At 68.8% G+C, this 226,915-nt stretch carries 204 protein-coding genes and 10 pseudogenes (2 of these 214 running past the window's edge); 109 read left to right on the top strand and 105 right to left on the bottom strand.

Features of this window, described 5'->3' with window-relative positions; all coding sequences use genetic code 11:
* A protein-coding gene (locus tag OHS16_RS31290) for a non-ribosomal peptide synthetase (protein WP_328540612.1) crosses the window boundary here: on the bottom strand, positions 1 to 7,271 show its 5' portion. The gene continues 649 nt to the left of window position 1, outside the view; only the first 7,271 of its 7,920 coding nucleotides appear in the window; it begins with the start codon at positions 7,269 to 7,271; its stop codon lies off the left edge, out of view.
* On the bottom strand, positions 7,268 to 13,654 hold the full coding sequence (locus OHS16_RS31285) for a non-ribosomal peptide synthetase (RefSeq protein WP_328540611.1): 6,387 nt from the start codon (positions 13,652 to 13,654) through the stop codon (positions 7,268 to 7,270). Before OHS16_RS31285 ends, OHS16_RS31290 begins: the two co-directional genes overlap by 4 nt.
* 468 nt (positions 13,655 to 14,122) lie before the next feature.
* Between OHS16_RS31285 and OHS16_RS31280 the strand changes: the two genes are divergently transcribed.
* The 10 genes and pseudogenes from OHS16_RS31280 to OHS16_RS31235 all read left to right on the top strand — a co-directional run bounded on the left by OHS16_RS31280 (position 14,123) and on the right by OHS16_RS31235 (position 23,821).
* A complete protein-coding gene (locus tag OHS16_RS31280; protein WP_328540610.1) occupies positions 14,123 to 15,292 on the top strand; it encodes a sensor histidine kinase in 1,170 nt (389 codons plus the stop codon).
* Positions 15,289 to 15,948 carry a response regulator transcription factor gene (locus tag OHS16_RS31275; RefSeq protein ID WP_328540609.1) on the top strand — a complete coding sequence of 220 codons (660 nt, stop codon included), beginning with the start codon at positions 15,289 to 15,291 and terminating at the stop codon, positions 15,946 to 15,948. The genes OHS16_RS31280 and OHS16_RS31275 overlap by 4 nt, the downstream gene beginning before the upstream one ends.
* A gap of 112 nt (positions 15,949 to 16,060) precedes the next feature.
* The gene (locus OHS16_RS31270) at positions 16,061 to 16,696 is read left to right on the top strand and encodes a GOLPH3/VPS74 family protein (protein WP_328540608.1); all 636 of its coding nucleotides are present in this window, start codon (positions 16,061 to 16,063) and stop codon (positions 16,694 to 16,696) included.
* Positions 16,697 to 16,717: 21 nt separating this feature from the next.
* Positions 16,718 to 18,277: a carboxylesterase/lipase family protein gene (locus OHS16_RS31265; protein ID WP_328540607.1), complete on the top strand. Its 1,560-nt coding sequence runs from the start codon at positions 16,718 to 16,720 to the stop codon at positions 18,275 to 18,277.
* A gap of 170 nt (positions 18,278 to 18,447) precedes the next feature.
* Positions 18,448 to 19,113, top strand: a complete 666-nt coding sequence (locus tag OHS16_RS31260; RefSeq protein ID WP_328540606.1) for a hypothetical protein — start codon at positions 18,448 to 18,450, stop codon at positions 19,111 to 19,113.
* Positions 19,114 to 19,537: 424 nt separating this feature from the next.
* Positions 19,538 to 20,554 carry an N-acetylmuramoyl-L-alanine amidase family protein gene (locus OHS16_RS31255; RefSeq protein ID WP_328540605.1) on the top strand — a complete coding sequence of 339 codons (1,017 nt, stop codon included), beginning with the start codon at positions 19,538 to 19,540 and terminating at the stop codon, positions 20,552 to 20,554.
* A 786-nt stretch (positions 20,555 to 21,340) separates the two neighbouring features.
* Positions 21,341 to 21,700 carry a COG4315 family predicted lipoprotein gene (locus OHS16_RS31250; RefSeq protein ID WP_328540604.1) on the top strand — a complete coding sequence of 120 codons (360 nt, stop codon included), beginning with the start codon at positions 21,341 to 21,343 and terminating at the stop codon, positions 21,698 to 21,700.
* 34 nt (positions 21,701 to 21,734) lie between these two features.
* Positions 21,735 to 22,310 (top strand): DUF6529 family protein, encoded by a 576-nt coding sequence (locus tag OHS16_RS31245; protein WP_443042720.1) that lies wholly within the window; start codon positions 21,735 to 21,737, stop codon positions 22,308 to 22,310.
* A gap of 210 nt (positions 22,311 to 22,520) precedes the next feature.
* A pseudogene (locus OHS16_RS31240) lies at positions 22,521 to 22,882 on the top strand (transposase); the annotation flags it as partial.
* Between the two features lie 165 nt (positions 22,883 to 23,047).
* Complete coding sequence (locus OHS16_RS31235; RefSeq protein WP_328541053.1) at positions 23,048 to 23,821, top strand: maleylpyruvate isomerase N-terminal domain-containing protein; 774 nt, start codon at positions 23,048 to 23,050, stop codon at positions 23,819 to 23,821.
* A 53-nt stretch (positions 23,822 to 23,874) separates the two neighbouring features.
* On the opposite strand, the pseudogene OHS16_RS31230 reads toward OHS16_RS31235, so the two are convergent.
* Positions 23,875 to 24,009: pseudogene (locus OHS16_RS31230) on the bottom strand (IS630 family transposase); the annotation flags it as partial.
* 546 nt (positions 24,010 to 24,555) lie between these two features.
* On the opposite strand from OHS16_RS31230, the gene OHS16_RS31225 reads away from it, so the two are divergent.
* Together OHS16_RS31225 and OHS16_RS32190 are read left to right on the top strand one after the other, a co-directional pair.
* Complete coding sequence (locus OHS16_RS31225) at positions 24,556 to 25,302, top strand: peptidoglycan recognition protein family protein (RefSeq protein ID WP_328540602.1); 747 nt, start codon at positions 24,556 to 24,558, stop codon at positions 25,300 to 25,302.
* A gap of 83 nt (positions 25,303 to 25,385) precedes the next feature.
* A complete protein-coding gene (locus tag OHS16_RS32190) occupies positions 25,386 to 25,493 on the top strand; it encodes a hypothetical protein (protein WP_443042812.1) in 108 nt (35 codons plus the stop codon).
* 3 nt (positions 25,494 to 25,496) lie between these two features.
* Here OHS16_RS32190 and OHS16_RS31220 read toward each other — a convergent pair whose 3' ends face one another.
* Complete coding sequence (locus OHS16_RS31220) at positions 25,497 to 25,685, bottom strand: hypothetical protein (RefSeq protein ID WP_328540601.1); 189 nt, start codon at positions 25,683 to 25,685, stop codon at positions 25,497 to 25,499.
* Positions 25,686 to 26,107: 422 nt separating this feature from the next.
* Here OHS16_RS31220 and OHS16_RS31215 point away from each other — a divergent pair, with 422 nt between their 5' ends.
* Positions 26,108 to 27,112, top strand: a complete 1,005-nt coding sequence (locus OHS16_RS31215; RefSeq protein WP_328540600.1) for a DUF6215 domain-containing protein — start codon at positions 26,108 to 26,110, stop codon at positions 27,110 to 27,112.
* A 423-nt stretch (positions 27,113 to 27,535) separates the two neighbouring features.
* Positions 27,536 to 28,192: a hypothetical protein gene (locus tag OHS16_RS31210; RefSeq protein WP_328540599.1), complete on the top strand. Its 657-nt coding sequence runs from the start codon at positions 27,536 to 27,538 to the stop codon at positions 28,190 to 28,192.
* A gap of 506 nt (positions 28,193 to 28,698) precedes the next feature.
* On the opposite strand, the gene OHS16_RS31205 is transcribed toward OHS16_RS31210, so the two are convergent.
* From OHS16_RS31205 to OHS16_RS31190, 3 genes are all read right to left on the bottom strand, one after another.
* Positions 28,699 to 29,568 carry an LLM class flavin-dependent oxidoreductase gene (locus tag OHS16_RS31205; protein ID WP_328540598.1) on the bottom strand — a complete coding sequence of 290 codons (870 nt, stop codon included), beginning with the start codon at positions 29,566 to 29,568 and terminating at the stop codon, positions 28,699 to 28,701.
* 838 nt (positions 29,569 to 30,406) lie between these two features.
* Positions 30,407 to 30,772, bottom strand: a complete 366-nt coding sequence (locus OHS16_RS31195) for a darcynin family protein (RefSeq protein ID WP_328540597.1) — start codon at positions 30,770 to 30,772, stop codon at positions 30,407 to 30,409.
* Between the two features lie 76 nt (positions 30,773 to 30,848).
* Positions 30,849 to 31,742: an NAD(P)H-binding protein gene (locus OHS16_RS31190; protein ID WP_328540596.1), complete on the bottom strand. Its 894-nt coding sequence runs from the start codon at positions 31,740 to 31,742 to the stop codon at positions 30,849 to 30,851.
* Positions 31,743 to 31,845: 103 nt separating this feature from the next.
* Here OHS16_RS31190 and OHS16_RS31185 point away from each other — a divergent pair, with 103 nt between their 5' ends.
* The 3 genes and pseudogenes from OHS16_RS31185 (at position 31,846) to OHS16_RS31175 (ending at position 34,312) form a co-directional block, all read left to right on the top strand.
* Positions 31,846 to 32,799, top strand: a complete 954-nt coding sequence (locus OHS16_RS31185) for a LysR family transcriptional regulator (protein ID WP_443042811.1) — start codon at positions 31,846 to 31,848, stop codon at positions 32,797 to 32,799.
* A gap of 519 nt (positions 32,800 to 33,318) precedes the next feature.
* A pseudogene (locus tag OHS16_RS31180) lies at positions 33,319 to 33,673 on the top strand (transposase family protein); the annotation flags it as partial.
* A 276-nt stretch (positions 33,674 to 33,949) separates the two neighbouring features.
* Positions 33,950 to 34,312, top strand: coding sequence for a DUF1330 domain-containing protein (locus OHS16_RS31175; protein WP_328540594.1), 363 nt, complete (start codon positions 33,950 to 33,952; stop codon positions 34,310 to 34,312).
* A gap of 311 nt (positions 34,313 to 34,623) precedes the next feature.
* On the opposite strand, the gene OHS16_RS31170 is transcribed toward OHS16_RS31175, so the two are convergent.
* Positions 34,624 to 35,568 carry an NADP-dependent oxidoreductase gene (locus OHS16_RS31170; RefSeq protein ID WP_328540593.1) on the bottom strand — a complete coding sequence of 315 codons (945 nt, stop codon included), beginning with the start codon at positions 35,566 to 35,568 and terminating at the stop codon, positions 34,624 to 34,626.
* A 109-nt stretch (positions 35,569 to 35,677) separates the two neighbouring features.
* Here OHS16_RS31170 and OHS16_RS31165 point away from each other — a divergent pair, with 109 nt between their 5' ends.
* The 3 genes from OHS16_RS31165 (at position 35,678) to OHS16_RS31155 (ending at position 37,044) form a co-directional block, all read left to right on the top strand.
* Complete coding sequence (locus OHS16_RS31165; protein WP_328540592.1) at positions 35,678 to 36,094, top strand: winged helix-turn-helix transcriptional regulator; 417 nt, start codon at positions 35,678 to 35,680, stop codon at positions 36,092 to 36,094.
* A 183-nt stretch (positions 36,095 to 36,277) separates the two neighbouring features.
* On the top strand, positions 36,278 to 36,643 hold the full coding sequence (locus tag OHS16_RS31160) for a nuclear transport factor 2 family protein (protein WP_328540591.1): 366 nt from the start codon (positions 36,278 to 36,280) through the stop codon (positions 36,641 to 36,643).
* Between the two features lie 137 nt (positions 36,644 to 36,780).
* Positions 36,781 to 37,044 carry a hypothetical protein gene (locus OHS16_RS31155; RefSeq protein ID WP_328540590.1) on the top strand — a complete coding sequence of 88 codons (264 nt, stop codon included), beginning with the start codon at positions 36,781 to 36,783 and terminating at the stop codon, positions 37,042 to 37,044.
* A 57-nt stretch (positions 37,045 to 37,101) separates the two neighbouring features.
* On the opposite strand, the pseudogene OHS16_RS31150 reads toward OHS16_RS31155, so the two are convergent.
* The 4 genes and pseudogenes from OHS16_RS31150 to OHS16_RS31135 all read right to left on the bottom strand — a co-directional run.
* Positions 37,102 to 37,281, bottom strand: a pseudogene (locus tag OHS16_RS31150) (hypothetical protein); the annotation flags it as partial.
* Between the two features lie 3 nt (positions 37,282 to 37,284).
* Positions 37,285 to 37,698: an arsenate reductase ArsC gene (locus tag OHS16_RS31145; protein ID WP_328540588.1), complete on the bottom strand. Its 414-nt coding sequence runs from the start codon at positions 37,696 to 37,698 to the stop codon at positions 37,285 to 37,287.
* On the bottom strand, positions 37,691 to 38,806 hold the full coding sequence (arsB, locus tag OHS16_RS31140; RefSeq protein ID WP_328540587.1) for an ACR3 family arsenite efflux transporter: 1,116 nt from the start codon (positions 38,804 to 38,806) through the stop codon (positions 37,691 to 37,693). Before arsB ends, OHS16_RS31145 begins: the two co-directional genes overlap by 8 nt.
* The gene (locus OHS16_RS31135) at positions 38,803 to 39,195 is read right to left on the bottom strand and encodes an ArsR/SmtB family transcription factor (RefSeq protein ID WP_328540586.1); all 393 of its coding nucleotides are present in this window, start codon (positions 39,193 to 39,195) and stop codon (positions 38,803 to 38,805) included. Before OHS16_RS31135 ends, arsB begins: the two co-directional genes overlap by 4 nt.
* 101 nt (positions 39,196 to 39,296) lie before the next feature.
* Here OHS16_RS31135 and arsM point away from each other — a divergent pair, with 101 nt between their 5' ends.
* Positions 39,297 to 40,187: an arsenite methyltransferase gene (arsM, locus tag OHS16_RS31130; RefSeq protein WP_328540585.1), complete on the top strand. Its 891-nt coding sequence runs from the start codon at positions 39,297 to 39,299 to the stop codon at positions 40,185 to 40,187.
* Positions 40,188 to 40,500: 313 nt separating this feature from the next.
* Here the strand turns inward: arsM and OHS16_RS31125 are convergent, their stop codons facing one another.
* Positions 40,501 to 41,133, bottom strand: a complete 633-nt coding sequence (locus tag OHS16_RS31125) for a PAS domain S-box protein (RefSeq protein WP_328540584.1) — start codon at positions 41,131 to 41,133, stop codon at positions 40,501 to 40,503.
* A gap of 237 nt (positions 41,134 to 41,370) precedes the next feature.
* Here OHS16_RS31125 and OHS16_RS31120 point away from each other — a divergent pair, with 237 nt between their 5' ends.
* A complete protein-coding gene (locus tag OHS16_RS31120) occupies positions 41,371 to 44,556 on the top strand; it encodes a cytochrome P450 (RefSeq protein WP_328540583.1) in 3,186 nt (1,061 codons plus the stop codon).
* Between the two features lie 214 nt (positions 44,557 to 44,770).
* On the opposite strand, the gene OHS16_RS31115 is transcribed toward OHS16_RS31120, so the two are convergent.
* Complete coding sequence (locus OHS16_RS31115) at positions 44,771 to 45,184, bottom strand: hypothetical protein (protein ID WP_328540582.1); 414 nt, start codon at positions 45,182 to 45,184, stop codon at positions 44,771 to 44,773.
* A 332-nt stretch (positions 45,185 to 45,516) separates the two neighbouring features.
* On the opposite strand from OHS16_RS31115, the gene OHS16_RS31110 reads away from it, so the two are divergent.
* The 6 genes from OHS16_RS31110 (at position 45,517) to OHS16_RS31085 (ending at position 51,862) form a co-directional block, all read left to right on the top strand.
* Positions 45,517 to 46,476, top strand: coding sequence for a carbohydrate ABC transporter permease (locus OHS16_RS31110; RefSeq protein WP_328540581.1), 960 nt, complete (start codon positions 45,517 to 45,519; stop codon positions 46,474 to 46,476).
* Complete coding sequence (locus OHS16_RS31105) at positions 46,473 to 47,360, top strand: carbohydrate ABC transporter permease (protein WP_328540580.1); 888 nt, start codon at positions 46,473 to 46,475, stop codon at positions 47,358 to 47,360. Before OHS16_RS31110 ends, OHS16_RS31105 begins: the two co-directional genes overlap by 4 nt.
* Positions 47,357 to 48,724, top strand: coding sequence for an ABC transporter substrate-binding protein (locus OHS16_RS31100; RefSeq protein ID WP_328540579.1), 1,368 nt, complete (start codon positions 47,357 to 47,359; stop codon positions 48,722 to 48,724). Before OHS16_RS31105 ends, OHS16_RS31100 begins: the two co-directional genes overlap by 4 nt.
* Positions 48,721 to 49,428: a glycerophosphodiester phosphodiesterase gene (locus tag OHS16_RS31095; RefSeq protein ID WP_328540578.1), complete on the top strand. Its 708-nt coding sequence runs from the start codon at positions 48,721 to 48,723 to the stop codon at positions 49,426 to 49,428. The genes OHS16_RS31100 and OHS16_RS31095 overlap by 4 nt, the downstream gene beginning before the upstream one ends.
* A gap of 881 nt (positions 49,429 to 50,309) precedes the next feature.
* Positions 50,310 to 51,254 (top strand): NADP-dependent oxidoreductase, encoded by a 945-nt coding sequence (locus tag OHS16_RS31090; protein WP_328540577.1) that lies wholly within the window; start codon positions 50,310 to 50,312, stop codon positions 51,252 to 51,254.
* 5 nt (positions 51,255 to 51,259) lie between these two features.
* The gene (locus tag OHS16_RS31085; protein WP_328541052.1) at positions 51,260 to 51,862 is read left to right on the top strand and encodes an HD domain-containing protein; all 603 of its coding nucleotides are present in this window, start codon (positions 51,260 to 51,262) and stop codon (positions 51,860 to 51,862) included.
* Positions 51,863 to 52,320: 458 nt separating this feature from the next.
* Here the strand turns inward: OHS16_RS31085 and OHS16_RS31080 are convergent, their stop codons facing one another.
* Positions 52,321 to 52,872: a GNAT family N-acetyltransferase gene (locus tag OHS16_RS31080; protein ID WP_328540576.1), complete on the bottom strand. Its 552-nt coding sequence runs from the start codon at positions 52,870 to 52,872 to the stop codon at positions 52,321 to 52,323.
* 186 nt (positions 52,873 to 53,058) lie between these two features.
* On the opposite strand from OHS16_RS31080, the pseudogene OHS16_RS32185 reads away from it, so the two are divergent.
* The 4 genes and pseudogenes from OHS16_RS32185 to OHS16_RS31065 all read left to right on the top strand — a co-directional run.
* Positions 53,059 to 53,178: pseudogene (locus OHS16_RS32185) on the top strand (IS5/IS1182 family transposase); the annotation flags it as partial.
* 221 nt (positions 53,179 to 53,399) lie between these two features.
* Positions 53,400 to 53,798 (top strand): DUF4440 domain-containing protein, encoded by a 399-nt coding sequence (locus OHS16_RS31075; protein ID WP_328540575.1) that lies wholly within the window; start codon positions 53,400 to 53,402, stop codon positions 53,796 to 53,798.
* Positions 53,799 to 53,965: 167 nt separating this feature from the next.
* Positions 53,966 to 54,292, top strand: coding sequence for a hypothetical protein (locus tag OHS16_RS31070; RefSeq protein ID WP_328541051.1), 327 nt, complete (start codon positions 53,966 to 53,968; stop codon positions 54,290 to 54,292).
* Between the two features lie 338 nt (positions 54,293 to 54,630).
* Positions 54,631 to 55,107, top strand: a complete 477-nt coding sequence (locus OHS16_RS31065) for a hypothetical protein (protein WP_328540574.1) — start codon at positions 54,631 to 54,633, stop codon at positions 55,105 to 55,107.
* A 356-nt stretch (positions 55,108 to 55,463) separates the two neighbouring features.
* Here the strand turns inward: OHS16_RS31065 and OHS16_RS31060 are convergent, their stop codons facing one another.
* On the bottom strand, positions 55,464 to 55,754 hold the full coding sequence (locus OHS16_RS31060; RefSeq protein WP_328540573.1) for a hypothetical protein: 291 nt from the start codon (positions 55,752 to 55,754) through the stop codon (positions 55,464 to 55,466).
* Positions 55,755 to 56,208: 454 nt separating this feature from the next.
* Entirely contained in the window at positions 56,209 to 56,391 is a 183-nt protein-coding gene (locus tag OHS16_RS31055) for a hypothetical protein (RefSeq protein WP_328540572.1), read from the bottom strand.
* Between the two features lie 53 nt (positions 56,392 to 56,444).
* Between OHS16_RS31055 and OHS16_RS31050 the strand changes: the two genes are divergently transcribed.
* The 3 genes from OHS16_RS31050 to OHS16_RS31040 all read left to right on the top strand — a co-directional run bounded on the left by OHS16_RS31050 (position 56,445) and on the right by OHS16_RS31040 (position 59,045).
* A complete protein-coding gene (locus tag OHS16_RS31050) occupies positions 56,445 to 56,627 on the top strand; it encodes a hypothetical protein (RefSeq protein WP_328540571.1) in 183 nt (60 codons plus the stop codon).
* A 419-nt stretch (positions 56,628 to 57,046) separates the two neighbouring features.
* On the top strand, positions 57,047 to 57,853 hold the full coding sequence (locus OHS16_RS31045; protein WP_328540570.1) for a lysozyme: 807 nt from the start codon (positions 57,047 to 57,049) through the stop codon (positions 57,851 to 57,853).
* 532 nt (positions 57,854 to 58,385) lie between these two features.
* Positions 58,386 to 59,045, top strand: coding sequence for an MSMEG_1061 family FMN-dependent PPOX-type flavoprotein (locus tag OHS16_RS31040; RefSeq protein WP_328540569.1), 660 nt, complete (start codon positions 58,386 to 58,388; stop codon positions 59,043 to 59,045).
* A gap of 240 nt (positions 59,046 to 59,285) precedes the next feature.
* Here the strand turns inward: OHS16_RS31040 and OHS16_RS31035 are convergent, their stop codons facing one another.
* The 3 genes from OHS16_RS31035 to OHS16_RS31025 form a co-directional block, all read right to left on the bottom strand.
* Complete coding sequence (locus OHS16_RS31035; protein ID WP_328541050.1) at positions 59,286 to 60,590, bottom strand: geranylgeranyl reductase family protein; 1,305 nt, start codon at positions 60,588 to 60,590, stop codon at positions 59,286 to 59,288.
* 382 nt (positions 60,591 to 60,972) lie between these two features.
* Positions 60,973 to 61,608: a response regulator transcription factor gene (locus OHS16_RS31030; protein WP_328540568.1), complete on the bottom strand. Its 636-nt coding sequence runs from the start codon at positions 61,606 to 61,608 to the stop codon at positions 60,973 to 60,975.
* Positions 61,605 to 61,853 carry an ATP-binding protein gene (locus OHS16_RS31025; protein ID WP_443042810.1) on the bottom strand — a complete coding sequence of 83 codons (249 nt, stop codon included), beginning with the start codon at positions 61,851 to 61,853 and terminating at the stop codon, positions 61,605 to 61,607. The genes OHS16_RS31030 and OHS16_RS31025 overlap by 4 nt, the downstream gene beginning before the upstream one ends.
* A gap of 314 nt (positions 61,854 to 62,167) precedes the next feature.
* Between OHS16_RS31025 and OHS16_RS31020 the strand changes: the two genes are divergently transcribed.
* From OHS16_RS31020 to OHS16_RS31010, 3 genes and pseudogenes are all read left to right on the top strand, one after another.
* Positions 62,168 to 62,419 carry a DUF6400 family protein gene (locus tag OHS16_RS31020; protein ID WP_328540567.1) on the top strand — a complete coding sequence of 84 codons (252 nt, stop codon included), beginning with the start codon at positions 62,168 to 62,170 and terminating at the stop codon, positions 62,417 to 62,419.
* A complete protein-coding gene (locus tag OHS16_RS31015; protein WP_328540566.1) occupies positions 62,403 to 62,648 on the top strand; it encodes a hypothetical protein in 246 nt (81 codons plus the stop codon). Before OHS16_RS31020 ends, OHS16_RS31015 begins: the two co-directional genes overlap by 17 nt.
* Before the next feature lie 516 nt (positions 62,649 to 63,164).
* Positions 63,165 to 63,420: pseudogene (locus OHS16_RS31010) on the top strand (IS256 family transposase); the annotation flags it as partial.
* Positions 63,421 to 63,617: 197 nt separating this feature from the next.
* Here the strand turns inward: OHS16_RS31010 and OHS16_RS31005 are convergent.
* From OHS16_RS31005 to OHS16_RS30995, 3 genes are all read right to left on the bottom strand, one after another.
* Positions 63,618 to 64,166 (bottom strand): DUF1062 domain-containing protein, encoded by a 549-nt coding sequence (locus OHS16_RS31005; protein ID WP_328540564.1) that lies wholly within the window; start codon positions 64,164 to 64,166, stop codon positions 63,618 to 63,620.
* Between the two features lie 327 nt (positions 64,167 to 64,493).
* The gene (locus tag OHS16_RS31000) at positions 64,494 to 65,702 is read right to left on the bottom strand and encodes an FAD-dependent oxidoreductase (protein ID WP_328540563.1); all 1,209 of its coding nucleotides are present in this window, start codon (positions 65,700 to 65,702) and stop codon (positions 64,494 to 64,496) included.
* Positions 65,699 to 66,160, bottom strand: a complete 462-nt coding sequence (locus OHS16_RS30995; RefSeq protein ID WP_328540562.1) for a hypothetical protein — start codon at positions 66,158 to 66,160, stop codon at positions 65,699 to 65,701. Before OHS16_RS30995 ends, OHS16_RS31000 begins: the two co-directional genes overlap by 4 nt.
* A gap of 100 nt (positions 66,161 to 66,260) precedes the next feature.
* Here OHS16_RS30995 and OHS16_RS30990 point away from each other — a divergent pair, with 100 nt between their 5' ends.
* Positions 66,261 to 66,875 (top strand): PadR family transcriptional regulator, encoded by a 615-nt coding sequence (locus OHS16_RS30990; protein ID WP_328540561.1) that lies wholly within the window; start codon positions 66,261 to 66,263, stop codon positions 66,873 to 66,875.
* Positions 66,872 to 67,132 carry a hypothetical protein gene (locus OHS16_RS30985; protein WP_328540560.1) on the top strand — a complete coding sequence of 87 codons (261 nt, stop codon included), beginning with the start codon at positions 66,872 to 66,874 and terminating at the stop codon, positions 67,130 to 67,132. The genes OHS16_RS30990 and OHS16_RS30985 overlap by 4 nt, the downstream gene beginning before the upstream one ends.
* A gap of 231 nt (positions 67,133 to 67,363) precedes the next feature.
* On the opposite strand, the gene OHS16_RS30980 is transcribed toward OHS16_RS30985, so the two are convergent.
* A complete protein-coding gene (locus tag OHS16_RS30980) occupies positions 67,364 to 68,218 on the bottom strand; it encodes a hypothetical protein (protein ID WP_328540559.1) in 855 nt (284 codons plus the stop codon).
* Between the two features lie 2,083 nt (positions 68,219 to 70,301).
* Between OHS16_RS30980 and OHS16_RS30975 the strand changes: the two genes are divergently transcribed.
* Positions 70,302 to 70,880 carry a dihydrofolate reductase family protein gene (locus OHS16_RS30975; RefSeq protein ID WP_328540558.1) on the top strand — a complete coding sequence of 193 codons (579 nt, stop codon included), beginning with the start codon at positions 70,302 to 70,304 and terminating at the stop codon, positions 70,878 to 70,880.
* Between the two features lie 305 nt (positions 70,881 to 71,185).
* Here OHS16_RS30975 and OHS16_RS30970 read toward each other — a convergent pair whose 3' ends face one another.
* Positions 71,186 to 72,061 carry a DUF899 family protein gene (locus tag OHS16_RS30970; RefSeq protein ID WP_328540557.1) on the bottom strand — a complete coding sequence of 292 codons (876 nt, stop codon included), beginning with the start codon at positions 72,059 to 72,061 and terminating at the stop codon, positions 71,186 to 71,188.
* Between the two features lie 378 nt (positions 72,062 to 72,439).
* Positions 72,440 to 73,051, bottom strand: a complete 612-nt coding sequence (locus OHS16_RS30965) for a TetR/AcrR family transcriptional regulator (protein ID WP_328540556.1) — start codon at positions 73,049 to 73,051, stop codon at positions 72,440 to 72,442.
* 91 nt (positions 73,052 to 73,142) lie between these two features.
* Here OHS16_RS30965 and OHS16_RS30960 point away from each other — a divergent pair, with 91 nt between their 5' ends.
* Together OHS16_RS30960 and OHS16_RS30955 are read left to right on the top strand one after the other, a co-directional pair.
* Positions 73,143 to 74,051, top strand: coding sequence for an alpha/beta hydrolase family protein (locus OHS16_RS30960; protein ID WP_328540555.1), 909 nt, complete (start codon positions 73,143 to 73,145; stop codon positions 74,049 to 74,051).
* A 166-nt stretch (positions 74,052 to 74,217) separates the two neighbouring features.
* A complete protein-coding gene (locus OHS16_RS30955; protein WP_328541049.1) occupies positions 74,218 to 74,958 on the top strand; it encodes a flavodoxin family protein in 741 nt (246 codons plus the stop codon).
* 116 nt (positions 74,959 to 75,074) lie between these two features.
* On the opposite strand, the pseudogene OHS16_RS30950 reads toward OHS16_RS30955, so the two are convergent.
* A pseudogene (locus OHS16_RS30950) lies at positions 75,075 to 75,228 on the bottom strand (IS5/IS1182 family transposase); the annotation flags it as partial.
* Between the two features lie 186 nt (positions 75,229 to 75,414).
* Here OHS16_RS30950 and OHS16_RS30945 point away from each other — a divergent pair.
* Complete coding sequence (locus OHS16_RS30945; RefSeq protein ID WP_328540554.1) at positions 75,415 to 75,702, top strand: DUF1905 domain-containing protein; 288 nt, start codon at positions 75,415 to 75,417, stop codon at positions 75,700 to 75,702.
* Between the two features lie 262 nt (positions 75,703 to 75,964).
* Here the strand turns inward: OHS16_RS30945 and OHS16_RS30940 are convergent, their stop codons facing one another.
* Positions 75,965 to 76,720, bottom strand: coding sequence for a helix-turn-helix domain-containing protein (locus OHS16_RS30940; RefSeq protein ID WP_328540553.1), 756 nt, complete (start codon positions 76,718 to 76,720; stop codon positions 75,965 to 75,967).
* 235 nt (positions 76,721 to 76,955) lie between these two features.
* Here OHS16_RS30940 and OHS16_RS30935 point away from each other — a divergent pair, with 235 nt between their 5' ends.
* From OHS16_RS30935 to OHS16_RS30910, 6 genes and pseudogenes are all read left to right on the top strand, one after another.
* Complete coding sequence (locus tag OHS16_RS30935; protein WP_328541048.1) at positions 76,956 to 77,621, top strand: DUF4097 family beta strand repeat-containing protein; 666 nt, start codon at positions 76,956 to 76,958, stop codon at positions 77,619 to 77,621.
* 153 nt (positions 77,622 to 77,774) lie between these two features.
* Complete coding sequence (locus OHS16_RS30930) at positions 77,775 to 78,590, top strand: alpha/beta fold hydrolase (RefSeq protein ID WP_328540552.1); 816 nt, start codon at positions 77,775 to 77,777, stop codon at positions 78,588 to 78,590.
* A gap of 233 nt (positions 78,591 to 78,823) precedes the next feature.
* Positions 78,824 to 79,173 (top strand): annotated as a pseudogene (locus OHS16_RS30925) (TOPRIM nucleotidyl transferase/hydrolase domain-containing protein); the annotation flags it as partial.
* 140 nt (positions 79,174 to 79,313) lie between these two features.
* Entirely contained in the window at positions 79,314 to 79,607 is a 294-nt protein-coding gene (locus tag OHS16_RS30920; protein WP_328540551.1) for a ribosomal protein L7/L12, read from the top strand.
* 171 nt (positions 79,608 to 79,778) lie between these two features.
* A complete protein-coding gene (locus tag OHS16_RS30915) occupies positions 79,779 to 80,621 on the top strand; it encodes a hypothetical protein (RefSeq protein ID WP_328540550.1) in 843 nt (280 codons plus the stop codon).
* Between the two features lie 475 nt (positions 80,622 to 81,096).
* Entirely contained in the window at positions 81,097 to 82,281 is a 1,185-nt protein-coding gene (locus OHS16_RS30910; protein WP_328540549.1) for a type III polyketide synthase, read from the top strand.
* Positions 82,282 to 82,335: 54 nt separating this feature from the next.
* On the opposite strand, the gene OHS16_RS30905 is transcribed toward OHS16_RS30910, so the two are convergent.
* Together OHS16_RS30905 and OHS16_RS30900 are read right to left on the bottom strand one after the other, a co-directional pair.
* Entirely contained in the window at positions 82,336 to 84,504 is a 2,169-nt protein-coding gene (locus tag OHS16_RS30905) for an ATP-binding SpoIIE family protein phosphatase (RefSeq protein ID WP_328540548.1), read from the bottom strand.
* Positions 84,505 to 84,940: 436 nt separating this feature from the next.
* The gene (locus tag OHS16_RS30900; RefSeq protein WP_328540547.1) at positions 84,941 to 85,519 is read right to left on the bottom strand and encodes a TetR/AcrR family transcriptional regulator; all 579 of its coding nucleotides are present in this window, start codon (positions 85,517 to 85,519) and stop codon (positions 84,941 to 84,943) included.
* A 91-nt stretch (positions 85,520 to 85,610) separates the two neighbouring features.
* On the opposite strand from OHS16_RS30900, the gene OHS16_RS30895 reads away from it, so the two are divergent.
* Complete coding sequence (locus tag OHS16_RS30895; RefSeq protein ID WP_328540546.1) at positions 85,611 to 86,057, top strand: DUF1772 domain-containing protein; 447 nt, start codon at positions 85,611 to 85,613, stop codon at positions 86,055 to 86,057.
* Positions 86,058 to 86,587: 530 nt separating this feature from the next.
* Here the strand turns inward: OHS16_RS30895 and OHS16_RS30890 are convergent.
* Positions 86,588 to 86,692 carry a helix-turn-helix transcriptional regulator gene (locus tag OHS16_RS30890; RefSeq protein WP_328541047.1) on the bottom strand — a complete coding sequence of 35 codons (105 nt, stop codon included), beginning with the start codon at positions 86,690 to 86,692 and terminating at the stop codon, positions 86,588 to 86,590.
* A gap of 7 nt (positions 86,693 to 86,699) precedes the next feature.
* The gene (locus OHS16_RS30885) at positions 86,700 to 87,464 is read right to left on the bottom strand and encodes an alpha/beta hydrolase (RefSeq protein WP_328540545.1); all 765 of its coding nucleotides are present in this window, start codon (positions 87,462 to 87,464) and stop codon (positions 86,700 to 86,702) included.
* A 281-nt stretch (positions 87,465 to 87,745) separates the two neighbouring features.
* Here OHS16_RS30885 and OHS16_RS30880 point away from each other — a divergent pair, with 281 nt between their 5' ends.
* A complete protein-coding gene (locus OHS16_RS30880) occupies positions 87,746 to 88,414 on the top strand; it encodes a class I SAM-dependent methyltransferase (protein ID WP_328540544.1) in 669 nt (222 codons plus the stop codon).
* Between the two features lie 358 nt (positions 88,415 to 88,772).
* Here the strand turns inward: OHS16_RS30880 and OHS16_RS30875 are convergent, their stop codons facing one another.
* The 5 genes from OHS16_RS30875 to OHS16_RS30855 all read right to left on the bottom strand — a co-directional run bounded on the left by OHS16_RS30875 (position 88,773) and on the right by OHS16_RS30855 (position 93,784).
* Positions 88,773 to 89,849, bottom strand: coding sequence for a CU044_5270 family protein (locus tag OHS16_RS30875; RefSeq protein ID WP_328540543.1), 1,077 nt, complete (start codon positions 89,847 to 89,849; stop codon positions 88,773 to 88,775).
* Positions 89,846 to 90,469: an RNA polymerase sigma factor gene (locus OHS16_RS30870; protein ID WP_328540542.1), complete on the bottom strand. Its 624-nt coding sequence runs from the start codon at positions 90,467 to 90,469 to the stop codon at positions 89,846 to 89,848. The genes OHS16_RS30875 and OHS16_RS30870 overlap by 4 nt, the downstream gene beginning before the upstream one ends.
* 519 nt (positions 90,470 to 90,988) lie before the next feature.
* Positions 90,989 to 91,441, bottom strand: coding sequence for a VOC family protein (locus tag OHS16_RS30865; RefSeq protein ID WP_328540541.1), 453 nt, complete (start codon positions 91,439 to 91,441; stop codon positions 90,989 to 90,991).
* A 93-nt stretch (positions 91,442 to 91,534) separates the two neighbouring features.
* Positions 91,535 to 92,503, bottom strand: a complete 969-nt coding sequence (locus OHS16_RS30860; protein ID WP_328540540.1) for a DUF4331 family protein — start codon at positions 92,501 to 92,503, stop codon at positions 91,535 to 91,537.
* Positions 92,504 to 92,821: 318 nt separating this feature from the next.
* The gene (locus OHS16_RS30855; RefSeq protein ID WP_328540539.1) at positions 92,822 to 93,784 is read right to left on the bottom strand and encodes a 2-hydroxyacid dehydrogenase; all 963 of its coding nucleotides are present in this window, start codon (positions 93,782 to 93,784) and stop codon (positions 92,822 to 92,824) included.
* 180 nt (positions 93,785 to 93,964) lie between these two features.
* Here OHS16_RS30855 and OHS16_RS30850 point away from each other — a divergent pair, with 180 nt between their 5' ends.
* A complete protein-coding gene (locus OHS16_RS30850; RefSeq protein ID WP_328540538.1) occupies positions 93,965 to 95,386 on the top strand; it encodes an MFS transporter in 1,422 nt (473 codons plus the stop codon).
* Positions 95,383 to 96,144 (top strand): IclR family transcriptional regulator, encoded by a 762-nt coding sequence (locus OHS16_RS30845; protein WP_328540537.1) that lies wholly within the window; start codon positions 95,383 to 95,385, stop codon positions 96,142 to 96,144. Before OHS16_RS30850 ends, OHS16_RS30845 begins: the two co-directional genes overlap by 4 nt.
* Before the next feature lie 250 nt (positions 96,145 to 96,394).
* Here OHS16_RS30845 and OHS16_RS30840 read toward each other — a convergent pair whose 3' ends face one another.
* Together OHS16_RS30840 and OHS16_RS30835 are read right to left on the bottom strand one after the other, a co-directional pair.
* Positions 96,395 to 97,519, bottom strand: a complete 1,125-nt coding sequence (locus tag OHS16_RS30840; RefSeq protein WP_328540536.1) for a DUF2235 domain-containing protein — start codon at positions 97,517 to 97,519, stop codon at positions 96,395 to 96,397.
* Between the two features lie 8 nt (positions 97,520 to 97,527).
* On the bottom strand, positions 97,528 to 98,556 hold the full coding sequence (locus OHS16_RS30835; protein WP_328540535.1) for a DUF6424 family protein: 1,029 nt from the start codon (positions 98,554 to 98,556) through the stop codon (positions 97,528 to 97,530).
* Positions 98,557 to 99,226: 670 nt separating this feature from the next.
* On the opposite strand from OHS16_RS30835, the pseudogene OHS16_RS30830 reads away from it, so the two are divergent.
* A pseudogene (locus OHS16_RS30830) lies at positions 99,227 to 99,638 on the top strand (cytochrome b N-terminal domain-containing protein); the annotation flags it as partial.
* Positions 99,639 to 99,700: 62 nt separating this feature from the next.
* On the opposite strand, the gene OHS16_RS30825 reads toward OHS16_RS30830, so the two are convergent.
* The gene (locus OHS16_RS30825) at positions 99,701 to 100,393 is read right to left on the bottom strand and encodes an HAD family hydrolase (RefSeq protein WP_328540534.1); all 693 of its coding nucleotides are present in this window, start codon (positions 100,391 to 100,393) and stop codon (positions 99,701 to 99,703) included.
* A 415-nt stretch (positions 100,394 to 100,808) separates the two neighbouring features.
* Between OHS16_RS30825 and OHS16_RS30820 the strand changes: the two genes are divergently transcribed.
* The 7 genes from OHS16_RS30820 to OHS16_RS30790 all read left to right on the top strand — a co-directional run bounded on the left by OHS16_RS30820 (position 100,809) and on the right by OHS16_RS30790 (position 107,452).
* On the top strand, positions 100,809 to 101,783 hold the full coding sequence (locus tag OHS16_RS30820; RefSeq protein ID WP_328540533.1) for an LLM class F420-dependent oxidoreductase: 975 nt from the start codon (positions 100,809 to 100,811) through the stop codon (positions 101,781 to 101,783).
* A gap of 25 nt (positions 101,784 to 101,808) precedes the next feature.
* A complete protein-coding gene (locus OHS16_RS30815; protein WP_328540532.1) occupies positions 101,809 to 102,162 on the top strand; it encodes a hypothetical protein in 354 nt (117 codons plus the stop codon).
* Between the two features lie 306 nt (positions 102,163 to 102,468).
* A complete protein-coding gene (locus OHS16_RS30810) occupies positions 102,469 to 102,909 on the top strand; it encodes an STAS domain-containing protein (RefSeq protein ID WP_328540531.1) in 441 nt (146 codons plus the stop codon).
* A 33-nt stretch (positions 102,910 to 102,942) separates the two neighbouring features.
* Complete coding sequence (locus OHS16_RS30805; RefSeq protein ID WP_328540530.1) at positions 102,943 to 103,599, top strand: response regulator transcription factor; 657 nt, start codon at positions 102,943 to 102,945, stop codon at positions 103,597 to 103,599.
* Complete coding sequence (locus tag OHS16_RS30800; RefSeq protein WP_328540529.1) at positions 103,596 to 104,696, top strand: PAS domain-containing sensor histidine kinase; 1,101 nt, start codon at positions 103,596 to 103,598, stop codon at positions 104,694 to 104,696. Before OHS16_RS30805 ends, OHS16_RS30800 begins: the two co-directional genes overlap by 4 nt.
* Positions 104,693 to 105,091 carry a response regulator gene (locus OHS16_RS30795; RefSeq protein ID WP_328540528.1) on the top strand — a complete coding sequence of 133 codons (399 nt, stop codon included), beginning with the start codon at positions 104,693 to 104,695 and terminating at the stop codon, positions 105,089 to 105,091. Before OHS16_RS30800 ends, OHS16_RS30795 begins: the two co-directional genes overlap by 4 nt.
* Before the next feature lie 267 nt (positions 105,092 to 105,358).
* Entirely contained in the window at positions 105,359 to 107,452 is a 2,094-nt protein-coding gene (locus OHS16_RS30790; protein WP_328540527.1) for a SpoIIE family protein phosphatase, read from the top strand.
* Between the two features lie 558 nt (positions 107,453 to 108,010).
* Here OHS16_RS30790 and OHS16_RS30785 read toward each other — a convergent pair.
* Both OHS16_RS30785 and OHS16_RS30780 read right to left on the bottom strand, forming a co-directional pair.
* Positions 108,011 to 108,922, bottom strand: a complete 912-nt coding sequence (locus OHS16_RS30785) for a DUF5996 family protein (protein WP_328541046.1) — start codon at positions 108,920 to 108,922, stop codon at positions 108,011 to 108,013.
* 249 nt (positions 108,923 to 109,171) lie between these two features.
* Positions 109,172 to 111,532: a GH92 family glycosyl hydrolase gene (locus OHS16_RS30780; protein WP_328540526.1), complete on the bottom strand. Its 2,361-nt coding sequence runs from the start codon at positions 111,530 to 111,532 to the stop codon at positions 109,172 to 109,174.
* Positions 111,533 to 112,172: 640 nt separating this feature from the next.
* Between OHS16_RS30780 and OHS16_RS30775 the strand changes: the two genes are divergently transcribed.
* Positions 112,173 to 115,373, top strand: coding sequence for a TIM-barrel domain-containing protein (locus OHS16_RS30775; protein WP_328541045.1), 3,201 nt, complete (start codon positions 112,173 to 112,175; stop codon positions 115,371 to 115,373).
* A 201-nt stretch (positions 115,374 to 115,574) separates the two neighbouring features.
* Here OHS16_RS30775 and OHS16_RS30770 read toward each other — a convergent pair whose 3' ends face one another.
* The 5 genes from OHS16_RS30770 to OHS16_RS30750 all read right to left on the bottom strand — a co-directional run bounded on the left by OHS16_RS30770 (position 115,575) and on the right by OHS16_RS30750 (position 119,614).
* Positions 115,575 to 116,255 carry an NAD(P)H-dependent oxidoreductase gene (locus OHS16_RS30770; RefSeq protein WP_328540525.1) on the bottom strand — a complete coding sequence of 227 codons (681 nt, stop codon included), beginning with the start codon at positions 116,253 to 116,255 and terminating at the stop codon, positions 115,575 to 115,577.
* Between the two features lie 34 nt (positions 116,256 to 116,289).
* Positions 116,290 to 116,622, bottom strand: coding sequence for an ArsR/SmtB family transcription factor (locus OHS16_RS30765; protein WP_328540524.1), 333 nt, complete (start codon positions 116,620 to 116,622; stop codon positions 116,290 to 116,292).
* 382 nt (positions 116,623 to 117,004) lie between these two features.
* A complete protein-coding gene (locus OHS16_RS30760) occupies positions 117,005 to 118,171 on the bottom strand; it encodes an alanine--tRNA ligase-related protein (RefSeq protein WP_328540523.1) in 1,167 nt (388 codons plus the stop codon).
* A gap of 389 nt (positions 118,172 to 118,560) precedes the next feature.
* On the bottom strand, positions 118,561 to 119,199 hold the full coding sequence (locus OHS16_RS30755) for a class F sortase (RefSeq protein ID WP_328540522.1): 639 nt from the start codon (positions 119,197 to 119,199) through the stop codon (positions 118,561 to 118,563).
* A gap of 175 nt (positions 119,200 to 119,374) precedes the next feature.
* Positions 119,375 to 119,614: a hypothetical protein gene (locus OHS16_RS30750; protein ID WP_328540521.1), complete on the bottom strand. Its 240-nt coding sequence runs from the start codon at positions 119,612 to 119,614 to the stop codon at positions 119,375 to 119,377.
* A 78-nt stretch (positions 119,615 to 119,692) separates the two neighbouring features.
* Here OHS16_RS30750 and OHS16_RS30745 point away from each other — a divergent pair, with 78 nt between their 5' ends.
* Positions 119,693 to 120,181 (top strand): hypothetical protein, encoded by a 489-nt coding sequence (locus tag OHS16_RS30745; protein ID WP_328540520.1) that lies wholly within the window; start codon positions 119,693 to 119,695, stop codon positions 120,179 to 120,181.
* Between the two features lie 1,218 nt (positions 120,182 to 121,399).
* On the opposite strand, the gene OHS16_RS30740 is transcribed toward OHS16_RS30745, so the two are convergent.
* Positions 121,400 to 121,966: a dihydrofolate reductase family protein gene (locus OHS16_RS30740; RefSeq protein WP_328540519.1), complete on the bottom strand. Its 567-nt coding sequence runs from the start codon at positions 121,964 to 121,966 to the stop codon at positions 121,400 to 121,402.
* A gap of 397 nt (positions 121,967 to 122,363) precedes the next feature.
* Here OHS16_RS30740 and OHS16_RS30735 point away from each other — a divergent pair, with 397 nt between their 5' ends.
* Complete coding sequence (locus tag OHS16_RS30735) at positions 122,364 to 122,726, top strand: UBP-type zinc finger domain-containing protein (protein WP_328540518.1); 363 nt, start codon at positions 122,364 to 122,366, stop codon at positions 122,724 to 122,726.
* A 357-nt stretch (positions 122,727 to 123,083) separates the two neighbouring features.
* Here the strand turns inward: OHS16_RS30735 and OHS16_RS30730 are convergent, their stop codons facing one another.
* Positions 123,084 to 123,491, bottom strand: coding sequence for a PGPGW domain-containing protein (locus OHS16_RS30730; protein ID WP_328540517.1), 408 nt, complete (start codon positions 123,489 to 123,491; stop codon positions 123,084 to 123,086).
* Positions 123,492 to 123,975: 484 nt separating this feature from the next.
* Positions 123,976 to 124,494 (bottom strand): GNAT family N-acetyltransferase, encoded by a 519-nt coding sequence (locus OHS16_RS30725; protein WP_328540516.1) that lies wholly within the window; start codon positions 124,492 to 124,494, stop codon positions 123,976 to 123,978.
* Between the two features lie 153 nt (positions 124,495 to 124,647).
* On the opposite strand from OHS16_RS30725, the pseudogene OHS16_RS30720 reads away from it, so the two are divergent.
* Positions 124,648 to 124,764, top strand: a pseudogene (locus OHS16_RS30720) (IS5/IS1182 family transposase); the annotation flags it as partial.
* A gap of 504 nt (positions 124,765 to 125,268) precedes the next feature.
* On the opposite strand, the gene OHS16_RS30715 reads toward OHS16_RS30720, so the two are convergent.
* The 6 genes from OHS16_RS30715 to OHS16_RS30690 all read right to left on the bottom strand — a co-directional run bounded on the left by OHS16_RS30715 (position 125,269) and on the right by OHS16_RS30690 (position 132,880).
* Positions 125,269 to 125,919, bottom strand: a complete 651-nt coding sequence (locus tag OHS16_RS30715) for an HAD family hydrolase (RefSeq protein ID WP_328540515.1) — start codon at positions 125,917 to 125,919, stop codon at positions 125,269 to 125,271.
* 278 nt (positions 125,920 to 126,197) lie between these two features.
* Positions 126,198 to 128,855: a discoidin domain-containing protein gene (locus OHS16_RS30710; protein WP_328540514.1), complete on the bottom strand. Its 2,658-nt coding sequence runs from the start codon at positions 128,853 to 128,855 to the stop codon at positions 126,198 to 126,200.
* Positions 128,856 to 129,588: 733 nt separating this feature from the next.
* On the bottom strand, positions 129,589 to 130,380 hold the full coding sequence (locus OHS16_RS30705; protein WP_328540513.1) for an ABC transporter permease: 792 nt from the start codon (positions 130,378 to 130,380) through the stop codon (positions 129,589 to 129,591).
* Positions 130,377 to 131,372 carry an ATP-binding cassette domain-containing protein gene (locus OHS16_RS30700; protein ID WP_328540512.1) on the bottom strand — a complete coding sequence of 332 codons (996 nt, stop codon included), beginning with the start codon at positions 131,370 to 131,372 and terminating at the stop codon, positions 130,377 to 130,379. The genes OHS16_RS30705 and OHS16_RS30700 overlap by 4 nt, the downstream gene beginning before the upstream one ends.
* 61 nt (positions 131,373 to 131,433) lie before the next feature.
* Entirely contained in the window at positions 131,434 to 132,279 is an 846-nt protein-coding gene (locus OHS16_RS30695; RefSeq protein ID WP_328540511.1) for a DUF4097 family beta strand repeat-containing protein, read from the bottom strand.
* An 82-nt stretch (positions 132,280 to 132,361) separates the two neighbouring features.
* A complete protein-coding gene (locus OHS16_RS30690) occupies positions 132,362 to 132,880 on the bottom strand; it encodes a hypothetical protein (protein WP_328540510.1) in 519 nt (172 codons plus the stop codon).
* A gap of 576 nt (positions 132,881 to 133,456) precedes the next feature.
* On the opposite strand from OHS16_RS30690, the gene OHS16_RS30685 reads away from it, so the two are divergent.
* Complete coding sequence (locus OHS16_RS30685) at positions 133,457 to 133,858, top strand: PPOX class F420-dependent oxidoreductase (protein ID WP_328540509.1); 402 nt, start codon at positions 133,457 to 133,459, stop codon at positions 133,856 to 133,858.
* 248 nt (positions 133,859 to 134,106) lie between these two features.
* Here the strand turns inward: OHS16_RS30685 and OHS16_RS30680 are convergent, their stop codons facing one another.
* On the bottom strand, positions 134,107 to 135,042 hold the full coding sequence (locus OHS16_RS30680; protein ID WP_328540508.1) for a serine hydrolase: 936 nt from the start codon (positions 135,040 to 135,042) through the stop codon (positions 134,107 to 134,109).
* Positions 135,039 to 136,052, bottom strand: coding sequence for a LysR family transcriptional regulator (locus tag OHS16_RS30675; RefSeq protein ID WP_328540507.1), 1,014 nt, complete (start codon positions 136,050 to 136,052; stop codon positions 135,039 to 135,041). Before OHS16_RS30675 ends, OHS16_RS30680 begins: the two co-directional genes overlap by 4 nt.
* A gap of 125 nt (positions 136,053 to 136,177) precedes the next feature.
* Between OHS16_RS30675 and bla the strand changes: the two genes are divergently transcribed.
* Positions 136,178 to 137,089, top strand: a complete 912-nt coding sequence (bla, locus tag OHS16_RS30670; RefSeq protein WP_328540506.1) for a class A beta-lactamase — start codon at positions 136,178 to 136,180, stop codon at positions 137,087 to 137,089.
* Positions 137,090 to 137,491: 402 nt separating this feature from the next.
* Here the strand turns inward: bla and OHS16_RS30665 are convergent, their stop codons facing one another.
* Both OHS16_RS30665 and OHS16_RS30660 read right to left on the bottom strand, forming a co-directional pair.
* On the bottom strand, positions 137,492 to 138,178 hold the full coding sequence (locus OHS16_RS30665; RefSeq protein ID WP_328540505.1) for a restriction endonuclease: 687 nt from the start codon (positions 138,176 to 138,178) through the stop codon (positions 137,492 to 137,494).
* A 341-nt stretch (positions 138,179 to 138,519) separates the two neighbouring features.
* Positions 138,520 to 139,122: a TetR/AcrR family transcriptional regulator gene (locus OHS16_RS30660; RefSeq protein WP_328540504.1), complete on the bottom strand. Its 603-nt coding sequence runs from the start codon at positions 139,120 to 139,122 to the stop codon at positions 138,520 to 138,522.
* A gap of 111 nt (positions 139,123 to 139,233) precedes the next feature.
* Here OHS16_RS30660 and OHS16_RS30655 point away from each other — a divergent pair, with 111 nt between their 5' ends.
* Positions 139,234 to 140,478, top strand: coding sequence for an ABC transporter permease (locus OHS16_RS30655; protein ID WP_328540503.1), 1,245 nt, complete (start codon positions 139,234 to 139,236; stop codon positions 140,476 to 140,478).
* A 95-nt stretch (positions 140,479 to 140,573) separates the two neighbouring features.
* Here OHS16_RS30655 and OHS16_RS30650 read toward each other — a convergent pair whose 3' ends face one another.
* The 7 genes from OHS16_RS30650 to OHS16_RS30620 form a co-directional block, all read right to left on the bottom strand.
* Entirely contained in the window at positions 140,574 to 141,677 is a 1,104-nt protein-coding gene (locus tag OHS16_RS30650) for a Gfo/Idh/MocA family protein (RefSeq protein WP_328540502.1), read from the bottom strand.
* 23 nt (positions 141,678 to 141,700) lie between these two features.
* Complete coding sequence (locus OHS16_RS30645) at positions 141,701 to 142,528, bottom strand: sugar phosphate isomerase/epimerase family protein (protein WP_328540501.1); 828 nt, start codon at positions 142,526 to 142,528, stop codon at positions 141,701 to 141,703.
* Between the two features lie 44 nt (positions 142,529 to 142,572).
* The gene (locus tag OHS16_RS30640) at positions 142,573 to 143,442 is read right to left on the bottom strand and encodes a carbohydrate ABC transporter permease (RefSeq protein WP_328540500.1); all 870 of its coding nucleotides are present in this window, start codon (positions 143,440 to 143,442) and stop codon (positions 142,573 to 142,575) included.
* Complete coding sequence (locus tag OHS16_RS30635) at positions 143,439 to 144,407, bottom strand: carbohydrate ABC transporter permease (protein ID WP_328540499.1); 969 nt, start codon at positions 144,405 to 144,407, stop codon at positions 143,439 to 143,441. The genes OHS16_RS30640 and OHS16_RS30635 overlap by 4 nt, the downstream gene beginning before the upstream one ends.
* A gap of 1 nt (position 144,408) precedes the next feature.
* Positions 144,409 to 145,701, bottom strand: coding sequence for an ABC transporter substrate-binding protein (locus OHS16_RS30630; RefSeq protein WP_328541044.1), 1,293 nt, complete (start codon positions 145,699 to 145,701; stop codon positions 144,409 to 144,411).
* A gap of 1,123 nt (positions 145,702 to 146,824) precedes the next feature.
* Positions 146,825 to 147,418: a GNAT family N-acetyltransferase gene (locus tag OHS16_RS30625; RefSeq protein ID WP_328540498.1), complete on the bottom strand. Its 594-nt coding sequence runs from the start codon at positions 147,416 to 147,418 to the stop codon at positions 146,825 to 146,827.
* Positions 147,419 to 147,495: 77 nt separating this feature from the next.
* On the bottom strand, positions 147,496 to 147,657 hold the full coding sequence (locus tag OHS16_RS30620) for a hypothetical protein (protein WP_328540497.1): 162 nt from the start codon (positions 147,655 to 147,657) through the stop codon (positions 147,496 to 147,498).
* On the opposite strand from OHS16_RS30620, the gene OHS16_RS30615 reads away from it, so the two are divergent.
* The 5 genes from OHS16_RS30615 to OHS16_RS30595 all read left to right on the top strand — a co-directional run bounded on the left by OHS16_RS30615 (position 147,656) and on the right by OHS16_RS30595 (position 152,027).
* On the top strand, positions 147,656 to 148,396 hold the full coding sequence (locus OHS16_RS30615; RefSeq protein WP_328540496.1) for an SDR family NAD(P)-dependent oxidoreductase: 741 nt from the start codon (positions 147,656 to 147,658) through the stop codon (positions 148,394 to 148,396). The two genes, OHS16_RS30620 and OHS16_RS30615, sit on opposite strands and share 2 nt — an antisense overlap.
* Before the next feature lie 147 nt (positions 148,397 to 148,543).
* Positions 148,544 to 149,143, top strand: coding sequence for a TIGR03086 family metal-binding protein (locus OHS16_RS30610; protein ID WP_328540495.1), 600 nt, complete (start codon positions 148,544 to 148,546; stop codon positions 149,141 to 149,143).
* A 280-nt stretch (positions 149,144 to 149,423) separates the two neighbouring features.
* Positions 149,424 to 149,627: a hypothetical protein gene (locus OHS16_RS30605; RefSeq protein WP_328540494.1), complete on the top strand. Its 204-nt coding sequence runs from the start codon at positions 149,424 to 149,426 to the stop codon at positions 149,625 to 149,627.
* Between the two features lie 234 nt (positions 149,628 to 149,861).
* The gene (locus OHS16_RS30600) at positions 149,862 to 150,341 is read left to right on the top strand and encodes an SRPBCC family protein (protein WP_328540493.1); all 480 of its coding nucleotides are present in this window, start codon (positions 149,862 to 149,864) and stop codon (positions 150,339 to 150,341) included.
* A gap of 69 nt (positions 150,342 to 150,410) precedes the next feature.
* Positions 150,411 to 152,027 (top strand): phytoene desaturase family protein, encoded by a 1,617-nt coding sequence (locus OHS16_RS30595; protein ID WP_328540492.1) that lies wholly within the window; start codon positions 150,411 to 150,413, stop codon positions 152,025 to 152,027.
* A gap of 197 nt (positions 152,028 to 152,224) precedes the next feature.
* Here the strand turns inward: OHS16_RS30595 and OHS16_RS30590 are convergent, their stop codons facing one another.
* Positions 152,225 to 152,599, bottom strand: coding sequence for a VOC family protein (locus tag OHS16_RS30590; protein ID WP_328540491.1), 375 nt, complete (start codon positions 152,597 to 152,599; stop codon positions 152,225 to 152,227).
* 406 nt (positions 152,600 to 153,005) lie between these two features.
* Positions 153,006 to 153,689 (bottom strand): TetR/AcrR family transcriptional regulator, encoded by a 684-nt coding sequence (locus OHS16_RS30585; RefSeq protein WP_328540490.1) that lies wholly within the window; start codon positions 153,687 to 153,689, stop codon positions 153,006 to 153,008.
* Positions 153,690 to 153,829: 140 nt separating this feature from the next.
* On the opposite strand from OHS16_RS30585, the gene OHS16_RS30580 reads away from it, so the two are divergent.
* On the top strand, positions 153,830 to 154,957 hold the full coding sequence (locus tag OHS16_RS30580) for an FAD-dependent oxidoreductase (protein WP_328540489.1): 1,128 nt from the start codon (positions 153,830 to 153,832) through the stop codon (positions 154,955 to 154,957).
* A 134-nt stretch (positions 154,958 to 155,091) separates the two neighbouring features.
* Entirely contained in the window at positions 155,092 to 156,450 is a 1,359-nt protein-coding gene (locus OHS16_RS30575; RefSeq protein ID WP_328540488.1) for an LPXTG cell wall anchor domain-containing protein, read from the top strand.
* Between the two features lie 446 nt (positions 156,451 to 156,896).
* On the opposite strand, the gene OHS16_RS30570 is transcribed toward OHS16_RS30575, so the two are convergent.
* A complete protein-coding gene (locus OHS16_RS30570; protein WP_328541043.1) occupies positions 156,897 to 157,832 on the bottom strand; it encodes a hypothetical protein in 936 nt (311 codons plus the stop codon).
* Between the two features lie 147 nt (positions 157,833 to 157,979).
* Positions 157,980 to 158,849: a hypothetical protein gene (locus OHS16_RS30565; protein ID WP_328540487.1), complete on the bottom strand. Its 870-nt coding sequence runs from the start codon at positions 158,847 to 158,849 to the stop codon at positions 157,980 to 157,982.
* 356 nt (positions 158,850 to 159,205) lie between these two features.
* Here OHS16_RS30565 and OHS16_RS30560 point away from each other — a divergent pair, with 356 nt between their 5' ends.
* Entirely contained in the window at positions 159,206 to 160,219 is a 1,014-nt protein-coding gene (locus tag OHS16_RS30560; protein WP_328540486.1) for a DUF4331 family protein, read from the top strand.
* 230 nt (positions 160,220 to 160,449) lie between these two features.
* Here the strand turns inward: OHS16_RS30560 and OHS16_RS30555 are convergent, their stop codons facing one another.
* Together OHS16_RS30555 and OHS16_RS30550 are read right to left on the bottom strand one after the other, a co-directional pair.
* Entirely contained in the window at positions 160,450 to 161,691 is a 1,242-nt protein-coding gene (locus OHS16_RS30555; protein WP_328540485.1) for a lanthionine synthetase LanC family protein, read from the bottom strand.
* A gap of 196 nt (positions 161,692 to 161,887) precedes the next feature.
* Positions 161,888 to 162,016, bottom strand: a complete 129-nt coding sequence (locus OHS16_RS30550; RefSeq protein WP_328540484.1) for a hypothetical protein — start codon at positions 162,014 to 162,016, stop codon at positions 161,888 to 161,890.
* 430 nt (positions 162,017 to 162,446) lie between these two features.
* Between OHS16_RS30550 and OHS16_RS30545 the strand changes: the two genes are divergently transcribed.
* The 3 genes from OHS16_RS30545 to OHS16_RS30535 are packed head-to-tail and all read left to right on the top strand — an operon-like array spanning position 162,447 to position 164,888.
* Positions 162,447 to 162,779 (top strand): BatC protein, encoded by a 333-nt coding sequence (locus OHS16_RS30545; RefSeq protein ID WP_328540483.1) that lies wholly within the window; start codon positions 162,447 to 162,449, stop codon positions 162,777 to 162,779.
* Positions 162,776 to 163,981, top strand: coding sequence for a cupin domain-containing protein (locus tag OHS16_RS30540; RefSeq protein WP_328540482.1), 1,206 nt, complete (start codon positions 162,776 to 162,778; stop codon positions 163,979 to 163,981). Before OHS16_RS30545 ends, OHS16_RS30540 begins: the two co-directional genes overlap by 4 nt.
* A gap of 10 nt (positions 163,982 to 163,991) precedes the next feature.
* A complete protein-coding gene (locus OHS16_RS30535; protein WP_328540481.1) occupies positions 163,992 to 164,888 on the top strand; it encodes a sucrase ferredoxin in 897 nt (298 codons plus the stop codon).
* A 203-nt stretch (positions 164,889 to 165,091) separates the two neighbouring features.
* On the opposite strand, the gene OHS16_RS30530 is transcribed toward OHS16_RS30535, so the two are convergent.
* Both OHS16_RS30530 and OHS16_RS30525 read right to left on the bottom strand, forming a co-directional pair.
* On the bottom strand, positions 165,092 to 165,634 hold the full coding sequence (locus tag OHS16_RS30530) for an isochorismatase family cysteine hydrolase (protein ID WP_328540480.1): 543 nt from the start codon (positions 165,632 to 165,634) through the stop codon (positions 165,092 to 165,094).
* 197 nt (positions 165,635 to 165,831) lie between these two features.
* Positions 165,832 to 166,485, bottom strand: coding sequence for a GntR family transcriptional regulator (locus tag OHS16_RS30525; RefSeq protein ID WP_328540479.1), 654 nt, complete (start codon positions 166,483 to 166,485; stop codon positions 165,832 to 165,834).
* A gap of 184 nt (positions 166,486 to 166,669) precedes the next feature.
* Here OHS16_RS30525 and OHS16_RS30520 point away from each other — a divergent pair, with 184 nt between their 5' ends.
* The 5 genes from OHS16_RS30520 to OHS16_RS30500 are packed head-to-tail and all read left to right on the top strand — an operon-like array spanning position 166,670 to position 172,044.
* Positions 166,670 to 167,929 carry a 4-oxalomesaconate tautomerase gene (locus OHS16_RS30520; RefSeq protein ID WP_328540478.1) on the top strand — a complete coding sequence of 420 codons (1,260 nt, stop codon included), beginning with the start codon at positions 166,670 to 166,672 and terminating at the stop codon, positions 167,927 to 167,929.
* A complete protein-coding gene (locus OHS16_RS30515; RefSeq protein WP_328540477.1) occupies positions 167,926 to 168,951 on the top strand; it encodes an amidohydrolase family protein in 1,026 nt (341 codons plus the stop codon). Before OHS16_RS30520 ends, OHS16_RS30515 begins: the two co-directional genes overlap by 4 nt.
* Positions 168,952 to 168,970: 19 nt before the next feature.
* Positions 168,971 to 169,678, top strand: a complete 708-nt coding sequence (gene ligK / locus OHS16_RS30510) for a 4-carboxy-4-hydroxy-2-oxoadipate aldolase/oxaloacetate decarboxylase (RefSeq protein ID WP_328540476.1) — start codon at positions 168,971 to 168,973, stop codon at positions 169,676 to 169,678.
* Entirely contained in the window at positions 169,675 to 170,640 is a 966-nt protein-coding gene (locus tag OHS16_RS30505; RefSeq protein ID WP_328540475.1) for an amidohydrolase family protein, read from the top strand. Before ligK ends, OHS16_RS30505 begins: the two co-directional genes overlap by 4 nt.
* A 36-nt stretch (positions 170,641 to 170,676) precedes the next feature.
* On the top strand, positions 170,677 to 172,044 hold the full coding sequence (locus OHS16_RS30500) for an MFS transporter (RefSeq protein WP_328540474.1): 1,368 nt from the start codon (positions 170,677 to 170,679) through the stop codon (positions 172,042 to 172,044).
* Positions 172,045 to 172,216: 172 nt separating this feature from the next.
* On the opposite strand, the gene OHS16_RS30495 is transcribed toward OHS16_RS30500, so the two are convergent.
* Positions 172,217 to 172,627, bottom strand: coding sequence for a Fur family transcriptional regulator (locus OHS16_RS30495; protein WP_328540473.1), 411 nt, complete (start codon positions 172,625 to 172,627; stop codon positions 172,217 to 172,219).
* 715 nt (positions 172,628 to 173,342) lie between these two features.
* Between OHS16_RS30495 and katG the strand changes: the two genes are divergently transcribed.
* Entirely contained in the window at positions 173,343 to 175,568 is a 2,226-nt protein-coding gene (gene katG / locus OHS16_RS30490) for a catalase/peroxidase HPI (protein ID WP_328540472.1), read from the top strand.
* A gap of 139 nt (positions 175,569 to 175,707) precedes the next feature.
* On the opposite strand, the gene OHS16_RS30485 is transcribed toward katG, so the two are convergent.
* From OHS16_RS30485 to OHS16_RS30465, 5 genes are all read right to left on the bottom strand, one after another.
* Positions 175,708 to 176,292, bottom strand: coding sequence for a DUF998 domain-containing protein (locus OHS16_RS30485; RefSeq protein WP_328540471.1), 585 nt, complete (start codon positions 176,290 to 176,292; stop codon positions 175,708 to 175,710).
* Between the two features lie 436 nt (positions 176,293 to 176,728).
* Positions 176,729 to 177,367 (bottom strand): hypothetical protein, encoded by a 639-nt coding sequence (locus OHS16_RS30480; protein WP_328540470.1) that lies wholly within the window; start codon positions 177,365 to 177,367, stop codon positions 176,729 to 176,731.
* A 272-nt stretch (positions 177,368 to 177,639) separates the two neighbouring features.
* Positions 177,640 to 178,605: a GNAT family N-acetyltransferase gene (locus OHS16_RS30475; protein WP_328540469.1), complete on the bottom strand. Its 966-nt coding sequence runs from the start codon at positions 178,603 to 178,605 to the stop codon at positions 177,640 to 177,642.
* 158 nt (positions 178,606 to 178,763) lie between these two features.
* A complete protein-coding gene (locus tag OHS16_RS30470) occupies positions 178,764 to 179,450 on the bottom strand; it encodes a maleylpyruvate isomerase N-terminal domain-containing protein (RefSeq protein ID WP_328540468.1) in 687 nt (228 codons plus the stop codon).
* A gap of 225 nt (positions 179,451 to 179,675) precedes the next feature.
* Positions 179,676 to 180,071, bottom strand: a complete 396-nt coding sequence (locus OHS16_RS30465) for an iron chaperone (protein WP_443042809.1) — start codon at positions 180,069 to 180,071, stop codon at positions 179,676 to 179,678.
* A gap of 219 nt (positions 180,072 to 180,290) precedes the next feature.
* Here OHS16_RS30465 and OHS16_RS30460 point away from each other — a divergent pair, with 219 nt between their 5' ends.
* Positions 180,291 to 180,881, top strand: coding sequence for a TetR/AcrR family transcriptional regulator (locus OHS16_RS30460; protein WP_328540466.1), 591 nt, complete (start codon positions 180,291 to 180,293; stop codon positions 180,879 to 180,881).
* Here OHS16_RS30460 and OHS16_RS30455 read toward each other — a convergent pair.
* Entirely contained in the window at positions 180,878 to 181,021 is a 144-nt protein-coding gene (locus tag OHS16_RS30455; RefSeq protein WP_328540465.1) for a hypothetical protein, read from the bottom strand. The genes OHS16_RS30460 and OHS16_RS30455 overlap by 4 nt on opposite strands.
* Positions 181,022 to 181,034: 13 nt before the next feature.
* Positions 181,035 to 181,949 carry a non-homologous end-joining DNA ligase gene (gene ligD / locus OHS16_RS30450; protein WP_328540464.1) on the bottom strand — a complete coding sequence of 305 codons (915 nt, stop codon included), beginning with the start codon at positions 181,947 to 181,949 and terminating at the stop codon, positions 181,035 to 181,037.
* A gap of 182 nt (positions 181,950 to 182,131) precedes the next feature.
* Between ligD and OHS16_RS30445 the strand changes: the two genes are divergently transcribed.
* The 5 genes from OHS16_RS30445 (at position 182,132) to OHS16_RS30425 (ending at position 186,468) form a co-directional block, all read left to right on the top strand.
* Positions 182,132 to 182,815 carry an endonuclease gene (locus OHS16_RS30445; protein ID WP_328540463.1) on the top strand — a complete coding sequence of 228 codons (684 nt, stop codon included), beginning with the start codon at positions 182,132 to 182,134 and terminating at the stop codon, positions 182,813 to 182,815.
* 500 nt (positions 182,816 to 183,315) lie between these two features.
* Complete coding sequence (locus OHS16_RS30440; protein WP_328540462.1) at positions 183,316 to 184,365, top strand: acyl-CoA dehydrogenase; 1,050 nt, start codon at positions 183,316 to 183,318, stop codon at positions 184,363 to 184,365.
* The gene (locus OHS16_RS30435) at positions 184,362 to 185,135 is read left to right on the top strand and encodes a PIG-L deacetylase family protein (protein WP_328540461.1); all 774 of its coding nucleotides are present in this window, start codon (positions 184,362 to 184,364) and stop codon (positions 185,133 to 185,135) included. The genes OHS16_RS30440 and OHS16_RS30435 overlap by 4 nt, the downstream gene beginning before the upstream one ends.
* Complete coding sequence (locus OHS16_RS30430; RefSeq protein ID WP_328540460.1) at positions 185,132 to 185,749, top strand: SAM-dependent methyltransferase; 618 nt, start codon at positions 185,132 to 185,134, stop codon at positions 185,747 to 185,749. The genes OHS16_RS30435 and OHS16_RS30430 overlap by 4 nt, the downstream gene beginning before the upstream one ends.
* Positions 185,746 to 186,468, top strand: a complete 723-nt coding sequence (locus OHS16_RS30425; RefSeq protein ID WP_328540459.1) for a glycosyltransferase — start codon at positions 185,746 to 185,748, stop codon at positions 186,466 to 186,468. The genes OHS16_RS30430 and OHS16_RS30425 overlap by 4 nt, the downstream gene beginning before the upstream one ends.
* A 204-nt stretch (positions 186,469 to 186,672) precedes the next feature.
* Here the strand turns inward: OHS16_RS30425 and OHS16_RS30420 are convergent, their stop codons facing one another.
* The 10 genes from OHS16_RS30420 to OHS16_RS30375 form a co-directional block, all read right to left on the bottom strand.
* Entirely contained in the window at positions 186,673 to 186,999 is a 327-nt protein-coding gene (locus tag OHS16_RS30420) for a plasmid stabilization protein (protein WP_328540458.1), read from the bottom strand.
* A gap of 505 nt (positions 187,000 to 187,504) precedes the next feature.
* The gene (locus OHS16_RS30415; protein WP_328540457.1) at positions 187,505 to 188,737 is read right to left on the bottom strand and encodes a GNAT family N-acetyltransferase; all 1,233 of its coding nucleotides are present in this window, start codon (positions 188,735 to 188,737) and stop codon (positions 187,505 to 187,507) included.
* A 442-nt stretch (positions 188,738 to 189,179) separates the two neighbouring features.
* Positions 189,180 to 189,623, bottom strand: a complete 444-nt coding sequence (locus OHS16_RS30410; protein WP_328540456.1) for an ATP-binding protein — start codon at positions 189,621 to 189,623, stop codon at positions 189,180 to 189,182.
* 478 nt (positions 189,624 to 190,101) lie between these two features.
* Complete coding sequence (locus tag OHS16_RS30405) at positions 190,102 to 191,022, bottom strand: hypothetical protein (RefSeq protein WP_328540455.1); 921 nt, start codon at positions 191,020 to 191,022, stop codon at positions 190,102 to 190,104.
* A gap of 101 nt (positions 191,023 to 191,123) precedes the next feature.
* The gene (locus OHS16_RS30400) at positions 191,124 to 191,414 is read right to left on the bottom strand and encodes a hypothetical protein (protein WP_328540454.1); all 291 of its coding nucleotides are present in this window, start codon (positions 191,412 to 191,414) and stop codon (positions 191,124 to 191,126) included.
* Positions 191,415 to 191,753: 339 nt separating this feature from the next.
* Positions 191,754 to 192,287, bottom strand: a complete 534-nt coding sequence (locus OHS16_RS30395; protein ID WP_328540453.1) for a GNAT family N-acetyltransferase — start codon at positions 192,285 to 192,287, stop codon at positions 191,754 to 191,756.
* Positions 192,288 to 192,469: 182 nt separating this feature from the next.
* Positions 192,470 to 192,970 carry a DinB family protein gene (locus tag OHS16_RS30390; protein WP_328540452.1) on the bottom strand — a complete coding sequence of 167 codons (501 nt, stop codon included), beginning with the start codon at positions 192,968 to 192,970 and terminating at the stop codon, positions 192,470 to 192,472.
* A 259-nt stretch (positions 192,971 to 193,229) separates the two neighbouring features.
* On the bottom strand, positions 193,230 to 194,579 hold the full coding sequence (locus OHS16_RS30385) for an MFS transporter (protein WP_328540451.1): 1,350 nt from the start codon (positions 194,577 to 194,579) through the stop codon (positions 193,230 to 193,232).
* Positions 194,580 to 195,053: 474 nt separating this feature from the next.
* Positions 195,054 to 195,509 carry a PaaI family thioesterase gene (locus OHS16_RS30380; RefSeq protein ID WP_328540450.1) on the bottom strand — a complete coding sequence of 152 codons (456 nt, stop codon included), beginning with the start codon at positions 195,507 to 195,509 and terminating at the stop codon, positions 195,054 to 195,056.
* A 230-nt stretch (positions 195,510 to 195,739) separates the two neighbouring features.
* Positions 195,740 to 196,702, bottom strand: a complete 963-nt coding sequence (locus OHS16_RS30375) for an RNA polymerase sigma-70 factor (RefSeq protein ID WP_328540449.1) — start codon at positions 196,700 to 196,702, stop codon at positions 195,740 to 195,742.
* A gap of 159 nt (positions 196,703 to 196,861) precedes the next feature.
* On the opposite strand from OHS16_RS30375, the gene OHS16_RS30370 reads away from it, so the two are divergent.
* The 3 genes from OHS16_RS30370 (at position 196,862) to OHS16_RS30360 (ending at position 201,514) form a co-directional block, all read left to right on the top strand.
* Positions 196,862 to 197,347: a carboxymuconolactone decarboxylase family protein gene (locus OHS16_RS30370; protein WP_328540448.1), complete on the top strand. Its 486-nt coding sequence runs from the start codon at positions 196,862 to 196,864 to the stop codon at positions 197,345 to 197,347.
* 853 nt (positions 197,348 to 198,200) lie between these two features.
* A complete protein-coding gene (locus tag OHS16_RS30365) occupies positions 198,201 to 200,516 on the top strand; it encodes a ricin-type beta-trefoil lectin domain protein (RefSeq protein ID WP_328540447.1) in 2,316 nt (771 codons plus the stop codon).
* A 128-nt stretch (positions 200,517 to 200,644) separates the two neighbouring features.
* A complete protein-coding gene (locus OHS16_RS30360) occupies positions 200,645 to 201,514 on the top strand; it encodes a class I SAM-dependent methyltransferase (RefSeq protein ID WP_328540446.1) in 870 nt (289 codons plus the stop codon).
* 310 nt (positions 201,515 to 201,824) lie between these two features.
* Here the strand turns inward: OHS16_RS30360 and OHS16_RS30355 are convergent, their stop codons facing one another.
* The 3 genes from OHS16_RS30355 to OHS16_RS30345 all read right to left on the bottom strand — a co-directional run bounded on the left by OHS16_RS30355 (position 201,825) and on the right by OHS16_RS30345 (position 204,930).
* Positions 201,825 to 202,601, bottom strand: coding sequence for an isocitrate lyase/PEP mutase family protein (locus OHS16_RS30355; protein WP_328540445.1), 777 nt, complete (start codon positions 202,599 to 202,601; stop codon positions 201,825 to 201,827).
* A 173-nt stretch (positions 202,602 to 202,774) separates the two neighbouring features.
* Positions 202,775 to 204,199, bottom strand: a complete 1,425-nt coding sequence (locus tag OHS16_RS30350; RefSeq protein WP_328540444.1) for a sensor histidine kinase — start codon at positions 204,197 to 204,199, stop codon at positions 202,775 to 202,777.
* The gene (locus OHS16_RS30345; protein ID WP_328540443.1) at positions 204,196 to 204,930 is read right to left on the bottom strand and encodes a response regulator transcription factor; all 735 of its coding nucleotides are present in this window, start codon (positions 204,928 to 204,930) and stop codon (positions 204,196 to 204,198) included. The genes OHS16_RS30350 and OHS16_RS30345 overlap by 4 nt, the downstream gene beginning before the upstream one ends.
* Positions 204,931 to 205,100: 170 nt before the next feature.
* Here OHS16_RS30345 and OHS16_RS30340 point away from each other — a divergent pair, with 170 nt between their 5' ends.
* From OHS16_RS30340 to OHS16_RS30330, 3 genes are read left to right on the top strand one after another with little or no spacing between them, the layout of a single operon-like run.
* Positions 205,101 to 206,465 carry a ferredoxin reductase family protein gene (locus OHS16_RS30340; RefSeq protein ID WP_328540442.1) on the top strand — a complete coding sequence of 455 codons (1,365 nt, stop codon included), beginning with the start codon at positions 205,101 to 205,103 and terminating at the stop codon, positions 206,463 to 206,465.
* An 11-nt stretch (positions 206,466 to 206,476) separates the two neighbouring features.
* Positions 206,477 to 206,920, top strand: a complete 444-nt coding sequence (locus OHS16_RS30335; protein WP_328540441.1) for an FMN-binding protein — start codon at positions 206,477 to 206,479, stop codon at positions 206,918 to 206,920.
* The gene (locus tag OHS16_RS30330; RefSeq protein WP_328540440.1) at positions 206,913 to 207,680 is read left to right on the top strand and encodes an FAD:protein FMN transferase; all 768 of its coding nucleotides are present in this window, start codon (positions 206,913 to 206,915) and stop codon (positions 207,678 to 207,680) included. The genes OHS16_RS30335 and OHS16_RS30330 overlap by 8 nt, the downstream gene beginning before the upstream one ends.
* A 368-nt stretch (positions 207,681 to 208,048) precedes the next feature.
* Here OHS16_RS30330 and OHS16_RS30325 read toward each other — a convergent pair whose 3' ends face one another.
* Together OHS16_RS30325 and OHS16_RS30320 are read right to left on the bottom strand one after the other, a co-directional pair.
* Complete coding sequence (locus OHS16_RS30325) at positions 208,049 to 209,014, bottom strand: M56 family metallopeptidase (protein ID WP_328540439.1); 966 nt, start codon at positions 209,012 to 209,014, stop codon at positions 208,049 to 208,051.
* 2 nt (positions 209,015 to 209,016) lie between these two features.
* Positions 209,017 to 209,400: a BlaI/MecI/CopY family transcriptional regulator gene (locus tag OHS16_RS30320; RefSeq protein WP_328540438.1), complete on the bottom strand. Its 384-nt coding sequence runs from the start codon at positions 209,398 to 209,400 to the stop codon at positions 209,017 to 209,019.
* A gap of 646 nt (positions 209,401 to 210,046) precedes the next feature.
* Here OHS16_RS30320 and OHS16_RS30315 point away from each other — a divergent pair.
* Positions 210,047 to 211,384 carry a DUF6056 family protein gene (locus OHS16_RS30315; RefSeq protein WP_328540437.1) on the top strand — a complete coding sequence of 446 codons (1,338 nt, stop codon included), beginning with the start codon at positions 210,047 to 210,049 and terminating at the stop codon, positions 211,382 to 211,384.
* Here OHS16_RS30315 and OHS16_RS30310 read toward each other — a convergent pair.
* Together OHS16_RS30310 and OHS16_RS30305 are read right to left on the bottom strand one after the other, a co-directional pair.
* The gene (locus OHS16_RS30310) at positions 211,359 to 211,808 is read right to left on the bottom strand and encodes a GtrA family protein (protein WP_328540436.1); all 450 of its coding nucleotides are present in this window, start codon (positions 211,806 to 211,808) and stop codon (positions 211,359 to 211,361) included. The genes OHS16_RS30315 and OHS16_RS30310 overlap by 26 nt on opposite strands.
* Positions 211,805 to 212,788, bottom strand: a complete 984-nt coding sequence (locus tag OHS16_RS30305) for a glycosyltransferase family 2 protein (RefSeq protein ID WP_328540435.1) — start codon at positions 212,786 to 212,788, stop codon at positions 211,805 to 211,807. The genes OHS16_RS30310 and OHS16_RS30305 overlap by 4 nt, the downstream gene beginning before the upstream one ends.
* A gap of 295 nt (positions 212,789 to 213,083) precedes the next feature.
* Between OHS16_RS30305 and OHS16_RS30300 the strand changes: the two genes are divergently transcribed.
* Both OHS16_RS30300 and OHS16_RS30295 read left to right on the top strand, forming a co-directional pair.
* The gene (locus OHS16_RS30300) at positions 213,084 to 213,746 is read left to right on the top strand and encodes a response regulator transcription factor (protein ID WP_328540434.1); all 663 of its coding nucleotides are present in this window, start codon (positions 213,084 to 213,086) and stop codon (positions 213,744 to 213,746) included.
* The gene (locus OHS16_RS30295) at positions 213,743 to 215,104 is read left to right on the top strand and encodes a sensor histidine kinase (RefSeq protein WP_328540433.1); all 1,362 of its coding nucleotides are present in this window, start codon (positions 213,743 to 213,745) and stop codon (positions 215,102 to 215,104) included. The genes OHS16_RS30300 and OHS16_RS30295 overlap by 4 nt, the downstream gene beginning before the upstream one ends.
* On the opposite strand, the gene OHS16_RS30290 is transcribed toward OHS16_RS30295, so the two are convergent.
* Together OHS16_RS30290 and OHS16_RS30285 are read right to left on the bottom strand one after the other, a co-directional pair.
* Positions 215,085 to 215,924: a COG4705 family protein gene (locus tag OHS16_RS30290; RefSeq protein WP_328540432.1), complete on the bottom strand. Its 840-nt coding sequence runs from the start codon at positions 215,922 to 215,924 to the stop codon at positions 215,085 to 215,087. The two genes, OHS16_RS30295 and OHS16_RS30290, sit on opposite strands and share 20 nt — an antisense overlap.
* 134 nt (positions 215,925 to 216,058) lie before the next feature.
* Complete coding sequence (locus tag OHS16_RS30285; protein ID WP_328540431.1) at positions 216,059 to 216,469, bottom strand: hypothetical protein; 411 nt, start codon at positions 216,467 to 216,469, stop codon at positions 216,059 to 216,061.
* 215 nt (positions 216,470 to 216,684) lie between these two features.
* Here OHS16_RS30285 and OHS16_RS30280 point away from each other — a divergent pair, with 215 nt between their 5' ends.
* From OHS16_RS30280 to OHS16_RS30270, 3 genes are all read left to right on the top strand, one after another.
* Positions 216,685 to 218,832, top strand: a complete 2,148-nt coding sequence (locus tag OHS16_RS30280; protein WP_328540430.1) for an MMPL family transporter — start codon at positions 216,685 to 216,687, stop codon at positions 218,830 to 218,832.
* Positions 218,833 to 218,995: 163 nt separating this feature from the next.
* Positions 218,996 to 220,288: an amidohydrolase gene (locus tag OHS16_RS30275; RefSeq protein ID WP_328540429.1), complete on the top strand. Its 1,293-nt coding sequence runs from the start codon at positions 218,996 to 218,998 to the stop codon at positions 220,286 to 220,288.
* A 7-nt stretch (positions 220,289 to 220,295) separates the two neighbouring features.
* A complete protein-coding gene (locus OHS16_RS30270) occupies positions 220,296 to 220,847 on the top strand; it encodes a TetR/AcrR family transcriptional regulator (protein WP_328540428.1) in 552 nt (183 codons plus the stop codon).
* Between the two features lie 226 nt (positions 220,848 to 221,073).
* Here the strand turns inward: OHS16_RS30270 and OHS16_RS30265 are convergent, their stop codons facing one another.
* Complete coding sequence (locus OHS16_RS30265) at positions 221,074 to 221,466, bottom strand: nuclear transport factor 2 family protein (protein WP_328540427.1); 393 nt, start codon at positions 221,464 to 221,466, stop codon at positions 221,074 to 221,076.
* Positions 221,467 to 221,565: 99 nt separating this feature from the next.
* Here OHS16_RS30265 and OHS16_RS30260 point away from each other — a divergent pair, with 99 nt between their 5' ends.
* From OHS16_RS30260 to OHS16_RS30245, 4 genes are all read left to right on the top strand, one after another.
* The gene (locus tag OHS16_RS30260) at positions 221,566 to 222,009 is read left to right on the top strand and encodes a MarR family winged helix-turn-helix transcriptional regulator (RefSeq protein WP_328540426.1); all 444 of its coding nucleotides are present in this window, start codon (positions 221,566 to 221,568) and stop codon (positions 222,007 to 222,009) included.
* Positions 222,010 to 222,365: 356 nt separating this feature from the next.
* Positions 222,366 to 222,812: an SRPBCC domain-containing protein gene (locus OHS16_RS30255; RefSeq protein WP_328540425.1), complete on the top strand. Its 447-nt coding sequence runs from the start codon at positions 222,366 to 222,368 to the stop codon at positions 222,810 to 222,812.
* Positions 222,809 to 223,177, top strand: coding sequence for an ArsR/SmtB family transcription factor (locus OHS16_RS30250; RefSeq protein WP_328540424.1), 369 nt, complete (start codon positions 222,809 to 222,811; stop codon positions 223,175 to 223,177). Before OHS16_RS30255 ends, OHS16_RS30250 begins: the two co-directional genes overlap by 4 nt.
* A gap of 318 nt (positions 223,178 to 223,495) precedes the next feature.
* Positions 223,496 to 223,720 carry a hypothetical protein gene (locus tag OHS16_RS30245; RefSeq protein WP_328540423.1) on the top strand — a complete coding sequence of 75 codons (225 nt, stop codon included), beginning with the start codon at positions 223,496 to 223,498 and terminating at the stop codon, positions 223,718 to 223,720.
* Between the two features lie 249 nt (positions 223,721 to 223,969).
* Here OHS16_RS30245 and OHS16_RS30240 read toward each other — a convergent pair whose 3' ends face one another.
* Positions 223,970 to 224,701 (bottom strand): anti-sigma factor, encoded by a 732-nt coding sequence (locus OHS16_RS30240; RefSeq protein ID WP_328540422.1) that lies wholly within the window; start codon positions 224,699 to 224,701, stop codon positions 223,970 to 223,972.
* Positions 224,698 to 225,258 (bottom strand): ECF RNA polymerase sigma factor SigK, encoded by a 561-nt coding sequence (sigK, locus tag OHS16_RS30235; protein ID WP_328540421.1) that lies wholly within the window; start codon positions 225,256 to 225,258, stop codon positions 224,698 to 224,700. The genes OHS16_RS30240 and sigK overlap by 4 nt, the downstream gene beginning before the upstream one ends.
* Positions 225,259 to 225,826: 568 nt before the next feature.
* Between sigK and OHS16_RS30230 the strand changes: the two genes are divergently transcribed.
* On the top strand, positions 225,827 to 226,915 hold the 5' portion of the coding sequence (locus tag OHS16_RS30230) for a Pls/PosA family non-ribosomal peptide synthetase (protein ID WP_328540420.1). 1,437 nt of this gene lie beyond the right edge of the window; only the first 1,089 of its 2,526 coding nucleotides appear in the window; it begins with the start codon at positions 225,827 to 225,829; its stop codon lies beyond the right edge, outside the window.

Here is a 226,915-nt window from a genome sequence, read left to right as displayed (position 1 = left end):
CCGGGCGGGCCGAACGGATCGGGCACGAACGACCCTGCGGTCAGACCTGACCGGGTGTGGTATCCGCGGGCCACCCCGGCGCCGCCGATGTGCAGTTCCCCGAACACACCGACCGGCACGGGGCGCAGTGCCGCGTCGAGAACGTGGGCCGTGCTGCCGGGCATGGGCCGGCCGATGGACACGGTCTCGTACGGCACCGCCGGGTCGAGGTCCTCGATGGTGGTGGTCAGGGTGCACTCGGTGGGGCCGTACTGATTGACGACCCGGCGCAGTTGCGGCATCGCCGTGTGCAGGCGGGTCAGCAGAGCGGGCGTGCAGGGCTCTCCGCTGAGGACCAGCAGCCGCAGCGCCGGCAGGCTCGCGGCGGTCAGGTCGCCGCCGTCGAGGAGTTGGTGCAGCAGGGACGGCACCATGCTCAGGACGGCGGTCGGGGCGGGTCGGCCGGGCAGGTCGGTGCCGAGGGTGGACAGATCCGACTGTGCGGCCATGAGCACGGTCGCACCGACGGTGAGCGGGCCGATGCAGTCGCGGAGGAACGCGTCGAAGGCCGGCGAGGCCCGCTGGAGCACGACGTCGTGACGGTCCAGCCGGTAGTGGGCCAGGGCGGTGTCGAGGTGGTCGGTGATGCCGGCGAACTCGACCGCCACTCCCTTGGGGGCCCCGGTGGAGCCGGAGGTGTGGACGAGGTAGGCGAGTCGGCCGGGTGCACGGGACACGGTGGGCGCGGTGGCCGAGCAGAGGTCGAGCGCGGTGTCGGCGAGTATGTCCCGGTCGACGACCAGGCGCACCTCGGCAGCGTCCCTGAGTTGGGTGACGCGGTGTTCCGGCAGGTCCGGGTCGAGCGCGACGAACGCACCGCCGGCCTTCCAGATGCCGAGCACACCGACGACGGTGTCGATCCCGCGGGGCAGCCGCAGTCCGACCCGGTCCTCCGGCCGGATGCCGCAGGCGATGAGGCGGTGGGCGAGCCGGTTGGCCCGCCGGTCCAGCTCGGCGTACGTGACCTCATCGTCGCCGCAGATCACCGCCATCGCGTCCGGGAAGGCCCGAACCTGGTCGGCTATCCGGTCCAGCAGCGGCCTCTGCTCCACCCGCCGTGCCGACGCCGCCGGGGCTGCGTCCCCGGTCTCGGCCGGAGCCGTCAGGGGCAGGTCGCCGATCCGGGTCGCGGGGTCGGCCACCACGGCGCGCAGCAGCCGGGTGTACGCCTCGGCCATCCGCCGGATCGTGGCGGCGTCGAAGATGTCGGTGGTGTAGTCGATCGTGCCGGCCAGCCCGTCGGGGCGCTTCACCAGCTCCAGGGTCAGATCCAGCTTGGCCGCGCCGCGGTCGACGGGCACCGCGGTGCCGGCGGCCGTGCCGAGCCGCAGGGTGTCCAGGCTCCAGTCGTTGAAGCTCACCATGGCCTGGAACAGCGGAGACCGGCTCAGGTCCCGTTCCGGGCGCAGCTCCTCCACCAGGCGGCCGAACGGCAACTCCTGGTGTTCGTAGGCATCGAGTGCGTCGGCGCGGACCCGGCCGAGCAGCTCGGCGAAGGACGGTTCGCCGCTCAGATCGGTCCGGAGTACCAGGGTTTCGAGGAAGAATCCGACGACGTCGCGCACCTCGGGGCGGCCTCGACCGGCGACCGGGGTGCCGACGCCGAAGTCGCTCTGCCCGCTCCAGCGGCCCAGCAGCACCTGGGATGCGGCGAGCAGCGTCATGAACAGCGTCGCCCCGTGCTCCCGGCTCAGGCGTTCCAGCGAGGCGACCAGCTCGGGATCGACCGTGAACTCCACCGAGCCGCCGGCCCCGGTGCGGGTGATGGGGCGGGGCCGGTCGGTGGGCAGTTCCAGCGTCGGCAGGTCGGCCAGCCGCTGTCGCCAGTGGTTCAGCTCCGCGGCCAGCCGGCCCTCGGTGAGCCGACCCCGCTGCCAGGCTGCGAAGTCGGCGTAGCGCACCGGCGGGTGGGGCGGCTCGACGCCGTCGTAGCAGGCCTCCAGTTCGCGGATCAGAAGTCCCATGGACCAGCCGTCGGAGACGGTGTGGTGCATCGCCATCAGCAGCACGTGCTCGTCGCCGCTGCTCCACATCACGGCCCGGAACAGCGGGCCGGTGACGAGGTCGAACGGGACGCGGGCCTCGTTCCGCGCGGCTCGGACGGCGTCGGCGACGGTATCGGCGTCGCGTCGGTCGAGGCCGGCCCAGTCGGGGTCGATCTCCTGCAGCGCCACTCCGTCGACCAGCGTGAACCGGGTGCGCAGCACCTCGTGCCGGGCCACCAGGGAGTCGAAGGCGGCGGTCAGCCGGTCCCTCTCCAGCGGCCCGGTCAGCCGCCACGCCACCGGAATCGTGTACGCCGGGCCGGCGCCTTCGAGCTGGTCGAGGAAGATCAGCCGCTCCTGCCCGAAGGACACCGGCAGCCCGTCGGTGCCGGTGCCGCGGAGGATCGGGTCACCGACCTGTTCGGCATCGGCGAGCAGGCGGGCCAGGGCGGCGATGGTGCGAGTGGTGAACAGGTCCCGGAAGGTCATCTGCAGACCGGTGCGCTCGGCCACCGCGCCGACCATCCTGATCGCCAGTAGTGAGTGCCCGCCGAGGGCGAAGAAGTCGTCGTCCGTGCCGAGACCGGCGATGCCGAGGACCTCGGTCCAGATGTCCGCGAGCTGCCGTTCCAGTTCGGTGGCCGGCTCGCGCCGGCCCGCGGCCGGGGTGTACGTCGCCTCCGGCAGCGCGGCCCGGTCCACCTTGCCGTTGCGGGTCAGCGGCAGTTCGTCGAGCACGACCACGGCGGCGGGCACCAGGTACGCGGGCAGGCTCTCAGCGAGGAATCCGCGCAGGTCGCCCAGGTCGGCGGGGTCGGCCACGGCGTATGCGACGAGAGCGAGGGCGCCGCTGCGGTCGGGGCGGGCGAGCACAACGGCTTCCCGCACGGCCGGGTGCCGGCGCACCGCCGTCTCGATCTCACCCGGCTCGACCCGGTAGCCGCGGACCTTGACCTGCCCGTCCGCGCGGCCGACGAACTCCAGGCAGCCCTGCGCGTTCCAGCGCACCAGGTCGCCCGTGCGGTAGACCCGGCCGCCGGGCGGCCCGTACGGGTCGGGCAGGAACCGGTCGGCGGTGCGGTGCGCCGCTCCGATGTACCCGCGGGCCAGCCCGGCTCCGCCGAGCAGCAGTTCCCCGACCACGCCGACGGGGACCAACCGCATCCGCTCGTCGACGACGTAGGCGGTGGTGTTGTTCATGGGGCGGCCGATCGGCACGGTCGAGGCGCCGGTCGGCGCGGTCACCTGGTGCCAGGTGCCGAAAGTGGTCGATTCGGCAGGGCCGTACATGTGCAGGAGCCGGCCGGGCCCGCCGTGGGCGAGCAGGACGTCGACGGCGTGCGGGTCGGCGGCCTCCCCGCCGAACAGCACGTACCGCAGCCCGCTGAGGGCGTCGGGCCGTTCCCGCACGACCTGGTGGAACAGCGCGGTGGTCAGGAACAGCGTGGTGACCCGGTGCCGGGTGAGGTGCGCGGCGAGGGCCGCGGGCGAGAGCGCGACGTCCGGCGGGGTGACCACCAGGGTCGCGCCGGCGACCAGGGTGGCCCACACCTCGAAGGTCGCCGCGTCGAAGACGGGGCTGGCCGCGAAGGCGACCCGGTCGTCCGGGCCGAGGGTGAGGTAGCCGCCGTCGTGGACGGTTCGGACCATGCCGCGGTGGGTGATGCCGATGCCCTTGGGGCGGCCTGTGGAGCCGGAGGTGTAGACGATGTAGCCGAGTTGGTCCCCGTCGACGTCCACCTCGGGGGCGGTGTCCGGCAGGGCGTCGGTCGCCTCCGCACTGTGGGCCAGGTCGACCACCGGGCAGTCGAGGCCGTCCGTGGCCAGGTGCCCGGCGGAGGTGACGAGCAGCGTGGCGGACGTCTCATCGATGATGTACCGGCTGCGCTCGGCGGGTTGGCCGGCGTCGAGCGGCAGGTAGGCGCCGCCCGTCTTGAGGACCGCGAGCTGGGCCAGGACCAGGTCCGGGCAGCGCGGGAGGCTGACCGCCACCACGCTCTGCGGCCCGACGCCGAGGGCGCGCAGGTGCCTGGCGAGCCGGTTGGCCCGCCGGTTCAGTTCGGCGTAGGTCCAGACGGTGCCGTCGTCCACGACGGCCGGCGCCTCGCCCCGGGCGGCGGCCCGGTCGGCGACGAGCTGGTGCAGGGCGCGTGCCGGGATCGGCGGCCGGGGCGCGGTGCCCGTGGCGGTGAGGCGGTCCCGGGCGGTGGTGTCCAGAACGTCCCAGTCGCCGAGCCGGCCGCCGGTGTCCTCGGCGAGGGCGATCAGCAACTGCCGGAACCCGTCGGCGAGCCGTTCCACCGTGGTCGGGTCGAACAGGCAGGTGGGGTATTCGATCAGGCCGGTGCAGGAACCGTCGGCGGCCCGGTCGACGAAGAGGGTGAGGTCGAACTTGGCGGTGTGCCAGCCGAGGGGGATCTCCTCAGCCGTCGTCCCGGGCACCCGGAGCGCCGTGGCGGCGGTGTCCCGCAGCGCGAACATGGTCTGGAACACCGGGGTGCGGCTGAGGTCCCGCTCCGGACGCAGTTCCTCCACCACTCGCTCGAACGGCACGTCCTGGTGCTCGTACCCGTCGAGGGTGGCTTCCCGGACGCGGGCGAGGAGTTCGGCGAAGGTGGGGGTACCGCTGAGGTCGGCCCGCACTCCGAGGGTGTTGACGAAGAATCCGACGACGTTCTCCACCTCGGCGCCGGAGCGGCCGGCGACCGGGGTGCCCACGACGAAGTCGGTCTGCCCGCTCCACCGGCCCAGCAGTACCTGATATGCCATCAGCAAGAGGGTGTGCAGGGTGGCGGACCGGTCCTGGGCGCGCCGGGTCAGCGTGCGCAGGGCTTCCTGCGGCAGGTCGAACCGGTGGGTGGCGCCGTCGGTACCGAGCACCGCCGGCCGGGGCCGGTCGGTGGGCAGCTCCAGCGTCGGCGCTCCGGCCAGGGTGGAGCGCCACCAGTCCAGTTCGCCGGCCATCCGGTCGGGGGCCAGGGCCGCGCGCTGCCAGCGTGCGAAGTCGGCGTAGCGCACCGGCGGTGTCGGCGGGGTGCCGCCCGCGTACAGCTCGCCCAGCTCACGGGCGATGACGCCGAGGGACCAGCCGTCGGCGACGACATGGTGCAGGACGAGCAGCAGCACGTCGTGCGCGGGCAGCCGGACCAGTACGGCCCGCCACGCCGGCCCGGCGGCCAGGTCGAACGGCCGGGCGATCTCGGCGGAGGCGAGGTCGTCGCTCCATGCGTCGGCGTCGAGCCGGCCGAGGTCCACGGCAGGCTCGGCCGTGATGACCGGTTGCCCGCCGGCGGGGAACCCCGTGCGCAGGACGTCGTGCCGGGCGGCCAACCGTTCCAGGGCCCGGCGCAGTTGCATCTCGTCCAGCCGGCCGGCCACCCGCCAGGCGACGGGGACGACGTAGGAGGGGCTGTCGGGGTGCATCTGCTGGAGGAACAGCAGTCGTTCCTGTCCGAACGAGGCGACCACCGGCTCGTCGTCGCCTCCCCGGGTGAGGGCCGGTACCACGGCCCCGGTGCCGCCCGCGGTGATCGTTTCGGCGAGTTCGGCGACGGTCAGTCCCTCGAACAGGTCGCGCATCGAGACGTCGGCGCCCAGTTCCTCGCGCAGTCGGGCGATGAGCCGCACGGCCAGCAGGGAATGACCGCCGAGGTCGAAGAACGCGTCGTCGACACCGATCCGGGCGACGCCGAAGACGGTGGCCCAGACCGCGGCCAGCTTCTCCTGGACCGGGTTCTGCGGCGCCCGGTAGGGCGTGGCGAGGTCGGGGCGGCCGGGGGCGGGCAGGGCCTTGCGGTCCAGCTTGCCACTGGAGGTCAGCGGCAGCTCGGCCAGCTCCACGAACGTGGACGGCACCATGTACGCCGGGAGCCGGTCGGCGAGCTGCCGTCGCAGCACCACAGGGTTGAGGCCGGCGCCGACGACGTAGGCGACGAGCCGGGTGTCGGCGGCTGATCCGGTGGCCACGACGACTGCGGCGCGCACGCTCGACAGGTCGTTCAACACGGCCTGGATCTCGCCGAGTTCGACCCGGTTTCCGGCAAGCTTGAGCTGCTCGTCGACTCGGCCGAGGTAGTCGACGACGCCGGGCCGGTGCCAGCCGGCGAGGTCGCCGCTGCGGTACATCCGCGCGCCGGGTTCGCCGAACGGGTCGGGCAGGAAGCGCTCCGCGGTGAGCCCGGGGCGGCCCGAGTAGCCGCGGGCGACCTGAACGCCCGCGAGATAGAGCTCGCCGGGCCCGTCGCCCGCAACCGGGCACAGTTCCTCGTCGAGGATGTGAAGCTGGGTGTTGGCGACGGCCGCGCCGATCGGCACTCCGGTGCCGGACCAGTCGGGCCGGCACTGCCAGGCGCTGACCTCGATGGACGCCTCGGTCGGACCGTAGAGGTTGTGCAGCTCGACGTGCGGCAGGACGCGCAGCACCCGGTTCTGCAGGTCGGTCGGGAGCGCCTCGCCGCTGGTCATGACCCGGTGGATGCTGCGGCAGTCCTCAGCCCCCCGCTCGCCGATGAAGAGGGCGAGCATCGTGGGGATGAAGTGGACGGTGGTGATCTCGCGACGCTGGATCAGGTCGACGAGGTAGCGGCTGTCGCGGTGGCCGCCGGGCTTGGCGACGACCAGGCGGGCGCCGACGACGAGCGGCCAGAACAGTTCCCACACGGAGACGTCGAAGGCGTACGGGGTCTTCTGGAGCACCCGTTCGTCGGCGGTCATGCCGTACTCGTGCTGGCCCCAGACGAGCCGGTTGCAGACGCCGCGGTGCTCGGCCACCACGCCCTTGGGCCGGCCGGTGGACCCGGACGTGTACATGATGTAGGCAGCGTTGCGCTCGTCGACGAGGACGCCGCAGGGCTCTTCGGACTCGTCGGCGGTGGCGGACAGGGTCACCTCTGGCAGTCCGGGGCGGCCGAGATCGTGGTCCATGCCGGGGCCGCGGACCAGGGCCACCGCCCCGGCCTGCCCGACCATGTAGGCCAGCCGCTCGGTGGGCAGCTCAAGGTCCAGCGGCAGGTACGCCGCGCCGCTCTTGAGAATGCCCAGCAGGGAGACGACCAGGTCCAGCGAGCGCTGGGCGGCGACGGCGACGACGCTCTCCGGCCCGGCGCCGTGCCGTCGCAGGGCGTGTGCGAGCCGGTTGGCCCGCCGGTCGAGTTGCCGGTAAGTCAGCTCTTCGCCCTCGAACTCCAGGGCGACCGCGTCTGGGGTCCGTCGGGCCTGCGCCTCGACCAGCCCGTGGATCGTGCTCATGCCTGCCGCTCCTTCAATGCCTGTTCGGCGTCCTGACCGGCCGGCCGCTGCGTCAAGGCCTGCTCGACGTCCGCACCGGACAACTGCTCCTTCAATGCCTGCTCGACATCCGCGGCGACCTCTTGCTCCCGCAAGGCCTGCTCGGCATCCGCAGCGCCCAAGACCTGCTCGCGCAGCGCCCGCTCCACGTCCTCACCGGTCATGGCCGCTATCTCCTGCATCAGTTGTTCCTCGACCGCGCCGGCGAGCCGCGCCACGGACGGCCGCTCGAAGAGGGTGCGCACACCGATCTCGCAGCCGAACACCGAGCGCAGCCGGATGACGACCCGCGTGGCGAGGAGGGAGTGGCCGCCGAGGTCGAAGAAGTTGTCGTGGATGCCGATCCGGTCGAGTTGGAGGACTTCCTGCCAGACGTCGGCGACGGCCCGCTCGGTCGGGTTGCGCGGCGGAACGAACTCACCGCTGAGGATGGGGCGGTGACCGTCGGGGTCAGGCAGCCGGTCCCGGTCGACCTTCCCGCCCACCGTGCGCGGCAACTCGTCCATCATGACCAGCACCGCCGGGACCATGTACTCCGGCAGCCGCTCACCCAGCCAGTCCCGCACCACATCAGCCGCCACACCCCCCGGACCCGCCGGGCCTGCCAGGTAGGCGACCAGCCGGTCCTGCCAGACGACCACAACCGCGTCACGGACCTGCGGATGCTCCCGCAACCGGGACTCGACCTCACCGACCTCGACCCGGAACCCGCGCACCTTGACCTGACCGTCGCCACGCCCGCAGAAATCGAGGAAGCCGTCCGGGCGCCACCGCACCAGGTCCCCCGTCCGGTACAACCGGCCCCCCGCCTCGTGACCGAACGGATCCGGCACAAAACGCTCAGCGGTCAGCCCCGGCCGACCCACATAACCACGCGCCAACTGCCCACCACCGATGAACAGCTCCCCGACCGCACCCACCGGCACCTCGGCCAACCGCTCGTCCAGCACATACAGACAGCGATCCCCCACCGCCCGACCGATCGGCACCCCGGCACCCCCGGAAACACCCGACACATCGAAGATCGTTGAAGAGATGGTGGCCTCCGTCGGACCGTAGGTGTTCACCACGGCCATGTCCGGGAAGTGCCGGGTCCACCAGGCGAGGTCGGCCGGACGGACGGTGTCGCCGCCGAGGACCAGCAGCCGCAGGTGGTCGGGGCTGCGGGTCGGCGGGCGGTGACCGGTGTCGGAGAGTTCGGCGATCAGCTCCGTGAGGTACCCGGGCACCACCTCCATCACCGTCACCTGGTGTTGTTCGAGGTCGGCGAGGAGCTGTGAGGGAGCGACCAGGCCATGCTCCGGAAGCACCAGCGCCGCACCACACGTCAACGCCGGGAAGATCTGCTCCACCGAAGCATCGAAGGCCAGCGCCGCGAACTGCAGCACACGGTCCGCCACACCGAGCCCGAACCGCTTCCGCATCCGCGACACATGCCCAGCCATCGAAGCCCGGGACACACCCACACCCTTCGGCCGACCCGTCGAACCCGACGTATAAATCACATACGCCAACTGACCCGCCTCGACCGGCACCCCAGGATCATCGTCCCGACCACCATCCGGCAACGAACCATCCAGCACCACACCGACACCCGCATCCGAACGGACGAACTCCACCCGCTCCACCGGCCAAGCCGGATCGATCGGCACATACACGCCACCGGCCTTCAGCACACCCAGCACGGCAACCAACATGTCCACACCACGCCGCAGACGCACCCCCACCGGCACCTCGGCACCAACACCCCGCTCCAGCAGCCACCAAGCCACCCGGTTCGCCCGCGCATTCAACTCCGCATACGACACAGCCACGCCCCGAGCCAGAACGGCAACCGCACCCGGACCCCGCCGCACCCGCTCCTCGAACAACACCACCGGATCCGCCGACACCCCCACCGACACCTCACCCACACCCCAACGGCGCAACACCCCCACCTCAGCCCCGGGCAACCCCAACTCACTCACCCGCACACCCGGCGAAGCCACCACCACCCCCAACAACTCCCGACACCGCGCAACCAACCGCCCGATCGACACCTCGTCAAACAGATCCGTCCGGTACTGCACGAAGCCGCCGGCAGCTCCGGGGTCGGTGGTGAAGGTGAACATCAGGTCGAACTTGGTGACGTCGAAGGGGATTTCGGCGGGTCTCAGGCGTGCGGAACCGAGTTGCGGTGACGCGATGGAGCGAACCTCCAGGTCGAACATGGCCTGGAACAGCGGCGAGCGGCTCAGGTCGCGATCGGGGCGCAGCTCCTCCACCACACGCTCGAAGGGCACGTCCTGGTGGCCGAGGGCGTCGAGGGTGTGCTCACGGACCCGGTCCAGCAACTCGGCGAACGTCGGATCCCCCGCCAGATCGGCCCGCACCACCAACGTGTTCACGAACAGACCGATCAGATTCTCCACCTCAGGACGCGAACGCCCCGCCACCGGAGTACCCACACCGAAATCACACTGCCCGCTCCACTGCCCCAACAACACCTGGAACACCGACAACAACGTCATGTACAACGTCGCCCCATGCTCCCGACCCAACCGCTCCAACCCCGCAACCAACTCCGGATCCAGCGAGAACTCACACGTCCCGCCCACCCACGACGGCTGCACCGGACGCACACGATCAACCGGCAACTCCAACACCGGCAACCCCGCCAACCGCTCACGCCAATACCCCAGCTCCTGGGTGAGGTTGTCGCTGCCATGCCCCTGCCGCTGCCAGCCTGCGTAGTCGGCGTACTGGACGGGCAGCTCGGGCAGGGTCCCGCCCGCGTAGAGGACACCCAGTTCACGGACCAGCACGCCCATCGACCAGCCGTCCGAGATGATGTGGTGCATGGCCAGCACGAGGAGGTGGTCGGTGGTGTCGAGCTGCCAGACCACGGTCCGGAAGAGCGGGCCGGCGGCCAGGTCGAAGGGCCGGTGCAGTTCCGCGTCGGCCTGCCGGACCGCCGTGTCGAGCGGGTCGGGCAGGTCGCGCAGGTCGTGCCAGGCACTGGTGGTGTCCGCGCCGGTGCCCACGCGCTGCACGGGCTGGGCGCCGACCAGTGGGAAGGTGGTGCGCAGGGACTCGTGCCGGGCGACGAGCCGGCGCAGTGCCTCGTCCAGGCGATCCCGGTCGAGGGGCCCGTCGACCCGCCAGGCCAGGGCGGCCATGTAGTCGGGGGCGTCGGGGTCGAGCCGGTTGAGGAACCACAGGCCTTCCTGGGAGAAGGAGAGCGGGAAGTCGCCGCTGCGCAGCAACCGGGTGATCCGCGGCCCGGGTTCGGACGGTGCCGGCGGCAGGGCGGCGGCGAACTCGGCGATCGTCGGGCGCTCGAAGAAGTCGCGTACGTCGACGGGCCGCTCCAGCGACTTGACCAGGCGGGCCACGGCGAGTGTGGCGAGGAGGGAGTGGCCGCCGAGGTCGAAGAAGTTGTCGTGGATGCCGATCCGGTCGAGTTGGAGGACTTCCTGCCAGACGTCGGCGACGGCCCGCTCGGTCGGGTTGCGCGGCGGAACGAACTCACCGCTGAGGATGGGGCGGTGACCGTCGGGGTCAGGCAGCCGGTCCCGGTCGACCTTCCCGCCCACCGTGCGCGGCAACTCGTCCATCATGACCAGCACCGCCGGGACCATGTACTCCGGCAGCCGCTCACCCAGCCAGTCCCGCACCACATCAGCCGCCACACCCCCCGGACCCGCCGGGCCTACCAGGTAGGCGACCAGCCGGTCCTGCCAGACGACCACAACCGCATCACGGACCTGCGGATGCTCCCGCAACCGGGACTCGACCTCACCGACCTCGACCCGGAACCCGCGCACCTTGACCTGACCGTCGCCACGCCCGCAGAAATCGAGGAAGCCGTCCGGGCGCCACCGCACCAGGTCCCCCGTCCGGTACAACCGGCCCCCCGCCTCGTGACCGAACGGATCCGGCACAAAACGCTCAGCGGTCAGCCCCGGCCGACCCACATAACCACGCGCCAACTGCCCACCACCGATGAACAGCTCCCCGACCGCACCCACCGGCACCTCGGCCAACCGCTCGTCCAGCACATACAGACAGCGATCCCCCACCGCCCGACCGATCGGCACCCCGGCACCCCCGGAAACACCCGACACATCGAACACGGTCGACGTCACCGTGGCCTCCGTCGGACCGTAGGCGTTCAGCAGGGGGACGTCGGGGAATCGCTCCTCCCACGCCCGTGCCTCGGCCGGACGGAGCGCGTCACCGCCGGCGATCATGAGGCGGAGCCCTCCGGGCGCCTTCCCGTGCCGGCCGGTCAGTTCCCCCATCAGCTCCCCGAAGTAGGCGGGAGGCAGGTTGGTGACAGTGACCTGGTGTTGTTCGAGGTCGGCGAGGAGCTGTGAGGGAGCGACCAGGCCATGCTCCGGAAGCACCAGCGCCGCACCACACGTCAACGCCGGGAAGATCTGCTCCACCGAAGCATCGAAGGCCAGCGCCGCGAACTGCAGCACACGGTCCGCCACACCGAGCCCGAACCGCTTCCGCATCCGCGACACATGCCCAGCCATCGAAGCCCGGGACACACCCACACCCTTCGGCCGACCCGTCGAACCCGACGTATAAATCACATACGCCAACTGACCCGCCTCGACCGGCACCCCAGGATCATCGTCCCGACCACCATCCGGCAACGAACCATCCAGCACCACCCCGACACCCGCATCCGAACGGACGAACTCCACCCGCTCCACCGGCCAAGCCGGATCGATCGGCACATACACGCCACCGGCCTTCAGCACACCCAGCACGGCAACCAACATGTCCACACCACGCCGCAGACGCACCCCCACCGGCACCTCGGCACCAACACCCCGCTCCAGCAGCCACCAAGCCACCCGGTTCGCCCGCGCATTCAACTCCGCATACGACACAGCCACGCCCCGAGCCAGAACGGCAACCGCACCCGGACCCCGCCGCACCCGCTCCTCGAACAACACCACCGGATCCGCCGACACCCCCACCGACACCTCACCCACACCCCAACGGCGCAACACCCCCACCTCAGCCCCGGGCAACCCCAACTCACTCACCCGCACACCCGGCGAAGCCACCACCACCCCCAACAACTCCCGACACCGCGCAACCAACCGCCCGATCGACACCTCGTCAAACAGATCCGTCCGGTAGACGACGGTCATCGCCATTCCGCCGTCACGGGGCTGGGCGAACAGCGACAGCCCGAACAGGGCCCGGGGGCGGTCGGTCTCGAAGTCGGTGAACCGGAGGGTGCCGGTGGCCCGGTGCTCGGCCGGGACGTTCTGCATCGCGAACCAGGCGTCGATCAGCGAATCGGTGTCCGACCGCTCCGGTCTCAGTTCCCGGACGACCTGCTCATAGGGCACGTCCTGGTGGTCGAGGGCGTCGAGGGTGTGCTCACGGACCCGGTCCAGCAACTCGGCGAACGTCGGATCCCCCGCCAGATCGGCCCGCACCACCAACGTGTTCACGAACAGACCGATCAGATTCTCCACCTCAGGACGCGAACGCCCCGCCACCGGAGTACCCACACCGAAATCACACTGCCCGCTCCACTGCCCCAACAACACCTGGAACACCGACAACAACGTCATGTACAACGTCGCCCCATGCTCCCGACCCAACCGCTCCAACCCCGCAACCAACTCCGGATCCAGCGAGAACTCACACGTCCCGCCCACCCACGACGGCTGCACCGGACGCACACGATCAACCGGCAACTCCAACACCGGCAACCCCGCCAACCGCTCACGCCAATACCCCAGCTCGCGGTTCAGTCGGTCTCCTTGGAGCTCACGACGCTGCTCCTCGGCGAAGTCGCTGTAAGACAACGGAAGTTCGGGCAGAGTGGTGCCGTCGTAGAGAGCCCCCAGCTCCCGGATGAACAGGCCCATCGACCAGCCGTCGGACACGATGTGGTGCATGGCCGCAAGCAGTACGTGCTCGGTCTCGCTCAGCCGCCACACCAGCACTCTGAACAGCGGGCCGCTGCTCAGGTCGAACGGTGCGTCGGCCTCGGCCCGGGCCTGCTGCTCTACCTCGGCCACGTCGGCGGCGTCCCGCCATGAGATCCGGACATCGACCCGATCGGCGACCAGGGCGCGCGGGACGCCGTCGCTCTCCACGAACCTCGTCCGCAGCGACTCGTGCCGGCCGACGAGCCGGCGCAGAGCCTCGTCCAGGCGATCCCGTTCCAGCGGACCGTGCACCCGCCACATCGGCGTCGCCACGTAGGCAGTACTCCGGCCGCCCTCCAGCCGGTCGAGGAACCACATGCGGTTCTGCGCGAAGGACAGAGCGTGGTCGACCTCGGCGCACCCTTCCGCCCTGAGGTTGTTCGTCCCTGTCTGCACCGCTGCTCCTCTCGCCACGCCAGCTCCCGCGTCTGGCGTCGTCACCCGTCGGCCGGGTCACCCCCCGGGCCGCCGCACCCGCCTCGGTCGACCTGGGGCGATCCCCGGCGCCCGGCTGCGGTCCATGCAGCACAGCATCGGTCCGGTGGGGTGGGAGGGGCCGAGTAGTCACTACTCGTCGTGATGCAGAGGTCAGAACTCAACGGTGGGTCGGAGACATCAGGCGGCGTTGGGTGCGGAGCAGGAACCGGGTGGACGGGGCTGGCAAGGCACCCGCGCCCGTACGGCCGCCGGCGTCGTTTCGACGCGCGCCGAGCGGGATGGCTGACCAGCGGTGAGATGACGTCAGGACTCTGATTGACCCCGACTTGATGGGAGCACTGCCGGACCTGAACATCGGACGACCACCCGGGCAGGAACCGCGGCAGAAGATGAAAACGCGCCGGCTCTCGCCGATAGGGTCGGGGCGTGGACCGCAGGAGTAGGCAGCCGGACGACGCATTCGCCGGGGAAGCGCGGAGCGCGGTGTCACCCCGGGCGGCCCGGGCGCTGTGGTGGGCGTCGGCCGGTGTGGTGCTCGCTGTCATCGGCACCTCGGTACTCGTCGCCGGCATGGACCACGGCCGACGGCTGCCCGTGGCCGTGACCCTCGTCCTTGTGCAGGCCTGCGCCCTGCGGTGGCAAGTGCGCGCACCCGTTGTCGTACTGGCCGCGAACGCGGTGACGGGGCTCGTGGTGTGGGCGCTGCTGCCCGCAGTGTCCTTGACGGGGGCGCTGCTCGCAGCGCAGGTGGTGTTGTGCATGCTGTCGGCCACCGGACCACGGCGGCTTTCGGTGCCGGCACTCGCGGCGATGTGTCTGCCGGCGCCGCTGGCGTTCGGGGCGGGCGGCGGCTCGGGGCTGACGGTCTATCTCCTGGCGGTGGTGCTGGCGTGGACCGCGGGGCAGTGGCGCAGGGCGCAGCAGGCGCGGACGAGGGCGGAGATGCGCCGGGCTGTGGTGGAGGAGCGTGCGCGGATCGCGCGCGAGGTGCACGACGTCGTGGCGCACACGTTGTCGGTGATGGTCATTCAGGCGGGGGCTGCTGACGATGTGTTCACCGAGCGGCCCGATCAGGCACGGCAGGCGCTGCGGGCCATCGAGACGGGCGCCCGTTCGGCCCTGGGCGAGCTGCGCCTGCTGTTGAGTGCGTTCCGGCTCGAAGCGGAGGAGGACGGGCCCGGGGAGCAGCGGGAGCCGGGGCCCTCGCTCGCGCGCCTGGACGAGCTGGCCGATACGCTGCGCGCGACCGGAATGGCCGTGCACATGCACCGGGACAGCGCCACCGACAGCCTGCCTGCCGCGGTCGATCTGGCGGCGTACCGGATCGTCCAGGAGGCCCTCACCAACACGCTGCGCCACGCGGCCGGCGCCGACGAGGTGAGCGTGCACGTGACTGCTGAGGGGGCGTGCGTGAAGATCACGGTGATCGACAACGGGAACACATCGCTGGGCAGTTCGCCCGTGGTGGGCGCGGGGCGCGGTCTTGTCGGGATGAAGGAGCGCGCGCGGCTCGTTGGAGGCAGCCTGCACGCCGGTGCACTGCCCGGAGGCGGCTTCGAGGTGGCGGCGCGGTTGCCAGTGGAGAGGACGTCATGACGCTGCGCGTGGTGGTTGCTGACGACCAGGACCTGGTCCGTACCGGATTCCGCATGATCATCGACGCCAGGGATGACCTGGAGGTGGTCGGTGAGGCCGCCGACGGTCAGGAGGCGGTGCGGCTTACGGAAGAACTGGCACCGGACGTGGTGCTGATGGACGTACGTATGCCCGTCGTGGACGGCATCGAGGCGACCCGGCAGATCGCTGCGTGCGGCAGCCGGGCCCGGGTGCTCGTGCTGACCACCTGGGACGTCGATGCGCACGTGGTCGCCGCCCTGCGGGCCGGGGCGAGCGGCTTCCTGCTGAAGGACATGCGCCCCGGTGAACTCGTCGACGCGATCCGCCTCACCGCCCGGGGCGACGCTCTGCTGGCGCCGGCCGTGCTGAGCCGCGTTCTCGACCGGTTCCTGCGTTCCACGCCCGACCCCGCGCCGCTGCCCTCCGTCGCGGACCTCTCCGGCCGCGAGCGGGAGGTACTCACCCTGATCGGGCAGGCGCTGTCGAACGCGGAGATCGCGGGGCGGTTGCGCCTGTCGGAGGCCACCGTCAAGAACCACGTCACCGCGGTGCTGCGCAAACTCGGCCTGCGCGACCGCGTCCAGGCCGTCGTCGCCGCGTACGACCATGGCCTCGTGCAACCCCGTCGCCCCTGAAGGCGCGCCTCCTCCTCAGGGAGGAGGCCGGGCCGCGATCCTCCTGCGTTCCCAGTGACAGCCCATTCCCCTGGCCGATCCGTGCCCGCATGCCAGGCCATAGCGTCTGGGTGTGACCGACGACCTGCCCTGCCTCGTTTATCTGCTCGCTTACGACGACTCGGCCGAAGGCCCTTACGACCGCGCCCGGACGGAACTGCTGGTCCGTGCTGCTGCCCTGATCGACCTGGCGTTGCGCGGCCGGCTGGGGGAGGACGGCGGCACTGTCACCGTGACCGGCGTCGAACCGACCGGCAACCCGGTCCTGGACGGTGTTCTGCTTGACGCCGCCGGGCACGGGTGGAAGCAGCTCGTGCGCCGCCGGCGCAAGCGGACCCTGACAGAGGTGGAGGACCGGCTCGCGGGTGCGGGACTCCTCACGGTGAAGGCCCCCCGTACGCGCTTCGGCTCACGGCGGCTGGCCGTGACGGACCGCGCCGTGCCTGCTGCACTCCGTGCCCGCGTGTCCGCGGCGCTGCACCAAGAGGGTTCCGTGCGGGAGATCCCCGCCGCCGACGCCGCGCTGCTGGCGCTGGCCGCGGCGGGCGGCGTCCGCTCGGTCGTCTCCCGGCAGGACCAGAAGGCGTTCCGGGCTCGTATCGACGCATGCACAGGGTGTCTCGCTGCTCTCGCGCCCGGCCTGGAGAGAGCTGTACGTACTCTGCCGATGACCATGATCGCCGCACAGGGCGGCCTGGGCGGCAGCTGAACGGATGGGGAGATGATGAACATGCACCGCCTCCTGACCACTGTGTGCGGCGCCTTGCTCGCCGTGCTGGCGACGGCCTGGTCCGCAGTGCCGCCCGAGGAGCCCGTCCGGCAGGACGCCGCTACGACGGTACGCACCCACGCCGGCCTGGTGGGGGGCGCCGCCCACGACGGCTACCGCACCTTCGAGGGCATCCCCTACGCGGCGCCCCCGGTCGGCAGGATGCGCTGGGCGCTGCCCCGCCGAGCGGCACCCTGGTCCGGGGTACGAGATGCGACCCGGCCCGCGAGTGCCTGCCCGCAGCCGGCCGGCGAGGTGTCCGGCGGCAGCACCGACGAGGACTGTCTCCACCTGAACGTCACGACGCCCGGAGGCGCAGGACCGGCACGTCCCCGGCCGGTGCTCGTGTGGCTGCACGGCGGCGGCTTCACCACGGGAGCGGGCAGCTCGTACGACGGTCATCGCCTGGCCACCCGCGGCGACGTCGTGGTCGTCACCGTCAACTACCGCCTCGGGGCCCTCGGTTTCCTCGCCCGGAGCAGGCTGCCCGGCTCCGGCGACTTCGGCCTGGCCGACCAGCAAGCGGCGCTGCGTTGGGTGCACGCAGAAATCAGAGCCTTCGGCGGTGATCCGCACAACGTGACGCTGGCCGGCGAGTCGGCGGGCGGCTACAGCGTCTGCGCCCAGCTCACCTCACCCGCCGCCACGGGGCTCTTCGATCGGGCGATCATCGAGAGCGGTCCATGCACTGGCAGCCGCGACCGGCCGTTCGCACCGTCCTCCATCCCTCTGTCAACGGCTCGCGCCGCGGGCGCGGACCTCGCAGCAAGGGTCGGTTGCGGCTCCGCCCTCAATGTCCTGGCATGCCTGCGGCGCGTGCACGTCTCCCGTCTGCTGGCGGCCCAGGACACCGATCAACAACCCGCATATTCCACCCCGTTGCTGCCCAGCGACCCGGCAGCGGCGATCGCGGCGGGCCGCTTCCACCGGGTTCCCGTACTCATCGGCGTCAACCACGACGAGGGCAACGGCTGGGCCGCCGGAATCGTCCAGGCCGGCCATCCCGTCACTCCCGGCACCTGGTCCGAGATCGTGGCCGCCTTCTTCCCTTTCCCGGGGCAGGCGAAGAGGATCGCCCGTGAGTACCCGGTGCACAGCACCGACGGCGGCCCGGTGTTCGGCGCGGTCATCGGCGACGCTGACTTCGCATGCCCGACGGCGCACACCAGCAGCCTGCTCGTCGCCCATGTGCCCGTTTGGCGCTACGAGTTCGCTGACGAGCACGCACCGCCGCTCACCTCGGCCACGCCACCGTTCCCACTCGGCGCACCCCACGCGAGCGAACTGCCCTATCTGTTCGACCTTGGCGGCCGCCCCCGCAACCTGACCGCGGCACAGCACCGGCTGGCCGACACCATGATCGACTACTGGGCCCGCTTCGCCCGCACCGCCGACCCGAACGGCCCGTCGTCGCCGCACTGGTCCCGCCAGACCGTGCTGTCCCTGGCACCGGATCACATCGTTCCCACCCGCACGGCACAGTCCCGCCACCACTGCGCGTTCTGGGACACCCTCGGGTGACCACGAAGGCGACCGCAGTGGGGGCCCGCCGGCTCGGCCGACGGACCGCACTGCACGGACCCGCGAATCCCCATCCGGTGTCCAAGCCCAGCGACGCTGCGCTGCGAGCTGCAGAGACTACGTCAGCGAACCAACGAGGAACCCACCACTCGGACCCTGAGGGGACAGCCATGACCGAAATCGTCGCCAGGCGGCTGACCGGCCTTGCCGGCATCGCCACTGCGGCCGCCTTCATCGTCGAAGTACCCCTGTACTTCATCTACTCCGGTCCGCCACCGGACACGAACGTCCTCACCAGGCTGCTGATCGGAATACTCGCCCTGGCGTTTCTCATCGTCTTCGTAACGGCCTTCCGTGAACTGCTCAAAGAGGCGAACCCCGCCTACGAATGGGTCGGCACGATGGCCTTCGCCACCGGACTGGTCTACTCGACGATCACCCTGGTCTCCAGCGGGCTGGAAGCCGGCGCGGTCATCGCCACCGACCACCCGATCGACCCAACCGTCACAGTCAGCGGTACCTACGTCCTCTACGGGGCGATAGGCCGCCTGATGCTCGCCCTCTTCCTGAGCGCAGTGGGCTACGGAATCTCCCGTACGAACCTGCTGCCGCCCTGGACCGGCCGCTCTGCCTTCGTCCTGGCAGCGGTCAACCTGGTCTTCGTGCCCTCACTGTTCTTCGGCAACACCCCCGCGCACTTCTACGCGGCGAACGGCTGGGGCACTACCGCCCTGGTGGGCGCGCTTTTCAGCTACTGGATGCTCGCTCTGGGCATATCCACCTACCGCAGCGCCACGCGACACGCGCCCGCCGACTCACCAGCTCTGCAGCACTGACACCGCCTGCGCAGCTGGACACCACCCGCACCACACACTCCGCCGTTCCACCCAGTCCCCCGGCTCACCCGGTCCACGCGGCAGCCCCGGCCGACACCCACCCGAACGTCCCCGGCCCCCTTCGATGACCGGGACCCCCGACGTTCCTCGACTGAGTGCCACTGCGCGACTGATGTGCGCACCCATGGGTGCGCACATCAGTCGCGCAGTGGCGTCGCCCGAACGGCTGCGGTGGCATGGCAGCGCGCGGGAAGTCCGGGTTCACTTGTCACGGTCGGGGCGGCGCTCCTGAGACACGGTCGATCTCGCTTCGCCACAGAGCCGAGCAGCAACGCGGCGTCGCTGTCTGTGCCTCCCATGTGGTGCCAGGGGGGCGCGAACACCGAACGTCTGTTCGTTTCCGGAGAGACAGGACGCAATGCTTATGGCTACTGGCGATCCCACTCCGCCGCTGGAGGGGCAGGACGAGCCGACGGCCATATCCGAGGTCAACCAGGGCGCCTCGACGGGCGGCGCGCGAAGGCGAGCGATACGCGGCATATGGCTGAGCACCGCTGCCCTCGGTGTCGGCGCCACCTTGGCCGCGCTCGTCACCGCCACGACAGGGAACCGCCGCGTCGCCGCACACCACCACGCGTCATCGGCGACGCGTGTGCCCCCGCGTGCCGCGCTGGATCCTGCCGCGTTCGCTCCCGGCGCGTGCATGGTGTTCGCGCCCACCTCGGGAAACCGGCATCGCACCGTGTTCCTCGACGCAGGACACGGCGGCCCCGATCCGGGCGGCCAGGGCGTGACTACTACAGGCCGGCGGACCGAGGAGAAGACCGATACGCTCGCCACGGTGCTGGACACCACACAGCTTCTGCGTGCTGAGGGTTATCGGGTGGCGGTCTCCCGCACCGGCGACAGCGCGGTCGCCCGTCTGTCCGGCAAGGACCTGTCCGGAAAGGTCATGTCGCCCAGCGGCGTACACAAGGACCTGGTCGCTCGCGCACGGTGTGCGAACCTCTCCACTGCCTCCGCGCTCGTGTCAGTCCACTTCAACCTGGACAGCTATGCGAGTACCGGTGGCGCCCTCACCTTCTTCGATGCCGACCGGTCGTTCTCAGCCCGGAGCCGGAAACTCGCCGGTCTGCTGCAACACGACATCGTCGCGGCCCTGGCAACCCATGGCTGGCACGTATCCGACCGAGCGGCCACCAGCAACAGCACCGGCGGCAGCACACTGACATCCAAAGCCGCCGCCTACGGCCACCTGGTCGTGCTCGGGCCGCGCAAGCAGGGCTACAACGACCATCCCTCAGCCATGCCCGGCGCACTCGTCGAACCGCTGTTCATCAGCAACCCGGCCGAAGGCAGCATCGCCGACAGCACAACCGGTCAACACACCATCGCCACCGGCATCGCAGACGCCCTCAACGAGTTCCTCACCAAGCCGTAAGGCCCAAGAACCAGTACCCATGTCTCGCGGCCGTCCATCGCGCCCGACGTCCCAGACCCTCGCCGGCATCGATGCGACCGACGCAGAACTCATCCGCGGCGGGTCCCACCGTGTCCGTCCAAGACCGGCCTGACCATCTTCACCTGCCCCGCCTTGGGCCAGAACGCCACCGACATCCTCAGTCGCCCAAGCGTCGATGGAACGGCCGCTCTGGCCGGTCTACGTGCCGGCCGACGAGCAAAGTCCGCGGGCCACGGCCGAGGACACCGTTGCGTCACCACCACCTGCGCCTGCGAGGGAGCAACCGGAGGAGTGATCGGGGACAGTCTGCCCGCGTGGCACATGAGCCATGTGGGAAGCACTGCGCAGCTGGCCCGCCGTCACCACACCCGGCGCTCACACCACTCGCGCCTGCGGCGTGTACCGCATGAGCGACGGGCCCCTCTCCCGCTTCCCGGCCCCGGTGCGCTGCTCCGAACATGGGAGCGGACGCAGCCCACCGACCTCGGAGTGCGCAGCGCCGAAGGAGCCACTGCCCACCACCTGCTGTGCTGTTGTCTGAGGCTCCTGGAGCGGTCGGGTTCTGGAGCCGGTCGCCTGCGACCAGCGTCCATCTGAGCGAAATCTCCGGGTGCTGCGGTGCCATGGGGAACGGAAGGCCGCAGCCGCGGGGAGTATCGCCTATGGCGGCCGGGCGGCCCTCGATCCACGACCGATGCTGTCGAGCTGTGGTGAGGCGCACCCGTCTGACTGTCGTTGCATGGGGCGCTGGCCGGCTCGCGGGCGATGGTCAAGACCGCCAAGGCCGGCAAGCTCGGCACGATCCTGGTCGACGCGAAGGGCCACACCCTGTACCTGTTCGAGGCGGACATCTCGACGAAGTCGACCTGCAACGGTGCGTGTGCTGCGGCCTTGCCGCCGCTGCTCACGTCCGGTAACCCGACGGCAGGCGGCTCGGCTGAGTCCGGGCTGCTGTGCGCGACGAAGCGGTCTGACGGCAAAATTGCAGGTCACCCTCCACGGGCATCCGCTCTACGGTACGCCGAACAGTCCAAGCCGGGCGACACCATTGGCCAGGACCTCAACCAGTTCGGCGCCGCCTGGCTGGTGCTCGACGGCGATGGCAGGAAGGTGGGAGTGAGTTGAACACCGCCGAATCCGCAGCCGCTCAGCGGACGCGATGAGGGCCGAAGGCCACCGTTCTTCCGGGGGGTGGTCCACCGCAGGCGCCGCCGCGCTTGTGCTGGGCGCAGCCGTGGCCGTCGCGGTGGCGATCTGGGTGACCGGGCGCCACCACAGCCCCCAGTACGGGATGGGATTGTTCGGCACCCAGGGCAACGACACGGTCGACCTCAAGGCTCGTCTGGGAAGCGCCCTGTTCGGCCTTGCGCTCGTCCAGCTCCTGCTGGCTTTGTGGATGTACCACCGCCTTCCCGGCATCGCAGCCGCGCCTCGCACCGTGCGTACCGGACACCGTGTACTGGGACTGCTCGCTTTCCTGTTGTCGGTGCCCATCGCGTTCCACTGTGTCAGCACCTACGGCGTGGAGACCGCGAGCACGCGAGTCTTCCTTCACTCGGTTGCCGGCTGCGTGCTGTACGGCGCGTTCGTCGCCAAGGTGCTCGTGGTGCGCAGCCGCCACCTGCCGGGCTGGGTGCTGCCAGTCGCTGGCAGCGTCCTCATCTGCGCCATCGGGTTGCTGTGGTACTCCGGCGCGCTATGGGTCCTCAACGGATTCGACGCTCCGGGGCTGTAGGCAGCACACGAGCCGAACACCGGGTGCAGCGGACTCGGCGCAGAAGACACCCGCTTGCGCGCAGCAGGAGCTACCCCTGGGGGAACTCCGCAGCATCGCCGTTCGTCATCAGGTCGCTAGTGCTCCGACCGGGAACGTTTACCGGGTTGGCGGCTGCGGCGCCGAACCGGTTGGATGAGACGGACATCCGACGGGTTTGGGGGCGTGGTGGCGGAGCTTCGTTCGATCCGCGCCGCCCGCCCCGGACGGCGCCCGGGTCCACGTGATCCTCGACAACCTGTCAGCCCACAACGGCAAGAAGATCCTGCGCCGGGCGAAGAAACAACAACGTCCACCTGTGCATCACGCCCGCCAACGCGTCCTGGGCGAACCCGATCGAGGCGCACTTCGGACCGCGGCGGCAGTTCACGCTCGCCGACTCGAACTACCCGAACCACACGGTCAAGACCCGCGCGCTGCACGCCTACCTGCGCTGGCGCAACGCGAACGCCCGCCATCCCGACGTCCTGGCCGCCCAACGCAAGGAACGCGCGCGCATCCGCAGCGAAAAGGGCCTTCGCTGGGGAGGGAGGACATTCACCGAGAGCCGCGTGAACGGCCTGCCTCTGCAGGGTCGCTCGCCCGAAGGCCTAGGCCGGCAGGTGGACGGATCGGCGCCGGCGCTCCGCCCGGCCGTCGACGCGTTCGTCCGACAAATTCGCTACCCGGCGGCCGGAGCGCCGTGGTACACAACCGAGGTGCAAAACATTTTGGAGTTCCCCGAGGTCCTGCGGCTGATCGAAGACCGCTCGGCCGCGTTCCGCGCCGCGATCGCGTCCGCCCCCGACCTTGACGTCCAGGTCCCGGCCTGCCCGGACTGGACGCTGCGCGAACTGGCGCAGCACCTCGGCGACGGCCGCCGCCGCCAGGCCGCCATCGTCGCGGCGGGCCCGGGCGCTGAGCCCCCGGCGAGGACGGACCCGAAGGGCGCCCCGACCGCGCCCCGCGACCGCGAAGCCCTGGACGCCTGGCTCGCCGAGTCGACCGAGCTCATGCTCGACGCGATGCGCGAGGCCGGCCCGGACCGCGGCTGCTGGACCTGGTGGGGCCGCTCGCAGGCCCCGGAGACCAGCGGAGCCGTGGCCCGGCACCAGATCCAGGAGATCACCGTCCACACCTACGACGCCCAGCTCACCCAGGGGGCCGCACAGCCGCTGCCGGCGGACGTCGCGGTCGAGGGCGTCGACGAGTTCCTGACGACCGTCTCGGCGACGACCGTCCCCTGGCCGTTCAAGCCGGCGACCATCGACCTGCACACGACCGAGGGCCGCTCCTGGCGCCTGACCCTCAACGCCGACGGCGTCCGCTGCGACGACCTCGCCGCCGACGCGGAGCCGGGCGACATGGCGATGCGAGGCGCAGCGAGCGAACTGGTCCTCTACTTCTACGAGCGCGTTCCGCTCGACGGCCTGGAGACCACCGGCGACACCGAGCCGATGGAACAGCTCGCAGACTGGGACCCGAACGCGTAAAACGCGCACTTGTGACGCATCTGTCGGTTGTGCGCGCTCCTGCGTGCGCCACCTCGGTTGCCGCCGGCCGAGGCCAGCAGCATTATCGCCCGTCGATAGCGCACTGTGTTGGTGCTGCCCCGGCGCACGATCCGTTGTAACTGCTGGCCCTGGTCGGTCAGCCTCCTGATCTTGACCAGCTCCGCCACCACGCCCCCGAACCCGTCGGATGTCCCTCTCATCCAACCGGTTCCGGCCCCGCCGCCGCCAACCCGGTCAACGTTCCCGGTCAGAGCACTGGCTGTGCCGGATGTGCAGGAGTACGCAGCTCCCCGTGCTTCGAGCGCGTGCTGGAGAGAGAACAGCACGACCTTGTCGAGACCGCGGGCGCGCTCGCTCTCGTGAGAGAAGGCGGTGACCTTCTTGCCGGAGATCAGATATTGGCCGGAGCGCTGCAGATCTACCAGGGCCGCTTGACCGTGGCAGATGGCGGAGACCACACCGCAGGAGAACGTGGCCGCGAACTGGTTTGGCCACATGGCGATGCCGGAGCGCGACGTCAACTATCGCGCCGGACTGCTCCGCCCACGGCCGGCCGCAGGCGCCCCGCGATGTCATTTCACTACGGGGACGAGAGACAAGCTCCCCGTAAGTTCGTCGAACGTAAACCTGGGGACACGAAACTCTGGTGATAGTCGTGGGTATCGCCAGCAGCGACGCACTCCGAATTCGCAACCAGTAGAGAAGAGGCATCCATGCCCGAAGAGAACTTCGACGCCGAGGACATGAAGGCGGCTCTCAAGCGAGAGACCGCTGACGGGCCCGGATTCGACACCGCGGACGTGCTCCCCGAGAGCGACTTCGAGAGCTTCGCGGAGGAAGGCGTCGAGAAGGACGAAGGCTGCACCGGCTTCGAGGGTGACGCCGTCGCGGATGGGCGACAGGTGACTGCCGTGATCGCCTACGACAAGCCCGTCAAAAACCTCATCGATCAGCTGAGTGCGACCGGACACGTCACCCACATCGCCTATACGAAGAAGTCGGTCACCCTCCACCACAATGCCGGCCGTTTCTCGCACGAAGGCGTCCTCAACCTCTGGAAGACGCGGCCGGCTTCTGCTCACTTCGACGTCGACTCCGCCGGTGCTGTCGCCCAGTACGTCAAGGTCAACGAGTACGCCTGGGCCGTCGGCAACCAAACAGGCAACCAGGAGACCATCTCCATCGAGATGGCGGATGCCACGCTCGCCCCCGCCTGGACCGTCGCCGACGCCACGTGGAAGAGCGCTGCTCGTCTCGCGGGATGGCTCTTCTTCAAGGTGATCGGCGAGCGACCCTCGAAGAGCAACTTCTTCTACCACCATCACTGGTCGTCGACCGAGTGCGCCGGTCCGTACATGGACACGATCTACGACAACGTCCTCAAGGCCGCGCAGGACGCCTACGACTCCTTCAAGTCCGCCGACACGCCTACCTCCTCCCCGCGCACCACCCCCGCCTAGAAGTCCATCACCGAGGCCGCCAACGACGTCAGCGTCGGCAGGTACGGGAGGTACGACAGGTACGGCAAGGGTCCCGATGGGTCATCGTCGGCACATGGGGCGGCGGAGCCGTCCGGACCAGCAAGCTGGAGAAGGCCGGCCGTGCCCCCGACGCCGTCCGGCGTGAGGTCAACCGGCTGCTCCGAGCCTGACCGTCAAAATGAGAGGAGGTGCACCGCGTGGCACAGACAATTCTCACCAGCGTCGAGCGGGTTGCCGGCCTCGCCGGGCACCTCGCTCAACTCGATCGCCGAGCGCGTAGGTGCGGTGTTCAGCGCGTCGCCGACGCCGTGCTTGAGGCGTACGCGGGCGGCGAGGGACAGCGTGATCTGTTTGCTGGTCATGTGCGTCTCCCCTGACGTCAAGAGCACCGGTCTGCTCAGGACCCACCTGTCGGTGGTGGATACGGCGATGCCAACAGCCGCCAAGACCGGGGAGTTCAGCATTTACTGAGCTGCGCTCCCGGCCATCAGCGGACAGGGCCCTCGTCCGGCCGCTGTCTGAGGCCAAGAAATGACACGCCGGGCGCTGAGCCGGCGGCGCCCTGGTCGAACATCGTTGGAAGAACTCGGAGACAATCAGCGCGGGCAGGGCGAGCAGGACGCTGAAGGCGAGGAGCCGACCTCAAGCGCCTGCACCCGTTGCCGTCCCGATAGCGATCTCGGGATCGTCGGCTTGGCGGCTTCTGCTTCGGCAGGCCCAGCACGTGCCCGGAACTGTGGCTTCCACCACGGTGAATGTGGTCTTGTTCTGGTGAGATCACGGGATGCTCGGTTTCCTCCTCCGTCTCCTGCCGTTCTGGATCCGCGAGCCTCTGCTCATCGCGGTCGGGTCCATTCTCGGCGTACGCATCATGTATCTCGCCGTCCGCGATCACGACTGGGTCGCGGCCGGTCTCGGCGTGGTCTTCCTCGTCTTCACCGCAATACGCGTCCACGCGGTGGTTCGAGCCCTGCGCGCACGCGGAAACCCAAGTCCGGCGGCCTCCGCGGCAGCGGCAGCGGCAGCGGCAGCGGTCGAACCTGCCGCCCGGGCCGGAGCCGGGCCGCGTCCCTGCCCGAACACTCCCGAGAAGGAGCCCAACGTGTGGGGCCAGGCCGTCGCGGCCGTGGCCCTGTTCGGGGCACTCGCGGCCGCGCTGTGGGTGGGCCCACATGTGATGCCGTCCGATGACAGCACCCCGCAGGCCGCCTCGTGTTCGGGCGGAGAAGACGAGGAGCTGCCGAAGGCCTACAAGGAGACGCCCCAGCCTGTGACCGGTGAAGAGTTGTGCGAGGCGCTCGACCGGCCAGACCTTGCCAAGCTCCTCGGAACACCTGGAGAGACCGTAACGAGTGCTTCCGGCACCAGCAACACCGCTCCCCTGACTGATGGGAAGGTCGCCCAGCCGGAGGCCGAGGTCAGGCTCGACACGTACACCGTGAATGTCTCGGCCACATACAACGAACTGACGACTGACCAGTACGTGAAGCTGATGAAGTTCGGGGAGGAGAAGGACATCAAGTCCCTTGAGGTTCTCGGACGGCCCGCGGTCCTCTTCTCGGATCACACCATGAAGGTCCAGATCAGCTTCGGGAGTGGCGGATCCAGCGGACCGGTCGAACAAGGCCCCCTGGCCAGGACGCTGTCCGTTGCCCTCGACCGTCATGACCGGGGCGGCTACTACGAGATCACCGCGTGGAGCACGTCCGGAGCCCTCCCGGACGACAGCGCTCTCCTCGACATCGCTCGGAGGGTTCTTCCGACGATCCGCGAACACGCTGTTCGATGAGACGCCGAAAGCGTTTCGGCCGCGCACGGATGTCCGGTCCCGCCGCCGGCGACGGCATGCGCGCTGCGGAGCAGCACCTGCGGTTCGTACTGAGAGACCCCGGACCGGCAGGACGATCACCTCGTCCTGGACGACCAGCGGGGCGTTGCCTGAGGCCAGCCGTGCCACGCCCTGGCCGTTGGTGACCGCCTCGTGGGTCTCCTCGGCGCTGGCCACCGCTTTTGGGGAATCGTCCGGGCGACCCTCGCCGTTTGGCTGATCACCTGGCCGAGCTGCGCGCGAGGCAGGCCGCGGAAGGCCGGATGAGGCGAGACCGGGCGGGCGCGTTCCAAGGTCTCACTTGATGAACTCCTGTGCCATCCTTGTGTCGTGAGGACGCGCGGCTGTGGAAAGCTGCCAACGTTGTCAGCGACAGGGGGGCCTGTGAGCACACGGGATGTGCGCAAGATGCTGCGTGAGATGGCGACCGGAGAGCCCGTTAAGGTCACCAGCGGTATGTCATCCATAGACAAAATCGCCGAACTCGGCGTTGTCGCCGAGCAGTTCGGTTACCAGTACGCCGACGTACGGCGGAGCGACGGGTATGTGATGTCCCTCGTGGCCGACCCCGGCCCGCAGGCCCGCGCGCGGGCCGCGCACAACTGGGCGCAGTACCCTGACGCCGTTGACGGCGGCGCGTTGCCGCCCTTCGTGCCCGACGCGTTCCAGCTCCTCAAGGCCCGCATCACGTTCGACCTCACCGCCGAGTACTCCGACAAGCAGCGGCTGATCATCGCGAGTCTCGGCATCACCGTGCTGGTCGTGAGTGCCGTCGCCGGGCTCGGCGCGGACACCACTTCATTCGTCGTCGCCGGCGTCGTCTGGGTCGTACTGATGTCCCTCGTACCCGTCGCGAACATCGCCGGACGGCGCTACAGGGCCAAGTACGCCGCCCGGCTGGCGGCCGCCGGGTTCACGCCGGTGACCGACGAGAGCGGCCGGCTGCGGTACCTGCCGCCGGGCGGAGAGCTTCCCAGGCACGGCAACCCCTTCGCCGGAGGAGCGGACACGTCTCCTCAGCCGTGCCCCCCGCAGGGCTGACTCACGGCGGGCACCCGAGGTGACCGCCGTGGGAGGGCCTGATCGGTCACCGTCGGCGCACGTACGGCCCGGGAAGTGTTTTCAGGTCCGGCGGGTGCCCGGTACCGACCGCAGAGACGGCGGAACCGGATAGCAGAGCAACTGGGGGACTTGCCGCTCGCGTTGGAGCAGGCAGCCGGCTACATGGGCGACAACCAGACTTCGCCGGAGGACTATCTGGTCCTGCTGACATCGCGGTTGGAGGACATGATCTCGCGGGGCGAGCCGACCGACCGGCGGTGGTCGTCGCGACGCTGTGGCAGCGCAGTGTGCGCAGGCTGGAGCGGGAGCAGCCGCAGGCGGTGCGACTGCTGGGGCTGTGCGCCCTGCTGGCGCCGGAGCCGATCCCGCTGGACCTGTTCACCGGCGGACCGGAACGGCTGATCACGACGGCGTCCGCACCGCTGGCGTGGGACACGACGGTCGGCGATGACGGCATCGCGGTGATCCGGCGACGGCCGGAGTCCCTAGAAGGCGGGTGGGCCCTGCTCTATCCGGCGCAGGACAGGAACGAGCCGGTCGAGGTCGTTGCCGCCCTGAACCTGCCGTTCGTCCCACCAGGTGGCGCCGGCGTCGATCAGTGGCCCGATCACGTCGCGTGCCCCGGCGGTGTCTGCGGGACTGGCGCCGCCGAGAACGATTTCGAAGGGCGTATCGGCCGGGCCCTCGCGGTGCCTGCGGACGTAGGCGACAAGGTCGCGGACCTGGTCCGCCGGCGGGATGTGCCCGTGCCTGGCGGAAGTGAACAGCGGGACAGCGCCGTCCCAGTGGGCGGCTCGCCGCATCGGCGGACGGTTCGGCCAGAATCCGGCGATCCAGACCGGTGGACGGGGGCGCTGCACCGTGGCGGGCAGCAAGGTCACGTCGCGGACCTGGTAGTGCCGCCCCTCGTGATTCACCGGCTCGCCCGACCAGTAACGCCGCAGCAGGTCAAGGCCCTCGTCCAGACGCTCGGCGAGCACCACCAGGTCGGTCGTCTCGCCGAAGCTCCCGTACTCGTCATCGACCGGACCGCCCAGACCCGCCCCGAAGACCACCCTCCCGCCGCTGAGTGCGTCCAGCGTGGCCACCTGCCGGGCAAGCTGCTGCGGGCGGCGCCGGGCGACCGGCGTGACCAGCGTCCCCAGCCTGATCCGGGAGGTCGCCAACGCCGCGGCTGTCAGCAGCATCCAGGGATCCCCGAAGGCGCGGCCCCGGTGCTGTCGCTTGTCGTGCACGACATGGTCCCAGATGAACAGCCCGTCCCAGCCCGCTTGTTCGGCCGCCACCGCCGCTTTCGCCACCGTCCTGGCATCGGCGAATTCCCCGAAGTTCGGAATGTTGATCGAGAAGCGCATCCCCGTATGGTGCTGCATCGTCACAGGGGCGGCAACCGGCCGGGCACCACGTTCTTCACCGCGGCGGGGGCGCCGACGATTCCCGCGTCATGAGCGGTCAGGCCGGCCTGGGTGCGGTTCGCACAGCACAGCTTGTGCAGAATGCGCGGCGCATACCCCTAGACCGTGGCCTCCGACAGATGAAGGCGGTCGATCCGCGTGTTCGACATCCCCTCCCCCAGGAAGGCCAGGACCTCGGTCTTCCGCCCCCGGCCGGGGTGGCGCCGGTAGCGGAGGACCACAGCCAGACCGGCGGTGAGCCGCGGTAGCCGGGCAAGTGATCGCCGTGGAGCCGGATCAACGTGCCTTCGATGACGGGCAGTCCGCTGTCATGATCGATCCAGGCAGCAGGCTACTGCAACCGCGGACCAAGCCGGTCCCAGGACCAGCCCTCGGGTTTGCCATAGCAGGGTGTGCCGTTCACCGTCACCACGGACGCCTCCGGCCATACTCGGGCCTGGCCAGGCAGAACTCCTTGCCGTGCTTGGGCGGCCGTCCGCTCTTGGGGCAGCGGCAGCGATACCAGCAGGTCACGCTGGGTCTCGGTGTCGCGCGGGCCGTGGTTCGACGCGCCGTACAGCTGCCGCCGTACCTGCGCTGGTGCTCGACGAGCAGCGGCAACTCGGCCGGCCCGCACCGCCGTCCGCACACAACAGCGCCTCGGTGAGCTCGAAGAACGCATCGGCCCGCACAGACAGGCGCCCATGGGCCGCCTCTTGGGAGGCGGCCCATGGAACGTCAGGTACCTGTGGCGCTTCTGTGGCGGACACCGGGCCCGGTCACGGCGGAGTGGGCCGTGTCAGGTGGTGATGGTGGCTACGGCGTCGAGGCCGTAGGTGCGGGCGTAGCCGTTCTCGGTGCCGACGAGCAGGTCGACGACCTCGAAGTAGCGGTCCCAGAAGGGAGTCTCTCGCAGCGCGTCGATGAGGAGCTGGTAGGCGTGGTGATCGTCTGCTTCCCAGACCCAGACGTCGGTGACGCGTGCGGAGTAGAACTCGGTGTCGTAGAAACGTGACCGGACGCCGGTGGTTTTGGCCTCGATCGCGGGGATGACCTGGGTGGTGAAGGCGTTCACCCGCTCCTGGACGGTCATGGCAAGCCATTCAGGTGTGGTCTTGACGAGTATGAAAGCGGTCACCGTTGCTTCGGCTTCCTCGGTGGACATGACGGGTCCTTCCCAAGTGGCAGGTGGTCTCGATGTGGTGGGCACCATGGACTTCCGGTGATGCGCCGGCGGAGGGTCAGGACAGGACGGCGGGCTTGAGGGTCTGGGCACACCACTGCGCGAAGGTGGTGGGCGACGCGGTGTCCGCGGTACGAATGACGCCGGCGTCGAGGCCGTTGTCCTTGGCCTGCTTCATGTCGGCGATGCCTTGGACGAACGCCTCGTCGAGGCCGTAACCGAGGAGAGTGGTGCGCAGGTCCTCGATCGGCTGACACTCGTATCGGACGGGGCTGCCCAGCTGCTCGGTCATGATGCGGGCCAGGTCGTTGGGGGACAGGTCCTGGGGCCCGAGAACCGGCAGGTTGTCAATGCCGGCCCAGGAGCGGTCCAACAGCAGGCGGGCGGCGACGGCGGCGATGTCGGCGACGGCGACAAGCGGGGCTTTGCGGTCGGCGTCGACGGCGTCGGTGAAAACGCCCTTCTCGCGGATCGAGTCGGCCTCCTCCAGGAGGTTTTCGAAGAAGGAGGGGTTGGCGAGGGCCCGGTACGCGACGCCGGTTGTGGCGATGAGGTCGTCCATGTCGAGGGAGGCGGTGACGAGTCCGGCGCGGTTGGCGACCGGAGTGCCGCGGCCGAGCGCGGAGACGCCGACGACGTGCCCGACGCCGTGGACGGCGAGCGCCTTCACGGCGGGGCGGGTGAAGCCGCAGTAAGCGTCCGTCGGGGCCAGAGATGAGTCCGGGGGGACGAGCCAGAAGACGGCGTCCGCGCCCTCGAAGGCCCGGTCGACGACCTCGGTGTCACCGTGCGAGCCGATTACTACCTCGACGCGTGCGCGCACCGCGTCAGGAAGGCGAGCGGGGTCGCGTGCGATCACCCGCAGTTCCTCACCGTGGGTGGGGGCGGCCTCCAGGAGCAGGGGCAGCAGGTGGCGGCCGATGTTCCCCGTGGGAGCAGTGATGACGATCATGAGAACCTCGTAGGTCGTGCCGGATCGGTACGCCTTCATCCTGCTGAGAACCGCGGCAATGCCACAATGGGAACTTCAGCACGCAATCATTGCCTGAAATGGAATTACCCTGGTGAACAGCTCTGACCCGGTCATCGACGCCAACCTCGCCGTCGCGCTCGACGCTCTGTTGACTGAGCAGAGCGTCACGCGCGCCGCCGCCCGCCTGCACACCTCCCCGGCTGCCATGAGCCGCACCCTCGCCCGCCTGCGCCGCATCCTTCAGGACCCCCTCCTCGTCCGGGCAGGACAGACCATGGTCCCCACTCCGCGCGCCCGGGCCCTGCGCGACGAGGCCGCTGCGGTGGTGCGCAGTCTGGGAGCACTCCTCGCCCCCGGCACTGTTGTCGACCCCGCCACCCTGCGCAGCACGTTCACTCTCCAGGCCGCCGACCTGGTCGGTGCGGCACTGGCCTCCGGTCTGCTGCGACTGACCCGGCACGAGGCGCCAGGGATCTCCTTGCGGTTCCGGGCCGAGGAGTTGGAGGCCGGGCCCGCCCTGCGCGACGGCCGGATCGACCTGGAGGTCGGCTCCATCGACCACGTCGATCCCGAAACCCAGGTGGAAGAGCTGTTGACCCTGCGGATGGTGGCGGCCGTCCGGACCGGTCACCCCCTGACCGAGGAACCCCTGACCCCAGCCCTCTTCGCTGCCGCCGACCATGTAGCGGTCAGCCGCCGCGGCCGGTTCACCGGTCCCCTCGACACCGCCCTGGCCGAGCGCGACCTTCGCCGACGGGTCGCTGTTGTCCTCCCCAGCCATCTGGCCGCGATGGCCCTGGCCGCCCGCAGCGACGTCGTCTGCCTGGTCCCCGCAGCACTCTCCGGCGCGACCCCCTCCCCCCTCACCGCCGACGCCACCACCCTCGGGCTGCACCTCCTCGATATCCCCCTGCCTCTGCCGCTACTGACCATCGGCATGGCCTGGCATCCCCGCCATGCAGCCGACGGAGCCCACCACTGGCTCCGCGACGCCGTCCGCAGGACACTTCGCGCACCTGGAAGGTCGACTGCCTGACGCGTCTGAGACTCTCGGCTGCAGGGCAGCCGCGATGGAACAGGGCGGCGCGCCGGGCGCAGCGGGGCGAGTGGATGCCGACGCGCGGCCCAAGTAGTCGCACCGCACCCAGTTCGCCGCCCGTGATGGTGGCCTTTTTCGATGACGCCGCGACATGTGCGAGCCGGCGGCCTGCGTGAACGCGCTCGACCAGCAACCGCTGCCCGAGAACAGGCCGCACGGCATCCACGGCAGCCGCCTCCGCCGCTGTGCTCCTGCTGTCCTGACCCGCGACTACCGACGCTCCCCCATCAGGGGTCGCCCGTCGAAGGGGCACACTCCGATCCCCCCGTGGGGCGCCCCCGACGTCGAAACAGTGCTGGCTCTGGCTCGACTTCTGCGACTAGTGACGCTGTGTCATGACTCTTCGCTGAATGCGTGCGAGGCCTTCTTCGGCCAGCGTCCGAAGTTGGGCGGGGAAGGTCGTCATTGGAATTTCAGGGCCGCGAGGCGGGTCGAGAGGAGCGCCATCCGGCCATCGCGCCGCGACGAATGGTTGTCGTGGCCGGCCGGCCTTCGCCAGGCAACCGCAACAACTGCAAGGCGTGGGAGGAATCCGGGGCCAAGGGCGCCGTCGACACGACCATGACGTTCGCCGACGGCGGTTATCCGAACACCGGACCCCTTGGTGTCGCACCGGCGCCGGGCCAGCGAGGAACTGCCCAGCTGGAAACAGCAGCACCACCCGCTCGCACAAACAAGTCCGTGCCCGCGTCGAGCACACCGTTGCCCGGATGAAGACCTGGAAGATCCTTCGCGACTGCCGCCTCAAGGCGACGGCCTTCACACCGCCATGCTCGGCACCGCCCGGCTGTACAACCTCGCCCTCACGGGATGGCCCCCACCCCGTATGGGATGGAAGGGGCCGGCCTCAGCCGGCCAGGACGACCATCCCCAACCGATTGGTCAGCGTGCTCGGTCCACAGAGTTGTGCCAGAGGCCGAGAACCGGGTTCTGGCACCCATTCCGTGAGAGGTAGAACGGTGGGCGGCGCCGGCCTTGAGGTGTTCCTCGATGTTGCGGCAATTCCCTCTGAGGTAATCGCACCGCCCAACCTCGCTCAGCTACGTTCGCGGTCATCGCTCACCCCCCGAACCGAAGGAGCCCCGTGGTGCCCGCTTACGGCTTCGCTCATCTGCGCAGTCGCCGGAATCACTCCGACGTCATCGAGTACCTGGAGCGCATCCAGGCAACCCTCGACCCCTTCGCGGGCCGCTTCGTCATCCACGGTCCGCCGGCCGAGGTCATAGAGGGCAGGTGGCCCGGCAGCATGGTGCTGATTGAGTTTCCCAGCCTGGCCGAGGCCCGCGCCTGGTACGGCTCGCCGGCCTACCGGGCCATCCTGCGTTTGCGTACCGACCACATCGAGGGCGACTTGCTGCTGATCGAGGGTGTCGGGCCGAACTACGACCCTGCCGAGCGAGCTCGCAAGTTGCAAGCAGAAGCCGGCCGAGCGGGCCAGTCGACCTCGTAGTTCTGCAACCGCCTCCTTGAGGCTACGAGCCACCTCGCGTTCGTTGGTCTTTCGGCGTTCCGTCACGGTGTGGGCAGCACAGTCGTCGGACGGCTGTGAGGAGTAACCGTTCGCGGAGGAACTGTTCGGCCGAGCCGTATTCCAGCTCCTCCGGAAGCGAGTCCAGCTCTACAGGTGACCGACGCGCAAGGACGGCTGTCCCCTTGGCTGGTACTCCTCGTCGATCCGGCGAGGAGCCACGCCGAAGACCAAGCGGCGCAAGAACCGTGTACAACCCGTCAACCGGGGATGAGTCAACTGGACGAACGCCCCTAGGGAGTGAGAACGATTTTTCCTCTCACGTGGTTGGACTCACTGAGTTCATGCGCTTTGGCCGCGTCTTCGAGTGACAGAACTTGATCGACGGCAACGCGCAGGCTGCCGTGTTCCACCAGGTTGGCGATGCTCTCCAGATCGGCGCCGGACGGGCTGAACCCGAACTCGACGAACCGCTGGCCGCGCGCCTCGGCCTGCTCCTGGACAACGGCCCGGTCGGGACCGGTGCCGCGCACATCGATGAGGATTCCGCCCGGCTTGAGCGTGTCCAGCGACCGGGGTCCGTAGTCGCCGCTGATCGGGTCCAGGACCACGTCCATGTCACGTGCGACGGCTGCGAAGTCGGTGGTGGCGTAGTCGACGAGTTCGTCGGCGCCCAGGCCACGCAGGAACGCGTGCTTGCCCTCCCGGGCGGTGCCTATGACGTATGCGCCGTGCGCCTTGGCGATCTGTACGGCGAGATGGCCGATCCCGCCGGCCGCCGCATGGACAAGTACCCGCTGCCCGGCGCCGACGGCGGCGACCCGCACGAGCGACTGCCAAGCGGTGAGCGCCGCGACCGGCATTGCTGCGGCGTGCACATGGTCGATGCTCGCCGGCACGGCGGCGAGCGCTTCCACCGGCACGACGACGTATTCGGCATAGGCGCCGCGGGGCGGAAATGCGCAGCCGTAGACCTCATCGCCGGGCTGGAATCGTGTCGCCTGTTCGCCGACTGCCTCCACCACTCCGCACAGGTCGAGTCCCAAGGTGAACGGAGGGGCACCGAACTTCCGCACCATTCCGGAACGGATTTTCCAGTCGGCCGGATTCACTCCGGCCGCGTGGACGCGCACCAGCGCTTCGCCCGGACCTGGCGTCGGAAGGCCGGTCTCGACGACCTCCAGAACTTCCGGGCCGCCGTAACTGCGCTGGCTGACCGCGCGCATGCGGATGGGCATACGGGCACTCTCCTCGGTTTGTCGGCTTGCTCGGGGGATTGCGATCACCATCCTCAACGGCATCGGTACCTCTTGTGAAGTAGGCACCTGATTGATATCTAGGTACCTCATGGAAACCAACAGGAGTGAGACCCCCGAGGACTGGGCCGCCGTCTACCGTCGCGACTGCCCTTCGCGCACCGTCGTCGAGATGTTGGCCAACAAGTGGGTGCTGTACGTCCTGGGGGCGCTCCGTCGGCACGACCGGCCCATGCGCTTCAGCGAACTGCGGCGACTCCTGGACGGGATCACGCAGAAGATGCTGACCCAGACCCTGCGCGCGTTGGAGCGGGATGGCCTCGTGAACCGCACGGTCTACCCCACGGTTCCGCCTCGCGTGGAGTACGGACTGACCGAGCTCGGGGTCGAGGCAGGACGGCTGACCAGTGCCATCGGCGCATGGTCCGTGGAGCACGCCCAGCAAGTCCTGGCTGCCCGCCGGGATTTCGATGATCGGGCCGCCACGGCACCAGAGCCCGTTCGATAGCCGGGCCGGGGCGATCGGCAACCCGGCGAGGGTTGTCGGTCTCAGCACAGGTGACAGCCTGTGTGCACGGGTTCCGACGGCAGTTGGCCCCGCTTGCCGGCGAAACTGATGAAACTGTCGGTACCCGTCCCGGCCAGTCGGCTATCAACTGTGACGGGCGGAGTGTGTCCGTAAGGTTCATGCATGGCAGACGAGAGCGAGCGGGCCGTTCAGGCGGCTATGGCGTCGGAGATGCGGCTCCTCGACCCCGATGTGCGTGCTTCACCAGCCCTGGTCTCGGAGCTTCTTGACCCCGAGTTCATGGAAATCGGAGCGTCCGGACGATGCTGGGACGCCACGTCGATTCTCACGGTAACGAGTTCCGGTTCTGTGGTCCCGGGTTGCCCGGTGACGGTCAGCGACATGACAGGAGTTGCACTCGCTCCCGGCATCGTTCATCTGACGTACTTCGCCGACAACAGAGGGCGTCGCGCATGGCGGAGCTCTCTGTGGCGTCTGTCGGATGCGGGTTGGCGGATGTACTTCCACCAGGGCACCTTGACGAGCTGAGCGATCATGCCCGTAACCATGGACGGGGAACACGACGGGGCGAACTCGTACCTGTCGACCGTCAGGTCGGCGCCGTCGCGCACGCCGATCTCCTCTGGCCGTCGACAGGATCGGCTCGGTGTGCCGCCAAGGTGCCGATGGTCACGGCCCTCAAGCCCGCCGGCCCCTGCACGGCGCAGACCTGTGGCGGGCCGGCGGGGCCTCGCTGGCGGCCGCGCGTCTGCTGGAAGCGGGTGTGCCGCGACTCGATGAAACTGATCGACGGCCGCTCACCGGCGGACGTGGCCTCGTCGGACGTCGAGGCGGAGGGGCAGGCGGTGGTGACCGATGTGGAGCCCCCTGTGAAGCCCGCGGGCGCTCTGGCGGTCCTGCGCGGATCGCTCGTCCGGACGCACCCCTGATGCGGCGTCCGGCGGGAGAAGCACAAGGCCGATGAGCCGCCAACAGAACCTCGGTGATCAATTCCTCATCGCCGTCCTGTCGGCTCCGCGGCCCGCCCCTGACCGTCGGGCGGCAGGCTTCCAGTCCCGGACGAGGAGCCCGAGCAGCACCTCATCGAGGAACTCGCCCATCACCCAGGCCGAGGAGCGCAGCACGCCCTCGCGGACGAAGCCGTTGCGCCAGGCGGAGCGCAACATCGTTCAGGAGTGGTCGGACAGGAGTAGGGCGAGCAGGCCACGGACGCGACGCTCGATCTCGTCCCGGATCTGGCGGACGGCCTCGACGCCCTGCCCGGCGGGGTCGTCGAGCTCCCAGTCGAGGTAGGTCTTGCCGGGGAAGACGGGGCAGGTGTCGCCGCAGCCCATGGTGATCACCGTGTCGGAGGTCCGCACGGCCTCGGCGGTCAGTACCTTCGGCACCTCGGCTGACATGTCGATGCCCACCTCCGCCATGGCCTGGACGGCGGCCGGGTTCACGGCGTCGGCCGGCGCGGAGCCGGCGGAGCGGACCTCGATCCGGCCCTGCGAGAGCTGGGTGAGGAACGCGGCTGCCATCTGCGAGCGGCCCGCGTTGTGGACACACACGAACAGCGCGGACGGCCTGAGCTCAGGCACGGGCGGAACCTTCCGGGGAGAGGGTCGGAGCGGCCGTCGGCGTGGGCTGGGGGAAGTAGCGGCGGGCGGCGAGCGCGACGTGGACGAGGCCGATGAGGACGGGGACCTCGATGAGGGGGCCGACGACACCTGCGAGTGCTTGTCCGGATGTGGCGCCGAAGGTGGCGATGGCGACCGCGATGGCGAGTTCGAAGTTGTTGCCCGCCGCGGTGAACGCCAGCGTGGTGGCCCTCGGGTAGTTCAGTCCGAGCGTACGACCGACTGTCATGGACCCAGCCCACATCAGCGCGAAGTACACCAGCAGCGGCAGCGCGATCCGGGCCACGCCCAGAGGCTTTGAGGTGATGGCGTCGCCCTGGAGGGCGAAGAGCACGACGATCGTGAACAGCAGCCCGTACAGGGCGAACGGGCCGATGCGGGGAATCAGCTCCGTCTCGTACCAGGTGCGGCCCTTGGCCTTCTCGCCCAGGCGTCGGGTGAGGAATCCGGCGAGCAGCGGAATGCCGAGGAAGATGAGGACGGAGCGGGCGATCTCCCCTGCCGACACGTTGAGTGCCCTCTGTTCCAGGCCGAGCCAGCCGGGCAGCGTGTTCAGGTAGAACCAGCCCAGGGCAGCGAACGCGATCACCTGGAATACCGAGTTCAGGGCGACGAGGACGGCGGCAGCCTCGCGGTCGCCGCAGGCCAGGTCGTTCCAGATGATGACCATGGCGATGCAGCGGGCGAGGCCGACGATGATCAGGCCGGTGCGGTACGCGGGCAGGTCCGGCAGGAAGAGCCAGGCGAGGGCGAACATCAGGGCCGGGCCGACGATCCAGTTCAGGGCCAGTGACGGGATGAGCAGACGGCGATCGCGGGTGACGGTGTCCAGGCGGTCGTAACGGACCTTGGCGAGGACCGGGTACATCATCGTGAGCAGGCCGAGCGCGATCGGCAGCGAGACGCCGGTGACCGAGACCTTCGCGAGCGCGCCCCCCAGGCCCGGAACGAGGTGACCCAGGCCAAGTCCGGCGGCCATCGCGAGCAGGATCCACACGGCGAGGAAGCGGTCCAGAAATGACAACCGGGCCGTCTCCGGGCCTGCGGCTGTGGCAGTCGTCCGGCTCACGGGGCGGTCCCGGCAGGTTCACGCGCCGGGGCGCCGGGGCGGGTCAGGATGGCGGCGAGCTGGTCGGTCGTATCCGGCAGCTGCCGGTAGTACACCCACGTCCCGCGGCGCTCGGAGTCGATCAGCCCGGCCTGCTTCAGCAGCTTCAGGTGGTGGGAGATCGTCGGCTGGGACAGATCGAAGGCCGGAGTCAGGTCGCAGACGCAGATCTCCCCGCCGTCCCGCGAGGCGATCATCGACAGCAGCCGCAGCCGCACGGGGTCGCCCAGCGCCTTGAACACCTTTGCCAGGGCGGCGGCGGTCTCCTCGTCCAGCGGGGCGGTCAGCAGGGTCGGGCAGCAGCCGTCGGCACTGTCCTGACCGAGCACCACAAGCTCTTGTTTCGACATGCTTCTATGTTGACGTTTTTCGATCCAAGGCGCAAGGTTGAATCGAAGAATGTGAATGCAACCACGTCGACCCCGCCGGGTCAGTCGTCGAGGAGTAGGCCATGACCGAGCAGTCCACCGATCTGCGAGAGACCGTCCGCCAGCGTTACGCCGCAGCCGCCATCCAGGTCACCGAGGGCGGCAACGCCTGCTGCGGCCCGGCCGCGATCGAGACCGACGACAATTTCGGTCCCGCCCTCTACGCGGACGGTGAGCGTGACGAACTGCCCGCCGAGGCCGTCGCCGCCTCGCTCGGCTGCGGGAACCCCACTGCGGTCGCCGACCTCCACGAGGGAGAGCGGGTCCTGGACCTCGGCTCCGGCGGCGGCATCGACGTCCTGCTCTCCGCCCGCCGCGTCGGCCCCACCGGCAAGGCGTACGGCCTCGACATGACCGAGGAAATGCTGTCCCTCGCCCTGGCCAACCAGCAGAAGGCCGGCGCCACCAACGTCGAGTTCCTCATGGGCACCATCGAGGCCATCCCCCTGCCCGCGAACACCATCGATGTCGTGATCTCCAACTGCGTGATCAACCTGTCCACGGACAAAGCGGCCGTGTTCGCCGAGACCTTCCGCGTCCTGAAGCCCGGTGGCCGCATCGGCGTCTCCGACGTCGTCGCCGACGACACCCTCACCCCCGACCTGCGGGCCGAGCGCGGCGACCACGCCGGCTGCATCGCGGGCGCTCTTTCCTTCGCCGAGTACCGGCACGGCCTCGAAGCGGCCGGGTTCACGCACATCGAGATCACTCCGTCCCACCCTGTCGCGGACGGGATGCATTCCGCCGTCATCCGGGCGGCCAAACCGCAGACCACGGACACCAGCGCGACCGGCGGCGTCACGGCCACGTGCTGCGGCGTCACCGCATGCTGCACCCCCGCCGAGCAGTCCACCGCGGCTACAGCGCCGCCCGCCGGAGCGAAGGCCGCGGCCGGCTGCGGCTGCGGAAACTGACGGGCGGGGGCGGCGTAAGGCATCGATTTTTCGGCCGAGCGCCTCCTCGACGGCCGGCCGGCCCGACAGGCCGAGCAGAACCGCAGCACACAGACCGCGGCTACTGACCGGCGTGAGCCCGGGGCCCCCGTCGCGCGGGTTTCGGTCGGTGAAGTCCTCGTCACACCCAGCGCGTCCGGCCGGCCTCTCACTCACATCAACGTCGCAGTCCCCGGGTTGCTCGCCCCTGCCACCTCGGCGGTCAGAAACGGCCTGGGCCGGAAGGTGGCCCACCCTCGCCCGCTTCGTCGATATACCGGGGCGGGGGCACCGCCTACTCCGCGCCGGTGGCCGCCGGCGGCCACACCCCGGCGGCCAGGACCCCGAGCGCGTAGGCGCGGGCGACCAGTTCCGTGCGGTTCGCCGCCTGCCAGCGGGCGGACAGGCGCCGCAGGTGGTAGGTGACACCGTCGGCGCTGAGGCCGGTCTCCCGGGCGGCGCGGGCGGTGGTGGCGCCACCGGCGAGCAGCGCCAGGATGTGCGCCTCGACCGGCGCGACGCGTACCCGTGCCTGCCGGGGTGCCTCGCGTTCGCCCTGGACGCGGAGCATCACCAGCAGCATGGGGGTGGCTTCCACGCTGTCGCTGACCGGGTCCGCCATCAGCTCTCCGTACCGTTCGGCGCCGTCGGCCTGCCAGCGCACCGACACCTGGTACCGCGACCGGTGGCGCAGCCGCAGCGCCCGCGCGATCCGCTCCACCTGTGTCGCCTCCTGCGGCCGGAACAGCTCCAGGACGTTCCTGCCGCGCAGCCGGCCCGGTGCCGTGCCGCATTCCGCCGCCATCGCCGGATTGGCCAGCAGGACGGCGCCGTGCACGTCGCAGACGGCGACCGGCAACGAGATCCGGTCGAAGATCGCGAGGGCGCGGTTGCGCCACACCACGGCCTCCTGCCGATCCCGTTCCATCGGTACCTCCCGCCATCCCCCGCCGAACCTACAGGTCACACGCAACTCTAGAGACAGACGACGACCCGCGGCTCATCGGCGAGCGGCTGAGCTCAGGGACGAGTCGCTCCGCGCGACGCAAGCCCCGACGCGGGTTTTCCACTGCAGGTTCGTGTAGTCGCGTGGCCCGGCCCACCAGGGCCCGTCGAGCACGCTGAATCGCAGTACTTCCCTACCGCGAAAGGCAGTTGTCGCGCGATGCCCCCCACCACGCCACACCCGCAGACTCCTCACACCTCCCACACCCCTCCCGGCGTCCCCGTGGTCGACATCACCGCCACCGGACCGGGACACACCCCGATCCAGCAGGTCATAGGCCTGATGCGGGAGCACGGGCCGGTGCTCGTGCGGCGGCTGCACGGGTGGGACGCGCTGTTCGTCGGCGACCTGGACCTGGTGACGGACCTGGCCGACGAGACGCGCTTCGCCAAGCACGTCGGCCCTGCCCTGGAAAACGTCCGCGAGTTCACCGACGACGGTCTGTTCACGGCGTACAACGACGAGCCCAACTGGGCCAAGGCACACGACATCCTCATGCCCGCCTTCGCGCTCGGCTCGATGCGCACCTACCATCCCGTCATGCTGCAGGTGGCCCGCCGGCTCGTCACGTCCTGGGACCGCGACGCCCGCGCCGGACGGCCGGTGAACGTGCCCGACGACATGACCCGGATGACCCTCGACACCATCGGGCTGGCCGGATTCGGCTACGACTTCGGCTCCTTCCAGCGGGACGAGCCCCATCCCTTCGTCGAGTCGATGGTCCGCTGCCTGGAGTGGAGCATGACCCGGCTCGCTCGCACCCCGGGCCGGGACCATTCGGCGGCCGACGCGGCCTTCCGTACGGACGCCGCCTATCTCGCCCAGGTCGTCGATGACGTCATCGCCTCCCGGACCGGCACCGGCCTGACCGGGACGGACGACCTGCTCGGCCTCATGCTCACCGCCGCCCACCCGGCCGATGGCACCACGCTCGACACCGCCAACATCCGCAACCAGGTCATCACCTTCCTGATCGCGGGCCATGAGACCACCTCTGGCGCGATGTCCTTCGCCCTGTACTACCTCGCCAAACACCCGGCCGCGCTCCAGCTCGTCCAGCGCGAGGTGGACGAGCTGTGGGGCGACCGGGCCGACCCCGAACCGACCTACGACGAGATCGGCCGTCTGACGTACACCCGGCAGGTTCTCAACGAGGCGCTCAGGCTGTGGCCCACTGCCGCCGCTTTCAGCCGGCACGCCCTGCAGGACACGCTGCTCGGTGGCCGCATCCCGCTACGCGCCGGACAGGCCGTCACCGTGCTCGCGCCGATGCTGCACCGGCAACCGGTCTGGGGCGACAACCCCGAGCTGTTCGACCCCTCCCGCTTTACGCCGGAGGCGGAGGCGACCCGCCCGGTGCACGCCTTCAAGCCCTTTGGTACAGGCGAACGCGCATGTATCGGACGACAGTTCGCGCTGCACGAGGCGACCATGCTGCTGGCGATGCTCGTCCACCGCTACCGGCTGCACGACCACGCCGACTACGCGCTCACGGTGAAGGAGACCCTCACCCTCAAGCCCGAGGGCTTCACCCTCACCCTCACCCCGCGTACACCCGTCGACCGCGTCCATGCGCCGCTCCCCGGAGCCGCCCGCCTCAACACTCCTCAGGAGACCGGCACCGATAGCCTGCCCGCCCGCGTCCGTCCCGGCACCGGCGCTCTCTTCCTGCACGGCAGCAACTACGGCACCTGCCGCGAGTTCGCCGCCCGGCTCGCCGACGAGGCCGCCGCGATCGGCTGCGAGACGCAGGTAGCACCCCTGGACGCCTACGTCGGCGGTCTCCCCACCGACCGCACCGTCATCATCACCGCCGCCTCCTACAACGGCCGCCCCACCGACGATGCCACCGCCTTCGCCGCCTGGCTGGAAGGCACCCCGGACGCCACGGATGTCACGTACGCCGTCCTCGGCGTCGGCGACCGCAACTGGGCCGCCACCTACCAGCACGTCCCGACCCGCATCGACGAACGCCTCGCCGAACTCGGCGGCACCCGGCTCACCGACCGAGTCGCCGCCGACGCCTCGGGCGACCTGTCCGGAGCTGTTCGGGACTTCACAGCCAGGCTGCGCACAGCCCTCCTGGAGACCTACGGCGACCCGGACGCCACAGTCCAGGACCCCGAGCCGGCGACCGCTTACGAGGTCCGCACCCTGACCGACGGCCCCCTGGACGCCCTCGCCGCACGGCACGGGCTCGTCCCGATGACGGTCACCGAGGCGTACGACCTCACCGCGTCCGGACACCCGCGCCGCAAGCGGTTCCTCCGCATCGCCCTGCCGGCCGGTGTCACCTACCGCACGGCCGACCACCTCACCGTGCTGCCCGTCAACGACCCGGCCCTCGTCGCACGCGCCGCCGCCGCACTCGGCACCGACCCCGACACCGTCCTGGACATCCGGGCCACCCGCCCGCGCCACGACGGTCTCGCAGTGGACCGACCATTGACGATACGTCAGCTCTTGTCCCACCATGTCGAGTTGCAGGAGCGTCCGACAGCGGCACAGCTGGCCGCCCTCGCCGCCGCCAACCCGTGCCCACCGGAACGGGCGGCCCTTTCGGCCCTGGTCTCCGACGACCCGCGGACCCTCGTCGAGGTGATCGAGGACCACCCCGCCCTGCGCGGCGCCCTCGACTGGCCGCGGCTCATCGACCTGCTCACCCCGCTGCGCCCCCGCCACTACTCCATCTCCTCCTCACCGACCGTCGAGCCGGGCCACGCCGACCTGATGGTCTCCCTGCTCCAGGCCCCGGCCCGCTCGGGCAACGGCATCTACCGGGGGACGGGCTCCGGCCACCTCGCCACGCTCCAGCCGGGCGATACCGTCCTCGCCCGGGTCCAGCCGTGCCGCGAGGCCTTCCGTGTGGACGGCTCCGTGCCTCTCGTCCTGGTCGCGGCCGGCACCGGCCTCGCCCCGTTCCGCGGTGCGATCGCCGACCGCACGGCCGCCCTCGCCGAGGGAACCGAACTTCCGCCGGCCCTGTGCTACTTCGGCTGCGACGCGCCCGACGCCGACTTCCTGCACGCCGAGGAGTTGCGCGCAGCCGAGGCAGCCGGAGCCGTATCGCTCCGTCCGGCATTCAGCGCCGCCCCCGAGGGCGAGGTGGCCTTCGTGCAGCACCGCATCGCCACCGAGGCGGGCGAGGTCTGGCGCCTGCTGGAGTCGGGCGCCCGGGTGTACGTCTGCGGCGACGGGGCGCGGATGGCACCGGGCGTGCGGGACGCGTTCCGCACCCTGTACCGCAAGCACACACCGGACGCCGACGAAGCGGCGGCGGAGCGGTGGCTCGACGGGCTGGTCCGGGCGGGGCGTTATGTCGAGGACGTGTACGCGGCCAACTGACCGAAGGAGAAGAAGGGGCCGGCCCACGATGAAGTCCCCTGGGCACGGCCCCCGGCGCCGTCGGCCGCGTCCAGGGTCTCCCACGGCTGTGGCGTGCAAGGCACCTCACGCGGCTGAGGTGTCAAGTCGTCGCTGCATCGCTGCCCCCAGGCCGCGCCAGCGGAATTGGGGATGCCTCGTGGTGAGGAGGTGTGGCCGGAGGTTCGGGTTTGCCCTATGAGCCCGCGGGACCGACCCCCGCGGCTCGTGCGGCGGCCGCCGCCTCCAGCAGGGGCCAGCCGTCGACCTCCACCGCCCGCCGCTCCCCCGGCTGCCACCCCTGGGCCGACGCCACGTCGAGCAGGGCCCGGACAGCGCCCGGTTCATGCAGGTTGAGGGATGCTCCCCGGACGTACCCCACGTCACCGGAACCCATGGGGGCTCCACCCGGGACGTACCGGTCCGGGGCCTTCGCGAAGACGATACGCAGCTGTCCGCCCGTGCCGGCCGGTTGCGGGTACAGCGTGAGCGTCTCGCGGCAGTCCGCGGACCGGCCGTTGTCCAGCACGCGGTGGCTGTGGCGGAGCGTCCACAGGTACACCCGCCCGTCGGCGACGAGTTGACGGGGTTTCCTCGGATGACGGGGCATGGCGCCGAGGGTACGCAGGCCGATCTCCTCGATGCATCCCCCGGCGGGGATCGAACGTCGACGATCTGGTTCGGGTCTGCCGGCACCGTCGCGCCCGTGGGGCCATCTTCACATCACGGATGTGAGACGGTCGTCGCCCCCCTGAGGCCCGGGAAAATAGCAGGTCATGGCGGGAACAACAGGTATCCCGCACGGACCGGACAGCGTTCCGGCTGCCAATTTGTAACACGCAGCGGTGTTCTCTTCTCGTTCACTTTGTTGGTATTCCTAGGGCCGCCGGGATTGCGCCCAGTTGGGGGCGCTGTACGGCTCACCGGAAGGACACCGCTGTCTTGACGACCGACGTGAAGCAGGACGGCAGAGCCGCCCCGCCGAGTCCGGCGACCGCCGGCGAGGCGGAGCCCAGGACCCGCGCACGGCGCCGGCGGGGCGAGTACCTGCTGTTCGCCGCCTTCGCCGCCCCGAACTTCTTCTTCCTGCTGGTTTTCGCCTACTGGCCGGTGATCTACAACGCCTATCTGAGCCTCACCGACTGGGACATGGTCTCGTCGTCGTGGCACATGATCGGCCTGAACAACTACACGTCGCTGTTCGCCGACCCCGACTTCCGCGGCAGCTTGTGGACGACCGTGCTGTTCGTCGTCGGGATCGTCGGGGGCGGACTGGTGCTCGGTCTCGCCACCGCCCTGCTGCTCAACCAGCGGCTGCGCGGGCGGGACGTCGTACGGACGCTGGCCTTCGCCCCGTACGTGCTCTCCGGAGCCGCGGTCGGCACCCTGTGGCTGTTCCTCTTCGACCCCAACTACGGACTGATACGCCCGCTGCTCGCTCCCCTGGGCATGGCCGCGCCGGCGATGATGACCGACTCCAAGTGGGCGCTGTTCGGTCTCGTCCTGGTCTACCTCTGGAAGAACACCGGTTTCGTCGCCGTGATCTACCTCGCCGGTCTGCAGAGCTTGCCCAGGGACGTGTTCGAGGCCGCGGCGCTGGACGGCGCGGGATCGTGGACGCGGCTGCGCCGCATCATCCTGCCGCTGCTCTCGCCCGTCACCTTCTTCCTGCTGGTGACCTGCACCATCAGCACCTTCCAGGCGTTCGATGTGATCGCGATGATGACCAGCGGCGGCCCCGGCACCTCCACCTCGATCCTCAGCTGGTTCATCTACGACCAGGGCTTCCGCACCTTCGACGCGGGCCGCGCCTCGGCCGCCGCGATGATCATGTTCGTGGTGCTGCTGCTGATCACCGGGGCCCAGGCGCGCTTCCTCCAGCGAAAGGTGCACTACCAGTGACAGTCGTCGACTCCTCGCCGGACACCCGCCAGGCCGGCCCGGTCGCCACGGGCAGCCGCTCCGGTGTCCGCCGTGCCCAGCGCTTCGGCCTGTACGCGCTGCTCGTCCTGGTCGCCGTCATCGCGGGTGGCCCGCTGTACTGGCTCATCTCCTCGGCGCTGAAGACCAACCCGCAGATTTACAGTTACCCCCCACACTGGATCCCCACGGACCTGCGGTGGTCCAACTTCTCCGACGCCTGGAGCGCCGCGCCGTTCGGTCGGTTCTTCCTCAACTCCCTGATCGTGTCCGCGGTCGGCACCGCGATCGAGTTGGTCGCCGCGCTGCTGTGTGCCTACGCATTCGTGTTCCTGCCGTTCCCCGGCAAGAAGGTGCTCTTCCTGTTCCTGCTGGGCGCGATGATGGTGCCCGGCCATGTCACCCTGCTGCCGAACTTTCTGACCATCGCTCAGCTCGGTTGGGTCAACTCCTATGCGGGCCTGATAGCACCGGGCCTCGGCTCGGTGTTCGGTACCTTCCTGCTGCGCCAGCACATGCTGACGCTGCCCCAGGAGATCACGGACGCGGCGAAGGTCGACGGGGCGGGGCACCTGCGCATCCTTTTCCGGGTGGTGCTGCCGATGTCGCGCCCGATGGTGATCACGGTGGCCCTGGTCGTCATGGTCGGCAAGTGGAACGACTTCATCTGGCCGCTGATCGTCACCAGCAGCGCGGACATGCGGACCCTCCCCATCGGTCTGCTCTTCCTCAAGAACACCGAGACCTTCGCCAACTGGGGAGCGATCCTGGCCGGTGCCGTCATGGTGGTCGTGCCGGTCCTCGTCGTGTTCTTCCTCGCCCAGCGCTACATCATCGCCGGGCTGACCCAGGGAGCCGGAAAATGACGCGAACTTCGCTGCGGGAGCTCGCGGGACCCGTGCTCGACAGGCGCCGGATGCTCGGGGCAGGTGCGGGGCTGGGACTGGCCGCGGCGCTGAGTGCCTGCGGCCAGACCACGGGGACCGTCACACAGCCCGGCGGTTCGGTACCCGATGCGTTCCGGGGGCGCACCAGGGTGGTGCTCTGGTCGACGTTCGCAGATCCGGTGGGCCCGGCCCTGCAGAAACTCGTCGACGCCTTCAACCGCGAGCAGCGGGACGTGTATGTGGAGGTGCAGTTCCAGGGCACCTACGACGAGTGCGCCCAGAAGGCGGTCATCAGCCTGCTCGGTGCCCAGGCCCCCGACCTGTGCGTGCTGTCCGACGTGAAGTGGTACAAGTTCTACTTCGGCGACGCCCTGGAACCCTGGGACAGTTACTTCGCACCGGGTGAGCTCGAGCGGATCTACAATCCGCGGCTGCTCAGCGAGGGCGTCCGCAAGGGGCACACCTGGTGGCTGCCGCTGGCCCGCTCCACGCCGCTCTTCTACTACAACAAGACCCTCTTCAAGAGGGCCGGGGTGCCGGTGCGCCCCCCGGAGAGCTACGACGAGCTCTACGACTGGTCGCGCCACATCACCCGGCAGAGCGTGGGCGGCAAGCGGGTAGCCCTGGAGAGTTACCAGGCAGTCGACGGGGACTGGCAGTTCCAGTGCAGTGCCTGGCAGTGGGGCGGAGCGTACTCCAAGGGCCTGGACGTCACCATCGACGAGGGCGGCGCCGTGGCGGCAGGGGAATGGCAGCGCAAGCTGATCTTCAAGGACAAGATCGCTTACATGGCGACCGAGCCCACGGCCGACATGGGCAACCAGCTGATCGCCACGCTCGTCACCTCCACCGGCGCCCTGAAGAAGATCAACGAGATGGCGAAAGCGAACGGCTGGGAGCTGGGCACCGGTTTCCTGCCGAAGAAGGAGAAGTTCGCCGTCGACACGGGCGGTGGCGGCCTGGGCATCTTCAAGCGCGTGCCGCGGGAACGCAAGGAGGCTGCGGCCCAGTTCGTGCGCTTCCTGGCCCGCCCGGAGAACGCCGCGCAGTGGGCCGTCGAGACCGGCTACATGCCCGTGGTGCCGGCGGCGGTCAAGGAGCCTGCTCTTGTCACGCTGATGAAGAACGACCCGACCTTCACCACGGCCGTCAGGCAGCTCGATCTCACCCGCCCCTGCGACCAGGTGCGCATGATGATCCCGAACGCGAACGTGCGTATCTATACCGCCCTGCAGCGCATATGGTCGGCGAACACCCCTGCACAGCAGGCCTTCTCGGAGGTCGCCGACCAGCTGCGCAAGGGTGTCGACCGCTACGGCCCGATGATTAAGGAGCACTTGTGAACCACCCCGTGAGGCGTCCCGTGGTGTACGCACACCGTGGAGCCCGGGCCGAAGAGCCGGAGAACACCCTGCGGTCCTTCCGGCGGGCCCTCGCTCTGGGCGCCGACGGCATCGAACTCGACATCCGCCTCACCGCTGACGGCCACCTCGTCGTCATCCACGACAAGGCCGTGGACCGCACGACGGACGGCACCGGCCTCGTCGCCGACTTCACCCTGGCCGATCTCCAGGCACTCGACGCAGGAGAGGGAGAGCGCATACCCACCTTCGACGAGGCCATGGAAGTCTGCGGGGACGTCGTCCAGATCGAGATCAAGGCCCTGGAGTCGGTGCAGGCCCTCGCCGAGCGGGAGCGCCGTACCCCGCTGCCCGGGTCGGTAGTGCTGACCTCCTTCAGCAAGACCGCGGTCGAAGAGGCCGCCCGTTGGCTGCCGCACGTACCGCGTGGCCTGATCACCCACCACCCCGGCGCCGACATGATCAAGGACGCGCTCGACCTCAAGGCCACCTGGGTGTGCCCGGAGCTGAAGCCCGAGCTCACCCGGGACCTCGTGGACCGCTGTCACGAGACCGGCATCCAGGTGGACGCCTGGCCCACCGGGGATCGCGCCCACCTGCTCCACTGGGTCGAAATCGGAGCGGACGCCGTGACCACGGACTACCCGGGGCGGATCGACGAGTGGCTGGCCCCGTCCGGCGGTTGACGACGTGCCCCGGTCTCCTTGGCGGTGGGAGGAGGCCGGGGCCGTTCCACCGGGCCACCGGGCGGATCCGGCCGCCGGTCTTGTGCGGCGTCCGTTCAGGTCGCGGTCCCGGTGACAACGGGCCCCGCACACGCGTTGGCATCCGGCCACGACCACGGTGAGACATCACAGGCGGCACCGCCGACCATTCCCCGGCCTCGGCGGCGAAGTGTGGCACTTCCGCGACCGCATGCCGCAGGACGCCCTGATGCACCACGCTCATGACCACGGCCATCGCGCTGCTCCACTCCGGAACGGAGCACAGACGGAGTCCGCCTGCACGTCCGCTGAACTGCGAAATCCCGAGCCCGGTCGAAGGGTGCGTTCGGCGCCGGAACGTGGCCTCGATTCGCCCATGGCCGGGCAGACCGCTACCCGCCCCACGGTGCTCATGGTGGGATGTGCCCGTGCGACCTGCCAGATACCAGCGGAGCCGGCGAGTGCCCAGAACGCACCGAGGCCCGTCAGCAATGCTCCGTCAGTGTCCCGCTCGGCGGGGTGCGTGACCCCCAGCGTGCCTCCGATCGCCCGGTACAACCAGACCGACCGCGACCGCGACGACCGACGCCCAGGGAACAACAGCACGAGACTCCCAGAACTTCCTCCGTGCCGAGCTCCCCCGGAACCGCTCCGCGAGGCCAACCGGACGGCCGCCAACCGCCAAGCGGCGTGTCCACCCCTGCCGGCGACGCGAAAGTGGCTCATCCCATTGCCTCGCAAGTGGCCCACGCGGTTGCAGTGGCTGGAGCATACGGTCGAGATCGCGACGCATCGCGTGCCCTGTCGACCCAAGCGGGCATCTGTGTGCTTGATCGCCGCAGCTCTGCTCCTCGGAGGAATGTATGCAAGCCATCACCGTCCGCGACCGTGACGCCGGTGCCGGCGGACTCGCCCTGACGGAACTGCCCTACCCCCACGCTGCCGAGAACGACGTCATCGTGCGCGTGCATGCCGCCGGCTTCACTCGCGGGGAACTCGCCTGGCCCGGCACGTGGACCGACCGCGCAGGCCGCGACCGGACGCCGAGTGTGCCCGGGCACGAGCTGTCGGGGACGGTCGCCGAGCTGGGGTACGGCACCACTGGGCTTACCGTCGGCCAGCGGGTCTTCGGGATGGCTGACTGGACCCGTGACGGGTCGCTGGCCGAATACACCGCGGTAGAGGCCCGTAACCTCGCCCCGCTCCCCTCGGACGTCGACTACATCGAGGCCGCCGCGCTGCCTATCTCGGGGCTGACCGCGTGGCAGGGCCTGTTCGACCACGGGCGGCTCACGGCGGGACAGACGGTCCTGATCCACGGCGCCGCCGGCAGCGTCGGGTCGATCGCGGTCCAACTCGCACACGAGGCGGGGGCGGGGGTGATCGCTACGGGCCGGTCCGCCGACCGGGACACCGCTCTCCGCTTGGGCGCCGACGTTTTTGTGGACCTCCAGGCGGACCGGCTGGAGGACACCGGAAAGGTCGACGTCTTGTTCGACGTGATCGGTGGCGAGATCCTCCACCGCTCGGCCGCAGCGGTGCGCGCCGGCGGCACCCTCATCACCACTGTTGAGCCGCCCATGGTCAAGCCCGAGGACGGGCGGGCCGTCTTCTTCGTCGTCGAACCTGATCGGGTCAGGCTCGCCGACCTCGCGCAGCGGCTGAGGAACGGGCGTCTCAAGCCGATCATCGGGGAGGTGCGTGCGCTTGCCGAAACGCCTGCGGCTTTCGCGCCCGGCCGCGGCAGGCACGGTAAGACGATCGTCCGCATCGTGTCGGACGGCCCCACGGAGGCAGGCCCGCAGTGAACCGTATGTCCCTCGACGCTCTCCCGATGCCCGACAGTGCGACGTCGGCCGCCGCCCTGGACGTGGCGACCGCATACCATCCCCCCGCGCTGCTCAACCATTCGTTGCGTGCCTACGTGTGGGCGGCCGCCCGCGGAGCGGCAGGCAACATTCCCTTCGACCCGGAACTTCTCTACGTTGCTGCGCTGTTCCACGACATCGGGTTGGTGCCGGCATTCGACAGCCACCTGGTCGCGTTCGAGGAGGCAGGCGGCCACGTCGCCCAGGTCTTCGCGGCTGGCGCCGGGTGGCCGGCAGAGCGCCGCGAGCGACTGTCGGACGTGATCGTCCGCCATATGTGGCCGTCTGTGGAGTTGTCCGCGGACCCCGAGGGGCACCTGCTGGCTCGCGCCACCGCGACGGAGGTCATCGGCAAGGACGTAGACGACTACCCGACCGGCTTCCGGGCCGAGGTGCTGGAACGCTACCCAAGGCTGAGCTTCTCCGAGCAGTTCCTGGCGTGCTTCCAGGCCCAGAGCGCACGCAAACCCGGCAGTTCCGCAGCCGGCGCGATGCGATCGGGACTCGTCGGCAGAATGGCCGCCAATCCGCTTGACTCCCCCCTCTAGGCTCCGTGGCGACGGTGCTGGTCAGCCTCGGTCCCGGACTGTGTGGGCTGCGAGGAGAGTTCATGGCCTTCGACTGCGCGGTGGCAGCCGGTGCGATCGTGCGCTGGGCAATCATCGACGCTTTGGGCCACGACACTTCCACCGGCCTGATCGCATCCCTGGCGGTGGGCACCAGCCGTAGCCACCCCGGGCCGACGCGCAGATCGCCGAAACCGCACCTGCCGCGCTGCAGATCCAATGCTGTTGGGAGTTCTTGGAGGGCGTCAAGTCCGTTTCGTGCAGAGGCTTCGCCCGGGCTGGGTAGGAGCGGACGAGTCGGCCGAGTCGGGAGCGGGTGACGTTCACCGTGGACTCAGCTTCATGGCCTGGGGCCGGGTAGTCTACGCGGCGGCCTGCCCTTCATGCGGCCCCGCCGGATCGACAACTGTGACATGGAGAAACGGCAGTCAAAGGACCGTTCAGCTGCCCACGGCTTGCCACTCCCGCGCCAGCACCGACCAGACCTCGGCGTCGTGGCGGACGCCACGGTAGAGGTAGGTTTCGCGCAGGACGCCCTCACGGGTCATACCGAGTCGCTTGGCCACCTTGATGCTGGGGATGTTCTTCGGCGACACCAGCCACTGCACACGGTGGATGCCGCGTTCGTTGAATGCCCAGTCGATGAGTAGCCGTGCTGCACGTCCGACCAGGCCCTGGCCTGTGGCGGCAGGCTCCAGCCAGCAGCCTGCCTCGCAGATGCCGGCGGCGGCGTCGAATTTCGGGAAGGAGACGCCGCCCACGAGGGTGCCGTCGAGCCAGATACCATACAGTCGGCCGGTGTCCGAGGCCGCCTTGTCGGCGTAGAGCTGGAGATAGCCGCGGGCCGAGTCGAGGTCGGCGGCGAGGTCGGGCAGCTCCATGTGCACGCCGACGAAGTCCCGGCCCCGGTCCATATGCGCGAGGAACTCCTGGGCCTGCCACGGCTCCAGTGGCCGCAGCTCGGCCCCGTCCCCCAGGGAGATCGCGAACATAGCCGTCCTTCGAAGTGCGCTTATCCGACCGTTGGATCTTCGCATGCGCGCCCTCACATCCGCTACGGACGGCGGCGGGGCTTGTCGCGTTTGCGAGGGCGTTAAGGCTGATCTATCTCGGTTCGTGTACCGCGATCCCGGTACTGATCGTCGCGCAAGCCGCCTACTGGGCATGTCCATGTTGAGATGCGGGGCGTGAAGAGAGAACCGTACCCCAGCGACCTATCCGACGAGCGGTGGGCGTTGATCGAGCCGATGATCACGGCCTGGAAACAGGACCGGGTACGCGGTCGGCGACCCGGACGAGGTCGTCATCCACGGCGAGATTTCGTAACGCGATCACGGTGAGGGGCCGTTGAGTATCTCCAGCAGACCAGTCCGCAGGCCAGGGAGACTGTGCCGTTGTGGAGGTCGGGCCAAGCAGACCGCGAGGCGCTTGAACTCGTGCACGACGTTCGGCTCGACGACGTACCGCAGCTTGTCGAGACCGACGATGTCAGGTCCCCCATCGCTGTTAGTGTCGCGCCATGTCGAAGATCGAGATAGACGTGGCGACCGCCGAGTTCTTCGATGCCTTTGACAACCGGGGTGGCAAGGCTGCCGACGTTGCCCGGATCCGCCGGCTGGTCCTTCCGAGTGGGGTGATCGTCAAGACCGGCCCGGAATTCGAGGTCTACACCGTGGACGCGTTCATCGAGCCTCGCCAGCGGCTGCTGACCGACGGTCGGCTGGTCGAGTTCTCCGAGTGGGAGATTTCCGAACAAACAGAGATCGCAGGCGATATCGCGTCGCGGTTCGGCGAGTACCGCAAGTCCGGGATCTTGGATGGCGAGCCGTTCGAGGGGGGCGGGACCAAGACCATCCAGTTCGTCCGCACTCCGGAGGGCTGGCGTATCGCAGCGTTTGCCTGGTACGACCAGCCGTGACCTGAGGGGCGGACGGCTGTGGCTGGAATCGGGAACGGGGCGGGCCGCGTTACGACGCCGGCTCCTGACTTCCCCCGCCATGCTCCGGTGGCATTCGTTCTGGCCCGCTGTGCCCGGAGGGCCCCAGCAGCCAGTGAAGAGCTGCGCCGCGCTCCCCAGCATGCGAAATCGGCGCAGCCAGCAAGAACGGCCACCGCTCCGAGCGGCAGCTCCAGATCCGGCGCGTCCTCCGCGAGTGGAGAGCCGAACACCGAGGACGACCCACGACCCGTCAGATCGGCGACGCAGTAGGCCTCTTCAGTGCCGGATCCGTCGCCTACCAGCTACACAGATGGAGAAGCGGCCCGATCAGCCGCAGCGGACATCTCTGGCGAACCGGGTGGGGCAGTTCCTTGCTCATCAGCTTGATCACCATCCCCGTCGTAGAGGCCGCGTGGAACTCTCGAGACTGGTACAAGGACTGCGCCTCCTGGGCTGGTCGAAACCGGGCATGAGCCCGCGACGAGCGCAAGCGAGCGCACGGTGCCTCAGCTGGTGTTGAAGAGTCTCAAAAGCTCGGTTGGCGTTCTCGTGTCGGTGAGCGCGGGCGCCAGTTCGTCGGTGACGGTCGCCATGTGCCCGCCCCGGCCCTCCGGGCCCAGGGCGCACCCCGAGGGTGGCTGCCGTGGCGGTGGTTCCTCAGGCCGGGGCCGTGCTTCTGGTCGAGACGGTCCGCCGACGCAGTTCGGCGGAGATTTCGTGAAAAGCCGGGTGCCGACCCCGCGACAGGCAGAGCATTCCCAGTGCGACCTGTCAGGTACCGATTAGCGACATCTCACCATAGGAGTTGCGGATGAAGCGCTTACGGAGAACACAGCTGCTGGGCCTCGGAGTCATGGCGCTGATGCTCGGTCTGGTCGCCGCCCCCACCGCGCAGGCAGCCCCGGCCGAGGCAACTGCCGCCACCCCCACGGCCGTCGAATGCAGCGGTACCTGGGACGGCAAAACGTACTGGGCCAAGGACCCTTCAAAGCACAACGGCGGCGGCTACGCACGCACCTACTGGAACGCTGCGACCAAACGGAACTGCGCGAAGTTCTGGTCCAGCCCCTACGACGGCCTGGCATCGCACATCACGCTGTACCTCCATGACGAGAGCGGCGACTACGTCGCCGATCCCCCGCAGGAACACCCTGCCAACTACCACTATTTCGCCGGGCCGCTCTCCACCTGGTTCGACGCGACCAATGAGTGCATCCATTTGAGCGGCTCGCTGGTCCGGGGCGGGGTGACGTACACCCTCAGCACCCCGGACATCCGGTGCAACTGATCCGCCGTCACTGAACTCGTCCGGGCAGGCCGTGGTGGCATCGCCGCAGGCCGCGCAGCCCGCGGGGCTGCTGCGGAGCACGGGCGATGGCTTCCGTGTCCTGGGCCGCGATGCCCGGGCGGGGGCGGCTGGCGTGTGCGCGGCCTGCCGCAACCGATGAACACTGGGCCGTGTCGCCGTTCCGGCCAAAGGGGACGAAGGTGGGGCGGCTCGCCCCACCTTCGCTGCGGAGGACTGACAGTGAGGATGTTGGTGGCTTCTCCGAGTGGGTCTGACTCACGGACTGACCGACGCCGACTGGCTGTCCTCTAGGGGATTCGTCGGCCCAGGATGCACCCGGCGCCCTTCCCTTCGGCCTACTCGGGCAGCTGGGGGGAACCCTTGCGCAGCCACTCCCCGGCCCATGCCCGGTAGCCCTCGGGCTGGGCACCGTGCGCCTTCGCCAAGGCCAGCAGAAGCAACTCGTTCAGGTACAGCTGGCCCCGGATCACGTGGACGGGGTCGAGTGCATCGGGGCCACTAAGTCTCTGGGCGATGTACTCGCCCGCCTGCGCGCGCTTCTCGTCTGTGTCCCCCGCCACATACGGCGTCAGGAACTCGATGGCGAAGCGGACGACCTGCGTGGCGTTCGGGATGGGTTCCGTCATGCCGCGACGTTAGTGCCATCGGCTGCTCTGGGCTCAGGTGTCTGTCCAGCGAGCTTGACAAAGCACCTTCTTGGCCTCTGGGTCTGGGGCAGCAGCGTGACGAACTGCGTATCGAGGCAATTGGAATGGGAATGCTTGGGAACCTTCGGCGAGAGCGCGTGAAGCGGTGGCGGTGGCCACCGGCCCGGCGGAAGGCCCGGACGACAAGGGGGGCGGCCGGTGGCGATCACGGAACCGCCCCACCCCGGGGCCGGGTAACTGACGGAAGCCGTCGCGCAGGCTGCGGTACGTCGGCACCCGACTCGATGGGCGCATACCCGGTCCTTGTCACCGATGTCGACGACCTGCCGTACGTCGGCGCCATGACCACCCTGTTGGGGTAGATGCCGAACGGACTGTCCCCGCTGACCACCCTCAGCAGCGCGGCGGCGATGCGCCCGGTTGCCGGCCGGCCCTACGGATTGCGCTCGGCGTGCTCGCGCGCGATGGTCAGAGCCTCGGCCGACGGGGTGGCACCGCGGCGGAGCAGGTGGCACACCATCTGCACCTGTCCGAACCCGACCGCCCAGTCGGGGGCGGTCTTGCCCTTCATCACCGCGTTGACATCCGCCCCACGCCCGCTCGGTAGGCTGCCCAAGTGATCTTCTGTTGTGGCCCGCAACCCTCGGCGAAGTCGAGCGTTGCATCAGCATGAAGATCATTGCGCGGCGTATCGCCGTATCCGCTGTCCTTGCCGCTGCCGTACTCGGAACGTTGGCGCTGCCTGCTCAGGCCGACGTCGTCGTACCCGTCACCGGCATCAACGTGCCAACGAACAAGTTGCTCCCCGCCGACATTCACGGATATGAGACCCCCGACGAGTTCGTTCTGTAAGTGTCTGCACCCCTTCGGCGGTAGGCATGATCAAACGGTTCACGCTCCCGCGTCCATGGCCGTAGGCGGGCGTACCGAGGGCGTGGAGCACGGCTCCGCCGAGTGCGGCGTGTGTGCGGCCCGGGGTGGCCAGTGTGTTGCCGCGCAGGCAGCGGATGAGGCGGACGGTCAGGCCGGCGGTCACGGCGGTGTGTGCTCCGGTGGCGGGCACCCAGGGCGGTGGCGGCGACCCCACGCGAGGTACGTACCCGCGTACTGCTTGAGCACAAGGCCGTCGATCGCCGTGAACCGTACGACGTATCGGGTGACGTGAGCCGCGCCCTCCGCGCGCCTCTCGGTTGTTTCCTCCGGACTCCACGCAGGCTGGGGTGGACCCTTGGAGGCGTCTCATGTCCGTGCCCGCCTGCACACCTCGTCAAATGTCGACTGTCCTGGCCGCTCTGACCGTGGGCATTCCTGCCCTTGCTCTGGTGTTGTCCAGTACCGCGGGCGCCGCCACCGGCGTCCCCGAGCCCTCTCACCCCGGGAATGACTTCGCCGGCTCCCAGATCCTCAAGCACGAAGGCACAAGCAAGAGTGGTGTCGCAGCCACCGCCGCCCGGGGCACAGAGGGCGTCGACGTCAGCAGCCATCAGGGCAACGTCGCATGGTCCACACTGCGGAAGTCCGGCGTGAGGCTTGCCTACATCAAGGCGACGGAGTCCACCAGCTATACGAACACGTCCTTCACCCAGCAGTACAACGGGTCGTACAAAGCCGGCATCATCCGCGGCGCCTACCATTTCGCGACCCCCAACACCTCCAGCGGTGTCACCCAGGCCAAGTACTTCCTCGCTCATGGCGGCGGCTGGTCCAAGGACGGCAAGACCCTGCCCGGCGCGCTGGACATGGAGTACAACCCTTACGGCGTCGCCTGCTACGGGCTGAGCCACCAGGGCATGGTCAACTGGATCAAGGACTTCTCCAGGACCTACAAGGCGAAGACCCGCCGGGATGTCGTCCTGTACACCTCCACCAACTGGTGGAAGACCTGTACAGGGAACAACTCCGGGTTCGGCAAGACCAATCCGCTGTGGGTGCCGCACTACGGTTCGTCCGTCGGAGCCTTGCCTGCGGGCTGGACGTACCAGACCATGTGGCAGTACACCTCCGCCGGAGCAACGGTCGGTGACCATGACCGGTTCAACGGGAATCTCGATCGAGTGAAAGCCCTCGCAAAGGGCTGACCAGCCTCCTCAGTCCACGACAAGCCCACCGCCACGACGCGGATTCCCGAGATCCTCAACAGGTTCCACCGGAGTGGCGCGCGGATCGAGCGGGCGCTCGGTCCGCGCGCCACGGCTCGTCGTCCTGCCCCAACCGGGTAGCCGCCCCAGCCGCCTGGGGAGATGTTCTTCCCCGCGTTCCAGGGCCTGCCGGGCGATCTCCAGACCGAATCCACTGGACGCGCCCCGTGATGAACCACGTGGTCATGCTGACTCCTCAAGGAGGGAGACGGATCGCCTCTGCACGGCACCGAGTGCGTACGTGCAGGGCCCCTCCATGGTCGGCGAGGTGCTGGAGTCCAACCAGGGAAAACTTCCACAGGGAGAGCCGCCCGACCCGCGACCTGTCAGACCTCCACACTCTCGTCGCTGAGATCGATCACGACCGCGCGAGATTCGCCCCCAGGCTTCGATTCAACTTGCGCGGCCGTCTCTACGTCCCCACACCCACCGACCAGGATCGATAACAGGTCGGCCCGTTAGGGTCGGAGGCATGACGACATCCCGTGCCAGCAGTGCCTTCGACTCGCTCCGCCTCGACGCCGTGCCGGACCGGGAGGCGCTGCGCCGGGCCTACGAACTACCCAGCGACGCGGCCGTGCGCAAGCAGATGACCGAACTCACCGAGCAGACCCAGCGGTTGATCGGCTGCTCATCGCTGGTCCTGGTCGCCAGCGCGGACGCCGATGGCAACTGCGACGTCTCCCCGCGCGGCGGTCCCGCCGGGTTCGTCGCCGTCCTGGACGCACGGACGGTGGCAATACCGGACGCGACCGGCAACAAGCGGCTGGACACCCTGCAGAACGTCATCGCCACCGGCCGGGCCGGGCTCCTGTTCGTCATCCCCGGGCGGACCACCACCCTGCGGGTGAACGGCCGGGCTGTCGTCTCCACCCGCCCGGAGCTGCTGACGCAACTGACCGCCGTCGGTAAGCCGCCGGCCAGTGCGCTGGTGCTGGGGATCGAGGAGGTCTACCCGCACTGCCCCAAGTCGCTGCTGCGCAGCGCTGCCTGGAAGCCGGAGCAGTGGCTGCCGGCGGACGCCCAGCCGGCCTCGGCCGAGGTGACGCTGGCCCAGCTGCGGATGCCGGAGCTGACGATCGCCGACATCGAGCAGGCGGAGGCGGACTCGCTGAAGTACCGGTACGAGTAACCGGCCGACCTGCGATCGCCGAACCACCAGGCCACTGAACCCCCAGGCCGGCAAGCCTCAAGATCAATCGCGGGTCAGCCCCTAACCACCCGCGGCCAGGACGGTGTGACCGAACAGGTAGGACAAGCCCAGTAGTTCCGCCGCCTCCCTCTGCAGCTGCCGACGCCCGGGGCTTGCCCGGCCGCCGGTGGACGGGCGCCCCGGAGGCATGCCCGCACGCGCCGGCATGGAAGGGGCGGATCAGAGCGGCGGCGTGCGGCGCGCGGGTGGCCGGCTGCGGGGAACCGCCCGGAAGAGGGTATGCAGGACGGCGTCGATGGTGTCGCGGGGTGGTTCGTCGGCGACGTGGGTCAGGAGCCGGGCGAGGGTCCGCAGCAGGGTGGGTGAAGCCATCACCCTGGGATGGAGGATGGGCCGGTAGCCGTGGCGGCCCAGAATGAGGTCGCCGACAAGGTTACCGAGACGGTAGTGGCGTCCCCACCGCCGCTGGATCTCAGCCGGGTACTGGCGCAGGGCGTGTTCCCGGCCCGCTCCCTCCGGTCGGGCCAGGGCCAGCGCGATGGTCTCGGCGGCGACTTCTGCCGCTTCCATGGCCTGACCGATGCCTTCGCCGCTCCAGGGACTCACCATGCCGGCGCTGTCCCCGACCAGCATCAGCCCGCGCTGGTACTGCGGGTGCCGGTTGAAGCCCATGGGCAGGGCCGCACTGCGCCACGGGGAGGCGGCGCTGTCCTCGTCCACACCCCACTCACGGGGGAGGCGGGGCAGCCACTGGCCCATCGTCGCGCGCAGGTCGACCGGGCCGTGGGCGCGGTGGGGCATGGCTCCGAGGCCAACGTTGATGCGGCCGTCGCCGAGGGGGAAGACCCAACCGTAGCCGGGCAGGTCCCGGCCGGTCCTGGAGCATGTGAGGTCGGCCCACAGTTCCAGATACGGGTCGCAGGAGCGGGCCTCGCACTGGTAGTAGCGGCGGGCCGCGGTGGCGATCTGCCGTCGCTGGTCGCGCTCCAGTCCCATCATCACCGCCGTACGGGCCGAGGCACCGTCCGCGGCCACGACCAGCGGCGCCCTGAAGGAGACGGGCCGCTTTTCCGGCCCTGCCAGGGCACTCACACCGGTGATCCGCCCGGCCTTGTCGGTCACCGGGCCGGTGACCCGGACCCCGGTGCGCAGCCGCGCTCCAGCTGCGGCGGCCTGGGAGGCAAGGAGCTCGTCGAAGTCACGGCGACTGCGGGTGAGCCCGAAATCGGGATGGCTGCCGAGACGGGGCCAGTCGATGTCGACCTGACGGCCCCCGCACACCCACCGCATGCCGCGGTTGCGCATCCACCCCGGTGCGCTGACGTCGATGCCCATGCGCACCAACTGCTGCACACCGCGCGGGGTCAGCCCGTCTCCGCACACCTTGTCCCGGGGAAATCGGCTCTTCTCCAGCAGCACGACCTCCACACCCGCCCGGGCCAGATGCAGCGCCGCGGCCGAACCCGCAGGTCCGGCACCCACCACCAGGACCTGCGCCTCCTCACCGTCCTCGCAGCTCCGGATGCCGCTGCCCGGCCCGCCGGCCCCGCTCGTGCCCTCGCCATCGCCTCGTGTGATCACTCGACCCACTATGGACGAACACCCGCTGCGGTATGGCGAACTGAGGAGGACTGGTACGGGCAGCGGGCGAGATGACGGGGCGCTCTCACCACGGTGCCGGGGGGATACCGCCCTGCCTGCGGGCGCGCGCCGCCGCACCAGGACGGTTCACCCGCCCCCTGCAGACTCGCCTCAGCAGCCCGGTCTCATAGGGCGCGGGCACACCTCAGCGGGGGGGCCGCCACGCGCGCGGAGGTCAGGGCGACGTTGAAGTCCGTGCGGTACCGCCGCAGGCGCGGAACTCGTCATCGCCGCGCTCGCTGAGGCAGGAGCGGTACTGGATCGGTCAGCGGCGGATGAGGCCGAGTCCGGTGGCGGTGGCCACGGCGGCGGTGCGGGAGTCGACCCCTAGTTTGGTGTAGCTGCGGGCCAGGTGGGACTTGACGGTGCCCTCAGTGAGGTGGAGCCGTTGGCCGACAGCCTGGTTGGACAGGCCTTCGGCGACCAGTGCGATGACCTCGGTCTCGCGCCGGGTCAGGGTGGTTGCAGGGGTGCGGAGCCGGTGCATGAGGCGGTCCGCGACGGCGGGAGCCAGCGTGGTACGCCCGGCCGCGGCGGTGCGTACGGCGGCGGCCAGGTCCTCGGGATGCGCGTCCTTGAGGAGGTAGCCGATGGCGCCGGCCTCGATGGCGGGCAGGGTGTCGGCGTCGGAGTCGTAGGTGGTGACGATCAGAACGCGGGGGGCACCCGGCCGGGCGGTGATCTGGGCGGTGGCCTCGGCGCCACCCATCCCCTTGCCGAACTGCAGGTCCATCAGCACGACGTCGACGTCCCCTTCGGCAGCGCGGGCAACGGCGTCCTCGGCGGTGGCGGATTCGGCCGCCACCGTGAGTCCCGGTTCGGTCTCCAGCACGGCGCGGAGCCCGGCCCGCACCACCGGGTGGTCGTCGGCCAGGAGCAGTCTGATGGGGCTGTCGGTCACCGGTGGGCCTCGGGTTCGCTGTTGAGGGGAGGGCTGAACGGTAGCCGGGCGGCCAGGGTCGTGCCGTGGCCGGCGGCGGATTCGACGGTAAGGGTGCCGTCAACGGCGCGCATGCGGGCGCGCATGGCTGCCAGCCCGAAGCCGCCACTTTGGGGGTCGGGGGCGGGCAGTTGGCCGGTGTCGAAGCCTGCGCCGTCGTCGACTACATCGAGCGCGACGTGGTCGCCGAGATAGCTGAGGTTGATCTCGGCAGTGGTGGCGTCGCCTTCCCGTACCCGGGCAGCGGCCGCTTCGATCCCTCGGATCCTCCGGCGGCGTGGTCATGTGACCCTCCAGAAAGTGCGTTCCGGCCGTGAGGTACGCCACAGTTCTGTGAGTGGAGCGTCCATCCGTTCAGGGCCTGGTACAGGCAACAGCCCACCCCTGTCAGCAGATCCGAAGGTGCCCGCGGACAGCTCGGGTCCCCGGTCGAACCGGGGCGACTTAGGTCACCCTTCCCTGCCACTGCGGGGGCCTGGTAGAGATGGTGGGGCTCTGCCAGCACGTCGGAAGTCTCACCATGAACCAGGACAACGCCGCCGGCCTCACTCCCTTCTCCATCGACCTGACCTTTGAGGAAGCCCGGCGACGGGCCGAGGTCGTGGCCGCGCTCGGACCCGACTGGGACCCGGTGGCCGCCCTCCGAGGCGAGGACGAAGCGTATGACCTCCTCTACTCGGGCCTGGACGCGGAGCAGCAGCGCACCTACGACATGCTGGTAGCGGCTGGTGTCCTGCCTGGGGAGGAGCCGGGCCGTGCGGCTACCCATTGACCCACAGGCGGACTCCAGCCGTCGCGCCTGGGTGGCCTGCCCCGTCTGCGACGACGCAAGCCATTGCGCGACCTGCGCCAGCCGCCGCAACTGCTTCGAGCACTGGCGCTACCTGATCTCCAACAGGGGGCCCGTCGTCCACCTTCAGTGCCCGCGGTGCACGCACATGTGGTCATGGAACACCCGGCCGGGCGTCACCGGCCGTGGCGGCGACGCCCCCTGCTACTGACGCGCAGGACGCGTCCGCCCAGCAACACCGCCGCGAGCTGACCGGCTCACGCCATCGCTGGCACAGGCCGGCCGCGTGCGCCGGTACGGCGCTGGGTTGCATCGTCCATAGAGGGACTGCACAACGTTCGGCTCTGTCTCACTTTCGGCTTGCCGGCGACCTCACGCAGCACGTCCCCCCAGGGGATCCATCCAACTCGTGAATTCACAGCCCAGGCCACGGACCGCAGCCTCCGCCCGGGGCAGCAGAGCATGCACACCAGAGGCCGGCGGTGCCCAGGCTGGTGAGCTTCGCGGCACCTCCTGAACAATACTCACCATCTGTGCATCAGTTCCGGGAGGGCACGGGGAGGGCGTACCTTCCAGAGATGATCCTCTGATGGTCACCGAGTAGGCTCGCGTTCGCAGCGCGGGCCGGGAGGGCATGCTCGTGCTCAGCGCAGTCACCGACAGCGGTTCCACCCCGTCCGGCTCCTTGATCGACGAGATCGTGCGCGAAGGCGCCCGCCGGATTGACGACTTCCCGGCTGAGCACTGATGCACCTGCGGACCACGACCCCCATCGAGTCGCCGTTCTCCACGGTCAAGCTCCGCGCCAAGGTCACCGGCGGCGCCGGCAGCCCGGCCGTGCCCCTCGCCATGGTGTTCAGGTCGTCGAGTCCGCCCAGGCCCGCCGGCGCGCGATCACCGGAGCTCGCCGGGCGCCTCTGGTCCGCAGAGGCACCCGGTTCGAGAACGGCGTCCTGATCGAGCGACAGGATCGGGCCGCGTGAATCACCACGACACCCCGCAGCAGGAGGAGCCCGACGAGCACCTCCGCTTCTGGAACTACCTGAGCGAGCTTGAGCAGGTCACGCAGGCCGACGAGCTCGACCTCATCAGCGGAGTCCTCACCGACCCGGTCCAGACGAGGTGGTTCAGTGCCTGTCCGGCGGTTCGTGCCGGACAGGCCCCTGGCACCGAGGACGGCTCAGCGCTTGAGCGTGAAGGTGAAGTCGCCGGAGAGCTTGCCGCTCAGCCGGATTGCCGAGACGAGTTTCCCTTCCGTGATCAGTCTCTCGACCTCGGCCCGCGGAAGACCGCAGCCTTCAGCGATAAGTCGCACCGGCCGGACAGGGATCCGGGCCGCAAAGCGGACCGAGACGTCGATCGCCTCGCAGTCCAGGTGATCCGTTCCGCCGGTGTCGAGGCGCCAGGCGTTGTCCCAGTCGAGAGCGATGCGGTTACGGTGTCGCACGACCGGGTCGTGGAGCAGGTCAGCCGTCAGGCCGGGATCGTTGTCATGCAGCCGGTCCAGCAGCTCAGGTCGTACGGAGCGCACGTTCATCCGCTCCAGGACCGTGAGCTTTGCGGTCTCCCCGCAAGTGGTACAGAGCGCGAGGAGCCAGGCGTCGATGAGCTTGTGGTGTGCGTTGACGCGGAACTTGCCGCTCGCCCGGAAGCGCTCCGAGGCGCACGCGTGGCAACGGCGGAGGACAAGCGGCAGGCAGGTGGGCACAACCACCCAGTTTTCGAGCACAGAAGTACACCGGTTTCAGTGAGAAGTCCGCAGCAAAAAGCAGCGCGGCGCACAGGCGCGACGCGCGACGAATCAGCACTCGGGAGGTCTCACAGGGTGTACAACGACATGTCCTTGACTCGACGACGTGGTTCGGCAGCACGGTAATGGCGCACAGCGGCGCTGCTCCACTGGTTTTCTTGTGCCTCACCGTCAGGTTCTGTCCGGGCAGATCATGGACGAGGCCAGGGCCAGAACACGGCGTCTGTCGGCGCGCCACTGCCTGTGCAGCAGGACGCATCCCGTCGGGACCGGTGGTTCCCGAACTGTCTTCACCACCGCACCAGTTCAGGTGAGCGGGGCTGCCTTCGCGTTCCAGTCGATGTGATGGTCGAACTGCCAGGCCATCTTCTCCGGGTTGATCAGCTTCATGGCCGCCGGCATCACGAGGTCGCGCAGTACGCGGCCCACCGGGCCCGCGGTCTTGTTGCTGTTCGTGCGGGCGCCGAGTTTGATGATGGCTTCGACGCGGGGGCGGCGCAGTTGTTCGTACGTCGAGAAGGCCTGCTCGTAGGGCAGGTCCCTGAGGCAGCGCGCCAGTTCGACAGCGCTTTCGGTGGCGATGGAGGCGCCCTGCCCGGAGCTGGACGAGGCGGCATGGGCCGCGTCGCCGATCAGGGTCATGCGGCCGCGGGTCCAGGTCGGAACCCGCGGCATGTTCTCCATCGGGCCGGTGATGAGCAGCTGGCGGGGGTCGGTACGGCTGATCATCTCGAGGGCGGGGGTGCGGTCGTCGGCGAAGGCGGTCCGCAAGGTACCCATCCACTCCTTCGCGCCGATCGCCTGCGCCTCGGCGACTGTCATCGGGAGGACGTGGGGCAGGTTCACGAACCACATCGCCGAGGAGTCGTCGAAGATCTGGTAGCCGAAGAAGGCGCGCTTTCCGAAGCACATGTACATGACGCCGTTGGTGGAGGGGAGTCCGGATTGGGGCATCCGGGCTCCGAAGCAGACCAGGCCGGCGTAGTTCGGCTGGGGCGCGACCGGGTCGATGAGGGGGCGGACCGTGGAGCGGATGCCGTCGGCGCCGATCAGGATGTCGGCGCCGGCCTGCGTACCGTCCGCGAAGTGCGCGATGACCCCGGAGCCGGTGTCCGTCGTGTCGGTCAGCTGCTTGCCGTGGTGGATGGGTACGGAGCGGCGCTCCGCCTCGTCGTAGATCGCACGGTAGAGAGCGGCGCGCCAGACGAACTGCAGCGACGGGAGGCGGGAGGGCGGGGCGAACTGTGCGAGGTGCTTGCCCGTCCAGCTCCGGAGGCCCATGGAAGTGACCGGTGTACCGATGGCGCGGACGAGGTCGCCCGCGCCGATCGCGTCAAGGGCGTCCTGGCCGTTCGGTGCGATGGTCATGCCGCCTCCGGCCCCGTCGGCCGTGGAGTCGTACGCCTCGTAGACGGCGGCCTCGATACCTGCGCGCTGGAGGGCCATCGCGGCGACGGGGCCCGCTATACCGCCGCCGATGATGAGCGCTGTGCGGGCTTTGCTCATGCTGTTCATGACTGGTGCCCCCTGGTCGGGTCGTCGATCGTCGGTACGCCGCCGGCCCTGTGGGCGCGGCGCAGATCCTGGACGTACGCATGGGAGAACATCGCCGACAGGGTCGCGATGCCACCGCGGTGGATGCGGATCTCGCTGTTCGTCGCGGAACCGGACAGATGGATACGGCGGCCGGTCCCCTTGTCGCGGGTGGATGAGGACCGGGAGTCCTTGATCCTGCCGCGGGCGGTCCACCTCAGGTTCCAGTGGTCAATGGCGGAGCTGTCGTCGACGAGCAGCTTGACCATGGCCCGGTCCAGGTCGATGTGAATCTCGATGTCGTCGGGGAGGCCGGGCGAACGGAGGTCGAGGACAGCGGCCCCATGACGGGCCTTGACCGCGAACTGGCCGGCCTCGGTCCACCTTCCCAGGTGCTTGACGAGGTCGTGGTCGCAGTGGATGCGCTCGGTGAGGGACATCTCGTTGGTTCCTCTCTGGGCGGCGTTGCGTTGACCATTCGATAGTTGCACTGCAACTAGTCTCTCGTCAACTAGTCTTCCTGAAGCTAGAGTGAGGTCCATGCCTTCCTCTGCTCCCCGCAGCTCGCCACTCGCCCTGACCGTCCTGGCCCTGCTGCACTACAAGCCGCTGCACCCGTACGGCATCCAGCGCCTGGTCAAGGACTGGGGGAAAGAACAGGTCGTCAACGTCAAGCAGCGTGCGAGCCTCTACCGCACGATCGAGCGACTCAATGGCGACGGTCTGATCGCGGTTCGCGAGACGGAGCGCGATCAGCAGTACCCCGAGCGGACCGTGTACGAAGTCACCGACGCGGGACGCGAGACCGCCCACGCCTGGCTGGAGGAGATGCTCTCCGCACCCAAACAGGAATTCCCGGAGTTCCCGGCCGCCCTGTCAAATCTGCTGCTGCTCACGCCGGAAGAGATGGCGAACGTACTGGAGCGGCGGGCCGACGCACTCGCGGAGAAGCTCGACGGACTGGAGGCGGCCATGGCCGCAGAGGCGGATCGGGGGCTGCCGCGTGTCACCCGCCTGGAGACCGAGTACCTTCGAGCCGTCACGGCCGCGGAGCTGGAGTGGGTGCGCGCGGTGGTCGACGACTTGCGAGCCGGCGGGATCACATGGTCGAAGGATCAACTCGACGCCCTCGCGGATGAGCCGATCTCGACGTGAACGGCAGCCCAGGCGCTCAACGACCGCGCCGAGCCCGGCTGAAAGTGTCCGGGAGCCGCACGTCGCAGCGGGACGGCCGCATCAGCCTCACCGTCACGGTCCGCAAGGGCACCCCCGTCGCGCCCATGGTCCGCCTCTCGCTGCGCGACCGTCGCTCGGGCCACCGGGTCCTGCCAGCGTTCCACTCCGACAACCACCTGTGGACTTTCGGGGTGACCGCGCAGGGCTACCGGACGCCGCGCGTGTCGAACCGTTAGCCGCAGCAGCGCCTGCTGCCACCGACCGCACCCCGGCCGGCCGCCGAGCACTCTCGGCGGCCGGCCAGATCCAGCTGACCCGGTGGTGCCGGGTGGAACACGCCGGTGTCGCAATCCTGGATCGCCCCGAACGCGGACATGTCGTCCTGGGGGACGTGGTCAGGGTTGCGATTGAGTTGACGGCCTGTCGTGTGCGGCTGCGGTCCCGCGTGACGGGCGAGCCACACGGGGTCAGCGCGAGTCGACCAGCGAGTAGAGCGCGTAGAGGACCTTCGGCTTCTGCTTCGGGGTCAATTGGACAAGGGCCTGCCCCTGGAACTCGTCGGTGATGACGGCACGCGGGCTGGGGTTGAATACCCTTTCATCCGACCCTGGGGTGATCTGCATGGACGAGCTCCCCCGCAGAGCGGCCTTGGTCAAGGACTCCTGGTTGTGCGCCAGCGACACGACGGTCAGCACCCCTCCGTCCTTTGTCCGGACAGAGTAGATGTTCTCGCTCTTCGCGGGCTTGTCGAAGAAGTTCACCTGCGCCTGGGGGCCCAGCGCGTCGTTGCGGGTCCGATAGCTTTTCAGCGCGTCCTTGGTCCAGGAACTCGGCGCGAGTTCCTTCCCCTTGTTCTTTCCCCCACTGGTGTAGAGGTCCTCCCAGACGCCCTTCACCTCGGCGGGACTGAGGGCGCCGTTCTTCGCACTGCTGGAAACTGCGGTGGCGAGGCCCTGACGACTGATGTCGATGGCTGGGACAGAGACGCCGAGGTGGACCGCCCTGACCGCCTTCCAGTGGCCCGCAACCTTGTCGAAGACCAGCAGCGAGGGGTACTTGGAACCGCCCGCGTGCCCAATGACCATGAACCAGCCGGAGTTGACAGGAATGACGTACGAGCGCTGCTTGTACGTGAAGGGGTCCCCGTACTCCTTGCGCTTCTTGCTCGACCATGTCGGGAACGCCTTGAACTCAGCCTTGCTCAGTTCGTAGACCTGCCCGCCCTCCACCGTCCCGAGCAACTTGGCGTTGCGCGTCCGGTTACTGAGATTGTTGACCTTTTCATAATTGTCAACGATCTTGGCCGCCTGAGCGCGAGTCACTGCTCCGCTGGGCGACGGGCTCGCGCTCACCGACTGCTTCGCATCCGAATCGGCCGTATCCGACGAGGCGTTACAGGCCGTCAGAGTGATCGCGGCAGCCAACGTGACCGTGGCCGCCAGAAGCTGCCGCGCACGACGACCGGGGGCCTTCGGGTAGTTGGGGTTTCTTTGCTGGCTCTGCACTGGAGAGACTCCCTCAAGACGATTAGCGGAGCCGGTCGGCGTGTTGTGCCACCGACCGGCTCAGTTCAATTCAAGCAGGGCGTCCCCGAGCGGCCTGCTTCGGGATGGCCGGCTCGGGGGGCGGGGTTCGTCCGGTGCGGATTCACCAGTGGTACGGCGTGCGCCCGCGGACAAGGGCTGTGCGTGCGTCATTGGGGGGGCGAGCGAGTTCGCAGTGTGGCCAGCACAACCACCCACCAGCCCATGCCGGTTACCGGGGTGGGGCGACTTCGCCTCCACAGGCTTGGCGCGCAGGCGGCCCGGCGGACTGCCGCGGCCGCACCGTGGAGCGGGCCAGGTCGAATGCGGCAGGATAGGAGACCAAAGACCCCAGCCAGGCATCGGCGTCGCCCTGGACGTACGGCCGGCCCGACGGATGAATCCGCGCCGGACGGGTTCGTCACCCCCGCGCGGCTCGGCCTGCTCCAGCGTGCCCGGCTCGCGCAGCCGCTGGACTGGTATCGCCACGTGGCGATACACCTATACGGGCCGGATGTTGCGGGAGACCCCTCTGAACAGCTGAAGTGCAGGAACCGCCCGATTGACCACGGTCGCCACACTCAGATCATGCCACCCGACAGGAAGATCCCTCTGCCGTCACCACGTCCTGAGTCGTTAGTCTCACGTCAGCCGCTTTCCCATGCGTGCGGCGACTCTTTCTCTGTCCTTTGTATGCCACCACTCGAACAGGTGGGTTCGCACGAGGAGTTCAAGATAGCGCACGGCGTCCTCGGTGAGATCTCCGCTCACAAGGCTCGCCTCATGCCCCTTATATTTCAGGGACACTTGCCAGAGTTCCCCCGATGCGCGTACATCAAGCTTGATGTGCAGTTCAGGGCAGACCGAGGAAACTCGCATCTGAAGGACTTCGATGGGATTCCAGGCCCCTGCCTTTGCACTCCCGAAAGTTTACCCTCGAGCGCTTCCCCCACCTGCTCCGACGTGGCCATGGGATCCTCTCTACGCTTGCGAGCGCTGGTGCTGTGTATTCCAAAATGGCGGTGAAGACTCCCTCAGAGTAAGGTCTCCGGGCTTCCCTCCGAAAGGACTTTACGCCGGGCCCGTCCGACCGAGCCTGGTGACTTCCCGACGGACCACTGGATTCGGTGACAGACCCTGTCCAGGAAGCCCTGTTCGCCCCAAGACAGCGAACAGGGCACACGAGCCGGCGCCGTCCACGTCATTGGTCCCACCGTGTCAGCTCAGAGTTCCAGCCGCACCGTCCGCACCATCGTGTACGTCCCGGTACCGCTATCCCGCGCTGGGGTGGTGGTAGCGGAGCCCCCGACAGAAGGCGACAGGCCGGCTGGACCGTATTCCGGTGGCGGCCACGAATGGAGGCGTTCGTACGGCACGCGTACGGAGAAGCTCAGGCTGGTCGGAGGAGTCGGGAGTCGACCGGAAGAGTGAACGGGGATACGGAGAGCGGCCGACAACGCTGCCAAAGTCGCGCTCCATGGCCCCTTCGGCAGTAAATAGGAGCGGGTGCTGTCCCTACCTGGATGCCCGCCAACACCCGCGAGCACATCAAGCGCGTTCTGACCCGGTTCCGTACACCACGCTGTTCGGGGTCTTCGGCACGCAGGGCCAGCTGTTCACTGAACCCCATTTCAACGGCTGCACGCACAGGACAGCCGGCGCGGAGAGAGGAATCGTCACGACCCCTGGATCGGCGGGCCACGCCCTTCTTCTCCCCCGCCGTGTCGCCGATCACGCTGACCTTCCGTCTTCTCGGCCGTGGTAAGGCCCCTTGGTCCTTTCCGGGTCCGCTGGATTTCAGGAGTCCATGGGCGATGAGTTTCGCCGTGCTTGCCAGTCTCTATTCCCACCATGCGATGAACCCGCACTCGAGGAGAGCATCATGAACGCTACCTACACGTTCGACGTCTTCTCCAGCCTCGACGGCTTCGGCGCCGCCAGCGGCAACTGGACCGGCTACTGGGGTAAGCAAGGCCCCGAGCTCCTCGACCACCGCCTCGCCCTGTACGGCGAGGAGCAGCGGATGGTCTTCGGGGCCAACACCTATCGGTTGTTCGCGCAGATGCTGGCCTCGAGCACCGAGGAGTCCGAGGTGCGTGACCCATGGGTCACTCGGATGCGGAGCATGCCGGCAACCGTCGTGTCGACCACACTGGAGGGAACCCTCGACTGGCCGGATGCGAACGTCGTGAGCGGCGATGCCGTCGACGTCGTCGCTCGGCTCAAGAAGGAGTCCGCGGTACCGTTGCGTTCGCACGGCAGCCTGTCGATGAACCGGGCGCTGATGGCCGCCGGCCTGGTCGACCGTGTCCAGGTGACGCTCTTTCCTGTGATCACCGGTCAGACCGGGCTGGATCCGATCTTCCACGGTGCGGCCGACTTCGACCTTCGGCTGATCGAGCGCCGGACGCTCGACGGCGATATCCAAGAGCTCATCTACCGGCCCACCCTGCATGTCTGAGTCCATCCATGGACCCCACACTCGCCAAGCAGCCCGAAACTGACGGAAGAATCCCCTGACCGACATGCCGACCGGTCTCATGGCCACTGTGGTCATTCGGCTTGCTGATCGCCTCCTGATTCTTCGGGTCGTCCGACGAGCCGGCCGTTCTTGAACCTCGCGTCACGCGGACCAGGGCGACCCTGGCTGCATGGCAACGAGGCCTTGGACCGACAGCGCCGGACGAGCCGACCGAACAGGCCAGTCCCGAGCACCACGGCGAGTGCTTGGAGCAAGTAAGCACGGGGAGTACTCCACGGCTTCGGCTAGTGACAATGGCCAGGTCCCGGCGCCGTCCTCGCCCCGGCGGCTCCGAGATCATCGGAGTGGCCATCTTCGAGTCGCGGCCACTGGGCGATGGGGCGTCCGCCCGGCCAATCGGATACGGGTGGCCAAGCGGGCGAGCCGCCCTCCGTCCGCGCATTGGAGCACTGTTGTGGCCAGCCGGGAGGTGAATCCTCCCAACGCTCCTGGCGTCCGTACACCGTGAGGTCCATGAGCGCGTAGCTGTAGTCCATGGCCTCTACACCGCGGCGCTTCGTCCAGTAGGTCTCGAAAACGCGGTCGCCGTCCCGTAGGTAGCACACGAGGTGGAACAAGCCGGTCTCACGTCCGACGAGCAGTGCGTCGAGTGATGGTTGTGCGGAATACCATGGCATGTCCCAGCCCATGAAGTCGCGGTAGCGGACGCTCTCGTCGTACGACACCTGGGGCTCGGCCCCTCCGACGGCGACGTTGCGCCCCTGGCAGAGGACCGCGTAGGTGATGTCGCGGGAATGCAGGTAGGACAGCTCAGCGACCTGACTGGTGTAGAACGTGCAGCCTTCGCACTGCTCGGGTGCGGGCCGGCCGGGATTCCACATGAAGTAGTAGGCAATGAGCTCCCGGCGTCCCTCGAATGCGTCGAGCAGCGTCAGCGGGCCGGCAGGTCCGATCAGCTCGAGGCCGGCGTCCACCTCGACCATGGGCAGCCTCCGGCGGGCTGCTGCGATGGCGTCGCCTTCGTGGGTATGTGCCTTCTCCCGAACCCGCAGGGCGTCCAGTTCGGCCTGCCAGGTGGCCCGATCGACGACCGGTGGCCGGGCGGAGGTGTCGTTGCCGCCGGTGGCCGGCGTCCCAGTGGTCTTCGACTCGTCGTTCATGGTCGTCTCCATATGCGTATGGATGTATGTGGCGTCGCGCGGCGGTGTCGACAGTCATGGGGCTTTCCTTCTGCTGAGCCTGAGCCCGCGCGACCCCCTCCCTGCTTCGGCTGCTTCGGCGCCGCGCTTGATTCCTCCGTCAGCTGTCGGCCCAGTCAGCGGCGAGCAAGTCCATGCCTACCGCGGTCATGTACCAGTGCCGCCGGCCGAACGGTGTACCGAACCCCGCCGCCGGCCCGGCGTCATGGAGATCGAGGGGTGTTGAGGCTTCCGCAATGGGATCGCCGCTGGAACACCGACCTCAGGTCCTTCATCTGGACCAAGACCGCAGATGAGATCCGCGAAACGTCTCTCCCGCTGTCCGAACGGGTTCCTGACTCAGGACACCAGAGTGCCCCCAGTGCTGCCCGTGCTGCCCGTGCTGCCGAGCAGCCGTGCCACGAGGAGTTCCGGGTAGCCGGAGGCCGGTGGATCGATGCCGAAGATCGCCCGTAGATACAGCGGTGCGATGAGCTGGTCGAGGATCTGGTCGAGTGGCGGGGGGTTCTCACCGCGGGCCGCTGCCCGGTCCCGGATTCGTTCGATGGCGTGGGTCCGGCGCTGGAAGTGCTGTGCGCGCTCCCCCCGCGCCTGGGCGCTGCCCGGCATCGACAGGGCGACGGCCCGCACGAGCAGTCGGCCTTCGGGCTTGAGGATGCTCGCGGCTCCCGCTGCCGCCCATTGCGTGAGGTCGCCGCGCAGAGTTCCGGTGTCCGGCAGCGGCCAGTGCTGTTCGAGCCGGGTGATGACCACGTCGGCCAGGAGCGCCTCACGGCTGCCCCAGCGCCGGTAGATGCTCGTGTGGTTCACACCGGCGCGTAGCGCGATCGCGGGGATGGTGAGGTCTGCGCCCTGAGAGTCGGACAGCAGGTCGACGACCGCCTGATGGACGGCCGTGCGGACCTGTTCGGGGCTCTTGCGGGAACGGGGGGTCGACTGGTTCGGGCTCACCCGCACATCGTAAGCACATTTATTTGCTTCGTGGCGCCCGCAGCATCTACAGTACTGAAGCAAGCACAGATCTGTGCTTAAGGAGGGCGTCATGAAGCAGCTGCTGTTCCCCGAGAACCCCCAGTTCTGGTACGAGACCCTGCGCTCGATGAGCCACATCGCCTATGGCGGCGCCGACTTCGGCGAGGTGGTCTCCACCAGTGAGCGCATCAAGGAAGGCGACTACGACAGCTGGCACGACGAGTGGCTCGCCACCGCTGACCGGGTGGCCGCCGAAGCCCAGCAGGCTTTGGACGCCGGCCACCCGGTCAGCGCCCGGGACGGATTCCTGAGGGCGTCCAACTACTACCGGTCGGCCGAGTTCTTCCTGCACGGCCACCCGTGCGACCCCCGCCACGACCACGCCTACGACCGCAGCGTGGCCTGTTTCCGAACAGCAGCGGCGTTGTACACCCCCCGCATCGAACCGGTTCGCATCCCCTACGAGGACACCACCCTGCCGGGGTACCTCTACCGAGCCGGCACCACCAGCACACCGCGGCCAACCGTGATCATGCACAGCGGCTTCGACGGCACCGCCGAGGAACTGCACTTCAGCGGCGCGTTGGCGGCCGTCGAACGCGGTTACACCGTGCTGACCTTCGACGGGCCCGGACAACCGGGGCCGCGGCACCGCGAAGGCCTGGTCTTCCGTCCGGACTGGGAGAACGTCATCACCCCGGTGGTCGACTTCGCCGAAAGCCTCCCGGACGTCGACAACAGCCGTATCGCGCTGCTCGGTTCCAGCATGGGCGGCGTGCTCGCCCCGAGGGCGGCGGCCTTCGAACACCGGCTGGCGGCACTGGTGGCCGTCGACGGCGTTTACGACCTCGGCGAGCGAGACAGCATTCCCAGTGCTGTGACCAGCGGCGACGACGGCGTAGAGCCCATCGCGCCGGCACGACCGATGAGGCAGATGCGCGAGTCTGTGGCGGCCGTCGCGGAATTTCGTGGCACCTGATCGCCAGGCGTCGGCAAACGTGTCAACAATCAGCCGATTCACCCGCCTGGACTCGCCCACCGTGACGACCGGCCACTTCGCCTCGACCCTTGCACTGCGGGGCAGGACTGATCGCGACCGCACCCATGTCCGCGCCTCATCTCTCCGATAGGGAACACGCATGGCCATGCCGGACTACGACCACACGGGTGGTGCGAAGGCGCCCGCCACCTACGACGATCTGCGAGCTCTGTTCATCAACTGCACGCTGAAGTACTCCCCCGAGCCCAGCAACACCCAGGGCCTGGTCGATCGCAGCAGCGCGATCATGAAGTCGCGCGGGGTGACAGTCGAGGAGATCCGCGCCATCGATCACGACATCGCCACGGGCACCTGGCCAGACATGACCGAGCACGGCGCGGCCTCGGACGCGTGGCCGGAGCTCTACCGGAAGGTGATGGACGCCGACATCCTGGTCATCGCCGGTCCGATCTGGCTCGGGGACAACGGCTCGGTCACCAAGCTCGTCATCGAACGTCTGTACGCGTGCTCGCATCTGCTCAACGACGCCGGCCAGTACGCCTACTACGGTCGGGTCGGCGGCTGCCTGGTCACCGGCAATGAGGACGGAATCAAGCACTGCGCCATGAACCTGCTGTACAGCCTCCAGCACCTCGGCTACACCATCCCGCCACAGGCCGACTCCGGCTGGATCGGCGAGGCGGGGCCCGGCCCGTCCTACCTCGACCCTGGATCGGGCGGTCCTGAGAACGACTTCACCAACCGGAACACCGCCTTCATGACGTGGAACCTGCTGCACGTGGCGCGGATCCTCAAGGACGCGGGCAGAATTCCGGTCTTCGGCAACCAGCGGGCGCAGTGGGACGCCGGATGCAGCACCGATCAGGTCAACCCCGAGCACCGTTAGGGCTGGCGCCTGCGGCCGATGGCCGAAAATGACGGGGTGCGCAGAGATTCCTGATTGGGCGTCGCTCCACTTGGTGATTCCGCGGAAGTTGATTCGCGCTGGTGGCTATGGCGGGCGAAGGCGAGGAAGCGCTCCGGCTCGTGCTCATAGCCGTCGGTGCGGACGACGAAGGCCGGTCAGCCAGGACACGGTGCGCTCCAAGACCCAGCGGTGCCGGCCCCAGCCGCTGGTCGGACTCTTTCCGAGCGTTTGTCTGTGCGCCGTTGTGCGCACCGGCCGGCGCAACTGGCCAACCGAACCACCAACTGGCTGTACCTGATCATTTCACTTGGCGGATTCAGCATGGTCCGCGCAGTCGTCATATGGATCAGTCAGGGTGGCTGTCGGTCTCCGTCCCGGAGCGACACCGCAATACGCTGAGCGCGATGTGCCCCTCCGCAAAGAACGGATCGACCTATGGACGTTGTCTTCGCCGGCCACGTGATCGAGTGGCGTGGGCCTTCACCGTTCTACTTCGTTCCCGTGCCGGAGGAGCAGTCGGCCGACATACGCGAGGTGGCCGCGATGGCCACGTACGGCTGGGGCGTCATTCCTGTGGAGGCCCGGATCGGTGGGATCACCTTTGCGACATCGCTCTTCCCCAGGGACGGCGGCTATCTGCTGCCGGTAAGGAATGCCGTGCGCAAGCCGCAGGGCCTGTCGACGGGGGACGAGGTGACTGTGGAGATGGCCGTTCGCCTTTAGCGCCCAGCGGCGGATGGGCGCTGCGTCCCAGCGGACCACCGGGGGCGCCGGATGTCGCCCCCGGCACCCTGCTGAAACCGCAGGCCCGGGCAGAGCGGCTCCGCACCCTTCCGACGGGCGTACCGGGCGTGAGCTACGGCTTGGGCATCATCGACGTCGACGCATGTCGGCACACGCCCTGCGGCCCTGCCCTCATGAGGCGCAGTACGTCGCCGGGCGCCGCCGGGCTTCCCCTCATGGCTGGGACGACCGGGATAACTGGCTATCCGGCGTCCGGAGTTGGTTGAGCGATGCCGTCCGAGTCGGTTCCCGGTCTGGTGTGGAGGACTTCGCGGGCCTGTTCGGCGGCGCGGGTGATGCTCTCGCTGATGAAGTCGAGGAAGCGGGCGATGTTCTCCAGGCGGGTGGCGGCGGGGGTATGAGGGCCGAGGACGGCGGCGCCTTGGCGTGCGGTTGCGACAAGTTGGTCGTTGGACCGGGCGCTGGCGATTGTCGCCTGGTAGAAGAGTTCGTCGTCGACCACGTAGCGGTCGCGGCGGCGTTCGTCGCGTTCTCGGCGAACGAGGCTCTGGCCCTCCAGGAAGGCGATCGCCTTGGAGATGGACGCCGGGCTGACCTGGAGGCGCTCGGCCAGTTGGGACGCGGTGAGGCTGCCGGCGTCGGTGGTGAAGAGGCAGGTGAGTACCCGGGCCGCCATCTTGGGCAGGCCCGAGGCCATAAGGACGGTGGTGAACACCTCCTCGTACGCGGCCACGGCCTCAGCGTCGCGTCCGTGCGCCTGGGGAACTGATTCCGGCCCTCGGGAGGAGGCGGGCCTGCGCCGGTGGGTGCGGTGTTCGGTGGCGCGGTGGGCCAGGTCGGCGCGGTAGACGGTGGGACCGCCGTTGCGCATCACCTCACGCGTGATCGTCGAGGTCGGGCGATCAAGGCGTCGGGCGATCTCGGCGTAGGGGAGGCTGTCGGCCAGCCCCAGCGCGATCTGCTGACGTTCCTGCTGAGTGAGCCTGCCTCCCGGCATCGCGAATCTCCTTGGTGGTCCTTCGGGTCGGTCCGTGCCCTTCCACCATAGCGTTCACTTCTCACCCATTGCAACGAACAGAGCAAGGCCGTTGCATTACCCTTGCGATCGTTGCAACAGTTCTAAGCTTTTCACCTGCGCAGATATAGATTTCACGCAACAAGTACGTTGCCTAGACTTTGAAAGCAACGTAGCGTTTCCGGTGTCAGAAACAGAACGAGCACAGGAGAGCATGATGCAGAAGTTCGACACCCCCGCCCCGATCGCCGCCGTCCTGGACATCCCCGCCGGTCGCATCCGGTTCATCGCTGCAGACCGCGCCGACACCACGGTCGAGGTCCTGCCCGCCGACCCGTCCAAGAGCCGCGACACCAAGACCGCTGAGCAGACCACCGTGACCTACGACGACGGCGTCCTGCGGATCAAGGCCCCTACCTCCAACCAGCAGCTCCTCGGCCCCTCCGGATCCCTGGAGGTCACCATCCAACTGCCCGCAGGCTCCCGCGTCGAGGGCACAGCGGCCAGCGCCGAGCTCCGCGGCGTCGGACGCCTCGGTGACGTCGTCTTCGACGGCGCGTACCGCCAGATCAAGATCGACGAGGCGGCGAGCGTCCGCCTCACTGCGATCGATGGTGACGTCGAGGTCGGCAGGCTGGGCGGCCCCGCAGAGATCAGCACCGCAAGGGGCGACATCCGGATCACCGAGGCCGTGCGCGGCACAGTGGTGCTCCGCACCGAGGCCGGCGACATCTCGGTCGCCGCCGCCGCCGGTGTCTCGGCCGCCCTGGACGCCGGTACCGACTACGGCCGTGTCAGCAACTCCCTCAAGAACGATGGCTCCGCCGTACTCGACATCCGCGCCACCACCTCCCACGGCGACATCACCGCCCGCAGCCTCTGAAGGAGAAGACCCAGGACTGGGCGGCCGGGCCCCCGGTTGTCGAGATACTGCCGGTCGCCACCGAGGACGCGGCCGTCCGGTCCCAGCGCTGCAATCCACCGGCACAGCCGGGCGAATCGTACAAGACGCTCTCACTCGAACCAGGGGAAACACATGACCAAGGACAGCACGCCCTCGACCAGTGCGAAGTGGACCGGCATGGTGCCGGTTGACGATACGGCCCTGGCCGTCACCGACACCGGCGGCCCCGGTGTCCCCGTGGTCTACCTCAACGGCCAGTTCGCCACCCAGGGGTACTGGCGGCGGGTCATCGCTGAACTGGGGTCGGAGTGGCGGCACATCACCTACGACGAGCGAGCCCGCGGCGCATCGAAGCGTTCGGCGGACTATTCCTTCGAGGCAGCCGTCCGGGACGTCGACGCCGTTCTCGCGGCCAGGGGTGTGGACCGGGCCCTCGTGGTGGGCTGGTCCTACGGGGCGCTCGTCGGGGCGCACTGGGCCGGCCGTAATCCGGAGCGTGCCGTGGGCACGGTCCTGGTCGACGGCGCGTTCCCGTACGACTGGCTCGACGAGGCCATGGAGCAGCGGATCCGGAAGCTGTTCCGGCGGATGAGCTGGTTCCTGCCGCTGCTGCGTCCGACGGGCCTGGCCCCGCGGATGAGTGCCGAGCAGCAGGCGAACAGCAACATCGAGATCGGCAGGCTCTCACGCGAGCGCGAGCTGGGCCCCGTGCTGGACAGCATCGCCGTCCCGGTGCGGTATGTGGTCGCTTCGGGGACGTCCTTCGGGAGCCGCGGTGATGAGCAGGAACGGATACGCACCGGCCTCGACGCGGTGATCGCCCGCAACCCGAACATCCAGATCGGCGCGAAGGTCGCCAGCAACCACGGTGCGATCCTCAAGAAGGACTTCCCGGCCATCGCCGAGGCCGTACGCGAGGTCGCCGCCCTCGACCACGGGGACCGCTGAAGGCACGACAAGCGGACGAACGACAATTCCCCGTCCACTTCACCCTCGTCCTCATCGCCGAGTTCCACAGCGTCCGGGTCGCGCGGCTCCCTCGGACCCACACGGCTCCTTCCGTTGCCGGACAGAACTCGTCTCGTTCGGGCGGCTGCTCCGGGCCCGGCTGCTCAGCGCCCGATCGACGCGTCGGCGGAAATTCTCTCGCGCTGTGGCCAGGCCGGGCTGAGACTCGTCTCATGGCTGACATGGAGGCGTTCCGGGACGCGGTCGCCGCATGGGCGGCGGGGGCCCCAGCGGCCCCGCGTACGAGCTGGCCGCGCGGCTGCCCGTGCGGGTGGCCGTCCTGCTCGAAGGGCCGAGCGACGTCGCAGCGGTCAACGCGCTGGCAGAGAGCCGCGGCCGGAACCTGGCAGCCGAAGGGGCCTGCGTCCTGCCTATCGGCGGTGGGATGAGCATCGGGCGCTACGCCCGGCTCCTCGGTTCCCCCGGCCTGGGCCTCCACCTCACCGGGCTGTGCGACGAGGCGGAGAGTCCCTACTACGCACGCGGCCTCGAACGGGTCAGCGCGGCACAGGAAGGCTTCTTCCACATCCCGGACCTCGCGACGCCAACACGCACGGATGGCCGGCGCCTGCGGTAGCCGGGAGGGCTGCCCGTACCGGCCATGAACACGCCGAACTGCACCAGATGTGCTACTCGATCACCGGAACGTTAAGGTCGACACTCATGGAATCCATAGCGGTGACAGTCCCTCTGGTGCTCGGCTTCGCGTTGATCGCCGCGAGCATGGACAGCAAACTCAAGCGGCTGGATCACCGATTCGCCCGGGTAGAGCGCCAACTGGATCTGATCACTGCCCATTTGGGAGTGCCATCGGAACTGGACGCTGAACTGAGTGCCGTCGACGCCCTCTTGCGCCAAGGAAAGAGTATCGCGGCGATCAAGGCTTACCGGGAGATCACGGGTGCGGGTCTCAAGGAGGCCAAGGAGGCCGTCGACCAGCGGGCGGGCAGGGCCTGAGCCGGACCGCCCCCGCACCCTCGCCCCCCGGCGTGGGCTCCGCGACCAGCAACAACGCGTCGGTATGCGGGATGTCGTCCACTTCCGCGAGGGCGACGAACGCCGAGCACGGCCAACGTCCTTGCCGGGCGCGGCCGACCGCCCGCACGCCGCCCGCTAGCATCACTTCCCATGGCGAGGCGGGGACGGCAACTGGGTGCCGCGGCGGGGGTGGCGGTACTGGCGGCTATCTGCGCCTCCGGCCCGGAACACCCCGAGGTCATAAGCACGGCGTCGGACCTCGGCCCCCTCCCGGCCGACCGTTACGCCTACACCCCGGAGGACTACCGGGAATCCCAGCGGGCGTCGGCGTTGCTGGTCCGGCAGTGCATGGCGGAGCGCGGCCACCCGGACTTCCCGCTCGACCCCCGCTTCCCCAGCGACCCCATCGTCGCCACCGCGGTCAGTACCGACTACGGCGTCCTCGATCTCGCCACCGCCCGCCGCTGGGGCTACGGCTGGAATCCTGCAAAGCCAGTGACACCCCGGCCGAAGGGCCGCCGCATGACCTATGCAGAGTCCGCGGACACGCCCGCCTGCAACACCGAGGCGAACCGGCGGCTGATGCGCGGCATCGACCTCAAACAGGACTGGCTCTACGCGGACAGCAGGACGGTCGAGGTCGACAAGGCGGTCAAGCGCGACCCGCGTCTCGGGGCCGCGTGGGATACGTGGTCCCGCTGCGTGGCAGAACAAGGATTCACCCGCTACCCCGACCCCGTCGCGGCGTACACGGACGACGCCTGGCAGCGGGGCAGCGACGGCAACACCCGGCATGCGCAGCGGGAGCGGGCCACCGCCGTCGCGGACGTCGCCTGCAAGCGACGCCACCATACGGCCGAGCTCTGGCACGCCGTACGGGCGCAGAAGCAGGCCGCGGACCTTGCGAAGCATCGCGACCGCTACGCCGCCGGGCTGCAAGCGCTGGGGACGTACCGGGCCAACATCGCCGAGGTGCTTCGCAAACTCGGCTAGCGAGGCGCCGTCGCACAACGGTGTGCAGTGTGCGAGCGCCGGCGGACACGCGGCAGCCGCCCCATCGACCGGCCTTTCGCCCTGCCTCCGCGGCGGCCCCTCCCCCACGGCCGCCAACCAGGACAGCACTGTCGTTGACGAGACATTCGTCGGCCGGCCGACACACTGACTGACGACGCGTCAGCAAAAGCCGATGCGGATCGACCACCGAGTTCCGCGGGCCTCCGCAGTGCCGCTTCCGGCGCGGATTGACCGGGAGCCCCGCGTTCCAGCCGTGTGCGGCGTCTCACACGCCTCGAAGCGTGCCCAAGTTGTGTGGCTCACAGCGTAAATGTCCGTAAAGGGTCCATGCTCGGAACGGATGCCGACGCCCGAAGTGGAGCGCACAGGCATCGACTTGTGTATGACCTGGCGAAGTAACCCATGTCACAGCCCTTGAGTCATTTCCATCGCTTTGTGTTGAAAGGTGCGAATCTTGGCTGCTTACCTCTGCTCTCCCGCGGTGATACACGGCGAGCACGCCGTGGAGACCAACCAGATAGCGGAGGAAGTACGCGGCCGGCACCCGCACGCGCCGTGGGTGCCGCGGATCGACGGCATCGCGGCCAGCACGGGCATCGACACCCGCGGATGGATGCTGCCGCTGGAGACGGCCGTCGCGCCCGGCAGCGGTAGCGGCCTGCGGGCTCCCGGCGTCGGGCCGGCCCGGGAGGCGCTGGCCCGCGACGGGTTCACCGAGCACGACGTGGACCGCGCGATCGCCGCCCTCGAGGCGATACCTGCGCCGCAGTCCGTCCAGGAGCGCACCGCACCGGCCTGGGAGGCCGTGCAGTCCTATGGGGAGCGCGCAGCGCGCGGGGCGCTGCAGATCGCCGGGCTCGACGTCACCGACGTCGACTGCCTGATCACCAGTAACTCCACCACCCCGGCACTGCCGGGTCTGGACGTCGCACTGACCAACAAGCTCTCGCTCCGCGACGACGTGATGCTGCTCCCCGCCACGCAGTGGGCCTGCATCGCCGGGACTCGCTCCCTGGCGCTGGCGGCGGATCTCGTGGCCGCGGATCCCGACCGGGTCGTCCTGGTCGTGATCGCAGAGGCGCTGAGCACCACCTACCAGCCCGCGGACGACACCCTGGAATCCTTGATCGTCCGGCTGCTTTTCGCGGACACCGCAGTCGCCGCGGTGGTCACGGGCCGCCAGAGGCCCGAGTCGGTGCTGCGGCTGGACACGGCCTGGCACCACACCCTGCCCGGCACCCAGGACTTCCACCGCCTTGAGACGCGCGCCGACGGCAACCACTTCGTGATGGACCGGCGGGGGCCGCGCGCCGTGCAGGACACGGTCACCGCGATGTGGGAGTGGCTGCGCATACGTCACCAGGACGACCCCGGCTCCTGGCACCCCGACCTTCTGCTCGCGCACCCCGGCGGGACCCGTGTGCTCGAGTACATGGAACAGACGATGCCGGACGAGTGGCCGTCGGGGCTGCTGGACTACAGCCGGGACAGCTACACCAGCGGCAACCGCGGAGGCGCCGCCGTGTTCGACATCCTGCGGCGGGCCCATGACGCCGGGCAACAGCCAGGCAGCCGTGCCGTGCTGTACGCGGCGGCCCCGGGGCTCACCGCCACCGCCGTCGAGGGAGAGTGGCTGTAGCGCACACGCGCGTCAGCCGTGCCACCGTTTTGCGCCACCCGCACCCGGCCCGCGCTACCCGGCGATCTCCGCCCAGACGACCTTGCCGGTTTCTGTCCACCGCACCCCCCACCGGGTGGTGAGTCTGTGCACGACGTGCAGGCCACGCCCGCTGTCGTCGAGCACCCCGCCGCGGCCCAGCCTCGGCCTGCCGTTGCCGGTGTCGCCCACCTCGCACAGCAGGCTGTGACCTGCCCTGATCAGCCGCACCGTGATCGGCCCGGTGGCGAAGCGGACCGCATTGGTGACCAGCTCGCTGACCAGCAGCATCACGCTGTCCCGGGTGTCATCCCTGGTGCGCCATTGCCGCAAGAGCGCCGAGACCAGCGCGCGGGCCCTGGCGGCCGCGTCGTCCCGGGCGGGCAGCCGCCAGCTGGCGGTGTCCTGTTTGCGGCAGCCCACCAGGCGTGCGAGCAGCAAGGTCACGTCGTCGCGCGGGCGCATCCGTATCGAGAGTTCGGCGACCACGCGCCGGGCGGCCTGCTGCAGGTCGTCCCAGGGATGCACCGTGCACACGGCATCCGCCAGCCTGCCGATGCCCTCGTCGATCGAGACGGCGGGATCCTCCACCAGCCCGTCGGTGTAGAGGGCGATCAGGGAGCCCGGGGGTGCGGCGAACGTGTGTACGTCGTACGGCTCCCGCAGCGCGAATTCGGCGCCCAGGCCGGGGTGGGGGCGGACGATGAGCGTGCTGGTGTGCCCGTCCGGGAGCACCAGGACCGGTGGGAGGTGGCCGGCGCTGGACAGCACCACCTGGTGGCTGACCGGGTCGTAGACGGCGATGCAGCAGGTCGACCCGAGGGCGCTGTAGCCGGCCGCCAGCCCGGCCTCCGTGTCGTCCAGCAGAGTCACGGTCTCGTCCAGGTGCGCCAGCACCTCGTCGGGCGCCAGCCCCGCTGACAACAGCGCGCGCGCCTCCATGCTCAGCTGGCCCATGACCGCCGCGGCTCCCAGGCCGTGCCCGACGACGTCACCGACGACCAGAGCGGTACGGCCTCCTGGCAGCGGAAAGCTGTTCACCCAGTCACCGCCGACTCCCGCACTGTCCGGTGTGGTGGGCTGGTAGACGCTGGCGACCACGATGGTGTCACCGCCGGCCCGCGGCAGCAGCCGACGCTGCAACGCCAGTACCTGCGTGTGCTCGCGCTGGTGCTGGCGGGCCAGGTCGACGTGATGGGCGGTCCTGGCCACCAGTTCCTGCAGGTCGAACAGCTCACTGTCATGGAAGGGACGGTCCGTTCGCCGCCAGACCTCCGCCACGCCCAGCACCACGGGCGGCGCGCCGTCCAGCCCCTCCAGGACCAGCGGTATGCACGCCACACTCGCCGGCCGCTCACCGGGCACCAGAGCACGCACCAGCCGCGGATCGCCGAGCACCCGCTCCATCGCCTCCCGGTCAGGGATCACGATGGCCTGCGCAACGTCGTCACGCCGGACCGCGAGAGACAGCAGGCGACTCGCGTCGCCGGGCAGATCGTCACCCAGAGTCACATAGCCCTCGGGCCACGCCCGGTCCGGCACCAGAGCCGCCCGCCGCAGCCGGATGCGGCCCTGCGCCCGCTCAGTGACCGCCTCGCCCGTCCACACGGCGAAGTCGAGATCGACGGCGGCCACCTCCCCCCAGGCCAGCAGGGACTCCGCCAGGGATTGCGCGGTCTCGCCGATGTCCAGGGAGGTGCCGACCGCGTTCTCGGCGGCATACAGGTGCAGCCTCCTGGCCATGGCGATCACGGAGACGGTCAGGCCCTCCTGAGGCGCCGCGGCGGACAGGATGCTCATCGAGACCACCAATTCCGACCCGTCGTCGCGCCGCAGGCGCTGGACCCGGGCAACGTGCGCCTCACCCGTGTCGAGGACCTGCAGCAAACGCCGTGTGACCGTCGGTACGTCCCCGGGAGGCAGAAGGTCGGCGAAAGGTCTACCGGTCACGGCATTCAGCCCCGCAAACACGGGGGCGTCCAGATTGCAGCGGGTGATCCTCAGATCCCGGTCCAGATTGACCGCGCCGAGGATCTGCTCCTGACGGCCGGCCGTACCGGCGTGTTGGGATGGACGGGCGGTCCGTTCGCCCTGCGAGTCGGCCGGACCTGCAGCCGCTTCCCCGCCGCGCGGGATGTAGCGCCCCAAGGCACTGCTGACCAGGTCGAACGGCGACGAGGACGAGGGGGAGGGTGTGGAGTCCATGCGGCTCTCTCAGCTCGCTCGCCAACCCCGGCGCCTTGCCGGGGCATGACCGAATCCGTGCGATGGAGCCCCGAGATCCCTGACCGCACACCTCATTGAATAACACTCGAGGCCGCTTCGCCCACACCAGCAGATCGCCTGCCGAACGCGGGCAGAGCCGGGCTGCGGGCAGAGCCGGACTAAGGAGGTCGGGCCTTTTGGCGTATCAGTACGCGGGCCAGAGGCCGGGAAATCGCAGATCAGGGCGTCGGTGAGCGCCCAACTCTGCCAGGTCGAGCACTGACGGTGCCAACCTGAGGTGCGGATCGCAACAGTTGCGATCCCACTGATCGCCCCATCCGGATGGACAGAGCACGCGATGCCCGCGCCTCGCGTGCTGCCACAGGCACACAGCCGCGCCCGGGGCACCGGCTGTGTGCCCGCCGGGACGGGTGCGTCAGAGCATGGCGAGCCGGTCCACCAGCAGCTCCGTCCTCCGCTCGGTCTCCTCCGGCGGCAGCCGTCCCGCCCGGGTCAGGGTCGCCAGCCCATGCAGGGCCGCCCAGAACACCTCTGTGAACAGTGCCGGGTGGACGCCGTCCCCGGCGACCTCGCCGAGGCTCTCCAGCAGGGCGGCGAAGGCGTCCTTGAGAGGTCCTGGGGTGTTCTCCTTCGCGAACGCCAGGCCGCCGTCGAGCTGGAACATGGCGTCGTAGACCGCCGGGTTGTGTGCGGCGAAGTCGAGGTAGGTGCGGGCGAGGGCGGAGACCCGGGCGCGCGGGCTGTCCGCGGCGGAGGCCGCAGCCCGCAGCGCCGCGGCCATCTCGGAGGCGCCCACCAGGGCGACGGCGCCGATGATCTCGCGCTTGCCGCGGAAGTGGCTGTAGAGGACGGGCTGGCTGTATTCGATGCGCTCGGCGAGCCGGCGGGTGGTGACCGCGTCCCAGCCCAGTTGCTCGGCGAGTTCGCGGGCCGTCGCCAAGATGAGGCGTTCACGGGCCGCCCGTTCGCGCTCCTTGCGTTCCTGTACCGACATGATCCGACCCTAGCACTGCTAGACAATCAAGCGGCAGTAGCACTAGCGTTACCTCGCCACCAAGCAACGCTAGATTCCTGAAGGGGTCGTCATGTTCAATGCACTCGAGGTCGTCACCATCGTGGTCATCGGCATGATGGTGGGGGTGGAGTTCTCCGTCGCCTTCGTCATCAACCCGATCCTGAACGGCCTCCCCGGCGACAACGGCCTGCGCGGCCGCACCCACGGGGCCCGGATGCTCGGCGCCGTGATGCCGTTCTGGTACATCACCTCGCTCGTTCTCGTCGCGGTCTGGGCTATCGCCGGATGGCACCACCACGGCACCGGCCTCGTCGTCACCGCCGCCGCACTGCTGATCCTCAGCGTGATCATGTCGCTCCTGCTGCTCGTCCCGATCAACAACCGGAGCAAGACGTGGACCACCGACGACCTGCCCGCCGACTGGAAGGAGCAGATGAACCGCTGGGACCGCTTCCACTACGTCCGCGTCGCCGTCATCATCGCCGCCTTCGCCCTGCTGGTCGCCGCCCTCACCTGAGCCCGCGGGCCGGCACCGTACAGGCAGTGCGCACTGCTCTGCTCCACGGGCGGCAGGGGGTCGAACGTCCTGCAAGCTCGACGCGTTCGCCGGAGCCTCAGGCGCCGACATCCCCCGCCTCGCCCGGCCATGGGTCACCACCGGCGCCGACCCCGCATCCGGCCAACAGTCCCCGGCATCCCGCCGAAGCGAACTGAAGCCGCGCCCACGCCCGACCCGACAGACGCGAGAGCGGGTCCTTCGCGGGCTCGGCCGAGTCGCCTCGAACGAACCTCGGCCCGTCCTCGGCATTCGAGCTGCCGGGGGCGGGCCGGTGCGCATGGTATCCGCGCCTCACCGTCGCGGCCCCCGGCTGATGTGGCGGTCACGCTGATGTTCGTTCCACCGGCGCAGACCGTACGCCGCCGGCCATCCAACTTCACGTACGCCGTCCATGACCGGCCCAACAGCCCCTCGCGACATGGAACGATGGCCGATCGCGGGAAGCGGCGCAGCCACTCGACCGAGCAACGCGACAGGTTCTGCACCGATCAACGCGACACGACCCGCCGCGGGTTGCGGCGTCTGCCGGTCTCCATGCCGCGGATCGTGCTGACCGAAACGCCGGAGCGCTCGGCCAGGGCCTCCTGGGTCAGCCCCGCGTCAGGCCGCGGCGGTGACCGCTCCGCCGAGGTGCCGGGCGAAGAACCGGACCGCGCTGTCTGCCTCGAACCGGGGAAGCTCCTTGTGCTTTCCCGAGTTCACGTGCAACGACTTCTCCTTCGAGGCGAAGGCGTCGAACAACGCGAGACCCGCGTCACGAGAGATGTGCTCGTCATCCCACTGCAGATCGAACTCGATCGGGATGGTGATCTGCTTCGCCTTCCCAGCCAGCATGTCGGGCCAGTGCTGGCCGAAAACAGCGGCCGTGATCCGGGGTTCGGCTGCCACGAATGGCACGCCGATCGCCGTGCCCATGTTGATCCCCCAGTAGCCGACCGGCCCTTCGGTGCCGATCTCCGGAAGCTCTTGGAGGGCGTCCAGGAGCGCCACGTACTCGGGCACGGCGAGCTCCGCCAAGTGATCGTTGTAGCGAACGACGATCGGGCCTTCCGGCTCGCCGGCCGCTCTCGCCCGGAACAGCTCGGCGATCTCCGCCTCGTCGTGCGCCGTGCGCGGCCGGTCGCCATGACCGGGCGCGTCGATGACGGCCACGTGGAATCCGCAGCCGGTCACCAGGCGCTGGGCCCGGCCGGACATCGCCGGGTGCTGCTTGTGATTGCCGCCGCCGTGCCCCATCAGGACCAGAGGCGCGCGCTCGGCACCGGAGGCCGGCGACCAGAGAACACCGGGGACGCCGTCCACGGTGAAGTCGCGCACGACCATGCCGTTCGACGACGACTCGGCGGAAAACTGCAGAGACTGCATAGGTGTTGCCTTTCAGGAGTGCCCTCGTCGTCGAGGCGCTCCCGGCGATACCTACATCAATCGCCAGACCGTGACGGCAGGGGGAGCACCCACAGAGATACAGCGTTCATGGGTCTCACCTCCTCGGGCGACGTCACGGGCAACCGAAAGCTATCAGATGGGTCATTAGCCCGCCCAGCCCTTTCCTGGCCGGCGATCAGAACCCCGAACCCCCAGAGAACTGTTACCAGTTGACGTCGTGAACCCGCCAGTAGGCTGTCGCATGGTCCTATCGTTGGCTGATGCGCACCCACCCTATTGACCGGCCAGCCGATCTTGACGTGGTCCGTGAGTCCTATGACCGCGTGGCCGACAACTACGCCCACATGGTGGCGACGACGGGATTCGGCGACATCCGTAGGCATCCATGGCTCAAGGCATCAATCGACGCCTTCGCTGAGACAGTGAGCGAGCTTGGGCCTGTCCTGGACGTCGGCTGCGGACCGGGAACGGTGACCGCCTACCTTTCCGAACGCGGTCTCGACGTGTCCGGGGTCGATCTCTCTCCCCGGATGATCGAGAACGCGCGGCGTCTTCATCCGCAATGCCGCTTCAGTGTCGCTTCTGCCACCGACCTGGACCTCGGTGAAGCGTCCCTGGGCGGTGTGCTCGGGTGGTGGTCGCTGTTCAACCTCCCCCGTGATGTTCTTCCTCAGGTTCTCGCCATGTTCGCACGCGCGTTGAAGCCAGGCGGACACTTCATCACCGCAACACACGTCGGCGACGAAGACGCGGCGCGCACCGAGGCCTACGGAGGTGTACCCGTTCGGTGGACGACACACAAATGGCGGCCGGAACAACTCGTGGACCTGATCGAGCAGGCTGGGCTGCACCCGGTCGCCGAACTTCGGCTCCCTGCAGATGAGCAGACCGGGCCGGGTGTGGTCGTCATGGCCAAGCAGCCCGGCTGAGAATCGGACGCCGGGAGCGGCACGGGTGCCGATCATGGCCCCTCGGGACGGTCGCGATGCCGGTTGGAGGTACTGCCTCCATGAGTCACTGACGTGGCGGGCCTGCTGAACCAACGCGGCGACGGGTGATCGCCTGGCACGTGGCTTGGCGTGTTCTGGATCCTGACACACGATCAACTTGCTTCGTCAGAGGCAACTTGGTCCGATCAGCTCCGAATGAGGTCCAGTCGGACTTGTGGCGCCCGCCCGCCATCTCCGGTGGTCTCGGAGGTCGAGCCGTGGTCGCGTCGCCCGACCTCGTCGTCCGGCCCTGAGGTGACCGGCGAGTCCCGTGTACCGGCCCCCGGTCTGTCCCTCGTCAGGGGCGAGCACCCGGTTTGTCCACGACACCTGAGGCGTTGCGGACGGTGATGATCGCGGGGTTGGGGTCCTGGGCCGGAGTCACTGGCGCCCCCTTCGGCAGTTCCTTGGGGACCTTCACCGGCGCAACGTGCTGGACCTCTCCGAGGTACGCGTATGTCGTCGGGTCGAACCAGATCTCCTGCCTGCCGAGATGACCCGAAGCGATGGGCTTCGGGTAGTTCACGGTCACGCCGATGGCAGGTCGCCCGAGCGCGTCCTTGATGCCTTTCTCCACACGGGCACCGGGGACCTTCGCCAGCGCCCGGAACAAGCCCGCCTGTGCGTTCGGCGGGATCAGGACGGAGCGGTAGAGCACATCGATCTCCCGCCAGTCGCGCTGCGCCGCGGTCTCACCCTTGATGTCGCCGATAGCGTGCGCGTGGAGGATGCGCTGCATCATCAGGTCGGGATCGCTCGGCAGCGTCTTGAGGAAGTCGTAGAACTGGCGCTGGGAGCGGTCTTCGTACCCCTCCTTCTTCCACTTCGCCTCCTGGTTGGGCCCGTACCGGACCTGGAGCTTTTTCGGGTCGAACCCCTTGCCGCTCCCGACCGGTGCAATACCGGGCAGGGACGCGTCGCCCGTGCCGTCCCAGCGGGTCCACTGCTCGGTGGGCTGATGGATGCCCTGTCCCAGGGACGTGCTCTTCTCGTAGACCCATTGCTTCGGGCCGGGTTCGGGCGAGCCCATCTTCGCCACTGTTGCCGCGGCGAGCTCAAGAGTGTCGGCCGAAGCCTGTGCGGACAGCATGCGACCGCCGGTGGCAGTGTGGCGGGCGATGCCGGCAGTCTGGCCGGACGAGCGGTCCGGGAGAGAGAGAATGACCCCGCCGATCACGGCGGCGGCCGCGGCCGCCGCAGCGGTCACCAGGACGATCCTGCGCCGGGGAAGCCGGGCACTCGACGGTGCGGGCCGGCGGTTGTCGGTCTCCTGCCGGGATGCCGCCACGAGCACGGCCCGCTGCGGAGCGAGCCGCTCACTGTCCGGCAGAGGGGCGTCGGCGCGCAGGGCACTCGGGTCGTACAGGTCGTTCATGCGAGGCCACCTTCGGATGCGTGCGGTTCGAACGATTCGTTGAGGGGGCTGTGCGCGCTTGTCGCCGCGCGCATTTTCTTGCGGGCCCGGTTGAGGCGAGAACGGACGGTACCCACGGGGATGTCCAGGGCCTCGGCGATCTCCTGGTATCTGAAGTCGGCCCACGCTGCCAGCAGCAGTGCGTGCCGGTCCCCCTCGGAGAGCTTGGCCAGTGCCTTGGCCAGCGGTCGCGAGGCGGCCTGCGCGACGACGCGGTCGTCGGCGGAATCGGTCCAGCTCTCGGCCACCGGATCGTGGCCGGTGCGCGCGAGCAGCCGGAGCGCCTTGACCTCCTCGCGACGGTGGCGGCTGATCAGTTTGGCTGCGATGCCGTGCAGCCAGGGACGGACAGCGGCTCGTCCGCTGTCGTAGCGGGCCCGTATCCGAAAGGCGATCAGGAAGGTCTCCGCAGTGACATCGTCGGCCGCGTCCCGGCCAAGCCGCCGGGCGACGTACTGGTGAATGGTGGGTGCATGGCGGTCGAAGAGTGCTGCGAAGCGTTCCGGATCGTCCAGCGACGCCGCGATCAGCACGGCATCCGCCTGCGCGGATTCGGTAGTACGGGACAGCGGATCAGTCATGGTGGTCCGTGTGGTCGGAGGAACAGGACAGCGTTCACCCCGTACTTGCCAACTGACCGGAAAAGGGTTCACGGGCCGCAGCGGATCTGTCCGCCGGGTCACCGGATCATAGGCACGCCCACGTGTACCGCATCAGTTCCAAGGGCGGATCGCGCACGGGACCGCACGCCCTGCCACACACGCCCGCACCACGGACTTCGACGTCATCGAGGATTGGTGCAACTTGCCCCGGCACAGCGGCCTCGTCCACCCGTCCACCCGTCCCGCCGGCAAGCCGGCCGAGCAGACGGCGGCAGGCCGGATCGCGGTGCCGGTCAAACGAACCCTCCGCCGGCCGAGGTCCGGGGGCCTTCGCCCACCTGGCACAAGACCACCCGCTGGGGCCGAGGTCGTCCTCCTCCCGCACAGCCCCCCCGACAGCATTGGGGCCGGAGACGACGGGGCCGCGGGGACCGAGTCACGCCAGAACGAGCCCCCGGCACCTCGCCGTCCACCTGGTCGTCGCTCTGAGACAAGCCACTAGCTCGTACCGGCGGGCGGGTCGGCGTAGACGCCGTGCAGAATGCCGGTGGCCTGACCGACTTCGATGAGATAGCCGTCCGGGTCGCGCAAGTAGCACCGCACCTCGGCCTTGCGATCGATGGGTGGCGTGAGGAATTCGGCCCCCTTCGCACTCCACTCCCGGTGGCATGCCTCGATGTCGGCGACGCGGAGGTTGAGAAAGCTGCTGACCGTGTTCGGGTCGGTGGGCGGGCGCAAGGTGACGTCCGGCTTGTCCGAGGTGGGGCCGCCGCCCGGGTTCATGATGATCCATCCGTTGGCCAGCTTGATGGTGCAGGGGTTCTCCTCGACCACCACCTCACCGCCGAGAACCTCGGTGTAGAAGGCACGGGATCGGGCTACGTCGGCCACCGTTAGAAAGTGAGTGAGGAGGATCCCGGAATCCGGGGCGGGAAAATCATCACGGTACATGCAAGCCTCCGGGCAAGCCGAATGGTTCTGTCCATAGAAATGCACTGGCGAGCCAGGCACGGACCTCCCTCTCCGTGCAAGGCTGCGGGACACTCAGCCGCCGTTGGTGACGGGGTGGGGATGGCCCAGGTAAGGGAAGTCGGACAGGTAATCCGTGTGCGGGGGGATGTGGTCCGAGGTGACCTTGCCGCCGGAAACCATGGTGAGCCTGGCTGAGGTGACGTCGTCGGTGAGCATGCGACCGTTCGGGTAGGCAGCGGGCTTCGACCGGTCGTAGCGCAGGATGTCGGGGAGGATCGTGCGCAGTGCCTTCTCCGCTTCCTGGGCTTCGTAGCCACCGGTGTGAGCGAGGACGGCGGTCCAGGGCTTGAGGTAGGTCTCCCAATCCTGCGCGGGTTCACCCTCGTTGTATGCGTCCTTGGCGTCTTCTTCGTTGAAGTACGCGGTCACGGAGGGGTGGGCACCGCGGTCCACCGACACAAGCGTCCCGTTCTCCCTGAGGCTCACCCGGCCCCAGACCCCGATCCGGGGGTCGGATCCGAGTTCCGAACTGGGCATTTCGAGGACGATGCCGAAGACGTTCTTGTCGATGCCCCAGTCCTTGCCTGTCCACTGGAAGTCGTTGCCGATCCCTTCGAGATCGGCGAAGAAGGGGTCGCTGCGAAGACCCGCGAAGAAGCGGTAGCCACCGGAAATGATCGCTTCGGGCGCGCTCCCGAAGGAGACCGGCTCGTCGGTGAAGATCTTGTCACCGGCGGGCGCGTGCGACTGTGCCTGCTGTCCCGTCGCACGGTGGACGGTCACCGTCTGCTTGCCGTCCTGAGGCTGTGAGAACACGAAACTGAAGGCGATATCCGCCAAGTGATCGTTGTTCGTGTCGATGTTGATGCGATAGACGGCCTCGGGATGATAAGCGTCGCCGCCGGTGGGAGCGACCGGGTTGGTATTCATGATGAGCACCGTGCGATCGTCCGGCTTCGTGAAGGCGAAGAGATCTGTCATGTCGAGCCGGGAGTCTCCGCGGGGTGGGCGGAGATTCGGGCCGCTGAGGTGATGAGACATGCCCTCAGGGTTGTCGACGCACAGTCGCCGCTGACCGCATGACGCGCCACGCGGTCCCCCCACCACTCCTTTGGTGGTCTCATGTGGTTCAGCCGGGCGGGCGTGGCCATGTGCTTCGCCGGCCGAGGAGGTGAGTCCCCCGACCGTCGTCGACGGGCATCGGATGCCGTGCTGCGAGGGCTCTTCGAGCTTCGCAGCAGACCACATGCCCGGGGTGGACAGAGTTCGTGCGAGCGGTCCATGCGTGCCCTCGACCACACCATGCCCCAAAGCTGACCACCACTCTTGAATGGAGTCCGCCCGCTGCCCGTTGCGGGGTCAGCCCGTAAAGCGGTTCCGTAGCGGCTCCCCGCCGGCGAACCTTCGTACCTGGTCGGCCACCAGCCGCTCCGCACGTGGCCGGAAGGACGCCGAGCCTCCCGCCACGTGCGGGGTGATGAGCACGCCGGGTGAAGTACGCAGGGGGTGGCGGGCGGGGAGCGGCTCGGGGTCGGTGACGTCGAGTGCGGCACGCAAGCGGCCGGACGTGACCTCCGGCAGCAAGGCCGCGGTGTCCAGGGTGCGGCCTCGGCCGACGTTGACGACAAGCGCGTCGTCGGGCAGGGCAGCGAGTTCGGCCGCGCCGAACATTCCTACCGTGGAAGGGTTCTCCGGCAGGGTCAGGACGACGATGTCCGCCTCGGGCAGCAGCGCTGGTAGTTCGCGCACCGCTCGCACGTCCTGCTCCGGGCGGGCGCGCCGGGCGACCCGGATCACCTCGGCCTCGCAGGCCAGCAGCCGCCGCTCGACCGCCTGCCCGATCGAGCCGTAGCCGACGACGGCGACGCGGCAGTCCGCGAGTGATCGCGTGAAGTGCGGTTCCCATCGTCCGGCCGCCTGGTCGGCAACCCAGCGCGGCAGCTCCCGCTGGGCGGCCAGGATCAGGCCGAGGGCGTGTTCGGCCGTACTGGCGTCGTGCAGTGAGCGGCCATTGTGCACGGTGACGCCCTCGGGTACCAGCGGCACCAGTTTCTCGACTCCCGCGCTCAGCGTCTGCACGGCGCGCAGGGCGGGCAGACGCGGCAGCAGGACCTCACAGCCAGGCACGGCATACGGCATGACCCACAGACCCACCCGGCGCAGAGCCTCGTCCGACAGGTCGTACGACGGGGTGAGCCCGTCCCAGACATGCACCCGGACGCCGGCCGGCCAGGCTCCGTGGCGCCGGTCCAGGTCCGGCCAGGGCAGCAGAACGTCCACAGCGGCGGAGTCTGCGGCGGTGCTGGGCGCGGCGTCGGTCATAACTGCTCACCTTCGTGCGGGGCATGGGAATGGGGCGGGTGGCGGCGTTCACCGCCCGGGGGGAAGAACATTCGTGACCGCCGGGTCACCCGGAACCATTGACCGGTCCGGCCGCGCCTCGTAACGTCCTTCCCGCCAAGTGAAACACTTTCCATCACACGGAAAAGAGAGGGTGTGGCGATGACGACGAAGTCAGCCAGCCGGCCCGGAAGCGGCTTCTGGTCGTCGTCCCGGGCCCGCCATCTGATGCCGGTCGCGTTTGTGACGTACTCCCTGGCATACCTGGACAAATCGAACTACTCGATCGCCTCGGCAGGCGGCATGGCAACCGACCTGCATCTGTCTGCCGGGCTGGACTCGCTCATCGCCGCGTCCTTCTTCCTCGGTTACTTCCTCTTCCAGATCCCCGGCACGATCTACGCGGAGCAGCGCAGCGCCCGCCGTCTGGTCGCCTGCTGCACTGTCGTGTGGGGGATGCTCGCCGTGCTTCAGGGCGTGCTCAGCAGTCCTGGCCAGCTGATCGCGGTGCGCTTCGCGCTGGGCATGGTGGAGGGAGCCGTACTGCCCTCCATGGTGATGCTGCTGGGCCGCTGGTTCAGCAAGCGCGAGCGCGGCCGGGCCAACACCCTGCTCATACTGGGCAACCCGATCACCGTGATGTGGCTGTCGGCGTTCTCCGGCTGGCTCATCTCGGTCTCCGACTGGCGGCTCATGTTCATCCTGGAAGGCGTGCCCTCCATCGTCTGGGGTGTTCTCTGCCTGCGGCTGATCAAGGACCGCCCCGCGGACGCCCGTTGGCTGGACGCGAAAGAGCACCGCACCCTGGAGACGTCACTCACAGCGGAACAGCGTGACTCCGGTGCTGTCACCGGGAGCACCGTCGACGAGTACCGCAAGGTGCTGCGGGCCCGTCCGGTACTGGTACTGGCCGGGCAGTACTTCTTCTGGTCCTTCGGCATGTACGGCTTCATCTTCTGGCTGCCGGCCATCGTCAAGGACGGCTCCGGCGCCGGCATCGGCGCCACCGGCCTGCTGACCGCCGTGCCCTACGCGTTCGCCGCCGTGGCCATGCTGCTCAACTCCCGCTTCTCCGATCGAAGCGGCCGCCGTCGTATCGCCGTCTGGCCGTGGCTCGCTGCGGGCGCGGTGGCGCTCGGCTGCAGTTACGCGGCGGGCTCCGACTTCCCGCTCGCCTTCGCGCTCCTGATCGTCGCCGGGCTCTGCATGTACGCGCCGTACGGACCGTACTTCGCCCTGGTCTCCGAACTGGCTCCGGCGGGGGTTTCCGGTGCGGCGGTCGCCCTGGTCAACTCCTTCGGCGCACTCGGTTCGTTCGCCGGCACCTACCTGGTGGGCTGGGTCCGCGGCAGCTCACTCGGCAACGCGGGCGCTTTCGCCTTCATGGCCACGTGCACCCTGGCCTCCGCCGCGCTCATGCTCGCCGTCCGCGAACCGCGCCTGCCGGACGCCGCCCCCCAGATGCCGGTCGGTCCGATGTGGGCCGGTTCGAGCGGAATCGGACTCCGGCCTGCGGCGCGGACGGCTGACCGGATCCCGCAGCGCGACGGAGTGCAACACGACATGGGAGGCGAGGCGCGGTGAGCGCACCACCAGGTGACGACATGCTCGGTCGCGGGCTGCGGCTGCTGACGGTACTGGCCGATCTGCCCGCCGGCGCCGGCGTCAGCGCCATCGCACGCCAGGCACGACTCCCGGTCAGCAGCGCGCACCGTCTCCTGGGCCGGCTCGCCGCCGAGGGTTTCGTCTCGTACGACGAGGATGCCCGGCGTTACGCCCTCGGCGTCCGGGTCCTCGAACTGGCACGTGGCTTCCAGCGCACCGGGGCGGGCTGGGCAGGAGCGTCGGCCCCTCTGAGCCGGCTGGCCTCCCGTACCGGGCTGCCCGCGATCGCCGGGGTACTGGATGGCAAGGACGTACTGCTGGTCCTCACTGCCGAAGGAACCCAGCACCTCCAACTGCGCAGCGCCGAGGGCACCCGCAACCTCTGGCACGCCACCTCCCTCGGCAAGGTCCTCGCCGCTGCCCTTCCCGACGTGGACCGTGAGGCGCTGCTGGCCGCCGGGCTGCCGACCGTCACCCCCCGCACCTGCGTCGATGCGGATACTCTGCGCGAGCAGTTGGCGCAGGTACGGGCACGTGGCTGGGCAGAGGTGGACGAGGAGAACGAGATAGGCGTCCGGTCCGTGGCCGTGACGGTCCCGGGCGCCGGAGCGGACGGCCGCCCCCGGCTGGCCGTATCGCTGGGCGCCGCCGTCGCGCTGACCTCGCAGGAAGAGCTCCGTGCCCATGTGCCCGCCCTGCAGGCCTGCGCCTCGGACATCGCCGCGCGGCTCAGCTGAGGGCCGGGCCGCGGGTGCGGGCTGCCGGTTCGTCAGCTGCCGGTGCTGCTGAAGAACGCAGCGATTGTGCGTGCCAGTCGTCGCAGGGCAGGCGGGACTTCTCACTCACGGCCTGGCTGCACGGGCGAGCAAGCCGGATCCGTAACCTACCCCGCGATCAACCGCCTTCGAATCGGGCTCCAAAAGCAACGCAGGCCGCCAACTGAACAGCCGGGTCCGCGCCGGACCGAGGCTCAGACGGCTTGTGCCGTCAACCGCCGTGCGGATGCTGGGGCTTGGTCCAGTCGGGGTCCACCCAAGGCTCCGGATCCGCCCGCCTGGCAAGGCCCATGCGGTACTCAGGGTCCCGTTCCAGACGGAGCCTGACGCTCGTGTGCAGCGACGCGTGCTCAGGTACCGGGCGCGCACGGCGACCCACGAGGGCCCAGAGGGGACCGTTGTGGTGAATCGGGGCGGTGGCGTAGTCCTCGGTCACCGCGCAGGCGTCCTGGTAGGCGCCGGGGCGGAAGTCCAGGTCAGCGCAGACTCCATCAGTGATCCACTTGAGGGTGACGGTGGAGAGCAGCGGGGCGTTCTCGGCGTGTTCGAAGGTACCGCCGACGTCGGAGTGCACCCCGGCGAACCAGACCTCCTGGGCAGTGTCCTGGAGGGGCTCGGGTCGAGGGGTGACCAGGAACTCACGGTAGGGGCGGCGTGTTTCATCGAGGGACACGGCGTGCCGGATGCGGGCGGCGTTAGGCAGTTGGTGCGTATAAGGCCAGTTGAGGGTGCCCAGGCGCAGGATGCCGGCCGCCTTCACCGTGTCCCACACGCCGAGATAGTCGACGGGCAGGGCGTGATGCGATACCTGCCGGGGGTTGTTGCGTTTCACGGTCGCCCAGAGCGGCTCGTTCTCGGTGCGCCAGCAGAAGGCGTGCGAGAACCTGGCGACTTCCCGCTCACTCCTGTCAATGTCCTGGTTGAAGGCGTACTTCGCCACCGCGTAGGGGACCAGGTTCTCGGTGCCGGGGCGCATGAGGCCGGGTTTGTTCAGCATCCCGACGAGGGCGCGCGCAGTGTAGGCCCCACGGCTGAAGCCGAATACGTACACCCGGTCTCCGGGCTGCCAGTGCTGCATCAGGTAGGCGTAGGCCTCGGCGAGGTTGGTCTTCAGCCCGGTGCCGAATGCGAGGCCGGTCACGCGGGAGAACCATCGGTCGGCCGGCCCGTGGGCGGTGGCCGCCGACATGGTGCCTACGCCAGGGTCGTAGTAGAGGAGTTGCCGGTCGGGGGTGTCCGCTTCCAGCATCTCGAACAGCCTGACCACGTTGGTCGGGTGGCTGGCGCCGACCTGGTTGCCCGTTCCGTCGAGGCAGATGACGATCCGGCGTGGCATGCCCGCTCCTAACTGGTACGCCTGGTGGTTGTGCGCCGGGTCGCTCCGCCCCGCGGCGGCGTAGTGGCGGGGGCCAGGGGGCCGGTCGCGGTGCGCTGCCCGGGCTCGATCTGTTGCTTGAACGCCTCCAGGGCGACCGGGCTGTTGGCCGGGAAGACTGCCATCTTCCCGAGGCTCTGGGCCTCGGCGAGAGTGTCGCCTGCCGTGCTCCCCTCGGGCGCGAACACCAGGCGTACGTGTCCGTCGCCCGATCCGCGCCGGTCCACCGGGGCCAAAGCGCCGTGGGTGCCGTCGGGCAGGTTCACCCACAGCTGGAAGTCGTCGTACCGGACGAAGTCAGCGCCCTTGACGGGCCACGGGTAGTGGTGTTCGCCGGGCACTTTCGGCAGGATGCCCTGGTGGTTGCCGTGGCTCATCGGCACGCACGCGTTGAACAGCGAGTCGGTCCACCGCTCAACGCCGTCGGCGTCCGTGACCGGCGTGCGCAACAGTTCCTCGGCGCCTTTGTAACCCAGTTCCACGAGGGCGGGCAGGGTGTCCGGGAAGGCGCCGACGAGCTCGAAGGCCTCCTGGCGCAGCCGGTCCACCTTCGCAGGGTCGGCGCAGAACTGCATGCTCCACTCGATGCCGAGCCGCGCGCGGTACATCCGCCAGCCGCTTGCCCCCTTGACCCACAGGCTGCCGCCATGGTGCATCTCCCAGTGCTCGGCGCCGGGAGGCCGGGGCCCGTACGGGAGATCGTCCTCGCTCATCTCGGCGAGGATCTTGTGCGCCGTTTTCTTCGCGGCCTGGAAGTACGTCGACTCGAACCGCGGGGGGTGATCGACCAGCTGTATTTTCCAGGGGTGGTTCTCAGACTCCGTGCCGTCGGGTGTGGGTGCAGCCGGGGTTCGGTGTGTGGCGGAGGACCTCCGGTGTTCGGCGGAGGACGTACGGGACTTGGTGGAGGCCGTCCGGGGCTTGGGGGCAGGCGTCCTGGCCTTCGCGCCGCTTGCCGTACGGGACTTGGCTGCTGAAGGGGAAGCGGTGTGCGTCATGGTCGGCCTCCTCGCGCCGGTAACGCGGACTCGCGCCTGAACCGCGGGCGCCAGTATCTGTGTCTCCATCGTGCGCGCCGAGCAGGCGGCAGGCCAGTCGACGGGACGGCTCCCGCGCCGGTCGGAAGCCCCGCCCTGCGTCCGCCACTTGGCGTGCCGCGGCCACGCCTTCGGCGGCGCCCGCCGACGACTGCGGTGGACAGTCCGGACCAGGAGGGCAGACGATGGAAGTGGCGCAACCGGGGCCACGAGGGGCTGCGAGGGAGCCGAAGGGCCGCCCTCTCGTGTGATCGGCGCGCTGAATGCATCACGGCGGATGCCGGCGAGTCGGTGCGGCTGTCGGCGGCATAGCCGTATCCCGTATCCGACAGGCGGACGATCAACCGGGGAGTAGCCTGTGGCGGGTTTCGGCGATCACAGGGCGCCGTCTACGTCTGCACGGAAGGTGTAGCGGACCAGGCCATCGAGGTTGGTGTCCCCGGCTGTGTGAACCCGTCCGGCCGAGGGCCGACCTCGCCCATCTGGTCAGCGTCACCACGCACGGATCGAGCCCGGCCATGACAGGTCGGCGCCGGCTTCCAGCGAGCCGAGGCGGCGGCGTTCCGACGGCCCAGCCCAGCCCCCATCAGCGGACACTGAGGCCCCGTCAAGCCGGGGGCGTACACGCCAGGGAGAGAGCTTCGCCGACTGGGCGGACGGTGGACTGGTTTTTTCGGTCTGTCGAAGGCCATGCCAAGATTTTTCCTGACCACTGGTCCTTCATGCTGGGGGAGATCTGCCTTTTCAGTTTCATCGTCATCATTCTGACCGGCGTATTCCTGACGCTGTTCTTCCACTCGTCGATGAACGAGGTGGAGTACCACGGCGGCTACATCCCCATACAGGGCATCTTGATGAGTGAGGCGTACGCCTCCACGCTGAACATCAGCTTCGGCGTGCGGGGTGGTCTGCTCATCCGTCAGATCCACCATTGGTCCGCGGTCATCTTCATCGCCGGCATGTTCGTGCACATGATGCGCATCTTCTTCTCCGGCGCGTTCCGCACACCACGCGAGATCAATTGGCTGTTCGGCTTCCTGCTGCCCCGACCCGGACGGGCCTCGGCGTCGCCTGGTCGCTCGGCAGATCCGCCACCGGCCCTGGGTCAGGCGGTCAGCCGTTTCGGGCTGCTGAGCAGGCTGTCGTCGATCTGAGCCAATAGGTCCGCGGGGCCCTGGTAGACCTGCTCAGCACCCGCATCCAGAAGCTCCTGGCGCGCGATTCCACCGGACAGCACCCCGAGGCATCGGACCCCGGACCGTTGTGCGGCTTGCGCGTCCCACACCGCGTCACCGACGAATACGGCCCTCTCGGGCGGCACGTCAGCGCGTTTCAGGGCTTGCTCCACCAGATCGGGTGAGGGCTTGGTCGCTTCGACGTCATCGCCCTTGGTACCCGCGTCGATGGCACTGTCCGCATGCAGCGCGTCCTTCATGACCTGATATTCACCGGCCGACGCAGAGCTGGCCAGCACAACGGCCCAGCCTCGGGACGCGCAGGCCCGCAGCAGGTCGCTCGCCCCTTCCAGGGGCGACAGCCGGGACCAGTACTGAGCGTAGAGAGCGTGGTGCGCCGCGCTCATCGCCTTGTCGTCGTCCGCATCGCGGTCCTCGCCGAGCAACCGGTCCAACAGATGATCACTGCCCATGCCGATCGAACGGTGGATGGCGGCCATGGGCACCTCATGACCGTTCTGCCGCAGCGCCTCCCACCACGCCACAGTGTGCAGGTACACGGTATCCATCAAGGTGCCGTCGACATCGAACAGCACCGCGGCGGTGGCCGGCTCCTTCGTCATCTGTCACCTTCTGTTCGCAGTGTGGATCTTCTGTTCGCAGTGTGGACCGAATCTGATAGCTGCGAGTCTGCCCCTGCGTGTGTGCGGGCGCCAGTGGCGGGTTTCGGGGCACGGCGCCGTGCGCGGGCCTCCCGCCTCCCTCCGACGGCCCTCGTGGACACGCTTCCCGCTGCCGGCGATCTCACTCCCGGTACCTCGATCGCAGGGGCCCCCGCAGCGAGAGCCGCCCGGGAGCATTTCACGGTGCGGGCGGGCGCAGGGGCAGCGGCGGCCCGGAGCAGTGCATGAATGCAGAAGTCAGGGGCACGCGGGTCCCCGCCTGCCGACCAGCCACGTGGCACTCCCGCACAGAACGCGGCAGGGTCGGGAGAGTGAGCAGTTCTGTTCCTGTCGAGCCTGGTGGAAGGTGAGCGTCATGGTAGCCATCGGATACACGATGATGACCGAGCAGGCCGGCCCGCGTGAGCTTGTCGACCATGTGGTCGGAGCCGAACGGGCTGGATTCGACTTCTCCGTCACCTCGGACCACTACTCTCCCTGGCTCGACAGCCAGGGGCACGCACCCTACGCGTGGAGCGTGCTCGGCGCGGCGGCACAGGCGACCACACGTATCCCGCTCATGACATATGTGACCTGTCCGACCACCCGGTACCACCCCACGGTCGTTGCGCAGAAAGCTGCGACGATGCAGCTCCTTTCCGAGGGCCGCTTCCGTCTGGGGCTTGGATCCGGCGAGAACCTCAACGAGCATGTGGTCGGGAACGGCTGGCCTGCCGCGCACGTTCGCCTGGAGATGCTGGAGGAGGCCGTGGACATCATCCACGCCCTCTTCGCCGGAGAGAACGTCAACCACCACGGCACCCACTTCGACGTCGAAAACGCCAAGCTCTGGGACCTACCCCGCACTCCCCCGCCGATCGGTGTCGCCGTTTCGGGGAAGCGGTCCTGCGGCATCGCGGGACGCCTTGCCGACCTGATGATCGCCACGGAGCCCAGGAGTCAGCTCATCGAAGACTTCGAAGAGCACGGCGGCGCAGGCAAACCCAAGATCGGGCAGGTGCCGGTCTGCTTCGACACGGACCGGGACGCAGCGATCGCGCGGGCACACGACCAGTTCCGCTGGTTCGCCGGAGGCTGGAAGGTCAACTCCGAACTTCCTGGTACGGAGGGCTTCGCCGGGGCCACTCAGTTCGTGAGGCCCGAGGACGTAGCCGAGTCGATCCCGTGCGGCAACGATGTCGATAGGTTCGTCGAAGCGGTACGGCCGTACGTCGAAGCAGGCTTCACCGAGGTGGCCCTGATCCAGGTCGGCGGCGATCATCAGAAGCCCTATCTGGAGTGGGCCGAGCGCAAACTGCTGCCCGCTCTGCGCGAACTCCGGCCCAGTTGAAACCCAGGGGTCTTGTCGGAGCCTCATGTTGGTGATCACCCCGTTCGCGACCGACGTGATCGGCGGCAATGGCGCGTTCCAGGTCCGATTCGTCTTCTACGCCGCCGTGCAGTTCACCGCGCGCGTGCTGTTCGTTCTCATGCTCCGTGAGATTCGTCGTGACGATCTGTACCGGATGGGCACCCCACCCGAAGTGTTCCCCCTGGCGGTTCACCGAAGGGGCCTGGTGGCAGTGGCGTTCCTCATTCCGTTCCCGTCGCGTTCTTCACCCAGTGGGCGTACGCGGCCCCTGTCCTCCACCCGTAACGAACAGGGGGATCGGGGTAGGCGGTCGGGCGGAGGGTGCAGGCGCCGCCGCCGTGACGCAGGGCGCTGGTGACGTTCGGAGATGACCAGGTGAGAACCGCACCGATCGCCGTCGACATCACCTTCGACGACCGACTCTCCGCAACCGACAGCAACCTCAACCACTCGAGATTCAGCGTTCATTGAACAGGCCCACACCGCAGTCCGTGTCCCCTGTGGGTGTGTGTTGACTTCCATGCCTAGTGCAGATTCACTAGAAGTGTTCTGGTGTTCTCGCACTATGAGGTAGAGCTGCGACAGCTGACAACAGGGACCCTTCCACCGGAGGGGCCCGTGGGACCGCGCTGCTCCGGTATGCGTCGGATGTGTTCGCGGAGAGGTGCGTGACGCTGTGACCGTTCGCCCGTTCACGTCGCATGCGGTGGTTCATTCGGGCGTCGCTCGAGTGACTCTCATCGGCGAACTCGACTTGGACACCGCCCCCCTCGTGCGGGAGACGGTGGCGTCCTGTCTGGCGAAGCAGCCGACAAGCCTGTGCCTTGATCTGGCTGACGTCTCCTTCTGCGACTGCGCCGGACTGGGTGCCCTGCTCAGGGCACGAACGGCCATTCTCCTGTCAGATGTGAGTCTCGTCGTGGAAGGCATCGGTCCCCCATTGGCGCGGCTGCTTGCCCTGATCGGGGCCGGCGACATCCTGACTGAACGGAGCTCAGGGACGGACACGGAGCCGGTTCGCCGCGCTCCGGGCGCTGTCGCGGCTCGTCATGAGGCGGGAGAGACGGCCACCGTCGATCAGGCGCTCCGGGACCATCTGGCATGATCGTGCAGTCCCCCTGAGCAAGAGGATGCTCCCATGTCTTCAACTCCCCTGCGCAGTCGACCGGTCAGGGTTCTGCTGGTCGAGGACCACGACATGGTGGCCGAGGCGATCTGCCTGGCGCTGGAGCGCTCACCGGATCTGCAGGTCGTGGGGCGTTCGGGGTCGGTGGCGTCGGCACTGGTCGACACCCGGCGGTATGAGCCGGATGTCGTACTGATGGATCGGCGGCTACCGGACGGTGACGGGGTATCCGCCATCGCCGATCTGCTGGCACTCGCACCGAATGTGCGCGTACTCGTTCTCGCGGGCGAAGGCAGCGCCTCGGTGGCGGCACGCATCGCGGAGACGGGTGGAGCTGGTCTGATCCTCAAGGCCCGCGGTCTGAGCGAGCTGGAGGACGCCGTGCGCAAGGTGGCGGCCGGGGAGGTGGTGTTCAGCCAGGACCTGCTGGGCGACGTGCTGGGACGTCTGACCGGCAGGGTGCCGGGGCTCGGCGCAAACCTGACTCCGCGGGAACGGGAGGCCCTCCATCTGCTGGGGGAAGGTCTCTCCACCGCCGAGCTCAGCGGCCTGCTGGGAGTCGCCCTCAACACGGGACGCAACCACGTCCAGCGGGTGCTGGAGAAGCTGGGAGCGCGCTCCCAGCTGGAAGCGGTAACGATCGCGCGACGTGAAGGTCTCCTCAGGTGACGCGGGAGCCGCGACCGCAGAAGGTGGTACGGAAGCCGGAGGCTCCGCTGTCGGAGGCGGCTTTCACCCTGCTGGTGCAGGGAGTGCTGGACTACGGCATCTTCATGCTCGATCCGCAGGGCTACATCATCAGCTGGAACGCTGGGGCGGAGCGGATCAAGGGTTACAGTGCCTCTGAGATCGTCGGACAGCACTTCTCGGTCTTCTACCCACCTGAGGACACGTCGTCGGGCAAGCCGCAGTGGGAACTGGAGACCGCCGTGGTCGACGGCAGGCTGGAGGACGAGGGCTGGCGCATCCGCAAGGACGGCTCCCGGTTCTGGGCGAACGTCGTCATCACCGCCTTGTGGAATGAATCAGGCGTGTTGCAGGGATTCGGCAAGGTCACCCGCGACATGTCCGAACAGCGGGCAGCACAGCATGCTCTCAGCGAACGACGGCGACTGTTCGATCATCTCGTCCACGCGCAGGAGACGGAACGCCGCCGCATCGCGTGGGACGTCCATGACGACTCCATCCAGGCCATGGTCGCCGTCGGAATGCGGCTGGAGTTGCTGGCGGATCGGGTACCGGAGTCATACTCCGCGGAGCTGGGTCGCCTCGACGCATCGGTGCGCGAAGCGATCAGCCGTCTCCGTAGCCTGACGTTCCGCCTGCATCCGCCGGGAATTGACCGGCATGGCCTGGCAGAAGGGCTCTCGAACCATCTGGAGGACGTCATGGGCTCGTGGACGATGGCCTATTCGTTCGAACACCAGCTGGAGCGCGAGCCCACGTCCGAGACAGCCGTCACCATCTTCCGTATCGTCCAGGAGACCCTGCTGAACGTGCACAAGCACGCCCGCGCGAGCACCGTCGCACTCCGTGTCGAGTCGGTCGACAGCGGTATCCTGACCCGCGTCGTGGACGACGGCACGGGCAAGCCGATGTCCCAGGACAGCGCCCGCGATCATTTCGGAGTCATCGAGATGCGGGAGCGGGCCGAGACGGCCGGAGGATGGTGGTCCATGCGCAGCGAACCCGGAACAGGCACGACAGTCGAGTTCTGGGTGCCGAACCCCAGCCCGGTGTCGGCACCGGCCGAGGGTCTGCCGTGACCACGCCACCGGACGACACCACCGGCCCACCCCTCACCGTGATCCTGTGTGACGACAACGCGATGCTTCTGGACACCCTGCGCGAGGTCCTGCAGGCACAGTCCGATCTGGACGTCGTAGGCACCGCCGTGAACGGCGAGCAGGCGATCCGACTCGTACGCCGCCATGAACCGGACCTCGTGGTCCTGGACGTCCGCTTCCCCGGCGGCGGCCCCTCCGTCGCCAAGGGCATCGCACGATGCTCACCGGACAGCCGGATCGTGGCGTTCTCCGCCTACGAAGACAAGGGGTCTGTCGAGGAGATGAGGCGCGCCGGCGTCTGCGAGTACGTACTCAAAGGCGTCACCAACCGGGAGTTCCTCGCAGCTCTTCGCCGAGGGGGGACGACCGGATGAAGGCATCCTGACGTACACGCGGGCTGCCAACTCGGGTATATCCCATCGGACACCTCACCGCACGAAAAGGCGAGGCTAGACCGTCTGAATGACACGCAGGCATAAGGGCATGCCGATGCGAGCCGGTCCGGCGTTCACTGCATACGGTCCATTGCGTAACTCAACAAGGCCCGCCTCACCCGGCGCTCATCTGACGGGGCAGCCGGTGCCAAGCGCTTGCCGGTCACGATCGGCCGCACGGTTTCGTCGTGGTCGACAGGGGGTCTCATGGATGCGTCACCGGGCAGGCACGGCCCGCTGGGGCCGGACCTGGATGAAGCCGTCCTCTGGGCGCTCTTCTCCGAGTCTCCCATCGGTCTCCGTGTGATGGACACGGAGCTGCGACTCCTGCGGTTCAACAGCGCCGCCCGGCACGCGTCCGCATTTCCCTTGGACGATGCTCTCGGCTGTCATCTTGCGGAGTGGGCGGGCGACTTCTACTCCGAGGCCGTTGGGGCCATGATCCAGGGAGTCCTGGACACCGGTGCACCGGCGATCGACGTCGAACTCAGCGGCCATGTCCATCCTGACTCCGACGAGAGGGTACTCTCCGTCTCCTGTTTCCGGCTGACGGGCGAGGGGGGCCACGTTCTGGGGCTTGCCGCAGCGATCGTGGACGTCACCGAACAGCATCGATCTCATGCACGGCTCGACCTGCTCCAGCAGGCGGGCAAACGACTCGGCACCACCTTGGACATCTTTGGCACCGCGCAGGAACTCGCCGACGAACTGGTGCCGGCGCTGGCCGGTTGCGCGGTCGTCGAAGTGCTGGACTCCGTGTTGCGCGGCGAGGCTTCCCTCCCCGGCCCGCTGCTCGAGAACAAGCCGCTGCGGTGCGCCGGCCGCAGTTTCGGTGCCGGATCAGTAGCGGCTGCGGTCGCCGAGATCGGCGAGGTAGCTGCTCTGTCGTTCGCGACTCCCTTCGCCCAGTGCCTGTCCGACCTCCGGCCACGCCTCGTCAGATCGCTGAGCCGGGCCGCCTCTTGGCTGGAGCGGGAGCCACAGCGGGGCCGCCATATCACCGAAGCAGGCGCACACTCGATGATGGTGCTGCCGCTGGCCGCCCGCGGTGTCGTTCTGGGGGTAGCACATTGTTACCGACTACGTGCCGCCGACCCCTTCGAGGATGATGATCTTACGCTGGCCGCCGAACTCGCGGACCGGGCGGCTTTGTGCCTCGACAACGCCCGGCTGTACAACCGGGAAAGATCGGCAGCCAGCATTCTCCAGCTCAGTCTCCGACCGGCCCAGGTCACCGACCACACTGCGGTGGAGACGGCTTTCAGCTATCGTCCGTTCGGCGCGGGCGGCGACTGGTTCGACGTCATCCCACTGTCCGGGGCCAGGGTGGCCCTGGCCGCTGGGGACACCGCCGGTCGGGGTATGCAAGCGGCAGCCACCATGGGCGAGGTCAGGGCCGCTGTCGGCGTTCTGGCCGTTCTCGACCTCCCGCCGGGCGAGGTCCTGGAACGTCTGCACGCCTTGGTGACCCGCATTGCGGGAGAGCGGCCGGGTCGTCAGGACAGCAGCGATGGTGGCTGCTCGGACGACACCACGTGTCTGTACATCGTCTACGACCCCGTATCCCGGCGCTGCACGATGGCAGGCGCTGGTCATTCGCCGCCGGTCGTGGCCTTTCCCGACGGCAGGGTCGAGCACGCCAGGGTACCTTTTGGTCCGCCGCTGGGCCACGGGTCGCCGGAGTACCGGACAACGGAGTTGGATCTCCCGGAAGGAAGCATTCTGACGCTTGCCAACGCAGCGCTGCTGCGTACAAGGTCAGACGCTCGGGAGGAGCACCCGGCTCGCATCAAGGAAGCACTGCTGCCCACCAGCAGACCCCTGCAGGAGATCTGCGACGAAGTCCTGTACGCGTTGGCGCCTGAGCGAGCGGAGAACGATGCGGTGCTCCTGCTTGCGCGTACCCGCAGCCTGGGACCTGACCAGGTCGGCTCCTGGACGCTGTCCAACGATCCCGCCGCAGTTGCCGGAGCACGTGAGTCGGTTGAGGCCAAACTGGCGGATTGGGGGCTCGAGCAGCACTCGTTCACGACAGCCCTGGTGATCAGCGAACTCGTCACCAATGCCGTCCGGTACTCCGACGGCGACATCGATCTGCGCCTCGTGCTCGACGGGCCATCCCTGGTCTGTGAAGTTACCGACGACAGCAGCACGGCCCCACACCTCCGGCACGCCGAGGAGGGCGATGAAGGCGGACGAGGCCTCTACATCACGTCGCAGGTCAGCACCCGGTGGGGGACCCGGCCGGAGGCCCGGGGTAAGACCATCTGGGCCGAGCTGGCCCTGACCGACAACGGCTGAGCACCATGCGCCTTCGAAACGGGCGATGACGGACACCGTCGGCCTGAACGACTTCCACCGGGGCTGCATAGCGAGGCGCCGTACCGGCAGGAGAGCCGCGGATCTCCTCGGGCTCACCGACACCAGGTTGCGGACCCGTCTCGGCCCGGAGGCGCCGGCGTCACCTGATCATCGCTCTCCACACTCCATTCACCGGGCGCGAACAGTCCGCTGCCGGATGAATCACCCAAACAGCGCAGTTGCGGCGCGTCGGAGTGACTGTGTGGCGGACGATGACAGGCTGAGGGGGCGTCAGTAGCGGTTGCCTGACGGCCGCCTGCTGCACCGGCTTACCTCTTCTCGGCCGGGACGCCCGCCCGGTCGCCCTCTACCCTTCCCGGAGTCGCGACCGGGCTCTCCGTGCGCCTTGAGGCCGCGGGCTTCGGAGAACCGTGCGCGGTCGCCTCCTGGCGAATGAGCCGACAACGGACCCGGTGGGGCACGCGGTGGCCGACGAGGCGTGTCACTCATCGTGGCCACTTCCCCTTCTGCGTCCGGCCCTTCTGCGTCTGGGTCTCTTCATCGGGGACCGGCCCGGCGGGCGGGGTCGTCCTCGAGGGCGTCGCGGTCCCAGTCGGCGAGATCGGCGGCGGCCTCGTACGTCGTCTGCAGGAACTCGATGAGCGTCCCGTCCGGGTCGGAGGCGGTACGCACCGCCTCGTAGGGCAGCAGGAACTGGCCGTTCTCAGGGCTGTAGTACGCCTCGGCGGGACCGACCGGGCGTTCGGCGAAGCCGTCGGGTTCGGGGTAGGCGTAGGCATAGAACGACCCCTCGCCCCCGCCGCCCGGCCAGAACCCGGCGCTGCTGAGCTCGTGAGAATAACCCTCCACCATGACCCAGCTGCCGACGTTGGGCGCACCACCGGGGTGGCGCGGTGCGGTACGCCCGGAGAATCGCGTGACGGCCAGGTCCATGGCACCCCAGAAGAGGTGGACAGGGCTGACCTTGCCGATGAACCGGCACCGAAATTCGGTGAACACCCGGTTGGCAGCCATGAGTTGCCCCCAGAAGGCATGGGCATGCTCTGCGACATAGGTGGTGTGCGTGAAGTCGTCAGCGAAGGGAATAGCGGGGTGCACCTCGTTGGGATGCGGCTGGATCTCTATCTCGATCCCCAAGTCACCCAGTGCGCGCATCGTCTCGCGGTAGAAGTCGGCCACCGGCTTGGATTCGAGGGCGATGAGGCGTTCCTCGGCACAGGAGCGGATGCACAGCTGGTGATCACACAAGTTGATCTCCATGTCGAACCCCCGCGGCCCATACGGGATCAGCGAAGTGCACAACCCGCGCGCGGAGACGTAGAGCGGTACCTGCCACCAGTGGTTCATCATCGGGGACTGCGCCAGACGGATTTTCCCGATGATCTGGGTCCACATGTGCAGTGTGTCCCGCGTCTCCGCCCAGTCGGCGACCTGCAGCCGCGGCCACATCTCGGGTTGCTGCGTTCGGTGTTCTGCCACGGTGACTCCCTACGCGTGACGGGCCGCCCCGGGTCTTCTGGACGTGGGGCCGCCGCCACCGATCACTCCAGGAGATGGCCCCCAGCCCTTCCCACACTGCTCTCACGCGGACACGCCTGCAAATCGGCGACGGCAGCCGGCTTTGTCAGGTCCTACCACGAGCCGATGGAACCCTGGGGTGCGGCCCCTCACCGGTGGGAGGGGCCGCACCCTGGAGCCTCAGGGCCGGGCCATGGCGGGCGGGGCGGCGTTGACGCCCCAACTCGTCGGCTTGTCGGCGAGCTTGATCTTGATCGTGCCGGAGCGGAGCAGGTCCTTGTGGGACAGCCAGCTCCGGCTCAGCTTGCCCTTGTCCGTGTCCACGGAGGACACGTACTGCAGCTTCGAGGCGTTGGCGCCCGGGGCGTCGATGCTGATCGTGCGGCCGTGTTCAGGCCGGACCTCGACCTTGTCGAACATGGGCGCGGTGATCACGTAGGAGGCGGAGCCGGGCTGGGCCTCGAAGATGCCGGCCATGGCGAAGACGAGCAGCGACGAGGTGGCGCCGAGGTCGTCATTACCGGGCATTCCGTACACGTTGTCGGTGAAGAGCGTCCGCATCGCGCGCAGTACGGCGGAGGTCTTCCACGGCGCGCCCGTCCACGTGTACATCCACGGCGTGTGGAAGTCGGGCTCGTTGTTGGGGTTGAAGGCGAAGTTGTTGTGGTAGTCGTACGCACCGGTCACCCACGAGTCCGAGGCGGCCTTCGCCGGGTCGGTGAGCACGGTCGGCATGTCGAAGAACTTGTCGAGCCGCTGCTCGGCCTGCGAGGGGCCGCCCATAAGCCCGAAGAGGGTCTGCGGGTCCTGCGGGGCGAGCCATTCGTACTGCCACGCGGTGCCCTCGTGGAACGCGCCGGCCTGGGCGGGATCGGGGTCGCCTGCAACGGTGCCGTCCGCGTTCCTGGCGACCGGGAACCCGGAGAAGCCCTGTGATGTGACGGTGGGGTCCCAGAGTTTGGTGAAGTTGTCGCAGCGTGTGGCGAGCGTCGCGGCCTTGTCCTTGTAACCGAGGCCGCCGGCCATCGTGGACAGCGCGCAGTCGGCGAGCGCGTACTCGAGTGTGGCCGAGCCCGCCTGCCGGCTGTCGCCGTACTTGTAACCGGGCAGGTTCTGGTAGCCGACCCAGCCGTTCTTGACGTATGTGGGGTTGCCGTCACGACCGCGGAACGTCGACTGGTCCGCGGGGACATCGTTGACGTTCTTCCACAGCGCACCGAAGAGCAGTCGCGCTGTGCGGTTGTCGAGGAGGCCGCGGTTGTAGATGTCGACGATCCAGGGGGTGATGGGGTCGCCGCTCATCACGTTGGTCTCGCTGTTGCCGAGTGCCCAGCGCGGCAGCCAGCCACCGTCCTGGTAGATGTGCAGCACGGACTTGGCCATATCAGTGGCCTTGTCCGGGTTCAGCAGGTCGACCAGCTGGTTCTGCGAGCGGTAGGTGTCCCAGAGCGAGAACATCTGGTAATACGTGGAATCCGCGCGGTGCACTTGGTCGTCGAGGCCGCGGTAGCGGTTGTCCACATCGGACCCGATCGACGGGTGCAGCACCGAGTGGTACAGCGCGCTGTAGTACGTGCGCTGGTCGGCGGTGCTGCCGCCGGCCACGCGCATGCGGTTCAGCTCCTCCTGCCAGGTGTTGTGCGCGGCGGTGCGTGCCTTGTCGAACGACTTCGGCTGCTCCGCCTTGCGGTTGAGGCGCGCGCCGTCGATCGAGGTGTAGGACAGACCCACCGAAGTGCCGACCTGGTCGCCCTTGGCCGGGTCGAATGTCGCATAGGCGCCGGCGCGCTTGGTGCCGCGCGACGCGTCGCGCTGGTTCGGAGTGATGGTGCCGTCGGTCCAGGTGCCGAAGCTCGAGAACTTCCGGTCGAACTTGGCGCTGAAATAGATCCGGTAGCGCTCCTTGCCGGTCTCACCGCAGAAGTTGCCGCCCTGGAGCCAGCCTTCGACGGTGTCATTGCCGACCACGTGGACGTCGCCGGCATAGGTGCTACCGTTGCTCTCACCGGTCTCGATGAGCACATTCTCGGGACCTGATCCGGCGGGGTACGTGTAGCGGTGCTGGCCGGTCCGCTGCGTCGCGGAAAGCTCGGCCTGGATACCGTTGTCGAACTTCACGCCGTAATAGCCGGGTGCGCGGGTCTCGTTGTCGTGGCTGAATTTTGCGCCGTACTGCGCCGGGTCGGACGACGTCACCGCACCGGTGGTCGGCATGAATCGGAAGTTGCCCATCGTCTGGCAGCCGACGCCCGAGAGGTGCGTGTGACTGAAGCCGAGGATCGTGTCCTGCTCGTAGTCATAGGAAGCGTACTTGTTGAGCTGCGTGTCCGGGCTCAGCTGCACCATGCCGAACGGGACGGCGGCGCCCGGGAAAGTGGTCCCGTCACCGTTGTTGCCGATCGACGTGTCGACCAGCGTGGTGGGGTCATCGGCGAACCTCGGCGCCCGCTCCCCGGCGTCTGCGACACCGGGGGTGGTGGATGCCGCGGCCACGGTGGTGGCGAGCAACAAGGCGGCGAACACGCGTTTCCACGCTCTCATCGCGATCCTTCCTGTGACAACGTTGTCAATTCCCTGCGATCTTTGCCCTTCAAGTACTCCTCCGTCAATCCGGTTGGCCGCACGAACCGATTTGCCCCGGCTTTTCGCCCGCACGGCCGGCGTACCTCGGCATTCAGGATCCGCTTCTGCCTGCGAGCAGTGCCGGGTCATGCGGGCCGGCGATCCGCGGGCCGGCGTCGTGACCGCGGCAGCGAATGCGCCCGGCGGGTGACCGCGGGGCCAGGAAGCGTGCCGGTGCCGGCGTGACCCGGCATCTGCGGGTGTCCGGAGCTGTCAGGTAACTCGTCGGGGCACGCAGCCGTACGCTCGTCCGCCTGCCAGGACACCAAGTGGGCAGGGATTCTGCCCTCCTTATGGACAGCGGACGGTTGGCGTGCTGTCATACCGTTTGCGCGATTTCCAACGATGTAACGGTTGTGAGCGGTGTCGCAGACACGGCCGGGAGGTCGCGATGGGCGGCGAAGCGCCTCTCTGTGGGCGCCGGGACCGGCACGGCCGACACGGACCGCGGGTCGATTTCAGAGGGGAGTTGCATGTGAGAACCACATCAACGAGACACAGGCTGCGGTTTCTCAGGAAGCAGGTCGGTCTTGCCGCCGTCCTGGGCACCACCGCCGCCATGACGCTGGCCGGCACCGGTGCCGCGTCTCCGGGTGGGACGAACAGCCAGGCACCACCCACGGTGTCGTCCGGCGACGCCCGCTTCGAGATCCTGTCGCCGACGGTGGTCCGCACCGAATACGCGGGCGACGGCACGTACACCGATGACCCGACGTTCAACGCCATCGGTCGCGGCGGTTTCACTCCCACGGCATACACCACGAACACGACCAACGGCTGGCTCACCCTCTCCACGAGCGCGCTGACCCTGCGCTATCAGGTCGGGTCGGGGCAGTTCAACGCCCGGAACCTGTCCGTGCAGGTGGCGGCGGGAGGCGACCGGGTGACCGCCACCCCGTGGCAGCAACTGACATGCACTGTCGACGCGTTGTGTGAGGCCGAGAACCTGCGGTCCAGCGGGCTCGGCACCGCCACGGACCATGCGGGCTACACCGGCGCCGGCTTCGTCGCCGGATTCGAGAGCACGGGCAGCTCGGTGTCGGCTGACATCGATGTCACGGCGTCCGGCAGTTACCGGTTCGCCTTGCGGTACGCCAACTCCACCGGTGGCGACGGTCATTCCGAGACCCGCAGCCTGACTCTCTCCGTGGACGGCGGCGCACCACACAAGGTGGACCTGCCTGCCACCGCCGACTGGGATTCCTGGAAGCAGGCCACCGCGGGCGTCCAACTCAGCGCGGGTCACCACACGATCGCCCTGACCCGGACAGCGGCGGACTCCGGCAACGTCAATATCGACAGCGTCGCACTCATCAACTCCGGTGGCGCCTATCCCCCGGTCTCCCGCACTGCGATCCCCGACTGCCGGTACGGGGTGAGCTGCGAGGCTGAAGACGGGCGCATCGGGGGCACGGCGATCACAGCCGGCGATCACAAGGGGTACGCCGGCCGCGGGTTCGTCGCGGAACTCAATCAGGGGGCGAGCGTGACCAGCCACGTGGTCGACGTCCCCGCCGACGGCTCGTACGCCCTCCAGGTCCGCTATGCCAACGGCGTCGGCAGTGACGGCCACCATCAGGCACGTACCGCCACCGTGTCCACCGGCGGTGCGACGCAGTCCCTGTCCCTGCCCGTGACCGACAACTGGGACACCTGGCAGACGGCGTCGGTGCCCGTCACCCTTGAAGCAGGCGCCAACGACATCACCATCAACTGTCCTGACGCCTCCAGTTGCCATGTCAACGCTGACACGATCGCCGTCACGGCGACCGCGGTGCACGCCCCGCCCCCACATGTGGCGCTCGGCGGGTATCGCCGCGGCCTGGACGGCGTCACCGGCAACGACGACGCCCTGGTGACCACGCCCGGACTACTCAACAAAGACGGCTGGTATCTGCTCGACGACACCACGTCGGCGCTGTACGACAGCGCATCCGAGAAGGTCACTCCGCGCCCCGACCATGGTGGCGCGCCCTACCAGGACGGCTACGTCTTCGGTTACGGACACAACTACAAGCGGGGGCTCACCGACCTTGCCACCCTGACCGGGCCGCCCGCGCTGCTACCGCAGTGGGCGTACGGAGTCTGGTACTCGGAGTACATCGACCGCACAGCGGCGGACTACGAGCACGCGATCCTGCCGGCCTTCCGGTCCGAGGGTGTCCCGCTCGACGTGCTCGTCACCGACACGGACTTCAAGGCCGTGAACAACTGGAGCGGCTGGGAGATGGACCCCGCGAAGTTCCCCGACTCCAAGGCATTCTTCGACTGGTCGGCCTCCCAGGGGCTGCACAACTCGCTCAACGTGCACCCCAGCATCCTTGCGTCCGATCCCCAGTTCGCCCAAGCGCAGGCCACGGCCAAGGGCAAGCTCAAGAAGGGCGGCTGCGCCTCGGGCGCCGGCGTCGAGGACAACTGCTACACATTCGACTTCGGCGACCCGGATCAGCTCAAGGCGTACATGGACCTGCACCGGACCATGAACCAGCAGGGCAACGACCTCTGGTGGCTCGATTGGTGCTGCGACTCGTCGCAGTCGTCGCTGCCGGGTGTCACCCCGGACGCGTGGATCAACCAGCAGTACGCCGCCGCTTCCGCCGAGGCCCCCGGACGGGGCTTCGTCCTCTCCCGTGCGTACGGTTCGCTGCAGGCCGGCGGATACAGCGGCCAGCAGGGACTGCCGACCGGGCCGTGGGCGGACAAGCGCAGCACCGTCCACTTCACCGGCGACACCTCCTCCACGTGGGGCACCCTGAAGCTCGAGGTCGGCTACACCCCGGGCGAGTCCGCCGCGACCGGGATGGCGGCCATCACACACGACATCGGCGGCCACAACGACACGACGGGGCTGACCGGTTCGGAGACCTACAAGGACGGCAGCCAGACCCGCACCACACACAAGCTGCCGGACGATCTGTACGCCCGCTGGGTCCAGTTCGGGGCCTTCCAGCCGATCGACCGCCTCCACAGCAACCACAGCGACCGGCTGCCGTGGCAGTACGGCACCGCGGCGCGCCAATCGGCCGACAAGTTCCTCAATCTCCGCGAGAACCTGGTGCCATACACCTATACGCTCGCCGACGAGGCGAACCGCACCGGTGTTCCGATCGTCCGCCCCACCTACCTGGAATACCCCGACGAATCCCAGGCGTACGCGACGGCGGGCAGTGAGTACTTCTACGGCTCCGACGTCCTGGTCGCCCCGGTGACCACGGCGGGCGCCTCGGCCACCACCTCGGTCTGGTTCCCGCCCGGCACGTGGACCGACTATTTCACCGGCAAGACGTACACCGGCGGTACGACGCAGAACGTCACCACCGGCCTCGACTCGATGCCGGTGTTCGTCAAGGCCGGCGGCATCCTGCCCACCCGCACCCACAACGTCGCAGACAACGACCGGAACCCCATGACCGATCTCACGCTGACCATCGGCGCGGGCGCTCCGGGCTCGTACAGCCTCTACGAGGACAACGGCACGTCCACGGAGAGCGGCGGGAGCGCCACCACAAGGATTCGGTACAAGGAGTCCGGATCGCGCCACACGGTGTCGATCAGCCCCACCCACAGCTCCTTCCACGGGCAGGTGAAGGACCGCCAGTGGACCCTGTCCATACTCGGGGTGAGCGCACCCGCGCATGTCACTGCCGCCGGCAGGAGCCTGTCCCCGCACGCCTGCCACTGGGACAGCGCAACGGAAGTCCTGAGCATTGTCCTCCCGCGTCAGAACGTGCACAGCCCGATCACGGTCACCTATCAGTGACCGTCTGAGGACGCGTAGATCCTTGGCAGTGGGCCTGCCCGCATGGCATACGGGCGGGCCCACTCAGGTACCACGCCAGGGCTTTCGTCGGTCTCCGGAAGGAGAGCGGTACGCCCCTTCGTCTGCGCGGCAACTGCCATCAGTGGAGGGAGGCGCCCTGCGATGCGGGTGTTCGGTTTTCCGGCTTCGTCGACGCCGGGGTCACAGCACGATGGCCCGGGAATCCGCCGCGATGAGCGCGACAGACTCTCTGACCGTGTCCAGCGCCGCTGTTCGTTCCTGATCGGTCATGCGGGCCGGTCCGTAGGTGACCACGGGGCCGATGACCTGAAAGCCGACGAACTCCAGCATTCCTCGGTGGATGTGGAACAGGAAGTCGTCCATCGAGCCGAGGGCGCCACCAGAGCGGAACGACTCACTGGACCCGCCGGTCGTGAACAGCAGCATCGCCCGCTTCCCGACGAGCGCGGCATCGCCGAACAGGCCGTAGTCCCCGCCGAAGACCCCGCCCATCACGAAGACCCGGTCCACCCATCCCTTGAGGATGGCTGGCAGCGAGAACCACCACATCGGGAACGACAGGACGAGCAGATCAGCGGCGAGCAGCCGGTCAAGATGGGCCCTGACGGCCGCGTCGAGTGTCCCGTTCCTGACCGCGCGCATCTGCTCGGCCTGCGGCTTGAAGTGGCCTTCGACCGGTGCGAACTCCTCGCGAGCGAGGGTGGGGGCCCATGCGTCGGCGTAGAGGTCGAGGACGTCGACCTGGTACCCGGCATCGCGTAGGGCCTGAGCCGCAGTGGCCATCTGGGCGGTGCTGAACGAGTGGGGCTCAGGATGAGCATGAACGATCAGGGCGACAGGGGCAGCATCGATGGTCGACATGGTGAAATCATATCGACGTATTGCGATGTGTCAATCAGATGGTGGTGCCGATCGCTCGTGCCAGCTGCGCCAGCCGGCCTTCATCGCGCCGGTAGTGGGTCCACTTGCCCACCCGGGTGGGGTGCACGAGTCCCGCCCGTTCGAGCGTGCTCATGTAGCTGGAGACGGTTGACTGAGCGAGTCCCGACTTCGCCTGGATGTGCGTCACGCACACACCCACCGATCGGCGATCCGCGATCGGTTCGTACTCCTCGAAGCACCGTTCGGGATCCTTCAGCCATTGCATGATCTGCAAACGGGCAGGGTTACCGAGGGCCTTGAACACCTCGATCAGATCACCCGCACCCAGTCCTGCCGCAGCGGCCATGCGTCACCTCTCTCGCCAATCGCTCCGACACACCACGATATCTCGATATCCACTGCGATCGGCGCGGAGGCCGGACACTGCCGTCGAGGTGGGGCTTCATACGGGCGCAGTCCCCGGTCGCGCCCGCCTGCCGGCCACCTGGGCGTGGCTGGAGCAGGGTGGGTGCGCGGGGTGCATGGGGCCAGGCATCCGGGCCTGGCCCCATGTGGTGATGACGACGCAGAAGGTGGCCTCATGGGGACGTTGAGTGGCCTGTGACGGAGTGCTCCTGTGGGCACCGTCGTCAGGTGAGTGCTCAGCTCAGGAAGCGTGTCGCAGTCACAGGGCCAGGCCGTGCGGCCAACCCCTGGTTGTGGGTCTGCCCGCACAGGCGCCCCCGTCGTCACTCTTCTCGTAGGCTCGTGACCAGATCCCGAGGCAGACCGTGGGTGTCGTGGAGGTAGTGGAAGTCCTCATCCCTCAGCGGGCCTTGGAAACGGGGTCGGGCAAGCACCTGCCGGCCGCGTTCCAGAAGCTGACTGAAACGGCGCTCCTCCCCGAGCAGCATTCGGCGTACCTCGCTGGGATCCATGTGCTGCCGGAAGTGGTCCAGGGTGTGCGGGACCAACTCGTCCGGCAGATCTCCGAGACTTCGCGATGGATCGTCCCGCCACAGAACGGTGAGCACCCGCCGGATCAGGCGGCGGAGCACATAGCCCCGGCCAGTGTTGGCCGGGCGCACCCCGTCGCCGAGTACCACGATGGCTGAGCGCAGGTGGTCGTAGACGAGGCGCAGCGAAGGTTCGTCCAGTGGCCACAGGGTCGGCACGAGACTGCGCCAGGGCTCGAAGACGTCGCATTCGAATACTGACGGTTTGCCCTGCAGCAGAGAGGCCAGCCGCTCCAGGCCCAGCCCGGTGTCGATGTTGCGCTGGGGAAGCGGTACGAGGGAACCGTCCTCGAGTCGACGATGGCGCATCATCACGTGGTTCCACACCTCCACCCAGCGGTCGTCGCGGGTGGGTGTCGACTGGGGCGGGGTGTCACCGCTCCACAGGAAGATCTCCGAATCTGGGCCGCACGGGCCGACCGGGCCGTTGGACCACCAGTTGTCCTGCACAGTGAGCTCCACGGGAACGCCGTGGTCCTGCCACAACTGCAGGGAAGCAGTGTCCGGCCCGGTCTGGTCGTCGCCTCCGAAGGCGGTGGCGTGCAGCAAACCCGGATCGACACCCAGTCCATCTGTGAGCAGCCTGTACCCCCAGTCGAGACTCAGCGAGCCGTCGTAGTCACCCAGCGACCAGGTGCCGAGCATCTCGAAGACCGTCAGATGAGTGGCATCGCCGACCTCGTCGAGGTCCGTGGTGCGCAGACAGCGCTGCACATCGACCAGCCGCCGCCCCAGCGGATGGGGGCGCCCCTCCAGGTACGGCGTGAGCGGATGCATGCCAGAGGTGGTGAACAGCACCGAGTCGCCAGGAGGTGGCAGCAGCGTCGAGCCGATGATGCGGCGGTGACCACGCTCCTCGAAGTACTCGACGAACGTGCGGACAATCTTTTCCGTGTTCATGAGGGTGGCTCCTTCGCGTCACAGCGGGGAGGCACCGGATAACGGGACGCTGGTCATCGCACCGAGGCAAGAAGCCACGAACGCCGCGGAACCACCGACGGGCCGTTTCCGGTCGCCGGTGGGAAAGGGGGAAGGTCAGGCGGCGGCAACCGGCGAGCAGGTCGCTCGCGCGGTCGCGATGATGTTTCGGCCGATGACGTTCATACGGACGACCATAACGCGGCACGTCCTTCGAGGCACACGACTTTCCGGCAGCGACCCGGCCCACCCGGAGGCCCAAGCCGCAGCCGCCGGCCCGGGTTCGTGCTCCCAACACCTCGCACGCCTTCGGCTCCCCGGCATGTCCAGAGGCTTCCCCTGCTCCACGCCCACCACCCGCTGGTCGCGGATCAGCTGTGCTTGACCGAGTGGAGGTGGGCGAACACGACGACGTTGTCCTCGTAGTCCTGGGCCGCTCTGTCGTAGGTGCCGCCACAGGTGATCAGCCGTAGTTCTGGGCCGGGGGTGTCAGCGTAGACACGGTCGTTCGGGAAGTCGGTCTTGCTGAAAGTTTCGACGGAGTCGACCTTGAAGGTGGCGACTGAGCCGTCCTGCCGTGTGATGTCCACGGCGCTCCCCCGCTTCATCGTGCGCAGATAGAGAAACACGGCCGGCCCGGTCTTCGTGTCGACGTGGCCCGCGACGATCGCCGTACCTCGCTCACCTGGTGTGGCACCGTGCCGGTACCAGCCGACCATGTTGGCGTTGTCGGCCGGCGGCGGGTTGAGGTGCCCCGAGGCGCCGATGTCCAGCGGGGTGAAGGGGGCGTTGACAGCGATGCCCGGGATCCTGAGCCGGGTCGGCACCGAGCGGGGCAGCGGAGAGACAACAGCGGGGGCGGTCTCCCGGGGGGCGGCGGATACGGCAGCCGAGGGGTTCGACTGCGGCTTGGCGTCGTCGGCCGGGGCCCCGAAGACATTCCAGAAGAAGAGCGACCCTGCGACCACCGCGGCAGCAGGCCACATCAGTGCGCGACACAGAGGCGGCATGGGGCGCTTCGAGGCGACGGGAGACGGTTTCGGCGCGGGGAGCTTCTCGGCGGCCATCAAGTGCTGCCTTTCGAGAACGGGGAGGCGGTTGCGCGAGTGATCGGCCACTGCCGCGGCCACCGCCCGTGGGGCGGTGGCCGCGGCAGGGCATGGAATCTACGGGTGAGCGAACCGGTCAGGCCGCGGAGAGGCTTGAGGCGTTACGGCGACGGCGCAGCATGAACGCGCCGGCCCCGACACCGCCCATCAGCAGCACCGAACCAGCGGCCAGGCTGCCGTTGGTCATCGCCATGCCGCCGCCGCCGGTGTGCATGCCACCGTGCGGCTTCCTGCCCTCCCACGTCTTGGCCTGGTCGCCCTTCCAGGAGTCACCGCGGTCGACGCCGGAGGACGAGCCGCCTTCGTCTCCCGTCATCGTCGGAGCCAGGGCACCACCACCGGTGTGCATCCCGCCCTCAGGACGGTGGTGCTCACGCCCATCAGGATCCCCGCCATGATGCTCACGACCCGACTGATCCTCAGCACCCGTACCAGAACCGGCACTGTCACCCAACGTCATGGCCAGGGCACCACCACCGGTGTGCATCCCACCCTCAGGACGGTGGTGCTCACGCCCATCAGGATCCCCGCCATGATGCTCACGACCCGACTGATCCTCAGCACCCGTACCAGAACCGGCACTGTCACCCAACGTCATGGCCAGGGCACCACCACCGGTGTGCATCCCACCCTCAGGACGGTGGTGCTCACGCCCATCAGGATCCCCGCCATGATGCTCACGACCCGACTGATCCTCAGCACCCGTACCAGAACCGGCACTGTCACCCAACGTCATGGCCAGGGCACCACCACCGGTGTGCATCCCACCCTCAGGACGGTGGTGCTCACGCCCATCAGGATCCCCGCCATGATGCTCACGACCCGACTGATCCTGGGCGCCGTTGTCGGGGTGGTGGTCGGCGTGTTCGCTGCTGGTGGATGAACCGCCGTCCGAAGCGGGCGCGGCGGAGAACGAGAGAGAATATGCGGCTGGAGCGGAGATGGCCAGAGCCGCAGTGACAGCGGCCGAGGCGAGCATCGTGCGGGCAGTGCGCATGGAGACGGTTCCTTTCGGCGCAACCACGAAGGCTGACACTTCGTCGGCTCGACGACTCGCAGTGGCGACGTCATCACCATCGACCTGCATCTGACGCCCCACCAACTGGGAGCAGCGTCCGAGTGACGGCATGAGCTCAATGGGTGCGGATGAAGCAGGTACGCATTCGTCAGGGGGCGCGTTGCCTCTCTCCGCCGGTATCGCGATGACCTCAGCAAACCCCAAGACGAGGCTTTCAGACGTACACACAGGGAATCCGTCGGGGATCTGACGTTTCGACACCCAAGGCGCAGGGCGGCTGGAGCAGCATTTCCCCTGGACATACGGGTGGCTACGGTTCGGCGAGATGCGCCATACCGTTGACCATCGCGGCGGAGCTCCGCAGTGGTTCCCAGGGCGATGGTGATGGGCCGATGAGGAAGCGGGATCCTATCCGCCCTGCCGGCGAGCACCGCGCCGTCGACCTATGGCCGACCTCACCTCACCGGCGTGTCGCACCGCGCGGCATCGGAGTGCTTCCGTTCCGGAAGGCTCGCTCCCCCACTCCAGGATTCGCGGTGAACTTGTCCGATACAGGACCGGCGGCTGTACGTCCGCGTGCGCTGCCTTCGTCACCCGGCCGTGCGGTCCAGCTCTCGGGGGACTATTCCGTACCGCCGCCTGCTACGGCATGCGCAAGCACCGTGACAGGCGGCCCGGGCATCTCCGAAGGACGGCTTGGGCACACTCTGAGAAGACAGAGCGACCGAACAGAAGTTGCCTAAGGCAACTCTAGATGCCCCGTCAGTTTGCCACCGACCGCCGCCACAAACGCACCCGACACGCCGCGGGTGGCAGGGAGAGCAAGATGACACCGGCGCTCTGGCCTACTTCCACGCTGCGCGCCAACGGCGCGATCGCGGCCCAGAGCCTGGCGAAGGCAAAAAGCAGGCCCTGCGCAGAAGCACCGTCCTTCTCGGTGTGGGCAGTGAGCGGGATCGGTGCTCGATGCCGCTCCTTGTCGTCGGCGAGTCGTGGCCGCCGCGGTGCTGGTGGTCGCTTCCCTCGCTCTGCAGCGGCAGCAGGGTCGGCGACTCCCTCCGTGCGACCCGTGCCTGGCCGGGATCAGCGTTGGCCAACAGGCTTGCTCGGAAGTTCGGAGCGACTGCCCCGGCAGGAGTAGACGATCTCCACTGAACCGCCGGGGAGGACACGCTCGCGCTCGAAGGTCAGCCCGGCGTCGGGGCTGAGCGCGGGAGTCAGGTGCATCCCCCCACCGAACAGCTGCGGCAGCAGGACCAGTTCGAGAGTGTCGAGTGCGCCAAGGGCGTGGAACGTCCCGATCGTCTGCGGGCCCCCGATGAGGTGGACGTCACCACCCCGATTGACCGAGCGCAACTTCTCCAGCAGCCGCACCGCGTCATTGTCGACGGTGACGTGATCGGGGGTGCCGTCCGGACGCTTTGAGCCGAGTACGAACACGTCGAGGTCCGGCCATGGCCAGCGGTTGTTGGTCAGCGCGGGCTCGAAGGTGGTGCGGCCCATCAGCGCCGCCTCGCAGCCTTCGAGGAATTCCCGGATGCCATGGCTCTGCCCGGACACGAACGCGGGGTCGGCCGTCAAGGCGGGCCACCCGTTCGGTGTGGTCACGTACCCATCGGCACTCATGCTCATACGGGCGCGGATCTGCATGATCACTCCTTGCGGCAGCCGGTTGCCGGCTTTGCAGCCGGCAACCGAAAACCTTGGTCGGCGAATAGGGCGCTTGTTGATCACAGAGCGATGGCCCGTCCCGATCCTGCTTCGCGGGTCGCTCCTCCACCCAAGCGTCGAACGGAGGCCTCACCGTTCGACAGACTGCCGAAAAACCTTCTCACTACGAGATCACAGGCCTGCGGCCCCGGCACCCGGCCGTATCTCCCGCTCACGAGTCCGGAACACATCTGGGATGACCTCGACGAGCATGCCCAGTCGTCCAGCCGGTTCAGCTAGCAATCTTCCCCGGGCGGGCGCAGCCTGGAAGAGGGGCCACCCCGGCTGGCGGTCGGCACCATGCCGTCCCTGAGCCGGCTCTACGAGGAGGGCTGGAGTGTCGGACGAAAACATCCCAGGCATCGACCCACAGGTTTCCCCCAGCGGAGAGGGCTGCGCCGGCTGCATGTCCGATGACGGACCAGGCTGGTGGTTCCACCTGCGGCGTTGTGCCGCGTGCGGACACATCGGGTGCTGCGACTCCTCGCCCTCCCAGCACGCGACCAAGCACTCCAAAGCGACCGGTCATCCCTTTGTCACCAGCTTCGAACCAGACGAAGACTGGTACTACAACTACGCGACTGAGCAACTCCACCCGCAAGGGCCGCAGCTTGCCCCACCCACCTCGCACCCCGCCGACCAGCCCGTCCCCGGGCCCGCAGGGGCTGTCCCCACGTCGTGGCAGGAGCAGTTGCATTGAACCGGGAGGCAGCGAATAGCCCCGAAGCGCAGCATCCGGCCCAAGGGCTCTCCCGTAATCCGTGGTGGATCAGCGCGCGGCGTCAGATGCGGTGCATCACGAGGCGGAGGGGTGTCCGCATACTGGACGTATTCGGGCGCTCCGACAACGCAGCGAGGTGCCGTAACTGTCGTCGTGCGCCCGCCAGGGATTACGGGACAGCCCTCACGTACGCGTGACAAGAAACCGGTGCCGTCTGGTGAAGAATCCTGTAGCTCGAGCCGTGTACGCGCGAAAACGGCCCGACGACTGCTGCGTCCGGCAGGCCAGGCAGGTGCCGCTCGAGCTCGCCGTGCCGAACTGACTGCCCCTGGCCTGTCAACCAGTACGGCGGCGGACACGTGTCGTGCGGTAGCTGTACACCAGCAGGGCGATGAGGAGCAGGCTCGACAGGATCAGCCCGGCACCGGTGGGCCAGCCTCCGAAGGGCAGGTCCGGCATCAGGCCCCAGAACAGACCGGCCGCCATGAGAGCTGCTGCAGCGAGGGAGGATCCGGCGATCCGGACCGGGGAGGAGACGCTTTCTCCGGCCGCGCGCATGGCACGCACCCGTACCGGATCGACGTACCGGGCTACGGCAGGGAACTGATCAGCGAGGACCAGCAGGCCGGCGAGTATGAGCAGCAGGCCGGGGCCGGGCAGGACCAACAGTGCTATGCCGATAAGCAGCAGCGCGGCTCCTGCGATGAGGGCGGCGCCTCGGCGCAGAGCGTTTCGTCTGTGCACCTCACTCACCTTCTGGCCTCCCAGAACGAGACCGGGACGGCTGCGGGCGCGTTCCAGCGCGTACTCGCAACCTCGGAAGAGAGCGGAACGTTGAACCCGTACGGTCAACTTCGCGTGTCACCACATCGTCCGTCAGAAGACACAACGGTCGCCTCCTGGCAGGAGAGGATGCGCGCACGAGCGCACCGGGCTTTCGTCCCTGATCGGCGTGTGCGTGGCTCCCATCCGTTGCGAGTCGGCTACCTCAATGTTGCGGCTGGACAGCTCTGTGTGCAATCGACCCAGCAAGCTGCCCGAGGGGTGACGCACGGGTCGCTACACACGTCGGTCGTGTTCCCGAGATTCGTGCTGCCGGGGTGAGATGCCGTGTGCGTTCGCACGACGTGTCGCTGACCCCCTCCGTCCGTCCTGGCCGCCAAGGACGACGAGCCCCAGCGGCTCCGAGGCGAATTGAGTACGCCCACCAGTACATCTCCGGTTCGCTTCAACTCACTTGCTGCTCGGCGCGATCACAGGAAAGCAGATGAGTGAGGGTCCCATCGTCCTCGGCAATGTCCCGGACGTGACGAAACCCGAGCTTTCGAAGGGCCACCAGCGAAGCGACATTCGGCTCCGCCACGGTCGCGTACACCTGCTCCAAATTCAGCGCTGCGAAGCCGTAGGCGACGACTGTCTCCGCGAGCTCAGTACCGAGCCCTCGTCCCCACACCTCGGGTGTGAGGCCGTAGACCAGCTCATGGCCATCGACGACCTTTGCCGGCTTGATCTCTGCATGGCCGACCAACCGGCCGTCCTGACGCACGGCCCAGACGTCGAAACGCGCACTCTCATAGGCATGAGTGAAGATCCGAGCGAACGTGGCGCGATAGTCCGCCTCAGGCCAGGGTCCGTTACCCATCCATCTGGAAACCCGAGCGTCCATGAAGAGCGCAACGAAATCGTCCTCATCAGCGGGTACGTAAGCCTCGAGCAACATCCGGTCGCTGCGCAGCTGGGGAGTCATGTCGAGCGAGGCTACCCGTCATCATTTGCCCCCGGCAACGGACATACTTCTGCGAGCAGAACCACCGCAGACGGTTCAGTCGCCGCTCTCGGGGATGCAGGCGAACAGACGGAAGGCGATAACGAAACGTTCACGCGGAGCAGTCAACCACCGAGGCGTGAGATGCTCGGCGGCCGGCCACCCGCTTTCGACCGAGTCCTCCACCGCCACCGCCACGTGGTCGAGGGACGGTTTGCCCGTCCGAAGCAGTTCCGTGCGGGCGTCACGCGCCGGGAGGGTGCGATTGGCGCGGAAGCCTGCGCGACTGAGACGTGCACCTGTCGGTAAGCGGGGGGCGGTGTTCTCCGTTGTCCGACATCTATGCAGCTCAGACCATGTTTGGATATCTACCGGAAGGGGCTCACAGGCCGCTGGAACGTCACCCCCGGGCACGGATGCCCGTACCCCCTCTCAAGGCGGGCTGCGACACTCGCAGGCAGTCCCGAGACCTCAGCACGGACCTCTCCGGTGCCCGTTCGCTCCTTCGGCTGGCCTCGCCGTGTGCAGCACCGGAGCCACGAGTTGCCGGGACCGTCCTGTCGGCATGGTGGAGCCGACGGCAGACCGGAGCCGAACACCGGTGGAGGCTGCGGTCAGGTGCAGTCTGCTGGAGCCACGTAGAGCGCGTCCCCCGGAAGGGACGTGACGGACGGTGACGAGAGCGCCGTTCCAGGCAGGGGGTCAGGGAGCTGCCCTTGGTCGGCGGGGAGGATGCCAAGAGGGTCTTTAGCGGCGTCAGTCCTTGGCGACGAGAGCCGGCAGGTCACGCATGTCCTCGAAGACCACCGTGCCAGGCCCGTGCAGCCATTCTGCGGGAGTGAGCCCCCCGCAGTAGCCGAAGACACGCATGCCGGCAGCGCGGGCGGCCTGCACGCCGAAACGGCTGTCCTCGACCACAGCGCAGACGTCGGGGGCGAACCCCATGTGCCGCGCCGCGTGGAGGAAGAGGTCCGGTGCGGGCTTGCCGTTGGCCACTTCCGTCGCGCTGTAGATGCGACCTTCGAAGCGCGTATACAGGCCGGTCAGGCCCAGGGTGTGACGAAGGCCGTTGTGGCTGGTGCTGGAGGCCACGCAGGTGGGCAGCTGGATGTGCTCCAGGGCCTCGACTATGCCGTCGACAGGCGTGAGCTCGGCCTCCATGGCCTCACGGTAGAGTCGTCGCTGCTCCGCTTCCCACCCGTCGGGTAGGCGGTACCCGAGGTGCCTCTCGATCTCGGTGATCATGTCGGCGTGTGAACGGCCTACGAAGCGCTCGATGATCTCGGGTTCGCTGAGCGGCCAACCGAGCGACGCCAGGCTCATCGCATCCACGCGTACCGCGATGTGCTCGCTGTCCACCAGGACGCCGTCACAGTCGAATATCACGAGCTCAATGGGCTTGATCACACTGGCATGTTAACGTGCCGCCGACTTTCCCAGCGTTCACGGCGAGGAAACCAAAGGACGGCTGGGCGAGGAGCCACCGCACCGGCGCCGAATGAAGCCAGCACCGCCGTTGGTCCTGGCCGTGGCACAGCCTGGGGCCGGACAACGCACCGGTGCTGTCGGCCGCGGCTACGACGGGCACCTCCAGCGATGCCGGCACGGTGGCGTGCCGTCGATCGCCGGACGAGCTGAGATCAGCCCTCCGGCGATCGACGACAGCCGTGGATCCGCGGCCGCTGTCAGTGCCGCACCACCAACTCCGCCAGCCCAGCCGGCTTCTTCGCGTCGGCCGCGTGCACGGACACCCGCACATACCGTGCCGTCGTGGCCTGCCCCTTCACGGCCTGCCAGTGCTTGCCGTCCACCGACGCGGTGACCCGGTACGAGGCGGGGTGCCGGCCCGTCCAGTGCGGGGTGATGCCGGAGATCCGCGCGATGCGGCCGAGGTCGGCGGTCAGGGTGCCGTCCGTGCCGTCGGGCGCCCAGGCGGTTGCCGTGCTGCCGTCCAGCGCGGCATCCGCATACTGACCCGGCTGCTCCGAACTCGCCTGTGCCGTACGGCACCGGGCGATGTTGTCGGTCGGATCCTGGTCGGGCCGCCGGGTTTTGAGGACGGCGGGTGCCGAGGCGCTGACGATCTGCCTGCCCTGCGGCCCCTCCACCTCGAAGGGCGCGCCGTGCGTGAGCCGCACTGTGGTCTGGTGCGCGCCGATCGCGATGTCGTAGGTCCGGCCTTGCCAGCGCTGGCCCTTGAGCGTCACGCCGTGGCTCAGCTGCGGCGGCAGCACCGGGTCCAGGTGCACCCGGTCCTCGCGTAGCCGCTGCCCGGTCAAGCCGTTGGTGAGCGTCTGCAGGAAGCCGCCCTGGCCGGTCACGAAGTCCTGGGCCGGGGAGCCGGACAGCGGGTCCGAGGCGCCCGCCTTGTCGCCGCGCGCCTCCGAGAACACGTCGAACGGGCCGCGAACGAACGGCTTGATGGCGCGCTTCATATACGTGTACGTGGCACAGCCGGGCTCGCCGATGGAGGCCGCGTCGATGGAGTGCACCGAGTCGGTCATGGCCGGGCCGTCGGGGTCGGTGCGAGCGGCGTAGTAGTTGAGGGTGTTGGTCGCGGCGCCCTTCGGCATGGGCCACTCCAGCGGGTACATCAGCAGAACCGTGTCGGCCTGCTTGATGGAGGAGCCCTTGTAGCCGTCGTACTGCTGGAAGACCTGCTTCTTCGCGTCGTACGGGATGCGCAGTTTGCCAGCGATCGCCGCCCAGCTCGCCGGGGCGTGCTTGCCGAGCAACTGGGCTACGTGGGTGGCGGTACGCAGCGTGGTGGCCGCGCCGGCGTTGGTGAAGACACCGTCGTTGACGCCGTTGCTGTACTCGTCGGGACCGGCGACGTTCTTGATGGAGTAGCTGTCGTCATCGTTGTGCGTGACGCGGCCGGCCCAGAACTGCGCGATGCCCTTGATGACGGGCCAGCCGCGGGTGCGCAGCCAGTTGGTGTCCTTGGTCGCCAGGTAGTACTGCCAGGTGGCGAGGGCGATGTCGCTCTGGAGGTGGTTCTGGGTCTTGCAGTGTGGCGGGTCCCAGCTGTGACACTCGGTCCACAGGTCGCCCTTGCTCGCGCTGGTCCACGGGTAGAAGAGGCCGGGGTATCCGAGCTTCTTTGCGTTGGTGCGGGCGCCCGCACGGGTGCGGTAGCGGTAGTCCACGACGGACTTGGCGAGGCCGGGATGCGAGGCCAGCAGGCTCGGGTACATCCAGGTCTCAGCGTCCCAGAACTTCAGGCCGGCGTAGTTGTCGCTGGTCAGTCCGGTGGGCGAGATACTGTCGGAGGAGCCGCGCCGGGTGCTGGACAACAGCCCGTACTCGGCGGAGCGAACCCAGGACTGCAGGTCGCCGCCACCGGACACCTCGATGTCGCTGCGCCAGAGCCTGTCCCAGGCGGCGGAGTGAGCGGTGGTGAGGGCCGGCCAGCCGCGGTGTGCGGCGCGCTGTGAGGCGGCAACGGCGGTCCGTTCGGGATCCTTTGAGGTCAGCGCGGTGTCGACGCCGACGTACTTGGTGAATTCGTAGGAGCGGCCGCTGCGCACCGGAAACCCGACGGCCTGGTGGGCACTCAGCTTCTTGGCAGAAGCCGAACGTTGTTCACTTCCTGTACGAACCCCCCTGCCGGTCCGCAGGGATGAGGCTACGGCGCCGGCGGTCCTGGTGCCGTCCGCACGGAACGCCACGTCCATTGTCCGGCCGCCTGGCCGTGCCCCTCCGCCGGTCTGCGCGACACGGCGGGCGCCGCGCCCGTCGATGAGGTCGGTGACCTTGGCGTTCCCGTTCCAGTGCGGCGACATCCGGAGCCTGACGGCCCCGACGTGCGCTTCCGCGCGGTCGGCGACCACGTCGTAGACGAGGTCGGTGGCGCGGCCGTCGGTGGCCGTCCAGGTCAGGGATGTGTGCACCAGGCCGTGCCGCATGTCGAGCGTCTGCCGATAGTGCGAGATCCGGCCGGCGGATGTCGCGGATGTGAATGTCTCCGCGTGGCTGCCGCCGGTGCTGACCGTGAGCGGCGTCCAGGTCGGGATGGCGGCCGCGACCTCGCGATTCTCGGTGGTTTTCTTGTTGTGCGCGTACAGCCCGGAGACGAAGGCCCCGTCGTAGCCGTGGGTGTACAGCGGCCAGCCGGTGCGGGTCTCGCCTGTGGTGGCGTATCCGGAGCCGTTGGGCGGGATGCGCTGCCCGAGATAGCCGTTGCCGACGTATGCGTGCGCGTTGTCCTTCGGATCGATGTGCGTGGACGTCAGCTGCCAGCCGTTGCCGCCGGACGGGCCCGGGGTGCTTGCGGCTCCGGCCGGCGATGTGTGCGCTGCGGCAGGTGCGGCCGAGGGGAGAGCTGCAGTGAGGACGCCCATAAGGAGCAAGGAGGACAGCCGTGCCGTGCGTGGGTGGCGCTTCATCGTTCTCCGTGGGGGTCGCCGGCTTCTGGGAAGGTCGCAGCGACCATAAAAGTCATGAACGATGTGCGTCAACGATCTGCACAATGAATTCAAGAATCGAATTATGAGTGTCGGACCTTCGCCTTCGGCGACTGACTCGGGTCCCCCTTGTCACACGCACCACCACCGGCCGGTGCACCCCTTCAAGCGCCGTACCGGTACCTTCGCCCCCCCCGTCCCATCGCGCACTCCCGTCATCTGCAGGCCCTCTGCATGGCGCACCGGAGATCCTGCCGACGGCGGCGGTGGCGGCGCGACGGTGGTGGCGGCGGCGGCGGCGGCACACGCGTACGCCGGCCGCCCGGACCGGGTGCGCGGCTGACCGATCGGCCGTGGGAGCGGCTGCTCACCCTCCTCGCCGCCCGGAATCCATCGCCGTCGAGTTCCCGGCGGCCGGGGGCAGTGCTGTACACCCTCGGCCCGGCCGAATCGCGTCACGGGGCACCTCCGCCCTTCGGCTGATCGCGCCGAACCGAACGGATCCTGGTGCAGCGCGAGTTCCGGCCGGCAATGTCTGCGGCCCCCTCGCCGGGCCCGGGCCCGGCGAGGGGGCCGAGAGCACGGACGGAGCGGCGTACTCCGACACTGGGTCGGAGTACGCCGCTCTCGGGCGGGTCGAGCTGGGGGGCGCGGCCCGCGGTCGTCCCGGCTACTTCGGATCGCGGTTGAAAACCGCCTTCGACCAGAAGTAGCCGAGCACGCTGAGGGCCAGGCACCAGGCGACCGCGAGCCACCCGTTGTGGCCGATCGCGCTGCCGAGCAGCAGCCCGCGCAGCGTCTCGATGGCCGGCGTGAACGGCTGGTACTCGGCGATCGGCTGGAACCAGCCCGGCATTGCGTCGACCGGGACGAAGGCGCTCGAGATGAGCGGCAGGACGATCAGCGGCAGCGCGTTGTTGCTGGCCGCCTCGGCATTCGGGCTGACCATGCCCATCCCGACAGCGATCCAGGTGAGCGCCGTGGCGACCAGCACGAGCAGCCCGAACGCCGCCAGCCACTCCAGGGCCGTGGCATCCGTGGACCGGAAGCCGATGGCCACCGCGACGGCACCCACGAGGACCACGCTTATGACCGACTGCAGCACACTGCCGACGACGTGCCCGATGAGCACGGACCCGCGGTGGATCGCCATCGTGCGGAAGCGGGCGATGATGCCCTCGGTCATGTCGTTGGAGACGGACACCGCTGTCCCGACCACAGTGCCGCCGATGGTCATCAGCACGATGCCCGGCACGAGATAGGCGATGTAATCGGAGCGGTCTGCGCCGCCGCCACCGATGCCCGCGCTCATCACGTCGCCGAAGACATAGACGAAGAGCAACAGCAGGACGATCGGCGTCAGCAGGAGATTCAGGGTGAGGGACGGGTAGCGCCGGGCGTGCAGGAGGTTACGGCGCAGCATCGTGGACGAGTCGCGCACGGCGAGGGAGAGGGAGCTCATCGGACAGCCTCCTTGGGGGGTCGGTCGGTGCCGCTGGTCAGGGCGAAGAACACGTCGTCGAGGTCGGGGGTGTGCACGGTCAGCTCGTCCGCCTCGACACCTTCCGAATCCAGCCAGTCGAGGACGGAACGGAGCTCGCGCTGGGTGCCGTCGCTGGAGATCTGCAGCGTGAGGGAGTCGTCGTCCCGGACGACCTCGCGCAGCGCGAGGGCGGCTGACCGGTAAGCGGACGGGTCGGAGAAGCGGAGCCGGACGTGGCCTCCGGGGATCATGCGCTTCAGCTCTTCCGCGGAGCCCTGGGCGACGATCTTGCCGTCGTTGAGCACGGCGATCCGGTCGGCGAGTTGGTCGGCCTCCTCCAGGTACTGGGTGGTGAGGAAGACGGTGACGCCGTCGGAGACGAGTTCGCGGACGATCTGCCACATGTTGTGCCGGGAGCGAGGGTCGAGGCCGGTGGTCGGCTCGTCGAGGAAGATGATGCGCGGGCCGCCGACAAGCGTCATGGCGAGGTCGAGGCGGCGCCTCATACCGCCGGAGTAGGTGGAGGCGGGCTTCTTCGCGGCGTCGGTCAGGTCGAAGCGCTCAAGCAGCTCGGCGGCGGCGCGGCGGCCCTCATGGCGGGAGAGGTGGTGCAGGTCCGCCATGAGGAGCATGTTCTCCTCGCCCGTGATCAGGCCGTCGACGGCGGAGAACTGCCCGGTGACACCGATCGCGGCACGCACCGACTGCGGGTCGGTGGCCAGGTCGTGACCGCCGACGTGCAGATCGCCTGCGTCAGCGGTGATGAGGGTGGAGAGGATGTTGACGGCGGTGGTCTTGCCCGCGCCGTTCGGGCCGAGCAGCGCGAACACCGACCCGGCCGGGATACGCAGATCGATGCCGTTGAGCACGGTCTTGTCGCCGAACGACTTGCGCAGACCGACGGCCAGGACGGCGGGGGGCGACTGCGGGCCGTCACCCCGTCTAGATGTGGGCATGACAGAAGTAGGCATGGAGCCCTCCCTTTCGAAGGCTGAAGTGACCGGGGAGAGAACGAGTTGGCGGGGCCGGCGTTCAGGCCCGGGCGCGACGCACGTCGATGTTGCCGTAGCGGGTCCGGGCGCGGACCTCGACGCTGCCCTCGGCCTTCCCCGGGGTCTCGGAGGCGGCGAGTGTGTTGCGCACCTGCCCGTGGCCGGAGCTGACGTCGAGCCAGGCGGCAGTGCCCTCGCGGATGCCGACCTCGATAGCGCCGTAAGAGGTCTCCAACTGGACGGTACCGGAGCCGACTTCGGCGACCCGCAGGGTGCCGTGGGCGGTGGTGGCGACGACCGAGCCCTCAGCGCGAGCGATGTCGATGTCGCCGTTGGCGCCGCTCACCCGCAGGTCGCCGGTGGCGGTGCCGACGGTCGTGGTGCCGTGCGAGTTCTTCAGGACGGCGGGACCGTCGATGGTGCCGACGCGCAGGCTGCCGGAGCTGGTGGTGATCTCGGCCATGCCCCCGATCCGGTCGACGGTGATCGAGCCGTGGGAGGCAGTCAGCTGGAGCGGCCCGGTCGCGTCGAGGCGGACGTCACCGGACGAGGTCTTCACCCGGACCTCGCCGAGCCGGCCCTCGCCGAGCACCTGGGCCCAGGCACCGGTCATGTCGACACGCGAGCCCGTGGGCAGCTCCACCGTCACATCGACGGTGCCGGTACGCCCGACCAGATAGCGCTGTTTGGGTGTCCTGACGGTCAGGACACCGCTCACGTACGTGACCTCGGTCTGCTCGGCCGCCCGTACGTCCTGGTCCCGCTTCGGGTCGCGGGGCTGCACCTCGACTACGGTGTCGAGGCGGTCGCCCGCGGTGAACCGGATGGAACCTGCGTAGACGTGCGCCGTGGCCGAGATCGGTTCGGGAGTGTCGAAAGAAGGCATGGCTGTCCCGTCCTCTTGGGTGTTCAGGGCGTCCCCGCTGGTGGGACGTGGTGTGGGTGAAGTGATGCGGGCGGCGGCGCGGCTAGCGCACCCAGCCCGTGAAGCTCTGGCCGATCGTCTGGGTCTTCTCCGTCGTACGCGGCCGGGTGCCGCCGTCGACCGCGGCCGACACGGCGCGCACCAGCCACGCGTTGACCGACAGGCCCTCGCGGCCCGCGGCCTCCTCGGCGCGAGCCTTGAGATGGGACGGCAGGCGCAGGTTGACGCGGGCGGTGCCGCCCTCGTCGCCGTCTGCCGGGGCCGGGGCCATGAGAGGTTCGACGGGCAGAACAGCCGCTTCCGCAGGGGCGCCGCCGGTGGGCGGGGGTGTCACCACGAAGTCGGGGTCGAGCCCGCGGAGCCGCACGTCGACCGAGCCGGGGGCGAGTTCTCGGGTGATCTCGTCCATCGCGGCCGAGAGCACGTTGAGCATGGTCAGCCGGGTCGCCGACTCCAGAGGGGCGGTGAGCCTCTCGGCCAGCTCGCGGGCTTCGTCACCGCCGGCTTCGGCGGCCACCGCGAGTTCGCGGCGGAGGGTGTCGACATACGGGGTGAGGTCCATGACGCCATAATGACACCACATTGGCGCCACAGGCAAGCCCAGGTGGCGTCTCACGTGGAGTGAACTCGATGACAACCGCCCTGAACTGCGGAAACACGAAAAAACAATCAGAGCCATCGTGGCACCATGCACGCTCAAGCACTCTTGTAAACGCAGAAATGGCACCGCTAAACGCAGAATGACACCGCGTGGTGCCAGATGGCGCCAAGCGGTGCCATCGCGCCTCATCTGTACCCACCCGAGCCTCACGGTTCCCGACGCGCCACTTGCCTTCCCACCATGGCTGAAGGTGGCGACCGAAGGCCGTCGCTGGGGCGGGCCATATGCCGTTGGTCAGGACGTCTTCGGGCCACTGGGTCCCGGCGACGGTGCAGGGGTCTGGCCTCAACAGCGCCTCCGCCGGACCCTCCAGAACGTGGTCGACAGCAGCGCTGGGGTCAGAAAACGAGCGGGCCCCGCTGGATCCGTTGGATCCGTACAGCTGGTGATCGAAAGTTCAGGGCGGCGGGGGCAGGGCTCCCTGCTGGGACTAGCGTTGCACCGGCACCCCACCGAACCAGCCCCTGGAGAACCCCCGTGCCCGTACCCCTCGGCGAGGACGTGGTGGCGCTGCTGCGCCGCCCCAGCACCTGCTACATCGCCACCACAATGCCCGACGGCTCGCCCCAGCTCACCCAGACATGGGTCGACACCGACGGGGAGCACGTCCTGATCAACAGCGTTGAGTCACATCAAAAAACCCGCAACATCGCGCGCGACCCGCGGGTGGCCGTCGCAGTCGCCGACCCCTCGGAACCGGCCTCGTACACCCAGATCCGCGGCCGTGTGTTGCGTGTGACCACCGAGGGGGCGGTCGACCACATCGAGGCGCTCGCGCAGAAGTATCTCGGCGGGCCCTACCCGTGGTTCGGCGGTCGCGACCAAGTCCGGGTGATCTACGTGATCCAACCCGAACGGATCAGCGGTCCCCGCGGCTAGTGACGTGATGTCTGGCGCCACCGCATCAGGCAACGGTCGACCCGAGCGCCATGTGGGCGTGAATCACCTGGGAGCTGCCCCAAGGGCGGTCCCATGATCCGTGGTGGATCAGCGCGCGGCGTCGGATGCGGTACATCGCACGGCCGAGGAACGTCCGCACAGGGGGGCGCATTCGGCGATCCGGTAAGGCGACAGGTGCCCTGGCTGGCGTCGCCCGCCAGCCACCAGGGCTGATGACGGGACAGCCCTCAGCGGCGCAGTGCCTCGAAGGCGCGCCGTGCGCCGATGCCGATCACGAGGTCGATGTCCGGCGCCAGACGGGCCCGACGGGCCGAGCGGGTGAGCGCTGCCATCGCCACCCGCTCGCCGGATCCGGCCTCCACCACGGCGATCTCATGCCGCAGGTGGAGGAAGGTTCCGGTCTTGCCACTCACCCGCAGGTCATCCACGCGCAGTTCACTCGCCAGCCGCTGAGTGAAGACCTGCAGACCCATGAGCCGGCGCAGTTCGGCGGTCGCGCCGGGGCGGCTGATCTCGTCCCGCCAGACCCGCTCGAGCAGGTCGACGAGTGCGGCGGCAGTACCGAGGTTGGCGTGCGCAGGATCCAGTTTCTCGATCGTGTGCCGCTCCGACGACTCGTCCCGGATGGCGAGTTCCAGGGCGAGTCCGAAGTCGTCGCCGGAGACGCCGGCGGCGCATTCGTACATGCTGTTGAGCCGGTGTCGCATCCGAATCCCCGCACACCCCCAGGCGCGCAGGCGGGCGTCGACCTCTTCCACCGGCACGAGATCGAGGAGTGCATCGGTGCTCGCGTTGTCGCTGACCGACAGCATCAGCAGCACCAGGTCGCCGACGGCCACGGTGGCCGGGTACCGGAACGCCGCCAGCCCGGTGGGGCCGACGCTGCTCGTGGCCGGGTCGACGGTCACCGGCCGTGCGGCGTCAAGGTCTCCCATGGCGATCTTCTCCAGGACGACCAGCGCGAGCGGGACCTTGATCACCGAGGCCAGCGGCACCGGTTGGTCGATGTTGAATCCGAGCTGTTGTCCGGTGTCGATACTGCGGGCGAGAAACGATCCGTGAACTCCCAACTCGGCCCAGTCCGCGGCGATGGTCTCCGCGACGTCGAGGAGCGCGGTGTCGCCGGCGGCGTAAGCCGGCCGGCTGTGGCTCGGTGTGCTCATCCGCGCGCCGCCAATCGGAAGGGCGCGTCATCGCGCTGGGCGGCCGCGTACGGTGACGTGGCCGTCGCGGCCCCGACGGCCACCGCCAGTCGTGTGACCAGCCAGTCCGGGACCTTCGCAGTGCCCCGCTGCGGTTGTGCCGCCGTGACGTCGTATCCACGGTGCAGCGACACATCGTTCAGCGGCGACCAGCCGGCCCCGTGGCGCCGGGCGAACGGCTCGGCGCACAGCAGGACGGCCCGCCCCGCGAGCGTCTCGGCGAGCGCGGTAGCGACCGATCCGGCAGGTCGGACCAGGCCCTCCGGTAGCCCTGCTCGCGCGGCCGCGCGGGCGAACCGGTCCTCCGCGTATGGGACTTGATCCTCGACAGCGGTGAGGATCGGCACCTGACGTCGCCGACCCGGAGTCGTGTCCGCGCGGCGTCGGGGCCGCATTTCGTCCAGGTGCACCGGACTCTGCCCATGTCTCTTCCCGTTCCCGGTCCGCTCGACGTCCCTCCCGCCGGGCATGTCCGGAGCGTCCGACGGCATGGATGCCAGGCCGAGCGGCACTCGGATCGCGCCGCTCTCCGGCAGAACCCGTACCAGCGCGTATGCCAGCGATCCATCGGCCAGTCCCGCCGCCCGGGCAGCGGGCGGCACCTCATGCAGTCCGATCGTCGTGGCGTGCTCGACACCGGCCCGGATGACCTGAGCCAGGGCCCTTGGGTCGCAGTCCGCCGGCACCCCGACGGTGCGTACTGCAGCATCCCGGGCCGACCGGGCCACGTGGCGCAACTGCTGGGCACGTTCGAGTACGTCGTGGGCGTACGGCAGAAGCACCACACCCAACTGTGTGGTCGTGACCTGCCGCCGCGAGCGGTCGAAGAGCCGGCCACCGAAGTGCTCCTCGAGCGTCTTGATTCGCCGGCTGAGGAGCGGCTGGGCGATCCCGAGCCGCTCTGCCGCGCGCGAGAAGCTCGCCTCGGCCGCAGTGGCGACGTAGGCCTCGAGGTGCGCGAGCAGGTCCATGCTGAAGTCATATCAATAAGTCATGAATCACTCAAACTTGTGTCTTGGACATGAGCGCAGGTCTGCTGCTTCCCTCTTCTTGTCGAAGAGCTGACGGACAACCATGACCTGGGAGCTTTTTCCACATGACCAGCGCCACCTCTCTGTCGCGGCGGAACCTGCTGAAGGCCGGTGCCGTGGCTTCTGCCGCCGTACTCGTGCCCGCGGTCTCCGCATCTGCCGCGTCCACGCACCCCCAAGTCAGCGGTACCGAGCACCGTTTCCGCGCCCTTGAGCAGAAATACGGAGCGCGCCTCGGCGTGTACGCCCACAACATCCACACCGGGCGAGTGGTGACCTACCGCCCGCACGAGCGGTTCGCAATGTGCTCGACGTTCAAGTCGGTCGCGGCCGGGGCGCTCCTGCGTGACCACGACTGCTCCGCGCCGCTGGACAAGGTGATCCGCTACCGGCGGAGGGACCTCGTGGCGAACTCCCCGATCACCGAACAGCACGTCGATGACGGCATGACGGTGGGCGAACTGTGCGCGGCCGCGATCCGGTACAGCGACAACACGGCAGGAAATCTACTGCTGCGTCAGATCGGCGGGCCCGAAGGTCTGACCCGATTCTTCCGTTCGCTCGGCGATCCGGTGAGCCGGCTCGACCGATGGGAGACCGACCTGAACACCGCCATCCCCGGCGACCTGCGTGACACCACCACGCCGGCGGCCATGGGCCGCAGCTACGAAACGCTGACGCTGGGCCCGGCACTTTCCACCGCTGATCGCCGGCAGCTCGTCACATGGCTGCAAGGCAACACCACGAGCGCAAAGCGGTTCCGCGCCGGGCTGCCGAAAGATTGGATCGTCGCCGACAAGACGGGTACCGGCGACTACGCGTCCGCCAACGACATCGGCGTCACCTGGACGACCGAGCGCACACCGATCGTGCTGACGGTGCTGTCGTCGAAGCCGGCCAAGGACGCGCCGGTCGACGACGAGATGATCGCCGACGCGGCCCGCCTTCTCGCGCACACCCTCGCTCCGGGCGAATGACCCCGTGCCCCCGTCCCTTCGGGCTCATACGGCGTTTCACAGCTGCGGCCGAGTGCGAGGCGCTGATGGGGACGCCGACGGGAGCTTCGCCGCCATCCCCCGAGGCAGGGGTGGCGGCGCACACGGCCTCCGGACAGGGCCCGCGGTCAGTGGCGTCCGGTCAGCGGTGGGTCCGCGGGCGCCGGTGCGGTGGGCGTTCGTCCCCAGGATTCTCTGTCCAGGGCCCTGACAGCTGTCCCGTGACCCGGCGGGCGCGTGATGACAGTTACGGCAGCACTCAGCAACGTCGGATCGAGGGATACGCCCCGTGCGAGGGCGCTCCTCCGCCTTGCGAGGCACCGCGGCCGACGCCGCGCGTCGATCCGCCAAGGACTCCCGGACGGCCGTGGCCACCCCGCGCGCTCACTCGCGCACCTCAATGTCCCAGGGCGCGGGACCAGCACCATCCGTCCAGGCAACGAGGGCCGCCTGGTCCACGCAATGGATCCCGCACTGTTCGCCGTACTCGGCTGCGGGCTCTGTGAACTCGCCGGTGGTGATGACGGCTGCTACATGCGCTTCGTGGACCGCGAAACAGGTGCCGCCAAAGCGCTGCAGGTCCTGGGAGCCTACTTTGTTCAGGGGGCCGTAGCGCTTGCACTGGATGACGATCCGTCGTCCGTCGGGAGCGATGGCCACGACGTCGGCTCCGAGGTCTCCTGCACCGCCTACGACTTGGACGTCGCGGCAGCCGTCACGCTCGCACAGAGCGGCTATGGCCTGCTCGAAGGTGTCCGGGTCCATGGCCGCGTAGTCGCCGGCCTCGAAGCGCTCCGGGGGTCCCTCCCCCGGCGGAGTCGTCTCACCCATCCGCTCCGGTTCCGCCTCGCTCCCTTCGGCGATCTCCTGCGTGAGGTCGGCGAGTCCGTCGGCAGTCCGGCCTGTGACACGGCGGCTGCGAGTCCTTCTCAGCAGTAGTCCCGCAGCGCCGATGGCAGCGGCGGTGACTGCTGCCGCAACAGGGTGGCTGCCGGCCGCCTTCACCAGGAGTTTCAGGATGAGCCCGGCAGCGCCGAGAAGAACGGCGGCCAGGCCGAAAAGGAGGACCATCTGCCGAAGGCTGAATGCAGGTCTCCGACGTTCTCGGGCTTTCGGCCCTCTGATGGGAACGGTCATATGCGGTAGCCGCCGATACCGTTGCATTCGCCTGCGTCAAGATCATTCATCACCGACGTCTGCCCCGACCAGCCCGTTTCAACGACCGCGCGTGGGTCTGAAACCCTGGCGGCCGAGTCGGCCGTCACCTGCCCGCCGCCCTGGCGCGCACCAAGCACCGCGCCTCACCCGCGCATTGTCGTGCCCGCACTCTGTCGTGCCCGCGCGTTCTGCGGCGGCCTCCGATCGCGCCGGCCAGAGATTGCGACCGCCCCCCGCCCGGGCTGCGGTGCGGGTCAGCCCGCCGCCGATGACGGCCACAGCGCGCGCACTGCGTCCGGGACTGCCTCCACTGCCGAGGCACCGATGACGGCCAGTTGGAGGATGTAGCCGGGCAGGATGCAGATGAGCGTCGTCGCGACCGCATCGGCCGTGACGTCCTGAGGCAGGCCGCCCGCGTTCTGATGCTCCCGCACGACCTCGGCCAGATCGGCGCGCATCTGCGCCAGCAGATCGTCCAGCCGCCTGGCCAGCGACGGGTTGCGCAGCGCCTCGGCCCACACCAGTACGGCGAGGCCGCCGAAGCCCCCGCCCGCGGACTTGGCGCGGATGATCTCCAGGGCGTCGGCCATCGCCGCCCCCACGGACCGGCCGGGCTCACGGATGGCGACGGCGTGCATGGTCGCCAGGACGTCCCGCATGTTCTCCTCGGCAATGGCGAGGACCATCTCGTCCTTGCCGGCGAAGTAGCGGTAAACGGCGCCCGAGGACAGCCCGGACTCGGCGAACAGGTCCTGCATGGACGTCGCGTGGAACCCGTCGCGCAGGAAGCAGCGCCGGGCGGCATTGAGGATCTGTTCCCGGCGGGCGTCCAGGTACTGCTGGGTGACCTTCGGCATGACCGCATCCTACCGAAGAAACAAAAACGAATGTTCGTCTTGACGCATCCGGCGATTCCTAGCAGGCTGTCGGACTCAGAGAACGAACATTCGTCTTTTGGAGGCTGTACCGTGAAGAAGCCGCCGGTGGCTCATGCCCCGTGGATCCGCCTATGCGTCATCTCGGTTTCGCTGCCGATGGTGATCATGCTGGCGGTGCTCGCCTTCGCGTGGCCCGCAGGACGGATCGCGCCGCGTGATCTGCCGGTGGGAATCGTCGGTGCGAATGCTGCCGGCCAGCAGGCCGTCGAGGGTCTCGCGCACAGCAAGCCCGGTGGTTTCGACTTCCATCTGTATTCCGACGAGGGGGCGGCCCGCTCAGCCATCCGACAGCGGGACGTCTATGGCGCCTTCGTCGTCACCCCCGGTGACATCACCGTGCTGGAAGCGAGCGCGGCAGGCCCGGCCGTCGCGCAGCTGCTCGGCACCGCGGGTCAGCAGCTGCGGAGTCACGCCTCCCAGCAGGCGGCCGCGAGCGCCCACGCCAAGGCGGCTGGGACCGGGTCACACAGGGCGGCACGGGGCGGGGCGGCTGGGGCCGGCCGCAGCACAGGGCATCCGCCCGCGAACATCAGCCCACCGAAGGTTGTCCACGTCAAGACGGTCGACGTGGTGGCCACCTCCGCCGACGACCCGCGCGGACTCGTCTTCAGTTCTGCGCTGCTCCCGCTGACCATCTGCGGCGTCATCATCGCCGCGGCGATCGCCCTGCTGCCGGGTTTCCGGGCTGCCTGGCACCGGGTCGTGGCTCTGCCGGTCGTCTGCGCCGTCGCCGGCCTCGGCGTCCATCTGGTCGCTCAGGGGTTCCTCGGCGCGCTGCCGCATGAGACGGCTGCCACCTGGGGAGCCCTGTCCCTCACGCTGCTGGCCATCAGTGCCACCACGGCGGGACTGGTCTCCGTCGTCGGGCCCGCCGGTTTCGGCCTCGGCGCCGCGCTCATGGTCTTCGTCGGAAATCCGTTCTCGGGGGTCACCTCCGCACCCCAACTGCTCCCCAAGGCAGTCGGCTCCATCGGCCAGTGGCTGCCTCCGGGGGCCGGAGCGAGCCTGCTGCGCAGTACCGCCTACTTCAACGGCAACGGCTCGGCGGAGCATCTCGCCGTCCTCGCGCTGTGGGGCGTGCTCGGACTGGCCGCCACCCTCCTCGGCCGCCGCGCCCCCGCTGGGTCCGCCCCCGCCCCCGCCGGGTCCACCCCCGCCCCCGAGGGGACTCAGGCCACCTGGCAGACGCTGCCCGACGACCTGCCGGGGACGCAGGCACAGACCCAGGACGCCGGGTACCCGCACGCCCGGCACGCGTACGGCACCGATCGCTGACGTGGCACGCGGGACGCGGGTACCCGGGGCGCCGAACGGTCTCATCCTCCGTGGTGAGTCCGCCGGAATCCGGTCCTCGGACCTCTGCGACGAGGTCAGGCGGGTGTGTGATCGATGCCCTCTCGCAAGGCGTCGAACTGCACCGGTGTCGGGCGCCCGGTGCGTGCGGACTCGTAGATCGCTCCCACCACTGCAAGGGTTTTTGCGGCCTCGGCGACGGTGACGAGGGGGGCTCGGCCCTGGCTGACAGCGGCGACGAAGTCGCGGTACTGGTCGCTGTGGGCACCCGACAGCGCCGCCGGGTCCGCGCCCGCCGTCGCACCGCCCTCCTGCTCACCCAGCACGTCCCCTGCCTGGTTCGCGGAAGCACCAGCGCCGTAAGCCCCGGAGTCCGCGTCCCCGGATGCGGCATGGAAGTACTCCAGCCGGTCACCGTCAATCACTGCGGAGCCGCGATTCCCATGGATCTGCAGCCGTGCGGTCATGCCCGGGTAGGCCGCTGTCGTGCCGTGCACGACGGCGAGCGCACCGTTGGCGAAGCGGATCGTAGCCGCGGCGGTGTCCTCCACCTCGATGCGCTCGTGTGCCAGGCAGGCAGTCTGGGCGTACACCTCGACCGGATCGCCGAGCATCCATACCAGCAGGTCGATGGTGTGGATGCCCTGATTCATCAGCGCGCCTCCGCCGTCCAGGGCCCACGTGCCGCGCCAGTCACCGGAGTCGTAGTAGCCCTGGGTGCGCCACCAGGCGAGGCTGGCAACGGCGGAGGTCAGACGTCCGAACCGGTTCTCCTGGACGGCCCGTTGCACCAGTTGGCTGGCGGCATCGAAGCGGTGCTGACTGATCACTGTCGCAGTACGGCCGCTGCGGCGCTCAGCGTCCACGACACGGAGTGCGGCCTCAAGGGTCACATCGAGGGGCTTTTCCACCACGATGTGCTTGCCCGCTTCCAGCGCGGCAACAGCGAGGGCGGCGTGCTGGCCGCTTGGAGTGCAGATGGCTACGGCGTCGATGTCATCCCGGTCGAGGGCCTGAGCCGACGAGGTGCCGTATTCGGCGCCATGGGCCTCGGCCACCTCCATTGCCCGCGCGGGCATTTCGTCGACGACGAGGGTCAGTTCGGCCTCTGGACCGAGTTCGTTGATCGCTGCGGCATGAGTGCGGCCGATCACGCCGGCACCGATGATTGCGAATCGCATGGTGGGTCCTCGGTGTTCGCTGGTCACTTGTACTCGATGCCCTCGTCGTTGAGCAGTCCGGTGAAGGCCCGGTGTGCGGTGGCGAACAGCTCGGATCCGCTGAACCCGCCCATCGGGCCGGCCGCGACCAGATGGGGTTCGAGGGAGAAGAACCCGTCGAAGCCGTCGGTTCGCAGCGCCCTGAGGGTCTCGCGGACCTCGCCGTGTCCCTCCCCCGCCGGCACGGGCTTGCTCGTTCCTCGATCCGCGTCCTTGATCTGTATGTATTCCAGGTGCGGACGGAGCATCGCGTAGCCCTCCGTGTGGGGCTGGACACCGCACTGGACGAAATTCGCCGAGTCCCAGGTGAGCCGCAGCTGCTCGGACCCGACCGACTCGACAATGTCGAGGCACCGGTCCGGAGTGTCGCCGTAGATGTGCTTCTCGTTCTCGTGCAGGAGCACCACATCGTGTCCACGGGCCCGCTCGGCAAGGGCGGCCATGCGCCGCAAGACCTCGTCGCGGTGCGTCGACGGTTCGTCGCCTTCAGGGAGGAAGAAGGAGAAAATCCGGATGTAGGAAGTCTGGAGTCGTTCGGCGACGTGCAGGGCGCGGTCGAACCGGCGCAGATGGTCATCGAAGTCGTCGTGCACGCCGATCTTACCGATCGGCGAGCCCACCGCTGAGGTGCGCAGACTGTTCCCGGCCAGCGTCTTGCACACCCGGTCGAGTTGCGCGTCGTCCAGGTCGAGCACATTGGTGTCCCAGGCACTGCGAAACTCCATGTGCCCGATACCGAGTTCCCGCAGCTGACGGCACTGCTGGTCGAGGTCCGGTGAAATCTCGTCGGCGAAGCCGGACAGCGTCCACATGACGGTTCTCCTTGACGTAATGGGGGTGTGGGAGGCGGAAATGGTCAGCCCTTGACGCCGCCGGAGGTCAGTCCGCCGGTGAGCTGACGTTGGAAAGCGAGGTAGAGCACCACGACGGGGATGGCGCAGATGACCGATGCGCCCATCAGCTGGCCGTAGAGCGGAATGGCTCCGCCCTCGATGCTCTGGCCTAGCTGCTGCAGCTGCACGGCGGCGGTTCGGGTATCGGGGCCGGTGAGGATGCTCGCGTAGAGCACGTCGTTCCATCCCAGCAGGAACGAGAAGACCAGGGCCACCACCATGCCTGGCCAGGACAGCGGCAGGATGATCAGGCGCAGCGTTCCGAACCGGGTGAGACCGTCGACGAGACCGGCTTCCTCCAGGGATGCGGGGATTGCGCGCAAGTGGGTCACCATGACCCACGTCGCGAGAGGCAGCGCGAAGGTCAGGTAAGTGACGATCAGACCACCGCGGCTGCCGATGATCGCCACACCCAATGCATTTCCGAGCGACGAGAATACCACCACCAAGGGCAGGATCAACAACGATTGCGGCAGTGATTGCATCATCACCAGGCTTACGAGGAAGGGCCGTTGGCCGGAAAAAACGAACCGGGTCAGGCAATACGCGGCGCCCACTGCGACCAGCGTGGCGACGACGGCAGCCACCAGCGCGGCGACCACACTGTTGAACAATCCGTCCGCCAGGGAGACGGTGCTCCACATGGTCAGGTAGTTACTGAACGCGAAATGCGTCGGCCATAGCTTGCCGGCCGCCACCTGGTCATCCGGGGTGACCGACATCAGCAGCATGAACAGCACAGGAATCCCGGCGAAAGCAGCCATCGCCGTGATCACGAGTCTGCGCAGTCCGTCCGGCAGTACGGCTTCCGGTTCACGGGGACGCCAGTTCATGCGCTCACCTCCTGAACTCGCCCATCAAGTCGCGCACTTCGCGTGTACGCCACTGCGGGAATGGCCATCAGAATCAGGGAGACCACTGACATCGCCGCCCCCAGGCCGAATTGGAATACCTGGAATGAGGTTTGGTAGATATTGATGGGAAGCAGGTTGACCGCGTCGGGTGCGGGGCTGCCGAACAACAGGAACGGCAGTGTGAAATTGTTGAAATGGTGCAGCGTACTGAGCAGCAAGCCCAGGGCAAGCTGACCCTTGATCTGCGGCAGCACCACATGGATCGTCTTCTGCCACCATCCGACGCCGTCGAGGTCGGCCGCCTCGTATGTTTCGGAGGGGATCGTCTGCAGGCCTGCGAGCACCATCAGATAGATGAACGCCCACGAGGCCCACACGTCGACGCCGACAAGTGTCCAGAAACTGGTGGATCCGACCAGCCACTGCGTGTCCTCGCCGAGTCCGAGTTGCTGCAGCAGATGGTTGACCTGGCCTGTGGGTTGCAGAACGATCCGCCACATCGTGCCGGTCACGAAGACCGGGATCACGTACGGCACCAGGTAGATCGAGCGCACGAGGCCCCTGCCGCGGAAGCGGCCGTTGACGGACAGCGCGGCAAGCACTCCCAACGGTGCGGCGATCGCGGTGGTGAGCACCGAGAACGCGACGCTCAGCCACAGGGAATGCAGCAGCCCCGACGTCCGCAGGGCTGCGACGTAGTTGTCCACTCCCGCCCACGGCGCGCTCAGCCAGTGCCGCAGCGTGTACTGATTGAGTCGGCTGAAGCTCATGAAGACGGCGAGCACGAAGGGGATGACGACGACCAGGAGGAGCAAGCTCACGGCGGGCCACATCAGCCACAACGGCCGTCGCTCACGGCGGTGTGCCACCTTGCCGGACAGGGCGGCGGCGATACCTGACGTGAACACCCTTGACCTGCCTTCCACGGGGATCAATCGGCTCATGTCAGTGCCTCTGTTCGTTCAGGGAGGACTGGACCGTGTCGTTCGCCGTGGACAACAACCGCCGGACCGCCGACGGGTCGTAGCCGCCCTTCGCCAGTGCCGGCAGGCTCTGGGCCACGACGTTGCCCAGGCCAAGCTGAATTTGAGCCCAGGCCCCACTGAAGGTGGTGGGTATCGATGTCTTCTCAGCTGCGATGTATTCCGCGATTCGGCTGTCGCTCGCTACGCGGCCACGCGCAGCGGAAGCCACAGACGGAAGATCGCCGAAGGCACGGTTGTAGTACTTCTGCTCGGGAGTGCTGGTCACCAGGGCGAGAAAGTCCATGGCCAGGTTCGCATGCTTGGTGTAGCCGGCGACGACGAGATTGTCGCCTGAAACGATACTTCCGGCCGCCAGGCCGCCGTGAGGACGGGCGGTGGCGCCGAACGGTACGAGCGGAAGTGGAACGAAACGGTATGTGCCCCTGACCGCGGACTTTTCGAGCGTTGCTGCGGCCTGCGGGTTCACCATCGGCAGCATCGCTGCCTTACCTGCCGCGAACGCCGCCGTTGCTTGCGCGGAGTTCCACCCGACGGAGGCCGGGTCGACGACATGCTGGGTGCCGAGGAAGTCGAAGTAGTGGTCGACCGCGCCCGCGATCCGCGGATCATCGAGCTGAGCCTTGCTCACGTTGTCGCTGGTCAACCGCGCACCGGACTGCAGGGCGAAAGTCCAGATGAACTTCCATGGGTCGTAGGGGTCGGCATAGTCCATCGCCGTCCCGTAGACACCGGCTTTCCGATTGGTCAACTTCTTCGCGTCGGTCAGGAATTGATCCCAGGTCTTCGGCGGAGAGCTGATGCCTGCGGAGTGGAACAGGGCGGTGTTGTAGAGCATCCCGTACGGGCGCTCCGAGAGGGGTACGCCGATGTCGTGCTGCGCATCCGGTCCGGACATCGCCAGCGCGCTCGGCATGAACTTGTCCCGCCCGCCGATCCGCTTCCAATCCGATCCCGTGAGGACGCGGAAGCTTCCAGTGGCGTAAGCCACCGGCGTGAAGGTGGTGCCGATGCTGTAGATGTCAGGGCCGGTGCCGCTGAGAATGGAGCTCTGGATCCTGGTCTGTTCGTCACCGGCAGAGGAGAAAGTGTCGAAGGAAACCGTGGCTCCCGTCTCTGCTGTGAACTCCCGCTCGATCCGCGCCATCCAGGCCCGCCGTGCCGCAGCGTGGCTGGGGTCGGCGCCGACCAGCACATGAAGGACTCTTCCCTTGCCACCGGCGGCGCCGTCACACCCGGAGAGTCCAGCCGCCATGAGTACCGCTGCCAGCATCGCTCCGATGAGACGGAGATGCCGAGTAGGGCGAAGCATGCCTATCCCCTTTCGCCGGCACTGTCACTCGCCGTGACCGGTCGACGGCGGATGTCCGTCCCAGGTGCACAGCCGATCGGGTGCGGGTGCCACTGCGGCTTCGCCGGTTTGCCCCTGGGGTGCGCCGTGCGCCCATGGGCCGTGTCGGCCCCAGCTACGCAATCCACACCCCGGGCATTGCTCATGCAGCCGGGCCAGTGCATTCCGTTCAGGGTCCGCCCCGGGCCGGCCTCCCTGGGATGCCCGTCTCGCGTGCCGGCGCGGCCGTCGGCACCGGCCCTCGGGTCCCGGGGAACACCGGCACACCTCCACGGGCGACCTCGACAGCGACGCGCACCGCCCGGCCGGCATTCCTGCTCTTCCGACGCCCGGAACCAGTTGGTCCCAGATGCAAGGATCACCACCCCGGGGCGCATTGCCCATCCTCGTCCCCGACGGTCTGCCGGCACTACCGGGTCCACCTCCCCGAATGACGTGAAGGACGTGACCGGAGGAAACAAGAGGTCATCGAACATCTCCAGTTCAATTCACATAGGTGAACAGTCATCACATTGATGAACTGCGCCGACCGTAGGCCCGTCATCAGACGTCGTCAATGCCCCGGACGAGAAAAAGATCAAGCCAGGTGGCTGGACGCGGTATCGCGGCTGATCGCGATCCACCGGCCCTTGGCGCGCGCGATCCGCCCATCGGCCGCGTCGCCGGTCACCCCGGTCGGCATCACGGCTGGACGTATCAACAAACCAGAAGAGGCAAGGTGGCAGCCCACGATGCGGCCGGCTTCGCAGTGCCGCGCCTCAGCTTGCCGAAGCCGTTCATCAAGTGGTCGGGCTCCAGGCCCGATCATGCACGCCGCCCACGGGGGCGAGGGCGCGCATCTGCTCGACTATCCCTTGCCCGGCACGGTATTTGGCGCGGCATCTGATCGTGCGGTCCGAGCGACGCGGGCCTGCTATGCGCTCGCGGCCGGAGTGGTACACGAGGGCGACGCCGTGGTCGAACACGACCGGGTCGCACATGCGCGGGCTACTTCTGGGCGTCAGGTCACGTTCCCGCGGGTGGAAACTCAGGCCTCCCGGTCGCGCAGGCCGACGCAGTCAAAGGCCCAGAAGACCTCTGAGTAGACGAAGGTGCCCGTCATCCACGGCTCGTGAGCGGACAACCGAGCGACCTGGAACGCAGGTTCAGGAATACGCAGAGACGGCGAACGGAGGCCCACCGCGCCGGCACCTTCGAAGCCGCGTGTGCCGTAGTAGTGCGGCGAACCCTCCAGGAATACCAACGGCACACCCTGGCTGTCAGCCGCCGCGAGGGCGTACGCGATGAGCTGAGTACCGACACCCTCACGCCGGAACTCCGGGACCACGCCCAGCGGTGACAGGGACAGGACGTCCACGATCCGGCGTGGAGCGTCCAACCGCGTCGCGCTCAGCAGGACATGCCCGACGACCCGGTCACCAACGGTTGCGACGAAGGACATCGGCGCCAACGCGGCCTCCGCAACACGAAGTGCCTCCACCAGCCCGGGGACGCGATCGCTGTCACCGAAGGCGCGCGTATGAACCTCGCGCACGTCCCGGTGATCGTCGGCGGTCTCTGGCCGGATCACCAGCCCGGCCGGGGCCACCCGAGAGCCTCCAGGCGCATCATGTGACGTCATGGCCGCGAGGGTAGAACGCCGGGGGCTCCGGCGCGAGGCAATTGCACACCAGGTCGTTACCGAGCGGTGAGGCCGACTCACCCCGCCACATGCCTTATCGAGCACCAACTACCGCCCATGTCGCTGAGTTGGAGAAGCGCCCTGTCCCACGGACGGGTGGTGTTGATGAGTTGGCCGTCGGCACCTCGGGACTGCTCGGCAGCCCAGCTGAAGGCCGAGGTGGCATGATCCGTCGGCATGAAGCTTGAACATGCCGATCGTCCCGTTGCCCTGATCAGCGGGTCCACGTCGGGGATCGGGGAGGGCATCGCGCGGAGGCTGGCGTCGGACGGTATGCGGGTCGTCGTGCACTCGCGGCGCAGCGTGGAGGCCGGGAAGGCGCTGGCGGAGGAGCTCGGCGGGACGTACGTGCAGGCGGACCTGGCAGTGGAGGAGGAAGCCCGGGGACTGGTCGAGACGGTGCTCGACCGGTTCGGGCGGCTCGACGTGCTGGTGAACAACGCGGGCCTCAGCTGGCCGATCCCGCATGACGACCTGGCCGCGGCGACGGCCGCAGACTGGCGGCAGCTGCTGGAGGTCAACCTGATCGCGCCATGGGTGCTGTGCACAACGGCGCTTCCGGCACTGCGCCAATCCCCCGCAGGCGGCAGCATAGTGAACATCACCAGCCATGCCGGGGTACGCCCCAAGGGCTCGTCGGTGCCGTACGCGGCGAGCAAGGCCGCGCTCAATCATGTGACCCGGCTGCTGGCAGCCGCCCTCGGGCCGGACGTGCGGGTCAACGCCGTCGCGCCTGGACTGGTGGACACGCCGATGACGAAGGACTGGGCGCAGGCGCACGAGCTGTGGCGGGACCGCGCGCCCATGGGCCGCCCCGCCCAGCCCACCGACGTGGCCGACCTGGTGGCATCGGTGCTCACCAGCACCTACCTCACCGGGGAGGTCATCGTGCTCGACGGTGGACTGAACCTGACCTGAGAGCCGGAGCCGCTGTCAAGGTCATCGCACCCGGCAGAACTGCCGCCGGCGACGTCTGCATCGCATCGCGCCGCGGTGCCGGCCCGGATCTGCAGGGCGTCTGATTTCCGCCAGCACATCACCTCGGGCGTTCCCTACGCTGCGGTCATGCCCTACCGCTTCGCCGACATCATCGACCGCTATCTGCTCTCCGGTTCCGAGTTCACCCGCAGGCTGCGCACCGTACGCCCCGAACAGTGGTCGGCACCCACTCCCTGCGTGGAATGGGACGTCCGCCACCTGGTCAACCACATGGCCCGGGGAAACCTCAACTACATCTCCTTGCTGGACGGCGGCTCGGCCGCCGACTTCATCCGGCTCCGGGACGAGGACGCCCTGGGAGGCGATCCGGTGAGCGCATACATCCGGTCGATGCGGCAGTGCGCCGCGGCGTTCCGGAGGCCGGGCGCTCTTCAGCAGATCCTGGACCATCCCCTGAGCCCCATGACCGGTGAACAGGCCCTCGCCGTCCGCACCACGGACGCGACCATTCACACGTGGGACCTGGCCCGAGCACTCAACGCTCCCGAGGGACTCGATCCGGGGCTGGTCGCCTGGATCGAGGACCATCTCGCAGAAATCTACGCCGGCTTGGCGGAGTCGCCCGTCTCCCCCGACACCACCCACCGCTTCTTCGCCGCCCCAGGAACTCCGCTGCCGGCCGGGGAAGCCCGACAGGCCAGGTTGCTGCGGCTGATGGGCCGCTGAGACCCTGGCTGCCGACCGGTGTGGATGGGCTTCGTTGTAACGAGCCGGCGGCAGTGGTGAACGAGCCCGCCGAGGAGCCCTTCGATGAGGGCGCACCGTCTGCGAATCGGCAGGCTCCGGCGCCGGGCACAGGCGGAAGGGGGCAAGAGTCCTCCTCGCAGCGTGCCGACGTCTGCGTCGCCGCAACAAGCGCGCCGAGCACTCTCTCTCGCCCTCCTCAGCCAGGGAACCAGTCCCGTCGGGCTACCGTCGGCTTCGCGCCTCGCGGCGTCATCCGCCTGTGAGCGAAGCTCTCGACGGCCGCCCCGGGCCGCGGTACGGCACCGGGCAGACACTCAGCAGACAGCTCTGCCTAGCCGCGCCCAGGGGCCCGGTCGCCGCGACATCCCCGCTCCTCTCCAGTTGTCGCATCATCCACCGGGAGCGGAGCGTGACCAGCGGCGGCAGCAAAGGGCGCGCCGTCACCGCGCTGCCCACCCGTTGATCTCGACGACCCGCCGCCACACGCGCGGGTCGGAGCTGAGGAACGGGCATGGCGCCTCCACACGGCGGAACGGTTCGGCGCCCGTACCCAGGATGCCCCGGGCCACGGCGTGCTGCGCTCCGGCAGCCGCCCGGCCGCACCGGCATGGCCGCCGTCCCCGCGCGGGAGCGTGTGCGCGGGCCTAGCGTGGAACACGCGGCGAGGGACACGACACTTCGAACGGCGGAGGAACGCATGGCCGTACGGCACCGGTTGATCAGGAAGCCCCCCGAGGACGTCTGGGAGGTCCTGTCCGACGTCGAACGGTACGGAGACTGGGTCGTCGGCACCTCACAGGCCGAGCTGGACGAGGGGCAGTGGCCCGAGCCAGGGGCAGCCCTCCGCTACGAGATCAAGATCGGGCCGATCACCCTGCACAACCGGACCGTCGTGCGTCGCAGTGAGCCGACCGCAGTTCTCGAACTGGAGGCGGACAGCGGACCGCTGGGGACCGCTAGGATCGCGATGGAACTGCGGCCCTGGGGCGAGCACACACTGATCATCCTCGACGAACACCCGTTGCGCGGTGTGGGGGGCTCCTTGCACAACGGCCTCCTGGACGCCGTTGTGCAGGTGCGGCATCGAGCGATGCTGAGCCGCCTCGCCCGGTTGTGCGAGGAGGCCGAAGGCCCGGCCCGCACCCATTCCGGGCGGCCCCGACCACGCACCGCCTGAACCGGCACCAAGACCTGGAGACCGGCCGCGCCACCAGGCGTGGCGGCACCCATCGAGCGGGAGCGTGTCATGCCGGACGCTGTAGTGATCGGGGCGGGCCCCAACGGGCTGGTCGCGGCGAACCTGCTGGTCGACGCGGGCTGGAGCGTTGAGGTCCTGGAGGCCCAGGACGAGCCCGGAGGAGCGGTCCGGCACGACCGAGGGGTCGACCCCGATTTCGCCAGCGACCTCTGCAGCGCTTTCTATCCTCTGGCTGCGGCTTCCCCGGTCCTCGCCAGCCTGGGGCTGGAGCGGGAGGGGCTGGGCTGGAGCCACGCCCCCAAGGTGCTCGCCCACCCCTTGCGGGACGGTCGCTGCGCGGTGCTCAGCCGTGACCTGGAGGAGACGGCCGCGAGCCTGGAGGCGTTCGCCCCCGGGGACGGGGCCGCGTGGAAGGAGCTGCGGGAGGTCTGGGAAACGCTGCGGCCCGGCATCATCGACGCCCTGTTCACGCCGTTCCCCCCAGTGCGTGCCGGAGCCCGGCTGGCTCTGCAGCTACGTGCGGCGGGCGGGCTGCGCCTCGCCAGGACCATGGTGCTGCCGGTGCGGCGTCTGGGAGAGGAGGAGTTCCGCGGCGAAGGCGGCAGGCTCCTGCTCGCGGGCAACGCACTCCACGCGGACCTCGCACCTGAAGCGGCGGGCAGCGGCGGGTTCGGCTGGCTCATGTCCATGCTCGGCCAGACCTACGGCTTCCCCGTCCCCACCGGCGGTGCCGGGGCGCTCACCGCCGCTCTCGTCCGCCGCCTGACGCGGCGCGGCGGGACCGTCCGCTGCGGAGAACGGGTCACCGAGGTCGTCGTCCGCGGCGGCCGGGCCGTCGGCGTCCGCACCGCGGGCGGCGAGGCCGTAGTGGCGCGCAGGGCAGTCCTCGCCGATGTGACCGCGCCGGCTCTCTACGGCTCCCTGGTGGCCGAACGGCACCTCCCCGGGCAACTGCTCGCCGACCTGAAGCGCTTCCAGTGGGACTTCGCCACGTTCAAGGTCGACTGGGCACTGAACAGCCCGGTTCCCTGGACCTGCCCGGAGGCCGCGCAGGCCGGAACCGTCCACCTCGCCGAGGGGGTGGACGGCCTCACCCGCTTCGCCGCACAGATCGCCATGGGCCGAGTCCCCGACGAGCCCTTTGCCCTGTTCGGCCAGATGACGACCGCCGACCCCAGCCGCTCGCCCCAGGGCACCGAATCAGCCTGGGCGTACACACACGTACCGCACCGGGTGCGGGGCGACGCCGGGGACGACAACCTGACCGGTTCGTGGGACGCCCGGGAGCAGGAGGCGATGGCGGACCGTGTCGAGGCGCAGGTCGAGCGCTACGCCCCCGGTTTCCGCGCCGTCATCAGGGCCCGGCGCATTCTTGCCCCGCCCACGCTGGAGGGCATGGACGCCAACCTTCATGGCGGCGCAATCAACGGCGGCACAACGGCCATGCACCAGCAGCTGGTCTTCCGCCCCTCCCCCGGCACCGGCCGCCCGGAGACACCCGTCCCCGGGCTCTACCTCGCTTCCGCCTCCGCGCACCCGGGCGGCGGGGTTCACGGCGCCCCTGGAGCCAACGCCGCGCGGGCCGCTCTGCGCCGGCAGCGCACCGGCGCCCTGTCCCACCTCCAGATCCGGCTGACCCACCGTGATCGCAAGGGACAGCGCTGATGGCCCGTGCCGGGCCCATCTCCCCTGTTCGTCCAGTCTGCGGCCGGGTCGCGGGGGAAAAGCGACCGCGGTGGTGACTCCCCCTCCTCGTCGGAACGGTTGAGTCCACTGAACGAAGCAGGTGTGCAACTGTCGTTCGGATCCCGCTGGTGGAGGTGGTGGAGGTGTCGGTCCGCCCCGGTGCCACGCGGGGTCGTTCAGGCGCCCGGGAGGAACAGGCAGAACGGGTGGCCGTGAGGGTCGCGGAGGATCCGTACGCCCTTCTGCGGCTGATGCTCCTCCAGCGTGGCGCCCAGGGCGCAGGCTCGCTCGGTCTCCGCCTCCAGGTCGTCGACTTGCAGGTCCACGTGGGCTTGCATCTGCTGAGTGCCCGGGCGCTGAGGCCACACCGGGGGCGTGTGGTCGGCTTCCAGCTGGAAGCTGAGGCTAGGACGTTCCTGTTCCGGAGCCCGCAGGCGAACCCACTCCGGCTCGCGATCGACCTCCTGCCAGCCCAGCAGGGCCCGGTAGAAGTCGGCCAGCGCGGGCGGATCGGGACTACCGAGAACAAAGGCACCGAGCGTTGTCGTCATGCCCCCACCTTGCCCCCGGCAGTCGCCCCCGCGCATCTGCCCGCAGACAGGGGGTCGGTGTCGGCCCGAGCGCGGGCCGCGCCAGTCCGCTCCGCGCATGGAACCGACGCACGACGAACGGCGACCTGTCTCGCACGGTGTTCGCAGGCAGTCCGGTGAGGCCGAGAGCCATGCGCCCGGTCACAGCGCCGGGTCCGGCGCCGACCTCGTACGCTGCACCTTCCGGCCGGAGCTCACGGAACGCCATCCGAGAGACCCGCCCTGGAGTCTGAGGAACGTCACAACCGGCGTCCGGAAAGGCGGGCTGCGGGCTCAACAGACCTTCGATCGCCGTGACTTCAGGGCGATGAGTGGGCCAACTGCACGGGGCAGCTCGGGCGCCCATCGCGGTGCCCGACCGAGGCGGCTACGCGGCGGGCGAGTGGACCGCGGTGATGCCGGCGAGGATGAGAGTGATCCCTGCCAGGAACTCCGCCCGATCGTCGTGGTCGCGCAGCTGGTCCGCGACGCCCCGTGTGAACGGGTATTCGTCGGGATCGAGGTTCGCCCATGCGGCCGCGGTGGTGTTGAGGAACTCGGCGCGGTTCGTGCCCGGCCGGCACCCGCGGGCGTTGGCCGCGTTCTGTCCGCCGACTCCGAGGATGTAGTTCAGTAGCGCGGACGCGGCGCTGAACTGGGCAGCGCGGGGTACGCCGAGCGCCTGGACCTGGCGTCCGATGTGTTCGAAGACCCGCATCATCGGGGGCTGCGAGGGAGCGAGGGCGAGTTGCGTGCCGACCCACGGGTGGGCATCGATCGCGTCGAACACGCCGAGTGCGAGGGTGTGGATCGCTTCCTTCGGCGTTGCCTCAGCGGCGCCGGCGGTCATGGTGCCGGCGACGACGGCGTCGGTGGCGGCGTTGAGGAGTTCGTCCTTGCCGGTGACATGCCAGTAGATCGCACCGGGCCCAGTGGCGAGGCGCTCGGCCAGTGCGCGGAACGTGAGTCCGCCCTCGCCCGACGCGTCGAGAAGCCAGATCGCAGCCTCGACGATGCGCTCCCGGGAGAGCGGTTTCTCTCGTCGCTCCGGACGACGTGCCCTGGTTGCCATGCGTACATCGTGACACACACCTGGAACCCCGTTCCAGCTTGACATCTTTGGAACGAGGTTCCAGTCTGCCGTTGGAACAACATTCCATAGATGCTTGCCGGGCACTCACCCGGCAGACAGGCGACACGTAAGGAGCCACCATGACCACTGACGTCACGATCATCGGCGCCGGACTCGGCGGACTCACACTGGCCCGCGTCCTGCACGTTCACGGCATACCGGTGACGATCTACGAGGCGGAGACGTCGCCGACCGCCCGCACACAGGGCGGGATGCTCGACATCCACCACCACAACGGCCAGCCGGCTCTCCAAGCAGCAGGTCTGACCGAAGGGTTCCGCGGCCTCATCCTGGAGGGCCGCGAGGCGACACGGATCCTCGACCGGGACGGAACCGTTCTGTTCGACGACCCCGACGACGGCAAGGGTGGGCGTCCCGAGGTGCAGCGCGGTGAGCTGCGACAGATCCTGCTCGACTCACTACCCGCCGGCACCACCCGGTGGGGCCACAAGGTCAGCGGTGTCCGTGCCCTCGGCGACAGCCGCCACGAGGTGACCTTCGCCGATGGCACCGCCGTCGTCACGAGCCTGCTGGTCGGCGCGGACGGCGCGTGGTCACGCGTCCGGTCGCTGCTCTCCGACGCCACACCCGAGTACGTCGGCACGTCGTTCATCGAGACCTACCTGTTCGAAGGCGACACCCGGCACCCCTCCGGCGCGAAGGCGGTCGGGGGCGGAGCGCTGCACGCGCTCGCGCCGGGGAAGGGGATTCAGGCTCACCGGGAGAGCGGCGGGACTCTTCACACCTACGTCACGCTCAACAAGCCGCAGGAGTGGTTCGCCGGTATCGATTTCACCGATTCCGCCGCGGCCACAGCGCGGATCGCGGAGGAGTTCGACGGATGGGCGCCGGAGCTCACGGCGCTGATCACCGAGGGTGAGACCGCACCGGTCCTGCGCCCCATCCACACCCTGCCCGCCGGGCACCGCTGGGACCGCGTACCAGGCGTGACCCTGCTCGGCGACGCCGCCCACCTGATGCCCCCGTCCGGCGATGGCGCCAACCTGGCCATGTACGACGGCGCCGAACTCGGCCGGGCCATCGCCGCCCACCCCGATGATGCCGAGGCCGCTCTGAGTGAGTACGAGCAAGCCCTCTTCCCGCGCAGCGCAGCGGCCACTACCGAGGGCGCCGACGTTTTCCGCCTCTGCTGCTGGGACGAGAACGCACCCCAGGGCCTGATCAACATGTTCACCGGACAGGCGTAGCCCGCATGGAGCATTCACCGTCGTGCGGGGGCCTCGGGGCATCGATGAACCGGTGGGTCAAGGCACGGTCCGGGTGCGCGGTCCCGGTTCGCCTCGCACCGCTGGGCGGTGCGATCTGGGCTAGCGTCGAATGCATGAGTCCTTTCAGGTGGCAGCCGCAGTGCCGCACAGTCCGGCTGGTCACCGCCGTGGCCGCCATGCTCCTGGCCCTGGGTACCGTCTTGACGACGGCGCCGGTGGCTCGGGCCGCCCCCGATCTCTCCGTCGTCGCGGAGGCCTTGCGCAAGGGTCCGGTCTACGTCGACCCGTCGATGCGGGACCAGGTCTCGGTAGCGGACCAGGACGCCCTGGCAAAGCGGATCAAGGACTCGGACAAGGCCGTTTTCGTGGCTGTGCTTCCGGCTGACATGCCGACGTCGCAACTCTTCAGGAACCTGCGGACCAGGACGGGTATCGCCGGTGTGTACGCGATCCGCCTCGGCAACCGCTTCGACGCCCGGGCGGACTCCCGCGTGATGAGCGGCACCTCCGTAGGGTCCGCGGTCACCGCTGTGCAGGGGGAGAGCGCGACCAAGCAGCTGGACGACTTCACGGACATCGCCGTGCGCAGTGCTCGCGGCTCCGCACCGCAGTCCTGGGGCGTCGGGGACAGCGGGTCCCCGACAGGCCTCCTGATCGGCGCCGGGGTGGTGCTCCTGGTCGCCGGGGCAGGTCTCTTCGCGGTCCGCCGTCGCCGGCAACACAGGCGTGCGGAACAGGAGCAGGCCGCGCTGGAGAAGCTGCGGGTCGTCGTGGATGAGGACATCACCACCTTCGGCGAGGAACTGGACCGGCTGGACTTCCGACCGGGTGAGGAAGGCGCGGACGACGCGATGCGGTCGGACTATCAGCGGGCTCTCGACGCGTACGAACAGGCCAAGTCGGTCATGGCATCCGCCCGGCGCCCCCAGGACGTCAGCGGTGCCACGCAGGCGCTCGAGGACGGCCGCTTCGCCCTGGCCACACTGGAAGCCCGCCGCAACGGGACTGCGCTGCCGGAGCGGCGTCCGCCCTGTTTCTTCGACCCGAGGCACGGCCCGTCCGTCACTGACAGGGCCTGGGCTCCGACGGCCGGCGCGGTACGCGAGGTGCCCGTCTGCGCTGCGGACCTCGCCCGTCTGGAGGACGGGCGTGACCCGGACATCCGCACCGTCGAAACGGGCACCGGCCGACGTCCGTACTGGGAGGCGGGCCCCGCCTACGGCCCCTGGGCCGGCGGTTACTTCGGCGGCGGCATCCTTCCGGGCCTGCTGGTCGGCACGCTGCTGGGCAGCACGTTGTCCAGCCCGGCCTATGGCGCGGACTACGGCGACGGTTACGGGTACGGCGGTGGCCCGGACGGGTTCGGGGGCGGCGACGTGTCCGGCTCCGATTTCGACCCGGGCGACTTCGGCGGCGGCTTCGGCGGAGGCGGCAACGACGGAGGGGGCGGAGACTTCGGAGGCGGTTTCTGAGGGGCTGCTGCCCACGACGGCCACTTCGCCCCCGGCCCGGGCGGCGTCAGGCGCCGCCGGGGTGCGTTCCGGACTTCAGCGACCAGGAGTGGCCCGTACAGCCCGTCGGCAGCGGCGGAAACCGATGACTCTTCACATCCGTACTCCAGTGGTGCTCCGCACCGCAGTCACACATATAGATCCCGCTCGAGGGCACAACTTCGCCCGGGTTGAAGGAAGGCAGCTGCTCACTCATGTCTCCTGTCTACGACGACCGCACCCCGCGCGCGACCCGGGCGCGAGGAAGACCAACGAGCACCGCCTGGCTCTCGCCCACGACTACTGCGCGAGGAGGAGCGCCATGTCGTGTGCGAGAGATGGTGGCAGGAACGGGGCTGGTCAGGCGGCGCTCTTCTGGCGGCGGCGATCTGCCGAGGTGAGCGCATGGATGGGATCGTCCCGGTCACCTATGCCTGTCCGGCGGGGCCGAGCAGACGTTCCGCCTCCTGACCGGCGTCCTGCGCCGACCGTTCGGCCCGGGTAACAGCGTCAGCCGCCGCCTGACACTGTTCCTCAGCTTCCCGCTGTTCCTGCTCGGCCGCCCGAAGCCTCTCGCATGCCCCTCGCAGCTGCTTCTCCGCTGCGGACTCCTGCTGACGAGCGTGGTCGAGCCGGTCGCGTGCCTGTTGCAGCGATGCGTCAGCTTCCTGTTGGCCGGCGCGCTGCTCGCGAAGCAGTTGATCTGCCATTGCGGCGGCCTTGCGGGCTTGGGCGAGCTCTTCCTGCCTCCGGCGGCGCCGTTCGCCGAGTTCGTCCTTGGCCTGAGTCCGCGAAGAGCGCTGCGCAGTCGGCGCTCGGGCCGGCTTCTGCGGCGCGTCAGCTGTCACGCCGGCGCTGGACGGAAACTCCGCCGGCGGAGTGAGGCCGCGCTCCAGCCGGCCGGCGGCCCATCGGTCTGCCGCCTCCTGATCGGCGAGCACGGCGCGCAGGGTGGATGCGACGTCCTGCTGGGCTGCTTCCGACAGCTGGTGCCCGGCTTCACGGGCGAGTGCGGCAGCCTGCCGGGACAGGGCCGAGACGATGCTCCGGCGTTGCTGGGACAGCTCCTTGATCCCGTCGGTATCCAGAGTCCGGTATGCCTCGCGCAGCGCCCGCCCGAGCTCCAGAAACCGCTGGCTCTCCACCGGTTGCGAGCGGAGCAGCAGGTTCCCTGCCCAGGCCGCGAGCGTCGGGCGGCGGGCGGCACGGATCCGGCGGACATCCTCGACGCGCCGGTCAGCCTTGGCCCGGGCAGCCAGTTCCTTACGACGGGAGACGAAATCCGGCGGCGGTGTGGCATAGAGCTCGTCCAGAAGTCCCTCTGCGTCGTGTCCCCCGCCTCCCCGCGCATTCTTACTCCGCATGATCACCAGACTCCATCGAGCCGAGCCACCACGCACCTCGGGCTGCACGGGCCACTGACGGAGCCGGTGACCGGCGCGGCTCAGGCAACAGGGCCAGGTCTGCCGTCCGTCATCCTCCGCGTGCCGGACTGCGGCACTGAGCGCGGTTCAGCGCTGCGGCGGGCGCCTGTGCTGTCGCGGGCGCTCCGATTCGGTACTCCGCCCACGCCGCGCCGGATGTCGGCGATACGTATCCCCGTCACTCTCCGCGTGGGGTGGTTTCCCCGACGATCTCGCAGTCCGGCGCGTGCCGCCGAGGGAGTCGTCCGCAGATCCCTCGGCGTTCCGAGCTGTTTTCGAGGCAGTGTCACCAGCGCGCTTACGTGCCTTCTTCGCACTCCGGGCGGCCGCGTTGCCGGCCGCCTCAGCGCCGCTCCCGCCGTTGCCCTCACCAGCGGATGCGGCCCCCTCGGCAACGCCCTCGATAGTCTTTCCCGCGCCCCCGCCGATGCCCTCGATGGCCGGTCCGGCCCGTTCCCCGACGCCTTCGACAGCCGAGCCCACGTTTTCGCCGAGGTCCCGGGCCGCCGAAGTGATGTGCTCCAGGATCTGCGGATTGCGGTCGACGGATTCCAGGAGCCGTTCGACCACGGACAGAACATTGTCCAGCCGGACCTTGAGCAGCGCCTGTGCCTCGACGCCCTTCACGTCGAGCTCCACCCGGCCAAGGGCGACGTCCGCTCCCACATCGAGCTTGAGCAGGTCGAGCACTTCCGCGTGGAGCGAGACCCGCGCCCGGAGGTCTTGGACTTCGAGGTCGATCTCCTCGATGTTCAGGGTGGGGACGTCGAGGTAGACATCGGGTTCGCTGCTTCTCGCCGGCCGCCGGCGGGTGTCGTCGGTCTCGTCGGGAGAGTAGTCGTCACCGACTTCGTCGTCGTCCTCGAGGTATTCGGTGCCGTCGTCGCCTTCCGGCTCGTCCTCGTAGGGCTCTTCCGCCCCTTCTTCTGGCTCTTCGACAATCTCGGCGTCATCCATGTGACCCCTCAAGCGTGGGTAGAGAACTCTCTCACCTGCCCCTCCTTCACCATAGGGCCGTGCTTCGCGGCCCGCGCTTCTGGCTGGTGAGCACCCGCGGCACCTTCCGGGCACACCGGCGGTGGCGGACATCGCGTACGCGGACCGATCGGAGCCCGGCCACTTCGCCAGTTGCTCCAGCAGTCGAACGCGGCCTGCCACATCATGAATCCAGTCGATTCAGCATCTTTCATGCTCCAATATCCCGATTGAGTCCTGTAGACCCCTCTCGGCAGGGAAGCGCCACCCGCGTTCCCCGGCGCCGGGCCTTGGCCACACCTGGCAGTAGGCCCACCATCAGCGAAAGGACTTGCACGATGTCGAATCACTTCACCGGTCTCAGTCTGGGCGCACCACTCGGGGACCAAAGGCTCGACCTCTGTGACCTCTACGCGTTTCAGTCCCCCGCCGACCCGGCGAGGACGGTGCTGATCCTCAATGCGAACCCGAATGCCGACGCTCTGCATCCCGACGCCATCTATCGTCTCAACATCGACAATGACGGCGACTGTCACGCCAACCTGGCCATCAGTTACGTCTTCTCTCCGCCGCGGGATGGCCGTCAGACATTCAGTGTCTTCATGGCACGTGGCGGTGAGGCCCGCTCGCCCGAAGCTGTGGGGCAGCAGGTCGTCACCGACGCCGATGTGTCATTCGGTACCACGCCACACCGCGTCACCTCTGGGCACTACACGTTCTTCGCCGGTAGTCGAAGCGACGCCTTCTTCTTCGACTTCGACGGGATCAAGGACCTCTTCGACACCACCGGCGGCAGGAACTTCACCGCGCCTCATCTCGGTGGCACATCGCCGTGGACGGGTGCGGACTCGAACACGGAAGCCAACGTGTTCTCGACGGTTTTCGAGCTGCCGACAAGCGAGCTCCAGGCCAACCCCGAGATCCGTATCTGGGGTCGTTGCAGTGTGCGGCAAAATGGCCGGCTCGTCCACGCCGACCGTGCCGGCCACCCTTCGGTCAGCAGCTTCTTCAACACCGACGAGACGAAGGAGGAATACAACGCCAGTGAGCCGGTGAACGATCGTGATCGTTGGACCGATCAATTCGTCCATCTCATGGGACACACCGGCAACTACACACGCGACGGGGCAATCGCGGCGATCGACGCCGACCGCATCCTGCCCGACATGCTGGTTTTCGACCCTTCGAAGCCCGCGCAATACCCCAACGGCCGCGTCTTCACCGACGACGTCATCGACTATCGGCTCTCATTCCTCTCGGACGGCGACATCCCTCCCTCCGGGCTCGAGCCACACACTGACCTCCTGAACGAGTTTCCCTACCTTGGCCATCCGCACGCAACGACCAATTGATACCTTCCCGTCTTCGGCGGCGGCACGTCCAGGCCTGGAGCGGTGCCCGTCCCACGCGCACGAAGCAGGGCCGCCCGGGAGCTCGTGGATGCGAATCGAACCGAGCAATGCCGAGTGGCCCTGGTGCCGTTGGTGTAGGCGTCCGACCCGTCCGCTTCAACTCGGCCGATTCTTCGGGTGATTGCCCCGCGCACGTCTCCGGCCAGCCGGCGAACGCGGCCGTAAGGCACTCAGGCGGTGGGCAGGTGATCCGGGAAGGGGACGGCGTACCGCGGGTCACGGTTCGCTGTGATGCGGGCGTGGCGCAGGAGCTCACGGATGATGCCCGCGTTGCCCATGGCCCAGCCGGTGGTGGGGGCAAGGTCACTGGGCGTTTCACGGTGTTCGACGTTGGACCAGCGGATGCCGTCGGAGTCGGTCGTCGCTCGGGCCGCGAGGTCGGCGACGAGGACCTCGGCGAAGTCGCGGCCGTCGCCGCGTTCGACCTGCCGGTCGCAGGCGAGGGCGAGTACGCCGGCGGTGCCGCAGCAGCGGCCGTTGTTGTCCCAGAAGCCGGGGCGGGTCCGTTGTGGGATGCCGGAGTTGACGACCGTGTGCCAGCAGCGGTCGACGCGGGCGGGCCAGGCGGGGTCGTCAGGCAGGATGTGGCTCAGGAGTCGGAACGCCTGGGCGTCTCCTGCCGTGCCGTGGCACCAGCCGTAGCTATGGCGCTCGATCTTCTCGTGCTGCTGTTGCGGATCGGAGTGCGCGACGAGGAAGCCGTCCGGACCGGCTTCGTTGCGGGAGACCACGTCGGCTGCGCCGGCCAGTGCGAGGTCGACGAGGTCGGAACGGTCGGTGGCCCGGCCCACGGCAGCAAGTGCGTAGACGATGCCGAGGGTGCCGTGCGACATGTGGTGCAAGCGGGGGGCCGCACCGGAGCGGACCTCCCACTGGACGCCGGCAGTGGTGGGTTCAGCAGTGTGCGCGTAGCGTTCGACCGCCAGTTGGGCGAGGCCGAGATCGCCGCACTCCAGAGCGGCGAGCGCTATCCCGGCGTTGCCGACGATCAGTTCGCTGTAGCCGTTCCACCCTGCGCCGTCGTAGCGGGCGCGCAAGACATCCAGAGCACGGTCGGCGGACGCCCCCGCCTCGGTGTCGCCGAGCACACGGTGCACGCCCCGCAGGACGACGGCCATCCCGGCCACCCCTGTGTAGAGGCCGCTGCGTTCCCAGTCTTCGACCACGTCAGCGACGCTGCGGCTACCCCGCAGGGCCGCGTCCGCGTACCGGTCGTCTGCGAAGTACCGCCACGCGTCGAGGAGGGCCGGCAGCACCCCCGAAGTCCCGCTGTACAGGGTCGGCGCGACCTGGTCGTCGGCGAGAGTGTCCGGCCAGGCCGAGCCGTCGTCGACGTCCCGGGCAGCGTTCAGCAGCCACTCGAGGGCCCCCACGGCAAGTGATTCCGCGTCGTCCGGTGCTTCAGCGATCACCGGCCCAGAGTTCCACAGAGTCGGAGTGCCCACGACCCCTTGGCACGTGTCCTTGCCCCTGGCCTCGTTCACTTGAAGCAGCGGCGTTCGTGGGGGCAGCCGTGCTCGCGGTGAGGGCCAGCGCCGTCGCTACACCACTCGCTGCCCGAATCGCCGGGTGCGCCTTCTGATGCCGTCCGTTCCCTGGCCGGCCGTGCTAGCCGATGGTTCCTACCGTCGCGCCGCCGAGCGGATCCACGACGAGAGCAACGCGCTGCCGGGGGCCGAGCAAAAGATTCCCCTGCTCGAAGGGCTCCACCAGCCCATCGGCGAAGCTGAAGTCCATCGGCTTGAGAGTGCGGCACCTTGAAAAGCCAAAACGGGCTGCCCAGCCTCGCCGCGGTGGCTGTCGGGATTTGAACATGACAGGTCTCCGGCGATCACAAGGCCGAAGCCTGCCGACGGGCTGCGGGGGTCGGGCGGGCTCACGAGGTGGGCGTCCCGAGGCGTACGGACGACGGCCGCCACCGCGCCCAGGAGATATCAACCACCTGAGAGGCCTTGGAGCTGGAAATGCCGTCCATCGCCTCGCCTCGCATGGCGGAACCGCGCATTCGATCGGCCCGGCGCCCGGTGAATTCTCCCGGCTCGAATCGATGCTTTCGCTCCGTGGGGATACGGTGATTGTGGGCGGTGCCCATGTAGAGATCTCCGTATCTGATGATCAGGCGCCCCTACGGGAACCGGTCCCAGCCGAACGATGCTCAGGAGGAATCATGACCAACCCCGAGCAGGATCCGAGCCAGCAGGAGGGTCCCGCGGACGGCGGTGCGGCCGGGACACCCGGTGTCCACGACGGCGGGGCCGACGGAGGAGCCGAAGGTCCCGCGGACAGCGGTGCGGCCGGCACACCCGGCGTCCACGACGGCGGAGCCGACGGAGGAGCCGACGGAGGAGCCGAAGGTCCCGCGGACGGCGGTGCGGCCGGCACACCCGGTGTCCACGACGGCGGAGCCGACGGAGGAGCCGAGGGTCCCGCGGACAGCGGTGCGGCCGGCACACCCGGCGTCCACGACGGAGGAGCCGACGGCTCCGGCAGCCGCCATTGAGCACCCCCCGGGCCGAGCTACAGGACGTCGGCGCCACCGCAGGCGCCGGGGTTCTGGAGTCACGTCTGACCGGATTGAGCAAGGCAGAGTTCGCCCGTGACGTCTGGGCGCGGAGAGCGCTGCTCACACGCCGTGCGAGCGACTTTTCCGATCTGTTCTCCGCCAACGCCGTAGACGAACTGATCTCGCGTCGCGGACTGCGTACGCCCTTCCTCCGCGTTGCCAAGGACGGCTCCACACTTCCCGAGTCGTCGTTCACCTCGCCCGCCGGCGTCGGCGCCACCATCTCCGACCAGCTCGATGACACTGCTCTGTGGCGCGGGTTCGCCGACGGCGCCACGCTCGTTCTGCAAGCGCTGCAGCGCACATGGGGGCCAGTCGCAGACTTCAGCGCCAGGCTGAGCACGGAGCTGGGACATCCGGTTCAGGCCAATGCCTACGTAACCCCGCCGCAGAACTGCGGTTTCGACCACCACTACGACGTCCACGATGTCTTCGTCCTTCAGATCGAGGGCACCAAGCGCTGGCTCATCCACGAGCCCGTCCACCCGGACCCGCTGCGCGATCAGCCCTGGACCGAACGCCGCTCCGCCGTCGCCGAGGCCGCGAAGGGCGACGCCTGCATCGATACCGTGCTCGGGCCCGGCGATGTCCTCTACCTGCCGCGGGGGTGGCTGCACGCCGCCCAGGCACAGGGCGAGGTCTCGATCCATCTGACGCTCGGCATCCACAGCTGGACGCGCTACGCGCTGGCCGAGCAGCTCGCCCAGTCCGCACTCGCCGTGCTGCGCGACGATCCCCGAATGCGCAGCACCCTGCCTCTGGGTGTGGACGGACCGGCCGGAGAGATCGACATCGTCCGCGAGCGTCTCATCGCCGCCGTCACGGGGGCCGATTCCGCTCCGCTCTTCCACCGCACCCGGCGAGGCCAGGAGCGCCCGGCGCCGCTGGGACCGCTGGCCCAGCTCGCGGCCGTCGCCGGCCTTCGACCCGAGTCGCCGGTGCGGCTCCGTGGGGCGCTGGAAGCGCGGTTGGAGGGCACGCGCCTGACCACCCGCGTGGGGTGGCTCGACTTCCCGGAGACCGATCTGCCGTCTGTGATCCGCCTGCTCGACGGTGAGGTCCGCCCCGCCGGTGATCTGGGTGTCGCACTCGTCGAAAGACTGCTGGGCTCGGGCGTGCTGGTGCCCGCCGAACAGTGACGCCGCTACGGTGACGGGGACAGAACGCTTCCTCTGCGCCGACGCCGCCCGGATACGCGGCGACTCGATCGTGGGCACAGCACCGCACGGTGTCGTCTGGGTCCTCATCGAGTATCGAGGCGGCTGGCCGGCCAACGGCTTCGACGGCCTCGAGCTTGAGCCCGTGACCAAAGCACTCGTGTTCTCCGCCGCCCAGGCGGTGCGGGCGCGAGTGCTTCTGGTCAGGCGGCACGGACGCCGCAGACCCGAGGGCCCCAGGTGCTGGGCCGTACTGCGCCATGAAGGCTCCGGCGCCTACCGCCAGCAATGGGGCACATGGAGCGGCGACGAGGACTTGGCGGAGATCGTCGAAGCCCTCGGCGCCCCTGGAGAACTCGGTCTTCCGCCCGTCGTCCTCGTCTGCGCCCACGGGCAGCACGACACCTGCTGCGCCGTGCGCGGACGGCCCGTGGGACGAGCCCTGAGCGAGCGCTGGCCGAACCTGGTGTGGGAATGCACGCACGTCGGCGGTGACAGGTTCGCGGCCAACGTCGTCGTCGCGCCCGACGGCGTCTACTACGGCGATCTCGATGCCAGGTCGTCCGTCGCAACGGTCCAAGAACACCTGGCGGGCCGTATCCACGCAGAGCACCTGCGCGGATACACGGACCTCTTCCCGCCGCAGCAGGCCGCGGTCGCAGCCGTGATCGGCCACTTCGGCCCCGCCGGCCGGCATGACTACGTGGTCGCAGGGACGTCCCGGGACGGCGACCACTGGCGGATCCGCATCACCGGCCCGCCGCCTCGTCCGATGGCTTTCGAGGTCGACGTCGAGGCCTACCGCACACCGCCGTATCAGCTGACCTGCCATGGACCGGCGATGAGTTCGGCCGTCGTCCACAAGGTCACTTCGATCCGCATCGGCTGAGCAGGGTCGGGGACTGGCGTGCGTCCGCTCCCTCTCCTGCCCCCGCCGCTTCATACCGCGCGTACGGTCCCGCACTAGGGTTTCCGGCACGGTTCATCTGCTCGCATGCGCCGTCGCCCCGCACGGGATTCCGGACGAGGCGCCAGGCCCCGAGCCGCGTACTGCTGAAGCGAGGAACGGGCACAGCGCAGCGGGCCGGCGAGTCAGCCCGACAGGGAGACGTCGTCAGCAGTGCCGATCCGGGCTGCCATGTTCCGTTCCATCATGCGCAACGCCGCGTCGGCCAGATCCCGGTGGATGTGCGCCACCGCGTCGCGCGGTACTACGACACCAAGGTGGCGGATATGGGCATCGAGCGCGGAGTACAGCACACACTGCTCGGTGACCTGGCCGCACAGAACGACCCGGTCCACACCGAGCTGGGTGAGCAGGTAGGCAAGTGGCGTCTCGTAGAAGATCGAATGCCGCGCCTTGACCACGAAGAGCGACCGTTCGTCCGGACGGAGGGGTTCGACCAGGTCCGCATGCGCCCCGGAGAGCGCCTGGTCGAGGATCTCTCCGTGGTGTGAGCGCCACTCCCCGAAGTTGTCATTGACATAGATGACGGGGACGTCCTGCTCTCTGGCACGCTCGACGAGCCTGACCACCGCCGGCACGACCTCGTGGACGGAGGACAGCAACAACTCCGCGTCGGCATGGTCGTACGTGTTGATCATGTCGATGACGATGACGGCCGTCTTACCCATACGTTCCATGGTGCCCGGCAGCCCGGCCGTCGGCACATCAGGCACCTGCGCCTGGCCGGCCCAAGCCGACGTGCGCCGAGGTCCTGCGCGGTCCGCCCGGCTCCCCCAGCACCCTGCATGAGCTGGACGTGCTCACCAGGGACCAACGAAGGTGACGGGGGCTCAGAAACCAAGATCAACGTGCCCGAGATCCGCCGTCAGCCGGACGCTTTCCGGAAGCCCGCTGCGTGCGGCTCCGTGCCGCCGGGCGGGACTCGCAACTCTTCGACGACACTGTCGAGATGGGCCCGGGCGGCAGCCTCTGCGGCAGGGCCGTCACCAGCGAGGATCGCATCGATGATCGCGAGGTGCTGGGGCAGCGACGTGGTGGGGCGGCCCGGGCGCAGCGCCAGCCGGAACTGGTAGCGGACCATCTGGCCCTTGAGCCGGTCCAGCAGCCCACGGGCCACTTCTTGACCGCTCATCTCGGCGATGCGCGCGTGCAGTTGGCGGTTGAGTGCGGAGTATGCGCTGAGGTCGCCGCCAGTGACGGCCTCCCGCATCCCGTCACCGATCGCCCGCAGGCTTTCGCGCTGCCCGGCGGGGGCGCGCTCGGCTGCCCTGCGTGCACAGAGACCTTCCAGGGCGGCCCGGCACTCGGTGATCTGGATGGCCTCATCGACGGAGACGACCCGGACGCGAGCGCCCCGGCGCGGGACGAGTTCCACGAGGCCTTCCGCTGCGAGATCCTGCAACGCCTCCCGGACACAACTGCGGCTCGCATGGAGGTTCTCGGAGAGTTCCTGCTCGACGAGACGCTGGCCCGGCCCGAGGTCTCCCGCCGAGAGCGCCTCGCGGATCGCCGTACTCACCAAGCGGCGCCCCTCCTGGCCTTTCGCCCGGTTGCCCTCCACGCGACTCCCCCTCGGTCGGTCCCCGCTCACGTGAGCTGGAGTCTATCCACACCGCACCGCAGTGGTGACTTTTTCATCAAAACTATTGTCAACAATCTCGTCGATAGTTATGTTGACGGGCATCACCAGCGAGGGGAGAGCAATGACGCAGCCCACGACGGCCCGCCCTGCGGACGTCTTCGGTCCGCCATCAGCGGAGAGGCAGGCCACAGTCCCCTGCTGGATTCTGCGCGGCGGCACCTCGCACGGCCCGTTCTTCCGGGCCGGCGACCTGCCCGCCGGGACCGGAGACCGCGACGCTGTCCTGCTGGCCGTGATGGGCTCGCCCGATCCCCGTCAGATCGATGGGCTCGGCGGCGCCCACCCGCTGACCAGCAAAGCCGGAATCGTGGACCGCAGCGACCGGGACGGTATCGATCTGGAGTTCCTGTTCTGCCAGCTCCAGCCCGACAGCGACAGGGTGGACACCACGCCGAACTGTGGCAACATGCTGGCGGCCGTTGTCCCGTTCGCCATCGAGTCGGGCCTGCTGGCGCCCGGTGGCGACCTCACCACGGCGCGCGTCCATACCCTGAACACCGGGCTTACCGCCGACATCAGCGTGCGCACCCCGCTCGGCGAGGACGGCCGCCGCTACGTCGTGTACGGAGGCGACGCCCGCATCGACGGGGTCCCCGGCACCGCCGCCCCTGTCGTGATCAACTTTCTCGACACAGCCGGTTCCGTGTGCGATTCCCTGCTCCCCACAGACCGTGTCAGGGACCGCGTCGAGATCGCGGGCGTCGGTCCCATCGACGTCACCTGCATCGACAACGGCCAGCCCCTGGTGATCGTGGAGGCCGCCGCCCTGGGCCGCACCGGCTACGAGTCCGCGGCCGACCTCAACACCGACGACGAGCTCAAGGTCCGTGTCGAGGAACTGCGCCTGACCTGCGGGAAGCTGATGGGTCTCGGGGACGTGACCGCGAAGAACTATCCGAAGATGACGCTCGTCGCGCCCCCTGCCCACGGCGGCACGATCACCACGCGCAGCTTCATCCCGCACGTCTGCCACGAGTCGATCGGCGTCCTGGCCGCCGTCACCGCCGCGACGGCGTGTGTCCTGGACGGGACCGTAGCCCACCAGGTGGCACGGGCGGGCGGCAGCTTCAGCCCCGGCAACGGCACCCACCCCACGGAGATCACCGTCTCCGTCGAGCACCCGGCCGGCGAGTTCAGCGTCGAACTCGGCCTGGACCCGGCCGACGCCCAGCGCGTCACCAAGTCGGCTCTGCTGCGGACCGCCCGCCTGATCATGGCCGGCGCCTCCATGGTCCCGAACCGCCTTTCGCACGCTGTCCCGCCTGCGGGCACCACGCCTTCCCCAGACAGCACCGCGTCACCCGGGAGAGAACAGCAATGATCATTGATTGCCACGGCCACTACACCACTGCCCCGCCCGCGCTCGGCGGGTGGCGCGAGCGGCAGATCGCCGGGCTCACCGACCCATCCGCGGTACCTGATCGCGCAGACCTGCGTATCAGCGACGACGAGCTGCGGGACAGCATCGAGGGAAACCAGCTGCGCGTGATGGACGAGCGTGGCATCGACGTCACGATCTTCTCGCCCCGCGCCTCCTTCATGGCTCACCACATAGGCGACTTCTCGGTCTCCTCCCGCTGGGCGGCGATCTGCAACGAACTCTGCCACCGCGTCGCCGAGCTCTACCCGGAGCGCTTCGTGCCCGCCGCGATGCTGCCGCAGTCGCCGGGCGTGGACCCCGCCACCTGTGTGCCGGAGATCGTCAGGAGCGTGGAGGAGTACGGAGCCGTCGCGATCAACCTGAACCCGGACCCGTCGGGCGGCGACTGGACGGCGCCTCCGCTGACGGACCGCTCCTGGTACCCGCTGTACGAGAAGCTCGTCGAGTACGACATCCCGGCGATGGTGCACGTCAGCACCAGCGTCAACCCCGCCTTTCACACCACAGGCGCGCACTACCTGAACGCCGACACCACTGCGTTCATGCAGCTCGTCCAGGGCGACCTGTTCGCCGACTTCCCCACACTCCGCCTGGTGGTCCCGCACGGCGGCGGCGCCGTCCCGTACCACTGGGGGAGGTTCCGGGGCCTCGCGATGGCGCTCGGGAAGCCGCCACTGGAGGAGCACGTTCTCGGCAATGTCTTCTTCGACACCTGCGTCTACCACCAGCCGGGCATCGACCTGCTGCTCGACGTCGTGCCCCGGCGCAACATCCTCTTCGCCTCGGAGATGATCGGCGCCGTCCGTGACATCGACCCGTGCTCGGGCCACCACTTCGACGACACGCGCCGCTACGTCGAGGCCGCCGGGCTGACCTCAGCCGAGGTCGCCGACATCCAGGAACACAACGTCCGCGCCGTCTACCCGCGACTCAACACCCTGCTGAAGCAGCAGGGGCGTTGACGCAGAGGAGCACAGAACCATGTACGAACTGGGAGTCGTCCACCAGGACATTTCCCGCGCATCCGGTGCCGATGTGACGGCGCTGGCCCCGCTGGGCGTCAGCACCGTCCACGAGGCGATGGGGCGCACCGGCCTGATGCGCCCCTACATCCGGCCGGTCTACGACGGTGCCGCGTTCTGCGGAACCGCTGTGACCGTACTGCTTCAGCCGGGCGACAACTGGATGCTGCACGTCGCCGTCGAGCAGCTGGAGCCGGGCGACGTCCTCGTGGCCGCCTGCACCACCGAGAACGAGGACGGCTTCTTCGGCGAGTTGCTGGCGACGTCGGCACGCGCACGCGGCGCCGCCGGCCTCGTCATTGACGGCGGCTGCCGCGACGTCGCCGCCCTGGCGGAGATGGACTTCCCCGTCTTCAGCCGGGCCGTGCACGCCAAGGGCACCGTGAAGGCGACCCTCGGGTCGGTCAACATCCCCGTGGTGTGCGCGGGCGCTCTTGTCCACCCCGGTGACGTCGTCGTCGCTGACGCGGACGGCGTGGCGGTCGTACCGGCCGGCCGCGCGGGCGAGGTCGCGGAGACGGGCCTCAGGCGCGAGTCGAACGAGGAGGACAAGCGGCGCCGGTTCGCGGCGGGTGAGCTGGGCCTCGACATGTACGGCATGCGAGAGCCGCTGCGGGCCGCCGGGCTCCGGTACGTCGGCGAGCGGACCGAGGGTCGGACCTCATGAACGCGCCCTCCGGCCCCCTTGCGCCGCACACGCCCTCCGGCCCTTCCGGTCCGTTCAGCAAGAGTCCTGGGTGGCTCGACTGGTACGCGGATCCGTCCACGCCCGCCCACACCCTCCCGGCGGGGACCGTCGATGCCCACTGCCACGTCTTCGGGCCCGGCGCGCAATTCCCGTACGCCCCCGAGCGTAAGTACACCCCGTGCGATGCGGGCAAGGAGCAGCTCTTCGCGCTCCGTGACCACCTGGGCATCAGCCGCAACGTCATCGTCCAGGCCACCTGTCACGGCGCCGACAACAGCGCCATGGTCGACGCTGTCCGCGCGTCGGGCGGCCGGGCGCGCGGCATCGCCACGGTCCGTCCCGGCGTCACCGACGCCGAGCTCGCCGAGCTGGCCGCGGCCGGTGTGCGCGGGGTCCGTTTCAACTTTCTGAAGCGCCTGGTCAACGCCGCGCCGAAAGAGGAGCTGGCGGCGGTCGCCGCGCGGATCGCCCCGCTCGGATGGCACATCGTCATCTACTTCGAGAGCGCGGACCTCGAAGAACTCGAAGGGTTCTTCGCGTCGCTGCCTGCCCCACTCGTGATCGATCACCTGGGGCGCCCCGATGTGAGGCAGCCCGTCGGCGGCCCTGAATTCACGCGCTTTCTGCGTTTCGTGGACCGTAACGACGCATGGGTGAAGGTGACCTGCCCCGAGCGGCTCACCGCCACGGGGCGCCCGGCTGTCAACGGCGAACTGGACCCGTATGCCGACGTCGTCCCGTTCGGGCGGCGGGTCGTCGAGGAATTCCCGGAATCCGTGCTGTGGGGCACCGACTGGCCGCATCCCAATCTCACCGGTCACATGCCGGACGACGCGCTGCTTGTCGACTACGTGCCACGGGTGGCCGTAACCTCCGAATTGCGGCACAAGCTGCTCGTGGACAATCCGATGCGGCTCTACTGGCCCGGCGAAGGTGTCTGAGCCCCTTCCACATTCATTCTCGCAAAGGGCCTGCCCATGCTGAACTCCAACGCCAAGAACCGGCTCGACCGGCTACCGATCTCGAAATTCCACAAGATAACCCTGGTAGCCGTCTCCTTCGCCTACTTCTTCGAATTCGCGGACATCAACAGCTTCGCGGTCACCGCCCCCCGGCTCATCAAGCTCTGGGGCATCACGGTGAACCAGGTGGCGTACGTCACGTCCCTGTCGTTCGTCGGCATGTTCGCCGGATCCGTCGTCGCCGCCTGGCTGGCGGACCGCTGGGGCCGCAAGACCGCGCTCAACATCACCACCCTGTGGTTCGGCGTCTTCTCCCTCACGTCGGTGTTCTCGTGGGATCTCGTCTCGCTCGGTGTCTTCCGGGTGCTGACCTCGGCGGGACTGTCCGCGATGACCGTCGTAGCCGTCATCTACGTCAGCGAGATGTTCCCGGCCGCGGTGCGCGGAAAGTTCCAGGCGTACGCCATCGTCATCGGCATCTGCGGCACCCCCGTCACGAACTTCATCGCCAGCGCCGTCGTACCGCTCAACGACTGGTCGTGGCGGCTGGTCTACCTGTGGGGTGCTCTCGGCATCGCTTACCTGTTCTTCGCGCGGCACCTGAAGGAGTCTCCGCGCTGGTACGAGAACAAGGGCGACCACGCCGCGGCCGACGCCGTACTCACCGCGATCGAGAAGCAGGTCGCCGCCGAGAAGGGGCCCCTCGCCGACGCAGCGCCGCCTGTCGAGGCCCCCGTACGCGAGAAGGCGCCGCTGCGCATGCTGCTCCAGAGGAAATACCTCTGGCCGACGCTGCTGCTCGTGGTGCTGTGGGTCACCCAGACCATCGGATTCTTCGGCTACTCGAGCTGGGCGCCGACGCTGCTCGCCAAGGAAGGATTCAGCGTCGAGAAGTCCGTCTTCTACGTGGCGCTCAGCACGGTCGGCGCGCCCCTGGGCTCCTACCTGGCAGCCCTGGTGACCGACAGGTTCGAGCGCAAGTGGTGCCTGGTGGCGTTCGGTGCGGTCATCGCGCTGTGCGGCCTGTTCTACGGGCTGACGTTCAATCCGGTTCTGATCGTCGTCTTCGGCTTCCTCGTCAACCTCTTCGAGCGCGGCTACACGGCGCTGGGTTACGCGTACTCGCCCGAGCTGTTCGACACACACGGCCGCTCACTCGGCACCGGGATCTCGTACGGCCTCGGGCGCCTGTCCAACGCGGCAGGCCCGCTGATCATCGCCGGTCTGTACAACGGCTCCGGCTACCGGAGCGTCTTCTTCTTCATCGCGGGCACCTGGCTGCTCGGCTCGCTCGTCCTGGCAGTCTTCGGCCCCAGGACGAAGCAGGTCCCGGCCCTGCCCGCGGCACCGAGGGAGCCGGTCCCCGAGCTTGATCCGCTCTGACGGACATCGAAGATCAGAGGCTTCGGCTCCGGAAGGACGATGTCCGTCTCGCAGACGCCGGAATCCCGGGTACGCGATGTGCGGCGTCCTGCCGGGGTGGCCGGCAGGACGCCGCCGACGCGGTCCCACGGCGTCCGACGCCCGTGGCCGAGGACGATCGGCGCACCGCGTGTCAGGCGCAGGACGGACACAGGCCGCGGTACGTGACCTCGACCGCCGAGACCATGAATCCGAACCGTTCGCCTGACGGCAGATCGGCCAGCGGATCGCCGGTGGGGTGCACGTCGCGGATGGTGCCGCAGCCGGAGCACACCATGTGATGGTGCGGATGGTGCGCGTTGGGGTCGTATCGCTTGGCCCGGCCGTCCGTGGAGAACTCCAGGACCTCGCCGAGGGAGACCAGTTCGCCCAGGGTGTTGTAGACGGTCGCCCGGGAGATCTCAGGAAGTCGCCGTGTCGCGCGGGCGAGTACCTCGTCGGCCGTGAGATGCACATGATCTCCGTTCAGCACCTCCGCAACGACACGCCGCTGCGCGGTCATGCGCCAGCCACGCCCTCGCAGTCGCTCCAGCAGGTCACTCATGTCGGCTCACACCTCTTCACGTCCGGCGGGCTGTACGGCCTTACGCGTGCACGCATTCCGATCGACCACAGGTTTGGGTTACTTCTTGACTTGGACTCTGTCGATCGTAGGATCGGTTCCGGCACCGATGAAAGTACAGGAGAGTCCGATGCGGCAGGAAGACGAGGGCGTGGCGAAACCCGCGCCGGGAAGTCGCCCGGCACCGGGCTGCGCAAGCGGGTCGCCCGCGCCGCGCGGCGCCGCTCGGGACCGTCCGGGATCGACCGGACCCCTCCCTCGGGACGGTGGCCCACACTGTCCAGGCCGGTGACGTGGACCGTCCCGGGCCGTGTCCGCCGTGGCATTGCGGTGGCCTCCGCCGGGGGCAGTCACCTGAGCCGTAATCGTCTGCGCGCCGTGACGGACGACCGCCCGGTGTTCACCGCGACGGGACACGTGCACCGCATCGCGTCCCACCGTTCGGCGAGCCGAGCCGGTTCGCTGGACGAAGCGGCCATGACGGCCGAGCCCCGCGTCGCGAGGTGGTGCGTAACCTCCCCGGCGCCGACCGGCCACGCGGCACGACCGCGCCCGACGACCGTCCCGCCTCTCCCGCTGCGGCAGAGACCGAAACCCGAGCGACCCGCCGTGACCCGAACCTCCGCCGTCCCAGCAGCATCACCACCCCCCATGCGCAGTTCCTGAGCTGCGATCCGCCCGGCCTGGAAGGATTCCCATGTCTGAGAACCATGAAGCAATCGTTACGGACGCCAAAATGGAGGGCGCGGAGGGCTGCCCGGTCGCGCACGGGGCGCGCGCCCCGCACCCCACACAGGGCGGTGGAAACCGCCAGTGGTGGCCGGACCGGCTCAACGTGAAAATTCTTGCCGCGAATCCCGCGTCGGGCAATCCCCTCGGCGAGGAGTTCGACTACGCCGAGGCGTTCAAGGCCCTCGACCTTCCCGCGGTGAAGCAGGACATCGAAGAGGTGCTGACGACCTCTCAGGAATGGTGGCCCGCGGACTTCGGCCACTACGGCCCGCTCATGATCCGGATGGCGTGGCACAGTGCGGGCACCTACCGGATCAGCGACGGCCGCGGCGGGGCGGGATCGGGCCAGCAGCGCTTCGCTCCCCTCAACAGCTGGCCCGACAACGCCAACCTCGACAAGGCCCGTCGCCTGCTGTGGCCGGTGAAGAAGAAGTACGGCCAGAACATCTCCTGGGCCGACCTGCTGATCCTGGCGGGCAACGTCGCCCTGGAGTCGATGGGCTTCGAGACCTTCGGCTACGCGGGTGGACGCGAGGACGTCTGGGAGCCGGAGGAGGACGTCTACTGGGGTCCAGAGACCGCCTGGCTCGATGACCAGCGCTACACCGGCGACCGTGAGCTCGAGAATCCACTCGGAGCGGTCCAGATGGGCCTCATCTACGTCAACCCGGAGGGTCCCAACGGCAATCCGGACCCGCTCGCATCGGCCCGCGACATCCGTGAGACGTTCCGCCGCATGGCGATGAACGACGAGGAGACCGTCGCCCTCATCGCCGGCGGTCACACCTTCGGCAAGACCCACGGCGCCGGCCCTGCGGACAGCGTCGGACTGGACCCTGAGGCCGCTTCGCTCGAAGAGCAGGGTCTCGGCTGGAAGAGCACCTACAGCACCGGCAAGGGCGCCAACACCATCACCTCCGGCCTGGAGGCCACCTGGTCCAACGAGCCCACCAGGTGGAGCAACGGCTTCTTCGACAACCTCTTCGGCTACGAGTGGGAGCTGACCAAGAGCCCGGCCGGGGCCCACCAGTGGAAGCCGAAGGACGGCGCGGGCGAGGGCACAGTCCCGCACGCGCACGACTCCTCGAAGAGGATCGCCCCGACGATGCTCACCACGGACCTGGCGCTGCGCGTCGACCCGGTCTACGGACCGATCTCCCGCAACTTCCACGAGAACCCCGACCAGTTCGCCGACGCCTTCGCCCGCGCCTGGTACAAGCTGACCCACCGCGACATGGGCCCGAAGTCGCTCCTCCTCGGCCCGGAGGTCCCGGAAGAGGTCCTGATCTGGCAGGACCCGCTGCCGGACGCGGACCACGACATCATCGGGGCCGAGGATGTCACCGCCCTCAAGACGAAGATCCTCGCCTCGGGGCCGTCCGTCGCGGACCTGGTCTTCACCGCGTGGGCGTCGGCCTCCACGTTCCGCCACACCGACCGTCGCGGGGGCGCCAACGGCGCCCGTATCCGCCTCGAGCCGCAGCGCGGCTGGGCGGCCAACGACCCCGACCGGCTGGCGACCGTGCTGCGCGCGCTGGAAGGCGTCCAGCAGGAGTTCAACTCCGGTGCCAAGAAGGTCTCCCTGGCCGACCTGATCGTGCTCGGCGGCAACGCGGCCGTCGAGAAGGCCGCCAGGGACGCCGGCCACGACGTCGAGGTGCCGTTCACCCCGGGCCGCGTCGACGCCACGGAGGAGCACACCGATGTGGAGTCCTTCTCCGCCATCGAGCCGGCCGCCGACGGATTCCGCAACTATCTCGGCAAGGGCAGCCTGCTGCCGGCCGAGTACCTGCTGATCGACCGGGCCAACCTGCTGTCCCTGAGCGCCCCCGAGATGACCGTTCTTGTCGGTGGGCTGCGCGTGCTGGGCGCGAACTCCCAGCAGTCGCAGCTCGGTGTCCTGACCTCGACCTCCGGGGTCCTGACCAACGACTTCTTCGTCAACCTGCTCGACCTCGGCACGACGTGGCACGCGACGTCCGATGACGCGAACACGTACGAGGGCCGCGACGCCGCGACCGGCGAGATCACCTGGACCGGCAGCCGTGCCGACCTCGTCTTCGGCTCGAACTCCGAACTGCGCGCGCTCGCCGAGGTCTACGCGAGCGACGACGCGCAGGAGAAGTTCGTGACCGACTTCATCGCGGCGTGGAACAAGGTGATGAACCTCGACCGGTTCGACGTCGCCTGATCTGCGCGCCTGGCCGACCTCTGCGTCGGCTCAACGCCGGCCGACCCGCTGACTCGGCCGGCTCCGGCGGCCCCTGAACCGGCGCAGGCGGTGGCCCCCATGTCTGTGGGGGCCACCGCCCGTCCGTTGTGTACGTGCGTCAGTCAGGGCGCCGCTGACAGGAGATGACCACCACGAAGGGCCACAGCGCCTGAACGAAAGTCAGCACACGCTCGGCAACGCCGGGTGCCCCTCCACTCTTCAGCTCGGCCAGGAACCACACCGCGCTCGCGCACATCAACGCACTCGCCGTGAGCGACACACCGAACCGCAACCCCCACGGCGCTGATTTGCTCTTACGGTCGGCAGCCAGCGGAGGCCACACCGCAAGCAGTACGAAGCCGACTCCGGCCACAGTCCCGTGCTTCAGTGCCCCGCCGCTGGTGGGCGCGGGCACCAGCGTCAGCGCGAACGCCGTCAGTCCGCCACCGGCCAGAGCCAACCGCCCGGCCAATGCCGCCGCACGAAGTCCGTGCGCCGTGGCCACGTAGCACGTTCCCAGCCCGAACAGTATCGCCGTCATGAGCCAGTAGCTGCTGGCTCCGTAGGACGCCAGCACACTGAGGGTCTGCCTCACAGGGTCGTACCCCGGGCCTTGCCGCAATTGCGCAATCGTCCAGGCACCGACCAGAAGCGCAGGGGCACACCCGGAGGAGAGCAAGGCCCACCAGGGAGCAAGTCGCATCGAACAACCATAAACCAGCAGGAACCGGCATAACACTGACCGCTTCTCGTTTCCTGCGACGACGGCGGATCGACAGTCGGTACGCGGGCTGCACAGCGCACCGGCGAACCGCAGCTCCGCGAGGACGAGTGTCAGCCGTGCGAACACCTGGCGGCCTGGGGCCCACTTCTCCGGCACCCGGCGACCCGGGGCAGGGAGAAACGCGCTTCTCGTCGAAACGGCTGTGAACCGCCTCCGACAAGTGAGGCCGCACCAGCAACGGGCAAGGGAAGCGACCCCCGGGCGCCAGGCCACCATCCTCGGAAACCCGGACCGACCGACCGAGGGGTCCGAGGCCGCCGCCCGGACGAAGCAACACGCCCGCACACCTTCTTCCGCGGGTGCGGGCGTGTTGTTCCGTCCGGCGCGTCGTGCTCGTGTTCCCCGGGCCGGGCCGTCAGCGCGGCAGGTGCGCGAGGAGCTCGATCAGCCGGGCCGGGAGGAAGGCAGGCCGGGAGGGTTGCCCGACCTGGAAGGCGAGGTAGCCGAGCGAGGCGGCGGCATCGATCTCCTCGGCCGTCTCGGCCTGGTAGACGAGGTGGCAGCCGCCGGAGTTGGCCCTGGCACGCTCCCAGAGAGCGGGCGCCGGTTTGCGCTCCGCCTCGGTGCGCGGGGTGAGGATGCGGTCGCCGAAGTCGTCCCAGGCGAAGGGAACGGAGCCCTTCCAGCTGGTGTCGACCTCCTTCTTCAGCCTGGCCGCGCGCTCGGCATCGGTCGTGCCCCAGGAGGACGGCACGTTGGTGATCAGCCCGACCTTGATGTGGCGTTCCCGCAGCGTGCGCAGGTAGGCGGATGCACCCGGCTGGTAGCTCGTACTCCCGTCGTCAGCCGTGTGCACCAGAGTCTCGCCCAGGTCGAAGTACGCGACAGCGCAGCCGCGTTCGGTGCCGGCGCGAGAGGGGGCGGGCTTTCCCGTGTCCCCGGCAGCGGTCCCCGGCACCGCCGCACTCGCCGTCGCGACCAGCACGGTCGACGCCGCTGCGGCACCCAGCGCGAGGCTCACACGGGCGAGGCCCCGGGAGGCAGATCTGTTCATGGCGTCGGTCCCCTTTTCCTTGACGCACTACGACCATGCGTAATGTCCAGTACATGACACATGACTTCTGCGCGCTTGCACAGGCGACGCGCGCGTACCTGGAGATCCTCCTTCATGTCTCCGGCCTACGGTCTACCCCGCTCTACCCCTGAACACCACGTGCCAGTCGGATCGCTGCTTCCGAGTCCCCCGCACGGTCCGGCACCACCTCTACGGTGCCTCGCCCGAACGCGACGTCAGCTTCCGGACCTGAAGCGTCACGGCACTGGGTCTCATGACTCCGGCGGCCCCATGGTTCCGGCTGATTCCGGCGCCGAGTAGATCATCCGGATCTGAGCAGTCCGGTAGCCGGCCCGGGCGAAGGCGGCGGCCATCGGCGCGTTCCCCGTGTCCGTGGTGGCTGTGATCAGCTCGGCTCCCGCCTCCGCGTGTACACGGGTGATCTCGGCGAGCAGACCGTCGACGTAACCGCGGCCGCGGAACTCGGGGATGATGCCCAGGTAACCGACGTTGCGGTTGTACGGGGTCGCCGACGGGATCGCCAACCCCACGGTCTCCCCCTGGGCGTTGCGGGCCAGCCGCCACCACTCGCGCTCCCCCGGACAGCCGAGATAGAAGTCCATCTCGTCCCGGGCAGTGGCCTCGACACCCTTGGCAGCCAGGTTCCTGCGGGTCTCGCCGTCCAGGCTGCCCACCGCGACCTGCCGGAACACCCGCAGGAACTCCTCGTCCGAGGCCCCGGCGAAGGTGAGGCCGCCACCGGTCGGGAGGCCTGCGTCCGGCGTCCACTCCAGGCGCAGCCGTTCCACCTCGTCGGTGAGCCCGGCTGCCACGGCGGCATCGCGCCGCCAGGCCAGTGCGTCCGTGACGGATGCCTCCTCGCGCCAGCCGTTCGGCAGTGTCACGTTGTAGAGCGGCAGTTTGGGCGCGCCCTGTTCGGCAAAGGCCTTCAGGCTCGCGGTGAGCAGCCCGGCAGCGACCATCGTACGGTCGTCGACCGCGGCATCGACATGCAGGCAGTCCAGGGCAATGGGGTACTCACTGGCCGGCTGCCCCCACCACAGGGCCCGGGCCACCACGCGGTCGCCGTCCTCGGCGATCCAGGTCCACTCCGGCCGGTACATCCCCTGGCCCAGTTCATCGAGGTAGCGGTCGGCGGGAATCCAGCTGATGGGTTCGTCGACCGTAACAGCGACAACGCGGTCGCGATCGGCGTCGGTCGTGGGACGGAACAGCATGCGCTCTCCCTGATTCTTGGCATAAGCCATGTTGGTTGTACCGGCGTTGAGGGCCATTGAGTCGGTTCAGCGTGGACCCGGTCCGGCCTCCTGGGCTTGCCCGTATGCACGGTGTTCCGCGGGGTGATGGGCGGACGTTCGGCGTGAGAGTGTCGGGGTTATCCGAACAGTGGCAACCGGTCGGCGTCGGTGCCGAGTTCGAGGTGTTCAGCGGCGGTCAGTGACCGCCGGCCTGTGGCTGCCCGCGCATAGTCCCCGTCGCTCCAGTTCACGGGTACCGGATGGCCGAGCAGACCATCGAGGATGAGCCGTACACACGCCAGCCCGGCCGCACTCGGCCGGGGGGCGGCTTCCGGAAGGTCAGCCACGAGGTCCAGGTGATGAACCGTGGCCTCGACGGTGAGGGTGGTCATCAGATCGGCGGCGGTGAGTACATGTCCCTGTGTGCCGACGAGTTGCTGGGGATCGCTGCGCTCCGCAGCGGTGAGCACCGCTGCTGCGGTCTCCAGGTACAGTCCTCGCAACTGCTCGAAGTCCAGGAACATACTGGCCCCCACCCGGGTGTACCGCCGTCCGTTGGCCGCACCAGCTGTGCCCGGCCGCCAGTCGGCCCAATAGGTGACGGCATCGCGGTCCGAAGGACCGGCTGCGGGTGTGTGCAGAGCCACCAGTCCCCGCTGTGCGTCAGCCACGCAGTGGAAGACGAGATCCCGCACGGCCCATCCCTCGCATCCACTCGGCAGCCAGGACTCCTCGTCGCTGAGCGAGGTCACGACGCACGCAAAGGCCCCGTACGCGTCTTTCAGGACGCTGACCGCCTCATGTCCTGTCTTCCCTTGCCCCATGGCCCGTGTCCTTCCCTCTCCACCGGGCCGCCGCGCCGCGTGGTCGTTCGGAGCTGCCGCAGCCAACTCGGCAATCGATCATAGACAGCTCTGCCTTGCCCGGGCCTCGCTCATCCGATCGACGCATCGCGGGCGGACATCACGCCCACCTACCCGATTACACGTCATGCCGGTCCGAGAGACGCTCCGTTGGATGGATACGCGGGGGCCGGAGGTGTCAGCCCGTCAGCTCACCGCCTGCTTCACGAGAGCGGCGATCCGAGCCTCCACCTCGGCCGTCACTTCGGTCAGGGCGAAACCGGCCGCCCACATCGTGCCCTCGTCCAGCTTCGCCTGGTCGCTGAACCCGAGCGTCGCATAACGCGCCTTGAACTTCGCCGCGCTCTGGAAGAAGCAGACGATCTTGCCGTCCAGCGCGTAGGCGGGCATCCCGTACCAGAGCTTCGGAGCGAGGGCGGGGGCCGTGGCGGCGATGACGGCGTGGACCCGCTCGGCCATGATCCGGTCCGAGCCGTGCATCTCGGCGATCTTCGCGAGCACGTCCCGCTCGGCCTCCGCTGCCTTGTCCGCGCGCGAGCTGCGGCGGGCCGCCTTCTTCAGCTCTTGCGCGTGGTCCTTCATCGCGGCCCGTTCCTCGGCCGTGAATCCCTCGTGCGTGTTGCCCTCGGTGCTGCTCACGGGCAGGTCCCCCTCGCGGATCGGATATGGCGCAATCCTGGGCGGTCGGTGGCGACATGCCATCGCATCCCCCATCGGCACGTGTCGTGCCGATCGAGACGGAATACTGCGCGCATCCGACGGCATTGTCAACGGCACGTCACGTGCCGATAAGGTGATGGCATGACGGACACGCCCGACACCCCGCGGCGCCGTGGCGCCGCACGTACCGAAGAACTCCTCCAGGCAACCCTCGACCTGTCCGGGGAGGTCGGTTACGCGGGCCTGAGCATCGAGGCGGTCGCCAGACGGGCAGGGGTCGGAAAACACACGATCTACCGGCGCTGGCCGTCCAAGGCGGCGCTGCTGCTCGACGCGCTCAGTTTCGTGTGGTCCAGCGACCTCGACTATCGCGACACCGGCGACGTCCGCGCGGATCTGCGCGAACAGTTCCTGCGCTCCAGCCTCGCCCTCTCCAGCCCACCGATCGGTCCCGTCTACCGCGCCGTCATCGCCGAGGCGCAGGCCGACTCCACGCTGCGGGAGACAGTGCACGAACGTTTTCTGGCCACCGTCGAACAGAGCACCCTCGACCGGATTACCCGCGGCCAGCGGACCGGGGCACTGGCCGCGGAAGTGAACCTGGAATTCGCCGCCGAGGTGCTGTGCGGGACGCTGTACTACCGCCACCTGCTGTCGAACCGCCCCGTCGACGCGGAAGCAGTCGATGGGCTGCTGGACATGTTCATGGCCGCGTACGGAACCGGCGGCTAGGACTCGCGTACAGATCCCGCACACACCGCGTAGTGCGCGACACCACGGACGGCCCGTTTGCCGACGCCCACCTCGACGGACTTCTGCGCCGTCTCGACGTACCGGGCGGCGACCGTGGCGCAGGCGGACTTCTCCAGCATGTTGTCCTCGCCCTCAGCGCAGCTTGGTCAGTCTTTGCCGTGCCGCCAAGAGGGACCGCCTTCGGCCAGTGCCGGACCAGGGCTTGGACCCGGCGAGTTCCATGATGGCGTCCACATCACGCAACGACCAGCTCCGAGCGGTGAGTCCAGGGTCCTCGAGACGGTCCCAGGGCAGCGGTGCGGCGACCGGTGCCCCCTTCCTGGCGCGTACTGACCACGGGGCGACCGCGGTCTGGGCGTAGATGTTGCGCTGGATGTCGAGGTACAGACGGCCGCCGCGCCGATTCTTGCGAACGGCGGTGGTGAGCCGACCGGGGTCCCGGGCGGCCAGGACTTCGGCCGCGTCCCGCGCGAAGGCGTGGCATTCGTCGAAACTGGTGCGCCCGTCGAGCGGGACCGTCACATGCAGACCTCTGGAGCCGGTGGTCATCAGCATGGAGGGAAGCTTCAGTTCATCCAGCAGTTCCTTCGTCAGACGAGCGGCGTGACGCACCGCACCGAAGTCGTCCCCCGGCGGGTCCAGGTCGAACACCAGGCGGTCGGGGGCCTCCAGGTGCGCGGTGGTGGACAGCCAGCGGTGCAAGGACACACAGGCCTGGTCGGCGAGGAATACCAGGGTGGCTGAGTCGTCGCAGACGGTGTGCCGGACGGTACCGCCTTCCTTGGCCACCTCGGTGGTGTGCACCCAGTCCGGGTAGTGCTCCGGGGTGTCCTTCTGCATGAAGTGCGGCTGCGCGGTGATGCCCTCGGGGTGGCGTTCCAGCATCAGCGGACGCCCCTTCAGCTCGGGCACCATGTACCGGGCGATCCGCCGGTAGTACTCGGCGAGATCCGCCTTCGTCAGACCGTCGTCCCCGAAGAGCACCTTGTCCGGCCGGTGCACGGAGAGCGTGCGCCGGCCGGCGCGGACCCGATACGTGTCGTTCATGACTATGCGGTACCCCATCCCGTCCGCCCGAATTCTCTCCGGCACGTACCAGGCCTTCCGGCCGATGACCGTTGGACACCCGCCCCATCCGCCTGACCTCTGCTTCTGCGTCTGCCCGCCCGCTTTGAGACAATTCAGCCGTACGGAGTCCAAGCGCCGCACATGCGGTCAGGGAGGACGGCATGAACCCCAAGGCCGCACGCCGCGAAACCGCCCACGCCTTGCTCGACACCCATGGCCGGACCTACGCCTCACAGGCGGGAATCCGGCTCCGGGACACCCCCCAGCCGCTGTACCAACTGCTCGTCCTCGCCTGCCTCCTCAGCGCCCGCATCCGCGCTTCGGTCGCCGTCGATGCGGCACGTGAACTGTTCGAGGCGGACATGCGCACTCCCCGCCGTATGCAGGACGCCACCTGGCAGCAGCGTGTGGACGCACTGGGCGCGGGCCACTACAGGCGCTACGACGAGAGCACGTCCACCACCCTCGGCAAGGGCGCCGCATTCATCCGGCAGCGATACGGAGGCGACCTGCGGCGTCTGCGCGAGGAAGCCGGCGGTGACCCCGCACGCATGCAGGAGCTTCTCCGGGAACTGCCCGGGATCGGACCTGCGGGAGCGGACATCTTCCTGCGTGAGGTGCAAGGGATCTGGACCGAGCTGGAGCCCTACCTCGACGGCAAGGCTGTGCAAGGGGCGCAGCGCCTCGGGCTGCCGACGAAGTCCCGCGATCTGGCGAAGCTGGTGGCCACGGAGCACCTGGCGGTCTTCGCCGCGGCCCTCGTGCGGGCCGCGCTGGACAAGTCGGTGGTGGAAGACGTGAAGGAAAAGGTGGGTACGGCGGCGCGCAAGGACCGCAGACACTGACCCGGAAGCAACCACGAGCCCCACACCGACCAGGGCCGTCACCCCAGACAGAACAAGCCGGCTTACCACCCGGCCACGGCCGTTGGCCGACCCTGCGGGTACACCCCCGAGGTGTCAAGTACATGCTTATCGAACGGCCTCACCGAAGCGGGACAAGCGGGCTTCCTGACGGTTTCGGCGGCGGCCACCGACCTCCCGGTCGGGCGCATGCATCGGGACGGGAGGGGCACCCGAAGGCAGCGAGCCGACTTCGCCACCACATGTCACAGTATGAAAGCCGGCCGCACCAAGCCGCCCGCAGGCTCGGCGCTGACAGCGGAACCATGACGCCACGGTGAAACTGAGAGCGCGGGGCCGTACGGCATCTGGTACCTGTCATGGCAAGGAGACCGACATGCGCCGCACGCCCGGCCGCCCCTGCTGGAAGTCCTTCGGATCTGCGCATGCGGGCGCGGTCCGGTGGCATACGGGTTCTCCGTCGCGGGCCGAGGAGTTCTCGTATGCATGACATCTCCACTCCGCTGGGGTCCGCTCTCGAATGGCCTGCTGATCCGGACGATGATGCCGGGCTCAGCCCGGAAAGGGCCCGGCGCGAGACTGCTCAACAGTTCGCGGCCGTCGTCACGGACATTGCCTCCGGCCTGTTGGAATGCCCCCTGCCCGGTTCCGGCCGCACCCGGCAACGACTGACCACCCTTCGATCCGTCGCCCAACGGGACCTCTGCCTGGCGCGACTCGTGGAGGGCCATGTCGACGCGACCGCGATCCTCGCGGAGCTCGGGGGCCCCGCTCCGGGCCCTGGCGAACGATGGGGGGTCTGGGCGGCGGAACCACCCGGCGAAGGTGTCACCGCCACCCACACCGGAGCCGGCTGGCGCCTGAACGGTCTCAAGCAGTACTGCTCAGGTGCCCACAGCTGCACCCGAGCCCTCATCACCGCCACCGCCGAAGACGGCCGGCGCCTGTTCGCGATCAGCACGGGCGGCCCCGGCTGCCAACCCGTGAAGGGCACGTGGCAGGCCATCGGCATGGCCGGCAGCGACACCCCCGACGTACGGATCAGGGACCTGCCGGCCGACCCGGTGGGCGCCGGCGTGGAAGCGTACGTACAGCGCCCGGGCTTCCAGCACGGCGGTATCGGTGTGGCCGCCTGCTGGTACGGCGGGGCGCTCGCGGTCGCCGAAACCCTGCGGAGCACGGCACATCGCAGGCCGGACCCGCACACCGATGCCCACCTGGGTGCTGTCGAGATGCACCTGCACGCGGCGGGCGTGCTCCTGGACGAGGCCGCGGCCGAGATCGACCAGGACCCGCTGGACAGCAGCGGAACGGCCAGGTTGCGCAGTCTGCGGGTGCGCGCGTTCGTCGAAGAGGCGTGCAGTGCGACGCTGACCCACGTAGGCCGGGCCACGGGCGCCGGACCTCTGAGTCACGATCTGCGTCATGCCCGTAACGTCGCCGACCTGAGTGTCTATCTTCGCCAGCACCACGCCGAGCGCAACCTCGCGGAGCTCGGCGGTCTCGTCGCCCGCCCGGAGGAGACCCGATGACACACACGACGCCCCGGAGCCAGGAGCCGGCCGTCGATCTGATCCAGGCCCGGGGAACCGAGGAGAGCGAGTGGCGGGAGTGGGCCGGGTGGAGCGAGCTGCCGCAGCTCGCGCTGCCGGCCTCGGGACGCGCTGTCGTGGTCGCGGCCCACCCGGATGACGAAGTACTCGGTTTTGGCGGCTCCATCAGTCTGCTGGCGGCCTCAGAGCTCGACCTGACGGTGGTCACCGTGACCGATGGAGAGCGCTCGCATCCCCACAGCCGCGTGGAAACCCCCGAGTCCCTCGCGCGCATACGTGCCAAGGAGACGCGCGCTGCACTGGCTGAACTCGGAGCAGCGGACGTGGACATCGTCCGCCTCCATGTCCCGGACACCGAAGTCGCCCGTCACGAGGACCGTGTCGCCGCCGCGCTTGCCGACGTGATGATGGGGGCGGTCCTCTGCGCCGCACCTTGGACAGGGGACCTCCACACCGACCACGAGGCCGCGGGCCGTGCGGCGCTGACCGCATCGGACACGGCCGGAGTGCCCTGTCTGCACTACCCGGTCTGGATGTGGCATTGGGCGCACCCCGGTGACCACCGAGTGCCCTGGTCGGATGCCGCGCGCATTCCCCTGCCTCCCCCTGCGCTGGCCCGGAAGGCCGCGGCAATCCAGTGCTTCACCAGCCAGATCAGCCCGCTCGGACCGGAACCGGGTGACGCCGCGATCCTGCCGCCGGATGAGATCGCCCATCATCTGCGGCCCGCGGAGGTGGTGTTCCGGTGAGCACACCCGCTTCCTACTTCGAGGCGATGTACCGGCACTCGCCCGATCCATGGCACCTGGCCGAGCGCTGGTACGAGCACCGCAAATACGAGCTGACCCTCGCTGCCCTCGCCCAGCCGCGATACCGCCGTGCTTTCGAACCGGCTTGTTCCGTAGGCGAATTGACGCTGCGGCTGGCAGGACGGTGCGATGCGCTGCTCGCATGTGACCGCGTGGCGACCGCCGTCGCCACCGCTGCGCAGCGTGTCGCCGGGCACTCCCATGTGACGGTGGAGCACCGGGTCCTTCCCGAGCAATGGCCGGCAGGTACCTTCGACCTCATCGTCCTGTCCGAGTTGCTCTACTACTTCGACACCGCGGCTCTCGATCTTCTGCTGCACCGCTCGGTCGCCGCTCTGGAGCCGGGTGGCACCCTGGTCACCGTCCACTGGAACCATCCGGCTCAGGAACATCTGACCACCGGGACGGGCCTCGCATCGGTCCTCACACACGTGCCCGGCCTGACCCTCACAGCCGACCACCGCGAGGACGATTTCGTCCTTCAGACATTCAGCAGGCTGGGCCCGGACGGGTCCCGGCCGCCGTCGCCGGCGGAGAGAGAAGGGCTGGCATGAAGCCGGAAGCGATAGCGGTACTCATCCCCGCGCACAACGAGGAGAAGCTTCTGCCGCGCGCACTCGCCGCCGTCAACGCCGCCGCACGTCATCCCGCGCTGGCAGGGCTGCACGTGACGACGGTCGTGGCGGCGGATGCCTGCGTGGACGATACGGCGGAGGTGGCCGGCAGCGCGGGTGCGAGTGTGCTGCACCTGGGATCCCAGAATCCGGGCAAGGCCCGTGCCGCCGCCGCGCAGCACGCCATGGCCACACTCGGGGCCCCCGCCACCGTTACCTGGCTCGCCTCCACTGACGCCGACAGCGCCGTTCCGCCCGACTGGCTCGCATTCCAGATCGACCAGGCACGCGCCGGCTGGGAGGCGGTTGTCGGCACGGTGACTGTCACCCGCTGGCCTCCGCTCCCCCATCTCGCCGACCGTCACCATCAGCTCTACAACGCTTCACGACCCGGCTTCGGGAGGCCCTGGCACCACCCCCACGTCCACGGAGCCAACCTCGGGGTGGCTGCCGACGCCTACCGGAGCGTCGGTGGCTTTCCCGCCCTTCCCGTGGGCGAGGACCACGCTCTTGTCAGCGCACTCGTACGCGGCGGCCACCGCGTGCTGCGCACCCCGGGTTGCCCCGTCGAGACCTCGAGCCGATTGCACCCCCGGGCTGTCGGGGGCTTCGGCGACCAATTGGCCCGGTTGGCAGCTGAAACGGGATCGGTGCACTGACGCGCCGGGAAGGCGCCGTGGACGGGCGCCGCGCCGGCCCGAGCGCGGGCCACACCGGGTCCCGCGAAGCAAGTGGAGTTCGGCGTCCGTCCCACCGCCGCCCGCGGGCCCGGCCGCGCGCTGATGCCGGCGACAGGTTCCCCGTCGTACCGAGCCGCCACGGCTCGGTCTCCTTGCGACGCGGACTGAAGGTGGCGCCGGGGATCAGCGACCGAGGGCCTTTCGGAGCTCCTGTTTGTTCATGGTCGACCGGCCTTCGAGGTTCTTCTTCCTCGCCTCTTCGTACAGCTGGTCCTTTGTGGGGCCCTGCGGGCCGCTGTGCGAGCGCTCGCCGCCCCGCTGCGACGCGGACTTCGGGTCACGCGTGGAAACCCTGCTGGACGTCTTGGCCTCTCCGGACCGCGCCCGTTCCTTGTTGACGGTGCGCGAGGCAATTTCCTTCGCCCGGCCCTCCGAGGTCCCCCGCTTCTCTGCACCTTCCTTGATGTGCTCGTACTGCCGCTCTCGTTTTTGGCTCGATCCTGCCGGCATGGCCTGCTCCTCTGGCTCTCTGGTCTTCACTCAGCGCCTGCCCGCAGTCCAGGGGGCGATGCCTCCCGCAGCGGTGCGCCCCTCCACTCCACGCGGAAATACGCTTGGGCGCGACAGCAGTGAGCCGACCGAGCAGGTCGGGCAGGTCGGGTCGGGCAGGCGGCCTGTCACGTTCTCCTTGGCATTGGCGCCGCGCGAAAGCCGTAACCACGACGGAGGAAATCGGCCGGAGCCACTCTTTCTCTGGTTGACCAACCGGGCTTCCTCACAGGCCCCGGTTCCATCGAAGACCTTGCGCTGTTCTGTTGCGACGGACGCACCGCCTTCCTTCGTCAGTACCGCGTCCCGACGGGGATGGCGACGAGGCGGAGTGCGGCGTGGCCGGCGATGGCGAGCTTGTCTGTTCGCGTTCCTACGGCCTGGCCCCCCAGCTCAGCCCGGTTGATGGCCGCTCGACAGTGTGGGGTGCCTTGACGAGACCCGTGCGGGGTCGGCGGGCGCGCGGTCAGAACCAGTGCAGGCAGTGCGGGGACCGCTCGGCGCGGAAGAGGGCGTCAGCGAGCGCGGCGGCGCCCGGGCTGTGGGCCCGGATGTGTCCGGCACGCACGAGCGTGCTCGGGGCGGTGCCTCCGAGGTAGACCGAGCCCAGATCGCTCACGTCCAGGGACAGGTCGGGCTCCCGGTCCGTCGGGACGCAGTCGGCCTTGCCGTTCCGGACGGTCAGCAGGTAGCGGTTGTGCTCGCCGAGGAACGGATCGACGACGTCGAGAACGAGTTCGCCGTCCACGAACCAGCCGCGCGCGGTCAGCGCACGCGGGATGTCCAGCAGCCGCACCCAGAGCCAGTCGGTGTCGTTGCTCACCTGTCCGGCGCGGAAGTCCGCGAACTGCCAGCGCAGCGGGTGGTCGGGCGGGAAGTGCTTGAACACGACCTGAGTGACCAGGTCGTGTCCGAGCACGCATCGGGCCAGGGCTGTGAAAACGGTGTCGTCGGTGGCAATGGTCTCGTCGACCGTCAGGGTGCCGGGTTCGCCAACGGAATAGCTGGCGTACCCGTCCGGGACGCCGTCGGCGTCACGGTGGACGACGACGTAGCGCGGCGCCGCAGAAACCGGGGGTTGCCCCGCGCCCCTTGCCCACCAGCGGTGCGGCCGGGACAGCGCGCCGGGCTGTGCGCGGCGGTACCGGTCGTAGACCACTTCCAGGATCTCGCCGCACTCGGTACGCCGCAGCAGCTCGATCGTGCCGGTGTCCGAACCGCTCGCTGGGGCGTCGGTCCTGCCTCGCGACCGGGGGAGGGCGAGGGCGCCCTGGTGGCGCGGCACCGTCAGCCGCCGCGTGTAGGTCGCAGGTCCGTAGCCGAACCTGCGGTAGATCAGGGCCTCGGACGCCAGCAGGACGGAGAGGAAATCCCCCCGGGCGCGCAGCTGGGTGAGCTGATGCCGCATCATCGCGCCGGCCACGCCCTGGCGTCGGTGCGAGGGCAGGACGCCGACGGCGGTCACTCCGCCGGCCGGGACGAGGTTCTCACCGGGCAGGGTGAGCTCGAAGGAATACGCACCGGCGGTGCCGACGGGCCGCCCGTCCGCCGCCAGGGCGAGCAGGCCACGGTCCATTTCGAGCGCCGACCACCAGACGCCGCCGCCCTCGGCCGGGGTTTCCGGGAAGCGCCCGAACGCGGCATGGAGTGTGTCGACGAAGACGTCGAGGTCCTGCTCGGTCGTGGGACGGATCTCCATTGCTGCCACTGCCTCCCCGGGATACCGGCACCATGACTCGTGGTGTCCCGCCACAGTGCAGCGTCGCCCCGCGGCCAGGTCAAGCGGTTTATCGCCAGGCCCGCGCCCGGTCACAGCACGGCCGGTTTCAGGCCGGCCCCGGAGGAGTTGCGGTGCTCGGACGGAGCAGCGGTCATCTCCGCCGCCGCTCGCAGGGGCAGGCTCGGCCCTCCGCTCCACCACGGGTGTAACCGCTGTGGCGCTGTCGGAGGCCATGGAAACTGTCGTCTGTCGTAGAGATCCCTGAAGGATCGGGTAGCCATCGCCCATCAGCCGGGGGATCAACGCTGAGAGGCACGTCAGGCAGGTGCTACTGGCGCTGCTCACAGACCCCAACGGCGTCTGCTGCGCACAACGGGAACGCGGAGGAGGCGAGGCGACCCCGCGCCCGACAGGGCAGCTTTTACTTCTCGCCGTCGGCGGCCTCGTTCATGAGACGGGCGGTGATCTTCTTACCGACCGGGTGTGATTCGGCTGTGAGGCTTTCAGTGAGGGCCAGAACAATCTCCAGCCCGTGGCCTCCTATGCGCTCCGGATTCTTGCGCCCCGCGTGCGGGATCGTTGTGGAGCTGTCCCACACCGTGAGCTCCACCGCTCCCGGCTGGATCCCGATCTCGACGAGAACCGGGCCGGGCGCGTACTTGAAAGCGTTGGTCACCAGCTCCGAGACGACCAGTTGCGCTGTCCCCAGCAGCGCAGCAGGTGAGCTGTGGGCGTGAAGAAAAGCGGTCGCGAACAGGCGAGCCGCCCCGATGTCGCCGGGTTCACCTTCGAAGACGGCTGCGGCGTTCTGCACCGTCACGACATCCTGTGGGGCGTCACTGCCCATCGCGCTACTGAGGCTCATAACCAACCCACTCCCCCGTTCGCGCCGACGTGTCAGCCGCCGGTCGACAGGGGTCCCTCCCCCTGGTCGGCAGACCCAGACAATATCAATGCCTCCACCCGACGCCCCTGCGCACTCGTCGCTGCACGCCGGACAGCCCACATCGTCCAGCCGCCTGGACCATGCGTCTCCGCCGGGAGGGCTGGGACGTACGGGTGAGACCCGCACCATGCTGCGGTGCAGTGAAACGGAGTGCTCGTGGACGCCACGCTCGACGTATATGAGTACCACCGCCGGGTGTTCTCCCGTTCGTGGAACGAGACCGTGCCCCGTGACCTCCTGTGACCGACTCGTCCCAGCTCCACCAGGCGGCGGCATGCGGCTGCCGTGATCGGGCGAGGTCATGACGGCAAGGAGCCCCGACTTCGCCCGACCGGCAGCCCTGGGGCAGTCGGGACACAGGTGAAGCGCCACCAACAACACTGCGTCCCACGGAAGTTCAGCCGACGTGCAGGGTCAGCGCGGCGGTATGCAGCTTCCCACCAGTCCGGAACTGGAGGAACAGGCGCCAGTTCCCCGACTTCGGCAGTTCGGCGTGGAAGGACAGTTCCGGTCCGCCGTGGTCACCGTTCACCTTCGTTTGCGGGTGGAGATGGGCGAATGCGGTGTCGCCCTCGTGGAATGCGGTGAGGTGGGCGTACGAGTCCAGGTAGGGCTGAAGGCCGGCGACGGGCTTCCCGTTCCTGGTGATGGTCACGATCAGCGGGTGCGCCATCCCGGCCATCGGCTTGCCCTTGACGGCGACGGTGTACCCGTCGGTCTCCGCGGTGGAGGCTGCGGCAGGCAGCGGGACCCTGGCCGCCGCGCCGGGGACGGTGACGGTGCGGCTGAGCACGAGAGCCCGGCCCCTGCCTGCGCCGCTGTCGGGGGTGAAGGAGGCGAACAGCCGCCAGGAGCCGGGCGCCAGGGAGGCCGGCCTGGCGGTCCAGGCGCCGCCCTCGGCCATGGTGGGGTGGATGTGCTGGAAGCCGGTCAGGTCCGCTCGGATGGCGTAGAAATGCATCCGCTTCGTCTGGTCCACGGCGAAGTCGGTGACCGGCTTACGGTCCGGGCCGGTGACGGTGAACCGATACGCAGCGTGTCCGCCCGCCGGCAGTGTCATGTCCCGGCTGGTGAGGCGAAAGCCGTGCTCGGTGTCGGACAGACCGCTTCCGTCGGCCATGTGGTCCATGCCGGGCATACCGCCCGTCGACGGGGTCACCCTCGGCGTGGAAGAGGCGGAGGGCTTGGTGCCGTGGTCCATGCCAGGCATCGAGGATTCGCTGGAGGAGCCGCAGGCGACCAGCGTCAGCGCCAGGGCAGCAGCGGTCGCGGCCCCGAGGGCACGACGACGCGCGGCGGAGTGGGAAGAAGTGAACATGCCGAGAGTCTTTCCGGGTGGGCGCACCACGCCGGGCGGGCGCGCGGGGGATGAGCAGGTCACGTCACCGGCCCGGTCGTCCGGGTTCCGGCGCCGTCCTGTCAGGTCCGCGCGATACCCACCTGGATCAGCAGACTTCGCCCCACGGTCGGCGGTGGCCCGTGCCGGCCCGTGCAGCCGAGGATGCGAGGGCGAGCTGCCAGGCGTGCCGCCGGCACCGCGCCGAGGTTCGCCAGGCCGCCGACCGGGAACTGGGTCCTTTCGCGTGCGGGGGTCGAGACGCACATCGCCCCATGCTCCGTCGAGAATGCCCCGGCCCGCTGACTGCCCAGATGCGCCATCGGCATGGAGTGCTCGGACTCCGTCGCCGCTGCGCCGTGACCTGCGGGCATCCGGGCGGCGGACGATGCACCGTGGCAGCCTTCAGCAGCGGTGGCCGGGGCGCCGTGCATGAGGAACAGACCGAACAGGAGCGCAAAGAGCACAGGCAGTCGCGCGATTCCCCGCGTGTGCCCGTGTCCAATGAATGCCACTGCTCATTCCCTCCTCGCATCGAGCGCGCCCGACAGACGCAACTCCCGACGATACCCCCGGCGGGTAGTCGGCCTCCGCCCGCGCCCGGACCGCCGCTCGGCCTCCTCGCCGGATTCGGCGACCACGACGCCGAGTCCGGCACGTGTGCGGACCTCGGCTTGGTCCTGAGCCAGGGGGCTGCCCTCTGCGGGCGCGAGTCAATTCGGCGCCGAACCGGGGTGACCGACATCGATACGCGGAGCGGAGAAATCCCCGAGGCCGCGACGATACGTCAGGCCGGGTCGACCGGAGAGCCGCGTCTCACCGGTCACTGCGAACCCGGTACGGGCCAGCACGGCTCGGGACGCCGCGTTGTCGAGGGTGGTGGCGGCCCGCAGGGCGGTCAACCCGTACGTGCCGGCGGCAAGGCCGCACACCTCCCGCACGGCCGAGGTGGCCAGCCCCCGGCCCGCGGCCCGTTCTGCGATCCGATACCCGAGCCCGGCAACGCCATCCGCCGCATCGACCAGGTTGACCCGCCCCAGCACTTCGTCCATCGCGCCGATCAGCACGTGGAAAAAGCAGACCCCGGCCCCCTGTTCGGCCAGCAGGTCACGATGCCGCTCGTCGAAACGGGCGAAGTAGTCCTCGCCCCGATCAGGGATGGACGCCGCGAAGTAGGCACGATTCTCCCGCTCGAAGGCGAGGAGCGCAGGGACATGGTCCGGACGAAGCAGCTGCAGCTCGGGCATAGGGAGGACCCTAGGCAACCGGTCCGTCCGTCCGCCATAGCGGGGGCGAACCTGCGCACCCGCTGGTGCGCCGTCGCGCGCCGGGCGAGGAAAAGGGAGGCCGCCTGAAGAGCCGCCGGGCGGCGGCGCCGAATTCGTGCCGTCAGCAGGACCCTGCGCCGGATCGGGCCTGTGACAGAACGCTACATACCGCGGCTGCCGTCGAGGCTCTCCCGAATGATGTCCGCATGGCCGGCATGCCGGGCAGTCTCCTCGATCATGTGGAGCAGGACCCAGCGCAGATTCCGGTCCGCCAGATCGGGTCGGCTGCACGGAGTCTCCAGCGCCAGACCTGCGGTGATTTCCCGTGAGATGGCCACCTGCTCCTCGAAGAAGCCCGTCCAGTGCTTCACCGAGTCCTGCTCGTCCACACGGAAGTCCTCGTCACTCCAGTCCTGACCCTCCGCTTCGGGCCACTCGCCAGGAAGCACCCACCCCGCGACGATGACCTGAAACCACCTGCGCTCCCAGAGTGCGGAGTGTTTGAGCAGGCCCATCAGGGACAACGAGCTCGCCGTCGGAGTTATGCGGGCGCTCGTGTCGGAAACACCATCGATTGTCCGAACCAGCGCGGCGCGCTGTGTGTCAAGAAAGCCGCAGAGGGCTTCCCGCTCGGTGGCGGTCGAGAACTCATTGGCTTTCATGTCCGGACGCTACCGCACCATAAGGACAGCTCCCCGGCCTGCGCCGTCCACGTGGGCACATGCCCACGTGCCCAATTGCCCACGTGCCAATGTGCCCATGTGCCCCACCGAAAAGGGCCCGGACGCAGCCTGCCGGCGCGGTGCCGGAGGGCCCGAGGCGGCACTCGCACCAAGTGCGGTGCTCGGGAGCACCGCACGTCACACGAACTCGGGGGCCGAATGCCGTCTTTCGTACAGCGCCGCAGCCCGCCGAAGTCGGTCACTCAGGATGCGTGCGCTCAGCCGCACCGGATGATCGAGCAGTGGCTTTCCCGTGGCTCCCGGTCTCCGCTGACGATGCGGTAGTCGTACCCGGCACCCCGGGCTCAGGCGGGGGCGCCCCTTCGTCGGCTGCCGGCGGATCGGTACGGAAGGGCACTTCGGCTCCCGTCACACTTCGCCACGGTGTGACCAGAGCGCCGATCACTACGCAGCAACCGAGCAACCCGGTAGCGCCGACGAATCCCGAGGCCGGACCAGTTCGGTCGACCAGGACACCACCGGCAGCCGCACCCAGAGCCGCACCCAGGTTGTAGGCGGTGTTGACCCACGCGCCGGCTTCGGTGCGAGAACCCTCGGGAACCAGTACCTCGACGAGCTGGTAGACCGTGATCAGGAGGACGTCGGCGCAAGCGCCGGCCAGCACCAGGGCCACCCCGGTGGCCGGCACGGCGTAGACCAGCGCGGGAGCCGCGTAACAGAGGGCAGAGACAGCGACCAGCACGAGCGGTCGGCGTGCGAGAGCGCCGCGCCAGCGGTATCGGCCGTACACCAGACCGCCCATGACGCCGCCGATCGAGAACGACGTCGTCAGCGCCCCCGCCGCCACCGTGCCCCAGGCGGCAACGATCGCGATCTCGATGAGGGACAGCGCCGCCGCGGTTCCCAGCACAGGCAGCAGCAGAGGAAGGAACCCCACAGCGCCCAAAGGACTTCGGGTGCGAACGGCCGCGGTCAGGCGCACCCCAGCGGGGGTCCCCCGCAGGGTCGCAGCCAGCAGGCCGAAGCCGACCAGCGTCAGTGCCGCACACGCCTCAACCACCGCAGGGGCACTGGAGGCTGAGACCAGGAAGCCGCCGAGGACGGGGCCGAGCGCGAAGACGGTGGACTCGGCCGCCGTGTCCAGGCTCAGCGCGCACTGCCGCTGCATCTCGTCCTCGACCAGTCTCCCCCACAGGCTGCGCATCAGTGGCCCTACAGGGGGCGGGAACACGCCCGTCAGTACCGCGAGGCAGATGATGAGTGGGGCAGGCAGGTGGAAGGCGCAGACAATGCCCAGTGCGCACAGGAGCAGCGTGTAGCTGACGGCCAGGAGCACCAGCGCGGCATGATGCCGCTCGACCAGTCGGGCCCTGGCGGGCCCGAGCAAGGCGGTGACCAGCCCGAACAGGCCGGTTGCGGTGCCGGCTACGACGTAGGAGCCGGTGCCTTCCCGCAATGAGAGCAGCAGCGGGAGGCCCAGCAGGCTGTAGCAGAGCCGCGCGAGCATGGCGGCGGTGAACAGACTTCGGGCATGGGGAAGCGCGAGGACAGCGCCATAGGAAGCGCTGCCCCTGGCGGGGCTTGTCATGGGAGGTCTCCGAAGTGAGCGCGCCGGGACCGGGCCATGGCTGGCCGGGGCACGCGTGGACACGGCAGATCGGCGTGCCGCCCCACCAGCGACTCCTCGTCACGAGGATGAAGTGGGAGCGGGCGGATGACCTGTCAGTGCGGATCGGAAATGTACATGGGCAGCAGCATATCCGCCCCTGCCACGCGTGAACCAGGGTTTCGACGGCGGTGACTTCGTGCCGCAGGAGGCCCGTCAGCGATCCGCCGCACAGGCTCACCCCTGCTCAAGTCCGGCGGAGGAACGACAACCAGACGCGTCACGAGCATTGAGCCGGATTCAACACAGCTCCAGGGTGGATCGGGAAGAGACTGAAACCAGCCGGGCCGGCTTCATAACCGTGAAGGCCCTCCACGAGCAGGGCCGGTACCAGTGTGTCCGGTTACCACGCCACATCGGTGAACTGGTCCTGGACCGGCGGCAACGGCTGCGAGCTCACTGCTCGGGCTTGATCACTTGGATCAGTGTCTGCTGCCCGTTGGCCACGAGCTTCCGCCGGCCGTCCTGAACGCCGAACACCTCCAACTGGCACACGGTCAGCGTGCGTCCGTACTTCAGGACCGTTCCGACCGCCTCCATGTGGTCGCCCACGGCCGGAGCGAGCAGGTTGATCTTGTACTCGACGGTGAGCACGTCGGTGTTCTCGGGAAACAGCGTGAAGGCCGCGTAGCCGCCGGCGCTGTCCGCGATGGCGCTGGTGGCGCCGGCATGGAAGTAGCCGTGCTGCTGCGTCACTTCGGGGCGGCTCGGGAGCACGATGTGCACCCGTCCCGGCGCGATGTGGGTCAGCCGTGCACCGAGGTGGCTCATCAGCCCCTGGCGGTCGAAGCTTGTCCGGATGCGCTTGTGCACTTCCGGGCTGGCCTGTTCCTGCTGTGTCTGCTCTTCCATGTGCACTCCTTCGATGGACAGCACGGTCTGTCCCTGGTGGGGGCGGGCTCGTCAGCGGCCAGACGTCCCGGCCGCGGCAAACCACCGATGACGATCATCATGGCACCGACGGGAGCCACCCTGGCCTCCGGCGTCATGAAGACCGGCAGCCTCTCGAAGGTGGTGTGCGTGATGCCCGTCGACCGCGGAGCGATCCGCCAGGCCCGTCGAGGACGGGTGGACTCGGTGACTCAGCGGCGCAGGACGGTCTCTCGCTCCATGTACGACAGCTTGTCGGGATTGCGGACGGCGTAGAGCCCGGTGATGAGGCCGCCGTCGATGCGCACCGCCATGACGGTGTCGATCTCGCCGTCGAGCCGGAGAACCAGCGCCGGGTAGCCGTTGACCTGTGCCGGCTCCAGCGACGCCGCGGTGGGGATCCGCCCCAGCACGTCGGATACCCTGCCGGCCCCCACGACAGGCACCAGCGCTGCCCGCACCACTCCGCCGCCGTCGCCCAGCAGAACGACGTCCGGCGAAAGGATGTCGAGAAGGGGCTGCATCTCGCCTGTCCTGATCGCTCGTTGGAACGCCTCGAGCGCGTCTCGGGTCTTCGCTGCGGAAACCGTCCCGCGCGGACGGCGCGCGGCGACGTGTGCACGTGCCCGGTGGGCGATCTGGCGGACCGCCGCCGGGCTCTTGTCGACAGCTTCGGCGATCTCTGAGTACTCCAGCTCGAAGACCTCGCGCAGCACGAACACCGCCCGCTCGGTGGGCGTGAGTGTCTCCAGCACCAGCAACATCGCCATCGAGACGCTGTCGGCAAGCTCCACGTCCTCAGCCACATCCGGCGCGGTCAGCAGCGGCTCAGGCAGCCAGGGGCCGACGTAGGACTCCTTGCGCCGGGCCAGCGAACGCAGCCGGTCCAGCGCCTGGCGAGTGGTGATCCGGACCAGGAACGCACGCTGATTGTGCACCGTGCCAAGGTCGACGCCCACCCACCGCAGCCAGGTCTCCTGCAGGACGTCCTCCGCGTCGGCGGCCGAGCCGAGCATCTCGTAGGCGATGGTGAACAGCAGGTTGCGGTGGGCTACGAACACCTCGGTGGCGGAGTCGATGGAACCGCTGCGAGTGAGCGGCGCATCTGTGCCCGTTGTCCGCTCGGTGCCCTCGCTCAGGGCGGGATCCTGCCTGTTTGCTCTTGATCGTGCCATACACACAAGACGCCGGTCCCCGCTGATCTGTGACACCCATGACCGTTGCGCAGGTCACATCGGTTCAGCGTCACAGGGATCGGATCGCCGGCGTCTCGTGGTTGTCAGACGCCGCAAACGATCCGCGCGGCGCGCCCGTCCACGAGTGAGGACAACGTCATGGAACCCCGTCTCAACCTGATGACCAACGAGATCGGCGCCAAGATCGGCAAGCGGTTCGCCAACGTCAGCCTGGCGATTCAGCAATCGCCGCTGCCCAAGGACACCCAGGAGCTGGTGATGCTGCGCGCCAGCCAGATCAACGGATGCGGTTTCTGCGTCGACTACCACACCAAGGAGGCGGCGGCCGCCGGCGAAACCGCGGTCCGGCTCCATCTGGTCGCCGCCTGGCGCGAGTCCACCGTGTTCACCGAGGCCGAGCGAGCCGCGCTGGCGCTCGCCGAGGACGGCACCCGCATCGCCGACGCCCAGCACGGCGTGGCCGAGGAGACCTGGGACCAGGTACGCAAGTACTACGACGACGACCAGATCGCCGCGCTGGTCTATCTGGTCGCCATGATCAACGCGGCCAATCGGCTGGGTGTGATCGTGCGCAACCAGGGGGGTTCATACGAGCCCGGCATGTTCGCGGGCCTGACAAGCTGAGCAGCTGCGGAACGTCGCCGGCGGGTGCAGCGGCCCGCGGCGATGGCCTCCGATCGCGCCGATTGCGTCCGCGTACCGAATCAGCATCCGCCGGTTTCCTGTTCGGCCGGAATTCAGGGCGCCTTCACTGGATATCAGGCCCGGCTACCCGTCGGCTGCAGCCGCCGAACAGGCGTCCTGAGCCGTCATGTCAGTCGGATGCCGCTCGGTGCTCGCGAGGACTCCGCACCCCGGCAGCGCCTGCTGGCGGGGTGCGGGGAACGCAGCGCTGCGTTCCCCGTCGGCGTCCTGACTCGCCTGACGTTGTCCATCGAACCGTACCGGTGCGCCGCGCAGTTGGACGGAATCCCGGCTTCGGGGTGCCGCACATCGGAGACCTGACGGCACACCCGGGCGACCCATATCACCGGACCATTGACGCGGCCATGACGGCTGGTTAGTTTCGGAGAGCGTTCTCCGGCATCGTCGATGCACCCCACCGCATCCGGCCAGAGCCTTCGGGAGGCTCATGGGCTGCACCACGTCCGATCCATGATGACAACGTTGCCAAACGCGATGGTGCGCACAGCGCAACCCCCACCCTCGACCGCTGCGACCTCGGCGAGAGTCCGGCATGCCGACCACAGTCGCCAAAAGACGGCTTCCCTCTCCCGGCGCGGCCGGACAGCCGACGACGCCGCGCGCTTCCACCGTTGACTTGTTCACTTCTGTCTTTTTGTCGGGAGTATTGACTCGGAAACGAACACGACACCACACTGTGCGCGATTCTCCCAGTGAAAGGATGTCAGTTGTGAGACACCTAAGGAGACTTGCCCCCTTATGGGTGCTGACGCTCCTCGCTGCGGTACTGGCGGTGAGTGCCGTTCCCGCGCAGGCCGCGACGACGTCCATCAGTGTCGACGGCGGCCAGAGCGGCCGGACCTTCGACGGAATAGGCGCGATCAGTGGTGGCGGCGGCAACTCCCGTCTGCTGACGGACTATCCGGCCACCGAGCAGTCCCAGATCCTGGACTACATGTTCAAGCCCGGCTACGGAGCCAACCTCCAGCTGCTCAAGCTTGAGATCGGCGGCGACGCCAACTCCACCGACGGCTCAGAGCCCTCGATCGAGCACAGCAAGGGCACCATCAACTGCGACGCCGGCTACGAATTCTGGCTGGCCGAGCAGGCCAAGGCCCGTAACCCCAACATTGGTCTCTACGGCCTGGCCTGGGCCGCACCCGGCTGGATCAACGGCGGATTCTGGTCCACCGACACGATCAATTACCTGATCTCCTGGCTGGACTGCGCCAAGCAGCACAACCTGAACATCACGTATCTCGGTGGCTGGAACGAACGCGGGCACGACGCCGACTGGTTCGTGCAGCTGCGCTCCGCGCTCAACTCGCACGGTTACAACGGCGTTCAGCTCGTCGCCGACGACAGCGGCTGGGGCGTGGCCGACGACATGGCCAAGAACACCGCCTTCAACAACGCCGTGTCCATCATCGGCGCGCACTACTCGTGCGAGGGCGGGGACGGCGGCAACGCCCACACCTGCTCGAGCACAACGGCGGCAAAGGAGAACGGCAAGCCCCTGTGGGACAGCGAGAACGGCTCGCAGGACATGAACACCGGGGCTCCCGCGCTGATCCGTGCCATCACCCGTGGTTACATCGATGCCAGGATGACCAGTTACTTCAACTGGCCATTGATCGCCGCGATCTACCCCAACCTGCCCTACGACACCGTCGGTCTCGCCACCGCCGCCTCCCCGTGGTCGGGCAAGTACCAGATCGGGGCGAGTACCTGGGCCACCGCACAGGTCACCCAGTTCACCCAGCCCGGCTGGAAGTTCATCGATTCAGCGTCGGGCTACATCGGTGGCTCGGAGTCGAACGGCACCTACGTGACCCTGAAGTCGACCAACAACTCGGACTACTCCACCATTCTGGAGACCACGACCGCCTACGCGTCGCAGACCGTGAACTTCTCGGTCAAGGGTGGTCTGTCCACCGGCGCCGTCCATGTGTGGGCGACCAACGTGAACTCGCCCAGCAACGGCTCGTCCTTCATCCACACCCAGGACATCACGCCGAGCAACGGCTCGTACACAATGACGATGCAGCCCGGTTACGTCTACACCGTCAGCACTGTCGCCGGCCAGGGCAAGGGCACCGCAACACCGCCTGCCGCTCACGCGCTGCCCCTCCCCTACTCCGACAACTTTGACAACGTTGCCATCGGCGCGGAGGCGAAGTACCTCTCCGACATGCAGGGCTCCTTCGAGGTCCAGCCGTGCGCCGGCCGCTCCGGCAAGTGCGTGCAGCAGATGGCTCCGGTCAAGCCGATCGAGTGGCAGGACGACTCCGACTCGTACTCGCTGATCGGGGACCCCACCTGGTCCAACTACACCGTCAGCTCCGACGTCTACCTGCGTGGTGCGGGAACGACCGAACTGCTCGGCCGGGCCAACACCCAACTGCGCCCGCAGTCGCACATGAACGCGTACTACCTGCGCGTCCGCGACACCGGCCAGTGGTGGATCGAGAAGATGTACGCCGACGGCAGTAACCACACCTTGGCGACCGGGACGACGACGGCCCTCGGTACCGGCCAGTGGCACAATCTGTCATTCACCTTCCAGGGTGCACAGATCAGCGCCAAGCTGGACGGCAAGCAGTTCGGTTCGGTGAACGACTCCTCGTTCCAGACCGGCCAGGCCGGCCTCGGCATTCAGGGCTATCGCACTGATCAGTTCGACAATCTTTCCATCACCCCGGGCTCCGGTGCCGGGGGCGGTACCGTGACCGGCCCGATCACCTCCGGCCTGAACAGTGCGAAGTGCCTGGACGACTACACCGCGTCGACCACCCCGGGTGCCCTCGTAGACCTCTGGGACTGCAACGGCAGCTCGGCCCAGCAATGGACCGTGGCCAACGGAGCTGTGCAGAGTGGCGGCCTGTGCCTGGACGTGGTCGGCGGCGGCACCGCCAACGGCTCGCTCGTGAACCTGTGGACCTGCAACGGTGCCGGGAACCAGCAGTGGACGGTCAGCAACGGCACGCTCGTCAACCCCGCGAGCGGACGCTGTCTGGACGTCACCGGCTTCAACTCGACCAACGGCACCCAACTCGATATCTGGGACTGCAACAACGGATCCAACCAGAAATGGAACCTGCCCACGTGATCGCGGGCCGAAGTTCAGGGACGTCGCCGCGCCCAGGACCGCGCCCGACAGCAGCCGCCGCGTCGTCTCGGGCACCGCCGGCCGCAGGTGCCACCAGCCGGCTGCACCATGCAGGTTAGGCTGCCTGTATGACTGAAGCGCAGGGACGGGTGACGCCGTCCGGGGTATGGGCGACGGCTGTGGGCGTGGCGCGGGTGAGGGCGATGGAGACGGCACGGGAGGACCCGCTGTTCCGGGATCCACTGGCGCTCGCGTTCGCCACCGCTGGGGGAGTCGGCCCGGGTACGCCGCAGCCCGAGCGCGGCAACGAAGCCGAACGGCGGCGCCGGCTCGGGGTGGTCACCTCGATCATCATCAGGACGAAGTTCCTGGACGACCTGCTGGACCGGGCCACCGAGGCCGGTATCCGGCAGGTCGTCCTGCTCGGTGCCGGAATGGACAGCAGGGCCTTCCGGATGGACTGGCCCGCGGCCACCAGGCTGTTCGAGGTCGACACCGCCGAGCCACTGGACTTCAAGGCATCGGTGCTGCGCCAGGAGGGCGCTGTACCCGGCTGCGAGCGGACCACCGTCGCGGTGGACCTCCGCGAGGACTGGCCGGGCGCGCTGGCCGCCGCCGGGCACGACCCGGCACTGCCGACGGTGTGGATCGCCGAGGGACTGCTGATCTACCTGCCCGAGGACGCGGTGGAACTGCTGCTCGACCGGGTCGGCGGGCTGTCCGCGACGGGCAGCCGGATGGGCCTGACCCTGGGTTCGCCCGGTGTGCTCGCACGCTTCGCCGGCGACGCCGCACCGGGCTCGGCGGCCTCCATGTGGGTCTGGGAGATGCCCGAGGACCCGGTGGGCTGGCTCTCCCGCCTCGGCTGGGACGCGGAGGCCTTCACCCTGCGCGACCGCGCCGCCGCCTACGGCCGCCCGATCACCACCCCGCCCCAGCGGGACGAGGGACCGGGCGGGCTGATCTCGGCGGTACGCCCGCCAGGACCTGTCGGATAACTGATCTTGTGGCTGAGTAGAGGTGAAGTGACAGGAGCGGCGCGAGAGCGCTGCGATGTGACGGAAATCCACAGGGCTGTTCCGGTGTCGTCGGCGCTGAAGACCGGCTGCCCCTGCTGCCATGCCTCGGCATGGATTGTGTAGGGGGCCAAGGCCTGCTTGCAGGGCTGCTGCCATTGAGCAGGCACGGCCTGAAGGAAGGCGCAGCTCAGCGCCGAGCGAAGGCCCACGCCAGGGCGCCTTCGACGTGTCTTTCAACTCCCCTGCATCCGCGGATGACTCAGGCAGGCGAGATGAATCACCGGCGGTGTCACTCACGGATGGCTTCGGTGAAGCGCAGCAGCCGCTGCTGCATCTCGGCATAGGGGGTCGCGGGCGGCGGGGTCCGGCCGTCGCGGACGGCCGAAGCCACATGGACAGCGGCGTCGATAGCGGCGCGGTACGGGAGGGAGCCGGTGCTCACCCTCCGTACCCCGAGCGTGCCGAGATCCGTGAGGGTCAACGCGGGGTGGGCCAGGATGTTGACGGGGGCGTCGATGCCCGCGGTCAGGGCCTGGAGGTCGGCGGGATCGGTTGCGCCGGGGACGAAGATGCCGTCGGCGCCCGCGGCCACGTAGGCGCGGGCCCGCTCGAGTGTCGCAACCACGGTGGCCTGCTGGCCCAACCAGTACGTGTCGACCCGGGCATTGACGAAGAGCCCAGGGACGCGGTGCTTGATGGCCGATACCTTCGCGGCGTGCAGTTCGGGGGCGATGAGCTTTTCGTCGGAGCTGTCCTCGATGTTGATGCCGTCGATGCCCAGACTTTCCGCGTAGGCCGCGACCCGGTGGGGGTCATCTCCGTAGCCGTCCTCGATGTCGGCGGAGATGTACACGGGCAGGGGCGCGAGCTGCCGTGCGAGGGCAAGAGTGGCGGCCTTGGACGCGCGGCCGCCGTCGGGGCTGCCGTCTGCTGCGGCAACACCGAAGCTGGTGGTGCCGACAGCGGGAAATCCCGCCTCGGCAAACGCGAGCGCCGAGGCGACGTCCCAGGCATTGGGGAGCAGCAGAGGCGGCCCCGCGCGGTGGTGGAGTTCGCGGAATGTCATGGATGCTCCGTCTCTCATGGTCGGTTCGGTCAGGTGCGACGATGGCCGGAGTTGCCGGCCCGGCCTTGCCTGACGGCTCTGCGGCCAGGACGACCAAGTGGGCTTATGGGCACCTTCAAAGCCTACGTATGCCGGGCGGCGATCCATCGGTGCTCAGGCCGGGCCGGACGGTGTCAGTTGGGAAGCACGAGGCGGAAGACGGTGTGGCCGGGGGTACTGGTGACGGCGGCGGTTCCGCCGTGGGCGGTGATGACGGCGTGGACGATGGCGAGGCCCAGACCGGTGCTCCCGGTGCTGCGGGAGCGGGCGTGGTCGGCACGCACGAAGCGGCCGAACACTTCGGGCCTGACCTCTTCGGGGATGCCCGGACCGTCGTCGCTCACCTGCACGGAGGTGCGGGTCTCATCGGTGGTGAGGGTGACGGTCACGTTGGTGCCGGGCGGGGTGTGGGTACGGGCGTTGGCGAGGAGGTTGCCTACGGCCTGTTGGAGCCGGTGGGCGTCGCCGGTAACGGTGACGGGTTCTTCGGGGAGGTCGAGGAGCCAGTGGTGGCCGGGACCTGCGGCGCGTGCGTCGTCTGCCGCGTTCAGGATCAGCAGGGTCAGGTCGACCGGCTCGTGTTCGAGGGGGCGTCCGGCGTCCAGGCGGGCGAGAAGGAGCAGGTCGTCGACAAGACGGGTCATGCGCTGTGACTCGCCGTTGATGCGTTCCAGGGCGTGGCGGACTTCGGCGGGGACGGGTCCGTGGTGGCGCAGGGCGAGTTCGGCGTGGCCGCGGATGTTGGCGACGGGGGTGCGCAGTTCGTGGCTGGCGTCGGCGGCGAAGTGCCGGAGGCGTTCCTCACTGGCCTGGCGGCGTACGAGGGCGTCTTCGACATGGCCGAGCATGTGATTGAGGGCGGTGCCGACATGGCCGACCTCGGTGCGGGGGTCGGTGTCGGGGATGGGCCCGGGCATGGCGACCTCGCCGCTGGCGAGCGGAAGCCCGGCGACCTCGGCCGCGCGGGCGGTGACCTTCTGGAGGGGGCGCAGGGAGATCCGTACCCACAGGGCCCCGGCGATACCGGTGGCCACGAGTGCGGCACCGAACAGTACGGCTTCGACCGCTTCGAGGCGGTGGACGGTCTCTTCCACCGGGTGCAGGGGCAGGCCCGTGATCAGAGTGTCCTGATCGTCACCCCGGACTGCCGTGACGCGGTAGGCCCCCAGGCTGGAGAGGCGGATGCTGTGCCCGTTTCCGTTCACGGGGATCCCTGCCAGAGCGCGGCGATCCCCTGGCGTGAGAGTAAGGGAGCGGTCGGTGGCTTCGTCGACGACCGCGGCGTGGGTGACGGTGCCTTTCAGCAGGCGAGCGCCGAAAGTGGATTCGGCCTGACCCCGGGTGTCAGGGCGATTGTCGGCGTCGGGCTTGGCCTCGTGTTCCAGGCTGGCGGCAAACCGGCCGCCGGACGCGGAGAGCTGTTCGTCGAGGCGCCCCATCAGGAAACCGCGCAGGGCAAGGGCGGTGGTGATACCGACGGCGAGGCAGGCGAGGGCGAGCAGGGAGACGAGTCCTGCGGTGAGCTGGGCGCGCAGGGTGCGGGGTGCGGGACGTCTCATGGAGCGTCCGGCTTGAGTACGTAGCCGACGCCACGCACGGTGTGGATCATCGGGGGGTGTCCTGCGTCGATCTTCTTGCGCAGATAACTGATGTAGAGCTCGACGATGTGGGCGCGCCCACCGAAGTCGTAGGCCCAGACGCGGTCGAGGATCTGGTCCTTGGACACCACTCGACGCGGGTTGCGCATCAGGAAGCGCAGGAGTTCGAACTCGGTCCGGGACAGCTCCACGGATGCGCCGCCCCGCCTGACCTCCCTGGCTTCCTCATCCATGGTGAGATCCCCGACGGTGAGCCGGCTCGTGCCCGGATCCGCGGTCATGCCCGCCCGCCGGAGCAGCCCCCGCAGCCGCGCCAGGACTTCCTCCAGGCTGTAGGGCTTTGTGACGTAGTCGTCACCGCCTGCGGTGATGCCGGCGATGCGGTCCTCGACGGCATCACGGGCGGTCAGGAACAGCACGCACACGCAGGGTGCCTCGCGTCTGAGGGCCCGCAGGATCTGCAGGCCGTTCAGGTCGGGCAGCATCCAGTCCAGGACCACCGCGTCGGGGTGGAAGTCACGGGCTGTCGCGAGTGCGGTCGCGCCGTCCGCCGCGGTGCGGACCTGCCAGCCCTCGCTGGTCATCACTCCGGCCAGGACATCGGTGACGTCGGGTTCGTCGTCGACGACGAGGATCCGTACGGGTTCTCCGTCGGGGTGGTGCAGAAGCGATGTCGTGCGTGGATCGTCCATGGTCGCTCCAGCATCCCTCGTGGCGGGTGGGCGACGGGTGCGCCGTTGCTCTGAGTTTCCTATGAATTGGCGCTGAGGCGGGTGCTCGGGGCCGTTTCAGAGGGTTCACAGAGGTTGGGCTGTGAGTCTGGCCGCCCATCGCCGGAACGAGCCCCATCTGCAGGAGCCCCATGACCCACACGTTTCCCACCACCGGATATGCGAGCCGCGGGGTACGCCATCGACGCCCGCGCCGCAGCGGAGTGCCGTTCCTGGCGCAGCTGGTGATCTGGGCCGGTGCCGCCGGAGTGCTGGCCCTGTGGTGGAGCGACACGGCATCGGTGGTCGGCCCGGCGGGCTGGCTGACCGGCGCGGGGCGCATCACCGGGCTGCTGGCCGGCTACGCCTGCGCGGTTCTCCTCGCTCTGATGGCCCGTGTTCCGCTCCTGGACCACACCATCGGCACCGACAGGCTTGCCCGCTGGCATGCGCTGGGCGGCCGCTGCACCATTTCTCTGGCCCTCGCCCACACCCTGCTGATCATCTGGGGTTACTCGCTGGCCTCCCACGCGAACGTGGTGAGTCAGACCTCCATGCTTGTCCTGCGCTACCCCGACCTGCTCAAGGGCACGGCCGGCTTCCTGCTGTTCCTGGCCACCGGGATAGTCTCTGCCCACGCGGCCCGCCGCCGAATGAGTTACGAGACCTGGCACTACCTGCACTTCGCCACCTACCTGGCCGTCTTCCTCACCTTCGGCCACCAGCTCTCCAACGGCGCCGACTTCGTCGGCAACCGTCTCGCCCAGGTGGCCTGGTACGCCTTGTTCCTCGGTGTCTCGGCGCTGGTCGCCTGGTATCGGTTCGCCGTCCCCGTCCGGCGTGGACTGCGCCACCGCGTGCGGGTGGCCGCGGTCCACCCCGAAGCACCGGACGTGGTCTCCGTCCACCTCACCGGCGAGCATCTCGACGAACTGGGGGGCGAGCCGGGGCAGTTCCTGCGCTGGCGGTTCATGGCCCGCGGCCTGTGGTGGACCGCCACCCCCTACTCCCTCTCCGCTCCCGCACTCCCCGGCCGCCTGCGCATCACGGTCAAGGCCACGGGCGGGCACAGTGCCGCACTCGCCCACCTGGCGCCGGGCACCCGCGTGTGGGCCGAGGGACCCTACGGCGCCTTCACGGCGGACCGCCGCACCGCTCCCAAGGCCCTGCTGCTGGCCGGCGGTGTCGGTGTCACCCCGTTGCGTGCGCTCTTCGAGACACTGCCGGGCGAGGTGACCCTCGTCTACCGGGCGCGCCGGGCCGACGACTTCGCCCTGCGCGGTGAGCTCGACGCTATTGCCGCCCGCCGCAGGGCCACTGTGCACTACGTCGTCGACGAACCGACCGGGTTCTCCTCGCCCCTCACCGCGCGGGGCCTGAGCGTTCTGGTGCCGGATCTCGCCGCGCACGATGTCTACTTGTGCGGTCCTACCGGTATGGCCCGGACCGCGATCCAGGCCCTGCGCGAGGCCGGCGTCCCGGCGCGGCGCATCCACCACGAGTCCTTCGCGTTCTGAGGAGAACCGTCATGCGTCGAGCCGTACTCGCGACCACCGGGATCAGCGCCCTCGTCGTTGCGCTGCTCGCCCTCAAACCCCACCAGTTCCCCGCCCTTGCGGGAGTCGCCCCGCGGTCTCCGACCGCCTCCTCGTCCCCGCACAACTCTGTGGGTGCCACGTCTGGTTCCTCCACGGGGACGGGCACGTTCACCGGAGATCCCGTCGACACCCGGTACGGAGCAGTGCAGGTCGCCGCCACCCTCTCCGAAGGAAAGATCACCGCGATCAAGGTCCTCCGGGCCCCGGACCAGAACGGCCGCGACCAGGAGATCGACTCCTACGCCCTGCCCCGCCTCACCCAGGAAGCGATCGGCGCCCAGAGCGCGCACATCGACGCCGTCTCCGGCGCCAGCTACACCAGCCAGGGCTACATGCAGTCCCTGCAGAGTGCCCTGGACCAGGCCCATGCCTGACACCGCACCCGGACTGCGCCACGTCGAGCACGTCATGGGCACCGTTTTCTCCTTCGACGTCCGCGACAGGCCGACCACCGCCATCCACCGCGCCCTCGCCGAGGCCGTACGGCAACTTCACCGGGTCGACGCCGTGTTCTCGACCTACCGGCCCGACAGCCACATCAGCCGCCTAGACCGTGGAGAGATCCGGCTGGACGACTGCCCACCCGAAGTCCACGACGTCCTGTCCCTCTGTGCCCGGGCCACCCACGACAGTGACGGCTGGTTCAGCATCATTCCCGCAGGAACCCTCGACCCCTCCGGGCTCGTCAAGGGCTGGGCCACCGAGGCCGCATCCCAACTCCTCTACGACGCAGGCGCGCACCACAGCTGTGTCAACGGCGGCGGCGACCTCCGACTCCGCGGCCGGGCAGCCCCCGGCACCCCGTGGCGCATCGGCATCGCCCACCCGCTGCAACCCGGCAAACTGGCCACCGTCCTGACCCCCCACAGCGACCTGGCCGTCGCCACATCGGGCACCGCCGAACGCGGTGCCCACATTCTCGACCCGCACCACGGCACACCCGCCACCACGTTCGTCTCCCTCACCCTCATCGGCCCCCGCCTGACGCTGACCGACGCCTATGCCACCGCCGCGTTCGCCCAGGGCGACGGCGCACAGGACTGGGTAGAGACGCTGGACGGCTACGAAGCCCTCGCTGTCCTGCCGGACGGCCGGGAATGGCGCACATCGGGATTCCGTAGATACGGATCGTGAGACGGGACGTCCTCCCAGCCTGCGGCCCGGTCCATACCGCCGACCGGCCATCTTCGCACTGCCGGCGGCGATGAGCCCCGTGACCCGTCTGCCACGGCCCGTGACGAAGAGTGTGCGAGCTCCCGGATACGCGTCTCCCGTCTGCTGACCCGCATTCCGGCGCGCCTGGGCACCGGGGATGCACGTCGAGGACTGACCACCACACATCCGGTGCGGTGCCGCGCGGCGGCCCGGTGTCCCGTACCCGGATACGCAGGTGCTTGCCGTGCAGGGTCACTGCCAGCCGGGGTCCGGGTACCGGACCCGGCATGCTTGAGGGCGTTGGTGAGCACCTCTTGCGTGATGCGATGGACCGGTACCCCCGGCTTTCAGGAACGCGGCGTCAGGTCTGTGCGATGCAGGGCCTCATGTGCGGGCCCGGTGCTGTGGGCCGGCGCAGCAGCGTCGAACAGGCCGTCCATGTAGTGGCCTGCGATTGCCAGGCTGGCGCAGCAGGCCATCATCAGCGCGGCGAACGCCAGGGCCAGATGGCGGCGCAGCGGCGCGGGCGGGGCGAGCAGGGCTCTCACCCGCTGCGGGACCGGGCCACCAGTGGCGGCCATCGCCGCGGCGGGCACGCTGCGGGTGGCAAGGGCCGCACGGGCGACCGCGCGGGCCACCAGCCGACGGTCGGCGACGACGGCGCCGGCCTCCTCGTCCGCCCAGCGTTCGAGAGCGAACGCACCCGCCCCGTCCACCCGGCGCAGCAGCGGGTTGACCGCAGCGCTGAGCTGCAGCACCAGCAGGAAGACGTGGTGGCGATGGCGCAGATGGGCGCGCTCATGGGCCAGCAGTGCGCGGCGCTCGTCGGCGGAGAGCGCACGAAGCATGCCGGACGACACCACCACCCGACCGGGGGCGCCGGGCAGCGCGAAGGCGGTCGGCACGGGGTCGTCGAGGACCATGAGGTCTCCGGCCACCGGCAGGTCCCGGCACTCGCGCCAGGTCTCGACCATCATCCGCACCCGGCGCCAGGACGCCACCGCCAGCGCGCCCACGCAGACCAGCACGGCCAGCGCGCACACGGCGGCCACCGGCCGGTCGACCGGGGTGTCGGCGGCCAGGACGTGAGGCGACCACCGCCCCTCCTCCGCTACCTCGGGAATCTGGCCGACCAGGGTGAAACCGACCATGGCCAAGACCGTCACCCAGGCGCCGGCGGCGATCACGGCGGCCGCGGTGAGCAGCCAGGCGGCGGTCCGGGGCGGCAGCCTGCGGCCCGCAGCGGGGGCGGTCAGCGCGAGGGCCGCGCTGACCATCAAGGGCAGCCAGAGACCGAACCCACTGATCCACACGTCTAGTCCTCCCGGTGCCCGCGCAGCAACTGCTCGAGCAGCTTCTCGTCCTCGGCGGGCAGTTCGGAGACGAACCGGGCGAGTACCGCAGCCCGGTCACCGCCGTGCTCCAGCAGGTTGCGCATGCCCGCCGCCGCGTGTCCGGCCTCGTCGCGCACCGGCGAGTAGAGGTACCCACGACCTGCGCGCTTCCGGGTGACCAGCCCCTTGTCGTAGAGGCGGAACAGGATCGTCAGCACTGTGGTGTACGCGGGCCTTCCTGCCACCTGCTCGCGCACCGTTCCTGCACCCACTGCTTCCCCGGCCGACCAGAGAGCCGCCAGCACCTCGCTCTCCAGTTCCCCGGGCGCCCGGCGCCCGGGTGTTCTGCCGTCCTGTCCGCTCACGCTCCCCCCATCCCCTTCGTCGTCCGTGGGCCATCGGTTCGACTCGGCCTCGTATTTCCGGATGCCCAAGTTACTCCCGCGCCCGGCTCCGGGATCTCACCGCTCGCCACCACCGACCGGACCGGGTGCCGTGCCGGGCTGTCGTGATGGGACACAGCCGATCGGCTCCTTACAGACCAGGTCCGGCAATGACGAGAGCTCCGATCTGCCGCCGAACCAGGTTCCGGGCACGCGAAGCCGCAGCCGACCGGCACCATTCGCCGCTGGGGCGGCTCCGGGTCCGGGACTGGGGCCGAAGCTACTACATGATGTAGAAATAAGGGAGTGCCACAGGCATCCGACGTCGCAGGGCCGCTTTGGCCGATGCCCTGCGGTTCATCCCCCCCGGGTGATCCCGAAGCGAGAGACCGATTCCGGCAACGAGCCTCAAGTCACGTCTTCGGGGTCGACCGGAAGTGACCCCGAAAGGCAGTGGTGCGATATGGCGGTCGAGCTATCGAGTGTTCCCCGGCGTCCGGAGGGATCCGGGCCGGGGACGCAGAGCGGCCGCAGCCCCGCCTTCACGAGATTGCTGAGCACCTGGGGTGTCGTGGTGTGCCTGGGGCCTTTGGCCTTGCTCGCGGGCGCCGTCTGGTATGGGCAGTATGTGCGTCCCAGTGCGGACGAATGGTGCTTCCTGCCGTACGTACGCGATCACGGCATCTCCGGGCTGACCGGAAAGTTCTACTTCAAGGACAACGGCCGAATCGTCAACGGCTGGCTCGTTGGGCTCTATGCCAAGCCCGGAGTCGCCGGCCATCAGTGGTTCGGGCTGGTCAGCGCGGCGCTGATGGTGGGACTGCTGTGGGCGGTGATCGCGCTGGTGGCACGCAGGACAGGGCTCAGCGCGCCGCGCGGGGTGCCGCTGTTCGTCGCATCCATGGTGGCGGTGGTCTTCCTCCTCGGCTCTGCCAATACGTACAAGACGTTCTACTGGCCTGCCGCCTCCGTCTCACACACGGTGGCGCCCGTCCTCGCCTGCGCGTCGGTGATTCCCTTGTTGCTAGCGCGTGGGCGCCCCGGCAAGATCGCGGCCCTGGCCTTCGCTGTGCCGGCCGGGACGTTTCTGGGGACGCTGTCCGAGGAGACCTCCGTGGTCGTCCTGGTGGCGCTTGCGGCCGTGGCGCTCCTCGCGGGCAAGGTGTTCGACGAGCGAGCGGGGCGCCTCGCCCGTGGGTGGGCCCTCGCCACGATGGCCGGCGTCGGAATCGGCGTACTGCTCCTGGTGACATCCCCGGGCTCGCGCAGGCGCCGTGAGCGATTCGGCGCCGGGACCTCGATGCTCGACCCGGCTTCGCTGTCGGTGTCACTCCACCACTTCGTGCATATTCTCGGGACCATCTTCTCAACCTGGCAGTACCTCGGCGCCGTCGCCGCCGGGCTGTTGCTGGGACTGACTGTGCGGGGCCGGACGATTCTTGCGCTGCGGCCCTGCCGGCCGCTGCTTCTCGCGGGGGTAGGGGTGCTGGCCTTCCTCCTCTCCGGCTATCTCTGCACCGTGATCACCTACCCCGTTTTCGGGCAGCATCTGCTCACCACGGAGCGGACGTGGAACGACTATCTGCTGCAGTACGTTCTGCTGCTCACCGGTGTCGGCGCCCTGGTGGGACGTGCGCTGCGCAGGCGCTCACCTGTGACGGCCAAAGCGGTGCGGGTGGCAACGGCGGTGGGTGCGGTCATGGTGTGCTCCGGCGTCTGCCTCTCCCTGGCCGGGCCGCTGCACACCCTCGGAGGACATATGCACGTCCGGGCCGAGCGGTGGGACCGCCAGGACCGGTGGCTGCGGGCGCGGTCGGCGGCCGGTGCCCGGGTCCTCCCATACAAGCCGTTGCCTGTGGGCAGGATGCTGGAGCCGTTCGGTATGAAGCGTGGTGGCTGGCCTGCCGTGTGCATCGCCGACTACTACCACGTTCAGCGGGTCACGAAGGGGAGGCATCTTCCTTGACCTTGCGCCGGGGGGCAGTTGCCGCTCCGGCGTCGATGGCCCACCTGGCCAGCAGAAACGAGACAGGTGTGACGACGACACCTGCGGCGACGGCGGCGATGTTCTTGTCCATCCCCAGCAGGCTCACCGCCAGACAGAGGAGAACCCCGCTGCCCACGACGTTCACCGCGCCGGACAGCGGATAGCGGACGAAGGCCCCCCAGGTGGGCCGGGTGCGGCAGGTGATGTACGAGTTGAGCAAGAACGAACCGGTGATGCTCACCGACCAGCCCAGGACATGGGCCACCAGGTAGGGAATCCAGTGGTTCGTGGAGGCGTAGACCGCGTAGTACACCGCGGTGTTGGCGATACCGATTGCTGCGAAGGTGAGGAACTGCCCGAGTGAGCGAGCCTTCGGCGACCGGCTGTGCTTCACCTCGGTCATGAGGTCTGCCGCGCGCCCGCAGTGCACTCCAGAGCGGGACCGGCGGGACGGTTCCTCGACCGGCTGTCGGTCTCGCTGACCACGTAGTGGGGCCGGCGCTTCGACTCGTGGTAGATCCGGCCCACATACTCGCCGATGACGCCGAGGGTAGCGAGCTGGATGCCGCCCAGCGCGACGATCGCGGTGAGCAGGGTCGTGTACCCGGGTGTGTCGACACCGTTGAGCAGATCGTCAGTGATGATCCACCCCGCGTACAGGAACCCTGTGAGGAACAGGCAGAGGCCGGTGTGGATTGCCAGGCGCAACGGACGGCTGTTGAAGGAGAGCAGCCCGTCGATGCCGTAGTTGAGCAGTCGGCGGCCGCCCCATTTGGACTCGCCCGCCGCACGCTCGACGTTCTGGTAGGTGAAGCTGACGGAGCCGAACCCGATCCAGGAGAAGATCCCCTTCGAGAAGCGGTTGCTCTCCGGCATCGAGAGCACGGAATCCACTGCGCGGCGCGAGAGCAGCCTGAAGTCTCCCGCTCCGTCGACGACCTCGACGTCCATGCACCGCCTGACAAGCCGGTAGTAGGTACGGCTGAGCGCAGACCGCACGGCGCCTTCGCCCGAACGGTCGCGCTGGGCGATGACCTGGTCGTATCCGTTCCGGTGCAGCTCCAGCATGCGCGGGATGAGTTCGGGAGGATGCTGGAGATCGGCGTCCATCAGTACGGCGGTATCGCCTGCGGTCATCCGCAGACCGGCGAGCATGGCCGACTCCTTGCCGAAATTACGGCTGAAGGAGGTGAAGTGCACCCGGGGGTCGTCGGCCGCGAGCTGCCGCAGCCTTCCCAGAGTCGAGTCGCTGCTTCCATCGTCGACGTAGCAGATCTCGAAGGGATGTCCGGTCGGCTCAAGTGCGGCGAGGAGCGCGGTGTGAAACGCGTCGATCACCTCGGCCTCGTTGAAGCACGGTACGACAACCGAAAGGTGGACCATCGTCGATCACTCCGTGTCTCTCATGCGGGCAGCGGCGCCGCGGGAAATGAATCTCAGTTGCCCCTTCGCGCTGGTCATGGGAACGATCCTCACCCCGCTATCGTCTACAGTGCCATAGACCGTCTACTCGACTGTAGTCGGATGGTGGGGTCGCGAACCACCGCACGTCCGGTATGACACAGCAGGAGTGGGGCCGGCCGGAGTCCACGGGAAGCTGACGCACTGCCCCGGATGGTCACGGCCCATGGTTCCGCTGATGCGCACCCACCCCCGCAGAGACGTCGAAGGGAGAGGTATGCGACACAGGATCCTGGTCGTCGAGGACGACCATGCTCTGCGTGATGTCCTGCTGCGCGGCCTGCGGGACGAGGGCTTCCGCACCTTGCCCGCACCGGACGGCGCGACTGCGCTGCGGCTGGCGGGGGGCGATGTCGACGCGGCTGTGCTCGACGTCGGGCTGCCCGATGCGGACGGCCGGGACGTCTGCCAGGCGATCAGAGCCAACGGCTTCCGCTATCCGGTGATTTTCCTGACCGCCCATCATCGGCTCACCGACCGGCTGGCGGGCTTCTCGGCGGGCGGGGACGACTACCTGCCCAAGCCGTTCCATCTCACGGAGTTGGCCGCTCGGTTGAGGGCGGCCCTCAAGCGCAGCGGCCCAGCTCGTACCGCAGCGTGCGGTGATGTGATCCTGGACCCGGTCCGGCACAGCCTGACGGTGCGGGGCACCCAGGCCGGACTCACACCCACGGAGTTCCGGCTACTGGCCGCTCTCATGGCGGCGCACGGCGGCATCGTGCGCAGACGTGAGCTGATCAGGGCGGGCTGGCCCGAGGGTGCCCAGGTCAGTGCCAACACACTGGACCAGTATCTGACCCGGCTGCGCCGCAAGCTCCGCGACAGCGGAAGCACGCTGAGCGTCACCACCGCGCGCGGCATCGGGCACCGACTGTCATGAGGCCCCTCGTCTCGTGGTGGTGGCCGCGGACTCTGCGCGGCCGGCTCTCCCTGGTCGCGTTGACAACCGCCACGCTCCTGATGGTGATCCTCACCGCAGTGTTCAACACCGTCGTCCGACATCACCTCCAGCGCCAGGCCGACGACGAACTGGGGGCCCGGGCCGCCGCCGTCGCAGCGACCGTCGACACCAGCGACTCCGCGGTGCACGTCCTGGAGACACCCGGCGAGGAACTGCTGGACACCAACGTGTGGATCTACACGGGCGGTCGGCTGCTCGAAAAGCCACCGTCCGCAGCCGCCACCGGGCCACTGACCCGTGCTGCCGACCAGCTCGCCGCACGAACCCGCCGGCACTGCCTCACCAAGAACGTTCATGGCCCGGTCCGCCTGTGCTCACGACCCGTTCCCGGCGAAGGCCGGGACGCGGCCGTCGTCACCGCACTGGACCTGTCCCCCTACAGCAGTTCGGCCGATTCCCTGCTCATCGCCTCGCTCGCGCTCGACGCCGTCATGCTCGTCTGCACCTACGCGCTGACCCGTCTGGCGGTGGGGCGTGCACTGCGGCCGGTGCGCACGATGACCGAACACGCCACTCAATGGAGCGCCGTAGCCTCCGAGAAACGCTTCGGGAGCGTGGACCGCTCCACCGAGCTCGCGCAGCTGGGTGGGTCACTCGACGCACTCCTGGACCGTATCCGCGCACTGCTCCGGCACGAGCAGCAGCTCACCCGGGAGTTGTCGCACGAACTGCGTAATCCACTGGCCCGGATCATCGCCGAGCTGGACTGGTGGCGTGCCCGTCCTCGCTCCGACGCCGATACCCGGACCACGCACAGGGCCATCGCGGACGCCGCCGTGTCCATGCGCACGATCTGCGACACACTCCTCGACGACGCACGCGACAGCTCTGCCACCACACGCGGAGCGAGCGACGTACTGTCGGTGCTGCGCCGCCTCGCGGACCGGGTGGATTCCGCCGGGGCGGTGGAGCTTCACGTCACCGCGCGGGATCCCGGCTTGTCGGCCGGGGTCCCGGATGCCCTCCTGGAGCGGATCGCCAGTCCGCTGTTCGACAACGCCCTGCGGTACGCGCGCTCGCGGGTGCACATCCAGGCCCGCGCGTCTGCGGGCGGCGTCCGCGTCGATGTCACGGACGATGGCCCCGGTGTACCGGCGACGTTCGCGCCACAGCTCTTCCAGCCGGGACGCCGAGCCGAGCCCGGGGACGGACACGACGGAGCGGGCCTGGGGTTGTCGCTCTCGCGACGCCTGGCCCGCTCTGTCGGCGGCGAGGTGCACCACGATGAGGCACACACCCCGGGCGCGAGGTTCGTGGTCAGCCTTCCGACGGCGTGAGCGGCTCGGGCCTGGCGACGTCCCGGCGGGTCACCGAGAGGTAGACGACCAGGCCGAGGATGACCGCGAGGAACAACACGCTGGTGATCACGGTGCCCAGGCCCAGGCCACCGCCCCCGGCCGGCTGCGACAGGTAGTCGCCGATCGAGGCACCGAGCGGACGGGTGAGGATGTACGCGATCCAGAAGCTGAGCACGGCATTCAGGCCGAGCGCGAAGTGCGCCAGCGCCACGGCGGCGATGGCGAGGCAGAAGAGGACGGCGGAGAACCAATAGCCGAGGGCCATCTTCTCGGCGACGAGGTCGCCGGCGGCGGTGCCCAGCGCGAAGGTGAACAGCACGGCCAGCCAGTAGTAGACCTCGCGGGAGACCGTGTCGATGCTGTGGATGGACAGCGTCCCCTCACGGCCGTACCAGACGAAGAAGGCTGCGGCGAGGGCGACCGCGAACACGGCGGTGCTGGTCTCCAGCGGCACGCCGAAGTTGTCGGTGAGGTTGTCGCTGATCAGGGTGCCGACGACGCTGATCAGGGCCACGGCGAGCCAGTAGACGCCGGCCCGGTAGGCCCTGGTGCGGAACTGGACGATCAGAACCACCGCCAGCAGCAGACTCATCAGCAGCGACACGCCGGTCAGGCCCAGTCCCAGCTTCTCGTTCAGGAGATCCGCAGCGGTCTCGCCGACCGTCGTGCACAGCACCTTGATGATCCAGAAGTATGCGGTGACTTCCGGAACCTTGCTCCAAACGAATCGACTGCCGGGGGCGGCGTTGGGGCGGACCTGCGCCGCGGACGTCTCAGAGGTCTCAGAGGTCTCAGTCATGAGGCCGACCCTGGCAGCCGGAACCTGAACACATCCTGACTGCCGGGTCGCCACCGTGGCTTCCTCGTCCCCGGCCGCGGAGTGGATCGCGGACACTTCCCCTTCGGCAGGACCGGAATATCGGCCTGCTCAGGTCAGTCGATGGCGCCCGCAGCGCGGAGCGAGCGACCGAGGTCGCCGACGAGCAGGCGCGGGTGGCGCCGCCACCACCACATATCGACGGGGTCGAATCCGCTGATCCGGTGGAACTGTGAAACGGCGATGCCGTCGTCGAAGACGGTGGCACCTCTGAACCGGTCGTCGAGGGCTTTGATCTGCGGAGTCCAGAGCACGATCACACGTTCGGTGAGGATCGGCCATGCCTCGTGGAGCCAGTTCCGGCTGCAGAGGTCGTTGGTGTACTCGTCGACCAGATCGCTGTACCCCTGCTCCACCTCGCCCACCAGCCGGCCCCACGTGTCGACCATCTCCTGGACCGTGAATGCCTTGCGCCACCCGCGCTGGTGCAGGATTTCGCCGGCGGTCTGCTCGCTGTGGGGCAACATACCTCAGAGCCTGGCATGTTGCCCCGCCCTGGGAACACGGGCACCTTTCTGACGCCGGGTCGGGCGGAGCGACGCGGTCTGAATTGCCGATTCCCGGTTCCACCGATCCCGCACTGCCTCCCCGGGATGGAACGAAGAGCCCTTTCTTTGCAATAGCGGACAAAAAGGATGAAGAGGCTAGAATCACGCAATCGACGGCGTATGGGAGGGCCGGAATGCGACGGTGGGCGGAATTCGTTCTGCGGCATCGCAAGGTGGTTGTGGCGTTCTGGGGTCTGGTGCTGGTCGCCGGCGCGCTGCTGGCCGGCCGGACCACGGACCGGCTGACGATCGACTTCTCGCTGCCGGGTCAGCCCGGCACCGTGACAGCACACAAGATCGAGCACGCCTTCGGCAGCGGCGGTGACACCAGTCCCTATCTGGTCGCGGTCACGCTCCCGGCCGGGCAGACGATCACCCGTCACGAGGCCGAGGTCGGCCGGGGGTTCGCGGCAGTCGGCACGGCTGTCCCGCATGTGCGGGTGATCGACGAGGCGAACACCGGCGACAAGGCCTTCCGGACGAAGGACGACCGCACCGCCTATGCCCTGGTGTTCTACCGTTTCAACCCGTCACCGAGCCAGAAGCTGCTGACCGACCCGATCCGATCGGCGGCGCAGAAGGCCATGCCGCCCGGTGCGACGGTCGGTGTGACGGGGCAGGACACGCTTGCTTCCGGGGGCAATGACAGCGGAGGCCAGGGGGTTCTCGGGGAAACGCTTCTCGGTGCCGTCGGCGCCCTTGCCGTACTCGCCTTCGTGTTCGCCTCCTTCCTCGCTCTGCTGCCACTGCTGGTGGCCGCGGTGTCGATCCTCGCGACGTTCGTGATGCTGTTGCCTCTCACCTACGCGACCGATGTCTCGTTCATCGTGCAGTTCCTGGTCGCCCTCATCGGCCTGGGCGTGGCGATCGACTACTCCCTGTTGTTCGTCACCCGCTGGCGGGAGGAGCGCGACCGCGGCCGGGAGAACCACGAGGCGGTCGTCGTCGCGATGGAACGGGCCGGGCATGCGGTGGTGTTCAGCGGCGTGACCGTGGCCATCGGCCTGCTCGCCCTGGTCGTCCTGCCTGTCCCGTTCATGCGCAGCATGGGGTACGGCGGGGCGCTCATCCCGTTGGCCAGCGTGATGACGACGCTTACCCTGACGCCGGCGATCCTGGGCGGTATCGGCCCCCGGGTGGACTGGCCCAAGATCCGCCACGAGAACCGGGCGAGCCGCGCCTGGAGCCGGTGGACCGCCGCCGTGGTGCGGTACCGCTGGATCGCGGCAGGCACCGCACTGGCCGCGCTGGCGGCGCTGATCGTCGTCTTCTTCGGTATCAAGATCGGCCTTGCCTCCTCGGAGTCCCTCGCCAAGAACGGGCCGGCCTACACCACCCTGAACACACTGGAGCGCGGCGGCGTACCGACCGGCGCGCTGACACCGATGGAGGTCCTGGTCAGCACCGACCGGGCCGCATCGGTCGCCGCCCGGGTCGCCAAGGTCGACGGCGTGACCGGAGCGTTCGTACCTTCCGGGCCGGCCGGCAACCGGGGCGGACAGAGCATCGTCGTGGTCATCCCGGAAGACGAGACGGTCAACTCGAAGAGCGTCGACGTGGTCAAACGGGTCAAGAGCACCACGGAGCACCTCCCCGGGGTCATCGGCGTCGCCGGCATCGGTGCCGCGCAGATCGACTTCCTGCACGCGGTGTACGGCAACTTCCCGCTGATGCTCACGATCATCGCGCTGCTCACCTATGTGCTGCTCGCCCGGGCCTTCCGTTCCCTGCTGCTGCCCCTCAAGGCAGTGCTGCTCAACCTGATCTCGCTCGCGGCGACGCTCGGCCTGATGGTGATCTTCTGGCAGAACGGTAACGGCTCTGATGCGATCTTCGGCATCGCGGCCACCGGGGCCATCACCTTCTGGATCCCCCTCATGGTCTTCGCGTTCCTGTTCGGGCTGTCGATGGACTACGAGGTGTTCATCCTGTCCCGCATCCGAGAGGAGTACGACGCCGCGCGAACGACCGATGCCGCCGTCATCGAAGGTATCGGCCGCACGGGCCGACTCGTCACCAGCGCCGCACTCATCCTCTTCCTCGCCTTCGCGGCGCTCGCCTCCGGGCCCGGCACCGACCTCAAGACACTGGCGACCGGACTCGGTATCGGCATCCTTCTCGACGCAACCATCGTGCGGATGCTGCTCGTTCCGTCCCTCGTTTCCCTGTTCGGCCCGTGGAACTGGCACCTTCCCGCCTGGGCGGCCCGACCTCTGCGCGTGCAGCCGTCCTACCCGCACCCGGAACGGGAGGAGCCTGCGCCGAAGACGTCCGCGGGCTGAGCCGTCGCTTGCCCCCTCGCGCGACGCCGGCGCCGGGAAACCGTCAACCGGCTGACGGACGACGGCGGCCGGTGCTCCGCCGCCCGCTTCTGCCCACAGGCTATGTACCATTGGTACACCGCTCGGCCGGGGCGGCTCGAAGGAGAGCGAAGGAGTGGTTTTCGTGAGGGACAGCGTGTGGGCCGATCTCGCACCCCTGTGTGCGCGACTCGGCGACCTCTACCGGGATCTGCACACGCACCCCGAGCTGTCGACCCAGGAACACCGCACGGCGCTGCGGCTGGCCGAGGAGCTGCGACCCCTGGGGTACGAGGTCACCACGCAGGTCGGCGGCACCGGGGTTGTCGGCGTGCTGCGCAACGGGGGCGGGCCCGTGGTCATGCTGCGCGCCGACTTCGACGCGCTGCCCGTCGAGGAGAAGACCGGCCTGCCGTACGCGAGCACGGCCCGGGCCACCGGCGCCGACGGCCGCGAGGTGCCGGTGATGCACGCCTGTGGCCACGACATGCACGCCACCTGCCTGGTCGGCGCAGCGACACTGCTGGCAGGAGCGAAGCAGACGTGGTCGGGAACCCTGCTGGTGGTCTTCCAGCCCGCCGAAGAACTCGCCCTCGGGGCCCGGGCGATGGTGGACGACGGACTGTTCCGGCGATTCCCCGTCCCGGACATCGTCCTGGGACAGCACGTGGGCCCGCTCCCCGCCGGAGTGATCGGTTACGGCAGCGGGCCGATCATGGCCGCCTCCGACTCCGTCCAGGTCACCCTGCACGGCCGGGGCGGCCACGGGTCACGGCCGGAGACCACCGTAGATCCGGTACTCATGGCCGCGAACGTCGTCACGCGACTGCAGGGCATAGTGGCGCGCGAGGTGCCACCCGCCGAGACGGCTGTGGTCACCGTCGGACGTCTCCAAGCCGGCACCAAGGACAACATCATCCCCGACACTGCCGAGTTGGGGATCAACATGCGCACGTACTCGCCCGAGACACGCACCCTGGTCCATCGCGCCATCGAGCGCGTCATCCGCGGCGAGGCCACCGCGGGGGCGGCCACGCGAGAACCGGAACTGGACTGGAACGTCAGCGCCCCGTTGCTGGTCAGTGATCCGGCCGCCACCGCGTCCGTGGTGACTGCATTCTCCGAACACTTCGGCGAACAGCGGGTGCAGCCCATTCCACCGGTCTCCGCCAGCGAGGATGTCGGCGTCTTCGGTGCGGCGGCGAACGCACCCACCGTCTTCTGGTTCTGGGGCGGGCTCGACGCCGACACCTTCGCGGCAGCGGTGCGCGACGGGGATACGGGTTCCCTTCCCGGCAATCACTCGCCGTACTTCGCCCCTGTCGTCGAACCCACTCTGAGCACGGGCGTTGAGGCCCTGGCCGTCGGGGGTCTCACCTGGCTCGGCAAGCCGGCCGGTACCTCCGGACAAGAAGTCCGGCAAGCCGGAGCCCAGTAGGGGAACCATGAGCGACGACACGCCTCGCGGCAGGCTCCTGCGCAAGGGGCGGGCCATATTGGAGGAACGCGGCAGGCTCAGCGATCTGACCCTGCGCAAACTCGCCGAGTCCCTGGACACCAGCCATCGCATGCTCATCCATCACTTCGGCTCACGCGACGGCTTCCTCGCCGCCCTCCTGAGCGATCTGCGCAAGCAGGAGCAGGAGGCCCTATGGGCCTTGTCCGTCCAGGGCACGCACCAGGACGCGTTGCGGATGCTGGAACGGCTCTATCTCGACCCCGCCGCCCAACCGCGCGTCAGCGCCTTCTTCTACGTCCTCGGGCTCGCCGTCCAGGACCCCGAACCCTACGGAGAATTCCTCGCCTCCCTCGAAGACTGGACAACCCTGTTCACCACCCTCGGCATTCGCGAAGGCCTGCCGGCCGAAGCCGCCCGTGCCCGCGCCCAAGCCATCGTCTGGACAGCGCGCGGCCTCCTCGTCACAGCCCTGACGACGGGAGATCGGGAAGGGGCTCTGGCGCAGTTCCACAACGTCGTCCGGTACGTGGACCGCTGAGTCGCAACCGCCCCGTCCGACGCCGGGCCGGGGGCTCAACCAGGAGGCGGAGCGTGGCCCGGAGAATGCGATCAGCAGCAACTCCGTGCACCGCACCGAGCGATCACAAGCGCCCGCGGGATTCCGCCGCCCGCGTCCTGCCGACTGTTGCCCAACACCGGCAGCTCTCACAGGACGTGGGAGGCGGAAGCAGACGGAGTTCTCCGCATCAGTGCAGGCCGTTGGATCAGCGGGCGCTGCCCATGCCTCGGTCGCCCTCGGCACCACTGAGCATCAGTGTGGTCTCCTCGATACGGCGGAAGCGGCCGTCGGGTGCGAGCTCTCCGAAGACGTAGACCTCCATACACACGGCGGAACCATCCGTCTTCGTTATGTTCACGGTGTGCCGGTCGGCGTACAGGGTTCCGTCGTAGAGCTCGTCGTGAATCTGGACGGAGCCGTCAGCGACGATCGTGCGGAGGTGGGCGATGTGCTCGAGGAAGTCGCTGCGCTCGTCCCACTTCCCGTCGGTGCGCTGCCGGTAATCCGGTGCGAAGTGACGGTCGGCGGCCTCGTCGAGACCGAGGCCGGGGGTGAGCAGGAGATCGGTGAGAGCGGCCTTCATTCCGGTGCGGTTCATGAGAATCCCTTCAGAACACCATCACGATGCGTGCGCTGCGCACGCATCTCCCGCACCGTAGCACTGGACGCGTGCGCAGCGCACGCTATTCTGAACGGCGTGGAGAACGAGGTAGGACATGAGATCGCCGACTCACTCGGCTTGCTGCTCAAGCGCACGACCCGCGCGCAGCTGCACCGCACTCTGACCGAGGGCATGGGCGAGGCGGTCGACGAGCTGACGTACCCGCTCCTCAGTGCGCTCGCCAGGACCGGCCCGCGCAGCGCTGCCGACCTCGCACCCGACGTGGGTATCGACCGCTCCGGCGTCACTCGCCGCGCCTCCCGGCTGGAGGCGGCCGGACTCGTGCGGCGCGAACCCGACCCCCGCGACCGGCGGGCGTCACTGCTGATCCTCACCGACCTCGGCGAACGCACCGTCGAAGAACTGCGCAAGCGCCTGGCCGCTCACATCACCGAAAGCCTCAGCACCTGGCCGCCGGGCGAAGCCAGGACCTTCGCCCGGCACCTTCAGCGCTTCATCACCGAAGGGCCCTTCACCTGACGGCTGTTCAGGATCCGGTCGCAGTGACGTGATGCGCGGAGCGCGATGGGCCGACACCCTGCGCCACGCTCACCGCGGAGCTCAGGGCCATCACCCCCCCTACCGCAGACGCCCGCCTCAGGACTTGCCGTGGGCACCGCACGACTGCGGGCAGGAGTGGCGCCGCCGCACACAGGGCCAGGCACAGCCTGGGGCCCGGTCGACGGCACACGCCCGCTCCCGAACAACAGACAGGTGACCATCACTCCGTCGCCAGGGCCTGACCCATCAAGATGCAACCCTCCAGTTGCACCTGGGGAACCAACGTGCAACCCTGTAGTTGCAAATGGCGGCAGTGAGAACGAAGGAGCTCCCTCATGAGTGAGGACCGGATCGAACGCGAAACCCTGATTGCGGCACCCCTGGAGCGGGTCTGGTCACTGGTGGCCCAGCCCGGATTCTGGGTGGCGGACAAGGCGAGTCTGCCCGGCACCGTGGCCAGAGAAGGTGACTCGATGATGGCGAGGAACACGGAGCACGGCGACTTCCCGATTCGGGTGGAGAAGGTCGATCCGCCGTCATATCTGGCGTACCGCTGGACCAGTGCGTTCCCGGGGGAGGAACTCCGCGAGGACAACAGCACCCTCGTGGAGTTCACCTTGACCCCCGAAGGCGACCAGACGCGGCTGCGCGTCGTCGAAAGCGGGTTCGCGGAGCTGGCCGGGTCCGAGGAGTTGCGCAGCCAGAACCTCAAGGACCACAGCGGAGGCTGGCCCCTGGAGCTCGGCGCACTCAAGACACGCGCCGAAGAGCCGCAAGCGTGACGGAAGAACGTTCCGGCGCAGCCGAGGTCGTCGACAGCGTCCTCGGTGCGCTGGCCGACCCCACCCGGCGCCAGTTGCTTGATCTGCTCTCCGCACAGGGCGAAGCGACCGCGACGACACTCGCCGAACGACTTCCCGTCTCGCGGCAGGCGGTGGTCAAACACCTGGCCGTCCTGGACGCGGCCGGGCTGGTCACCGGCGGCCGGGTCGGACGCGAGGTGCGCTACGCGGTGCGGCCCGCCGCGCTGAATGTGACAGCCCAGTGGATGGCCTCGCTCGCGGCGGACTGGGACCGACGGCTGGCGAACATCAAGCGCGTCGCTGAGGCTGCGGAGCGAGATTCGCGCTCCATACGACCTGACTGATGGGAAGCACGACGCTATGGGCACAACAGCACTTCGCGTCGCCTACGACAAGCTGTTCGATGCGGCGGACGTCCTTGACCTCGGCTTCGCGTGACTACCCGACGGGGGTACCGGGATCACGCCACCCCCGCATGAACCCGGGGACGGGCACGGCGAAACAGTGGCCAGGACTGTCGGACGTTCCTTCGTTCCAACGAGGTTCACGTCACCACCGCTCCGAACGCTGCCGCAACCTTCAGGTCATCGCCGGGCCGCGGGAGCACGGATGCGAGCCGGGATGAGGATGCGCGAAAGAGTGGGACGCGACAGGGTGGAGGTATGGCGAATCCACCGATAGTCATTCACGCCCCGACACCGACCGGCGGGCGCCTGGTGACCGTGCACATCAATGGCCGCAAGGAGCAGCTGGGCATGGCGCACAGCGACCGCGACCTCGCCACCTTTCTCGCCGATGCCGGACTCAAAGATCCCATGCGCGCCCTGGACAGTCGCGCGCTGGTCGCGTGGGAAGGCGCGGAAGCGCACCGGTTCGAGGCGGGCTGAACCCGCCACCGCGGGACCCCTGAAGGTGCGTGGCACGGAAGGCGACGACCATTTCGGTCATCACCCGAACACCGTGAGCCACCATCCGGCGGGCGATGCTTTGGATGCCCCCTACGACATCGCCATCGGCCGAAGAGTGCGCCGGTCTGGTGGGCTCCGCATTCCCCGGACCAACGACGTCACCTGCGGGCGGAGCTCAGTCGCACGGCCCGCTCCGCCCCGTTGCCGGCCATCGGTGGCTGCCGGTTGCTACGCCTGGATCGGGATGAGTCCCAGAGGTCTGGTGGTGGGCCGGCCGGACCCTCCGTCCGGTTCCACAGTGATGCCCACCCCCGTGGCGTCGCCGAGCTCGCCGTCCATCACATAGGTGCGATGGCCGCCACTGCCGGGCAGCAGGCCGGCCGGGCGCAGCCGGCCGGCCTCGGCGTACCAGAGTTCGTAGACCCGGCCGCGTGTGAGGCGGGGCAGGCCGGCGGCACTGAAGACCGCCCGGTCCTGGGCGCGGGAAGCGACGACGCGGGCGGTGGCGCCGTCTCCCAGCTGCTGGGCCCTGATCGTCGCGTCCGGCGCCGCGAGCACATCGGTGAGGGCTGCGGCGTCCGTCTCGGCTTCCGCAGCTCGGGCGCGGGCGTCGTTGGCCTCCTCGTGCTGCCAGACCGTGGTGGCGCCGAGTGCGACCGCCATTGCCAGACAGGCGGCCAGGACCCATCTTGTTCCCGGGTTCGGGTCCCGCGAGCGCCGGAACTGCTGCTCCTGGCCAGTCACCGCGATCCGCTCGAGGACCCTCTGCCGCAGAGCGGCCGGCGGGGTCACCGCTTCTGCGGCAGCCAGGCGTGCTGCGGTGGTCTCCAGATCGGCGACCTCCCGTGTGCAGGCGTCACAGCCGGCCAGGTGGTTCTCGAAGGCAGCTTCCTCCTCGGGGGCAAGGGCATGCAGGACATACGCGCCGATGGCCAGGTGCGCTTCCTCGGCTGCCGTCATTGAGCGGCCTCCAGACAGGCACGCAGTTTCCGCAGCCCTGAACGCATACGCGATTTCACCGTGCCCGCAGGTGTGGACAAGGCTGCGGCGACCTCCGCGCAGGTCAGCCCCTGGTAATAGGCGAGCACCAGCGGCAGACGATGGTGCTTCCCCAGGTCGGCGAGGCAGCGGTGCACCCGGGCCCGCTCCTCCCGTCCTGTGACGGCTTCCGATACTTCGTCGAACGGGGTCGGGGCGTTCAGGAGTGCGGCCTTTCGTTCACGTTCCGCGCCGGCCTGTGCGGACCTCACCCGTTCCACCGCCCTGCGGTGGGCCAGAGTCAGGACCCACGACTTCGCGGCGCCGCGCTCGGGACGGAACCGGTCGGCTGTCCGCCACACCTCGATCATCACGTCCTGGGTCACCTCCTCCGCCTGCGCCTCGTCGAGCAGGATCCGGCGTGCCAGCCCCATGACCGGCCCGGTGAGTGCGTCGTACACGCCGGCGAACGCCTTCTGGTCGCCGCGGGCGGCCTGGACGAGCAGGCTGTCCACGCGCCGGTCCACGTCGGACCTCATCCGCGGCTGGTGCCTCTCGCGTTCCGCGTGCGACCTCCGCCTCACAACGTGTCGAACCGTCCGATCCTCGATGGTGCAGCCCCGCGGCTCGGAGCCCGCGTGCGACGAGATGCGCTGCCGGCCGGCAGGCGTGTCTCCCAGGTTGCTGGCCCACCTCGGAGCTCGCAGCCGGGCAGGGTCCGTTCGGCTGAGCAGTCCACCCCGGGCACAGACAGGGCCGCAGCAGGGCCCCACGGGCAGACGAACGTCCCACGTCTCACACGGGACGGTGGAGCCACTCGGTTCGGGGGCTCCGCTCAGCCATCGGTGGCCACACGCCCGTCCCTCACGCCCGCACACTCCCCCGTGCCATCGATGCCGGGCGAAGGGGCGCTCCGGGTACCGGTCTCAGCATTGTCCACCCCTTGGAAGACAAATCCGAAATATGAGATAAATCCGCTGTCTTCAATCCAGGCCGCTGTGAGCATCGAATACACGTCAGGACTGCCGTGTGGCACGACGAGCGCTCACCGGATCTGAATCCGCAGGGGCGCAAGGACGGTGGTCGCATCTTCTCCAGGGAGTTCGCATGCGTGGAAAGCCAGTCGCAGCACTGACCTCGCATCCGCCGGCATCCCCCGCCGGCCGGTGCGGAGCAGGTGCCCCGGAAACCGGTCTCGAAGAACGCCTCGCCGCGCTGCTGGCGGACGTCATCGGTGTGGAACAAGTACCGGTCGAAGGTCACTTCTTCGACGATCTCGGCGCCGACTCCCTGGTGATGGCGCATTTCTGCGCGCGGGTCAGGAAGCACACCGGTCTGCCGCCGGTTTCGATGAAGGACATCTACCGGCACCCGACGATCGGAGCCCTCGCGGCCGCCGTGTCGGACACCTCTCCAACAGTCCCGTCCGGAGCGCCGACCGCCGCACCGACGCCTGTCGCGACCTCCAGAACCGAGTACGTCCTGTGCGGGACGCTTCAGCTGCTGATGTTCCTCGGGTACGCGTACCTCGTCGCTCTCATCAGCGCCCGGGGGTACGACTGGATCTCCGCCGGTTCCGGTGTCCTCGACGTGTATCTGCGGTCGGTCCTCTTCGGAGCCGTTGCCCTCGCAGTACTGTGCTTCCTTCCCGTCCTGGCCAAATGGGCCCTCATCGGACGCTGGAAGCCCCAGCAGATCCGCGTCTGGAGCCTGTCGTACGTCCGCTTCTGGGTCGTCAGGACACTGATCCGATCGGACCCGCTTGTCCTGTTCGTCGGTTCGCCTCTCTACACGCTCTACCTCCGGGCCCTCGGCGCGAAAATCGGGTCCGGCGTCGCGGTCTTCTCGCGCAATGTGCCTGTGTGCACCGATCTGCTCACCGTCGGCGCGGGCACCGTCATCCGCAAGGACTCCTTCTTCAACTGCTACCGGGCCCGGGCCGGCTTGATCCAGACCGGTGCGGTGACCCTGGGCAAGGACGTGATCATCAGCGAGGCCACCGTCCTGGACGTCGGGAGTTCGCTCGGCGACCGGGCCCAGCTCGGCCATGCCTCATCGCTGCACAGCGGGCAGGCGGTGCCGGCCGGTGAACACTGGCACGGGTCACCGGCGCAGCGGACCGATGTGGACTACCGGACTGTGGAGCCCGCCGCCTGTGGAGCCCTGAGGAGGGCGGGGCACAGCTTCCTGGAGCTC

Origin of the sequence: Streptomyces sp. NBC_00344 (assembly GCF_036088315.1) — a bacterium.
GTDB lineage: Bacteria > Actinomycetota > Actinomycetes > Streptomycetales > Streptomycetaceae > Streptomyces.
This window is presented reverse-complemented; position numbering and strand designations above follow the sequence as displayed.

Excerpts from the sequence above, each read along its gene's own strand:
- OHS16_RS31255 (WP_328540605.1), top strand. The coding sequence starts at position 19,538 with ATGGCTACTGGCGATCCCACTCCGCCGCTGGAGGGGCAGGACGAGCCG.
- OHS16_RS30505 (WP_328540475.1), top strand. The coding sequence starts at position 169,675 with ATGAACGCGCCCTCCGGCCCCCTTGCGCCGCACACGCCCTCCGGCCCT.
- OHS16_RS30475 (WP_328540469.1), bottom strand. The coding sequence starts at position 178,605 with ATGCTGTTCCGTCCCACGACCGACGCCGATCGCGACCGCGTTGTCGCT.
- OHS16_RS31215 (WP_328540600.1), top strand. The coding sequence starts at position 26,108 with ATGCTCGGTTTCCTCCTCCGTCTCCTGCCGTTCTGGATCCGCGAGCCT.
- OHS16_RS30530 (WP_328540480.1), bottom strand. The coding sequence starts at position 165,634 with ATGGGTAAGACGGCCGTCATCGTCATCGACATGATCAACACGTACGAC.
- OHS16_RS30690 (WP_328540510.1), bottom strand. The coding sequence starts at position 132,880 with ATGGACCTCACCCCGTATGTCGACACCCTCCGCCGCGAACTCGCGGTG.
- OHS16_RS30995 (WP_328540562.1), bottom strand. The coding sequence starts at position 66,160 with ATGTCCCTCACCGAGCGCATCCACTGCGACCACGACCTCGTCAAGCAC.
- OHS16_RS30435 (WP_328540461.1), top strand. The coding sequence starts at position 184,362 with ATGACACACACGACGCCCCGGAGCCAGGAGCCGGCCGTCGATCTGATC.
- OHS16_RS31190 (WP_328540596.1), bottom strand. The coding sequence starts at position 31,742 with ATGATCGTCATCACTGCTCCCACGGGGAACATCGGCCGCCACCTGCTG.
- OHS16_RS30380 (WP_328540450.1), bottom strand. The coding sequence starts at position 195,509 with ATGGAAGAGCAGACACAGCAGGAACAGGCCAGCCCGGAAGTGCACAAG.
- OHS16_RS30285 (WP_328540431.1), bottom strand. The coding sequence starts at position 216,469 with ATGTTGCCCCACAGCGAGCAGACCGCCGGCGAAATCCTGCACCAGCGC.
- OHS16_RS31250 (WP_328540604.1), top strand. The coding sequence starts at position 21,341 with ATGGTCAAGACCGCCAAGGCCGGCAAGCTCGGCACGATCCTGGTCGAC.
- OHS16_RS31205 (WP_328540598.1), bottom strand. The coding sequence starts at position 29,568 with ATGCGCTTCTCGATCAACATTCCGAACTTCGGGGAATTCGCCGATGCC.
- OHS16_RS30665 (WP_328540505.1), bottom strand. The coding sequence starts at position 138,178 with ATGGTCCTCCTTTTCGGCCTGGCCGCCGTTCTTCTCGGCGCTGCCGGG.
- OHS16_RS30815 (WP_328540532.1), top strand. The coding sequence starts at position 101,809 with ATGTTGGTGATCACCCCGTTCGCGACCGACGTGATCGGCGGCAATGGC.
- OHS16_RS30270 (WP_328540428.1), top strand. The coding sequence starts at position 220,296 with ATGAGCGACGACACGCCTCGCGGCAGGCTCCTGCGCAAGGGGCGGGCC.
- OHS16_RS30835 (WP_328540535.1), bottom strand. The coding sequence starts at position 98,556 with ATGACGCACACCGCTTCCCCTTCAGCAGCCAAGTCCCGTACGGCAAGC.
- OHS16_RS30750 (WP_328540521.1), bottom strand. The coding sequence starts at position 119,614 with ATGACGGGAGACGAAGGCGGCTCGTCCTCCGGCGTCGACCGCGGTGAC.
- OHS16_RS31220 (WP_328540601.1), bottom strand. The coding sequence starts at position 25,685 with ATGACCAGCAAACAGATCACGCTGTCCCTCGCCGCCCGCGTACGCCTC.
- OHS16_RS30295 (WP_328540433.1), top strand. The coding sequence starts at position 213,743 with ATGAGGCCCCTCGTCTCGTGGTGGTGGCCGCGGACTCTGCGCGGCCGG.
- OHS16_RS31040 (WP_328540569.1), top strand. The coding sequence starts at position 58,386 with ATGACGACATCCCGTGCCAGCAGTGCCTTCGACTCGCTCCGCCTCGAC.
- OHS16_RS30405 (WP_328540455.1), bottom strand. The coding sequence starts at position 191,022 with ATGTTCACTTCTTCCCACTCCGCCGCGCGTCGTCGTGCCCTCGGGGCC.
- OHS16_RS31100 (WP_328540579.1), top strand. The coding sequence starts at position 47,357 with ATGACGCGAACTTCGCTGCGGGAGCTCGCGGGACCCGTGCTCGACAGG.
- OHS16_RS30370 (WP_328540448.1), top strand. The coding sequence starts at position 196,862 with ATGGAACCCCGTCTCAACCTGATGACCAACGAGATCGGCGCCAAGATC.
- OHS16_RS30565 (WP_328540487.1), bottom strand. The coding sequence starts at position 158,849 with ATGGATGACGCCGAGATTGTCGAAGAGCCAGAAGAAGGGGCGGAAGAG.
- OHS16_RS30875 (WP_328540543.1), bottom strand. The coding sequence starts at position 89,849 with ATGAACGACCTGTACGACCCGAGTGCCCTGCGCGCCGACGCCCCTCTG.
- OHS16_RS31125 (WP_328540584.1), bottom strand. The coding sequence starts at position 41,133 with ATGGAACGGGATCGGCAGGAGGCCGTGGTGTGGCGCAACCGCGCCCTC.
- OHS16_RS30895 (WP_328540546.1), top strand. The coding sequence starts at position 85,611 with ATGTTCAATGCACTCGAGGTCGTCACCATCGTGGTCATCGGCATGATG.
- OHS16_RS30885 (WP_328540545.1), bottom strand. The coding sequence starts at position 87,464 with ATGCAGTCTCTGCAGTTTTCCGCCGAGTCGTCGTCGAACGGCATGGTC.
- OHS16_RS31075 (WP_328540575.1), top strand. The coding sequence starts at position 53,400 with ATGTCGAAGATCGAGATAGACGTGGCGACCGCCGAGTTCTTCGATGCC.
- OHS16_RS30460 (WP_328540466.1), top strand. The coding sequence starts at position 180,291 with ATGACGGACACGCCCGACACCCCGCGGCGCCGTGGCGCCGCACGTACC.
- OHS16_RS30850 (WP_328540538.1), top strand. The coding sequence starts at position 93,965 with ATGACGACGAAGTCAGCCAGCCGGCCCGGAAGCGGCTTCTGGTCGTCG.
- OHS16_RS30775 (WP_328541045.1), top strand. The coding sequence starts at position 112,173 with ATGACGCTGGCCGGCACCGGTGCCGCGTCTCCGGGTGGGACGAACAGC.
- OHS16_RS30650 (WP_328540502.1), bottom strand. The coding sequence starts at position 141,677 with ATGCGATTCGCAATCATCGGTGCCGGCGTGATCGGCCGCACTCATGCC.
- OHS16_RS30255 (WP_328540425.1), top strand. The coding sequence starts at position 222,366 with ATGAGTGAGGACCGGATCGAACGCGAAACCCTGATTGCGGCACCCCTG.
- OHS16_RS31170 (WP_328540593.1), bottom strand. The coding sequence starts at position 35,568 with ATGCCCATCCGCATGCGCGCGGTCAGCCAGCGCAGTTACGGCGGCCCG.
- OHS16_RS30710 (WP_328540514.1), bottom strand. The coding sequence starts at position 128,855 with ATGGGCGTCCTCACTGCAGCTCTCCCCTCGGCCGCACCTGCCGCAGCG.
- ligK (WP_328540476.1), top strand. The coding sequence starts at position 168,971 with ATGTACGAACTGGGAGTCGTCCACCAGGACATTTCCCGCGCATCCGGT.
- OHS16_RS30335 (WP_328540441.1), top strand. The coding sequence starts at position 206,477 with ATGCGTCGAGCCGTACTCGCGACCACCGGGATCAGCGCCCTCGTCGTT.
- arsM (WP_328540585.1), top strand. The coding sequence starts at position 39,297 with ATGACCGAGCAGTCCACCGATCTGCGAGAGACCGTCCGCCAGCGTTAC.
- OHS16_RS30385 (WP_328540451.1), bottom strand. The coding sequence starts at position 194,579 with ATGACAAGCCCCGCCAGGGGCAGCGCTTCCTATGGCGCTGTCCTCGCG.
- OHS16_RS30870 (WP_328540542.1), bottom strand. The coding sequence starts at position 90,469 with ATGACTGATCCGCTGTCCCGTACTACCGAATCCGCGCAGGCGGATGCC.
- OHS16_RS30425 (WP_328540459.1), top strand. The coding sequence starts at position 185,746 with ATGAAGCCGGAAGCGATAGCGGTACTCATCCCCGCGCACAACGAGGAG.
- OHS16_RS30610 (WP_328540495.1), top strand. The coding sequence starts at position 148,544 with ATGCCCTACCGCTTCGCCGACATCATCGACCGCTATCTGCTCTCCGGT.
- OHS16_RS30595 (WP_328540492.1), top strand. The coding sequence starts at position 150,411 with ATGCCGGACGCTGTAGTGATCGGGGCGGGCCCCAACGGGCTGGTCGCG.
- OHS16_RS30975 (WP_328540558.1), top strand. The coding sequence starts at position 70,302 with ATGAACGCTACCTACACGTTCGACGTCTTCTCCAGCCTCGACGGCTTC.
- OHS16_RS30280 (WP_328540430.1), top strand. The coding sequence starts at position 216,685 with ATGCGACGGTGGGCGGAATTCGTTCTGCGGCATCGCAAGGTGGTTGTG.
- OHS16_RS30920 (WP_328540551.1), top strand. The coding sequence starts at position 79,314 with ATGGAATCCATAGCGGTGACAGTCCCTCTGGTGCTCGGCTTCGCGTTG.
- OHS16_RS31265 (WP_328540607.1), top strand. The coding sequence starts at position 16,718 with ATGCACCGCCTCCTGACCACTGTGTGCGGCGCCTTGCTCGCCGTGCTG.
- OHS16_RS30790 (WP_328540527.1), top strand. The coding sequence starts at position 105,359 with ATGGATGCGTCACCGGGCAGGCACGGCCCGCTGGGGCCGGACCTGGAT.
- OHS16_RS30410 (WP_328540456.1), bottom strand. The coding sequence starts at position 189,623 with ATGAGCCTCAGTAGCGCGATGGGCAGTGACGCCCCACAGGATGTCGTG.
- OHS16_RS31000 (WP_328540563.1), bottom strand. The coding sequence starts at position 65,702 with ATGAACAGCATGAGCAAAGCCCGCACAGCGCTCATCATCGGCGGCGGT.
- ligD (WP_328540464.1), bottom strand. The coding sequence starts at position 181,949 with ATGAACGACACGTATCGGGTCCGCGCCGGCCGGCGCACGCTCTCCGTG.
- OHS16_RS30840 (WP_328540536.1), bottom strand. The coding sequence starts at position 97,519 with ATGCCACGCCGGATCGTCATCTGCCTCGACGGAACGGGCAACCAGGTC.
- OHS16_RS31135 (WP_328540586.1), bottom strand. The coding sequence starts at position 39,195 with ATGTCGAAACAAGAGCTTGTGGTGCTCGGTCAGGACAGTGCCGACGGC.
- OHS16_RS30945 (WP_328540554.1), top strand. The coding sequence starts at position 75,415 with ATGGACGTTGTCTTCGCCGGCCACGTGATCGAGTGGCGTGGGCCTTCA.
- OHS16_RS30725 (WP_328540516.1), bottom strand. The coding sequence starts at position 124,494 with ATGACTCCCCAGCTGCGCAGCGACCGGATGTTGCTCGAGGCTTACGTA.
- OHS16_RS30760 (WP_328540523.1), bottom strand. The coding sequence starts at position 118,171 with ATGAACACGGAAAAGATTGTCCGCACGTTCGTCGAGTACTTCGAGGAG.
- OHS16_RS30470 (WP_328540468.1), bottom strand. The coding sequence starts at position 179,450 with ATGGGGCAAGGGAAGACAGGACATGAGGCGGTCAGCGTCCTGAAAGAC.
- OHS16_RS30600 (WP_328540493.1), top strand. The coding sequence starts at position 149,862 with ATGGCCGTACGGCACCGGTTGATCAGGAAGCCCCCCGAGGACGTCTGG.
- OHS16_RS30245 (WP_328540423.1), top strand. The coding sequence starts at position 223,496 with ATGGCGAATCCACCGATAGTCATTCACGCCCCGACACCGACCGGCGGG.
- OHS16_RS31080 (WP_328540576.1), bottom strand. The coding sequence starts at position 52,872 with ATGTTCGCGATCTCCCTGGGGGACGGGGCCGAGCTGCGGCCACTGGAG.
- OHS16_RS30585 (WP_328540490.1), bottom strand. The coding sequence starts at position 153,689 with ATGGCAACCAGGGCACGTCGTCCGGAGCGACGAGAGAAACCGCTCTCC.
- OHS16_RS30705 (WP_328540513.1), bottom strand. The coding sequence starts at position 130,380 with ATGAGCTCCCTCTCCCTCGCCGTGCGCGACTCGTCCACGATGCTGCGC.
- OHS16_RS30550 (WP_328540484.1), bottom strand. The coding sequence starts at position 162,016 with ATGGACTTCAGCTTCGCCGATGGGCTGGTGGAGCCCTTCGAGCAGGGG.
- OHS16_RS30455 (WP_328540465.1), bottom strand. The coding sequence starts at position 181,021 with ATGCTGGAGAAGTCCGCCTGCGCCACGGTCGCCGCCCGGTACGTCGAG.
- OHS16_RS30445 (WP_328540463.1), top strand. The coding sequence starts at position 182,132 with ATGAACCCCAAGGCCGCACGCCGCGAAACCGCCCACGCCTTGCTCGAC.
- OHS16_RS30675 (WP_328540507.1), bottom strand. The coding sequence starts at position 136,052 with ATGGACCTGCTCGCGCACCTCGAGGCCTACGTCGCCACTGCGGCCGAG.
- OHS16_RS30700 (WP_328540512.1), bottom strand. The coding sequence starts at position 131,372 with ATGCCTACTTCTGTCATGCCCACATCTAGACGGGGTGACGGCCCGCAG.
- OHS16_RS30940 (WP_328540553.1), bottom strand. The coding sequence starts at position 76,720 with ATGCCGGGAGGCAGGCTCACTCAGCAGGAACGTCAGCAGATCGCGCTG.
- OHS16_RS30935 (WP_328541048.1), top strand. The coding sequence starts at position 76,956 with ATGCAGAAGTTCGACACCCCCGCCCCGATCGCCGCCGTCCTGGACATC.
- OHS16_RS30400 (WP_328540454.1), bottom strand. The coding sequence starts at position 191,414 with ATGCCCGCAGGTCACGGCGCAGCGGCGACGGAGTCCGAGCACTCCATG.
- OHS16_RS30360 (WP_328540446.1), top strand. The coding sequence starts at position 200,645 with ATGACTGAAGCGCAGGGACGGGTGACGCCGTCCGGGGTATGGGCGACG.
- OHS16_RS31020 (WP_328540567.1), top strand. The coding sequence starts at position 62,168 with ATGAACCAGGACAACGCCGCCGGCCTCACTCCCTTCTCCATCGACCTG.
- OHS16_RS30635 (WP_328540499.1), bottom strand. The coding sequence starts at position 144,407 with ATGAGCCGATTGATCCCCGTGGAAGGCAGGTCAAGGGTGTTCACGTCA.
- bla (WP_328540506.1), top strand. The coding sequence starts at position 136,178 with ATGACCAGCGCCACCTCTCTGTCGCGGCGGAACCTGCTGAAGGCCGGT.
- OHS16_RS30855 (WP_328540539.1), bottom strand. The coding sequence starts at position 93,784 with ATGACCGACGCCGCGCCCAGCACCGCCGCAGACTCCGCCGCTGTGGAC.
- OHS16_RS31060 (WP_328540573.1), bottom strand. The coding sequence starts at position 55,754 with ATGACGGAACCCATCCCGAACGCCACGCAGGTCGTCCGCTTCGCCATC.
- OHS16_RS30695 (WP_328540511.1), bottom strand. The coding sequence starts at position 132,279 with ATGCCTTCTTTCGACACTCCCGAACCGATCTCGGCCACGGCGCACGTC.
- OHS16_RS30390 (WP_328540452.1), bottom strand. The coding sequence starts at position 192,970 with ATGAAAGCCAATGAGTTCTCGACCGCCACCGAGCGGGAAGCCCTCTGC.
- OHS16_RS30375 (WP_328540449.1), bottom strand. The coding sequence starts at position 196,702 with ATGGCACGATCAAGAGCAAACAGGCAGGATCCCGCCCTGAGCGAGGGC.
- OHS16_RS30355 (WP_328540445.1), bottom strand. The coding sequence starts at position 202,601 with ATGACATTCCGCGAACTCCACCACCGCGCGGGGCCGCCTCTGCTGCTC.
- OHS16_RS30330 (WP_328540440.1), top strand. The coding sequence starts at position 206,913 with ATGCCTGACACCGCACCCGGACTGCGCCACGTCGAGCACGTCATGGGC.
- OHS16_RS30780 (WP_328540526.1), bottom strand. The coding sequence starts at position 111,532 with ATGAGAGCGTGGAAACGCGTGTTCGCCGCCTTGTTGCTCGCCACCACC.
- OHS16_RS30785 (WP_328541046.1), bottom strand. The coding sequence starts at position 108,922 with ATGTGGCCGCGGCTGCAGGTCGCCGACTGGGCGGAGACGCGGGACACA.
- OHS16_RS30915 (WP_328540550.1), top strand. The coding sequence starts at position 79,779 with ATGGCGAGGCGGGGACGGCAACTGGGTGCCGCGGCGGGGGTGGCGGTA.
- OHS16_RS30575 (WP_328540488.1), top strand. The coding sequence starts at position 155,092 with ATGAGTCCTTTCAGGTGGCAGCCGCAGTGCCGCACAGTCCGGCTGGTC.
- OHS16_RS30615 (WP_328540496.1), top strand. The coding sequence starts at position 147,656 with ATGAAGCTTGAACATGCCGATCGTCCCGTTGCCCTGATCAGCGGGTCC.
- OHS16_RS30545 (WP_328540483.1), top strand. The coding sequence starts at position 162,447 with ATGACCAACCCCGAGCAGGATCCGAGCCAGCAGGAGGGTCCCGCGGAC.
- OHS16_RS30625 (WP_328540498.1), bottom strand. The coding sequence starts at position 147,418 with ATGACGTCACATGATGCGCCTGGAGGCTCTCGGGTGGCCCCGGCCGGG.
- OHS16_RS30755 (WP_328540522.1), bottom strand. The coding sequence starts at position 119,199 with ATGCCGCCTCTGTGTCGCGCACTGATGTGGCCTGCTGCCGCGGTGGTC.
- OHS16_RS30345 (WP_328540443.1), bottom strand. The coding sequence starts at position 204,930 with ATGGACGATCCACGCACGACATCGCTTCTGCACCACCCCGACGGAGAA.
- OHS16_RS30765 (WP_328540524.1), bottom strand. The coding sequence starts at position 116,622 with ATGGCCGCTGCGGCAGGACTGGGTGCGGGTGATCTGATCGAGGTGTTC.
- OHS16_RS30630 (WP_328541044.1), bottom strand. The coding sequence starts at position 145,701 with ATGGCGGCTGGACTCTCCGGGTGTGACGGCGCCGCCGGTGGCAAGGGA.
- OHS16_RS30590 (WP_328540491.1), bottom strand. The coding sequence starts at position 152,599 with ATGACGACAACGCTCGGTGCCTTTGTTCTCGGTAGTCCCGATCCGCCC.
- OHS16_RS30520 (WP_328540478.1), top strand. The coding sequence starts at position 166,670 with ATGACGCAGCCCACGACGGCCCGCCCTGCGGACGTCTTCGGTCCGCCA.
- OHS16_RS30825 (WP_328540534.1), bottom strand. The coding sequence starts at position 100,393 with ATGACGAAGGAGCCGGCCACCGCCGCGGTGCTGTTCGATGTCGACGGC.
- OHS16_RS30645 (WP_328540501.1), bottom strand. The coding sequence starts at position 142,528 with ATGTGGACGCTGTCCGGCTTCGCCGACGAGATTTCACCGGACCTCGAC.
- OHS16_RS30420 (WP_328540458.1), bottom strand. The coding sequence starts at position 186,999 with ATGCCGGCAGGATCGAGCCAAAAACGAGAGCGGCAGTACGAGCACATC.
- OHS16_RS30440 (WP_328540462.1), top strand. The coding sequence starts at position 183,316 with ATGCATGACATCTCCACTCCGCTGGGGTCCGCTCTCGAATGGCCTGCT.
- OHS16_RS30340 (WP_328540442.1), top strand. The coding sequence starts at position 205,101 with ATGACCCACACGTTTCCCACCACCGGATATGCGAGCCGCGGGGTACGC.
- OHS16_RS30290 (WP_328540432.1), bottom strand. The coding sequence starts at position 215,924 with ATGACTGAGACCTCTGAGACCTCTGAGACGTCCGCGGCGCAGGTCCGC.
- OHS16_RS31155 (WP_328540590.1), top strand. The coding sequence starts at position 36,781 with ATGGTCACGGCCCTCAAGCCCGCCGGCCCCTGCACGGCGCAGACCTGT.
- OHS16_RS30905 (WP_328540548.1), bottom strand. The coding sequence starts at position 84,504 with ATGGACTCCACACCCTCCCCCTCGTCCTCGTCGCCGTTCGACCTGGTC.
- OHS16_RS30865 (WP_328540541.1), bottom strand. The coding sequence starts at position 91,441 with ATGTACCGTGATGATTTTCCCGCCCCGGATTCCGGGATCCTCCTCACT.
- OHS16_RS30805 (WP_328540530.1), top strand. The coding sequence starts at position 102,943 with ATGTCTTCAACTCCCCTGCGCAGTCGACCGGTCAGGGTTCTGCTGGTC.
- OHS16_RS31275 (WP_328540609.1), top strand. The coding sequence starts at position 15,289 with ATGACGCTGCGCGTGGTGGTTGCTGACGACCAGGACCTGGTCCGTACC.
- OHS16_RS30660 (WP_328540504.1), bottom strand. The coding sequence starts at position 139,122 with ATGCCGAAGGTCACCCAGCAGTACCTGGACGCCCGCCGGGAACAGATC.
- OHS16_RS30560 (WP_328540486.1), top strand. The coding sequence starts at position 159,206 with ATGTCGAATCACTTCACCGGTCTCAGTCTGGGCGCACCACTCGGGGAC.
- OHS16_RS31195 (WP_328540597.1), bottom strand. The coding sequence starts at position 30,772 with ATGTCCACCGAGGAAGCCGAAGCAACGGTGACCGCTTTCATACTCGTC.
- OHS16_RS30265 (WP_328540427.1), bottom strand. The coding sequence starts at position 221,466 with ATGAACCGCACCGGAATGAAGGCCGCTCTCACCGATCTCCTGCTCACC.
- OHS16_RS30680 (WP_328540508.1), bottom strand. The coding sequence starts at position 135,042 with ATGAGCACACCGAGCCACAGCCGGCCGGCTTACGCCGCCGGCGACACC.
- OHS16_RS31225 (WP_328540602.1), top strand. The coding sequence starts at position 24,556 with ATGCCCGAAGAGAACTTCGACGCCGAGGACATGAAGGCGGCTCTCAAG.
- OHS16_RS30485 (WP_328540471.1), bottom strand. The coding sequence starts at position 176,292 with ATGCGACTTGCTCCCTGGTGGGCCTTGCTCTCCTCCGGGTGTGCCCCT.
- OHS16_RS30990 (WP_328540561.1), top strand. The coding sequence starts at position 66,261 with ATGCCTTCCTCTGCTCCCCGCAGCTCGCCACTCGCCCTGACCGTCCTG.
- OHS16_RS31050 (WP_328540571.1), top strand. The coding sequence starts at position 56,445 with ATGAAGATCATTGCGCGGCGTATCGCCGTATCCGCTGTCCTTGCCGCT.
- OHS16_RS30500 (WP_328540474.1), top strand. The coding sequence starts at position 170,677 with ATGCTGAACTCCAACGCCAAGAACCGGCTCGACCGGCTACCGATCTCG.
- sigK (WP_328540421.1), bottom strand. The coding sequence starts at position 225,258 with ATGAGGTCCGACGTGGACCGGCGCGTGGACAGCCTGCTCGTCCAGGCC.
- OHS16_RS30415 (WP_328540457.1), bottom strand. The coding sequence starts at position 188,737 with ATGGAGATCCGTCCCACGACCGAGCAGGACCTCGACGTCTTCGTCGAC.
- OHS16_RS30300 (WP_328540434.1), top strand. The coding sequence starts at position 213,084 with ATGCGACACAGGATCCTGGTCGTCGAGGACGACCATGCTCTGCGTGAT.
- OHS16_RS30640 (WP_328540500.1), bottom strand. The coding sequence starts at position 143,442 with ATGAACTGGCGTCCCCGTGAACCGGAAGCCGTACTGCCGGACGGACTG.
- OHS16_RS30515 (WP_328540477.1), top strand. The coding sequence starts at position 167,926 with ATGATCATTGATTGCCACGGCCACTACACCACTGCCCCGCCCGCGCTC.
- OHS16_RS30495 (WP_328540473.1), bottom strand. The coding sequence starts at position 172,627 with ATGAGTGACCTGCTGGAGCGACTGCGAGGGCGTGGCTGGCGCATGACC.
- OHS16_RS30395 (WP_328540453.1), bottom strand. The coding sequence starts at position 192,287 with ATGCCCGAGCTGCAGCTGCTTCGTCCGGACCATGTCCCTGCGCTCCTC.
- OHS16_RS31120 (WP_328540583.1), top strand. The coding sequence starts at position 41,371 with ATGCCCCCCACCACGCCACACCCGCAGACTCCTCACACCTCCCACACC.
- OHS16_RS30465 (WP_443042809.1), bottom strand. The coding sequence starts at position 180,071 with ATGAAGGACCACGCGCAAGAGCTGAAGAAGGCGGCCCGCCGCAGCTCG.
- OHS16_RS30900 (WP_328540547.1), bottom strand. The coding sequence starts at position 85,519 with ATGTCGGTACAGGAACGCAAGGAGCGCGAACGGGCGGCCCGTGAACGC.
- OHS16_RS30305 (WP_328540435.1), bottom strand. The coding sequence starts at position 212,788 with ATGGTCCACCTTTCGGTTGTCGTACCGTGCTTCAACGAGGCCGAGGTG.
- OHS16_RS31090 (WP_328540577.1), top strand. The coding sequence starts at position 50,310 with ATGCAAGCCATCACCGTCCGCGACCGTGACGCCGGTGCCGGCGGACTC.
- OHS16_RS30820 (WP_328540533.1), top strand. The coding sequence starts at position 100,809 with ATGGTAGCCATCGGATACACGATGATGACCGAGCAGGCCGGCCCGCGT.
- OHS16_RS30860 (WP_328540540.1), bottom strand. The coding sequence starts at position 92,503 with ATGTCTCATCACCTCAGCGGCCCGAATCTCCGCCCACCCCGCGGAGAC.
- OHS16_RS30480 (WP_328540470.1), bottom strand. The coding sequence starts at position 177,367 with ATGAACAGATCTGCCTCCCGGGGCCTCGCCCGTGTGAGCCTCGCGCTG.
- OHS16_RS31085 (WP_328541052.1), top strand. The coding sequence starts at position 51,260 with ATGTCCCTCGACGCTCTCCCGATGCCCGACAGTGCGACGTCGGCCGCC.
- OHS16_RS31245 (WP_443042720.1), top strand. The coding sequence starts at position 21,735 with ATGAGGGCCGAAGGCCACCGTTCTTCCGGGGGGTGGTCCACCGCAGGC.
- OHS16_RS31065 (WP_328540574.1), top strand. The coding sequence starts at position 54,631 with ATGAAGCGCTTACGGAGAACACAGCTGCTGGGCCTCGGAGTCATGGCG.
- OHS16_RS30240 (WP_328540422.1), bottom strand. The coding sequence starts at position 224,701 with ATGACGGCAGCCGAGGAAGCGCACCTGGCCATCGGCGCGTATGTCCTG.
- OHS16_RS31160 (WP_328540591.1), top strand. The coding sequence starts at position 36,278 with ATGGCAGACGAGAGCGAGCGGGCCGTTCAGGCGGCTATGGCGTCGGAG.
- OHS16_RS31115 (WP_328540582.1), bottom strand. The coding sequence starts at position 45,184 with ATGCCCCGTCATCCGAGGAAACCCCGTCAACTCGTCGCCGACGGGCGG.
- OHS16_RS30960 (WP_328540555.1), top strand. The coding sequence starts at position 73,143 with ATGAAGCAGCTGCTGTTCCCCGAGAACCCCCAGTTCTGGTACGAGACC.
- OHS16_RS30620 (WP_328540497.1), bottom strand. The coding sequence starts at position 147,657 with ATGCCGACGGATCATGCCACCTCGGCCTTCAGCTGGGCTGCCGAGCAG.
- OHS16_RS30930 (WP_328540552.1), top strand. The coding sequence starts at position 77,775 with ATGACCAAGGACAGCACGCCCTCGACCAGTGCGAAGTGGACCGGCATG.
- OHS16_RS30745 (WP_328540520.1), top strand. The coding sequence starts at position 119,693 with ATGATGCTCACGACCCGACTGATCCTCAGCACCCGTACCAGAACCGGC.
- OHS16_RS31045 (WP_328540570.1), top strand. The coding sequence starts at position 57,047 with ATGTCGACTGTCCTGGCCGCTCTGACCGTGGGCATTCCTGCCCTTGCT.
- OHS16_RS30955 (WP_328541049.1), top strand. The coding sequence starts at position 74,218 with ATGCCGGACTACGACCACACGGGTGGTGCGAAGGCGCCCGCCACCTAC.
- OHS16_RS30770 (WP_328540525.1), bottom strand. The coding sequence starts at position 116,255 with ATGTCGACCATCGATGCTGCCCCTGTCGCCCTGATCGTTCATGCTCAT.
- OHS16_RS30970 (WP_328540557.1), bottom strand. The coding sequence starts at position 72,061 with ATGAACGACGAGTCGAAGACCACTGGGACGCCGGCCACCGGCGGCAAC.
- OHS16_RS30740 (WP_328540519.1), bottom strand. The coding sequence starts at position 121,966 with ATGCAGATCCGCGCCCGTATGAGCATGAGTGCCGATGGGTACGTGACC.
- katG (WP_328540472.1), top strand. The coding sequence starts at position 173,343 with ATGTCTGAGAACCATGAAGCAATCGTTACGGACGCCAAAATGGAGGGC.
- OHS16_RS31165 (WP_328540592.1), top strand. The coding sequence starts at position 35,678 with ATGGAAACCAACAGGAGTGAGACCCCCGAGGACTGGGCCGCCGTCTAC.
- OHS16_RS30570 (WP_328541043.1), bottom strand. The coding sequence starts at position 157,832 with ATGCGGAGTAAGAATGCGCGGGGAGGCGGGGGACACGACGCAGAGGGA.
- OHS16_RS30880 (WP_328540544.1), top strand. The coding sequence starts at position 87,746 with ATGCGCACCCACCCTATTGACCGGCCAGCCGATCTTGACGTGGTCCGT.
- OHS16_RS30350 (WP_328540444.1), bottom strand. The coding sequence starts at position 204,199 with ATGAGACGTCCCGCACCCCGCACCCTGCGCGCCCAGCTCACCGCAGGA.
- OHS16_RS30580 (WP_328540489.1), top strand. The coding sequence starts at position 153,830 with ATGACCACTGACGTCACGATCATCGGCGCCGGACTCGGCGGACTCACA.
- OHS16_RS30310 (WP_328540436.1), bottom strand. The coding sequence starts at position 211,808 with ATGACCGAGGTGAAGCACAGCCGGTCGCCGAAGGCTCGCTCACTCGGG.
- OHS16_RS31260 (WP_328540606.1), top strand. The coding sequence starts at position 18,448 with ATGACCGAAATCGTCGCCAGGCGGCTGACCGGCCTTGCCGGCATCGCC.